Annotated in this window: 201 protein-coding genes, 2 tRNA genes, 1 other RNA gene, 5 pseudogenes and 1 riboswitch; of the genes and pseudogenes, 100 read left to right on the forward strand and 109 right to left on the reverse strand. The window is 68.0% G+C overall.

The genetic code is table 11. The annotated features are described in order from the left end of the window. Nucleotides 1-193: 193 nt before the first annotated feature. Both DBO33_RS11600 and DBO33_RS11605 read right to left on the reverse strand, forming a co-directional pair. A pseudogene (locus DBO33_RS11600) lies at nt 194-862 on the reverse strand (SURF1 family cytochrome oxidase biogenesis protein); the annotation flags it as partial. Beyond that, entirely contained in the window at nt 862-1,380 is a 519-nt protein-coding gene (locus tag DBO33_RS11605; RefSeq protein ID WP_107655031.1) for a low molecular weight protein-tyrosine-phosphatase, read from the reverse strand. The gene DBO33_RS11605 and the pseudogene DBO33_RS11600, both read right to left, overlap by 1 nt. 44 nt (nt 1,381-1,424) lie before the next feature. On the opposite strand from DBO33_RS11605, the gene cobC reads away from it, so the two are divergent. Next, entirely contained in the window at nt 1,425-2,465 is a 1,041-nt protein-coding gene (gene cobC / locus DBO33_RS11610; protein WP_107655032.1) for an Rv2231c family pyridoxal phosphate-dependent protein CobC, read from the forward strand. A gap of 190 nt (nt 2,466-2,655) precedes the next feature. Further along, nucleotides 2,656-3,777: a Nif3-like dinuclear metal center hexameric protein gene (locus tag DBO33_RS11615; protein WP_107655033.1), complete on the forward strand. Its 1,122-nt coding sequence runs from the start codon at nt 2,656-2,658 to the stop codon at nt 3,775-3,777. Nucleotides 3,778-4,223: 446 nt separating this feature from the next. Here the strand turns inward: DBO33_RS11615 and DBO33_RS11620 are convergent, their stop codons facing one another. Beyond that, nucleotides 4,224-4,526 (reverse strand): zinc ribbon domain-containing protein, encoded by a 303-nt coding sequence (locus DBO33_RS11620; RefSeq protein ID WP_107655034.1) that lies wholly within the window; start codon nt 4,524-4,526, stop codon nt 4,224-4,226. A gap of 138 nt (nt 4,527-4,664) precedes the next feature. On the opposite strand from DBO33_RS11620, the gene DBO33_RS11625 reads away from it, so the two are divergent. The 4 genes from DBO33_RS11625 (at nt 4,665) to DBO33_RS11640 (ending at nt 8,504) form a co-directional block, all read left to right on the forward strand. Further along, complete coding sequence (locus DBO33_RS11625) at nt 4,665-5,306, forward strand: hypothetical protein (RefSeq protein WP_107660184.1); 642 nt, start codon at nt 4,665-4,667, stop codon at nt 5,304-5,306. 116 nt (nt 5,307-5,422) lie between these two features. Beyond that, entirely contained in the window at nt 5,423-6,160 is a 738-nt protein-coding gene (locus DBO33_RS11630) for a zinc ribbon domain-containing protein (protein WP_107655035.1), read from the forward strand. Nucleotides 6,161-6,185: 25 nt separating this feature from the next. Continuing rightward, nucleotides 6,186-7,328 carry a bifunctional RNase H/acid phosphatase gene (locus DBO33_RS11635; protein ID WP_107655036.1) on the forward strand — a complete coding sequence of 381 codons (1,143 nt, stop codon included), beginning with the start codon at nt 6,186-6,188 and terminating at the stop codon, nt 7,326-7,328. Between the two features lie 471 nt (nt 7,329-7,799). Continuing rightward, nucleotides 7,800-8,504, forward strand: a complete 705-nt coding sequence (locus DBO33_RS11640; protein ID WP_107655037.1) for a S1 family peptidase — start codon at nt 7,800-7,802, stop codon at nt 8,502-8,504. Here the strand turns inward: DBO33_RS11640 and DBO33_RS11645 are convergent. Beyond that, the gene (locus tag DBO33_RS11645; protein WP_107655038.1) at nt 8,418-9,338 is read right to left on the reverse strand and encodes a helix-turn-helix domain-containing protein; all 921 of its coding nucleotides are present in this window, start codon (nt 9,336-9,338) and stop codon (nt 8,418-8,420) included. The two genes, DBO33_RS11640 and DBO33_RS11645, sit on opposite strands and share 87 nt — an antisense overlap. Before the next feature lie 130 nt (nt 9,339-9,468). On the opposite strand from DBO33_RS11645, the gene DBO33_RS11650 reads away from it, so the two are divergent. The 5 genes from DBO33_RS11650 (at nt 9,469) to DBO33_RS11670 (ending at nt 12,488) form a co-directional block, all read left to right on the forward strand. Further along, nucleotides 9,469-9,876 (forward strand): hypothetical protein, encoded by a 408-nt coding sequence (locus DBO33_RS11650; protein ID WP_107655039.1) that lies wholly within the window; start codon nt 9,469-9,471, stop codon nt 9,874-9,876. Nucleotides 9,877-9,889: 13 nt separating this feature from the next. Then, entirely contained in the window at nt 9,890-10,330 is a 441-nt protein-coding gene (locus DBO33_RS11655; protein ID WP_107655040.1) for an SgcJ/EcaC family oxidoreductase, read from the forward strand. A 98-nt stretch (nt 10,331-10,428) separates the two neighbouring features. Next, nucleotides 10,429-10,917, forward strand: coding sequence for a GNAT family N-acetyltransferase (locus DBO33_RS11660; RefSeq protein WP_107655041.1), 489 nt, complete (start codon nt 10,429-10,431; stop codon nt 10,915-10,917). A gap of 60 nt (nt 10,918-10,977) precedes the next feature. Further along, nucleotides 10,978-12,024, forward strand: coding sequence for a YihY/virulence factor BrkB family protein (locus tag DBO33_RS11665; protein ID WP_107655042.1), 1,047 nt, complete (start codon nt 10,978-10,980; stop codon nt 12,022-12,024). Then, complete coding sequence (locus tag DBO33_RS11670) at nt 12,021-12,488, forward strand: hypothetical protein (protein WP_107655043.1); 468 nt, start codon at nt 12,021-12,023, stop codon at nt 12,486-12,488. Before DBO33_RS11665 ends, DBO33_RS11670 begins: the two co-directional genes overlap by 4 nt. Nucleotides 12,489-12,737: 249 nt before the next feature. Here DBO33_RS11670 and DBO33_RS11675 read toward each other — a convergent pair whose 3' ends face one another. Then, nucleotides 12,738-13,298: a 2-oxoglutarate/malate transporter gene (locus tag DBO33_RS11675; protein WP_199856587.1), complete on the reverse strand. Its 561-nt coding sequence runs from the start codon at nt 13,296-13,298 to the stop codon at nt 12,738-12,740. Between the two features lie 40 nt (nt 13,299-13,338). On the opposite strand from DBO33_RS11675, the gene DBO33_RS11680 reads away from it, so the two are divergent. After that, on the forward strand, nt 13,339-13,965 hold the full coding sequence (locus DBO33_RS11680) for a TetR/AcrR family transcriptional regulator (protein WP_107655044.1): 627 nt from the start codon (nt 13,339-13,341) through the stop codon (nt 13,963-13,965). A gap of 16 nt (nt 13,966-13,981) precedes the next feature. Here the strand turns inward: DBO33_RS11680 and DBO33_RS11685 are convergent, their stop codons facing one another. Both DBO33_RS11685 and DBO33_RS11690 read right to left on the reverse strand, forming a co-directional pair. Continuing rightward, entirely contained in the window at nt 13,982-14,500 is a 519-nt protein-coding gene (locus DBO33_RS11685) for a TrmH family RNA methyltransferase (protein WP_107655045.1), read from the reverse strand. 172 nt (nt 14,501-14,672) lie between these two features. Then, nucleotides 14,673-15,560 (reverse strand): alpha/beta hydrolase, encoded by an 888-nt coding sequence (locus DBO33_RS11690; RefSeq protein ID WP_107655046.1) that lies wholly within the window; start codon nt 15,558-15,560, stop codon nt 14,673-14,675. A 76-nt stretch (nt 15,561-15,636) separates the two neighbouring features. On the opposite strand from DBO33_RS11690, the gene rnpB reads away from it, so the two are divergent. The 3 genes from rnpB to DBO33_RS11705 all read left to right on the forward strand — a co-directional run bounded on the left by rnpB (nt 15,637) and on the right by DBO33_RS11705 (nt 17,709). Then, an RNA gene (rnpB, locus tag DBO33_RS11695) (RNase P RNA component class A) lies at nt 15,637-16,050 on the forward strand. A 198-nt stretch (nt 16,051-16,248) separates the two neighbouring features. Then, nucleotides 16,249-16,698 (forward strand): hypothetical protein, encoded by a 450-nt coding sequence (locus tag DBO33_RS11700; protein WP_107655047.1) that lies wholly within the window; start codon nt 16,249-16,251, stop codon nt 16,696-16,698. A 102-nt stretch (nt 16,699-16,800) separates the two neighbouring features. After that, nucleotides 16,801-17,709 (forward strand): slipin family protein, encoded by a 909-nt coding sequence (locus DBO33_RS11705; RefSeq protein ID WP_107655048.1) that lies wholly within the window; start codon nt 16,801-16,803, stop codon nt 17,707-17,709. Nucleotides 17,710-17,905: 196 nt separating this feature from the next. Here DBO33_RS11705 and DBO33_RS11710 read toward each other — a convergent pair whose 3' ends face one another. After that, nucleotides 17,906-18,283, reverse strand: coding sequence for a hypothetical protein (locus DBO33_RS11710; protein WP_107655049.1), 378 nt, complete (start codon nt 18,281-18,283; stop codon nt 17,906-17,908). A gap of 428 nt (nt 18,284-18,711) precedes the next feature. Here DBO33_RS11710 and DBO33_RS11715 point away from each other — a divergent pair, with 428 nt between their 5' ends. Together DBO33_RS11715 and DBO33_RS11720 are read left to right on the forward strand one after the other, a co-directional pair. Further along, on the forward strand, nt 18,712-19,044 hold the full coding sequence (locus DBO33_RS11715) for a hypothetical protein (RefSeq protein ID WP_107655050.1): 333 nt from the start codon (nt 18,712-18,714) through the stop codon (nt 19,042-19,044). A 16-nt stretch (nt 19,045-19,060) separates the two neighbouring features. Further along, nucleotides 19,061-20,554: an RNB domain-containing ribonuclease gene (locus DBO33_RS11720; protein ID WP_107655051.1), complete on the forward strand. Its 1,494-nt coding sequence runs from the start codon at nt 19,061-19,063 to the stop codon at nt 20,552-20,554. On the opposite strand, the gene DBO33_RS11725 is transcribed toward DBO33_RS11720, so the two are convergent. From DBO33_RS11725 to panB, 5 genes are all read right to left on the reverse strand, one after another. Next, a complete protein-coding gene (locus DBO33_RS11725) occupies nt 20,511-21,392 on the reverse strand; it encodes a CHAD domain-containing protein (RefSeq protein WP_107655052.1) in 882 nt (293 codons plus the stop codon). The two genes, DBO33_RS11720 and DBO33_RS11725, sit on opposite strands and share 44 nt — an antisense overlap. 2 nt (nt 21,393-21,394) lie before the next feature. Further along, nucleotides 21,395-22,372 carry a prolyl aminopeptidase gene (gene pip / locus DBO33_RS11730; protein ID WP_107655053.1) on the reverse strand — a complete coding sequence of 326 codons (978 nt, stop codon included), beginning with the start codon at nt 22,370-22,372 and terminating at the stop codon, nt 21,395-21,397. After that, nucleotides 22,372-22,821, reverse strand: a complete 450-nt coding sequence (locus DBO33_RS11735; RefSeq protein ID WP_107655054.1) for a hypothetical protein — start codon at nt 22,819-22,821, stop codon at nt 22,372-22,374. The genes pip and DBO33_RS11735 overlap by 1 nt, the downstream gene beginning before the upstream one ends. A gap of 106 nt (nt 22,822-22,927) precedes the next feature. Continuing rightward, nucleotides 22,928-23,788, reverse strand: coding sequence for a phosphotransferase (locus tag DBO33_RS11740; protein ID WP_107655055.1), 861 nt, complete (start codon nt 23,786-23,788; stop codon nt 22,928-22,930). Between the two features lie 15 nt (nt 23,789-23,803). Beyond that, nucleotides 23,804-24,661, reverse strand: a complete 858-nt coding sequence (gene panB, locus DBO33_RS11745) for a 3-methyl-2-oxobutanoate hydroxymethyltransferase (protein ID WP_107655056.1) — start codon at nt 24,659-24,661, stop codon at nt 23,804-23,806. A 205-nt stretch (nt 24,662-24,866) separates the two neighbouring features. On the opposite strand from panB, the gene DBO33_RS11750 reads away from it, so the two are divergent. The 3 genes from DBO33_RS11750 to DBO33_RS11760 all read left to right on the forward strand — a co-directional run bounded on the left by DBO33_RS11750 (nt 24,867) and on the right by DBO33_RS11760 (nt 30,933). After that, nucleotides 24,867-26,396, forward strand: coding sequence for an alpha/beta hydrolase (locus DBO33_RS11750; protein WP_107655057.1), 1,530 nt, complete (start codon nt 24,867-24,869; stop codon nt 26,394-26,396). A 94-nt stretch (nt 26,397-26,490) separates the two neighbouring features. After that, nucleotides 26,491-27,831, forward strand: coding sequence for a glutamine synthetase family protein (locus DBO33_RS11755; RefSeq protein WP_107655058.1), 1,341 nt, complete (start codon nt 26,491-26,493; stop codon nt 27,829-27,831). A gap of 78 nt (nt 27,832-27,909) precedes the next feature. After that, the gene (locus DBO33_RS11760; RefSeq protein WP_107655059.1) at nt 27,910-30,933 is read left to right on the forward strand and encodes a bifunctional [glutamine synthetase] adenylyltransferase/[glutamine synthetase]-adenylyl-L-tyrosine phosphorylase; all 3,024 of its coding nucleotides are present in this window, start codon (nt 27,910-27,912) and stop codon (nt 30,931-30,933) included. A gap of 37 nt (nt 30,934-30,970) precedes the next feature. Here DBO33_RS11760 and DBO33_RS11765 read toward each other — a convergent pair whose 3' ends face one another. Further along, nucleotides 30,971-31,324: a winged helix-turn-helix transcriptional regulator gene (locus DBO33_RS11765; protein WP_107655060.1), complete on the reverse strand. Its 354-nt coding sequence runs from the start codon at nt 31,322-31,324 to the stop codon at nt 30,971-30,973. A 111-nt stretch (nt 31,325-31,435) separates the two neighbouring features. Between DBO33_RS11765 and DBO33_RS11770 the strand changes: the two genes are divergently transcribed. After that, entirely contained in the window at nt 31,436-31,762 is a 327-nt protein-coding gene (locus DBO33_RS11770) for a YciI family protein (RefSeq protein ID WP_107655061.1), read from the forward strand. A gap of 10 nt (nt 31,763-31,772) precedes the next feature. Further along, on the forward strand, nt 31,773-32,414 hold the full coding sequence (locus DBO33_RS11775) for a cysteine hydrolase (RefSeq protein WP_107655062.1): 642 nt from the start codon (nt 31,773-31,775) through the stop codon (nt 32,412-32,414). Nucleotides 32,415-32,426: 12 nt separating this feature from the next. Here the strand turns inward: DBO33_RS11775 and DBO33_RS11780 are convergent, their stop codons facing one another. Continuing rightward, nucleotides 32,427-32,705, reverse strand: a complete 279-nt coding sequence (locus tag DBO33_RS11780; RefSeq protein ID WP_107655063.1) for an HPr family phosphocarrier protein — start codon at nt 32,703-32,705, stop codon at nt 32,427-32,429. Nucleotides 32,706-32,815: 110 nt separating this feature from the next. Here DBO33_RS11780 and DBO33_RS11785 point away from each other — a divergent pair, with 110 nt between their 5' ends. Next, on the forward strand, nt 32,816-33,760 hold the full coding sequence (locus tag DBO33_RS11785) for an endonuclease/exonuclease/phosphatase family protein (RefSeq protein WP_107655064.1): 945 nt from the start codon (nt 32,816-32,818) through the stop codon (nt 33,758-33,760). A 166-nt stretch (nt 33,761-33,926) separates the two neighbouring features. Continuing rightward, nucleotides 33,927-35,381, forward strand: a complete 1,455-nt coding sequence (locus DBO33_RS11790; protein ID WP_199856588.1) for a neutral zinc metallopeptidase — start codon at nt 33,927-33,929, stop codon at nt 35,379-35,381. Between the two features lie 34 nt (nt 35,382-35,415). Here DBO33_RS11790 and DBO33_RS11795 read toward each other — a convergent pair whose 3' ends face one another. Genes DBO33_RS11795 through DBO33_RS11805 form a run of 3 tightly spaced genes read right to left on the reverse strand, consistent with a single transcriptional unit; the run spans nt 35,416 to nt 39,331 of the window. Beyond that, on the reverse strand, nt 35,416-36,294 hold the full coding sequence (locus DBO33_RS11795; protein WP_107655066.1) for an alpha/beta hydrolase: 879 nt from the start codon (nt 36,292-36,294) through the stop codon (nt 35,416-35,418). Beyond that, on the reverse strand, nt 36,291-37,664 hold the full coding sequence (locus DBO33_RS11800) for a M20/M25/M40 family metallo-hydrolase (RefSeq protein WP_107655067.1): 1,374 nt from the start codon (nt 37,662-37,664) through the stop codon (nt 36,291-36,293). Before DBO33_RS11800 ends, DBO33_RS11795 begins: the two co-directional genes overlap by 4 nt. Further along, a complete protein-coding gene (locus tag DBO33_RS11805; protein WP_107655068.1) occupies nt 37,661-39,331 on the reverse strand; it encodes a CocE/NonD family hydrolase in 1,671 nt (556 codons plus the stop codon). The genes DBO33_RS11800 and DBO33_RS11805 overlap by 4 nt, the downstream gene beginning before the upstream one ends. Before the next feature lie 84 nt (nt 39,332-39,415). Between DBO33_RS11805 and DBO33_RS11810 the strand changes: the two genes are divergently transcribed. Next, entirely contained in the window at nt 39,416-39,673 is a 258-nt protein-coding gene (locus DBO33_RS11810) for a hypothetical protein (protein ID WP_107655069.1), read from the forward strand. A gap of 1,598 nt (nt 39,674-41,271) precedes the next feature. Here DBO33_RS11810 and DBO33_RS11825 read toward each other — a convergent pair. Next, nucleotides 41,272-42,381, reverse strand: coding sequence for a glycosyltransferase (locus tag DBO33_RS11825; RefSeq protein ID WP_107655070.1), 1,110 nt, complete (start codon nt 42,379-42,381; stop codon nt 41,272-41,274). A gap of 166 nt (nt 42,382-42,547) precedes the next feature. Next, nucleotides 42,548-43,270 (reverse strand): DUF2334 domain-containing protein, encoded by a 723-nt coding sequence (locus DBO33_RS11830; RefSeq protein ID WP_234390788.1) that lies wholly within the window; start codon nt 43,268-43,270, stop codon nt 42,548-42,550. A 444-nt stretch (nt 43,271-43,714) separates the two neighbouring features. Between DBO33_RS11830 and DBO33_RS11835 the strand changes: the two genes are divergently transcribed. The 4 genes from DBO33_RS11835 (at nt 43,715) to DBO33_RS11850 (ending at nt 46,320) form a co-directional block, all read left to right on the forward strand. Continuing rightward, on the forward strand, nt 43,715-44,113 hold the full coding sequence (locus tag DBO33_RS11835; RefSeq protein WP_159080220.1) for a hypothetical protein: 399 nt from the start codon (nt 43,715-43,717) through the stop codon (nt 44,111-44,113). Nucleotides 44,114-44,347: 234 nt separating this feature from the next. Beyond that, complete coding sequence (locus tag DBO33_RS11840; protein WP_159080221.1) at nt 44,348-44,665, forward strand: hypothetical protein; 318 nt, start codon at nt 44,348-44,350, stop codon at nt 44,663-44,665. 393 nt (nt 44,666-45,058) lie between these two features. Continuing rightward, a complete protein-coding gene (locus DBO33_RS11845; protein WP_107655074.1) occupies nt 45,059-45,508 on the forward strand; it encodes a TY-Chap domain-containing protein in 450 nt (149 codons plus the stop codon). Nucleotides 45,509-45,585: 77 nt separating this feature from the next. Then, nucleotides 45,586-46,320: a DUF4191 domain-containing protein gene (locus DBO33_RS11850; protein WP_107655075.1), complete on the forward strand. Its 735-nt coding sequence runs from the start codon at nt 45,586-45,588 to the stop codon at nt 46,318-46,320. 181 nt (nt 46,321-46,501) lie between these two features. Here the strand turns inward: DBO33_RS11850 and DBO33_RS11855 are convergent, their stop codons facing one another. Both DBO33_RS11855 and DBO33_RS11860 read right to left on the reverse strand, forming a co-directional pair. Continuing rightward, nucleotides 46,502-46,870, reverse strand: coding sequence for a YrdB family protein (locus DBO33_RS11855; protein WP_234390789.1), 369 nt, complete (start codon nt 46,868-46,870; stop codon nt 46,502-46,504). 43 nt (nt 46,871-46,913) lie between these two features. Next, nucleotides 46,914-47,369 carry an RDD family protein gene (locus DBO33_RS11860; RefSeq protein WP_107655076.1) on the reverse strand — a complete coding sequence of 152 codons (456 nt, stop codon included), beginning with the start codon at nt 47,367-47,369 and terminating at the stop codon, nt 46,914-46,916. Between the two features lie 251 nt (nt 47,370-47,620). Here DBO33_RS11860 and glnA point away from each other — a divergent pair, with 251 nt between their 5' ends. After that, the gene (gene glnA, locus DBO33_RS11865) at nt 47,621-49,057 is read left to right on the forward strand and encodes a type I glutamate--ammonia ligase (protein ID WP_107655077.1); all 1,437 of its coding nucleotides are present in this window, start codon (nt 47,621-47,623) and stop codon (nt 49,055-49,057) included. A gap of 329 nt (nt 49,058-49,386) precedes the next feature. Here the strand turns inward: glnA and DBO33_RS11870 are convergent, their stop codons facing one another. Beyond that, nucleotides 49,387-49,911 carry a cupin domain-containing protein gene (locus tag DBO33_RS11870; RefSeq protein WP_234390790.1) on the reverse strand — a complete coding sequence of 175 codons (525 nt, stop codon included), beginning with the start codon at nt 49,909-49,911 and terminating at the stop codon, nt 49,387-49,389. Nucleotides 49,912-50,240: 329 nt separating this feature from the next. Beyond that, nucleotides 50,241-51,575 (reverse strand): guanine deaminase, encoded by a 1,335-nt coding sequence (guaD, locus tag DBO33_RS11880; RefSeq protein WP_107655080.1) that lies wholly within the window; start codon nt 51,573-51,575, stop codon nt 50,241-50,243. A gap of 174 nt (nt 51,576-51,749) precedes the next feature. Between guaD and DBO33_RS11885 the strand changes: the two genes are divergently transcribed. Beyond that, nucleotides 51,750-51,821 (forward strand) — tRNA-Cys (locus DBO33_RS11885). A gap of 264 nt (nt 51,822-52,085) precedes the next feature. Next, complete coding sequence (locus DBO33_RS11890; protein ID WP_199856590.1) at nt 52,086-52,928, forward strand: tyrosine-protein phosphatase; 843 nt, start codon at nt 52,086-52,088, stop codon at nt 52,926-52,928. Between the two features lie 61 nt (nt 52,929-52,989). Here DBO33_RS11890 and DBO33_RS11895 read toward each other — a convergent pair whose 3' ends face one another. Continuing rightward, nucleotides 52,990-55,188: an elongation factor G-like protein EF-G2 gene (locus tag DBO33_RS11895; protein ID WP_107655082.1), complete on the reverse strand. Its 2,199-nt coding sequence runs from the start codon at nt 55,186-55,188 to the stop codon at nt 52,990-52,992. Nucleotides 55,189-55,908: 720 nt separating this feature from the next. Here DBO33_RS11895 and DBO33_RS11900 point away from each other — a divergent pair. Then, a complete protein-coding gene (locus tag DBO33_RS11900) occupies nt 55,909-56,427 on the forward strand; it encodes a GNAT family N-acetyltransferase (RefSeq protein ID WP_107660186.1) in 519 nt (172 codons plus the stop codon). Here the strand turns inward: DBO33_RS11900 and DBO33_RS11905 are convergent. Next, the gene (locus tag DBO33_RS11905) at nt 56,416-56,838 is read right to left on the reverse strand and encodes a RidA family protein (protein WP_234390791.1); all 423 of its coding nucleotides are present in this window, start codon (nt 56,836-56,838) and stop codon (nt 56,416-56,418) included. The genes DBO33_RS11900 and DBO33_RS11905 overlap by 12 nt on opposite strands. Nucleotides 56,839-57,026: 188 nt before the next feature. On the opposite strand from DBO33_RS11905, the gene DBO33_RS11910 reads away from it, so the two are divergent. Continuing rightward, the gene (locus DBO33_RS11910) at nt 57,027-58,349 is read left to right on the forward strand and encodes an MFS transporter (protein ID WP_107655083.1); all 1,323 of its coding nucleotides are present in this window, start codon (nt 57,027-57,029) and stop codon (nt 58,347-58,349) included. Between the two features lie 193 nt (nt 58,350-58,542). Here the strand turns inward: DBO33_RS11910 and DBO33_RS11915 are convergent, their stop codons facing one another. The 6 genes and pseudogenes from DBO33_RS11915 to sucB form a co-directional block, all read right to left on the reverse strand. After that, complete coding sequence (locus DBO33_RS11915) at nt 58,543-60,033, reverse strand: serine hydrolase domain-containing protein (protein WP_159080222.1); 1,491 nt, start codon at nt 60,031-60,033, stop codon at nt 58,543-58,545. A gap of 1,030 nt (nt 60,034-61,063) precedes the next feature. Further along, nucleotides 61,064-62,080 carry a lipoyl synthase gene (gene lipA / locus DBO33_RS11925; protein ID WP_107655086.1) on the reverse strand — a complete coding sequence of 339 codons (1,017 nt, stop codon included), beginning with the start codon at nt 62,078-62,080 and terminating at the stop codon, nt 61,064-61,066. 24 nt (nt 62,081-62,104) lie between these two features. Continuing rightward, complete coding sequence (lipB, locus tag DBO33_RS11930; RefSeq protein WP_107655087.1) at nt 62,105-62,836, reverse strand: lipoyl(octanoyl) transferase LipB; 732 nt, start codon at nt 62,834-62,836, stop codon at nt 62,105-62,107. A gap of 71 nt (nt 62,837-62,907) precedes the next feature. Further along, nucleotides 62,908-63,444: a GNAT family N-acetyltransferase gene (locus DBO33_RS11935; RefSeq protein ID WP_107655088.1), complete on the reverse strand. Its 537-nt coding sequence runs from the start codon at nt 63,442-63,444 to the stop codon at nt 62,908-62,910. Next, nucleotides 63,441-64,349 carry a TIGR01777 family oxidoreductase gene (locus tag DBO33_RS11940; RefSeq protein WP_107655089.1) on the reverse strand — a complete coding sequence of 303 codons (909 nt, stop codon included), beginning with the start codon at nt 64,347-64,349 and terminating at the stop codon, nt 63,441-63,443. Before DBO33_RS11940 ends, DBO33_RS11935 begins: the two co-directional genes overlap by 4 nt. Before the next feature lie 13 nt (nt 64,350-64,362). Continuing rightward, nucleotides 64,363-65,956 (reverse strand): annotated as a pseudogene (gene sucB, locus DBO33_RS11945) (2-oxoglutarate dehydrogenase, E2 component, dihydrolipoamide succinyltransferase). Nucleotides 65,957-66,217: 261 nt separating this feature from the next. Here sucB and DBO33_RS11950 point away from each other — a divergent pair. Then, nucleotides 66,218-66,580, forward strand: coding sequence for an oxidoreductase (locus DBO33_RS11950; RefSeq protein WP_107655090.1), 363 nt, complete (start codon nt 66,218-66,220; stop codon nt 66,578-66,580). A 294-nt stretch (nt 66,581-66,874) separates the two neighbouring features. On the opposite strand, the gene DBO33_RS11955 is transcribed toward DBO33_RS11950, so the two are convergent. Together DBO33_RS11955 and DBO33_RS11960 are read right to left on the reverse strand one after the other, a co-directional pair. Further along, entirely contained in the window at nt 66,875-68,386 is a 1,512-nt protein-coding gene (locus DBO33_RS11955) for a leucyl aminopeptidase (protein ID WP_107655091.1), read from the reverse strand. Then, nucleotides 68,383-69,195 carry a TetR/AcrR family transcriptional regulator gene (locus DBO33_RS11960; RefSeq protein ID WP_234390792.1) on the reverse strand — a complete coding sequence of 271 codons (813 nt, stop codon included), beginning with the start codon at nt 69,193-69,195 and terminating at the stop codon, nt 68,383-68,385. The genes DBO33_RS11955 and DBO33_RS11960 overlap by 4 nt, the downstream gene beginning before the upstream one ends. Nucleotides 69,196-69,293: 98 nt before the next feature. Here DBO33_RS11960 and DBO33_RS11965 point away from each other — a divergent pair, with 98 nt between their 5' ends. From DBO33_RS11965 to DBO33_RS11975, 3 genes are all read left to right on the forward strand, one after another. After that, nucleotides 69,294-69,899: a GNAT family N-acetyltransferase gene (locus DBO33_RS11965; protein WP_107655092.1), complete on the forward strand. Its 606-nt coding sequence runs from the start codon at nt 69,294-69,296 to the stop codon at nt 69,897-69,899. Nucleotides 69,900-70,424: 525 nt separating this feature from the next. Then, nucleotides 70,425-71,525, forward strand: coding sequence for a glycine cleavage system aminomethyltransferase GcvT (gcvT, locus tag DBO33_RS11970; protein WP_107655093.1), 1,101 nt, complete (start codon nt 70,425-70,427; stop codon nt 71,523-71,525). 636 nt (nt 71,526-72,161) lie between these two features. After that, the gene (locus DBO33_RS11975; protein WP_107655094.1) at nt 72,162-73,259 is read left to right on the forward strand and encodes a branched-chain amino acid aminotransferase; all 1,098 of its coding nucleotides are present in this window, start codon (nt 72,162-72,164) and stop codon (nt 73,257-73,259) included. A gap of 176 nt (nt 73,260-73,435) precedes the next feature. Here DBO33_RS11975 and DBO33_RS11980 read toward each other — a convergent pair whose 3' ends face one another. Continuing rightward, complete coding sequence (locus DBO33_RS11980; protein ID WP_107655095.1) at nt 73,436-74,149, reverse strand: MBL fold metallo-hydrolase; 714 nt, start codon at nt 74,147-74,149, stop codon at nt 73,436-73,438. A 652-nt stretch (nt 74,150-74,801) separates the two neighbouring features. Between DBO33_RS11980 and DBO33_RS43940 the strand changes: the two genes are divergently transcribed. The 3 genes and pseudogenes from DBO33_RS43940 to DBO33_RS44680 form a co-directional block, all read left to right on the forward strand. Continuing rightward, nucleotides 74,802-75,014, forward strand: a complete 213-nt coding sequence (locus tag DBO33_RS43940) for a tetratricopeptide repeat protein (RefSeq protein WP_234390793.1) — start codon at nt 74,802-74,804, stop codon at nt 75,012-75,014. 86 nt (nt 75,015-75,100) lie between these two features. Continuing rightward, complete coding sequence (locus DBO33_RS11990) at nt 75,101-75,400, forward strand: tetratricopeptide repeat protein (RefSeq protein WP_234390794.1); 300 nt, start codon at nt 75,101-75,103, stop codon at nt 75,398-75,400. A 53-nt stretch (nt 75,401-75,453) separates the two neighbouring features. Next, nucleotides 75,454-75,597: pseudogene (locus DBO33_RS44680) on the forward strand (tetratricopeptide repeat protein); the annotation flags it as partial. Between the two features lie 303 nt (nt 75,598-75,900). Here DBO33_RS44680 and DBO33_RS12000 read toward each other — a convergent pair. From DBO33_RS12000 to DBO33_RS12015, 4 genes and pseudogenes are all read right to left on the reverse strand, one after another. Next, on the reverse strand, nt 75,901-76,641 hold the full coding sequence (locus tag DBO33_RS12000; RefSeq protein ID WP_107655098.1) for an adenosylcobinamide-GDP ribazoletransferase: 741 nt from the start codon (nt 76,639-76,641) through the stop codon (nt 75,901-75,903). A gap of 591 nt (nt 76,642-77,232) precedes the next feature. Beyond that, nucleotides 77,233-78,186, reverse strand: a pseudogene (gene cobT, locus DBO33_RS12005) (nicotinate-nucleotide--dimethylbenzimidazole phosphoribosyltransferase); the annotation flags it as partial. 530 nt (nt 78,187-78,716) lie between these two features. Beyond that, entirely contained in the window at nt 78,717-79,271 is a 555-nt protein-coding gene (cobU, locus tag DBO33_RS12010; protein ID WP_107655099.1) for a bifunctional adenosylcobinamide kinase/adenosylcobinamide-phosphate guanylyltransferase, read from the reverse strand. A gap of 605 nt (nt 79,272-79,876) precedes the next feature. Further along, nucleotides 79,877-80,854 carry a helix-turn-helix domain-containing protein gene (locus tag DBO33_RS12015; protein ID WP_107655100.1) on the reverse strand — a complete coding sequence of 326 codons (978 nt, stop codon included), beginning with the start codon at nt 80,852-80,854 and terminating at the stop codon, nt 79,877-79,879. 85 nt (nt 80,855-80,939) lie between these two features. Here DBO33_RS12015 and DBO33_RS42705 point away from each other — a divergent pair, with 85 nt between their 5' ends. Next, entirely contained in the window at nt 80,940-81,098 is a 159-nt protein-coding gene (locus tag DBO33_RS42705) for a hypothetical protein (protein ID WP_159080223.1), read from the forward strand. Nucleotides 81,099-81,383: 285 nt separating this feature from the next. Here the strand turns inward: DBO33_RS42705 and DBO33_RS12020 are convergent, their stop codons facing one another. Beyond that, on the reverse strand, nt 81,384-81,992 hold the full coding sequence (locus DBO33_RS12020) for a DUF3043 domain-containing protein (RefSeq protein ID WP_234391350.1): 609 nt from the start codon (nt 81,990-81,992) through the stop codon (nt 81,384-81,386). A 259-nt stretch (nt 81,993-82,251) separates the two neighbouring features. On the opposite strand from DBO33_RS12020, the gene DBO33_RS12025 reads away from it, so the two are divergent. Beyond that, a complete protein-coding gene (locus DBO33_RS12025) occupies nt 82,252-82,608 on the forward strand; it encodes a HesB/IscA family protein (protein WP_069165132.1) in 357 nt (118 codons plus the stop codon). A 773-nt stretch (nt 82,609-83,381) separates the two neighbouring features. Next, nucleotides 83,382-84,350: a carbohydrate kinase family protein gene (locus DBO33_RS12030; protein WP_107655102.1), complete on the forward strand. Its 969-nt coding sequence runs from the start codon at nt 83,382-83,384 to the stop codon at nt 84,348-84,350. 182 nt (nt 84,351-84,532) lie between these two features. Here DBO33_RS12030 and asnB read toward each other — a convergent pair whose 3' ends face one another. Then, nucleotides 84,533-86,476, reverse strand: coding sequence for an asparagine synthase (glutamine-hydrolyzing) (gene asnB, locus DBO33_RS12035; RefSeq protein WP_107655103.1), 1,944 nt, complete (start codon nt 86,474-86,476; stop codon nt 84,533-84,535). Between the two features lie 458 nt (nt 86,477-86,934). Here asnB and ctaC point away from each other — a divergent pair, with 458 nt between their 5' ends. Together ctaC and DBO33_RS12045 are read left to right on the forward strand one after the other, a co-directional pair. Next, nucleotides 86,935-88,020, forward strand: a complete 1,086-nt coding sequence (gene ctaC, locus DBO33_RS12040; RefSeq protein WP_107660189.1) for an aa3-type cytochrome oxidase subunit II — start codon at nt 86,935-86,937, stop codon at nt 88,018-88,020. Nucleotides 88,021-88,029: 9 nt separating this feature from the next. Continuing rightward, nucleotides 88,030-88,446, forward strand: coding sequence for a cytochrome c oxidase subunit 4 (locus DBO33_RS12045; protein WP_107655104.1), 417 nt, complete (start codon nt 88,030-88,032; stop codon nt 88,444-88,446). A gap of 324 nt (nt 88,447-88,770) precedes the next feature. Here DBO33_RS12045 and DBO33_RS12050 read toward each other — a convergent pair whose 3' ends face one another. The 4 genes from DBO33_RS12050 to DBO33_RS12065 all read right to left on the reverse strand — a co-directional run bounded on the left by DBO33_RS12050 (nt 88,771) and on the right by DBO33_RS12065 (nt 94,395). Next, entirely contained in the window at nt 88,771-89,583 is an 813-nt protein-coding gene (locus tag DBO33_RS12050; RefSeq protein ID WP_107655105.1) for an SDR family NAD(P)-dependent oxidoreductase, read from the reverse strand. A gap of 914 nt (nt 89,584-90,497) precedes the next feature. Next, nucleotides 90,498-91,775, reverse strand: a complete 1,278-nt coding sequence (locus tag DBO33_RS12055) for an FAD-binding oxidoreductase (RefSeq protein ID WP_107655106.1) — start codon at nt 91,773-91,775, stop codon at nt 90,498-90,500. 51 nt (nt 91,776-91,826) lie between these two features. Next, nucleotides 91,827-93,392, reverse strand: a complete 1,566-nt coding sequence (locus tag DBO33_RS12060) for an alkaline phosphatase D family protein (protein ID WP_107655107.1) — start codon at nt 93,390-93,392, stop codon at nt 91,827-91,829. Between the two features lie 625 nt (nt 93,393-94,017). Then, a complete protein-coding gene (locus tag DBO33_RS12065; RefSeq protein WP_107655108.1) occupies nt 94,018-94,395 on the reverse strand; it encodes a VOC family protein in 378 nt (125 codons plus the stop codon). 736 nt (nt 94,396-95,131) lie between these two features. Here DBO33_RS12065 and DBO33_RS12070 point away from each other — a divergent pair. From DBO33_RS12070 to DBO33_RS12080, 3 genes are read left to right on the forward strand one after another with little or no spacing between them, the layout of a single operon-like run. Then, nucleotides 95,132-96,607, forward strand: a complete 1,476-nt coding sequence (locus tag DBO33_RS12070; RefSeq protein WP_107655109.1) for a flavin-containing monooxygenase — start codon at nt 95,132-95,134, stop codon at nt 96,605-96,607. A 34-nt stretch (nt 96,608-96,641) separates the two neighbouring features. Beyond that, nucleotides 96,642-97,556 carry an SDR family oxidoreductase gene (locus DBO33_RS12075; protein ID WP_107655110.1) on the forward strand — a complete coding sequence of 305 codons (915 nt, stop codon included), beginning with the start codon at nt 96,642-96,644 and terminating at the stop codon, nt 97,554-97,556. Between the two features lie 30 nt (nt 97,557-97,586). Then, on the forward strand, nt 97,587-98,201 hold the full coding sequence (locus tag DBO33_RS12080; RefSeq protein ID WP_159080224.1) for a TetR/AcrR family transcriptional regulator: 615 nt from the start codon (nt 97,587-97,589) through the stop codon (nt 98,199-98,201). 170 nt (nt 98,202-98,371) lie between these two features. Here DBO33_RS12080 and DBO33_RS42710 read toward each other — a convergent pair whose 3' ends face one another. The 11 genes from DBO33_RS42710 to DBO33_RS12135 all read right to left on the reverse strand — a co-directional run bounded on the left by DBO33_RS42710 (nt 98,372) and on the right by DBO33_RS12135 (nt 108,601). Further along, nucleotides 98,372-98,794, reverse strand: coding sequence for a hypothetical protein (locus DBO33_RS42710; protein ID WP_159080225.1), 423 nt, complete (start codon nt 98,792-98,794; stop codon nt 98,372-98,374). Nucleotides 98,795-99,358: 564 nt separating this feature from the next. Then, on the reverse strand, nt 99,359-100,087 hold the full coding sequence (locus DBO33_RS12090; RefSeq protein ID WP_107655113.1) for a lysophospholipid acyltransferase family protein: 729 nt from the start codon (nt 100,085-100,087) through the stop codon (nt 99,359-99,361). Nucleotides 100,088-100,344: 257 nt separating this feature from the next. After that, nucleotides 100,345-101,352, reverse strand: a complete 1,008-nt coding sequence (locus DBO33_RS12095) for an ROK family glucokinase (RefSeq protein ID WP_107655114.1) — start codon at nt 101,350-101,352, stop codon at nt 100,345-100,347. Then, nucleotides 101,349-102,068, reverse strand: a complete 720-nt coding sequence (locus DBO33_RS43945; RefSeq protein ID WP_234390796.1) for a hypothetical protein — start codon at nt 102,066-102,068, stop codon at nt 101,349-101,351. The genes DBO33_RS12095 and DBO33_RS43945 overlap by 4 nt, the downstream gene beginning before the upstream one ends. Continuing rightward, the gene (locus DBO33_RS12105) at nt 102,061-103,365 is read right to left on the reverse strand and encodes an ArsA family ATPase (protein WP_234391351.1); all 1,305 of its coding nucleotides are present in this window, start codon (nt 103,363-103,365) and stop codon (nt 102,061-102,063) included. Before DBO33_RS12105 ends, DBO33_RS43945 begins: the two co-directional genes overlap by 8 nt. Continuing rightward, nucleotides 103,362-103,799: an SRPBCC family protein gene (locus DBO33_RS12110; RefSeq protein ID WP_107655116.1), complete on the reverse strand. Its 438-nt coding sequence runs from the start codon at nt 103,797-103,799 to the stop codon at nt 103,362-103,364. Before DBO33_RS12110 ends, DBO33_RS12105 begins: the two co-directional genes overlap by 4 nt. Before the next feature lie 58 nt (nt 103,800-103,857). Next, on the reverse strand, nt 103,858-104,241 hold the full coding sequence (locus DBO33_RS12115) for a polyketide cyclase / dehydrase and lipid transport (protein WP_107655117.1): 384 nt from the start codon (nt 104,239-104,241) through the stop codon (nt 103,858-103,860). A gap of 213 nt (nt 104,242-104,454) precedes the next feature. Further along, entirely contained in the window at nt 104,455-105,582 is a 1,128-nt protein-coding gene (locus DBO33_RS12120) for a glycosyltransferase family 4 protein (RefSeq protein WP_107655118.1), read from the reverse strand. A 75-nt stretch (nt 105,583-105,657) separates the two neighbouring features. Next, nucleotides 105,658-106,653, reverse strand: a complete 996-nt coding sequence (locus DBO33_RS12125; RefSeq protein ID WP_107655119.1) for a hypothetical protein — start codon at nt 106,651-106,653, stop codon at nt 105,658-105,660. Between the two features lie 83 nt (nt 106,654-106,736). Continuing rightward, nucleotides 106,737-107,765 carry an NlpC/P60 family protein gene (locus tag DBO33_RS12130; RefSeq protein WP_234390797.1) on the reverse strand — a complete coding sequence of 343 codons (1,029 nt, stop codon included), beginning with the start codon at nt 107,763-107,765 and terminating at the stop codon, nt 106,737-106,739. A 263-nt stretch (nt 107,766-108,028) separates the two neighbouring features. Then, complete coding sequence (locus tag DBO33_RS12135; protein WP_107655121.1) at nt 108,029-108,601, reverse strand: C40 family peptidase; 573 nt, start codon at nt 108,599-108,601, stop codon at nt 108,029-108,031. A gap of 620 nt (nt 108,602-109,221) precedes the next feature. Here DBO33_RS12135 and DBO33_RS12140 point away from each other — a divergent pair. Together DBO33_RS12140 and DBO33_RS12145 are read left to right on the forward strand one after the other, a co-directional pair. Continuing rightward, on the forward strand, nt 109,222-111,345 hold the full coding sequence (locus tag DBO33_RS12140) for a DEDD exonuclease domain-containing protein (protein WP_107655122.1): 2,124 nt from the start codon (nt 109,222-109,224) through the stop codon (nt 111,343-111,345). A gap of 4 nt (nt 111,346-111,349) precedes the next feature. Continuing rightward, complete coding sequence (locus tag DBO33_RS12145; RefSeq protein WP_107655123.1) at nt 111,350-111,625, forward strand: Lrp/AsnC family transcriptional regulator; 276 nt, start codon at nt 111,350-111,352, stop codon at nt 111,623-111,625. Between the two features lie 19 nt (nt 111,626-111,644). On the opposite strand, the gene DBO33_RS12150 is transcribed toward DBO33_RS12145, so the two are convergent. The 3 genes from DBO33_RS12150 to DBO33_RS12160 all read right to left on the reverse strand — a co-directional run bounded on the left by DBO33_RS12150 (nt 111,645) and on the right by DBO33_RS12160 (nt 113,676). Continuing rightward, nucleotides 111,645-111,929 (reverse strand): hypothetical protein, encoded by a 285-nt coding sequence (locus tag DBO33_RS12150; protein WP_107655124.1) that lies wholly within the window; start codon nt 111,927-111,929, stop codon nt 111,645-111,647. A gap of 174 nt (nt 111,930-112,103) precedes the next feature. Continuing rightward, nucleotides 112,104-113,165, reverse strand: coding sequence for an anthranilate phosphoribosyltransferase (gene trpD, locus DBO33_RS12155; protein WP_107655125.1), 1,062 nt, complete (start codon nt 113,163-113,165; stop codon nt 112,104-112,106). 82 nt (nt 113,166-113,247) lie between these two features. Next, nucleotides 113,248-113,676 carry a hypothetical protein gene (locus DBO33_RS12160; protein WP_107655126.1) on the reverse strand — a complete coding sequence of 143 codons (429 nt, stop codon included), beginning with the start codon at nt 113,674-113,676 and terminating at the stop codon, nt 113,248-113,250. A 240-nt stretch (nt 113,677-113,916) separates the two neighbouring features. Between DBO33_RS12160 and ctaE the strand changes: the two genes are divergently transcribed. The 4 genes from ctaE to qcrB are packed head-to-tail and all read left to right on the forward strand — an operon-like array spanning nt 113,917 to nt 118,322. After that, nucleotides 113,917-114,528 carry an aa3-type cytochrome oxidase subunit III gene (ctaE, locus tag DBO33_RS12165; protein ID WP_107655127.1) on the forward strand — a complete coding sequence of 204 codons (612 nt, stop codon included), beginning with the start codon at nt 113,917-113,919 and terminating at the stop codon, nt 114,526-114,528. A gap of 58 nt (nt 114,529-114,586) precedes the next feature. After that, complete coding sequence (qcrC, locus tag DBO33_RS12170; protein WP_199856591.1) at nt 114,587-115,450, forward strand: cytochrome bc1 complex diheme cytochrome c subunit; 864 nt, start codon at nt 114,587-114,589, stop codon at nt 115,448-115,450. Between the two features lie 23 nt (nt 115,451-115,473). Next, a complete protein-coding gene (gene qcrA / locus DBO33_RS12175; RefSeq protein WP_267897882.1) occupies nt 115,474-116,712 on the forward strand; it encodes a cytochrome bc1 complex Rieske iron-sulfur subunit in 1,239 nt (412 codons plus the stop codon). Beyond that, a complete protein-coding gene (gene qcrB, locus DBO33_RS12180) occupies nt 116,709-118,322 on the forward strand; it encodes a cytochrome bc1 complex cytochrome b subunit (RefSeq protein ID WP_107655128.1) in 1,614 nt (537 codons plus the stop codon). Before qcrA ends, qcrB begins: the two co-directional genes overlap by 4 nt. Nucleotides 118,323-118,628: 306 nt before the next feature. Here the strand turns inward: qcrB and DBO33_RS12185 are convergent. Further along, nucleotides 118,629-119,042: pseudogene (locus tag DBO33_RS12185) on the reverse strand (polyadenylate-specific 3'-exoribonuclease AS); the annotation flags it as partial. A gap of 188 nt (nt 119,043-119,230) precedes the next feature. Here DBO33_RS12185 and DBO33_RS12190 point away from each other — a divergent pair. Beyond that, the gene (locus DBO33_RS12190; protein ID WP_107655129.1) at nt 119,231-120,616 is read left to right on the forward strand and encodes a class II 3-deoxy-7-phosphoheptulonate synthase; all 1,386 of its coding nucleotides are present in this window, start codon (nt 119,231-119,233) and stop codon (nt 120,614-120,616) included. A gap of 136 nt (nt 120,617-120,752) precedes the next feature. Here DBO33_RS12190 and pknB read toward each other — a convergent pair whose 3' ends face one another. Beyond that, a complete protein-coding gene (gene pknB / locus DBO33_RS12195; protein ID WP_107660194.1) occupies nt 120,753-122,699 on the reverse strand; it encodes a Stk1 family PASTA domain-containing Ser/Thr kinase in 1,947 nt (648 codons plus the stop codon). 161 nt (nt 122,700-122,860) lie between these two features. Here pknB and DBO33_RS12200 point away from each other — a divergent pair, with 161 nt between their 5' ends. After that, nucleotides 122,861-123,226: an Rv2175c family DNA-binding protein gene (locus DBO33_RS12200; RefSeq protein WP_107655130.1), complete on the forward strand. Its 366-nt coding sequence runs from the start codon at nt 122,861-122,863 to the stop codon at nt 123,224-123,226. Between the two features lie 74 nt (nt 123,227-123,300). On the opposite strand, the gene DBO33_RS12205 is transcribed toward DBO33_RS12200, so the two are convergent. From DBO33_RS12205 to DBO33_RS12220, 4 genes are all read right to left on the reverse strand, one after another. After that, nucleotides 123,301-124,317 carry a phytoene/squalene synthase family protein gene (locus tag DBO33_RS12205; protein WP_107655131.1) on the reverse strand — a complete coding sequence of 339 codons (1,017 nt, stop codon included), beginning with the start codon at nt 124,315-124,317 and terminating at the stop codon, nt 123,301-123,303. Beyond that, on the reverse strand, nt 124,314-125,939 hold the full coding sequence (locus DBO33_RS12210; protein ID WP_234390799.1) for an alpha-(1->6)-mannopyranosyltransferase A: 1,626 nt from the start codon (nt 125,937-125,939) through the stop codon (nt 124,314-124,316). Before DBO33_RS12210 ends, DBO33_RS12205 begins: the two co-directional genes overlap by 4 nt. 183 nt (nt 125,940-126,122) lie before the next feature. Next, the gene (gene crtI / locus DBO33_RS12215; RefSeq protein WP_107655133.1) at nt 126,123-127,748 is read right to left on the reverse strand and encodes a phytoene desaturase family protein; all 1,626 of its coding nucleotides are present in this window, start codon (nt 127,746-127,748) and stop codon (nt 126,123-126,125) included. A 235-nt stretch (nt 127,749-127,983) separates the two neighbouring features. Continuing rightward, nucleotides 127,984-129,135, reverse strand: coding sequence for a polyprenyl synthetase family protein (locus tag DBO33_RS12220; protein ID WP_107655134.1), 1,152 nt, complete (start codon nt 129,133-129,135; stop codon nt 127,984-127,986). A 131-nt stretch (nt 129,136-129,266) separates the two neighbouring features. On the opposite strand from DBO33_RS12220, the gene DBO33_RS12225 reads away from it, so the two are divergent. Further along, nucleotides 129,267-130,268, forward strand: coding sequence for a methylenetetrahydrofolate reductase (locus DBO33_RS12225; protein WP_107660195.1), 1,002 nt, complete (start codon nt 129,267-129,269; stop codon nt 130,266-130,268). A 67-nt stretch (nt 130,269-130,335) separates the two neighbouring features. Here the strand turns inward: DBO33_RS12225 and DBO33_RS12230 are convergent, their stop codons facing one another. The 15 genes from DBO33_RS12230 to DBO33_RS12300 form a co-directional block, all read right to left on the reverse strand. Continuing rightward, a complete protein-coding gene (locus DBO33_RS12230; protein WP_107655135.1) occupies nt 130,336-132,363 on the reverse strand; it encodes a CocE/NonD family hydrolase in 2,028 nt (675 codons plus the stop codon). Between the two features lie 294 nt (nt 132,364-132,657). Next, nucleotides 132,658-133,809, reverse strand: a complete 1,152-nt coding sequence (locus DBO33_RS12235) for an LLM class flavin-dependent oxidoreductase (RefSeq protein ID WP_107655136.1) — start codon at nt 133,807-133,809, stop codon at nt 132,658-132,660. Next, nucleotides 133,806-134,612 (reverse strand): DUF1684 domain-containing protein, encoded by an 807-nt coding sequence (locus DBO33_RS12240; RefSeq protein ID WP_107655137.1) that lies wholly within the window; start codon nt 134,610-134,612, stop codon nt 133,806-133,808. Before DBO33_RS12240 ends, DBO33_RS12235 begins: the two co-directional genes overlap by 4 nt. Then, nucleotides 134,609-135,979, reverse strand: a complete 1,371-nt coding sequence (locus tag DBO33_RS12245; protein WP_107655138.1) for an NtaA/DmoA family FMN-dependent monooxygenase — start codon at nt 135,977-135,979, stop codon at nt 134,609-134,611. The genes DBO33_RS12240 and DBO33_RS12245 overlap by 4 nt, the downstream gene beginning before the upstream one ends. Next, a complete protein-coding gene (locus tag DBO33_RS12250; protein WP_107655139.1) occupies nt 135,976-137,109 on the reverse strand; it encodes an LLM class flavin-dependent oxidoreductase in 1,134 nt (377 codons plus the stop codon). Before DBO33_RS12250 ends, DBO33_RS12245 begins: the two co-directional genes overlap by 4 nt. Further along, complete coding sequence (locus DBO33_RS12255) at nt 137,109-137,351, reverse strand: hypothetical protein (RefSeq protein ID WP_107655140.1); 243 nt, start codon at nt 137,349-137,351, stop codon at nt 137,109-137,111. Before DBO33_RS12255 ends, DBO33_RS12250 begins: the two co-directional genes overlap by 1 nt. Further along, nucleotides 137,351-139,033 (reverse strand): dipeptide ABC transporter ATP-binding protein, encoded by a 1,683-nt coding sequence (locus DBO33_RS12260; RefSeq protein ID WP_107655141.1) that lies wholly within the window; start codon nt 139,031-139,033, stop codon nt 137,351-137,353. Before DBO33_RS12260 ends, DBO33_RS12255 begins: the two co-directional genes overlap by 1 nt. Beyond that, the gene (locus DBO33_RS12265) at nt 139,030-139,902 is read right to left on the reverse strand and encodes an ABC transporter permease (RefSeq protein ID WP_107655142.1); all 873 of its coding nucleotides are present in this window, start codon (nt 139,900-139,902) and stop codon (nt 139,030-139,032) included. The genes DBO33_RS12260 and DBO33_RS12265 overlap by 4 nt, the downstream gene beginning before the upstream one ends. Beyond that, nucleotides 139,895-140,905, reverse strand: a complete 1,011-nt coding sequence (locus DBO33_RS12270; RefSeq protein WP_107655143.1) for an ABC transporter permease — start codon at nt 140,903-140,905, stop codon at nt 139,895-139,897. The genes DBO33_RS12265 and DBO33_RS12270 overlap by 8 nt, the downstream gene beginning before the upstream one ends. A gap of 2 nt (nt 140,906-140,907) precedes the next feature. Beyond that, a complete protein-coding gene (locus DBO33_RS12275) occupies nt 140,908-142,527 on the reverse strand; it encodes an ABC transporter substrate-binding protein (RefSeq protein ID WP_107655144.1) in 1,620 nt (539 codons plus the stop codon). Further along, entirely contained in the window at nt 142,524-143,609 is a 1,086-nt protein-coding gene (locus DBO33_RS12280) for an LLM class flavin-dependent oxidoreductase (protein WP_107655145.1), read from the reverse strand. The genes DBO33_RS12275 and DBO33_RS12280 overlap by 4 nt, the downstream gene beginning before the upstream one ends. Further along, nucleotides 143,606-144,133 (reverse strand): GNAT family N-acetyltransferase, encoded by a 528-nt coding sequence (locus tag DBO33_RS12285; RefSeq protein ID WP_107655146.1) that lies wholly within the window; start codon nt 144,131-144,133, stop codon nt 143,606-143,608. Before DBO33_RS12285 ends, DBO33_RS12280 begins: the two co-directional genes overlap by 4 nt. Before the next feature lie 4 nt (nt 144,134-144,137). Then, nucleotides 144,138-145,091 carry an ABC transporter substrate-binding protein gene (locus DBO33_RS12290; protein WP_234390801.1) on the reverse strand — a complete coding sequence of 318 codons (954 nt, stop codon included), beginning with the start codon at nt 145,089-145,091 and terminating at the stop codon, nt 144,138-144,140. A 14-nt stretch (nt 145,092-145,105) separates the two neighbouring features. After that, nucleotides 145,106-145,873 carry an amino acid ABC transporter ATP-binding protein gene (locus tag DBO33_RS12295; protein ID WP_107655148.1) on the reverse strand — a complete coding sequence of 256 codons (768 nt, stop codon included), beginning with the start codon at nt 145,871-145,873 and terminating at the stop codon, nt 145,106-145,108. Further along, nucleotides 145,870-146,874 carry an amino acid ABC transporter permease gene (locus tag DBO33_RS12300; protein WP_234390802.1) on the reverse strand — a complete coding sequence of 335 codons (1,005 nt, stop codon included), beginning with the start codon at nt 146,872-146,874 and terminating at the stop codon, nt 145,870-145,872. The genes DBO33_RS12295 and DBO33_RS12300 overlap by 4 nt, the downstream gene beginning before the upstream one ends. Nucleotides 146,875-147,061: 187 nt before the next feature. Then, nucleotides 147,062-147,156, reverse strand: a riboswitch (SAM riboswitch). Nucleotides 147,157-147,399: 243 nt separating this feature from the next. Between DBO33_RS12300 and DBO33_RS12305 the strand changes: the two genes are divergently transcribed. After that, complete coding sequence (locus DBO33_RS12305) at nt 147,400-148,122, forward strand: hypothetical protein (RefSeq protein WP_234390803.1); 723 nt, start codon at nt 147,400-147,402, stop codon at nt 148,120-148,122. Nucleotides 148,123-148,181: 59 nt separating this feature from the next. Here the strand turns inward: DBO33_RS12305 and DBO33_RS12310 are convergent, their stop codons facing one another. The 5 genes from DBO33_RS12310 to DBO33_RS12330 form a co-directional block, all read right to left on the reverse strand. Continuing rightward, complete coding sequence (locus DBO33_RS12310) at nt 148,182-149,300, reverse strand: glycosyltransferase (RefSeq protein WP_234391355.1); 1,119 nt, start codon at nt 149,298-149,300, stop codon at nt 148,182-148,184. A 50-nt stretch (nt 149,301-149,350) separates the two neighbouring features. Next, on the reverse strand, nt 149,351-150,097 hold the full coding sequence (locus DBO33_RS12315) for an LppM family (lipo)protein (RefSeq protein WP_234391356.1): 747 nt from the start codon (nt 150,095-150,097) through the stop codon (nt 149,351-149,353). Nucleotides 150,098-150,193: 96 nt separating this feature from the next. After that, on the reverse strand, nt 150,194-151,009 hold the full coding sequence (locus DBO33_RS12320) for a carotenoid biosynthesis protein (RefSeq protein WP_325050710.1): 816 nt from the start codon (nt 151,007-151,009) through the stop codon (nt 150,194-150,196). A gap of 119 nt (nt 151,010-151,128) precedes the next feature. Continuing rightward, nucleotides 151,129-152,694 (reverse strand): phytoene desaturase family protein, encoded by a 1,566-nt coding sequence (locus tag DBO33_RS12325; protein WP_107655150.1) that lies wholly within the window; start codon nt 152,692-152,694, stop codon nt 151,129-151,131. A gap of 55 nt (nt 152,695-152,749) precedes the next feature. Beyond that, nucleotides 152,750-153,361: a GNAT family N-acetyltransferase gene (locus DBO33_RS12330; RefSeq protein ID WP_107655151.1), complete on the reverse strand. Its 612-nt coding sequence runs from the start codon at nt 153,359-153,361 to the stop codon at nt 152,750-152,752. Between the two features lie 142 nt (nt 153,362-153,503). Between DBO33_RS12330 and DBO33_RS12335 the strand changes: the two genes are divergently transcribed. The 22 genes from DBO33_RS12335 to ileS all read left to right on the forward strand — a co-directional run bounded on the left by DBO33_RS12335 (nt 153,504) and on the right by ileS (nt 179,324). Beyond that, the gene (locus DBO33_RS12335; protein ID WP_199856593.1) at nt 153,504-153,944 is read left to right on the forward strand and encodes an SAV_6107 family HEPN domain-containing protein; all 441 of its coding nucleotides are present in this window, start codon (nt 153,504-153,506) and stop codon (nt 153,942-153,944) included. A gap of 147 nt (nt 153,945-154,091) precedes the next feature. Beyond that, nucleotides 154,092-154,520: a DUF3040 domain-containing protein gene (locus DBO33_RS12340; RefSeq protein ID WP_107655152.1), complete on the forward strand. Its 429-nt coding sequence runs from the start codon at nt 154,092-154,094 to the stop codon at nt 154,518-154,520. A 413-nt stretch (nt 154,521-154,933) separates the two neighbouring features. Continuing rightward, entirely contained in the window at nt 154,934-155,365 is a 432-nt protein-coding gene (gene mraZ, locus DBO33_RS12345) for a division/cell wall cluster transcriptional repressor MraZ (RefSeq protein WP_107655153.1), read from the forward strand. Nucleotides 155,366-155,546: 181 nt separating this feature from the next. Then, nucleotides 155,547-156,521, forward strand: a complete 975-nt coding sequence (gene rsmH / locus DBO33_RS12350; protein ID WP_107655154.1) for a 16S rRNA (cytosine(1402)-N(4))-methyltransferase RsmH — start codon at nt 155,547-155,549, stop codon at nt 156,519-156,521. 82 nt (nt 156,522-156,603) lie between these two features. Then, nucleotides 156,604-157,407, forward strand: a complete 804-nt coding sequence (locus DBO33_RS12355; RefSeq protein WP_199856594.1) for a hypothetical protein — start codon at nt 156,604-156,606, stop codon at nt 157,405-157,407. Next, complete coding sequence (locus DBO33_RS12360; RefSeq protein WP_407670508.1) at nt 157,404-159,296, forward strand: peptidoglycan D,D-transpeptidase FtsI family protein; 1,893 nt, start codon at nt 157,404-157,406, stop codon at nt 159,294-159,296. Before DBO33_RS12355 ends, DBO33_RS12360 begins: the two co-directional genes overlap by 4 nt. Before the next feature lie 122 nt (nt 159,297-159,418). Further along, nucleotides 159,419-161,011 (forward strand): UDP-N-acetylmuramoyl-L-alanyl-D-glutamate--2,6-diaminopimelate ligase, encoded by a 1,593-nt coding sequence (locus DBO33_RS12365; RefSeq protein WP_107655155.1) that lies wholly within the window; start codon nt 159,419-159,421, stop codon nt 161,009-161,011. Then, nucleotides 161,008-162,522, forward strand: a complete 1,515-nt coding sequence (locus tag DBO33_RS12370; protein ID WP_107655156.1) for a UDP-N-acetylmuramoyl-tripeptide--D-alanyl-D-alanine ligase — start codon at nt 161,008-161,010, stop codon at nt 162,520-162,522. The genes DBO33_RS12365 and DBO33_RS12370 overlap by 4 nt, the downstream gene beginning before the upstream one ends. Nucleotides 162,523-162,577: 55 nt before the next feature. Beyond that, nucleotides 162,578-163,654 (forward strand): phospho-N-acetylmuramoyl-pentapeptide-transferase, encoded by a 1,077-nt coding sequence (gene mraY / locus DBO33_RS12375; RefSeq protein ID WP_107660203.1) that lies wholly within the window; start codon nt 162,578-162,580, stop codon nt 163,652-163,654. A 49-nt stretch (nt 163,655-163,703) separates the two neighbouring features. After that, nucleotides 163,704-165,140, forward strand: a complete 1,437-nt coding sequence (murD, locus tag DBO33_RS12380; RefSeq protein ID WP_107655157.1) for a UDP-N-acetylmuramoyl-L-alanine--D-glutamate ligase — start codon at nt 163,704-163,706, stop codon at nt 165,138-165,140. Further along, a complete protein-coding gene (gene ftsW / locus DBO33_RS12385) occupies nt 165,137-166,585 on the forward strand; it encodes a putative lipid II flippase FtsW (RefSeq protein ID WP_107655158.1) in 1,449 nt (482 codons plus the stop codon). The genes murD and ftsW overlap by 4 nt, the downstream gene beginning before the upstream one ends. Further along, on the forward strand, nt 166,582-167,679 hold the full coding sequence (murG, locus tag DBO33_RS12390; protein ID WP_107655159.1) for an undecaprenyldiphospho-muramoylpentapeptide beta-N-acetylglucosaminyltransferase: 1,098 nt from the start codon (nt 166,582-166,584) through the stop codon (nt 167,677-167,679). Before ftsW ends, murG begins: the two co-directional genes overlap by 4 nt. Before the next feature lie 44 nt (nt 167,680-167,723). Further along, complete coding sequence (gene murC / locus DBO33_RS12395; protein WP_234391357.1) at nt 167,724-169,163, forward strand: UDP-N-acetylmuramate--L-alanine ligase; 1,440 nt, start codon at nt 167,724-167,726, stop codon at nt 169,161-169,163. A 4-nt stretch (nt 169,164-169,167) separates the two neighbouring features. Continuing rightward, a complete protein-coding gene (locus tag DBO33_RS12400; RefSeq protein ID WP_234390804.1) occupies nt 169,168-169,914 on the forward strand; it encodes a cell division protein FtsQ/DivIB in 747 nt (248 codons plus the stop codon). Between the two features lie 422 nt (nt 169,915-170,336). Further along, nucleotides 170,337-171,569, forward strand: a complete 1,233-nt coding sequence (gene ftsZ, locus DBO33_RS12405) for a cell division protein FtsZ (RefSeq protein WP_107655162.1) — start codon at nt 170,337-170,339, stop codon at nt 171,567-171,569. A gap of 205 nt (nt 171,570-171,774) precedes the next feature. Continuing rightward, nucleotides 171,775-172,500: a peptidoglycan editing factor PgeF gene (gene pgeF / locus DBO33_RS12410; RefSeq protein WP_107655163.1), complete on the forward strand. Its 726-nt coding sequence runs from the start codon at nt 171,775-171,777 to the stop codon at nt 172,498-172,500. Then, nucleotides 172,500-173,273 (forward strand): YggS family pyridoxal phosphate-dependent enzyme, encoded by a 774-nt coding sequence (locus tag DBO33_RS12415; protein ID WP_107655164.1) that lies wholly within the window; start codon nt 172,500-172,502, stop codon nt 173,271-173,273. Before pgeF ends, DBO33_RS12415 begins: the two co-directional genes overlap by 1 nt. A 264-nt stretch (nt 173,274-173,537) precedes the next feature. Continuing rightward, the gene (locus DBO33_RS12420) at nt 173,538-174,329 is read left to right on the forward strand and encodes a cell division protein SepF (protein WP_107655165.1); all 792 of its coding nucleotides are present in this window, start codon (nt 173,538-173,540) and stop codon (nt 174,327-174,329) included. A gap of 89 nt (nt 174,330-174,418) precedes the next feature. Further along, nucleotides 174,419-174,721 (forward strand): YggT family protein, encoded by a 303-nt coding sequence (locus tag DBO33_RS12425; protein ID WP_107655166.1) that lies wholly within the window; start codon nt 174,419-174,421, stop codon nt 174,719-174,721. Between the two features lie 68 nt (nt 174,722-174,789). Next, nucleotides 174,790-175,647, forward strand: a complete 858-nt coding sequence (wag31, locus tag DBO33_RS12430; RefSeq protein ID WP_107655167.1) for a DivIVA-like cell division protein Wag31 — start codon at nt 174,790-174,792, stop codon at nt 175,645-175,647. Between the two features lie 66 nt (nt 175,648-175,713). Then, nucleotides 175,714-175,914, forward strand: a complete 201-nt coding sequence (locus DBO33_RS12435; protein WP_107655168.1) for a hypothetical protein — start codon at nt 175,714-175,716, stop codon at nt 175,912-175,914. A gap of 275 nt (nt 175,915-176,189) precedes the next feature. Further along, nucleotides 176,190-179,324, forward strand: coding sequence for an isoleucine--tRNA ligase (gene ileS, locus DBO33_RS12440; RefSeq protein WP_107655169.1), 3,135 nt, complete (start codon nt 176,190-176,192; stop codon nt 179,322-179,324). 95 nt (nt 179,325-179,419) lie between these two features. On the opposite strand, the gene DBO33_RS12445 is transcribed toward ileS, so the two are convergent. After that, on the reverse strand, nt 179,420-179,836 hold the full coding sequence (locus tag DBO33_RS12445) for an ester cyclase (protein ID WP_107655170.1): 417 nt from the start codon (nt 179,834-179,836) through the stop codon (nt 179,420-179,422). Between the two features lie 43 nt (nt 179,837-179,879). Between DBO33_RS12445 and DBO33_RS12450 the strand changes: the two genes are divergently transcribed. Together DBO33_RS12450 and DBO33_RS12455 are read left to right on the forward strand one after the other, a co-directional pair. Then, nucleotides 179,880-180,545 (forward strand): TetR/AcrR family transcriptional regulator, encoded by a 666-nt coding sequence (locus tag DBO33_RS12450; protein WP_107655171.1) that lies wholly within the window; start codon nt 179,880-179,882, stop codon nt 180,543-180,545. Between the two features lie 267 nt (nt 180,546-180,812). Next, complete coding sequence (locus tag DBO33_RS12455) at nt 180,813-181,316, forward strand: NlpC/P60 family protein (protein WP_107660204.1); 504 nt, start codon at nt 180,813-180,815, stop codon at nt 181,314-181,316. A gap of 73 nt (nt 181,317-181,389) precedes the next feature. Here the strand turns inward: DBO33_RS12455 and DBO33_RS12460 are convergent, their stop codons facing one another. Beyond that, the gene (locus tag DBO33_RS12460) at nt 181,390-182,274 is read right to left on the reverse strand and encodes a UTP--glucose-1-phosphate uridylyltransferase (RefSeq protein WP_107655172.1); all 885 of its coding nucleotides are present in this window, start codon (nt 182,272-182,274) and stop codon (nt 181,390-181,392) included. Nucleotides 182,275-182,518: 244 nt separating this feature from the next. Between DBO33_RS12460 and DBO33_RS42715 the strand changes: the two genes are divergently transcribed. The 4 genes from DBO33_RS42715 to DBO33_RS12475 all read left to right on the forward strand — a co-directional run bounded on the left by DBO33_RS42715 (nt 182,519) and on the right by DBO33_RS12475 (nt 188,224). Beyond that, nucleotides 182,519-182,668, forward strand: a complete 150-nt coding sequence (locus tag DBO33_RS42715; RefSeq protein WP_159080226.1) for a hypothetical protein — start codon at nt 182,519-182,521, stop codon at nt 182,666-182,668. Nucleotides 182,669-182,736: 68 nt separating this feature from the next. Further along, nucleotides 182,737-184,074, forward strand: coding sequence for a DNA polymerase IV (locus DBO33_RS12465; RefSeq protein ID WP_234391358.1), 1,338 nt, complete (start codon nt 182,737-182,739; stop codon nt 184,072-184,074). A 159-nt stretch (nt 184,075-184,233) separates the two neighbouring features. After that, on the forward strand, nt 184,234-184,767 hold the full coding sequence (locus DBO33_RS12470; RefSeq protein ID WP_107655174.1) for a hypothetical protein: 534 nt from the start codon (nt 184,234-184,236) through the stop codon (nt 184,765-184,767). A gap of 151 nt (nt 184,768-184,918) precedes the next feature. Further along, a complete protein-coding gene (locus tag DBO33_RS12475) occupies nt 184,919-188,224 on the forward strand; it encodes an arabinosyltransferase domain-containing protein (protein WP_107655175.1) in 3,306 nt (1,101 codons plus the stop codon). Between the two features lie 5 nt (nt 188,225-188,229). Here the strand turns inward: DBO33_RS12475 and rarD are convergent, their stop codons facing one another. Continuing rightward, nucleotides 188,230-189,165, reverse strand: a complete 936-nt coding sequence (rarD, locus tag DBO33_RS12480; protein WP_107655176.1) for an EamA family transporter RarD — start codon at nt 189,163-189,165, stop codon at nt 188,230-188,232. 35 nt (nt 189,166-189,200) lie between these two features. On the opposite strand from rarD, the gene DBO33_RS12485 reads away from it, so the two are divergent. Together DBO33_RS12485 and DBO33_RS12490 are read left to right on the forward strand one after the other, a co-directional pair. Beyond that, nucleotides 189,201-191,639: an HAD-IC family P-type ATPase gene (locus tag DBO33_RS12485; RefSeq protein ID WP_107655177.1), complete on the forward strand. Its 2,439-nt coding sequence runs from the start codon at nt 189,201-189,203 to the stop codon at nt 191,637-191,639. 64 nt (nt 191,640-191,703) lie between these two features. Further along, on the forward strand, nt 191,704-192,522 hold the full coding sequence (locus DBO33_RS12490) for a PhzF family phenazine biosynthesis protein (protein WP_107655178.1): 819 nt from the start codon (nt 191,704-191,706) through the stop codon (nt 192,520-192,522). Nucleotides 192,523-192,749: 227 nt separating this feature from the next. Here the strand turns inward: DBO33_RS12490 and DBO33_RS12495 are convergent, their stop codons facing one another. The 3 genes from DBO33_RS12495 to lspA are packed head-to-tail and all read right to left on the reverse strand — an operon-like array spanning nt 192,750 to nt 194,960. After that, nucleotides 192,750-193,418 carry a hypothetical protein gene (locus DBO33_RS12495; RefSeq protein ID WP_107655179.1) on the reverse strand — a complete coding sequence of 223 codons (669 nt, stop codon included), beginning with the start codon at nt 193,416-193,418 and terminating at the stop codon, nt 192,750-192,752. Then, entirely contained in the window at nt 193,411-194,337 is a 927-nt protein-coding gene (locus tag DBO33_RS12500; protein WP_107655180.1) for an RluA family pseudouridine synthase, read from the reverse strand. The genes DBO33_RS12495 and DBO33_RS12500 overlap by 8 nt, the downstream gene beginning before the upstream one ends. Next, nucleotides 194,334-194,960, reverse strand: coding sequence for a signal peptidase II (gene lspA / locus DBO33_RS12505; RefSeq protein ID WP_107655181.1), 627 nt, complete (start codon nt 194,958-194,960; stop codon nt 194,334-194,336). The genes DBO33_RS12500 and lspA overlap by 4 nt, the downstream gene beginning before the upstream one ends. A gap of 76 nt (nt 194,961-195,036) precedes the next feature. Between lspA and DBO33_RS12510 the strand changes: the two genes are divergently transcribed. The 3 genes from DBO33_RS12510 (at nt 195,037) to DBO33_RS12520 (ending at nt 197,246) form a co-directional block, all read left to right on the forward strand. Further along, complete coding sequence (locus DBO33_RS12510) at nt 195,037-195,990, forward strand: hypothetical protein (protein WP_107655182.1); 954 nt, start codon at nt 195,037-195,039, stop codon at nt 195,988-195,990. Beyond that, entirely contained in the window at nt 195,978-196,703 is a 726-nt protein-coding gene (locus DBO33_RS12515) for a hypothetical protein (RefSeq protein WP_234390805.1), read from the forward strand. The genes DBO33_RS12510 and DBO33_RS12515 overlap by 13 nt, the downstream gene beginning before the upstream one ends. Before the next feature lie 81 nt (nt 196,704-196,784). Further along, complete coding sequence (locus DBO33_RS12520) at nt 196,785-197,246, forward strand: VOC family protein (RefSeq protein ID WP_107655184.1); 462 nt, start codon at nt 196,785-196,787, stop codon at nt 197,244-197,246. Here DBO33_RS12520 and DBO33_RS12525 read toward each other — a convergent pair. Both DBO33_RS12525 and DBO33_RS12530 read right to left on the reverse strand, forming a co-directional pair. Then, nucleotides 197,243-197,671, reverse strand: coding sequence for a Rieske (2Fe-2S) protein (locus DBO33_RS12525; RefSeq protein ID WP_107655185.1), 429 nt, complete (start codon nt 197,669-197,671; stop codon nt 197,243-197,245). The two genes, DBO33_RS12520 and DBO33_RS12525, sit on opposite strands and share 4 nt — an antisense overlap. 366 nt (nt 197,672-198,037) lie before the next feature. Further along, complete coding sequence (locus DBO33_RS12530; RefSeq protein ID WP_107660205.1) at nt 198,038-201,289, reverse strand: BTAD domain-containing putative transcriptional regulator; 3,252 nt, start codon at nt 201,287-201,289, stop codon at nt 198,038-198,040. Between the two features lie 113 nt (nt 201,290-201,402). Between DBO33_RS12530 and DBO33_RS12535 the strand changes: the two genes are divergently transcribed. The 3 genes from DBO33_RS12535 to DBO33_RS12545 all read left to right on the forward strand — a co-directional run bounded on the left by DBO33_RS12535 (nt 201,403) and on the right by DBO33_RS12545 (nt 203,217). Further along, on the forward strand, nt 201,403-202,302 hold the full coding sequence (locus DBO33_RS12535) for an alpha/beta fold hydrolase (protein WP_107655186.1): 900 nt from the start codon (nt 201,403-201,405) through the stop codon (nt 202,300-202,302). Beyond that, nucleotides 202,299-202,883: an NADPH-dependent FMN reductase gene (locus DBO33_RS12540; protein WP_107655187.1), complete on the forward strand. Its 585-nt coding sequence runs from the start codon at nt 202,299-202,301 to the stop codon at nt 202,881-202,883. Before DBO33_RS12535 ends, DBO33_RS12540 begins: the two co-directional genes overlap by 4 nt. A gap of 88 nt (nt 202,884-202,971) precedes the next feature. Continuing rightward, nucleotides 202,972-203,217 carry a type II toxin-antitoxin system Phd/YefM family antitoxin gene (locus DBO33_RS12545; protein ID WP_107660206.1) on the forward strand — a complete coding sequence of 82 codons (246 nt, stop codon included), beginning with the start codon at nt 202,972-202,974 and terminating at the stop codon, nt 203,215-203,217. Nucleotides 203,218-203,355: 138 nt separating this feature from the next. Here the strand turns inward: DBO33_RS12545 and DBO33_RS12550 are convergent, their stop codons facing one another. The 9 genes from DBO33_RS12550 to DBO33_RS12590 form a co-directional block, all read right to left on the reverse strand. Next, nucleotides 203,356-204,291 (reverse strand): extracellular catalytic domain type 1 short-chain-length polyhydroxyalkanoate depolymerase, encoded by a 936-nt coding sequence (locus tag DBO33_RS12550; RefSeq protein WP_107655188.1) that lies wholly within the window; start codon nt 204,289-204,291, stop codon nt 203,356-203,358. A 112-nt stretch (nt 204,292-204,403) separates the two neighbouring features. Beyond that, on the reverse strand, nt 204,404-206,347 hold the full coding sequence (gene acs, locus DBO33_RS12555; RefSeq protein WP_107655189.1) for an acetate--CoA ligase: 1,944 nt from the start codon (nt 206,345-206,347) through the stop codon (nt 204,404-204,406). Between the two features lie 51 nt (nt 206,348-206,398). Continuing rightward, nucleotides 206,399-207,979, reverse strand: a complete 1,581-nt coding sequence (locus DBO33_RS12560) for a solute symporter family protein (RefSeq protein ID WP_107660207.1) — start codon at nt 207,977-207,979, stop codon at nt 206,399-206,401. 53 nt (nt 207,980-208,032) lie between these two features. Next, a complete protein-coding gene (locus tag DBO33_RS12565; RefSeq protein ID WP_107655190.1) occupies nt 208,033-208,389 on the reverse strand; it encodes a DUF485 domain-containing protein in 357 nt (118 codons plus the stop codon). A gap of 156 nt (nt 208,390-208,545) precedes the next feature. Continuing rightward, nucleotides 208,546-210,270: a sodium/solute symporter gene (locus DBO33_RS12570; RefSeq protein WP_199856952.1), complete on the reverse strand. Its 1,725-nt coding sequence runs from the start codon at nt 210,268-210,270 to the stop codon at nt 208,546-208,548. 156 nt (nt 210,271-210,426) lie between these two features. Continuing rightward, complete coding sequence (locus DBO33_RS12575) at nt 210,427-210,786, reverse strand: hypothetical protein (protein ID WP_107655191.1); 360 nt, start codon at nt 210,784-210,786, stop codon at nt 210,427-210,429. After that, the gene (locus DBO33_RS12580) at nt 210,783-211,580 is read right to left on the reverse strand and encodes a LytR/AlgR family response regulator transcription factor (RefSeq protein ID WP_107655192.1); all 798 of its coding nucleotides are present in this window, start codon (nt 211,578-211,580) and stop codon (nt 210,783-210,785) included. The genes DBO33_RS12575 and DBO33_RS12580 overlap by 4 nt, the downstream gene beginning before the upstream one ends. A 331-nt stretch (nt 211,581-211,911) precedes the next feature. Further along, nucleotides 211,912-213,111 (reverse strand): sensor histidine kinase, encoded by a 1,200-nt coding sequence (locus tag DBO33_RS12585; RefSeq protein ID WP_107655193.1) that lies wholly within the window; start codon nt 213,109-213,111, stop codon nt 211,912-211,914. Between the two features lie 83 nt (nt 213,112-213,194). Next, complete coding sequence (locus tag DBO33_RS12590; protein ID WP_107655194.1) at nt 213,195-213,644, reverse strand: hypothetical protein; 450 nt, start codon at nt 213,642-213,644, stop codon at nt 213,195-213,197. Between the two features lie 356 nt (nt 213,645-214,000). Between DBO33_RS12590 and dnaE the strand changes: the two genes are divergently transcribed. Continuing rightward, nucleotides 214,001-217,549, forward strand: coding sequence for a DNA polymerase III subunit alpha (gene dnaE, locus DBO33_RS12595; RefSeq protein ID WP_107655195.1), 3,549 nt, complete (start codon nt 214,001-214,003; stop codon nt 217,547-217,549). A 5-nt stretch (nt 217,550-217,554) separates the two neighbouring features. Here dnaE and DBO33_RS42720 read toward each other — a convergent pair. From DBO33_RS42720 to DBO33_RS12605, 3 genes are all read right to left on the reverse strand, one after another. Then, nucleotides 217,555-217,636: transfer RNA gene (locus tag DBO33_RS42720), tRNA-Tyr, on the reverse strand. 525 nt (nt 217,637-218,161) lie between these two features. Next, the gene (gene ilvA / locus DBO33_RS12600) at nt 218,162-219,517 is read right to left on the reverse strand and encodes a threonine ammonia-lyase IlvA (RefSeq protein ID WP_107655196.1); all 1,356 of its coding nucleotides are present in this window, start codon (nt 219,515-219,517) and stop codon (nt 218,162-218,164) included. 68 nt (nt 219,518-219,585) lie between these two features. Then, nucleotides 219,586-220,023 (reverse strand): nitroreductase family deazaflavin-dependent oxidoreductase, encoded by a 438-nt coding sequence (locus DBO33_RS12605; RefSeq protein WP_107655197.1) that lies wholly within the window; start codon nt 220,021-220,023, stop codon nt 219,586-219,588. An 88-nt stretch (nt 220,024-220,111) separates the two neighbouring features. On the opposite strand from DBO33_RS12605, the gene DBO33_RS12610 reads away from it, so the two are divergent. Beyond that, entirely contained in the window at nt 220,112-220,342 is a 231-nt protein-coding gene (locus DBO33_RS12610) for a hypothetical protein (protein WP_107655198.1), read from the forward strand. On the opposite strand, the gene DBO33_RS12615 is transcribed toward DBO33_RS12610, so the two are convergent. After that, nucleotides 220,339-223,026 (reverse strand): ATP-binding protein, encoded by a 2,688-nt coding sequence (locus tag DBO33_RS12615; RefSeq protein WP_107660209.1) that lies wholly within the window; start codon nt 223,024-223,026, stop codon nt 220,339-220,341. The two genes, DBO33_RS12610 and DBO33_RS12615, sit on opposite strands and share 4 nt — an antisense overlap. A gap of 119 nt (nt 223,027-223,145) precedes the next feature. Here DBO33_RS12615 and DBO33_RS12620 point away from each other — a divergent pair, with 119 nt between their 5' ends. Together DBO33_RS12620 and DBO33_RS12625 are read left to right on the forward strand one after the other, a co-directional pair. Beyond that, nucleotides 223,146-223,754 carry an MspA family porin gene (locus DBO33_RS12620; protein WP_234390806.1) on the forward strand — a complete coding sequence of 203 codons (609 nt, stop codon included), beginning with the start codon at nt 223,146-223,148 and terminating at the stop codon, nt 223,752-223,754. Nucleotides 223,755-223,893: 139 nt separating this feature from the next. Further along, the gene (locus DBO33_RS12625) at nt 223,894-225,129 is read left to right on the forward strand and encodes a DUF2235 domain-containing protein (protein WP_107655199.1); all 1,236 of its coding nucleotides are present in this window, start codon (nt 223,894-223,896) and stop codon (nt 225,127-225,129) included. On the opposite strand, the gene treY is transcribed toward DBO33_RS12625, so the two are convergent. From treY to DBO33_RS12640, 3 genes are all read right to left on the reverse strand, one after another. Continuing rightward, nucleotides 225,022-227,454, reverse strand: a complete 2,433-nt coding sequence (gene treY / locus DBO33_RS12630) for a malto-oligosyltrehalose synthase (RefSeq protein ID WP_107660211.1) — start codon at nt 227,452-227,454, stop codon at nt 225,022-225,024. The two genes, DBO33_RS12625 and treY, sit on opposite strands and share 108 nt — an antisense overlap. Before the next feature lie 11 nt (nt 227,455-227,465). Continuing rightward, on the reverse strand, nt 227,466-229,586 hold the full coding sequence (gene glgX, locus DBO33_RS12635) for a glycogen debranching protein GlgX (protein ID WP_107655200.1): 2,121 nt from the start codon (nt 229,584-229,586) through the stop codon (nt 227,466-227,468). A 73-nt stretch (nt 229,587-229,659) separates the two neighbouring features. Next, nucleotides 229,660-230,193, reverse strand: coding sequence for a cupin domain-containing protein (locus tag DBO33_RS12640; RefSeq protein ID WP_107655201.1), 534 nt, complete (start codon nt 230,191-230,193; stop codon nt 229,660-229,662). Between the two features lie 30 nt (nt 230,194-230,223). Here DBO33_RS12640 and DBO33_RS12645 point away from each other — a divergent pair. Further along, on the forward strand, nt 230,224-230,559 hold a 336-nt coding region (locus tag DBO33_RS12645), incomplete at its 3' end, for a MarR family winged helix-turn-helix transcriptional regulator (RefSeq protein WP_107660212.1).

Below are 230,559 nucleotides of genomic sequence, written 5' to 3' on the forward strand. Positions count from 1 at the left end.
TAGTGCGGCGCTGCCGCACACGATCAATGCGATCGCGCTGAGCGGGCCATACGTGGCCGAACACGGGGTTATGCGCATGATGTTCACCTGGATGGGAGGTACCTCAAATTTCTACTGTTTTTTTTTTTTAATGGTCGGGCGACCGCCGAAGCCGAGAACGTCAGCGTCGTCGGCAGCGTCGGTTGAGTATAAGAGACAGGTAGGGGCCTGCGTCGAGTTGGGGGAGTGGGGTGGGTTTGAAGGCTCCGGGCTGGTTGTCGTCGAGCTGCAGGTAGCCGCCGCGTTCGCCGGTGGGGATCGGGGTCAGCGGTTGCTGCAGGAAGGCGGCTTCCTGGGTGGTGTCGATCGAGTACACCTGCCGGTAGCCGTCTTGGATGGACGGGTCCTTGCCGGGGGTGATGCCTTCGGACATCCGGACCCTGGCTTCGAGGCGTTGCGGTCCGGCGGGCGGGTCGGGGATCGGCGGCGGGCGGGAACCGTCCACCGCGGCGACGAGTCCGCGGTCGATGAGCAGCAGGCGACCGTCGTCCAGCCGGAAGGTGGCGAGCACGGAGTAGCCGGGGGCACCGTCGAGGTGACGCAGCCGGACCAGCACCGTCGAGTCCGGCTGGTAGGCGCCGGAAGCGGTGACCTTGCGCCATTCGGTGTGTGCGTCGTCCGCGCTGGAGCTGTCCAGGACGGTGGTGATGTCGATCGGATCGGCGCGCACCGAGTCGGCGATGAGCTGGTTGCGGTGCGAGGTGCTGGTGTTCTTGCCGAGCTGCCACGGCGCGAGCACCGTGAAGCACAGGTAGGCGAACACGGCGACCACCGCCGCGAGGATCACCCAGCTCGGGCGGAGCAGAAAGGTCAGCCTGCGCATCAGATTCGCCGATCGAGCAGCGGGTCGGGCGGCTGGGCGGGCAGGCCGAGCGCGTCGCGCACCCAGCCGAGCAGGCCGGGCATCGCCGCCTCGATCTGGTCACGGACGAGTTCGAAATCGGCCGTGTCACCGTAGTAGGGGTCGGGCACGTCGGGTCCGTCGGCGGCGGGGTCGAAACTGCGCAGCAGCCTGCGCCGATCCGACGGCACGCCGAGGCGGGCCAGTTCGCGTTCGTGCGAGGTGTCGAGCGCGATCAGCAGGTCGGCGTCGCGGTGGTCGGCGCCGAGGGCCGCGGCGATGTGCCCGGTCGTGTAGCCGTACTTGCGCAAGGTCGCGGTGGTGCGGGTGTCCGCGTCGTCGCCGACGTGCCAGGCACCGGTGCCCGCGCTGCTCACCCGTACCCGATCGGCCAGTCCCGCGCGGGACAGATGCATGGCGAAGATCTTCTCCGCCATCGGAGAACGGCAGATGTTGCCGGTACAGACGAACGAGACGTGCAGCTCACCCACGACAGCCATTCTGGCCGGTCGACCTACGGGCCCGCCACGTAGGGTGTGATCTCGTGTCCGAGGACAGCGTCGATCACGCGAAACTGCGCCACCACGGCGACGTGGACGCACGCCCCGGCATGCTCGACTTCGCGGTGAACGTGCAGGGCAGCGCGCCGCCGGACTGGCTTCGGCAGCGGCTCGCGGCCCGGCTGGACACGCTCGGGCGCTACCCGAGTGCCGAGGAAGATCACACGGCTAGGTCTGCCGTTGCCGCCAGGCACGGGCGCCGATCGGACGAGGTGCTGTTGCTGGCGGGTGCGGCCGAGGGCTTCGCCATGCTGCCGCGGCTCGCACCCCGGCTGGCCGCTGTGCTCCACCCGGCGTTCACCGAACCGGAGCTTGCCCTGCGCGCCGCCGGTGTCGCGGTGACCAGGGTGCTGCTCGCGCCGCCGTACACCCTCGACCCCGCCGCCGTTCCGGCCGACGCCGACCTCGTGGTGCTCGGAAATCCGACCAACCCCACCTCGGTGCTGCACCCGGCCGAAACCATCCGCGCGCTGCGCAGGCCGGGCCGGATCATCGTGGTCGACGAGGCGTTCGCCGACGCGGTGGCGGGGGAGCCCGAATCGCTCGCCGGGTATTCCGCACGCGATGTGCTCGTTCTGCGCAGCCTCACCAAAACCTGGGCGCTCGCCGGACTCCGCTGCGGTTACTTCCTCGGTGCCCCCGAACTGCTCGCACGCCTGAATCACGGCCGAGCCCACTGGCCGCTCGGCACCCTGCAACTGGAGGCGATCACCGCCACTGCCGAGCCGCATGCGGTTGCGGAAGAACAGCAGCGCGCCCAGGCGATCGCCGTCGAACGTGACGCGATGATCGAGCGGCTCACCGAACTGGGCGTTCATGTGCACACGCCGGCCGAGGCGCCGTTCCTGTTGCTCCGCGTTCCAGACGGCGAACTGCTCCGGAAGTACCTGGCGGACAAGGGTATTGCCGTCCGCCGCGCGGACACCTTTCCGGGCCTCGGGCCGAACCATCTCCGCGTCGCAGTGCGGGGCACCGCCGAGGTAGACCAGCTCGTCACCGCCATTCGAACGGCGGACCTCTGGTGAGCACCTCGACCAAGGCGCACCCCCGATTACAGGTGCACAGCCGCACACTTTCTGATGTGGCGCATACGGAATCGCATGCAATTCCGTATGCGCCACATCAGAAAGTGTGCGGCTACCGGGTTGTCCGCCAGCGGAGGTCGGCTCGGGCGGGAATGCGACAGTTCATGGACGGCTCACAGGAGGGTGAACGATGACGACACTGGCGGATCTCATCGAAGTGCTCGACGCGGCATACCCACCGCAGCTGGCGGAGTCGTGGGATTCGGTCGGGCTGGTCGCCGGTGATCCGGCCGACGAGGTCACCCGGGTGCTGTTCGCGGTCGACGCCACCGCGGGCGTGGTCGAGGAGGCGATCGACTGGCGGGCACAGGCTTTGGTGGTGCACCACCCACTGCTGTTGCGCGGCGTCGACACCGTCGCGGCCGACACTGCGAAAGGTGCACTGCTGCACCGGCTCATCCGTTCCGGCTGCGCGTTGTTCACCGCGCACACCAACGCGGACTCCGCCGACCCCGGTGTCTCCGACGCGCTGGCGGCCGCGATCGGCCTGACCGTCACCGGCCCGATCGATGCGAAACCCGAAGCGCCCATCGACAACTGGGTCGTGCAGGTGCCTCCGTCGCACGCCGACGCAGTGCTGTCCGCCTTGTTCATGGCGGGCGCCGGCGGTGATGGCGACTATCGCGACTGCGCACTCCGAGTGCCCGCGGTCGGCCAGTTCCGGCCGATGGCGGAAGCTACCCCGGCGGTCGGTGTGCTCGGTGAACTCCAGCGGGTCGACGAAGAGCGCCTCGAGCTGATCGCACCGCCCGCCGCCCGGGCCGCCATCCTGTCCGCCCTGCGCGCCGCCCACCCCTACGAGGACCCCGCCTACCACATCACCGAACGCGCCTCGCTGCCGTCGACGGTCGGCATCGGCCGCGTCGGCACCTTGCCGGAACCGGAGTCGTTGCGCGCCTTCACCGATCGAGTCGCCGCAGCACTGCCACCGACCGCATGGGGCGTGCGCGCGGCAGGCGACCCGGACCGCTCCATCTACACGGTCGCCGTCTGCGGCGGCGCAGGCGATTCCTACCTGAACGCGGTGGCTCGCCGCGGCGTAGACGCGTACGTCACCGCGGACCTGCGCCATCACCCGGTCGACGAACACCTGCGCAAGGGCGGCCCGGCTTTGGTCGACGCCGCGCACTGGGCGACCGAATTCCCTTGGTGCGCACAGGCGGAACGAGTCGTGCAGGCTGGTCTGCCAGACTTGGAGACGCGTGTCTCGACGCTGCGGACCGACCCGTGGACGGTCAGAGCGCGGAGCTGAGCCGATCAGTAGTCGCGCGGAGCCGAGCCGGTCCGCAGTCGCGTCGAGCCTGGCTGGAGGCAGTCGTGCCGGCCGGGCCGGTCCGCAGTCACGGGGCGAGCTGGTCCGCAGTCGCGCACCACGGCCAAACCTTCACCGCCGCTCAACACCGCGTCGGCCGTGTGCACGTAGGCCCTGGGCAACACTGTGTCAGGCGATCGGGGTTGGCTCTGACCGACCCCGCGGCCGCGCGCGCCGACGCCTTCCGGCCAACGCGAACCGAGATCCGCACCGTATCTAGGGATTTGCACCCGCTGCGGGCGCCCTAGATGGTGCGGATCCCGAGAATTGGTGCGGCTGTTGTCAGTTGCGGTGCTGTGGGGCTGAGCTGATCAGCAATCCGCCGAGCGGTCCGGTCAGTAGTTGCGCCAAGCTGAACACGTCAGCAGACGCCCGAGCTGAGACGATCAGTAGCTCCGCGGCGGTTGTCCGTGCCAGGACGGATCCGCGGGCTGCCCACTGTGCACGTTCTCCGTCTGCGCCCGCCCCGCCAACTCCGTGGCCTGCTGCTTCGTGAGCTTCGACTCGGCACCACACCAGGTGCATTGCAGGGAGTGCTTGGTGCTCAACGGGATCAGTGGCACGAAGAACAGCGTGAATTTGGTGACCAGTTTCCGCAGGATGTGGGCCGCGGGGTTGCCGCAGCTCGTGCACACCATCGTGAGCACGGCGAGCCGATGCGCGTACTGACGCCAACCGAAGATCACCATGGAAAACCCCCGAAGTATTGAACTTTGACCCTATCGACCTTACCGCCGCTTCGGCGTGTCGGCGCGTGTCTACTGGATTGGTCTGTGCGGTCGGTTGTTTCCGCGAGTCGACCGATGATTCAGGGGTACAACTACCGCATGAATTTCCCGGTGAACTTCGGCTTCGTGCAGATCGGGTTGATCTTGATCATCCTGATCGCGATCGCACTGCTCATCTCCGGGCTGCTGCGGGCCCGCCGGGTCGGCTTCCGCGCGCTGATCACGCGCGGCGGCAGCGGGCTGGTGTTGCTGGTGGTCGCGGTGGTGCTGCTCTGGCTGGCGACGTTGATGCAGACCTATCTCGGGTTGACCGGAGAAATCAAAGCGGCGCACGTGGTGGCCAAGGAGGTGGAGGGGCAGGAGCACCTGCTCGACGTCGAACTCACCCTCTACGGCGACGACCAGCACGACGAGCAGCGGCTGAAGTACCAGGTCGAGGGCGACACCTGGGTGCTGCAAGCGGGCATCGTCGAGCTGGAACCGTGGGTGAACGCACTCGGTTTCCACTCCGGATACAAGATCAGCAGGCTGTACGGCCAGCGCTTGGACGGTGTGGCGACCTCGCAGAACCAGATCTTCCTCAACGGTGGCGACCGGGACTTCTTCGATGACATGCGCAAGGGCCGCTGGTGGACCGAGCCGTTCGTGCGCTCGGCCTACGGCAACGCGGTGATCGCGGTGCCCGGTGAGTACGACGTCTTCGTGTCCAGGGACGCCATCAAGACCCGCGCCCCCGCCTGACGCCGGGTAAGCCGGGGCGTCCACACCCCAATTGGTGCGGCGTCGGTCAGCGGGAACAGTCCGGCGGGGTACGGTTGAACACCGACCCATCCACAGCGTCCAGGAGTTTGTCCGCGTTGAATGTCGAACCACCCATCCAGGCCAAGCTGCTACAGCTCGCCGCTGTCGACGCCGAGCTGACGCGGATCGCGCACCGCCGCACCGTGCTGCCCGAACAGCAGGAGGTGGCCCGGCTGGAGGCCGAGCGCAACGCGCACAAGGACGCCGCCGTCGCCGTGCAGATCATGCTCGACGACCTCGACCGCGACATCCGCAAGCTGGAAGGCGAGGTCGACGCCGTCCGTAAGCGCGAGGAGCGCGACAAGGGCATGCTGAGCGCCGGAACGGTGAACGCCAAACAGCTTTCGGAGATCCAGCACGAACTCGGCAGCCTGGAGCGCAGGCGCTCGGTGCTCGAGGACGAGCTGCTCGAGGTGATGGAGAAGCGGGAGGCTTCGGCCGACGACTACCAGCACGCGGGCGCCCGGCTGGACAAGACCGAGCAGGAACTGGCCGACGCGCAAACCCAGCGTGACGAGGCCCTCGCCGATCTCGAGGTGGCACAGGGGCGTTGCGACGCCGACCGGTCCAAGCTGATCTCGCTGTTCCCGGCCGATCTGCTGGCGATCTACGACCGGCAGCGTGGCCAGCACGGTGTCGGCGCGGCGCTGCTGCAGGCCCGCCGCTGTGGCGCGTGCCGGATCGAACTGGATCGCGGCGAGATCGCCCGGATCGCGAAGACCGCCCCCGAACTGGTGGTGCGGTGCCCCGAGTGCGGCGCGATCCTGGTGCGTACCAAGGAATCGGGGCTGTGACCGCTCGACCGGCGCGGGCAGCGCGGTGACCGAGCGCGAGGTGATCGTCGAGGCCGACGGCGGTTCCCGGGGTAATCCGGGACCGGCGGGCTACGGCGCGGTCGTCTTCGCCGCCGATCATGTGCGGGTGCTCGCCGAACGTCGTGAGTTCATCGGCATCGCGACCAACAATGTCGCCGAATACCGTGGCCTGGTCGCGGGTTTGGAGGCGGCGGCCGAACTCGGCGCCAGCGTCGTCGCGGTGCGGATGGACTCCAAACTGGTCGTCGAGCAGATGTCGGGCCGCTGGAAGATCAAGCACGCGGCTATGATTCCGCTCGCCGACCGGGCGCGCAGGCTGGTCGCGGGTTTCGAGCGGGTGAGTTTCACCTGGATTCCACGGGCCGAGAATTCGCATGCCGACCGGCTCGCCAACGAGGCGATGGACGACGCCACCCTGGTGGACGAGGTGCGCACCGCCCGCGAGGCGGAAAAGCCCACGGCCGCACCGGTTGCCGAGGACCCGGTGGTTCCGGCCGTCGCGGCGCAACCCGCGCCGGGCTGGACCGGTGCCACCGGTCGCCCGACGCGACTGCTGCTGTTGCGCCACGGTCAGACCGAACTGTCTGTGCAACGGCGCTATTCGGGTCGCGGCAACCCGCCGCTCACCGAGCTCGGCCGCGAGCAGGCCGCGCGTGCCGCGAAAATGCTTGCGGCCAAAGGCGGTATCTCCGCCGTGCTGTCCTCGCCGCTGAGCCGGGCCCGTGACACGGCCGAGGCCGCGGCCACCGCACTGGACGCACCGCTCACCGTGCTGGATGGCCTGATCGAGACCGACTTCGGCGAGTGGGAGGGTCTGACCTTCCTGGAGGCGGCCGAACGCGACCCGGAACTGCACGCCCGCTGGCTCGGCGACGCGTCGCTGCCCGCGCCCGGTGGGGAGAGCTTCGACCAGGTCCGCGAGCGGGTCGACGCGGTCCGGCGTGATCTGGTCGGCTTGTATCCCGGGGCGAACCTGGTCGTGGTCAGTCATGTCACGCCGATCAAGACGCTGCTCCAGTTGGCGCTCGGGGTCGGGCCGTCGCTGCTGTACCGGTTGCATCTGGATCTGGCGTCGCTGTCGATCGCGGAGTTCTATCCGGACGGCGGCTCGTCCGTGCGTCTGGTGAACGACACCTCGTACCTGTAGCAACTGTTCATCCGCCCGTCGCCGGAAGCTCGGCGGCGGTCATCCTGTGCTGCCATCATCTGCCACAGCAGGTCGGATATCGCGCGTCGGGATAGTTCCGTTCGGATTCGCGGTGCGGCGGTTGGCGGCGTATAACAGTTGAGTCTCGTCGGTCGGGCAATTCGGCCGCAGCTGGGTGTGGGTGAGGGTGAAAGTCAGTTCGGGCGAACACTTTTCAGAGCCGCCACGAAACCGTGTGGTTCAGGTCTCAATCGCGTCCGTACTGTGGCGCGGCGCACAGGTCTGTTGCGGACCGGCCCGCCCGTGTCGATGCTGAGTCGACCAGCAGGTACCCAGCGTCGATCCAGTTCCGCTGCGCAGGCGTTTCCGCTTGCTGATACGGCGACCGCAGATTGTGTCGGGGGCGGTTCCCTCCCCGGTCCGGGCGAGCACGGCGATAGTCGCGTGCTCGCTTTTTCGAAAAGGAGAGAAGTGACAACAAAACTCAGATCGCTGGCAGCCGCGACGGCCGCCGTCGCATCGGTGATCGCCGGTGCCGCGGGTACCGCGTCGGCCGCGCCCAGTGCCGTGCTCGGCGGCAGCTCGGGCATCGCGTTCGAGAACAACTCGGTGTGTTCGCTGACCGCGATCGGGCACGACAACGCGGGCCGGCTCGTCGGCATCACCGCGGGTCACTGCGCGCCCACCGGTGCCCGGCTGATCGCCGAGCAGACGCCGGATGCCGGAGTTATCGGTAAGGTCGCGTTCTCCGATGACGGCAAAGGACTGGACTACGCTGTCCTGGAACTCAATCCGGAGCGGGTGACCCCGGTGCGCAGCGTCGGCCCGACCACCATCGCGGGCCTCGGTGACGCGCCGGGTCCCGGTGCCACGGTGTGCTCGAGCGGCCGCTCCAGTGGTTCGGACTGCGGTGTCGTGTGGGGCGAGCTGGACGGCACCACCATCAACCAATACTGCTCGAAGCCGGGCGATTCCGGCGGCCCGGTGGTCGTGGGTGATCGGCTGGTCGGCATGAACCAGGGGCGGCTCACCGGCATCGGTCCGGTCGGCTTCGACGTGCCGTGCACCACGGCCGCCAACCCGCTGCACTCACCTGCGTTCTTCCAGCCGATCGTGGTGATCCTCGCCGCCATCAACGCCCAGGGCGGCGTCGGGGCCGGCTTCCAGCCGATCTAGTTCAGCTCGTTCGGAATTCGCCGCGGCCGCCAGCTCACGCAGCGCGGCCGCGGTGAATTCGTCCAGCGGGTAGAACAATTCGATCGCCAGCTCGGACAGGGTCACATCGGCCGGTGCGCCGAAAGTCGCCATCGTGCTGAACATCGACATCTCGCCCATCGGCGTGCGGATCCGGATCGGCACCTCGAACGGGCTCGGCTGTGCCGCATCGACTTTCGGCTCGCCCGACGGATCGGGTAGTCGCGGATAACGGCGCACCTCGTCGTACAGCGCCGTCAGCTGCGGGTCGCCACTCGCGCCGACCTGCCGGGCGAGGCGCTCCAGGAATAACTCCCGGACCTGACTCAGGTTGGCGAGCCGTGCGGCCAGCCCCTCCGGATGCAGCACCAGGCGATACACATTCGGCCGCGTCAGCAGCAAGTGTTCCGGAATCCCTTGCAGCAGAACGCCCATCGCCGCGTTGCCGGTGACCACATTCCACAGCCGGTCGACGACCACTGCCGGATACGGTTCGTGCGCGGTCAGCATCGTCGTCAGCGCGGCCCGCACCGAGGTCAGGCTCACGTCGTCGAGGTTGCTCTCCCGGTAGGCGGGCGCGTAGTCGGCGGCGAGCAGCAGGGTGTTGCGTTCGCGCAGCGGCACCTCCAGCGCCTCGCTCAGGCGCAGCACCATCGCCCGGCTCAGTTTGGCGCGCCCGGTCTCCACATACGACAGATGCCGGGCCGAGGTGTCCGCCGCCAGCGCCAGGTCGAGCTGGCTGAGCCTGCGCCGCTGCCGCCATTCGCGCAGCAGCACGCCGACCCTCGGTCGAGTTTCCCACTGAGTTTGTGCCACCTGAGCAGGCTAATCACCGCTCACGTCGCTCAGCCATGACCTCTGAGGTCATTGAGACGCTCACCTCACGTCGGCAAGGTGAGGGCCGGGAGCCGATCGGCTCCGTCGACTCGACCCACCGGAGCAGAACATGAGCACGGGCTACCTGACCACCCAGCCGAGTATCGATTACTTGCGCACCGCGCTGCGTGTGGACGGCTGGAGCACCGGCGCCTTCGGGGCGGTGATGCTGGCCGGTGCGGCTGTCCTGCGTGATCCGCTCGGCCTGCCCACGGCCTGGTCGATACCGTTCGGCGTCGCCATGCTCGGCGGTGCGCTCGCGTTGCTGCTCATCGCGGGGTCGTTGGAGATCCCGTTTCACCAGGCCTGCGCCGTTGTCGCGGTGAACGCGGCATCCGCGATCGGGATGGTGGTTCTCGCGCTGTCCGGCTTGATCGACCTCACCGGCCTCGGCATCGCATTCCTGTTCGTCGGTGCGACGGTGGTCGCGGTTTTCGCCGCGGTGGAGTTCGTCGGCGTGCGCCGGGCCGGCTACTGAAGGGATTGCTCCGATGCCGACTTCGAACTCCGATCCCGGCTCCGCCGACGAGGCGGAGCTCTCGCGCCTTCTGGCCGCCCACGCCGCCGCGTGGGCCGCCGGTGACGGTGCGGCCTTTGCAGCCACCTTTACGCCCGACGCAGACTTCGTCTCGGTGATCGGCGAATTCATCCGTGGCAGAGCGGAACTCGCCGCGGTGATGCAGGAAGGCTTCGACGGATTCATGAAGGGGACGCGACTCTCCGATCCGGAAACCACCACGATCCGGTTTCCGACGCCGGACGTCGCGGTCATGGTGACCAGCGGGGTCTGTGTACTGCGGCCCGGTATGGACGGTTGCCGACCCGAAGACCCGTCCGTGCAGACCAGAGTCGCGGTCCGGTGCGCGGGAGAGTGGTTGTTCACGACATTTCAGAACACCCGGATCAGGCTGGGCGGACCGAGCGCGGATTGAGTTGTGTGCGCACTAGCTAGTTCAAGCAGCATGTCCGGGTCGCTGGACTGGGCAAAAGGGTTTGCGCCACCGGTTGCGGGGCGGGTATCCATTCGAGCATGAACCTGTCGACGATCGACCTCCGGCTGTTGAGCGCCGATGAGTGGGAGGTGTTCCGGCGGGTTCGGTTGCGGGCGCTGGCGGACACTCCGCAGTTCTTCGGATCGACGCTGGCGGAGGCGCAGGCGCGCACCGAGGCGGACTGGCGGGCCGCGTTGACGGATCGGGCGCAGTTCGTCGCCAGTGCGGACGGGGTCGAGCTCGGCACCGTCGGCGGTATACCGGACCCCGAACGCGGTGGCATCCATCTGATTTCGATGTGGGTGGCGCCCGAGGCACGCGGCACCGGGGTGGCGGATCTGCTCGTGCGCGCGGTCCTCGACTGGGCCGCCGCGGGCGGACACACCGAGGTGCGGCTGGAGTTCGCCGACGGAAACGTGCCGGCCGAACGGCTGTATCTGCGTAACGGATTCGTGCGAACCGGGGTCAGTGACTTCGTCCGGCCGGGTGAGCCGACGCTGGAATACGAGATGGTGCACAAGCTTTAGCGCGCCGAGTTTGCCTGCGCGACCCCCGGGTATTCGCTCCCCGATCGAGAGGTGACGGGCATGGCGAAGCAGGGCGTGGCGCGGCGCGCACACCGTCTGGTGGATTGGTCGAGCGGGCCGTCGGTGCTGAACTGGCGGTCGTGGTGGGGGGTCCTGCGGCGGACCGTGACCGAATTCCTGGACGACAATGTCACGGATTGGGCTGCGGCACTTACCTATTACAGCGTGCTGTCGATATTCCCGGGGCTGATCGTGCTCACCGCGTTGCTCGGGGCGCTCAGTCCGTCCGCCACGCAATCGCTGATCGACACCATTCAAGAGCTCGGACCGAGCAGCGGCACCGCCCTGCTGGTCGACGCGATCAAACAGCTACAAGGGTCACGACAATTGGTGGGGCCGTTGGCCCTTATCGGGCTCGGCACCGCGCTGTGGACGGCATCGGGGTATATCGCGGCCTTCATGCGTGCCTCCAATGCCATCTATGACGTCGAAGAGGGCAGGCCGATCTGGAAGACCATTCCGGTGCGTGTCGGGCTGACCGCCGCGATGGTGGTGTTGCTCGCGCTGTGCCTGATCGGCGTGGTGGCGACGGGTGGCATCGCCGACCGAATCGGGCAATGGCTCGGTGTCGGATCGGCCGGTGTGCTGGTGTGGGACATCGCGAAATGGCCGGTGCTCGCGGTACTGATCAGTCTGGCGTTCGCGTTGCTGTACTGGGCCGCACCCAACGCGCAGCAACCCGGCTTCCGCTGGCTGAGCCCCGGCAGTGTGCTCGCCGTGCTGCTGTGGGTAGCCGCCTCCGCCGGTTTCGCCGTCTACGTCGCCAATTTCGGTTCCTACAACAAGGTCTACGGCTCGCTCGGCGGCGTCGCCGTCTTCCTGGTGTGGTTGTGGCTGTCCAACGTCGCGGTTTTGCTCGGCGCGGAATTCGATGCCGAACTGGCCCGCGGCCGTCGCATCGAACAGGGCCTGCCGCCCGACCAGGAGCCTTTCCTGCCGCCACGCGACACCCGCGCGATGTCCGACGACGAGCGCGACGCCGCCGACACACACGGGGCAGCAACCACGTCAGCCGACGACTCCGCCGCTGACAGGAGGAAATCATGACCCAGGGAGACCATCCGGACCACGAGACCGACAAGTTCCACGAGGTAGCCGACGCGGCCCGCGAGAAAGCCACCGAAGCCGAACGCCTCGCCGCCGAGAAAGCCGCGGAAGTCCGCCGGATCGCCGAACAGAAAGCCGCCGAAGTAGCCCGCCGGGCACAAGAACAGGCCGCCCAAGCAGCCCGCGACACCGAAGCCGCCAATGCGGCAGCGGAGCGGGAGGCCGCGGAAAGGGCAGCGGAAGCAAAGAAAAAGGCCGCTGAGGCGATCCAGCAGGCCGCCCAGCGAACCGGTGAGGCGACAGAACGCGCCCGCGTCGCCACCGACAAGGTCAGCCCCACGGACCCCGAACCCGTTGCGGGACAAGGCCACCGCCTAGCCGAAGCCGCCCGCCGCCAGCCCATCCCCGCCGCACTGGCCGCGCTGGCCGCATTCATCCTCTGGCGGATTCTGCGCCGCCGCTGATACACACCGTTTTTGGCAGCCGCACACCCAGTACACCGGGTGTTCGGCTGCCAAAAACTGTGTGCGGTTTGGGATTCAGGCGGTGGTGAGGTGGTTGCTGGGTCGGGTGGGCAGGCGGAGGAGGGTGATGCCGNACATACGATGCCAGTGACGGCCACATAAGAGTCGACGAACAAGATGTCACGGTTGCCTGACGATCGCTAACAGGAGTAGAGCACATGTGAAGAATATGGTATGAGAGTGGTGGTTCTATATGGATAAGGAGTAAAGCGATCTAGGCCGGTAGGACATGGGAGTCAGAGTCAGAGGTGTATAAGAGAGGGGGTCGACGAGGGACAGGCCGAGTAGGGCGGTGGCGAGGAAGGTGCCGTTGAGGACGAATAGGGCGTTGTGAAATGCCCAGAGGCCGGCGGTGGCGGTGGGGGTGTGGTCGGGGGTGGCGCTGAGTGCGAGGCGGATGGCTACGGCGCAGAGGAAGGTGGCGTTCTGTAGGAGGATGCCGGCGAAGCCGACCAGTGACCAGGCCGAGCCGGTGGCGCGCTCGCGCGGCCAGATGGTGGCTACGGCGGCGGCGCCGAACACGGTGGCGCATATCCAGGCGGCTGGTGTCAGGGCCGAAGAGAGTTGGGCGAGGCCGGCTTTTGTGGTGAAGAAGGTGTTGACGTCGCTGATGTCGGCGCCGACTGGGGGCATGCCTGCGGGTTCCAGGATCAGGTTCGCGCCGACGATGATCAGTGCGAAGCCGAGGCCGGCGAGGCCGCCGATCCGGGAGAACGGCCAGGTGGTTACGTTCTCTGTCTTATCTGTCATATATTGAATATAAGCAGCGAAAAACGAAAGAGGAACCCCTGTGACCGAAGAACCGGCTCGACGCCGCTACGACTCGCTGCGCCGCACCGCGCAGGCGCAGCAGACCAGCGCCGAAATCGCCCGCGCGGCAAGAGCTTTGTTCGTCGCCAAGGGCTGGGCGGCCACCACGGTGCGTGACGTGGCGCGCGAAGCCGGCGTCTCGGTGCCGACCGTCTACGCGGCCTACGGCAACAAGAACGGCCTGACCTGGGCGCTGGCCGATGCCGCCGATCTGTCCGCCGACATATCCCGCTTGCTCGCCGACCTCGAGGCCGCCCCCGAACCACCCCGGCAACTTGCCGCGATGACCGCCTACGACCGCCGGCTGTTCGAGCGCGCGGGCGAGGTGATCGTGCTGCTGCGCGAGGCGGGACGCACGGAACCCGAACTGGCACAGGCCTACCGCGACGCCCGCATCCGTGCCGACGATGCCCACCGTCAAGTCCTGTCGGCCTGGCCGGCGGGGACTTTGCGCCTGGACCTCCCCACCGCCCTCGACGTCTACGCCGCGATCTGCAACATCGACGTCTACACCGAACTCACCATCGAACGCGGCTGGTCACCGGAGCGAGTCGAAAAGTGGTGGGCCGATGTGGTGACTCGCGAACTCCTCGGCGAAACACGCTGAACGCAAAGCGCTTCCGTCAACACAGACCCGCCAGTTTGTACAACACCAGCGACCCCGCCACGGCGACGTTGAGGCTGTGCCCGGTGCCGACCATCGGAATCTCCACGGCGACGTCGAGCAGCTCCAGGCCCTCCGCCGGGATGCCGGTCGATTCGTGCCCGAGCACGATGACGGTCCGGCGCCGGGCGACGGGAAGGTCGGCCAGCCGGATGGATTCGTCGGTGAGTTCGACCCCGACAATGGCGGATCCGCCGCTGCGCTGGCGCGCCAGCCACCGGTCGACGCGACCGTTGATCCAGTGCACGCATTGGGGTTTCCGGAGGGTGTTCCCGTGGGCGAGCGCGTCGGGAATCCACGGCAGGCGCGGTACCGCCATGCACGCGCCGACGGCGTCACAGGTGCGCAGCATCGTCCCGAGGTTGACGCCGTGCTTCGGCCACAGCGGCGCGACAATCAAATGATTCCAGCAGCCGTGCGCGCGTTGCCTGCGTTGGCGGCGCAGGTCGGGGCGGGACTTGACCCGCGCGGCGGTCACCGGCGGACGGGAAGGGCCTTCCCGAGAATATGTTTCATAGAAGTGATGCTTCGCGGCGCACCGGGGCCATCGTCGACGACAAGAGACGTGAGCTGATTCTTACGATACGGCACCGTCTTACACAGCCGGATACCGAGCGATTGTCGGCGACGTACGAGCCGCCGACCACCCCCTACGGCCGCAGGATCGAGACCAGGAATTCGGTCTGGTCGTACACCGCCTTCTCGAACACGTCATCGAAGTAGATGTCGAAGTGCCCCACCGGATAACGCTTCACCACCGCGTGTTTGGTTCGCTCCGCCGCCCGCAACGCGGACTTGATCGGAGTGATCGAGTCGTTGTCGCACAACGCGTAGAGCACCGGCATCTTCAACGACTTGGCCCGCTTGCCCGGCGAATCGAACAGCGCCGAAAACGCCACGCGGGCAGCGACCTTCGGCTTGTAGTGTTCGCTCTCCTCGGCCAGCCTGCCGTTGCCCTCGGGCACGTCGGCGGCGCTCATCAAGGCCGCCGTCCGCTGCCGCCCGGCCAACCGGATGCCGACGTGCTTGCGCCGGATCGGTCCGACCAGCAGATCGGTGGCGGCGATGGCGGTCACCTTGGTCATGCTGATCGGCCCCTTCGCCAACGCGCACGCCAGCCCGCTGGTGAACGGCACCTGCGCGACCACCGCGGCCAGGTAGTCGTCGTCCGGCGCGACCGCGAGCACGTGCCCACCGCTGAACGAGGTGCCCCACAACGCGATCCGGGTCGCGTCGACCCCGCGGATGGTGCGCGCGTAGGCGATGGCCGAACGCCAGTCTTCCCGCTGGCGCCCGATCCGGATCACCTGGCGTGGCTCGCCTTGGCTGGCACCGAAATGCCGGTAGTCGAATACCAGGACCGCCATGCCCGCAGCGGCGAAGCGCCGCGCGTACCGGTCGAGTCCCATCTCTCTGTTCGCCCCCAGGCCGTGTCCCATGATGACGAGCGGGCGGGGCTTCGGCGCACCATCCGGACGGTAAAGCCAGGCGGCGCACTGCTCGCTTCCGGAGGGGAAGCCGACCTCGACACGTTCCATGGCACCCAACCGTACTGCGTCGGCGGGGCCCGCCCCCTGGGGGGGTGCGCGGCGACCAGTACTCTGGTACGGCGGACGAGTTGGCCGGGCGACCGCGGCATCGGGAACGGGCACGGTTGTGCCGCCGCCCGGAGCCGAGGAAAGTCCGGACTCCACAGAGCAGGGCGGTTGCTAACGGCAACCCGGGGTGACCCGCGGGACAGTGCCACAGAAAACAGACCGCCCACGGCCTGCGGGCCGTGTGGTGAGGGTGAAACGGTGCGGTAAGAGCGCACCAGCGCCCCGGGTGACCGGGGCGGCTTGGTAAACCCCGCCCGGAGCAAGGTCAAAGGTCGCATCGTTCGCGGTGCGGCTGCGCAGGTGTTCGAGGGCTGCTCGCCCGAGCCTGCGGGTGGACCGCTCGAGGCACCCGGCGACGGTGTGTCCAGATGGATGGTCGCCCCCCGGTGCGAACCGGGGACAGGATCCGGCTTACAGGCCAACTCGTCCGCCCTGCCGGATCCCGCGACGCCGGTGGTCGCCGGGCGAACACCACGTGAACGGCTGAGATCCATGCTGTAGCCGAAGGATTGGCCCGCCCGGGACGGGCGCGATACCAGTACATTGTCGGTCGAGGTTTTGTGCGGCATGTCCGAATCCGGGCCGCCGCAGGATCGACTGCAAGGAGATCGTCATCAACGTTCACACCATGCTGCGCCGCGCGGGAATCCTCGCCTACGCAACAGCTCTGGCCACGGTGGCCTGCGCGGGTGTCGCAGGAGCGGATCCAACGACCACCGCTCCCACGCCACCACCACCGCCGCCCAGCAACATCGACATCACCGCCGCCACGGTGAACGGCAGCGATGTGGATATCTCGGTGACCTACAGCTGTGAGCCGCAGAGCAAGGCGGTGACGTTGCAGGTATTCGTGCGCGGCACCGCGGAAGGCGCGGAACAGACGGTGGGCGCCAAGACCAAGGCGACCTGCGACGAGCAACGCCAGACCGCCCCCCTCACCGCCACGAAAATCCCCGAGTCCGAACCGTTCACACCCGCCGCGGGCCAGCAGGTGCGGGTCATCGGCACCTTGGTCGCCGGCGACAACGAACAGAGCCTCGAAGGTGGCACTGCCATCAAGCGCCTGATCGTCAAGTAGGCAGTCCGGGACGGCCCCGCGGTGCCATCATGGAGGTAGCCGCGGGGCCGGAGCGCCCAGGCGCCCGCTCCTGTTGCACACGGGCGTGATTCGGGGCCAGGCATGGAAACTCTGGTTGTTCTCGGCAGTCTGTTAGGAGCGGGTGGGATCGGTGTGCTCACCGCCGCGAGCGCGCGCGTGGTCGCGCAATACGAACGGGGGCTGATCTTTCGATTCGGGCGGGTGGTCGCGACGCGAGATCCCGGGCTGCGCTGGCTGATTCCGTTCGTGGACCGGATGCGCAAGGTCTCGATGCAGATCGTCACCCTGCCGGTGCCCGCGCAGGAGGGCATCACGCGCGACAACGTGACGGTGCGGGTGGACGCCGTCGTGTACTTCCGGGTGTTCGACCCGGTGCTCGCGGTGGTGGAGGTGCAGAACTATCTGTTCGCCGTCGGACAGGTGGCGCAGACGTCGTTGCGCTCGATCATCGGCAAGAGCGATCTGGACAGCCTGTTGTCCAATCGGGAGGAGCTGAACAAGGGCCTGGAGATCATGATCGACAGTCCGGCGCTCGGCTGGGGCGTGCACATCGACCGGGTGGAGATCAAGGATGTGGCACTGCCGGATTCGCTGAAACGCTCGATGTCGCGGCAGGCCGAGGCGGAACGGGAACGCCGCGCCAGGGTGATCTCCGCCGAGGGCGAGTTGCAGGCGTCGAAGATGCTGGCGCAGGCGGGCGCGCAGATGTCGGAGTCGCCCGCGGCGCTGCAGCTGCGGTTGCTGGAAACCGTCGTTCAGGTTGCGGCGGAAAAGAATTCGACCCTGGTGCTGCCGTTCCCGGTGGAGTTGCTGCGCTTCCTGGAGCGCAGCACGGCACCGGCCGCCGCGCCCACTCCGTCGACAACCGACCACGCCGCAGTCGCCGAACCGGACGACAAGCCCGCTGCGATAGCCGCGAGCGAGCAACCGAAGCAACTGGATCCGCCGGACGAATCATCGACGGCGGAGGCAAACAGCCCACGCGAGTAACCCGACCGGCGTATACCGATACGGGTACAGCCGACGCCGATTGCGGCGGCGCCGTACGACCCGCACCGGTAGCACAACGTAAGGACCGGACCGATGTCCGTGCTCATTCCCGTCATCGCCATCATCAGCATGATCACGATCGGCTACGTGCTGAAATACCTGCCCGGCTATCTGCCGTGGCTGAAGCAGCGGTAGCTCAGCACATCATCCTGGCCATCTGGTGGATGGCCTTCGCCTCCTCGGTGGTCGCCTCGACCTTGCCGGAGGCGCGCTTGGTGATGCTCTTGACGACCTCGTCTTCGGGCTTGCCCGCCTTGATCTCCTTGCAGGTGTCGCTGAGGATGTTGGCGATCTTCGTATCGTCCTTGCCGTCGGCCAGTTTCGGGAACGCGCCGCGGAAGCTGACGACGAACGCGCCTGCCTTGACGTTGTCGACGACCTGGGCATCGCCGCTGGACTGCGCGGCGGAAGTGGCAGCGGGGGTGGCACTGCTGGCTTTGTCGTCCCCACAGCCGGTGAGCAGTAGGGCACAGAGGGTGGCGCTGGCCGCGAGAGCGGCGGTAGTTCTGATCACGGAGCGGGATGCTAGCGGTCCGGAACCAAAGTCGCCTCCCGTCCGGTGAACGGGAGGCGACAGGTTGTGGCAGAAGACTTGTGGTCAGACCGGTGCAATGACGAAGACCTGGGCCCAATACGCTGCCTGATCCGACCCGATGAGGGGGACCAGGTAGTCGAACAGAATCGATGACATAGCTGTGGAACTCCCAATTGTCGACGTACGGGACATTTCGGAATGTGCGGGCAAAGTGTGAGACCCGCTACGGCGGCCCACGTTAGCAGCCACGTCGCGGGGCTGCCCGATAGGCGAACTCGCCGCGCGTACCCGCCGCTAACTAGCCGGACCGTGATCGACGTCATAAAGTAGTGCGCGTTGGCACGGCCCGTTGCGTGGCCGCAACGAGCCCTTCACACTTCGAATGCGGGAAAGCAGGTCTCAACTTTATGCGGATTGTTCGCTCACTGGTCGCCGGCGCGTTGATCGCCGGGGCTGCTTCGGTTTTCGCCATGATGGGTGCCGGGTCCGCCGGTGCCGTAGCGGTGACGCCGCTGCCGGGTGGGGTGCAGGTCGACCTCAGCCCGGCTGACACGGTCTGGGTGGCCCAGAACCGTTTCGGACAGACCCTGGCGGGTCTGCCCCATCCTTCGGCTCCTTCGTTCGGCCAGGCGCTGGACGCGGCGGCCGCAGTGTCGGCGTCGGTCCCGGGCGGACATGTCACCTTCACCGTGTACGGGCCGCTCGATTCGTTGAACGGCACCATGTTGGCGCTGCAGTAGGTCTGGCACCGACAGCGTGGAATTGCATCAGCGGATCGTCTCGGCGCCGGTAGATTTCGGCGCCATCCGTTCCGAATTCGGCCTGGCCTCGGCGTACCCCGCCGAGGCCAGCACGGAAGCCCGCGACGCGTCCGACGCGTTCGCGGGCGACCGGGCCGATCGCACCGACATCCCGTTCGTGACGATCGACCCACCGGGGGCCATGGATCTGGACCAGGCCCTGCATCTCGAGCGCACCGGCACCGGCTTTCTCCTGCATTACGCCATCGCCGACGTCGGCGCCGTGATCGATCCGCATGGCGCGCTGGCCAAAGAGTCCGGCGCGCGGGGGCAGACTTATTACCTACCCGACGGCACCGTCCCGCTGCACCCGCCGGTGCTGTCGGAAGGCACCGCGAGCCTGCTGCCGGAGCAGCGCAGGCCCGCCGCGCTGTGGACCATAGAACTCGATGAAAACGCTGAACCGCAACGTTTTTCGGTAGAGCGGGCACTGGTGCGTTCGCGCGCCAGGCTGGACTACGCCGGGGTCCAGGCCGACGCCGACGCGGGCCGACTGCACCCCTCGATCGCGGCCCTGCCGGAGTTCGGCAAGCGGCGCATCGAGGCCGGACTGCAGCGCGGCGCGATCGGGTTGCGACTGCCCGCGCAGAGCATCGTCCGGGATGACCGGTCCGACGGGCATTGGCGGTTGATCGTCGAACCGCGCACCGCCGCCGACGACTGGAACGAGCAAGTTTCATTGCTCACCGGGATGTGCGCGGCCCGCATCATGCTCGACGCGGGCGCACCCGCGCTGCTGCGCACCATGCCGCCGCCCGCCGAGTCGGCGATAGCGTCGATGCATCGCACCGCGGCCGCGTTGGGTGTCGAGTGGCCCGAGGAACTGTCGGTCGGGCAGATGCTCGCTCGGCTGGATCCGAATACGCCCGCGGCGCTGGTGCTGATGTCCGAGGCGACCAGCTTGTTGCGCGGGGCCTCCTACACCGTGGTGACCGAGGACACCGTCGCCGCCACCCCGGAAAGCTTGGAGCACAGCGCGATCCGCGCACCGTACGCCCATGTCACCGCGCCGCTGCGCAGGCTGACCGACCGCTTCAGCACCGAGATCTGCCTGGCCCGTTGCGCGGGCACCGAAGTGCCGCAATGGGTTCGGGACGGGCTGGCGGACACCGCCGACAGCATGCGGCGCAGCGACGCGATCGCGGGCAAGGTCGAACGCGCCTGCATCGACCTCACCGAGTCGACGTTGCTCGCCGAACGAGCAGGCACCGAGTTCGACGCGGTGGTAGTACGCGAAGCCAACGGCAACCGAGCCGCGGAGATCTTCATCGCCGACCCACCCGTGCTCGGACCGTGCGCAGGCGAACCCCCGGAAGGCGCCACCGTCCGCGTCCGCCTGGTCTCAGCCGACCCTGTCGCCCGCAAGATCACCTTCGCCTACCCGGTCCAGGGCACGGACGAGACGGCTACTCGCCCGACAGCGCCGCCGCGGCGTCGGGGTAGCGACTGAGGGCTTGGCGGGCCGCAGTGTCCTCGGCCCCCGCCAGGATGCGGTACAGCGCCGTATCTTCGCCTGCTGCACCGGCATCGGCCGAAATACCGTAGATGGCGTGCTGCGATTCGACGGCGTCCCGATGATCACCGAGCACCGTCTGGAGCCGTTTGGCGCGGCTGCCGAGGTCGCCGGCCTCGGCGCCGATGACGGGTTCGGCGGCCTCGCACGAGTACCGTAAACGCTTGGCGCTCTTGCGGATATCGTGCAGCAGCTCGACCCGCTCGGCCGGGGTGACGGTGGTTTCCTGCTGGATCAGGCCTTGGACGCGTTCCCGATCGCGTTCCAGGACAACACCGAAGAAGTCCGTGGCGGGTACCTTGCCGCGCGCGGAGCGCAGCGGTGGTTCGGTTCGCCACTTGGTGAGCTCGTCGCGGAGTTCGTGGTAGCGCTCGCTGTCCAGCGCCAGCAGCACGTCGGCGTGGGCCGCGGCGTATCTGTTGTTCTCCGCGGTGACCAGCCGCGCGGTGACCAACTCGACGTCGGCGGCCGAATGATCCGACTGCTGACCATGTTTGGTCAGCAGCGTCTCGAACCGTTCGGCGCGCACCTCGGCATCGCGGGCGACCCCGAGTACACCGGCCAGCCACTTGAGCTCCTCGCCCATCGCCCTGGCCGGCATCCGTTCGAACAACCCGCGATAGGACCGCAGCACACTGCGCAACCGCCGGGTGGCCACCCGCATCTGGTGGACCGAGTCCGGTGCGTCGTCGCGCACCTCGGGTTCGGCGGCCAGCAGCCGATCCACATTGTCGCTGAGTGCCGCGACGATGGCTTCGCCTGCTGTGGCCGTCATGGTTATCCTGCCTTCGCGAATCTATCGGTGGCTTCGATCAAATGGTGCGTGATGCCGGGCTCGTAGGACGCGTGCCCGGCGTCCTCGACGATGTGCAGGTCCGAGCCGGGCATCGCCTTGTGCAGGTCCCAGGCGCTCACCGTGGGGCAGACGATGTCGTGGCGGCCCTGCACGATGACCGTGGGGATGTGGGTGATGCGGTCGATGTCGCGCAGCAGCTGCCCCTCGTCGAGGAATGCGTGATTGCGGAAGTAGTGGTTCTCGATCCGCGCGAAGGCCAGCGCGAACCGGGGTTCGGCGGTCTCGGCGACCCGATCGGGTTGCGGCAGCAGCGAACTCGTCGCGCCCTCCCAGGTGGACCAGGCGACGGCCGCGGCGAGCGCGACCTCCTCGTCGGGGGAGTGCAGCAGCCGGTGATAGACCTCGACCAGATCTTGATCGCGCTCGGACTCCGGCACCGGCGCGAGGAACTTCTCCCACTCGGCGGGGTACACGTAGCCCGCGGCGCCGTTGTAGTACCAGTCGATCTCCTTGCGGCGCAGCAGGAAGATGCCGCGCAGCACCAGCTCGGTCACCCGGTCCGGGTGCGTCTCGGCGTAGGCGAGCGCGAGGGTCGAACCCCACGAGCCGCCGAACACCTGCCAGCGGTCGATGCCGAGATGGGTACGCAGCGCCTCGATATCGGCGATCAGGTGCTGAGTCGTGTTGGTCGCCAGGCTCGCCCCGTCGGCGACGTGCGGGGTGGAGCGTCCGCAGCCACGCTGATCGAGCAGCACGATCCGGTACGCGGCCGGGTCGAAGAACTGCCGGTGCACCGGCGAGACACCGCCGCCGGGACCGCCGTGCAGCAAGACCACCGGCTTGCCGTCGGGGTTGCCGCTGACCTCCCAGTACATCGACTGCCCGTCGCCCACGTCGAGCTTGCCGGAGTCGTAGCAGTCGATCTCGGGGTACAGCGTCCGCAACTGTGCGCCGCCCATCAGAACGCGAGGCCCGCGGCCAGATCGGGGACGCCGAGCGCCTCGATCGCCTGCTTGTGCACGTCGGGGCAGCTCTTGGTGGTGAGCCGGTCGATGACCGGCTTGTCGGCGAGTACCGCGCCGTTGATGCCGCCGTTGCGCAGCGCCCACTCGTGCACCATCGCGTTGAGGCCGATCTTGCCCAGCGTCGGACCCTGCCCCCGCCAGTTCGACAGCTCCGGCCTGATCATGTCGCAGAGCTGCGCGGCCGCGGCGTCGGAGATCTCCGGGGTGCCCGGCTTGTTCGTGCCCGCGGTGCCGCTCGGCGTGGTTGTCGCCGATGCCGTCGTCGAGCCCGAACTTCCGGTCGGAGCCGGGTTCGACTCGCTTCCACATGCGGTCAGTGCTGCGGCGGCGAAAACTCCCGCCAGCAGCAGGGTGCTGCGTGAAATCCAACGGCTGTGCGGCATCGGTTCCTCTGCTTCTCATCGCGAATGTCCGCATCGAGTCTGCCATTGTTTCGCCGCTGCGGCCCGGCCGTGTTGTCGCGGCCGCACGCGGGACGCATCGGCATGACTACCGGAAGTTCGTGCGCAACTCGTCGAGCAGTGCTTCGACGAAACGGGCGAAGCGGGGCGTGGAGGTATCGATCGTGCGCCACGGGTTGAGGGCGATCAACGGCGCGAGCTGCTCGGCCAGCGTGATCTCGGCCTCGGTGATCGGCTCGAACCGGCGCCAGTGTGCGAAGTACTCGGCGCGGTGCGGGCTGCGCAGGATGCGATGAGCGAGGAACGGGTGGGTGATCACGGCGTCACCCCAGTCGAAGAACCGGCCGGCGCCCGGGGTTGCGCCTGCGAAGACGTTGTCGGGTTGGACGTCGTTGTGTTCGAGGCTGAGCCTGCCGTAGCCGGCCAGTTCGGCGGCGGCCTCCTCGATGCGGTGTCCGAGGCCCGGAATGCGCGGCTCGAAGTGCCGGTAGATGGTGCCGAGTCGGCTGGGCGGCAGATAGGGGGTGCCGGTGGCGAGCAGGTCGTCGACGTGCGGGGCGAGGGCATGCTGGAGCTCGACGTAGGAGCCGATCAGGCCGGACCATTGCGCGTCGGTATCGGGGGCGGTGTCGCCGCCGTGCGGGCTCAGCAACCAACCGTGATCAGGTTGCACCGCAAGGGGTTCCAGCACGCTGCCGGGACGCAGGCGGGCGAGCAGTTGGAGCAATGGGCCCTCGTGGGCGAAGGCGCGCGCATTGGCTTTCGCCCACATCGGGCCCGCCGCGGTAGGAATACGGACGATCAACGACCAAGCCCGCCGCCGGGTTTCCGCTGGGGCGCCGGTGATGTCGATTTCCCGGGCTTTCAGGACGCCGACGGCCCAATCGATCAGCGCGTCGGCTGGTTGACCGAGCAGCGCGGCTGGCGCGTGCACTGCTCGGCCGGTCATCGTCACTCCATAGAACTAAAAACTGTGCTCGGGGCCCGGGTAGGTGCCCAGGCGTACCTCCTCAGCGTAGGCCGTCGCGGCGGCACGCAGCTCGTCGCCGATATTGCCGAAGCGCTTGACGAACTTCGCGGTCTTGCCGCTGGTGTAGCCGGCCATGTCCTGCCAGACCAGCACCTGCGCGTCGGTCTCCACGCCGGCGCCGATGCCGACGGTGGGAATGGTCAGCTTGCGGCTGGCCTGGGCGGCCAGTTCGGCCGGGACCATCTCCATGACCACGGCGAACGCACCCGCCTCCTGCACTGCGATGGCGTCGGCGATGAGCTGCTCGGCGCCGTCGCCGCGACCCTGCACGCGGAACCCGCCGAGGGTGTTCACGCTCTGCGGGGTGAACCCGATGTGGGCCATCACGGGAATGCCGGCCGAGGTGATCAGCGCGATCTGCTCGGCGACGCGCTCACCGCCCTCGAACTTCACCGCCTGCGCCTGGCCCTCCTTCATGAACCGGGTCGCGGTGGCCAGCGCCTGCTGCGGGGAGGATTCGTAGGTGCCGAAGGGCAGGTCGGCCACCACGAGAGCGTGCGGCGCGCCCCGCACCACGCCGCGGACCAGCGGGAGCAGCTCGTCCACGGTGATCGGGACCGTCGTGTCGTAGCCGTAGACCACGTTGGCCGCGGAGTCGCCGACCAAGAGCACGGGGATGCCCGCTTCTTCGAACAGCCTGGCGGTCGAGTAGTCGTACGCGGTGAGCATGGACCAGCGCTCGCCGTTGGCCTTCATCTGCTGCAAGTGGTGCACCCGGGTCTTGCGCATAGCCTTCTTGGGCTCGGTGGGTGCCGCACCGTAGGCAGGGGTTTCCGAATCGGATACGGACATCTTCGTCCCTTTCGTCTGTGTCGCCTCGGGGCCCATCCGGGTCCCCGGGTTGTCTGACGAATTCCAGTGTGCCAGCTGTCACCGGACCGCATTAAGGGTCTTGACCGATGCAATTGGTCACAGCGGGGCGATCACAGCGCCCCATTCGCGGGCTGCTGACCGGTGCGTTGCGCGGGCTGAGCGCTCGAGCTGCCACTATCAGTGGATGGGTTTGGTTCGCAGTGGGCGCGGTGCGCTGATGGTGGCGGTGCTGGCGTTGGCGGCGGGGTGCACGATCGACGGCCATCCGACGGGGCCGATGCCGACGCCGCCTGCCGCGTTGGCGAAGTTCTACACGCAGAACGTGCAGTGGGGTGGCTGCGCCGGGTTCGGGTCGCCGGATGATCGTTTCGCGCCCAATACGCAGTGCGCGCGCATCAGTGTGCCGATCGATTACGCCGCCCCGGACGGGCCGACCGCGCAGATCGCCGTCTCGCGGATCAAGGCGACCGGCAAACGCATCGGTTCGCTGCTGATGAACCCCGGCGGTCCGGGGGAGTCCGGGCTGACCATGTCGGCGCTGGGCAACAAGACCCCGCTGGCCGAGCGTTTCGACCGGGTCGGCTTCGATCCGCGCGGGGTCGGCTCGTCGACGCCCGCCATCGTCTGCGAGACCGCGCAGGAGCAGGACGCCGAGCGCGCCGAGCCGCCGAAGGACAACACGCCCGAGGGCATCGCCGCCGCGGAGAACGAGAACCGCGAGTACGCGGACCGCTGCACCGAACGCACCGGCAAGGAGTTCCTCGCCCACGTCGGCACCCGCGAGGTGGTGCAGGACCTGGACGTGCTGCGCGCGGCCCTGGGCGACGCGAAGCTCAGCTACCTGGGTTACTCGTACGGCACCAAGATCGGTTCGGCGTATGCCGAGAAGTTCCCGGACCACGTGCGCGCCCTCGTCTTGGACGGCGCGATCGACTCCTCACAGGACCCGGTGCAGGAGTCGTTGCGGCAGGCGGCGGGCTTCCAGAAGGTCTTCGACGCCTATGCCGCGAACTGCACCAGCAAGGCGGACTGCCCGCTCGGCACCGACAAGGCGCAGGCGGTGGATAGGTTCCGTGCGCTGGTGAATCCGTTGTGGGACAAGCCCGTATCGACCACCGACCCGCGTGGACTCAACTACGGTGACGCGCTCACCGGCGTGCGCCAGGCCCTCTACACCAACGAGCTGTGGCCGGTGCTCACCCTCGGCCTGTCCGAACTGCGCGACGGCCGCGGCGACACCCTGCTGCAACTGGCCGACCTCTACGACGGCCGCCGCGACGACGGCAGCTACAGCAACACCACCGACGCATTCACCGCGATCCGCTGCGTGGACGATCCGCGCATCAGCGACCGGGCGATCACCGGCAAGCAGGACACCGAGTACCGCAAGGCGGCGCCGTTCCTGGACGACGGGCACGGCACCGGTGCGGCCCCGCTGGACCAGTGCACGGCCTGGCCGGTGCCGAACACCAGTGAGCCGCATCGCATCTCGGTGACCGGACTGCCGAAGACGGTGGTCGTGTCGACCACCGACGACCCGGCGACGCCGTACCAGGCGGGGGTGGACCTGGCGGACCAGCTGGGCGCCGCCCTGGTGACCTACAAGGGCAGTCGGCACACCATCGCGCTGTCGGGTGGCTCATCCTGCGTGGACGACGCGGTGATCGACTACCTGATCGACCTCACCGAGCCGGCGGCGGGCCTCACCTGCTGATCGAGCGGCGGCGAAGTCTTTTTCCCGCAACAAGCACAGCACACTCAGCGTGTATGTAACACGGATTTAACGCCGGGTGCTTACTCTCGCGGACATGGATCGCCAGAAGGAATTCGTGCTGCGGACGCTCGAAGAGCGGGATATCCGCTTCGTACGTCTCTGGTTCACCGACGTCTTGGGTTACCTGAAGTCCGTCGCGATTGCGCCCGCCGAGCTCGAGGGCGCGTTCGAGGAGGGTATCGGCTTCGACGGCTCGGCCATCGAGGGCTTCGCCAGGGTGTCCGAGGCCGACATGGTCGCCCGGCCCGATCCGTCCACCTTCCAGGTGCTGCCGTGGGCTACGAGCAAGGGCCACCAGCACTCCGCGCGCATGTTCTGCGACATCACCATGCCCGACGGCTCGCCGTCCTGGGCCGACCCGCGCCACGTGCTGCGCCGTCAACTGAACAAGGCCGCCGACGTCGGGTTCAGCTGCTACGTGCACCCGGAGATCGAGTTCTTCCTGCTGGAGAACGGCCCGGTGGACGGCTCGCAGCCGATCCCCGCCGACTCCGGTGGCTTCTTCGACCAGGCCGTGCACGATTCGGCGCCGAACTTCCGCCGCCACGCGATCGACGCGCTGGAGTCGATGGGCATCTCGGTGGAGTTCAGCCACCACGAGGGCGCGCCGGGTCAGCAGGAGATCGACCTGCGCTACGCCGACGCGCTGTCCATGGCCGACAACGTGATGACCTTCCGCTACCTGATCAAGGAAGTCGGCATCGACGAGGGCGTGCGCGCGACGTTCATGCCCAAGCCGTTCGCCCAGTACCCGGGCTCGGCGATGCACACGCACATGAGCCTGTTCGAGGGTGAGGCCAACGCCTTCCACGATCCGGACGACCCGATCAACCTGTCGAGCACCGCGCGCGCGTTCATCGCGGGCATCCTGGAGCACGCGCCGGAGATCAGCGCGATCACCAACCAGTGGGTGAACTCCTACAAGCGGCTCATCCACGGCGGCGAAGCGCCGACCGCGGCCTCGTGGGGCCGGTCGAACCGGTCCGCGCTGGTGCGGGTGCCGATGTACACGCCGAACAAGTCCTCCTCGCGCCGCGTCGAGATCCGCAGCCCTGACTCGGCCTGCAACCCTTACCTGACCTTCGCCGTGCTGCTCGCGGCCGGTCTGCGGGGCATCGAGAAGGGTTACACGCTGCCGCCGGAGGCCGAGGACGACGTCTGGTCGCTCACCGTCGCCGAGCGGCGCGCGATGGGCTTCCGTGAGCTGCCCGGCACGCTGGACGAGGCGTTGCAGGCGATGGAGCGCTCCGAGCTGGTCGCCGAGACGCTCGGCGAGCACGTGTTCGACTTCTTCCTGCGCAACAAGCGCCGGGAGTGGGCGGACTACCGCAGCCAGGTGACGCCGTACGAACTCAAGGAATACCTCGGTCTGTAGCGAGGACCGCGTTTCCGCAACCGAATGTATGCCCGGCGGCGGGCGAGTCGTCGGTCCTGACCATGTAATTTGAGAGCTATGGTCCGGCCCCCGACTGCCCGCTCCGCTGTCCCCGGCGTCGGTCGGCTCGGGTTGCTCGAGCCCACCGCCGCCGCCTCGCTGCGCGAATTGGGCTGGGACAACGTCGAAGCTATTCCCGTGCTCTGGGCGTTGTCGCGGGCGCCCGACGCCGACCTGGCGCTGAACACCTTGATCAAGCTGCGCGAGCGGCTCGAAACCGACTGGGACGAACTGGATTCGGCGATCCGCACGGATACGGCGCTGCGCGGCAGGCTGTTCGCGCTGCTCGGCTCGTCCAGTGCGTTCGCCGATCATCTGGTGGTCGACCCCGCGGCCTGGCACATCTTGCTGCGCAAGGGGTTACCGACGCGCGACGAGTTGATCGCCGATCTGCTCGACTCGGTACACGCGGTGCCCGAGCAGGGGCCGGAGGGTGCGTCGGGGACGGAGGCGCTGCTGTTCCGGGCCGGCGAGTCCGGGCCCGAGGTGGTCGCGCTGCTGCGTAAGCGGTATCGCGATCAGCTGATGTTGCTCGCGGCGCTCGATCTGGCGGCGACCGTGGAGAACGAACCGGTACTGCCGTACCAGGTGGTCGGCCGTCACCTCACCGCGCTGGCCGACGCCGCGCTCACCGCGGCACTGTCGGTGGCGGTGGCGAGGGTCTGCAAGGACGGCCCGGTGCCCGTGCGGCTCGCGGTGATCGCCATGGGCAAGAGCGGCGCGTGCGAGCTGAACTACGTCAGCGATGTCGACGTGGTGTTCGTCGCGGAGCCCGCCGACGCCACCGCGACCCGGCTGGCGGCCGAGATGATGAGCGTCGCCAGCGCGGCCTTCTTCGAGGTGGACGCGGCGCTGCGGCCCGAGGGCAAGGCGGGTGCGCTGGTGCGCACGCTGGAGTCGCACGTCGCCTACTACAAGCGGTGGGCCCGGACCTGGGAATTCCAGGCGCTGCTGAAGAACCGGCCGATGACCGGTGACCTGGCGCTCGGCGAGCAGTATCGGGCCGCGCTGATGCCGATGGTGTGGGCCGCCTCCGAGCGACCCGACTTCGTCGCCGACGTGCAGGCGATGCGCCGCCGGGTGGAAGACCTGGTGCCCGCCGACATGCGCGAGCGGGAACTGAAATTGGGCCACGGCAGCCTGCGCGACGTCGAATTCGCCGTCCAGCTCCTGCAATTGGTGCACGGCCGGGTGGACGAGTCGCTGCACGTGCAGGGGACCGTCGAGGCGCTCACCGCGCTGGCCGCGGGCGGTTACGTGGGCCGCGACGATGCCGCGAATCTCACTGCGTCCTATGAGTTCTTGCGTCTGCTCGAGCACCGCCTGCAACTGCAACGGTTGCGGCGCACGCACACCCTGCCCGCCGCCGACGACGAAGAGGGCATGCGCTGGCTGGCCCGCGCCGCGCACATCCGGCCGGACGGCAGGCAGGACGCGGTCGGCGTGCTCGCCAGCGAGATCCGGCGAAACTCCGTGCGGGTGCGGCGATTACACGCCAAGCTGTTCTATCGGCCGCTGCTCGAATCGGTGGTCAAGCTGGAGCCCGACGCATTGCGGCTGAGTCCCGACGCGGCGATCCGGCAGTTGGCCGCGCTGGGCTACCAGGCGCCCGAGCATGCCCTCGGCCACCTCAAGGCCCTCACCGGCGGGGTCTCGCGCAAGGGCCGGATCCAGGCGTTGCTGCTGCCGACGCTGCTCGAATGGCTCGGCGACACACCGAATCCCGACGCGGGCCTGCTCGCCTACCGGCGGGTGTCCGAGGGGCTCGACGACCAGATCTGGTTCCTGCGCGAACTGCGCGACGAGGGCGCCATCGCGCAGCGGTTGATGATCGTGCTCGGCTCCTCGGAGTACCTGCCGGATCTGTTGATCAACGCGCCGGACACCATCCGCATGTATGCCGACGGGCCCGGTGGTCCGCTGCTGCTCAGCCCGCAGGCCGAAGACGTCGCGCGCGGCATCATGACCGCCGCCGCGCGCTACGACGACCCGAAACGTGCTGTCGCCGCGGCACGTTCGTTGCGCAGGCACGAGCTGGCCCGGGTGGCCTCGGCGGATCTGCTCGGGATGCTCGACGTCAAACAGGTGTGCCGGGCACTGTCCTCGGTGTGGGTCGCGGTGCTGGAAGCCTCACTCAAAGCGGTGATTCGGGCGAGCGAGGCCGAGCGCGGCGGCCCCGCGCCCGCCGATATCGCGGTGATCGGCATGGGTCGTCTCGGTGGCATGGAGCTCGGTTACGGGTCCGACGCCGACGTCCTGTTCGTCTGCGATCCCCGGCCCGGCGAGGACGAGGCCAAGGCCGTGAAGTGGGCGATCAACGTCGCCGACAAGGTGCAGCAGCTGCTCGGCGCCCCGAGCACCGACCCGCCGTTGCAGGTGGACGCCGGGCTGCGGCCCGAGGGACGCAACGGTGCGCTGGTCCGCACGCTGGCCGCCTACGCCGCCTATTATCAGCAGTGGGCGCAGCCGTGGGAGGTGCAGGCACTGCTGCGGGCCCATCAGGTCGCCGGCGATCAGCAGCTGGGTCTGCGCTTCCTGCACGTCATCGACAAGGTGCGGTACCCGAAGGGCGGGGTGTCCACCGAGGCGGTGCGCGAGATCCGCCGGATCAAGGCCCGGATCGACGCCGAACGACTACCCCGCAACGCCAACCCGGCCACCCACACCAAGCTCGGCCGCGGCGGTCTCGCCGACATCGAGTGGACGGTCCAGCTGATGCAGCTGCGCCACGCCCACGAGGTCATCGGCCTGCACAACACCTCGACGCTGGAGTCGCTCAACGTCATCGAGCAGACCGAACTGCTCGACGCCGCCGATGTCGCGCTGCTGCGCGACGCCTGGCTCACCGCGACCAAGGCGCGCAACGCGCTGGTGCTGGTGCGCGGCAAGCCCGCCGATCAGTTGCCCGGTCCGGGGCGGCTGCTGTCCGCTGTTGCGCGGGTGGCGGGCTGGCCGAACGACGATGGTAGCGAGTTCCTCGATCACTACATGCGGGTGACGCGGCGGGCGAAAGCGGTGGTGGAGCGCGTCTTCGGGGAATGACGGTGCGCATCCCGAGAGCTGGTGCGTATTCAGCGAACTAGTTCGCTACCGAAGGCGCGGGCTCGATGCGCAGACCTGTTCGCTCGGCGCGTTTTTCGCCCCACTCGTAGAGGGCGGTCAGGGCGGGGACGAGGCTCCAACCTTCGTCGGTGAGGTCGTATTCGACCTGCGGGGGCACCGTGTCGAAAACGGTGCGGCGGACCAGGCCGTCGGCTTCCAGTTCCCGCAGCTGCTGCACGAGCATCTTTTCGCTGGTCGTCGGCATCGCCCGGCGCAGCTCCCCGTACCGGCGCACGCCTTCCTTGAGGTGGGCGAGGATCACCGGCTTCCATTTGCCGCCGATGAGGTCGACGGTCACCTCCACCGCGCAGTGGTAACGCTTGTCCGGCATCTGCTCGCCTCCGGGTACTCACCAAAAAGTGCGTTCTTGTAACACTGTAATCATCGCGATTCCATGGACGGCATACGCATCCGCTACCGCAGACATGGAGCTCGAATTCCTATGAAGGTCATTGTTTTCGACCGTTTCAAGCCAGGCGTGACCTTGGAGACCATCAATCCGTACCTGCCCGAGGAGGTCGCCAATGTGTGGCGGCTGTGGAAGGCTGGCATCGTGCGGGAGAACTACGCGCGCGCCGACGAACCCGGCGTGGTGATCGTGTTCGAGGTGGACAGCGTCGAGCAGGCGCAGCGGTATGTCGCCGACTTCCCGCTCACCAAGGCGGGTTACCTGGAGTGGACCTACGTCCCGGTGCAGGCGCCGCTGCCGCTGGAGGCGCTGATGGATCCGAAAGTCGACGTCGCCGAGCCCTACGACCGGACCAAGTAAGGACGCAGCCGTGCGCAATGCCTTCGGCCTCAGTATTCCGCAAACCGTCGCCGACGCCTGCGATCCCCGGCGGATGGCGGTCGTGATCTACGACATGCAGGTGGGTATCGTCGGACAGATCCCCGACGGTGACAAGATTGTGCGCGCGTGCGTGCAACTCCGAGATGCCGCGCGCGCCGGGGGTTTTCGGGTCTTCTACACCCGGCACATGTCGCTGCCGATCGCCGCGTCCGGCGTCGCGCAGCTGCGGACCGCCATGCAATGGCAGCGGGTCGACGACCCGAATGAGCTGCGCTCCAGCTTCCCCCAGGGTTCGCCGCAATATCAGCTCATCCCGGAGCTGACCCCCGACGCCGACGAGATGGTCTTCGACAAGATCACCATGTCCGCGTTCGCGGCCACACCGCTCGATATCGCGTTGCGCGACTGCGGGATCGACAGCTACGCCATCGCGGGCATCGCCATGGAGGTCGGGATCGAACCCACGGTCCGGCACAGTCTGGACCTCGGGTATCTGCCGATCATGGTCACCGACGCGTGCGGGGCCGGGCATCCGGAGGCGGCCGAAAGGGCTTATGCGACATTGGAGTTCGCGGGCGGCTCACTCACCACCGACACCGCCGCCCTGATCGAGCTGATGACCCAGCGCTGAACAGATAGCGGATTACGCGCTGGTGAGTTCCTGGAACCGGTCGACGAAGACGCGGATCGCTTGCCGGTCTTCGTCGAGGTCGCGACGGTGGCCGTGCTCAGCGGTCACCGTCACCGTGCTCCCGGCTCGCAGTCGCAGCACGTCCCCGCACAATGGCAATAACGGTGCATGCACGCTGCGCCCATTGCAGCTGACGGTGATGCGCGAGGTGTAGCCGATCAACCCGACGAGGAGCTCTTCGGCGCTCTCGGCCGTGAGTGGACCTGCGATGCGAAACTCTTCGACGTACATCGGCCCTCCAGCGTGTCGTTCGCGCCCAGTTTATGCGGTCGATCATGGACCGCACGAGAACCGCACGGTCGGCACACAGCATCTCCACACCTCCCGCATAGGGTCGGGGCATGCCGAAATGGTTGGAGCGGGTGGTGCTCGGGGTGGGTTGGTGCGCGCTGACGGCGGGCGTCGTCGGGGTTGTGCTGCATTTCGGGGCCTGGCAGCAAAAGTTACTGGTCTTGGTTGCGTCGGGGGCGTCCTATCTGATGGTGGGCGCGCTCGTCGCGCTGGTGTTCTTCCTGATCGCCAGGGGCTGGCGTAGTGCGGGGGTAGCCGGGGTGCTGGTGGGCGTGGTGCTGTGGACGTTGGCGCCCGCGTTCCTCCCCGCGGGGCGGGCCGCGAGCGGGCCCGAGGTCACGGTGTTGCAGTCCAACCTGCTGTTCGGGAAGGCGGACGTCGACGCGGTGGTGCGGGCGGTGCGCGACAACAACGTCGACGTGCTGACCGTGAACGAGCTGACCAACGCCGCCGTCGACCGGCTGGCCGCGGCGGAACTCGGTGCGCTGCTGCCGTATTCGTATCTGCAACCGACCGCCGACGGCGGTGGCGGCACCGGCATCTACAGCCGATACCCGTTGCGCGACACCAAAAAATACGACGGCTTCATCCTGAACCAGGTGTCCGCGACGATGGACCACCCCGATCGCGGACCGATCGCCGTATTCGCCTTCCATCCGATTCCGCCGCCGTTGAACTTCTCGGACTGGCTCGTGGAGATGCGCCGGATCCGCGAAATCCTCGACGCCCAACAGGGACCCGCGATAGTCGGCGCGGACTTCAACGCGACCCGCGATCACGCGGCGTATCGCGAACTGTTGCACGGCCGCTTCGCCGCCGCGGCCGACCAGGCGGGTGCCGGGCTGCTGCTGACGTTCCCGGACGACCGGCGGTGGGGCCCGATCATCGGCATCGATCACGTCCTGCTCGCCGACGCGACGGCGCAGGAAGTGCGGACGTTCAGCGTCCCCGGCTCCGATCATCGGGCCTTGCTCGTGCGCGCTCGGTTGAATTGAGCTCGCGGGCAAGGGTAGTGACGGTCGGGTAACTCTCGGCCGTTCGTTGCTACGCGCGCGGGGTACTCGGCGATTATCGTGAGAATGCTCGGTGTATCGACAGCTGTATTGCGCCGGGCCCTCGCACGCGTCGGGCGTGCACGGTACTCGGGGAGGCCCGTGAATGATGAGTACACAACGACTGCGGTTCGGTGTGGTCGCCGTGCTCGCGCTGTTCGGCGCGGTACTGGCCGGCTGCGGGCAGGGCGTGCAGCTCCCGCCCAGCCCGACCACCAATGCGCCGTCCACCGAAACCGACTGGGAAGTAGCCGGTTCGATGACGGCCACCGGTCCGAACGGCCCACGCAAGGGCGTGCCGGACGCGCCGCTCACCGCGATCAACGGTGACGGCGGCACGTACGACAAGCTCGCGCTCAACTCCCTTTCCGACCTGCAGGAGTTCTGGCCGGCGGCGTATCCGGAGAACTTTCCCGGCCCCTTCACTCCTGTGTCGGAGTTCTACTCCTGGGACGCGAAGGCGCCCCGCCAGCAGGCGATCGAGTTCTGCGGCGAGAGCACCTATCACGTGGTGAACGCCGCCTATTGCAGCGCGGACCACACCATCGGCTGGGATCGCGGCGTGCTGATGCCCGCAGTGGCGGAGAAGTTCGGCGAGATGGCCGTGGTGATGGTGCTCGCGCACGAATACGGCCACGCCATTCAGCGGCAGGCCAGGCTCGCCGGTCTGCGCACACCGACGCTGGTGCTGGAGCAGCAGGCCGACTGCCTCGCCGGAGTGTTCTTACGCCATGTGGCCGAAGGGGATTCGGCACACTTCACCTTGAACACCACCGATGGACTCAACGCCGTCCTCGGTGCCACGGTGGCCATCCGGGACCAGGATCCGAGCGATCCCAGCAATGCGCACGGGTCGGCATTCGAGCGGGTGACGGCCGTGCAGATCGGCTATTCCGATGGCGCGCAAGGCTGTAAGACGCTCACTACGCAGCAGATCGCGGAGCGTCGCGGCAAGTTGCCCGTCACGTTCGAGCCGGGTGAGCAGTTCCTGCCGCAACTTCCGGTGACCGTGCCCTCGTTGCAGAGCGTGAGCCAGGTCCTGAGCAGGATCTTCCCGCTGAGCACGCCGCCCCGGTTCGATTATTCGGGGGTGGTGCGGGACTGCTCGAATGCCACACCTACCGAACCGGTTTCGTACTGTCCCAGCACGAATACGATCGGTACCGCGGTGCCCGCCCTGGCCAGACGTGGTGCGCCGACCGAGGACGGCCTGGATCCACTCTCGGCGGCGGTGAACGGCGACTACAACGCCTTCGTCGTCTTCGTGTCGCGGTATGTCCTTGCGGTGCAACATGATCGCAAGCTCGGCTTGACCGGCGCGGAGACCGCGGGGCTGCGCACCGCCTGCCTGTCCGGTGTGGTGACCACGGCGCTGAGCGAGCCTGGCAGCGACCCGCGGCTGTCGGCCGGTGACCTCGATGAGGCCGTCTCCGAGCTGCTCAGCGAGGGGCTCACCGCCAGTGATGTGAACGGCAAGGTGGTGCCGAGCGGTTATCAACGCGTCGAGGCGTTCCGCACCGGCGTGCTCGAGGGGGAGAAGGCCTGCTTGTCGCGCTACAAGTAAGCGTTACACCGGCAGCGATCGAATGCGGCGTCGATCAATTACCCGTAACGTGCGCTTCCAGCCAGTCCACTACGTCGCCGAGCACCTTGTCCTTCTCGGGTTCGTTGAAGATCTCGTGGTAGAGGCCGTCGTAGCGGATCACAGTGAGATCCTTCGAGCCCGCGCCGTGTTCGATGAGATCGGTGCTGGACGGGGCCGCGAGCGCGTCCGCGGTGCCGTGCAGCGCCAGGACCGGCACGGTGAGCTTCGGCAGCCGTTCTTTGACGAGGAACGTGGTGTTCAGGATCTCGGCGGCGGTGCGGGCGGGCAGCTTGCCCCGATACACCAGCGGGTCGTTGTCGTAGGCGCGGATCACCGCGGGATCGCGGCTGATCTGCGACGAATCCAGTTTGAGCACACCGAGATTCGGAGTCAATCGGGTCAATACCGGGGCGAGCGCGCGTTGGACGGGGTTGCCCGCCGAGATGTCCAGCGGCGGTGCGGAAACCACGATGCCCGCGACATCGATCGGCCTGCGGGTGGCCAGGTGCAGCACGATGAGGCTGCCCATCGAGTGGCCGACCAGGAAGCGGGGGACGTCGGGGTGTTCGCGGGTCGCGATGTCGAGCATGGCGGCCACATTGTCGGCGGCGCCGTCCAGCGAGCCGATATTGGCCTTGCTGCCCGCGGATTTGCCGTGGCCGATGTGGTCGAGCGCGTAGACGGCGAATTCGGCGGCGGCGAGGCGCTGGCCGACGTGGGTGTAGCGGCCGGAGTGTTCGGCGACACCGTGCACGAGCACGATCACGCCGCGTGCGGGGGTGTCGGGCAGCCAGGCGCGCCAGGCGATGCCGCTGCCGGTGCCGTCGAATCGGCCGGTCCGGGTGTGGATCTGCGGCTCGGCGTCGCCACTGGCCTTCGGCTCGGTCGTCATGCATCGGCTCCTGAGGTCGGCGCGGTGGCCGACGGCTGTGCGAACTGCGCGATCAGCCGCCGGTTGAACTCGATCAGTCGAGCGTAGTTGACCAGGGAGAGGCGCTCGTCGGTTCCGTGGATCGATGCGATATCGCGTTCGCCGAGCACGATCGGGGCGAAGTTGCAGCGGGTGCCCGCGAGGTCGTGGTAGTGCCGCGAGTCGGTGGCGCCGGGCACGATGCCGGTGGTGACGACGACGCCGGGGACGATGGCCCGCGCGATATCGGCGACCATGTCGAACGCCGGGCCCGGTGCGGCGTGCACCGTCGGCTCGGACGCCATGCCTTCCGCTTCGATCCGAACACCTTTGTCGCGTACCACCTTCCGGCAATGCGCGAGGACCGCCTGGACGGAGTCGCCGGGCAGGATGCGGAAATTGACGAAGGCCTCGGCGTGCTGGGGGAGCACGTTCGCCTTCACACCGCCGCGGATCACCGTGGGGGCGGTGGTGGTGCGCACCATCGCCTCGGTCTGCGGCCGCATCGCCATCACCCGCGTGATCAGCGGTGCGGCGAGACCGGCCAGGCCGAGCAGCCTGCTGCGCGACGCGGGCATCGCGTGCCGCAACCTGGCCAGCATGTCGGCGGTCACCGGCGTCATCCGCAACGGCATCGGATGATCCTGGATGCGGCTCACCGCCCGCGCGATCCGGCCGACCGCCGTCTGCTTGCCCGGCATGGACGAATGCCCGCCGACCTCGCTGACCGACAGTTGCACTGTCGCATAACCCTTCTCGCCGAGCATGATGCTGGCGACCGGCAGCTCGACCCCCTCGGCGACGCCCTCGGTGATCATGCCGCCCTCGTCGAGCAACAGGTCGGCCTGTACGCCGTCGCGACGAAGGCGGTCCGCCATGTGCATCGCGCCGGTATCGCCGAACACCTCCTCGTCGTGGCCGAAAGCCAGGAATATGGTGTGCCGCGGGCGAACTCCCGCCGCCAGCGCCGACTCGACCGCCTCCAGGATCGCCAGCAGCCTGCTCTTGTCGTCGATCGCGCCACGGCCCCAGATGAATTCGTCATCGACCACGCCCGCGAACGGCGGATGGGTCCAGCGCTGCGGGTCGTCCACGGGCACCACATCCTGGTGTGCGAGCAGGATCGCGGAGACGCGCTCGGGCTCGACGCCGGGCCAGCGGTAGAGCCTGCTGTAGCCGAATCGCTCCAGCTCGAGCTCGGCGTGTACCCGCGGGAAAGATTGCTCCAGGTGTGCGGAGAGTTGCTCGAACGCCGCATCGTCGACGTGGTTCGGATCGTCGGTGGACACGGTGACGCACCGTATTGCGGCGGCGAGGCGCTCTGCGGTGCGATGGTCGACGGGGTCCGTCATCGGGCACCGGTGCGGTTCGGCAAATTCATGGACACCGTCGCATTGTTCAGTATGGCGGGGGCGAGCGGCATGGTCTTCTCGTTTCGCCACTTCACGATGCCCTCGGTCATTCCGCCGACGAGGTCCGGCGTGCGGGTCCCGGTCAGCAAGGGGAGTTCGATCCGCGCCTCCGCGACAGTGACCTGGGCGAAGGCGGGCGTGTGTGACCAGACGTCGTCGACGACATCGGTGATGCGCACGCCGATCCGGTGGCCCGCCGCGATCGGCCAATCCTGGGCCAGCAGGCGGACTTCGGCGGTCTCGCCACCGACGGGTGCGATGCCGCGGGTGATGACGGTGGCCTGGTTGTCGGGCGCGATGTCGTAGAGCTCCACCGCGACAGTGGCATTGGCCGGTCCGCTCACCCGCAGCGTCGCCGACGGCATGCCGGACAGGTGCTGCGCCTGGGCCAAAGGTTCGGAGACGGACCAGAATTCGCGATCCGGGCCGGGCAGCAGGCCGCGGTCGGTGTAGCCGCCGGGGCGCAGCTCGACCGGCACCCGGGCGGCATCGGCGGGCGGCCATGCGGTTTCGGCGCGCCAGTTGCCGTCGAACTGGCCCACCGTGATCCGGGGGCCGGGTATCTGCACGTCACGGCCCGCGACGTGCTTGTCGAAGAAGGCGAGCAGCTCGGTATCGAAATGCGGTGTGCCGCACTTGTCGTGGCAGGTGCGGTGGCCCCACTGGCCGAACCACGCCTTGTGCTCGCCCGGGCCGAGACCGTTCCACAGGTCGAACACGCGGTAGGCGCGGGTGTTGTAGTCGACGAAGCCCTGGCCGAGGAACAGCGGAATCGTATTGCCGCGCAACGGGCCGACCAGATCGCGGTCGCGCCAGAAGGGGGAGTTGCCGTCGTGGTTGGTCATGTCGGCCAGGTACTGCTGGTAGCACTGCACCGGCAGTTGTGCCGCCGCGGCTTGGTATTCGGGTGAATCCTCCGGGCGGGCCGGGGTCGACGCGATCAGCAGGTGCTCCAGCCCCGCGAGATCGGCTGGGCGCACGCCGTTCTCGGTGATCGGCTTGCCCGAGAACTTCCACGAGATGCCCTGCATGTACAGGTACGAGTACGGGTCCACCACCGGCTCGAACGACGCGACCGCCGCCAAGCCCTTCGGCTTCGTCGCCAGGCCCATCAACCCGGTCCACGCCTCGTAGGAGACGCCGAACATGCCCACCTTGCCCGTGGACCACGGTTGGTTCGCGGCCCACTCTACCGCGGTCGCGACGTCGGATCGCTCGCCGGGGCCGCCGAAATCCGGGCAGCCGGACGAGCCGCCGAAACCACGCAGATCGACGACGACGTAGGTGTAGCCGGCGCGCAGGAACATGTCCGCCTGCAAGTTGTCGGTGGACGGGCCGCCGCGCAGCCGGGGCTCACTCAGGTACGCCAGGTGGGCCCGGTACGGACTGACCGTGAGGACGACCGGGGTGCGCACGTCGTCGGCGATACCCGCCGGACGCAGAATGTCCGCGTGCAGCCGAGCGCCGTCCGGCGCATCGAGAAACGCCTGCCGCCACTGGAACGGCTCCGACAGCGGCTCCGCCCCCGCCGTCACCGGCGTGGTCACAGCCAACAGCAGCAACAGCCCGCACAAGGCGCGCACCAGGACCGTTCGTTCGCTCACCATAGGACTATCGAGTGTGCCCGGACGACCGTCCAGCCCCTGGAACCGGGGTGGTCTGTTGGTGCGGGCTCCCGAAGAGGGCAGCCGATGCGGTTTGTCGGATGGTCGGTGCAGCTGTGGGCGGCAGTCCACCAGGTCGCCGCGCACACCGGCCGCATCATCACCGCGGCCGCGCTCATCCTGCTCGTCGTCACCGGCGCCGCGCCGCCGCCGACGGATGCTCGCGGCCCGGTGGCCAGGATCAATGCCGCCCTCGGCACCGGACTCACCATCCGCGACCTCGACGGCACCACCGTGCTGCTCACCACCCAGTACCACCTCGGTCTGGGGCCGGAGTCTCAGTAGCTACACGGTCGTGCCGTGTGGCGTTGCCGGTTGGGCTGTGCGCGTTGCGGTTGCGGCACGCCGGGCTACCTCGGGTGGTCTGCTCGAGTCTCGTCGGGCCTGCAAGCATGATGCGGGCGCGCCGGCTGCGGTCGGCACTCGGCTGGCGCCGGCGCCCGAGGTGTTGCCAACCCGCCGGGCGGGCGCCATGCCATGTTCACTCCGGGCCGCCAGCATGGGCGGTATGCCGGAGGCCGCGGATGTGCAGGGCAGTGGGCCGGTCGATGTGGTCGCGGTGGGGACTATTTCTCTCGCGCTGTTCGCGGCGTTGTTGTTCGCGGTGTCGGCGGCGTTGCAGCAGGGGGCGGCGCGGCAGGCTGCTACCGAGGCCGGGCAAGGTCGGTTTCTGGTGATCGTGGGGATTGCTCGTCGGCTGGTCACCGATCGGCGGTGGTTGGCGGGGCAGGGTGCGAATGTGGCGGGGTTCGTGGTGCATGCGGTGGCGCTGCGGGTCGGGGGGGGCGGGGGGGGGGAGGGTGGCTCTTTTACACATCTGGCGGCGCCGGCGGAGGGGTTGGGGGGGGTCTTGGTGGTCGCCGGGTGCTTTAAAAAAAAAAAGAGGTGGAGGACAGCGGGGGGCGGAGCGGAGGTGTAAGAAAGAGGAGGGGTGGAGGCGAGGGGATGGTGAGTAGGGATCGTTCGGNGGCGGGGACGGCTTTCGTGTGTGCGGGGTTGATTCTGCTGGTCGGGCAGAGTGCGCCCGGGCATGCGGAGGTGCGGCCGGAGTTGCTGCCCGGGGTTGGTGTGGGTGTGTTCGTGGGGATCGTCGTATTGGTCGCTGTGTCGCGTCTGACGAACTCGACGCAGTTGCGGTCGGCGTTGGTTGCGGTGGCGGCGGGTTGCTGCTTCTCGACCACGGCGGTGTTGGTGGTCATTGCGACCACGGTGCTCCCTGATCTGAGTTGGGCGCTGCTGGGGATTCCGGTGTCGACCGTCCTTGGCGGACTGCTGACGCAGGAGGCGTATGCCCGGGGTTCGCTGCCCACCGCGCTCACCGCGATGACGATCACCGACCCGGTGCTCAGTTACGCGGCGGGTCTGACGCTGTTCGCGGTGACTGTTCATCCGCGGCCGGTGCTGCTGATTCTGGCGGGTGTGCTGGTGATCGTTGGGATTGCGTTGCTTGCGAACTCACCTACGTTGCATGACGAGCTGGACTCGTCACCGTCGGATCTGCCGGTGTGTGAACGGGTTCCCTAGTTGAAGTTTCGGTGTGGCCGGCCGAGCCGAGATTCGATCCACAACCTGCCGCCGACTTGAGAAGGACGGCCGCCGATTCGCGAGGACTGCCACCGATTCGCGAGGACTGCCACCGATTCGAGAGGACTGCCACCGATTCGGGAAGGACGGCCGCCGATTCGGGAAGGAGGGCCGCCGATTCGCGAGGACTGCCACCGATTCGAGAAGGACCGCCGCCGATTCGAGAAGGACCGCCGCCGACTCGGGAAGGACGGCCACCGACCCGCGAACGACTAGCCCATAACGGCATGGGTGGGGCATGGCGGCGGATCTACTCCGACTTTGCCGCCGCCGGGTCCTCTGTGATCACGGTTGTGTGATCAGGCTGAGCGGGCGGGGGATTCATAGTCGGCATAGAGGGCGAGCATGCTAGCGACCGTGGCCGACCAGGGGAAACGTTCTGCCGCCAGCCGGGCGGCGTGACGGCGCTGCGGGGCGGGGACCGTCAGGAGTTGACGGACGCCGTCGGCCAAGCCATGCGGAGTGCCATCGGACACGATGCCGGAACCGGGGGCGTCGACGAGTTCGCGCGCGGCGCCCGCGTCGGGGACGACGACGGGGGTGCCGCAGGCCAGAGATTCCAGCACCGCGAGGCCGAAAGTCTCAGCAGGGGAGGGGAATACCGCGATATCGGCCCTGGCGACCAGAGTTGCCATGGTGCCACGGTCGGTGAGGTGACCGTGGAAGACCACCGGGAGCCCGATGGCCAGGCGCTCGAGACGAGGCCGCAGCGGGCCGTCGCCGATGACCGCGAGCTCGCAGTGCAGACCGGACTCGACCAGTACCCGCACCGCCTCGATCGCGCGTTCGGCCCGCTTCTCCTTGGACAGCCTGCTCACCAGCACCAGGCGTACCGAATCGCCTGCGGTCCAGGGTGTTTCGGTGGGACGGAAAGTGGTCAGGTCGACACCCAGCGGGACGCGACGCACATTGGTCGCCCCGATCCGAGCGAACTCCGCTGTCGCGAAACTCGAAGTAACCACCACCTTTTCGGCCCGCACGCACAGGCGACGGTTGGCCAGGTCGGCGGCCGTGGTCAACGGAAAACCAGGTGGCACACGCGTGCGCAAGATGGCATCGATACGTTCGTGCGAGAACAGCACCAGCGGCACACCGACACCGCGCGCCCACGGCGCAAGCCACCGCACACTCAATTTGTCGCTGCACTCCAGCACATCCGGCCGCAACCCATCGAGTATCGCCCGAGTCCGCCGAGCAGTCAGCACGTGATACCCACCCGCCCCGAACTTCGGACTGTGCACGGTAATCCGCCGCCCCGACCCCGTCGACTCATCACCGTCCGCCGGCCCCGGAACCACCAGCACCCGATCATGCCCAGCAGCCAGATACCCCCGACCGATCTCATCGAGACAGGTCCGCAGTCCACCGGAGGCGGGGGTGTAGAAGTTGGCGATCTGCACGATGCGCATCAGCGGTCCGCCGATCGGAGCAGGTCAGGGACGGTACGCCGGTGGGGTCTGGCATCGTGGGCTGCGGTGTGTCGATCGACGCCTCGCACCGGCTGCGAGCCGCTCCGACTAGTTCGCGGGCAGCTCGTCTTCTGGAATTGTGCGGTGTGGCAACTCGCGATGTGCACTAGTCGACCGCCGATCCGACCAGGTCGGCGTAGGTGGTTGCTTGTGCGCCCGCGTGCAGGACGGCGTCGATGGCACGCAAGGTGGCGTCGCGTAGGCCGGGGCGGTGCAGGTCGTCCGGGTGCAGGGCGAGGCGCACCAGTCCGCCGTGTGCCGCGTTGCGGCGGGCCGCGGTCACCAGCATGGTGGCGCCGAATCGTTCGGACCAGCCGCCGCCGGGGCGGTGCGAGAGGGCGAAACCGCGGTGGCGGCGACCGGTTCGCAGGTCCTTCGCGCCGAAGTGGTCCGTGGTGTGCGAGAAGCCCGCCGCGCGTAGTGCTTGTTCCGCCGCGGGCGAGGCGAGCCAGCCGGGCGGCGTGAAACCCGTTGTCGACAGCCCGGACTCGGCCATCACCGCATTGGCGTACCGCAGTTTGGCGGCCGCCTCATCAGTGGAGAGCGCGGCGAACTCGGCCGCACCGCGCGCCACCGCCCGGCCCACCATCCGCCGCGGCCACCCACCCTCGGGCCCAGCCCGATGCGACCACCCGTGCACCATGATCTCGTCCCCACCGGCCCGCCGTTCCCGCAGAAAACTCGCATAATCCGGTCGCTCGGCCAACCCCGCACCCCGCCACGGCCCCGGAATAACCAACAGCGACACCGGAATCCCGAACCCATCGGCATCGGCACACCACCGCGCCGTCTCCGCCGCACTACCAGGCGCGACGTCATGAACGCTCACCACCAACCGCGCACACACGCACCGCAAACTAACACCACCCGGTAGCCACCAGCTGAACAGCAAACCGCCGAAACCCGACGGATCAGCACCCCACCCAAGAGCGATCACGACGCACTCACTTCGCGTCCGCCGCCCCCATCTCCCGCTCGGAGAACAGCTCGGCCCCGCTGCGCGTCGAGCGGGACACCGTGGCGGGCTTACTCGCGATTGGCCGCCGCCGGGTCCCGTTGGGTGACCGGCTGTGCGTCGAGCGGGACAGCATGGCGTGCTCACTCGCGGTTCGCCGCTACGTTGTCCCGCTGGGCGACCGGCTCGGCCTTGAGCGGGACGTCATGGCGGGGCTTGCTCGCGATTGGCCGCCGCCGTGTCCAGCTGGGTGATCGGCTGTGCGTCGAGTGGGGCGTCATGGCGTGCTCATTCGTTGTACGTCGCGGTGCCTTCGGCTTGGTCAGCAACTCGGTTTTGCAGCGCGCCGAACGGGTCAACCGTGGCGGGCTCACTCGCGGTTCGTCGCCGCTATTGTCCCGTCGGGTGATCGGCTCGGCCTCGCTGCGCGTCGAGTGGGAGACAGTGGCGGGCTTACTCGCGGTTGGCCGCCACGGGGTCCCGTTGAGTGATCGGCTGTGCGTCGAGCGGGACACCGTGGCGTGCTTACTCGCGATCGACCGCCGCGATGTCCCGCTGGGTGATCGGCTGTGCGTCGAGTGGGACATCACGGCGTGCTCACTCGCGGTTCGCCGCTACGTTGTCCCGCTGGGTGATCGGCTCGGCTTCGCTGTCCGCCGAGTGGGACGTCATGGCGTGCTCGCTCGTTGTGCGTCGCAGCGGCGTTCCGCTCGGTGAGCAACTCGGCCTTCCGGTGCGCCGAACGGGTCAACCATGGCGGGCTCACTCGCGGTTCGTCGCCGCTATTGTCCCGTCGGGTGATCGGCTCGGCCTCGCTGTGCGTCGAGCGGGACACCGTGGCGGGCTTACTCGCGATTGACCGCCGCCGGGTCCCGTTGAGTGATCGGCTGTGCGTCGAGTGGGAAATCATGGCGTCCTCATTCGTTGTGCGTCGCAGTGGCCTTCCGCTCGGTGAGCAACTCGGATTTGCAGCACACCGAACGGGTCAACCATGGCGGGCTCACTCGCGGTTCGTCGCCGCTATTGTCCCGTCGGGTGATCGGCTCGGCCTCGCTGCGCGTCGAGCGGGACACCGTGGCGTGCTTACTCGCGGTTGGCCGCCACCGGGTTCCGCTGGGTGACCAGCTGCGCGTCGAGCGGGACACCATGGCGTGCTTACTCGCGATTGACCGCCGCGTTGTCCCGCTGGGTGACGGGCTGGGCGTCGAGTGGGACATCACGGCGGGCTCACTCGGGATTGGCCGCCGCTCTGTCCCGCTGAGTGAATAGTTCCGTCTTTGTGCGCCGAACGGGAGACCAGGGCGTACCGACCGGTGCGTCGCCATGTGAAGTCCTGTTGGATACCTGCGGCGTACCGGCTTACGGCCGAAGGCGGTGCTAGCCAACGCTGCAACCGGCCAGCCGCACGCTTGGCGTGCAGGTGTTCCCGCTATCGCGGACGAGGTTCGAGCTCGAGAAGCACTGCGGCCGAGAGCGGAGACCGAGTCCGAGTGGGCGGCGCGTGAACCGAAGACACCGCATCGAAATGGCTCATACCAGCGAACAATGGGCCATTCGCTTCAGCTATGAACGGCGCGAAGTATCAGGGGGTACAACATGATTCACGTGGTGTCTCAGGCGGGGCGGCGTATGATCGGGCCAGTGCGAGCGCCCGGGGGAAGAATGAACGAGCCGGTGACCGCGGACTGGGAGCAGTTCGTTCAAGCACTGGCGCTATGTCTGTCCGAGCTACCTTCGCGGGCAACGTTGATCATTGCGGCGCCCGGAAATCGGTACGTGCAATTCATGCAGTACGACATCAAACTGTCCGCCGAACTGGCGGGTGATCATTATCTGGCGCAGCCTATTCCGGACGCCGCCGCACAGGAATTACGTGAGCTCGGCTGGAACGAGCCGATGCTGCGCCGCGAGGTCGACAACTGGACCAGGACGATGTTCTGGCCGATCTCCCCGCGCAGCCTGATCGAATTCGCCCGCTCGGTCGCCATCGGGTTCCGCCATGCACTCGGTGTCGCCACGCCGGTCGAATTGCGGGCGATGGGGTGGACCGAGGCGTCCGGTGATCTGGATCTCACCGTGCTCGGATCGATGGCCAGGCGCGGTTGGAATTGACGCCGGCGCGACGGTAATGGACGCCGCCGGGGCAGGCGTGGCAGAACCCGCACGACGTGGGCACTATCCTGAGTGGCATGGCAGCAGGTAAGCCCACCAAAGAAGCGAAGGCCGCGGCGAAAGCGGCCCGCAAGCAGCAGTCGAAAGAGCGCAGGCAGCAGCTCTGGCAGGCGTTCCAGATGCAGCGCAAGGATGACAAGCTGCTGCTGCCGTTGATGATCGGCGCGCTGCTCGGCATCACCGCTGTCTTCCTGGTCATCGGCCTGATTTTCGGTCTGACCTGGTTCCTCGTCCCGCTCGGCGTGGTGCTCGGCGCGCTGGCCGCGTTCATCATCTTCGGCCGACGGGTGCAGAAGAGCGTCTACGGCAAAGCCGAGGGTCAAGCGGGTGCGGCGGCCTGGGTGCTGGACAACCTGCAGGGCAAGTGGCGGGTGTCCAACGGCATCGCCGCGACCACCCAGCTCGACGCGGTGCACCGCGTGATCGGGCTGCCCGGCGTGGTGCTGGTCGCCGAGGGCTCCCCGCAGCGGGTGAAATCGCTGCTCGCGCAGGAGAAGAAGCGCACCGCCCGGCTGATCGGCGACACCCCGATCTACGACGTCGTCATCGGCAACGACGAAGGCCAGGTGCCGCTGAAGGAACTGCAGCGCTACCTGACCAAGCTGCCCCGCAACATCGACACCAAGCGCATGGACCTCATCGAGGGCAGGCTGACCGCCCTCAGTTCGCGCACCGGCCCGGCACTGCCGAAGGGCCCGATGCCCGCCGGCGCCAAGATGCGCGGCGTCCAGCGCACCATTCGCAGGCGCTGACCTCGTACGCAAAGGCCCGCATCCCGACCGGATGCGGGCCTTTCGCATGTTTCGGCATGGACATGCGAGCCCGGATCCGCACCTTTTCTCAGGATCCGCCCCTGCTGCGGGTCTCAGAGGCGGTGCGGATCTGGAGAACTAGTGCGACCGCAGTAGGCCAGCCAGTAGCCCCGGTTGATGTTCACGCTTTGACGAGCCAGGCGACGCGGTCGTAGGCGAGGACTTGGTAGACGACGAGGACGCCTCCGAAGATGAGCGCCCACCGCGGCAGACCGGCCGCCCAAAGCGCTGCGGCGCCACCGAAGAAGACCGCGAGTTCGACCGCCAGGCGCACTGCCCCCGGCACCGAGACGGGCGCTTCGCCGCTGCGACTCGGATCACTCGGCACCGCGAAGGTGCCCCACAAAGCCGCCGCGGCCACCGGCAACAGCACTACCAGCAGAAACTTCCAAGGCGAATCGAAGGCTCGCCAACCGTAGATACCGAAGGAAGAAATGGCGACGAGCTCGAGCAGAAACCGGATCGCGAGCATCGCCGGATTGAGTGACACCGCCGGAGCGTAACCGGCGCGGAAGCAGGTGTCAGGTGTGAAATCAGCGCGAGTGGACGAGCGCAGTACCGGTCGCACGATCGTGCATACCGCGGCCATCAGCATCGGTGAACAGCGCGGGCACCACGAACACGAGCAACGCCTGCCTGGCCAGCGCGCGCACAAACCCCACGGTCACCGGCGCGTCGATCCGCACAGTCCGCAACCGCAGAAAGTACTGACCGGGTGTGAACCCGAACATCGTCACTGCGGCAACTCCGATGACGAACCAGATCAGCAGCGTCAAACTCGACGCCGAACTCCCGCGCACGATCAGCGCCGCGATGCCGAGCGCGATCAACCAGTCCACGAACAGTGCCGCGATCCGACGAGCCATCCCGGACAGCGAACCCGCACCGGACTTCGGCAGCCCGAGGTGTTCGCCGGGGAACTCGGGGTTTGCCTGATCGCCGGAGCCCTCCGAAGGGCCGGAGAGCCACGATCCCGTCATGCGTGCCATGCCCCCACAATATGCGGGGCCGACCGGCCGCTCGGCACCGCATAAGGGGAGTTCACGTCAGCGCGTCTCGGCGCGGATGGCAGGATTAGCATGCTGTTCGAGCCCGGGTGGGCCTAGTCACCCGGCCAGCCGTACGTGTAACACTGGCGAAACACGAACTTGACCGCCGGGAAACACCGCGTCCATACCGTCTGGACGCGACGAACCCACGCAATCGACACTCGCTGGGAACCGATCCGTAAGGAGAACAAGTGACGTTCAGCACGGCCGACGAGGTCATCAAATATCTCGCTGACGAAGAAGTCGAGTACGTCGACATCCGGTTCAGCGATCTTCCCGGTGTCCAGCAGCACTTCTCGATCCCGGCGAAGGCCTTCACGACCGACCTCGCAGAGGAAGGGCTAGCGTTCGACGGCTCCTCCGTCCGTGGCTTCCAGTCGATCGACGAGTCGGACATGCTGCTGCTGCCCGACTTCAGCACCGCGCGCCTGGACCCGTTCCGCGCCGCCAAGACGCTGAACCTCAACTTCTTCGTGCACGACCCGTTCACCCGCGAGGCCTACAGCCGCGACCCGCGCAACATCGCGCGTAAGGCCGAGGAGTACCTGCGCTCGACCGGTATCGCCGACACCGCGTACTTCGGTGCCGAGGCCGAGTTCTACATCTTCGACTCGATCCGCTACGGCTCGCAGATGAACAGCTCGTTCTACGAGATCGACTCGATCTCCGGTTCCTGGAACACGGGCGTGAAGACCAACCTGGACGGCTCCCCGAACCTCGGCTACAAGGTTCGCAACAAGGGTGGTTACTTCCCGGTCGCGCCGTACGACCACTACGTCGACCTGCGCGACAAGATCTCGACCAACCTGCAGAACGCGGGCTTCGAGCTCGAGCGCGGCCACCACGAGGTCGGCACCGCCGGTCAGGCCGAGATCAACTACAAGTTCGGCACGCTGCTCGGTGCGGCCGACGACCTGCAGCTGTTCAAGTACATCGTGAAGAACACCGCGTGGCAGGAAGGCAAGTCCGTCACGTTCATGCCGAAGCCGCTCTTCGGTGACAACGGCTCGGGCATGCACGTGCACCAGTCGCTGTGGAAGGACGGCAAGCCGCTGTTCCACGACGAGGCGGGCTACGGCGGCCTCTCGGATCTGGCGCGCCACTACATCGGCGGCATCCTGCACCACGCGCCGTCGCTGCTGGCGTTCACCAACCCGACCGTGAACTCTTACCACCGCCTGGTTCCGGGCTACGAGGCGCCGATCAACCTGGTGTACTCGCAGCGCAACCGGTCCGCCGCCGTGCGTATCCCGGTCACCGGCAACAACCCGAAGGCCAAGCGCATCGAGTTCCGCGCGCCGGACTCTTCGGGCAACCCGTACCTGGCCTTCGCCGCCATGATGATGGCCGGCCTGGACGGCATCAAGAACAAGATCGAGCCGCTGGCCCCGGTCGACAAGGACCTCTACGAGCTCCCGCCGGAGGAGGCCAAGAACATCCCGCAGGCCCCCACCAGCCTCGCCACGGTCATCGACCGCCTCGAGCAGGATCACGACTACCTGACCGAAGGCAATGTCTTCACCGACGACCTGATCGAGACCTGGATCAGCATTAAGCGTGAACAGGAAATCGCCCCGGTGAACCTGCGCCCGCACCCCTACGAGTTCGAGCTGTACTACGACGTGTAAGTCGTTCGTACTTCGAGTCGTTCGGCATCGGCCCATCCGCGCTCTGCGGGTGGGCCGATGCCTGTTTCGGCAGGTCATGCGAACAGACTGCGCGCCAGTGCGACTGGCGTGGCGTACGGGATTCGAAACAGTCTGCGCGCCAACGCGACTGGCGTGTTGCGCGATGCGGGCCCGACTGCTCGGCGGTTTTGACGGGCGAGGCGGTGTTCGACGGGGCGCGCAGGGTTTCGACGGGGCGCAGGGTTTCGACGGAGTGGTCGGAGTGGGCGCGGTACTGGTCGACGCCGATGCGGGACCAGGAGGCAACCGATTTCGTTCCAGAATCGCGGCTAGCGCGAGCCGCGGGGGACGAGCGGGTTGAGGTGGTAGCGCTCGATGACATCGTCGAGCCAGTCGGGGTGTCCGTAGGTCAATCCGTACCGGGTGGCCAGTGCGGTGAACGACTCGTCCGTGGCCGTGGCGTCGGAGATGAGCGCGGCTAGGTCGCGGAAGTAGGTTTCGAAACCGCCGGGAATGATGATCTCGATGATGCGACCCGGCACATCACTCGCGTTCCACATGGCGTGCATCTCGCCACGCGGTTTGATGATGTACCCGCCGGCGTCGAGAACGACCTCGGTGTCGTCGGAGCGAAACCCGATCCGCCCCTCCAACACAATCGAGTACTCGTCCTCCCTGCTGTGCATGTGCGGCGGAGTGATCGTGCCGACATCGAACGGATGCTCCACTATCGACATCACCCCATTGGTGTGGTGACCGTAGAGCTTGTACGTGGCGCCGAAGCCCGGAATATGAACGGTTTCACCCTCGCCCGGAAGCACGGCCACCAGCGCTGGAATATCGAGGTTCTCCACCCCGCCGACCTTACGCAGTGGGTCCGACAGATCGATCGCCGAGTTCCGCTGGAGCGGTTGAGAATTGGATTCAATTGATAGTCTCGAGCAGTGAGCAATGAGGCCGATCATCGGATCGGCGAACGTCCCGCCATGCAGGCGAGCCAGTCGCTGTCGGACGGCACTGCCTGGACAGCCCGCCGACGGGTGGTCGAGCGCGAGCTGCGCGGAACGTTGCTAGACGAATACCTCGCGGATCATGAACGGCGCAATGGACCGCTTCGCGAAGCGGAACGGCAACGTGCCCGGGATTGTTCGATAGTGCGCTCGGTCAGTCGATATAGGCGTGATTACGCGACGCGGCGGCCCATGAGGTAGGTGGCGTCGACGGAGCGGTCGTCGCCGAGGATCATTTGGGCGAACAGGCGTTCTTGGAAGGTGCGGGCGAGGGCGGTGCGGTGGGCGAGGGTGGGGGTGGCGGTCCAGTCGAGGACGATGAAGTCGGCTTCCTTGCCTGGGCGGAAATTGCCGATGTGGTGGTCGAGGTGCAGGGCTTCGGCGCCGCCGAGGGTGGCTAGGTAGAAGCCGCGTAGGGCGGACAGGGTGGTGCGTTGGCGGGGTGGTTTGGTCGACTCTTTGAGCATGACTACCTTGTAGGCCTCGTTGAGGGTGCGCAGCATCGAATAGCTGGTTCCGGCACCGCAATCGGTGCCGAGTCCCACTCGGACGCCCGCGTCGCGCGCGGCGGCGAAGTCGAAGAGGCCGCTGCCGAGGAAGAGGTTCGAGGTGGGGCAGAAGGCGATGGCGGCGCCGGTGGTGGCCAGTCGTGAGCGGTCCTGATCGTCTATGTGCACGCAGTGGGCGAAGATGGATCGGGTGTCGAGCATGCCCGCCTGGTCGTAAACATCCAGGTACGAGCGGGCATCGGTGAAACGAGCCAGCACGCTTGCCGTCTCGGGGCGACTTTCTGCGGCATGGGTTTGCAACGCCACGTCCGGGAACTCGTGCAACAGCCGTCCGGCCATGGCCAGCTGTTCGTCCGAGGATGACGGCGCGAATCGCGGGGTGATCGCGTAGATCAGCCGATCTTTCCGATGCCAGCGGGCGATCAACTGCCGAGACTGTTCTTCGGCCTGCGGCACACCGGCGTCGGAGAGAAAGTCGGGCGCGTCGGGTTGCTTGTCCATGAGGACTTTGCCGCACGTCATCCGCATGCCGCGCCGATGCGCCTGTGTGAAGAACGCGTCCACCGAGGTCGGATGCACGGTGGGAAACACGCTGGCGGTGGTGGTCCCGCAGGCCAGCAGCGTGTCGAGGAAGAGCCCCGCTATCCGGTCGGCGTAATCCGGATCCGCGAACTTTCGCTCGGTCGGAAAGACGTACTCCTGCAGCCAATCTTCGAGTCGCGCACCGAAACTCGCGATCATGTCGTACTGGCTGTAGTGGATGTGGGTATCCACGAAACCGGGCACGATCAGCTTGCCCCGATGATCGATGACTTCTCCGCGATGCTGCTCCGGCAATGCCGACCAGTCACCCGCCCAACGCACCCTGCCGTCGGCGCCGACCGCCAGCGCCCCATCCTCGAACAACTCCCAAGCGTCTGGATCGTCGTCGGCCCCGGGATCCCGCAGAAAGTGCAGCACGGTGCCGCGATAGACGGCAGGCAGGGTGTCTTCAGCCATGCCTCGACGCTATCGACCCGCAACCGTCCGGACCAACGCCCTGGTGCGGGCGTGTCGCGGGCTGAAGATTGCCCCGGCCGTCGCAGTGTGCGAGCTTGGCGGGAGTTTCACGACCGACCCTCGAACGAAAACAATTTGTCGCGCAATTCGTTTCGGCATAACCTGCGTTGGGGTCATGGAGTAGTTCAGTTGGTAGAACGTCCACGACAAATTGGAAGGACGCGGGTTCGAACCCCGCCTCCATGGCCCCTTTTCAACCCGAGGTAATCGAGCACTCCCACCTCATATTGATCACCGAACCAGCGCAATAGCGTGCGGATGGTAGGCGCATCTCGCGCAGAATCCAGCGTGAATCTCGTTGACTGCCAGGTGGGTCCCGGTGAGCGGGGCAGATGCGGCGGGATGCGGGCGAACGCCCAAACGTGAGTGAAACACGTTCTAGTGTCCCGCGCCATGAAGGTTTCATTTATTTCTTTGATTACCGCCGCTCTGGCGACCTTTGCCGTGACGATGACGACCGCTCCACCGCTGGCCACCGCCCAGCCCGAGGCGGATTCGGCGGTCGCCGCGGCACGCATCGATCTGCAGGGCGCGGTGAATGTTCGTGATATCGGCGGATACCGGACCTATGACGGGGAGAAGGTGAAGCCGGGCAAAGCTATTCGGGGCGACTCGCTGGAGAAACTCACCGCCGCGGATGTGCAGAAGCTGGCGAGCCTGCAGGTGCAGACCGTGATCGATCTGCGCACGCCGGGCGAGGTGCAGTTCGCCGGTGCGGACAAGCCGATTCCCGGCGCTCGGCAGGTGGCGCGGCCGATCGACGACACCGGGCTGTTCCAGCAGATGCTGGCGGTGATCCAGACTCGTGACCCGCAGAAGCAGGAGGAAGCGCTCGGCAACGGCAAGGCCGAGCAGATCATGCTGAACATGTACACCACGTTCATCAGCCGCCAGGAGTCCCGTGCCGCGTTCGGGCAGACGATCAAGGACCTGGCCAACACCGACAAGGCCACGCTGTACCACTGCACGGCGGGCAAGGACCGCACCGGCTGGCTGACGTACGTGTTGTTGCGCGCGGTCGGTGTGCCGGAAGGCACTGCGCGGCAGGACTATCTGCTGTCCAACCAGTATCGCGCCGCATCGGATGCCGCGCTGCGCCAGCAGCTGAAGCAGGCGGGCGTCATGCAGAACCCCGATCTGCTGATCCCGCTGCAAGAAGTCCGGGACGCGTACCTGAATGCGGCGGTCGAGAAGATGCGGCAGGACTACGGTGACCTCGGCAAGTACCTGACCCAGGGGCTCGGCCTGGACGGCGGCACCATCTTGAAACTGCGTAGGAACCTGGTCACCTAGTCGACGAAAGATGTTCGGGCCCAGCCACTATTCGTGGGTGGGCCCGAATGTCGTTGCCGCACTACTTCTTCGCCTGCTCACGCATCGCGGCGGCGAGTTGGCTCGGCATCGTTTCGTGCCGCGTATAGGACCGGGTGAAGTCGCCGGTGCCGTGCGAGAGCGAGCGCAGGTCGATGGCGTACCGACTGAGTTCGAGTTCCGGTACCTCGGCATGGATTCGGGTACGCCCGGTGCCGTGCGGTTCGGTACCGAGGACGCGGCCGCGGCGACCGGAGAGATCGCTCAGCACCGGGCCGACATAGTCGTCGGCGACCAGCACCCAGACGTCGGCGATCGGCTCCAGCAGCGCGACACCCGCGCTGGTGGCGGCCTCGCGCAACGCCAGCGCACCTGCGGTCTGGAACGCGGCGTCGGACGAGTCGACCGAGTGCGCCTTGCCGTCGAACAGCGTGACGCGCACGTCGACCAGCGGATACCCGGCGGCCACGCCACGCGCCGCCTGCGCGCGCACGCCCTTCTCCACCGACGGAATGAACTGTCGCGGAACAACTCCACCGACCACCCGGTCCACGAACTCGATCCCGGAACCACCCGGCAGCGGCTCGACCTCGATCTCGCACACCGCGTACTGTCCGTGCCCACCGGACTGCTTCACGTGCCTGCCACGCCCGGTTGCCTTGCCCGCGAACGTTTCTCGCAACGCGACCCGATGCTCGACCACATCGACCTGCACGCCGAACCTGGTCCGTAATCGCTCCAGCGCGACATCACGATGCGCCTCGCCGAGACACCACAGCACCAGCTGATGGGTGTTCGCGTTGTGTTCGAGTCGTACGGCTGGATCCTCGGCCGCTAGCCGAGCGAGGCTTTGCGAGAGCTTGTCCTCGTCGGCCTTGCTGTGTGCGGTAATCGCGATGGGCAGCAAGGGATCCGGCATCTGCCACGGTTCGATCAGCAGCGGTTTGTCGGTGCCCGAAAGGGTGTCGCCGGTCTCCGCGCGACTGAGTTTGGTGACGTAGGCGATGTCGCCCGCGATGGCCTGGCCGAGCGGGCGCTGCCCCTTGCCGAACGGCGCGGAGATCGCGCCGACCCGCTCGTCGACGTCGTGGCTCTCGTGTCCGCGTTCCTCCAGGCCGTGGCCGCAGACGTGCACGGTGTCGTCGGCGCGCAGCGTTCCGGAGAACACGCGGACCAGCGACACCCGCCCGACGTACGGGTCGGAGGCGGTGCGGATCACTTCGGCCGCGAGCGCGCCCTCGGGGTCGCAGTCGAGTTGGCGCCGGGTGTTGCCGCCGAGGGCGGTGACGGCGGAGACGATGTGTTCGGACGGGGTCGGGAAGCCGCCGGTGATCAGGTCGAGCAGCTCGACCGTGCCGAGCCCCTGCTTGGCGCCCTCCGGGGCGGGCGCACCGAACAAGACGGGATGGAAGCTGCCCCGAGCCACGGCCCGTTCGAGGTCGGTGACGAGCGTTGCGAGGTCGATCTCCTCGCCGCTCAGATACCGGTCCATCAGGGTTTCGTCTTCGCTCTCGGCGATGATGCCCTCGATGAGGCGGTTGCGCGCCTCCGCCAGCATCGCCAGTTGCTCCGCTGTCGGCTCGGTCTCCACCCGCTCGCCGGAGGAGTAGTCGACCACGCAGTTCGGCAGTAGCTCGATCAGCCCGGTGACCGGGCGGTGGCCGTCCGCGCTGCGCGGGCCGTACACCGGAAGATGCAGGGGCAGAATGTTTTCCGATGCGCCGCCGCCGAGCACGGTGCGGCAGGTCTCGGTCATCTCGTCGAAGTCGGCTCGCGCGGTGTCCAGGTGGGAGAGCACGATCGCGCGTGGCATGCCGACCGCCGCGCACTCTTCCCACAGCGCACGGGTCGCGCCGCTGACACCTTCCGCACCCTCGGCGGCCGAGATGACGAACAATGCCGCGTCCGCCGCGCGCAGTCCCGCTCGCAGCTCACCGACGAAATCCGCGTATCCGGGTGTGTCGATCAGGTTGATCTTCATGCTTGACCAGGCCAGCGGCACCACCGACAATTGCACCGAGCGATGCTGCCGATGTTCGATCTCGTCGTAGTCCGACAGGGAGGTGCCGTCCTCGACCCGCCCCGCCCGATTCACCATCCCCGTGGTCAAGGCCATCGCCTCGACCAATGTGGTCTTACCGGACCCGCTGTGCCCGGCCAGCACCACATTTCGAATCTGATCCGGCCGCTCGGCCGTAACTACTCTGCCGTTGCCCCCTGCGGCTCCACTCGCCTTGTCCACTGTGCGTCTCGCTTCCTGGCGCCCCGACACCTGCGGTCCTTCGAGCTTCCCACCGGCGGTCCTCGCGCGTGCGCGGATCGGGAGATCCGGTGCCACGGACTGCCCGGTCCGTACCGGGTTGTTCGCGACTGCACCTCGGGTCGGCGGGGCGGTGCGACCTTGTCGGCGGGCCGCTGTCAGCTCGCTCGGTGGGCTGGTGTGACTTCACCGGTGGGCTGGTGCGATCTGGTGCGGTACAGCCGATGTGAGCTCATCCGGCGGGCCAGGGCGATTTCGTCCGGCGTGCCGGGGCGGCTTCGCCCGGTGGGCTGGTGCGACGTTGCTGGCGGGCCAGTGCGATCTCGTCCGGTGGGCCGGTGTGAGCTCGTCTGACAGGTCGCTGCGACCTTGTCGGCGGGCCGGTGTGGGCTCGCTAGGTGGATTGGTGCGACTTCGCGGGCGGGCTGGTGCGATCTCGTCCGGTGGGTTGGTGCGGTCAGCCGGCGTGAGTTCGCTCAGTGGGCTGGTGCGACGTTGCTGGCGGGCAGGTGCGATCTCGTCTGGCGGCTGGTGCAACCTTGCTGGCGGGCTGATGTAACCTTGCCGGCGGGCTGGTCCGACCTGGCCGACGGGCCGAGGCAATCTCGCCGGCGGGCCGATGTGACCTCGCCCGGCCGAAGCCACCTCGCCCTGCGGCAAAACTACTTGCCGCGCCCGGCTCCGCCTGCGCACGATGGCTACGTGCTGATTTCCGACGGTGTCATCGCACTGCGGCCGATCACGGTGGCCGATGCCGAGGCGCATCTGGCGGGGGAGGACGACGAGCTGGCGCGCTGGCTCAACGGTGGGCGCGGCACGCTGGAAACCGTTGTGCGGCATTTCGATCGGTGTGTGCGGCGGTGGCAGGGCAACGCGGCGGGCCGGACGTTCGCGGTGCTGGATGTGGCGAGCGGAACGCTGGTCGGGACCGTGGATGTGCATACCCGGCAGCCGTATCTGATCGACCGGCAAGCGAACCTTGCCTACGGGATCTACCCGGACTGGCGCAAACTCGGGTACGCGACGCGGGCGGTCGAACTCGCGTGCCGGTTTCTCGCGGAGTCCGGGCTCGCCGACGAGGCGGTCATCCGGGTCGACCCGGAGAATCACGCGTCGGCGGCGGTGGCCCGGCGAGCCGGATTCGAGTACAGCCATACCAGCGACGACGACGGCCCCGTCGACTGCTACCTGCGGTGCGTCGTCGAGCGTTCAGCGCCCTGATTCGCCGACCGCCACCACGGCCTCCACCTCGACGAGGAACTCCGGGCGGAAGAGTCCGGCCACCTGGACGAGCGAGCTGGCCGGGTTGGGCTGGTCGCCGAGGGCGGGCCGGAGGAACTCGTCGCGGACGTCCCGAAGATCCTGCAGCCCGCTGGTGTCGGTGACAAACCAGGTGAGTTTGACCAGGTTGGTCCAGTCGGCGCCGAGGGCGTGCAGCACGTTCTGCAGGTTGGTCATCGCCTGCCGAGTCTGGGCTGCCAGGTCGTTCGCGCCGACCAGGTTGCCGTCGGCATCGACCGCGATCTGCCCGGACACGAACGCGAGCCCGTTCGATGTAGTAACCGCGTGCGCGTAGCCGAAGCCGGGAGCGACGCCGGGGATGTCGGAGAGCCGTTCGTTGATCTTCGCCACCAGCACAGCTTAGACGGCCTGAATCATGTAGTCCGGCTATGACTTACACGAATAAGGACGCTCGGACCCGTGGAGTCGCGCCGAATCCGCCGCGCTGTGGCATGGACCGCGCCGACGTGCCCCGGCGCAGGCGAGCACCCCCGGTTGGGGGCTTGACCCGCGGGTGTCTCCGGGGTGACAGTGCGCGGATGGTTGTGACACCCGACGTGCCCCGCGCGACGCTGCGCAAGGTCACCCTCCGCCTGGTGCCGTTTCTCGGGCTGCTGTATTTCGTCAACTATCTGGATCGGGTCAATATCGGGTTCGCCGGGCCCAGCGGGATGAAGGCCGATCTCGGGCTCACCGAGACCGCGTTCGGGCTGGCCTCCGGGATCTTCTTCATCGGCTACCTGGTGCTCGAAGTGCCGAGCAATCTGGCGCTGCACAAGTTCGGTGCGCGACGCTGGATCGCCCGAATCCTGGCCAGCTGGGGTGTCGTCGCGACGGCGATGGCGTTCGTGCCCAACGAAACCGTGCTGTACATCCTGCGTTTCGTGCTCGGCGTGGCGGAAGCGGGGTTCTTCCCGGGCATCCTGCTCTACCTCACCTATTGGTTCCCGCAGAACCAGCGCGCGAAGATCGTCGCCCTGTTCATGGTCGCCGTGCCGGTGTCCACCGCGCTCGGAGCGACCGTGTCCAGTCTGATCATCGAACACGGCGACGGCGTGTTCGGGCTCAGCGGCTGGCGGTTCATGTTCCTCGTCGAAGGGCTGCCCGCGCTCGTCCTCGCGGTGGCGACCTGGTTCTTCCTCACCGACAGTCCCGCGCAGGCCGGTTGGCTGACCAAAGCCGAACGTCAGTGGCTCAGTACCGAACTCGCCGCCGAGCAAGCCGAAGTGGAGAAGGCGGAGCAATGGACGGTGCGCAAGGCGCTCACCGATTCCCGGGTGATCGGCCTCGCCTTCGTCTACGGCGGGATCGTGTACGGGCTCTATGCGCTCGGATTCTTCCTGCCGACGATCATCAAGGGCTTCGAACAGCAGTACGGCACAAGCTATTCGGTGGTCGAGCGAGGTCTGATCAACGCGGTGCCGTACGTGATCGGTGCCGTTGTCATGGTGTGGTGGAGCAGGCACGGTGACCGGACCGGAGAACGTCCCTGGCACGTCGCGCTGCCCGCACTGCTCGGCGGCCTCGCCATTCCCGTGGCGCTCTATCTCGGAAATCCGTTGGCGGCCATGATCGCAGTGACCGTATGCGCCGTCGGTGTACTCGCTGCCCTGCCTACCTTCTGGGCATTGCCGAGCGCCTTCCTCACGGGCGCCGCCGCAGCAGGCGGTATCGCGTTGATCAACTCGATCGGCAACTTCAGCGGCTTTGCCGCACCGTATATCACTGGCGCACTGCGCGATTGGACCGGCAGCCAGCGCGCCGGGCTATGGGTGGTCGGTGTCGCCATGATCGGCTCGGCGGTGGGCGTGCTGGTGCTGTGGAAACGCACTCGGGCTCGGGCACTGGAGGGTTCGCGGTAGTCGGGGCATCGTGCCACCTCAGTCGTGAGGCGGCCGAACCTGTTGCGGCCTGGAAGGGTTCGTTTCTCCGTCACGCGAAACTCTGCGGTCGGAATAGTTGGCCGGTTGAATTGGGTGCGCGTCTGGCGGCATGGCCGGACACGCCATGCCGCGCAATGTCCGGACGTGTTATGCGGTCAGCTGTGCGAAATGGTCAGGTGCAGGCGGGGGAAGGTGGAGACTCGGCGATCAGGCTTTCGCAGATCCAAGCGGTGGTCAGGCGCCAGGTGTTGTCGCGGGCGGTGAAGGGGACGACCATGGGGCGTTTGTCGCCTGCGAAGGTTGTCGTGGTGGTGGCGAACAGAGTGTGGTTGTCCACCTGCGTGAGCTTGTCCACCTGAATGGTCATGGGGTATTCGGCGTAAGTGCTGGCCAGCCTGGTGAGCAGCTCAGGGTCCTTGTCCTCATCGAGGGCGTGCAGGGTCTTCTGGGAAGCGGGGATTTTGGTGTCGAAGACCTGTTGGAGCTGCGCGCTCAGATCGGCGAGGGAGGGCTGAGCTGGGGCGGTGGCGGTGGGCGCAGGCGTGTTGCCGGGTAGCGACTCGGGGTAGAGCTGTCGGACGAGTGCGCCCCAAATAGAGGAGGCGGTGATCCGCAGGAGGGTGCGAGGAATGGTGTACTGATTGACGACCACCGCGACGGTGATCCCGCGTTCGGGAAGATAGCCGAAGTGCGTTGTGTAGCCGAGGACGCCGCCGGTGTGGCCCAGGTACGGGCCGATTCGTTGCACACCGAGCCCATACTCGAAGGAAGCACCGCTGGCGGTGCCGGTCGTGAATTGCATTCGGACCTGCAATGTTTCGGGCTTCAGCAGATCCCCGCGGGCGAGTAGGGGCGCGTAGCGGGTCAGGTCGCCGATGGTCGACACCATCGACCCTGCCGCGCCGGAGAGCTCGGGGGTGTTGCGTGCGGTGACGTCGGTCGCTGTGTCTTCGAAGTAGGCGTACCCGCGGCTGGCGGGGTCGGGGATGGTGGCCTCGGTGGGGTAGCTGGTGTTATGCAGTCCGTGCGCGGTCGCGACCTCGTTGAGAACCTCACGCACCGGCTTGCCGGTGACCTTTTCCAACACCAGGCCGAGCAGGTAAAACTCCGAGTTCGAGTACTCGGTATTGGTGTGTGGCGGTTTCGCCGACTCCGGGTGCTCGATGATCGCGCGTAATCGATCGCCGTCATGCCAGGCGCCGGGCGCTTTCGCGCTGAACTGGCTGATGTATTCGACGTCCTCGGTGAGATCCCAGACACCGCCCCGCATGCCGAGCAGATCGCGGAGGGCGATGGTGTCGCCGTTGGGTATGCCGGAAACGTATTTGCTCAGTGTGTCATCGAGCGAGAGTTTGCCCTCGTCGGCCGCGCGGAGCACCGCGGTGGCGGTGAAAGTTTTGGTGACACTGCCGATTCGGACGTGATCATCGACCGTCATCGCACGTCCGGTGGCGAGATCGGCGACGCCATACGCTTTCGTGTAACTGCCGCGCGCTGGGTCGTGCACGGCGACCAGCGCGCCAGGGATCAAGCCCGCGTCCATGAACTTCCGGACGGTTTCATCGATCTCGCCGGCCGCGTCCGTCGGAAGGGTTGGGTGACAACTGGCATCCGGCCCACATTCGTCATAGGACTCGCAGCTGACCAGTACGGTGGCGACCACCGCCACAGCTAGAGCAGCGGTCCCGGCGCGCGTGAGCCGAGCAAATGCCTTGCGAGCAAGCATATTCGGAGTCCCCCCGATAGTTGCGAATGCGTCTACCAGCGAAGCTAGCAGGTGGGTCCGAAAATCCGCGCGAGCCGACCGCCCTCAGACAGCAGCGCGGCCAACCGCGCCTCGGTGCTCTGACCCTCACACGAACGGCCGACGTGACCGGGGTGTCCGCACCGCTGGCAACCACGATCAACTCGGCCGACGATCCAAAGCAGACATTGCTGAAATGCCATGGCATTCAGTCAACCACCATCTCCCGCACGCCATCCGAGCACACGTCGAACGGGACACGACGACGCCCCCACTCGCACTTCTCTGCCGCCGTGTCCCTTTCGCCGTCCGGCTCCGCATCGAGCGGGACACGGTGGCGGAGTTCCTCGGGCGATGCCGTGACCTTGCCGCGTTGGACATCAACCGTGCGCAGCCACTGCACCGCTGCCACGGGAAATCGACACCAGGGTCAGCCTGAGTGATTTCGTACTTCGTTGTCGCGCATCGGGGATCAGCCCCGCTTGGTGCCGCACCCGGGGACTGGCTCGTTTGGTGCCGCACCCGGGGACTGGCTCGTTTGGTGGTGTACCCGGGGACTGGCTCGTTTGGTGGTGTACCCGAGGGCGGGCTCGTTTGGTGGCGCACCCGAGGGCGGGCTCGCTTGGTGGCGCACCCCAGGACCGGCTCGCTTGGTGCCGCGCCCGGGGACGGGCTCGCTGGTGCCGTACCTCAGGACCGGCTCGCTTGGTGCCGCGCCCGGGGACGGACTCGCTTGGCGCTGCATCCCAGGACTGGCTAGCTTGGCGCCGTACCCCAGGACCGGCGCGCATGGCACCGCACCCAGAACCGGCTCGCTTGGTGGCGCACCCGAGGACCGGCTCGCATGGTGCCGCACCCCAGGACCGGCTCGAATGGCACCGAACCCCAGGACCGGCGTGTACCGGATAGCCGGATGCGTCCGGTCCTAGGTGCGAAGCGAACGCTGCAATCAGCTGCCGAAGCGAGCCAGCACTGCCGACGCCTCCTGCGAGGCAGTGCCTTCCTTGGCGAGATGCGCCATCTCCGGCGCGATTTCGCGACCGTGGTGCGCCATGGCCTGCGTGTACAGCCGACCTGCACGGTAGGACGAGCGGACCAGCGGCCCGGCCATCACTCCGGCGAAGCCGATCTCCTCGGCCATCTTGGAGTGCTCCACGAACTCCTCCGGCTTGACCCAGCGGTCGACCGGGTGGTGGCGGGGGGAGGGGCGCAGGTACTGGGTGATGGTGAGGATGTCGCAGCCTGCCTCGTGCAGGTCGCGCATCGCCTGGGTGACCTCTTCAGGGGTCTCGCCCATGCCGAGGATCAGGTTGGACTTGGTGACCAGGCCTGCCTCGCGCGCCGCGGTCAGGACCGAGAGGGAGCGCTCGTAGCGGAAGGCGGGGCGGATGCGCTTGAAGATGCGCGGCACCGTCTCCAGGTTGTGCGCCAGCACCTCCGGGCGCGAGGAGAAGACCTCGGCCAGCTGGTCGGGGTCGGCGTTGAAGTCGGGGATGAGCAGTTCGACGCCGGTGTTCGGGTTGAGCTGCTTGATGGCGCGCACGGTTTCGGCGTAGAGCCAGGCGCCGCCGTCGTCCAGATCGTCGCGGGCGACGCCGGTGATGGTCGAGTAACGCAGGCCCATCGCCTGCACGCTCTCGGCGACCCTGCGCGGCTCGTCCCGATCGAGTGCGGCCGGTTTGCCGGTGTCGATCTGGCAGAAGTCGCAGCGCCGGGTGCACTGTTCGCCGCCGATCAGGAAGGTGGCCTCACGGTCTTCCCAGCATTCGAAGATGTTGGGACAGCCCGCCTCCTCACACACCGTGTGCAAGCCCTCGCGTTTCACGAGGCCTTTGAGCTCGGAATACTCCGGGCCCATCTTGGCCTTCGTCCGGATCCATTGAGGTTTGCGCTCGATCGGGGTCTCCGCGTTGCGCGCCTCGATGCGTAGCAGTTTGCGTCCTGCCGGTGCTGAAGCTGAGGTCACCAGATCGACATTACGCCTACCGGATCAGGCGCTCGCGGCCCCACCTGCCGGTGTGACGCGCGCAATATCGTGCGCGGTTACCGGCAGTTCGCCGTTGAGGGCGCGGGCGATGGCGTCGGCGACGAGCGGCTTCACCTCGGCGACCGTCACCTCGCGGTTCAGCTCGCGGGAGAGCGTGGTGACGCCTGCGTCGCGGATGCCGCAGGGAATGATCGCCTGGAAGCCGTCCATGGCGGAGTTGCAGTTGAGCGAGATGCCGTGCAGGGCAACGCCGCGCTGCACGCGCACGCCGATCGCGGCGATCTTGCGTTCGGCGAACACGTCGGTGGCGGGCAGCCAGACACCAGAGCGGCCCTCGATCCGGCCGCAGGTCAGGCCGAGCTCGGTGCAGACGGTGATGAGTGCTTCCTCGAGCCGGCGCACGTACTGGACGACGTCCACCGGTTCGGCGAGCCGCACGATCGGGTAGCCGACCAGCTGGCCCGGTCCGTGCCAGGTGATCTTGCCGCCGCGGTCCACCTCCACCACCGGGCTGCCGTCGATGGGCAGGTCCTCGGTCTCGGTGCGGCGGCCCGCGGTGTAGACCGAGGGGTGCTCGAGCAGCAGCAGGCGATCGGATCCGATGCCGTCGGCCCGTTCCGCGGCGATGGTGCGCTGCAGCTCCCAGGCGCTGTGGTAGTCGATGAGTCCGAGATCCTCGACCACGATCGGGGTCGTATCGAATCGGGCGGACCACGTGGTGCGCGTGTCGTTCACGAGCTCGACGGTACGCCGGGACGGTTGGTCTATTCCAGCTGTGTCCTGTGGACCGTGCCACAAGGGGTGAGCTAGCGGGCGTGGACCGGCAGCGTCAGCTGCATGAGGGTGAGGTCCATCCAGCGGCCGAACTTGTGGCCGACTTCGGGGAACTCGCCGATCACGCGGAAGCCGAAGCGTTCGTGCAGCTGGATCGATCCGGTGTTGCCCGATTCGATGCCCGCGATGATCGCGTGCACGTGACCCGTCTGCCGTGCCCGCTCGATCAGCTCGGTGAGCAGGGCGGTGGCGATGCCGCGACGCTGGAAGCGTTCGTCGACGTACACCGAGTTCTCCACGGTGAAGCGGTAACCCGCTTTAGGACGCCACGGACCGTAGCTCGCGTAACCCGCGACCACGCCGTCGATCTCCGCGACGAGGATCGGCAGACCTGCCGCGGTGCGGTCCTCGAACCACGCGACGCGGTCGTCGAGACCGACCTGCTCCAGGTCCCAGATCGCCGTGGAGGTCGCGATATTCGCGTTGTGGATCTCAAGGATCGCGGGCAGGTCGTCGCGGTGCGCGTCGCGGATGCGGGTGGCGGGGCGGGTGTCGAGCTGGTCGGTCATCGATCGTCTCCGGGTTGTCCCACCGTCGCGGCCAGTGCGGCGCCGATGGTGGGGTGCTGGAACTCGTAGCCCGCCTCCTCGAGGGCCGTGGGTATTGCGCGCGGTCCGCGCAGGATCGCCTCCTGCGCGAGCTCGCCGACGAGCGCGCGCAACGCGAACGCGGGAACCACCAGCGGGGTCGGCCGGTGCAGTGAGCGGCCGAGCGCGCGGCTGAACTCCGCGTTGGTCACCGGCGCCGGGCCGACGACGTTGAGTGGTCCGGCGAGGGTCTGCGAGCGCAGCGCGAAGACGATCGCGCCGATCTCGTCGGCCATGGAGATCCACGGCGTGTACTGACGGCCGCTGCCGAGCCGCCCGCCGAGACCGAGGAAGTACAGCGGGTGCAGCATGCTGAGCAGGCCACCGTGCTTGGACAACACGATGGCGCTGCGCAACAGCACCGTGCGCACGCCGGCATCGGCCGCCGGACGCGTCGCGGCTTCCCAATCACGGCACAGCGTGGCGAGGAAACCCGAACCGGCGGGCGAGGTTTCGTCGACCACCCGGTCGCCGGTGTCGCCGCCGTAGAAGTGCACGCCGCTGGCATTGAGCAACGCGGGCACGCCCGCTTTGACGACCGCGGCGGCCAGCACGTCGGTCGGGGTGATCCGGCTGTCGCGCAGCTCCTGTTTGAAGCTGCCGTTCCAGCGGCGGCGCCCGGTGCTCGCGCCGCACAGGTTGACCACCGCGTCGGCGCCGCGCAGGGCCCGCTCGTCCAGTTCGGCACGGACCGGATCCCAGGCGAATTCGTCCGGGCCCGCCGCCCGCCTGCGTACCAGGCGGGCGACCTCGTGCCCGTCGCGGCGCAGTGCCGCGACGAGCGCTGTCCCGATCAGCCCGGACGAGCCGGCGATCACGACCTTCATGCGTACACGACGGTCAGAGGCCGAGGTCGGCCTCGAACGCCGCTTCCTCGAGCCGGTGCCGGATCGTGGTGAGGAAGCGACCCGCGTCCGCACCGTCGATCAGGCGGTGGTCGTAGGTGAGCGGCAGGTAGCACATCGAACGGACGCCGATGGACTCGCTGCCGGTGTCGTCCTTCACCACCACCGGGCGCTTGACGATCGCACCCGTGCCGAGCATGCCCGCCTGCGGCGGAAGCAGGATCGGGGTGTCGAACAGCGCGCCCTGGCTGCCGATGTTGGTGATGGTGAACGTGCCACCGGACAGCTCGTCCGGCTTGAGTCCACCGTTGCGGGCGCGGTTGGCGATGTCGGCGATGGCGCGTGCCAGGCCGGCCAGCGACAGGTCGCTCGCGTTGTGGATCACCGGGGAGAGCAGGCCCTGCTGGGTGTCGACGGCGATACCCAGGTGCACCGCCGCGTGGTAGGTGACTTCCTTGGAGGAGTCGTCGTAGCTGGCGTTGACGTTCGGGTGCACACCGAGCGCCTCGACGACGGCCTTGGCGAAGAACGGCAGGAACGTCAGGTTGACGCCCTCGCGCTCCTTGAACGACGCCTTGGCCTGGGCCCGCAGCGTCGCGATCTTGGTGACGTCGGCCTCGTGCACCTGGGTCAGCTGTGCGGTGGTGCGCAGCGATTCCAGGGTCTTGGTCGCGGTGATCTGCCGGATGCGGTTCGCCTTCTGCACGGTGCCGCGCAGATGAGCCAGTTGCGGGCTGGCGGCCGCGGGGGCGGCCTTCGCCTTGGCAGCGGGGGCGGCCGGAGCGGCGGCGGCCGGAGCCGGAGCCTTCTTGGCCTCCGCGGCGGCGAGCACGTCCTGCTTGCGGATGCGTCCGCCGACACCGGAACCGGTGAGCGAGGACAGATCCACGCCGTTCTCGTCGGCCAGCTTGCGGACCAGCGGAGTGACGTACGGGGTGGAACCGTTGNGGGGAACCGCTGCCGATCACGCCGAGCTGTCCACCCACAGCGACGACATCGTCTTCCTGCGCGGTGATCTCGAGCAGCTTGCCCGCGACCGGCGAAGGGATTTCGGTGTCGACCTTGTCGGTGGAGACCTCGAGCAACGGCTCGTCGACGGCGACATCGTCACCGACCGCCTTGAGCCACCGGGTGACGGTGCCCTCGGTGACCGACTCGCCCAGCTCGGGCATCTTGACCGCGGTGCCATCACCCGACGACGCGGGCGCGGCTTCGGCGGCGGGCGCCTGGGCCGGTTCTTCCTGAGCTTCGGGCTCGGGCTCGGCGGCCGGAGCTTCCTCGGCGGGAGCTTCCTGCGCGGGCGCGGCAGCGGCTTCGGGGGCGGGAGCCGAACTCGACTCGGACGCCTCGCCGGCTTCGCTGATCACGCCGAGCTCACCACCGACCTCGACCACATCATCTTCTTGGGCGACGATCTTCGACAGCACGCCCGCCTGGGGGGACGGGATCTCCGTGTCGACCTTGTCGGTGGAGACCTCGAGCAGCGGCTCGTCGACCTCGACCGTGTCTCCTTCCTGCTTCAGCCACCGGGTGACCGTTCCCTCGGTGACGCTCTCACCAAGAGCTGGCATCTGGACGGAGAAGGCCATGTCCTCTGACTCCTCTGACTGCTCGACGGGTTTCTACAACAGTTGATCTCTCGGCGGACCCCCGTCGCGGGTTGCGGCGCGAGTCCGAAAGCCACCGATCATTGTGCGTGGCACCGGAGATCTGTGTGGTTCTTGTACCGCGATCCATCCTTGCACTCGACCGCCCGGCGTGTAGCACAAGGGCAGTGAACTTCGTCGAGCTGGCAAGATGGGGAGACCGGCGCGCACTCTGTGCCGGGGTTGGAAAGGAGGTGCGCGTCGTTGGGTTTGCTGGATCGTTTCCGAGGCGGCGCGACCCGGGGTGGTAGCGCAATACGTGCGGGTTCAGGGGGCGGCGAGGACGCCCGCTATCTCGCCGAGTGGGTGCGTACCCATGTCGGTGTCGAAGGCTATTTGGAGCCGAAAACAACCGTGACCGATGTCACTGTCGTGCTGATCGCCGCGGACGGCGAATGGACGCGGCGGATCGTCGGCGAGCGCGGGGCGCGTCGGCTTGCCAAAGATTTGCGGATTCCGGTTTACGAGGTCGGTAAGACTGGATATCCACAACGGATGCGGGATTATGACGCCCGCAAACGCATCGAGCGGCAGCGTGCGTTCGAGGCGGAACTGCGGGATCTATAGCTCGCGGCTACCGGCGAGCGACGCCGCATAGCGGTCGATTCGGCGTGCGCCGAAGGCGTGCGTCGGCAGCCGTGAGTGGCACACCATGGAGAGGCCTTCTCGTGGTTTGCCGCAACCGTGTGCCACTGAACGCTGCTCAGTCGAACTGCTGGGCTGGCGGGCTGGTTCGTTCGGATGGCTGCCACCCGCCGAGCTTGTCGCCCGGCAGCACGGCCGCGCTGCACCGAGGTCCGCGCCGGGGTGCGTGGCGGAAGGTAGTGCGCCGTCCGAGAGTTCCGGACGGCGCACCCCTGCTCACTCCGCGGCGATGTCCTCGATGACGGCGATGAGGGTGCGGACCGGTACGCCGGTGCCGCCCTTGCCGATGTAGCCGAAGGGTCCGCCGGTGTTGTAGGCCGGGCCGGCGACGTCGAGGTGAGCCCACTGCACGCCCTCCGGGACGAACTCCTTCAGGAACAGTCCGGCCGAGAGCATGCCACCCCAGCGGTGCGGGGCGACGTTGGCGAGGTCGGCGATCTTGGAGTTGAGGTCGGCGCGCAACTCGGTGGGCAGCGGCATGGCCCAGCCGTTTTCGCCGATCCGCCGGGAGATCTCGGCGACCCGGTCGCGGAAGTCGTCGGTGCCCATCACGCCGGGGGTGCGGGTGCCGAGCGCGACCATCTGCGCGCCGGTGAGGGTGGCGACGTCGATCAGGTAGTCGGGCTCGTCCTCGCCGGCCCGGACGATCGCGTCGGCCAGGATGAGGCGGCCCTCGGCGTCGGTGTTGAGCACCTCGACGGTGGTGCCGCCGTACTGGGTGAGCACGTCACCCGGGCGCTGCGCGGTGGCCGACGGCATGTTCTCGGCCATCGGCACCGTCGCGGTGACCGTCACCGGCAGGCTCAGCCGCGCGGCGAGCAGCGTGGTGGCGACGACCGCGGCGGCGCCCGCCATGTCCGAGGTCATGTTCTCCATGTTCTGCGCGGGCTTGATCGAGATGCCGCCGGTGTCGAAGGTGATGCCCTTGCCGACCAGCGCGATCTTCTTCGGGCCGCCCGCGTAGGTGATCCGGACCAGCCGCGGCGGTCGCGACGAACCCTTGCCCACGCCGAGCACGCCGCCGTAACCGCTTGCGTCCAGCGCGTTTTCGTCGAGCACCTCGACGTCGAGCCCGGCCGCCTTCGCCAATTCCTCCGCGCGGGAAGCGAATTCGGCGGGGTACAAGTGGCTGGGCGGAGTGTTCACGAAATCCCGTGCGGTGGAGACGGCTTCGGCGATCAGCTGAGCACGGAACAGCTCTGCCTCACCGAATTCCGGCTCGGGCACCAAGAATTCGACCCTGGCCACCGGCCGCTCGTCCGGCTTCGGCGCGGACTTACCCGACTTGAACGGCGTGAACGTGTAGGCGCCGAGGTAGAAACCCTCCGCTGCGGCGCCGATGTCGAGACCCGACAGGGTGGTCGCCACGAGCTCGGTGCCCGACAGCGTGCGCGCGGCCACACCGGCCGAGCGGCGGATCTGCTCGGCGTCGATCTTGTCGGCGGCGCCGAGGCCGACGGCGAGCACACTGGTCACCTCCGCCAGCGCGGCCGGGGCGGGCACTCGGGTCAGTTCCTCGGCCTTGCCCTTCGCGCCGACCGCACCGAGCTGATCCAGCAGTTCCGCCCGGACATCGGCGGTGAGCACGTCGCTGAACAGGTCCTCGGGCACGATGGCGGGACCGTTCTCCGACGAGGTGATACCAAGGACGAGAACGTCGGTGTCCGCACCGATGGTCTGGGTACGTGCGAGTTCCGGTCCTAGTGAACGATCTGCAACAGCGGTCATGGCGACAGGCTACTGGGCAGTCTGATCGCGATGCCGTCGAGGAGCAGTCCGAGGCCGGTGTCGAGGATGGCGTCCAAGTCCAGGTCCGGGCCGGGCGGGCCGTCCCCGAAAAGCCGATGCAGCACGGGGCGGACGGCCGGGTCCAGCAACTCGGTGATATCGGCGGGCAACTCCGTCGGTTCGGCAGCGCGCAACCGGTCGGCGCGTTCGGAACTGGTCAGCAAAGACAGGCCCTGGACCAAGCCGGAGAACGCGAGATACATCGCGAGCATCGCGTCACGGCTCAGGCCGCGCTGGTCGAGGGCGGCGAAGGAACGTTCGAGAATGTCCAAGAGGGCGGGGCCGATCGGCGGGCGCATGCGCGCGAGGATCGGCAGCATCCAGGGGTGGCGTTGATACAGCTGCCATTCCTCGTGCGCCTCGTGGGTCAGCCGGGTGCGCCAGTCGCCGGATTCGGTGTCGGGCTGGTGGATTTCGGCGAGGACCAGCTCGGCCATGCCTGCCAGTAGTGCCTCGCGGTCGGCGAAGTGGCGGTATATGCCTGCGGTTGCCGCGCCGAGTTCGCTGGCCAATCTGCGCATGGACAGTCCGTCGATGCCGTCGCGGTCGGCCAGGTCGACGGCGGCGCGCAGGATGCCGATCGTGGTCAGTTTGCCGGGGCGCGTGGCGCGTGGTGTGGGCGTCACCTCGTTGCGGCGGGCACGGTAGGCGCGGGCCTGGCAGGCGCGTGAGCAGTACCGGCGTTTGCGGCCGCGGGCCGGTTGGGTGAGAGCGTTCTTGCAGATTCCGCAGGCCACATCGGCCTCCATTTCGACACACGAACAGGTGTGACGAAATTCTAGCGACGCCGCGCTGACCTGCCTACGTTGGCGGAGGCACACGGTGTTCACGACGAAAGGGTCAGCGGATGGAAATCACGGTTCGGCAGGCGGGCGAACAGGATCGCGACGCGGTGATCGAGGCGTACAGCATCGCCAGCCCGGACGAGGTGGTGACGGAATGGGTGCTCGACGGGTATCCCGTCGACGAGTTCACCCCGCAGTACGTGCCCGGTCTCATCGACCGCGCGCTGAGTGATGACCAGATATGGCTCGCCGGTACCGGATCGGAGATCTGGGCGGTGTCGATCTGGCAGCGGGTGGATTCGATGGCACGGTTCGAGGCGGAGGCCGTCGAGGCGCGCGCTATGGCTGCGACTGTGCCCGATGTGCGTCCGATACAGCGGGTTTCCGTGCTGAGCGATCTGCTCGCGAGTACGCATCCGCGGGAGTTCCCGCACTGGTATCTGCAGGTGATCGTCACGGTGCCGCAGCATCGCGGGAAAGGGGCGGGTGGCGCGATCCTCGCCGACCGAACCAAGGCGGCTTCCTCGGCGGGACTGCCCGCCTACCTCGAAGCGAGCACCGAGCGATCCGCCCGGCTGTACACCCGCAATGGGTTCGCCGCCACCGGCACCACCTATGACCTTCCCGAGAATGGACCGACCATCCGTCCGATGTGGTTCCGCGGGTGAGTTGATTCGAGGCGGGACATGACGGCGGAAGGCGCGAGTGGAGCCGCTATGTCCCGCTCGGCGGACTACCGAGGGGCTACGGCGGATTCGGGAATGATCTCCACTGGGCGGAGAGTGTCGTTGCGGCTTTGGTGGGGGCCGTCGCCGGCGGTGGGCCTGGCGCCTAGTCGGCGATTGTGGTGCGGCCGGGGCGGCTGCACTGGCGGGTGTGGCGGCGTTGCGAGCTTCGGCCTATTCGGGTGGCTCTCACTGGGCGGGAAGCGACGTTGCGGGCTCGGGGGCGCCATCTCCGGTGGGCTTGGTGCTAGCGGCGACCACGGGCGGCTGTAATGGCGGGTAGCGGCGTTGCGGGCTTCGGCGAGGTGTCATCAGCGGCGGGCTGATAAGTAGCCGCCGACCATGGCGCGGCTTAGCGCGGGTCTGCTGTGGGTCGGCGCGGCCGAGTCGATCGGTTCGTCTGAGGGCTCAGACGGAGTCGGGGCGGGAGTGGGGACGGCGGTTGCGGGTGGCGGATAAGCTCGCCGGGTGACCGACTCGAACCTGCTGCAAGGCCCTATCCATGGTGTACACGTCGAGCTGGGGGCGACTTTCGCGCCGTTCGGCGGGTGGGAAATGCCCGTCTCGTACGAGGGGACGGTGGCCGAACATCAGTCGGTCCGCACCACGGTCGGACTGTTCGACGTGAGCCACCTGGGCAAGGCGACGGTGCGCGGTGCGGGCGCGGCGGCCTTCGTGAACTCGGCGCTCACCAACGACCTCGGCCGGATCCGGCCGGGCAAGGCGCAGTACACGCTGTGCTGCGCGCCCGACGGTGGCGTGATCGACGACCTGATCGCCTACTACGTGAGCGACGACGAGATCTTCCTCGTCCCCAATGCGGCCAACACCGCGGCGGTGGTCGCGGAACTGCAGAAGGTGGCGCCCGAGGGCATCACGGTGACCGATGAGCACCGCGAGTACGGGGTGTTCGCGGTGCAGGGTCCGCGCTCGACCGAGGTGCTCACCGCGCTCGGCCTGCCCACCGACATGGAGTACATGGCTTACGCCGACGCCGAATGGGATGGACGCCCGGTCCGCGTGTGCCGCACCGGTTACACCGGCGAGCACGGTTATGAACTGCTGCCGCGCTGGGCCGATGCCGAGCCGTTGTTCCGTGTCCTGGTCGAGCAGGTGCGTGCCGCCGGCGGCCAAGCTGCGGGCCTCGGTGCCCGTGACACGTTGCGTACCGAGATGGGTTACCCGCTGCACGGACATGAACTGTCCCTGGAGATTTCCCCGGTTCAGGCTCGCACCGGCTGGGCCGTCGGCTGGAAGAAGCCCGAGTTCTGGGGCAAAGCCGCACTGGAGCAGGAGAAGTCGGCCGGGCCGCGCCGAACCCTGTTGGGGCTCAAGGCGCTCGACCGCGGCGTGCTGCGCCAAGGGCAGGCGGTGTTGCGTGATGGGGAGCCGGTCGGCGAAACCACCTCGGGTACGTTCTCGCCGACTCTCAAGATCGGTATCGCGCTTGCGCTGCTCGACACCGAGGCGGGCATCGAGCCCGGTACCGAGGTCGAGGTGGATGTTCGTGGACGTCGGCTCCGGTGTGAGGTCATTCGGCCGCCGTTCGTGGAGACGAATACGAAGTAGGTGTGGGTTGCTTGCCGCGCGGGATCTGTCGCGCGGCAAGCAGTACTGCGTTCCTATTGGGTATCTTTCGGCATCGGCGCAGTACCTCCAGACGACGGTTACGTGGCGTCCGTCCCTGGGGGCCTCGGCAAGCCGACTACCGCCAGTCGACAGTCACGTTGGCGTCCCTGGGGCTTCGGTAAGCCGACTACCGCTCGCATGTGTGCCGTCACGTTGACCACCGCTCACGTGTGCGGCGCGAGACTGTCGTTTGCGGTGGTGCGCGGGACGCTGTTCGCCTCGCGCGTGCCCGCTGCTCACCGGTGGCGGGCGCGGATTTATTGCCCGTGTCGCGCGTTGCGTCAGCTGCCTCCAGGGACAAGGTCGCGCCGTCGGTGAGCGCGGCGTAGAGCCGGTCCTGGTCGTTGGCGTTGGACTCGCGGCGGGGACGATGCGGAACACGGCGTGTCGCGCGGAAAGTCGCGGCGTGGCGGGTTGGTGGGTGCGCAGAATGCGTACTGAGCGGTGTGGTTTCCTGCGCCGAATTCGGGCGCACGGTGCATTTTGGTGTGCGCGTGGTGGGGGTCGCGGGAAGTTCTGCGGTGCGGTGGCCGATCGGGCGCAAAGCTTGAATGTGGCTTGGCTAGGATCAGGCACATGACCGTTGCTGCACAGTTTGCCCGTGTCCCGCATCCCGCGCCCGCTCCGGCGCAGCGGCGACAAGAGGTACTGGCGGCGCCCGGGTTCGGGCGGTTCTTCACCGACCACATGGTCTCGATCGACTACACCGACGGCGAGTGGACCAACGCCCGCGTCGAGCCGTACGGCCCGCTGCCCCTCGACCCCGCAACCATGGTCTTCCACTACGGACAGGCCATCTTCGAGGGACTGAAGGCGTACCGGCACGGCGACGGCAGCGTGGCCTGCTTCCGCATCGACGCGAACGCCGCGCGGTTCCGCCGCTCCGCCCGTCGCATGGCGATGGCCGAACTGCCGGAGGAACTGTTCATCGAGTCCGTGCGTCAGCTGCTCGAGGTGGACCGCGACTGGGTGCCCGCCGCGGGCGGCGAAGACTCGCTGTACCTGCGCCCCTTCATGTTCGCCACCGAGGCCGGGCTCGGCGTGAAGCCTGCCGCCGGCTACAAGTACCTGCTCATGGCGTCGCCGGCCGGGGCCTACTTCCCGCGTGGGGTCAAGCCGGTGCGGGTGTGGTTGTCGACCGAATACGTGCGCGCGGCGCCCGGCGGTACCGGTGAGGCGAAGGTGGCCGGTAACTGCGCCGCCTCGCTGCTCGCGCAGGCCGAGGCTACGGCGCAGGGTTGCGACCAGGTGGTCTGGCTGGATGCGTGCGAGCGCCGATACGTCGAGGAGATGGGTACCAACAACCTGTTCTTCGTGTTCGGGTCCGGTTCGGAAGCGCGCCTGGTCACCCCGGAGCTGTCCGGTGCGCTGCTGCCCGGCATCACTCGCGACTCGCTGCTCACGTTGGCCGCCGACTCCGGGTTCCCGGTCGAAGAGCGGAAGGTGTCGGTCGAGGAATGGCGCAAGGGTGCCGAATCCGGTGAGATCACCGAGGTTTTCGCGTGTGGGACCGCTGCGGTGATCACTCCCGTCGGCTGGGTTCAGTCCGCGGATGGTGAGTTCACCATCGGTGGGGGCGAGCCCGGTGAGGTCACCATGGCGCTGCGCGACACGCTTACCGGTATCCAGCGGGGGACTTTCGCCGACATCCATGGGTGGATGCGCACGATGTAGTCGGTGAGTGGCACACCATGGTGCGGGTCTCTCGCGATTTGCCGCAATGGTGTGCCACTCAGCTCGGTCCGGCGCTCTCAGTGGCGTCGCGAAATACCTGGGTCACTTGATTCAGCCGCGGTGTTCCTAGCGGGTGGTTGTCGGGCGGGTGCTTTCCCGCCCGTGCGCCAATGGGATCAGCTGGGCATGAACATGTGCCACTCGTCCAAAGTCTTCGGGCGTAAGACGTAGTTTTTGTCCCGGACAGTGGACAGCGGAGCGTGCGGCTCCTCGGAATACCAGTGCCCGGGGTAGACGACCGGGTCGCCGGACAATTCGGCCAAATAGCGCAGGCTGCGGAACATTTCGTCGGAGTCGCCGCCGGGGAAGTCGGTGCGGCCGCAGCCGTCGACGAACAGAGTGTCGCCCGCGATGAGGCGGTCGTCGAACAGGAAGCATTGGCTGCCCGGAGTGTGTCCGGGGGTGTGCAGCAGTTCGATGTCGAAGGTGCCGACGCTGACTTTGTCGCCGTGCTCGTGGCCGGTGAGTTCGCTCGGTGCGATGCCCGTGACGTTGGCCACCCAGGAAAGCTCCTGTGCGTTGATATGCACTGGGACGCTTGTCTTTTCGAGTAATTCACGGACACCGCCCAGGGTGAACCCGAGCATCGTTCCACCCACATGGTCCGGATGGTGATGGGTCGCGAGGACCCCGGTCAGCCGTAGTCCGTCAGCCTCGGCGATATCGACCAGATCCGCCGCCGCGTAGGCCGGATCGACCACCAAACATTCGCCGGTCTCCTGATCACCGATCAGATACGCAAAATTTCTCATCTGCGTCGCAATCGGATCGCCGACGGCGTAGTCCCTCCCCGACAACAGCTGGCGAAAATACAAGCGCTCAGAAGACATACCGCCCACCTTATTGCCCGACCCAGACGATCCGCGCGCCGCAGGCGCAAATTGTTTGCTGCGCCGAACGTGCGTCCCGCAGAACGACTGGACGAGCGCTCAGTTGAGCTTTGATCGATATCAGGAGAGAGTGTGGTGCACGCCACTCGGGTGCTGCCGCAAGCATGTCTCCTGAGCTGCGGGTGAGGCTGATGCTCGAGTGTCGACTGGCAGCGCTGATGCGGCAGTCGGCGGAATGTTCGGGCAGGCCACGGTAAATGCGATGTGGCTGCAACGATGCGCGCGACGGCCCCGTCATGTCTTGCTGGTCGTGGCATTCGAAATGTTGAGTGTCGGGCTGTCGCGCCGATCTGATCGGTGCCAGGTCGGGGTTATCCATGGTCGATGCGAGGTGATGGGTGGCAAGACGCAAGCGGCCTCCACCATGTGCCGGTCGGCGTCCTTGTCAATGGTCAACGGGACATGGTGGCGGCAGAGTGCGAGTGGGAATTGCGCGTTGTCCCGTTGGCCGTGGGTATTGGTGGCCAATGGGACATGGGGCCAGCGGAGTGTGAGTGAAGGCTGCGTCATGTCCCGGTGGGCGTCGGTATCGATGGCCAGTGGGCCGTGGCGGCGGTGGAGTGTGAGTGGGCGTTGCGTTGTGTCCTGTTGGATGTCGGTATCGGTGGCCAGCGGGACCTGGCGCACCGGTCGTGTGGTGGTGAGTGCCGCCTTCGGACTGGCCAGACAGAGTGCGGCGGTCGATCGAGTGGTGGACGCGGTGCACGCGCTCGACGAAGTACCGACCGCCTCACGGCATTTCACCACGGCCCGGATAGCCGCGGGCTGCTGTTGCTCACCGCCGCCCTGGTGCGACGGAGTGTGAGTGGAGGCTGCGTCATGTCCCGTTGGATGTAGGTATCGGTGGCCAATGGGATGTGGTGGCGGCGGAGTGCGGGTGGGGGCTGCACCGTGTCCCGTTGGGCGTCGGTATTGGTGGCCAGTGGGACCTGGCGCACCGACCTGGGGGTGGTGAGTGCCGCCTTCGGACTGGCAAGGCAGCTCGCGGCGGTCGATCGCATGGGGGATGTGGTGCACGCGCTCAAGGAAGTACCGGCCGCCTCAAGGCATTTCACCACGGCCCGGATGACCGCGGTGCTGCTGTTGCTCACCGCCGCCCCGGTGGCGGTGGGTTGTGAGGTGGAGGCTGCGTCATGTCCCGTTGGATGTCGGCGATGGTGGCCGTTGGGACGTGGTGGCGGCGGAGTGTGAGTGGGGGCTGCGTCATGTCCCGTTGGGCGTTGGTATCGGTGACCAGTGGGACCTGGCGCACCGGTCATGCGGTGGTGAGTGCCGCCTTCGGACTGGCCAGACAGAGTGCGGCGGCCGATCGAGTGGTGGACGCGGTGCACGCGCTCGACGAAGTACCAGCCGCCTCACGGCATTTCACCACGACCCGGATAACAGCGGGCTGCTGTTGCTCACCGCCGCCCTGGTGCGACGGAGTGTGAGTGGAGGCTGCGTCATGTCCAGTTGGGTGTCGGCGATGGTGGCCGTTGGGACGTGGTGGCGGCGGAGTGCGGGTGGGGGCTGCGTCATGTCCCGTTGGGTGTCGGTATTGGTGGCCAGTGGGACCTGGTGCGCGGAGTGTGAGTGGGGGCTGCGCTGTGTCCCGTTGGGTGTCAGCGTCGGGGTTTGTCGGTGGCCAATGGGACTTGGGGGCGGCGGAGTGTGGGTAGCGGCCCGCAGTGTCCCGTTTCGTGGAGTGTCCGTTAGAGGGACAGGGTGGCGGCGGTGAGGGAGACGGTGAGTTCGATGGTGGCGCCTAGGGTGTCGCCGGAGAGGCCCTCGAAGCGGCGGACGGTGTGGCGGACGAGGATGGTCGCGGCGGTGAGGGCGATGAGGATGGCGAGGGGGCCTTGCCAGTGGTCCGGTGTGGCGAAGATCGCGGCAGTGAGGGCCGCGGCGGACCACAGGGCGGCGGTCAACGGGTGCTGGGTGCCGGCGACGAGGGCACCGAAACTGGTGTCCGGCGCGGCGTCGACGCCCTTGCGGCAGGCGAGGACTACCGCAACGCGGCCGACGGTGACCGCCAGGGCAACGGCGAACCAGCGGTCCGCCTCGGCCAGCGCAGCGAACGAAACCGCTTGGACGCCAATCGAGAACACGAGGGCCGCGACGCCGAAGGGCCCCGCACCGCCACTCTTCATGATCTGCCTGGCCCGCTCGGGTGGGCCGTAACTGCCGAGCCCATCCATCGTGTCGGCAAGTCCGTCCAGATGCATGCCCCGCGTGATCAACGCCAACGCCCCGACCACCAGCAGCCCGGCAAGCACCGGACTGGCCCCCACCCAAACGAGCGCCCACAGCAGCCCAGCAGCTCCCGCTCCCAGCAGCCCACCGACCAACGGCGCCAACGCAATTGCCCGCCCAGCCGCTGCCCGATCGACCGTCTCCGGTCCACGCACCGGCAAAACGGTGAGCCACGACACCGCGAGACGCATCCCGTTCATGCCCGCAGACCTGACAAGCGCGAACTGCCGCGCCCGTTTAACGTCACCTGGTTTGCGGTCGAAACCTGCTGTGCCGCAGTGGCCCAATGGTCACCGCGAGGGACGTCGGACCTGGTGGAAGTCGCCCGATCCGCAATTAGAAGGTGCTGTCCGGCGAGGGCACCGTGACCGCCGCCGCTGGGCTCGCTGAACGCAGTGGACGTCGTCCGAGCCGCGGTCAGTGGACGCTGTGCCGCGCCGACGTCACCGTTGCCGATGGATGCGGCAATCCCGGTGGATGCCGCCCGGCCCACGGTCGGAAGTCGCTGGACGACAGGGGAAATGTGGCTGCCGCGGGGTTCGCCGAACCCGGTGGCGGGTGCTTCGACCAGCGACAGCCGGGCACTCATTTCCGCAAATCCGGTGTGGCCGAGGAGTGTCGGGGGTCGCGGTGAGATCGACGGTGTCGGTCGGCGGGGTGAGTCCTGGGGCGTCGGCGGGGGCGGGGGGGGGGGGGGGGGGGGGGGGGTGGGGGGGGGGGGGGGGGGGGGGGGGGGGGCGGCCCGGGGGGGGGGGGGGGGGCTCCCGGGCGGGGCCTTTTATCCACTCTCNGGCGCCGGATGCTTCGCCGAGGCGCATGTTCATGTCCAGGAGCGGGTCCAGGCGGAGGCGCTGCAGGGCCAGGTTGTGGGCGGGTTCGGTGGAGCGGTGGCCGGCCAGCCACCAGGCCGAAGCGCCTGCGGCCAGATCTTCGGCGACCAGGGCGGCTGCGGTGACGACCACGCCGTCGAGGATGACGGGCGTGCGGCGGGTGGCTGCCTGAGCCAGAAATGCGGCCATGGCGGCGAAATCGGCGCCCGCGGCAACCCGCAGCAGTTCGACGGGATCCTTGGCGACGGGACGGGCTCGGCGCATGGCGTCGCGGATCGCGGCGACCTTGCGCGCCCAGCCCGCATCGTCGATTCCGGTGCCGCGGCCGACGGCGGCGACGGGTTCGGTGTCGGTGAGCGTCGCGATGAGGGCGGTGGCGGGGGTGGTGTTGCCGATGCCCATGTCGCCTGCGATGAGCACGTCGGCGCCCGCGTCGATCTCCTCGTCGGCGATCGCCTTACCGGCGGCGAGCGCGGACGCCACCTCCGCGAGCGTGAGCGCGTCCTCGCGGTCGATGGACCCGCTGGAGCGACGCACCTTGTGCCTGGCGATGAGCGAATCGGTCTCGGCGTCCACGGAGATGTCCGCCACGCGCACGGTGGCGCCCGCGACGACGGCGAGTGCGTTCACTGCCGCCCCGCCACCGAGGAAGTTCACCACCATCTGCGCGGTGACCTCGCTCGGATACGCCGAAACCCCATGCCGCGCAACGCCGTGATCCCCGGCGAACACCACCACCCTGGCCCGCTCGAACTGCTTCGGCGGGCAAATACCCTGGCACGCCGCCACCCAGTTGCCGAGCTCCTCCAACCGCCCGAGCGACCCACCGGGTTTGGTCAACTGCGCCTGCCGCCGCTCGGCCGCCGCCCGAACCTCTGCATCAGGAGGCGTCACCGGTCCAAATCCGTGTGTCACTGTCGAGCCTTTCCGGTCAGGACGGTCAATACACCCATACGTCGCTCAATCTTGCCCGCCGCAGACATTGCCGCACACATCAGCCGCCCCCAACCGATCGGGGTCGGCACGCTCGATCGCAAGCTGTGTGTCTGATTGCAGCCGAGGTGCGGCAACCGAAGCCTTCCGGTTCCACAGGGTCGTGTCGGCGGAGTGGATTGCGCGACACCCAGGTGCGCCGGATCATGCCGGCGGAGTGGTCGGGCGACACCCGTGGTGCGCAGGCTGGAGCTGGCGCAGTGATCGGGCGACACCGAGGTGCGCAGGATCGCGCTGGCGGAGTGGTTTCGGCGAACACGTGCTCATCAGTCCGCGCCGGTGGCGTGGCATCGCTCGGCTGCGACGCCGACGTGGCGCGCAGGAGACTCCCTGCGCCGTACCCGACCTCATTCGGGGAGCCCCAGGGTGCTTCGGCTGCGGCGAGCGGGCTTGTGCGAGCGTGTGGAATGGAACGCTCGGCGTTGTACGGACGCGGCGCTCAGGTGTCCGATTCACTTGAGGCGCACGGGGAGTCCGGCTACGACGAGGTAAGCCTCGTCACAGGCTTGAGCGAGGCGCTGGTTCAGCGTGCCGATCTCGTCGCGGAACAAGCGACCGGAGCGGGTGGCGGGGATGACGCCCATGCCGACCTCGGGGCTCACGATGACCAGACGGTTCGGGTAGGCGGCTACTGCGGCGACCAGGGCGTCGGCGTCGGGGGAGACGGTGCCGCGCGGGGATTCCCAGGCGTCGCGGGCGTCGATGCGGGCGGTGAGCCAGGTGCCGATGTCATCGATCAGCGTTGTGCCTTCGGTCGCCGACTCGCTGAGAACGGCTGCCGGGTCGGCACTTTCGAGCACGGTCCAGTCGGCGGGCCTGCGGTCGCGGTGGGTGGCGATGCGGGCGGCGAAGTCGAGGTCGGCGGGGTCGGGGATGGCGGTCGCGAGGTAGCGGACCGGACCGACCGCTTTGGCGGCCAACTCCTCGGCAAAGGTGGACTTGCCCGATCGCGCGCCGCCCAGGACGAGGGTCCGGCGGGGCTCGGCGGACGAGAGACTGTGCGACACGTCAGCACGGTATCAATGACCGTTGCCGCGCCATGTCGGTGCGGCGCGGGCGCGCGCTGTCCAGCCCGCCAACCTGTGTTCCGGTGACCAGACGCTGGGGTCGACCGGGCGCTGGGTGGGCTAATGCTGGCTCAGCCGGGCGTTGGGACGAGGCGTTGCACCGCTTCGTTGGGTTCGCACTGGTTGCGGTTGCCCCGTCGTGGTGTGGATCGCCCGAAAAGGGGCGACTGCTGGGCGTGAGGTCAGCATTGGGCGGGCAGCCGTTGCGGCGAGGGCTGGACCGTATGGGGTTTGCACGCGTTGCGGGGCTTCAAGAGCAGTGCGGGCACTGACGGAAGGTGCGGCTGCTGCGACAGCAGCCACCTGAGGATGGGCCTGGTTGGACAGTTGGTGCGGCGAGGGCTGCACTGTTTCTCTGCGGTTGCACCGGTCGTAGGGTGCCTGAAACGGTGCGGATCCGCAGAGAGGTTGCGACTGCTGAGACCGGCAGCCGCATGAGGAGGCTGGGGCAGGTGTTGCGGCGGAGGCCGCACTGCCTCTTCGAGGTTGCACCGGTTGTGGGTGCCCAGGTGCGGTGCGGATCCGCAGAGAGGGTGCGGCCGAAGTCAGGCGGGGGTGTCGACTACCTCGGGCATGGCGCCGAAGCGCCGGCGGTATTCGGTGGGGGCGATGCCGACCAGGCGTTGGAAGTGGTGACGCAGGAGTGCACCGGAGCCGAAACCGGCTCGGGTAGCGATTTGTTCGAGGCCGAGGTCGGTTTCCTCGAGCAGGTGTTTGGTCAGCAGGACGCGCTGGTTGGTGAGCCACTTCACGGGTGTGGTGCCGGTTTCGGCGGCGAAGCGGCGGGCGAAGGTGCGGGTGGACATGGTGGAGCGGGCGGCCAGGTCCTCGATGGTGTGTGGAAGGTCGAGATTCTCGTTCATCCACTCGAGGGTGGGGATGAGGCTGTCGGAGGTGCAGGTGGCGACGGGGCGCTCGATGAACTGGCGCTGGCCGCCGTCGCGCTGCGGCGGCACGACCATCCGGCGTGCGATCGCATTGGCCACCGCGCTGCCGAGTTCGCGGCGCACCAGGTGCAGGCAGGCATCGATGCCCGCGGCGGTGCCTGCGCTGGTGATCAGCTTGCCCGCGTCGACGTACAGCACGTCGGGGTCGACGGTCGCTTCGGGGTGCCGCTCGGCGAGCAGGTCGACGTAACTCCAGTGCGTGGTGCATTTGCGTCCGTCGAGCAGGCCGGCCGCGCCGGCGAGGAAGGCGCCGGAGCACACCGTCAGGACGGTCGCGCCCGCCGCCGCGGCGTCCCGGACCGCGCCGACGACGCGCGGATCGAACCCGTCCTTCGTGGAGGCGGCCGGGATGGCGACGAGGTCCGCTTTCGCAAGCTCCTCGAGGCCGTATTCGGGGGTCACCATGATGCCCGGTGTGGTCGAGTGCAGCGGTTTCCCTGGTTCGGCGCCGCACACCTTGAAATCGAAGGAGGGTAGTCCGTCGGCACTTCGATCCATGCCGAAAACCTCACACAGGACCCCGAATTCGAACATGGCCATGCGTTCGGACAGGACGACGGCAACCTTGGACAGCATGCCGTCAGTGTAGTGGCAGGATCTTTACGAAGTGTGTCAGTTCAGCCACTTTCGGCGGTAACTCAACGAGCGCAAAATTACTGCCATGATTACTTTTCTGATCGCCCTCGCAGTCATCGTCGCTTTCGCCACTCTGGTGAGCCACTACTCCGCTCCCGCCGGCTCGACCAACATCACCGACCGCGACCGGCAGCGGATGCAGGCCGAGCTGTCGGCGATGCACGGCCGAACCAGCAACATCTGACCGCATGCCTGCGCAACCGACCGCGGCCCGGCTCGTATTCCACGAGCCGGGCCGCAATCATGTGGATGGTCGACCGTACTGGTCGAACTGCATCGAGCTGGTCAAAAGTGGAGGCTCGTCGGGACGCAGGATGCGACGGAGCCAGACCGTGCAGGCATCGACCGAGCCATCGGCTCGCCTCGCCCGTCCAGCAAGCGGGCTGTCAACCGCCCTAGGCAGCCTGAGCCGTGGACGTCAGCGAATCGGGGCTGCACTCGAAGCGCGCCCCAACCCACCACAGACGATCTAGATCGCGTCTCCAGGACTGACCCGCGGCTTCGGCGCCCGCATCTTGCGGATCTGCGAAGCACGCACGAACGCGTACCAACCGAGCTTGTATCCGGTGTCGTCACTGTCCGGGAAACGCTCCCTGACCCGCCCGTTCACGATCCGGCCGAGCAGGAATCCCTCGGCGATCATGAAGAACATCATCACCAGCATGGCCAGCGTGACGATCGTTTGCAGCGCGGGTGCGACGAACATCGACAGGATCAGCACGAGCGCCATCGGCATGAACAAGCCGACCAGGTTGCGCCGGCCATCGACGATGTCGCGCACGAACGCGCGGACGGGCCCCTGATCGCGCGGCAACAGGTACTTGTCCTCGCCGGCGAGCATGCGCGAGCGCCGATCCTGGACGGCCGCTTTGCGCTCGGCCGCGGCCGCTTTGCGCTCCTCTTTGCTGCCGCGAGTGGCCTTGCGCCGGGCGCGGGCCTCCTTCGCGGTGAGCGGTGCTGGAGCGATCGGGCCACGGCGCTTGCCTTGTGCGTCACGGCGTTTCGGAGTGGGACGGCCCTTGCCCGCGGTGGCGGTGACCGCCGTGCGAGTGGAGCCCGCGGCCGAGCCGCCGTCCACGACCGCCGTCTGATCGGCGGTCGCGTCGGTGGTGCTGGACTCGCCGCGACGGAACAATTTCACATCGACCAGGCTATTCGATGGAATACCCGGCGGGAAATGCGGTCCGATTCGCGCAGGTGTCGCGGGTCCCGGAGGTGACGTGTTCCTCGGGACGCGGTGGTGGCAAGATGGGGGAATAGCAGCCCGCCGAGTGGTGTTGACCGACACGACCCGTGCGCTGTTCACGGGTCGACGACAGGTTCCTCGAGGAGAGTTCATGACTGTGCAGAACGAGACCGCCACCGAAACCCACGGTGCTGTGCTGACCGATGCTGCCGCCAGCAAGGCGAAGGCGCTGCTGGACCAGGAAGGTCGCGACGATCTGGCGCTGCGCATCGCAGTCCAGCCGGGTGGTTGTGCCGGCCTGCGGTACCAGCTCTTCTTCGACGATCGCTCGCTCGACGGCGACATCGTTGTCGAATTCAGCGGCGTCAAGCTGGCCGTCGACCGCATGAGCGCCCCGTACATCCAGGGTGCCTCCATCGACTTCGTCGACACCATCGAGAAGCAGGGCTTCACGATCGACAACCCGAACGCCACCGGTTCTTGCGCCTGCGGCGATTCCTTCAACTGACCGAACCCGTCCGCCTCGTCGCAAGCGGGTTCACCGCGTAAACAGCCCACCCCACGTGAGCATTGCTCACGTGGGGTTGCGCGTTTTCGCCCGGAGTGGCGGGCTTAGCGCCCTCGGTGGCGGTGTTCGCGGTCGAGCGGGGTATCGGGTGTGGCCTGCGAAGTCCGACGTGACGATGCGCACGGCGGTGCCCAATGCGCCCGAGTCGCGGTTCCCGAGCGGGTGGTGCGCGCGGCGGCTCCCGAGTGGAGATTCGCCCGGTGCACTCGAGTGCAGTGCGTACGCCGGTGCCCGAGTGACGTGCGCACGGCGGCGCCCGAGTGGGGGTACGCATGGCGGCGGCCGGTGCGTAAGAGTGGCCGATGCGAGTGGCGGCTCCCGAGCGGCGGGAGGGAGGCGGGGCCGGGATCGGCCCCCGGTCCACAGCGGGACCCACCGCAGGCATGTCTGCTCCAGTGCCGTGGCCGCAGGACGACAGCCGGCTCGATCCGAGTCGGCAGCGGTCGGTCCCACGGGTTCACCCGCCGTAGTCCACCCAACTCTGTTCCGACGGCTGTACCAGCACCCGAAGCGACGGAATCCGTAAGGATTCGCGCGACTCGCCGAGCCGACGAGCACCCCGCCGCGCCCCAACGATCCCGCGCCGCCGCCGATCTCAGCGCGTCCCCCACCGCATCGAGGTCTCGGAGCCGCCGACCAACATTGGTACGGTAATGCTGGGACTTCGTTCCCGGTCTGCACCGCCTGCCGCCTACCGTTGAAGGGCCAGCCTCGTGTCCATCGCCGTTTCCGCGTCCATTGCCACCGACCACCTCATGCGTTTTTCCGGACGGTTCCGCGACGCACTGCTGGCCGATCAGCTCGACCACGTCTCGCTCAGCTTCCTCGTCGACGACCTGCAGATCCGCCGCGGCGGCGTCGCAGGCAACATCGCCTACGCCATGGGGCTTTTGAACCGCACACCTCTGCTCGTCGGCGCGGTCGGCGCCGACTTCGCCGAGTACCGCCAGTGGCTGGAGAAGCACGGCGTCGACTGCTCCGGGGTGCTCATCTCCGAGAAGGCGCACACCGCCCGCTTCGTCTGCACCACCGACGACGACATGGCGCAGATCGCGTCGTTCTACCCGGGCGCGATGAGCGAGGCCCGCGACATCTCCATCGGCGACCTGGCCAAGGCGCACTCGCTGGACCTGGTGCTGGTCGGCGCCAACGATCCCGAGGCGATGCTGCTGCACACCGCCCAGTGCCGCGAACTCGGCATCCCGTTCGCCGCCGACCCGTCCCAGCAGCTGGCCCGCCTCGACGGTGAGCAGGCCGTGCAGCTGATCGACGGCGCCGCATACCTTTTCACGAACAAGTACGAGTGGGCGCTGCTGCTGCAGAAGACCGGTCTGAGCGAGGAGGAGGTCGCGCAGCGCGTCGGCATCCGGGTGACCACGCTGAGCGAGAACGGCGTGCACATCGTCGACCGCGACGGCACCGAGCTCACCGTCGGCGTCGTCCCGGAGACCACGAAGGTCGAGCCCACCGGTGTCGGCGACGCGTTCCGCGCGGGCTTCCTCACCGGCCACACCGCGGGCCTCAGCCTGGAGCGCTCGGCCCAGCTCGGTTCGCTCATCGCGGTCCTGGTGCTGGAGACTATGGGCACCCAGGAGTGGACCCTCAACAAGGAAACCGCCCTGGAGCGACTGGCCGACGCCTACGGTGCCGAGGCCGCCGCGGAGATCAAGCCGCTGCTCTGAGTCTGCTTACCGCGCACAGCGTCCCACCGCTCGGCCTGTGCGGCGAGCGCATTTGCCCGGGAACGGGACATCGCAGCGTTCTCGAGCAGACCGAGCGGGCTGCCGTGAACCGATGCCCACCTCGAACAGCACTGTGCCCCTCGACCTTTCGATCGAGGGGCACAGTCACGTGCAGGCGCCTACTACAGCGAGACCGGGTACACCGGCTCCTGGATCTCCGGCTTGATGCGGTCCTCGACGAAGATCCCGTGCCACACCATGAACACCAGCAGCGTCCACAGACGGCGGCTGTGGTCGACACCGCCCGCCCGGTGCGCGACGAGCATGTCGCTGATCGCGGCCTTGTTCAGCAGGTGATCGGTCTGCGATTCGAGGATCTGCTGCTGGGCCCAGTCGTAGAGTTCGGTGCCGCGCAACCAGTGGCGCAGCGGGACCGGGAAGCCGAGCTTGGCGCGGTGCAGCACATGCGGCGGCACGATGCCCTCGAGCGCCTGGCGCAGTGCGTATTTCGTGGTTTCCTTGGTGATCTTCTGCTCGAACGGCAGCCCTTCGGCGACCTTGAGCACCTCGGAATCCAGGAAGGGCACCCGCAATTCGAGCGAGTTGGCCATGGTCATCTTGTCGGCCTTGACCAGGATGTCACCGCGCAGCCAGGTGAACAGGTCCAGGTGCTGCATGCGGGCCACCGGATCCCAGCCGCGCGACTGCGCGTAGATCGGCGCCGTCACGTCCTGATGGGTCCATTCAGGCCGGAATTCGCGGAGCACGGAACGCAATTGGGCGTCGCTGAAGCTGCGGGCGTTGCCGTAGTAACGCTCTTCGAGACTGAGTGAGCCGCGGTGCAGCAGGCTCTTGCCGCGGGTGCCGTCCGGAATGCGCTCGGAGAGCTTGCCGGCCAGCTTGCGCAGCCCGCCGGGCAGGTACTCGAAGGGCTTGAGCGACAACGGCTCCCGGTAGATCGTGTAGCCACCGAACAGCTCGTCGGCGCCCTCGCCGGACAGCACCACCTTGACGTGCTTGCGCGCTTCCTTCGCCACGAAGTACAGCGGCACCAGCGCCGGGTCGGCCACGGGATCGTCGAGGTACCAGACGATTTCGGGAATCGCGGCGGCGAACTCGGCGGGGGAGACGGTCTTGATCACGTGCTTGGCGCCGATCGCGGCGGCGGTCTCGGCGGCGACGTCGGCCTCCGAATAGCCTTCGCGCTCGAAGCAACTGGTGAAGGTGATCAGCTTCGGGTTGTGCCGCATGGCCAGCGCGGCGACGGCGGTGGAGTCGATACCGCCGGACAGGAACGAGCCGACGGTGACGTCCGCGCGCATGTGCTTGGCGACCGAATCCTCCATGGCCTCGGCGATTTCGCGGTAGCGCGCGGCCGCCGAGCCCGGCGCGAACGGGCGCACCGTGAACTGGGGATGGAAGTACCGAGTCGCCTTCGGCGCCGCGCCCGGTCGCACCGTCGCGTAACTGCCGGATTCCAGCCGCCGGATGTCCTTGTGCAGCGTCTCGGCCTCCGGCACGTACTGCAGCACGGTGTAGTGCTCCAGCGCGCGCGGATCCAGCGCGTCGGTCAGCTCCAGCGCGGGCAGCAGTTCCAGCAGGCTCTTCTTCTCGCTGCCGAACGCGGTCCCGCCGGGGCCGGTGGCCAGGAACAGCGGCTTGATGCCGAACGGGTCGCGCGCCAGGAACAGTTCCTTGGTCTCGGTGTCCCAGATCGCGAAGGCGAACATGCCGCGCAGCTTGCGCACCGCCTCGGGGCCCCAGTAGTGGAACGCCGCGACCACGGCCTCGCCGTCACCCTCGGTCAGGAAGATGCCGTCGTCGCCGAACTCCGCACCGTGCGCGTCGGCCAGTTCCTTGCGCAGCTCGATGTAGTTGTAGATCTCGCCGTTGAAGGTCAGCGCGTAGCGCTCCCGGTTCTCCGGCGGGCCCCAGCGCAGCGGCTGGTGCGAGTGCTCGATGTCGATGATCGACAGGCGGTTGAAGCCGAAGATCATGTGATCGTCGTGCCAGGTGCCGCGCTCGTCGGGGCCGCGGTGCCGGACGCAGTGCAGCGCGTCGTACACCTGCTCCACCACGCCAGGTGCTGCCTCGTCAGATGTCAGAAACCCGAGCAGTCCACACACGGCGTCGGCAACCTCGTTTCTCCGGTCGGGACGCCGCCGAGAGTGCGGCGTCCGGATGTCTTGCGGGGGCGGTGCGCAGCGTCTGCCGCGAGCGGTTGTTCCGGTACGTGCCGGGGCCTGCTCTCGCGGTGAGCACAGCGGCCGAAATGTTGTGTCCGAGTATGCCGCACACGCCCACTCCGCGCGCATTGCGCACCCTGTCCAGGGCTTTTGCGCACCGATCCCGGGGTGACCACGACTGGCTCACCTGCCCGCACGCCATTGGCGGAGTGTCGAATGCGACCCGACGACAAAGTGGGCGCCCGTTTGGTCTACGCTGCGTAGTACTCAGGCCATTCTCAGGCGGCGCATGCGCTCGACCGGGGACCGGCCTGACATGTGCTTAGAACGTATCGCCGGGCGGTCGCAGCCCAGGCGGTGCAAATGTCGGAATGTGTGGCGACCAGGAAGGCGTGAGCGTGGCGCACAAGGCGAGCGAAGAGATCGGGGCACGACCCGCCAAGGGTCTGCAGAGCCGCATCCTTCGGCGGGCCGGGCTGGCGGTGTCCCTCGGGATCACCGCGGTGCTCGTCTCGGGCTGCTCCATCGACAATGTTTGGCTGCGGTTCGGCTGGCCCTCGGGTGTCACGCCGCAGGCCACCCGGATGCGGGAGCTGTGGACCTGGTCGATCGTCGCCGCCCTGGCGATGGGCGTGCTGGTGTGGGGTCTGACCTTCTGGACCGTCGCCTTCCACCGTAAGAAGCCGGACTCCCCGGAGTTCCCGCGCCAGACCGGGTACAACGTGCCGCTGGAGCTGACCTACACGGCCGTGCCGTTCGTCATCATCGCGGTGCTGTTCTACTTCACCGTCGTCGTGCAGAACTACGTGCACGAGAAGGTGGCCGACCCCGACGTCACCGTCGACGTGACCGCCTTCCAGTGGAACTGGAAGTTCGGCTACCGCGACGTGAACTTCAAGGACGGTTACCGCTTCGAAGGCATCGACACCACGCGTGAGTCGTCGAACCAGGAGCAGCTCGAGGAGTACAAGGAACGGACCAAGGACGGTCACCCGCAGCCGGGCCCGGTGCACGGCAAGCCGGAGAACGACATCCTGTCCTACCTGCACTACGACAAGGTCGAGACCTACGGTTCCAGCACCGAGGTGCCGGTCCTGGTGCTGCCGACCAACAAGGTCATCGAGTTCCAGCTCGCCGCCGCCGACGTGGTGCACGCCTTCTGGGTGCCCGAGTTCCTGTTCAAGCGCGACGTGATGCCGAACCCGAAGGAAAACCACTCGGACAACGTCTTCCAGATCAGCAAGATCGAAAAGGAAGGCGCGTTCGTCGGCCGCTGCGCCGAGATGTGCGGCACCTTCCACTCGATGATGAACTTCGAGGTCCGCGCCGTGTCGCCGGAGAAGTTCACCAGGTACCTGGACGCGCGCCAAGCGGGCAAGACCAACGCCGAAGCGCTCGACTCCATCGGTGAATCGCCGGTCGCCACCTCGACCAGGCCGTTCAACACCGAGCGCACGACCAAGACCGCGGCCGAGGCGAAGTAAGGGACTGATATGAAGATCGAAGCGCGGATATTCGAACTGCTGACGGTGTTCTTCATCATCGTCGCGATTGTCTACGGCTACTTCACCGGCGTCTCCCGCACCGGCGTGGAATGGGCAGGGACCACCGCGACCGTGCTCACCGCCGGCCTGTCGCTGATCATCGGCACCTACTTCCGCTTCGTCGCACGTCGCCTCGACCTGCGCCCCGAAGACTACGAAGACGCCGAAATCGTCGACGGCGCAGGCGACCTGGGCTTCTTCTCGCCCGGCAGCTTCTGGCCCATCACCCTCGCCGCCGCAGGCTCCATCACCGCCCTCGGCCTGGCCTTCTTCCAGTTCTGGCTGATCGGCCTCGGCGTAATCTGCGTGCTGATTGCCGCCGCAGGACTCGTCTTCGAGTACTATCTCGGACCTGAAAAGCACTGAGCTATCCCACGAAAGCCCCCTCCGCTGATTGCGGAGGGGGCTTTCGCGTTCCATGGGCGACTTGACGCAGGTTTCGTGTTCTTGACGTGTGTTGCAGCGTGCGTCAAAAGTGTGCGGCGTGCGTCAAGTGCGCACCTTGCGTTAAGTGGGCGCGAAGGGGGTTGGGCGTGCGGGGGCGGTGCGGTCTCGGTTGTTGTGGATTGCAGCAGCCTCGGTTCGCGCGGGCACCAGCAGTCCTAGTCGACCTGCTCGGGCACGGCTGCTCGGCACGCCGAAGACCGATAGCCGCATCGTCGCCAGCTCGGCCGTGACCTGGCCGCCGGACTAGATGCCGAAGGCGTGCATGAGGCGGGCGGTGGAGCGGGGGGCTACGCCGGCTAGGGCGTAGAGGGTGCGGGTGAAGCGGGGTTCGGGGCGGGGGGTGGTGGTGTGGATGGCGGATTGGATGCGGTGGGCGGTTTGGTCGGCTTCGTTGTGGTCTTCGGTGGAATCGAGGTCTGCTCGGAAGGCGGGGTAGTGGACGGCGGTGACTTGGATGCCGTGCGGGGATAGTTCGGCGTCGGCGCATTGGCCGAAGGTGGTCCAGGCGGCTTGGGCGCTGGCGTAGGAGGCGAAGTTCGGGGCGGCGCCGGTGCGCACGTTCCAGGGGCCGACGTTGATCACGTGGCCGGAGCCGGAGCGCAGCATGGCGGGTAGCAGACCGAGGGTCAGGCGTAGGGGGCCGAAGTAGTTGGCGGCCATCATTCGCTGATAGTCGCGGAACTTGTGTAGTGACTGGGTTACTGGTCTGCGCACGGGTCGCCCGGCGGTGTTGATCAGCACATCGACGGCGCCGAATTCGCTGAGCACCCAGGTGACCAGCTCATCGACATCGCCGAGTGCTGAGATGTCGCACCGGTACCAATGCGCGTCACCATTGTTCGCGCGGATCTGGTCGCAGGCCGCGATGAGCTGATCGCTGCCACGCGCAACCAACAGCAGTTGCGCACCTTGGGCGGCAAGCGTGTGCGCAGTGGCCAGGCCGACATCCGAACAGGCGTCGGTGATCAGGACACGTCGGCCGACGAGCGAGCGCTCCGGCGGACGGTGGCGTCTACGATCGGTGAATCCCACCGGGGCAGCACGAAATTCGGGCATCGGCACAGCAACCTTCACACGCGATCGGGCTGAACACACGCACGGCACCCCGCCGACAGTGCCGAAGCCGCCTGCCGCCGCAACCTTCTGGCGACCACATGCGGCCGGTCACAGTATAGGGTTTGCCACCCGGTTGATGGAGCCGTTCGCGCGGATGCCCAGTGCTGGTTCGCTAACCACCAGACGAACACTGCTGAGCCCCGCGCACCTCACCAGCTACCCACCAGCCCAGCTCCGCCGCTGAAGGGGGCATGAGGCCGTCACATTCAGCGGGTTGCCGCCGCAACGTCCCGTGCGGTGATCGGTAGCTCACTGAGTGGGACATCAGGACGCCGCGTCCTGCGGTTTTCCGCTGCCGTGTCCCGTTGGGCGCTCGGTGGTTCGCTGAGTGGGACGTTAGGGCGTTGCGTCCGGTGGCTTTGTCGGCCTGCTAGGGGCGTGCGGGCCAGAGGCATGCCTGCACAAGTCGACCGCCGAACGGGACATCAAGCCGTCATATCCAGCGCGCCGCCGCCGCTACGCCCCGGTCGGTGATCGGTAGCTCACCGAGTGGGACATGAGGGAGTCGCGTCTTGGGGTTCGCCGCCACCATGTCCCGTCGGGTGATTGGTGGATCGCGGAGTGGGACATGAGGACGCCGCATCCTGCGGTTTGCTGCCGTCATGTCCCGTCGGGTACTCGGTGGCACGCCGAGTGGGGCATGAAGGGGTCGTGTCCTGCGTCCCCATCGTCCGTTCGATTATCGCCTGTACGGGGCGATCGCCGAAACGGACGTAAGGACGTCGCGTTCTGGCCGGAGTCGCGTTCAACTCGTGGCCGACGGCACCGCCGCCGAAACCGCGCGGCGGTGAACGCATTCAGCCGGAAACTTCCGGCGCCGGCTGCGAGTCAGCACCCGCGACCGATGCTGACCCCTACTCCTCCGACTCGTACCGCAGCGCATTCTCCGACCGGCAGATCTCATCGATCCCGGACACGATGTCGCGCAAGAGTTCTGAGGGGAGGGCGGCGGGGCGGAGGCGGCTGGTGAAGGTGATGAGGCCGTGGTCTTCGGGGGAGAGGCTGCGGGCGGCGGATTCGGAGCGCAGGTAGCGGGAGCGGACGCCGTAGGTCATGGCGGAGATGACGGTGAAGCAGCCGGTGCGTTCGCGGTGGCCGGCGAACAGGTCGTGCAGGCGGTAGAAGACCGACGTGTAGCTGGAGAGGGGCGCGAAAATGCCGACGCGGTAGGCGGGTCCACGTTCGGAGGAGCTGAGGGCGGTGTCGGCGAGGTATTCGGCGTCGCGCAGGGTTTGCACCTTCGGCGCGAACAGCACCGCGCCCGCGGCGGCGTTGCGCAACGGCATGCCTGCGGGTCCGGAAGCGGCGGACGCGATGACGCCCAGCGACTTTCTCGCTCGCGACCCGACCTCGCGGCGCGCCCGCACCGAACGGGTGGGTGCGGTGGGATGCAGGGTCGACCACTGGCCGAACCGCACCGTGCCCAGCTGCACATGCCCGACACCGCCGGGTCGTGCGACCTTCAGCGGCGCGGTGTCGACCCACCGGCCTACTTGCAGCGCCGCGTTGCCCGGCCGCATGATCTCGGCGTAAGCGTGTTCGACGAAGGAGTCGAAGTCGAGGAAGCGGTCCGCGTTGGTGGTGAGCCAGGTGCGGTCCTTGTCGATGTCGATCACGTCGAGGGTGAGCGCGGTGATGATGCCCGCGCGGCCGCCCGCGCCGAGAATGCGGTGGAAACGCTCGGCGTGGTGGGTGCGCCCGCAGGTGCCGATGCGTCCGTCGTTGTCGACGTATTCGAGATCGACGACCTGATCGATGAACATGCCGTACTTGTGCGAGGCCGCGCTCACCCCGCCCACGGACGCGAATCCGCCCGCGGTGATGTCGCGGTGGTCGCCGACGATCGGCAGGCCGAGCCCGTGCGCGCCGAGCCGCCGGTCGATGTCGGACAGCTTGGCGCCCGCCTGCACGCGCACCGTCCGCCGCCCCAGGTTGATGTCGAGCACCTGATTCATCCGGCGCAGCGACACCACCGTCGGCTGGGCGGGCAGCGTCAGGCCGTCGTCGAGTTGCTCGCCGCCGCGCACGGTCAGCCGTTGCGCGCGTCCGCGTGAATCCCGAACCGTGCGAACGACATCCGCCGTATCGCGGGGTAGGTATTCCTCGGCGGAGACAAACTGCGGCGTGCTCATGGCACGAAAGCTACTACAGCGCGGCCCGCGCCGCTCGCCCGATCTCCTGTGCTACCGGGCGGTCGGTTCCAGCCGCTGGCTGAACAGCACGGATCCGCTCGCATCGCACAGATCGACCGTCAGTTCCCTTGACTTGCCATCGATCCGCACCTCGCCGAAATGCTGGAAGGCATCGAGCGGAGAACTGTTCTGTACGGGCGGGGCGTGCACGAACACCGCCTCCGGGCCGAACGTCGCATCCAGCGGATTCGGGCCGAACGCACCTGCATTGAGCGGTCCGGAGACGAACTCCCAGAACTCGTCGAAGTCGGTGAACGCCGCACGCTCGGGGGAGTAGTGGTGCGCCGCGGTGTAGTGCACGTCGGCGGTCAACCAGACCACGTCGGTCACCTTGTTCGCCTTGATCGCCGAGAGCACCTGGGCGATCTCGGTTTCCCGGCCGGACGGCGCGCCGGGATCGCCGTTGGCCGGACCCTCGAACGCGACAGTGTCCTTCTGTTCACCGTCCTTGACGACCAGACCGAGCGGTAGGTCGTTGGCGACGATCTTCCAGGTCGCCTGCGAATCACGCAGACCCTCGATCAGCCACCTCGTTTGTTCCGGACCGAAGATGCGACCCTCGGGACCGTTGTTCGCGTCGTTGGTGTCCTTGTAGGTGCGCATGTCCAGCACGAAGACGTCCAGCAGCGGGCCGTAGGAGATCTTGCGGTAGAGGCGGCCGTCCACAGCTTCCCTGGGCTCCACCGGCATCCACTCGTGGAACGCCTGCCAGGCGCGGGTGGCCAAGGTGTCCATGCTGCGCTCGGTGTAGTCCTTGGCCGCCGGGACGAGTCCGCCCGGGTACCAGTTGTTGACCGTCTCGTGGTCGTCCCACTGCACCACCTGTGCGACAGCGGAATTGAAGCGCAGGTAGTTCTGGTCGGTCAGGTTGTAAGCGTAGTTGCCGCGGAACTGCTGAAGGGTTTGTGCGGGAGCGCTTTTCGCCTCGGTGACGATGTTGCGCCAGATTCGCCCGTCGGGGAGCGTCACGGATTCCTTGATGGGATTGTCCGCGTAGATGCAATCGCCCGAGTGGATGAACAAGTGTGGGTCGCGGGCGGCCATGGTGGCGAAGATCTTCATGCCGCCGAGGTCGGGGTTGATACCGAAACCCTGGCCGACGACGTCGCCGGACCACTGCAGTTTGATGTCGGACGCGCCGGTGGGGACGGTGCGGAACACGCCGGTGATCGGTTCGGAGGTGCCGCCGTCGTCGCCCTCCAAGGTGACCCGGTAGTGCACTTGCTCGCCCGCGGGCAGGCCGTTGACGCGCACCCGGCCGGTGCCGTCGGAATCCGGGGTGAGCAACGGCCCGGTGAATCGCTTGACGTTGGTGAAGGATTCAGTCGAGGCGGTCTCCACGATCAGCTTCGCGGGGCGGTCGGAACGCGCCCAGACCAGCGCGCCGTCGCTGCGTGGATCACCCACTGCGACACCGTGCGTCAGCACCGGGCGGTGCCGGACCAGGCCGGGTCCGTCGTTCGACGAGCACGCCGCCAGCGCGGGGGCGGCCACGAGGCCGAGCGCGGAGGTGCGCAGCAGGGTGCGGCGGGAGAAGCCGGAGGTCGAACCAGTCATGGGGATCACCCTGGACCAGCTATCTCAACGCAATGTGAACGGGTACGGTCCGGTGGGGTAACTGGGCGGCCTGCGCGGACAGTTTCGGGCCGGTCAGGGGGAATTTCCGCGGTGCGATGGGGAAAGTGTCCGGGCAGGCCGGGTGCCCCGCAGACCTGGGGGCGAGTCGGACACCGTTGAGGGGATCTCGATTTCGTCGCTGTCATGTGCCGCTAATGCTCTCAGTTGAAGTCGAGTCGAGTGTGGCTGGGGCGAGCCACAGCCGAGGCCATGGTTGGAACTGTGCGATAACCGCGGTCGCCGCTGTGGTCGGAGTCGCGCCGCAGTCGCGGTCGCGATTGAGCTGCGGTGGCCGAGGTCGGGCCGGAGTTGGAGCTGTGCCATGGCGGCCGTCGCCGCGTGGTCGGTGTCGGCGCTATGCCGCGGTCGCAGTCGCCGTCGCTGCCGTGCCGCTGCCGTGGTCGGAGCCGCCGCCGTGGCCGAAGTTGGAGCCGTGCCATGGACGCAATAGCTTCTGCCGCTGCCGCTGCCGTGCCGCTGCCGCTGTCGGGTCGGAGCCGTGCCGCAGCCGTCACCGCGTCCGGGCCACAGCTGTATGGCCTTGCCCTACTCAGTGTTCGGGACGTTACCCGATGGGTATGGCGGGGACGGTCAGGCAGAAGGGGTGGCCGGATGGGTCGAGGAGGACTCGCCAGCGGTCGGGTTCGGGTTGCGGGTCGGGTTTGGAGGCGCCGAGGGCGATTGCGGCCTGTTCGGCGCTGTCGAGTGCGGTGACGAACAGGTCGAGGTGCATCTGTTTGGGGACCCGGTTGCCGGGCCAGTCCGGCGGGATGTGGTCGTCTACCCGCTCGATCGTCAGTGTGACGCCATCGCCCTGGAGCACCACCAGTTCATCGGATTCGTACTCGAGCTCGAGACCGAGCAGCTGCCGGTAGAACAGCCCTAGTCCGCGTGGATCCTTACTGTCTAGCGAGATGGCGCCGAACTTGGCTGTCGCGGTCACAGCTTCCCCCTGCAGTTCGTCGACCCGCTGGGTGGCGAGGTCGTTGATCGGTTGGCGGTTCCGATCGCGAGTTTAATGGGTGGGGCGGGTCGGTTTTACTTGGCGCAGAAGACTATTCGTGTTTTCTTTGGTGATACCCCTACTCGGGAACCGAGTAATGCCGAGTAGATACGGTCGGAGAGCGTTGCGCCGGTGGCTGATTGGCAAGGCTCCCCACATGATGGCCGACACGTGTGGTGCTTGCCGGGGAAGCTTGTCGCGCACGCGTATTACCGAGGGTGTAGTTCACGACGGCCGCGCAAATCTATTGCGCCACCGGCGAAAACTGTGTCGCCGGGACGTCCGCTTCGACGCGAGGCATGGTTGCTGCGTGCCGTCGTTGAATTCTGCACCAACGGATCGACCGGCCTTCTCGTGGCGGTCATTGTCGTGACATCACGAACTCGGGCTGATTCCTGACCGAAGGTGTCGCTCCCGCTGCACGACAGAACCCCTATCAGGACCCCGTCAAGCGGGCCGGAGCGCTACTGCTCCGATCTGATCCTTGACTTATCGAGTCACTAGAGGAATCATCTGATTCCGATGGAATCGGGTGATTCCTGTAGGGCCGCGGCGCCTGGTCAGCTGCTGGTGGAGCGGCCCGATCGAAGGGTCAGCCCCTGGTAGGAGGGCAATGCCTTGCTTTGTCGTCGACACCTACCCGCAGCCGACCGTGTAGCGAAACAGGAAGTAGCCCATGGCAAACAGTGAAGAGCATGTGTCCATCGCGGTCATCGGTGCCGGATTCGCGGGGATCGGGCTCGGAGTGCGGTTGCGGGAGTCCGGGTTCGAGGATTTCGTGATTCTCGAGCGGGCCGGCGATCTCGGGGGCACATGGCAAGCGAATACGTACCCCGGCTGTGCCTGTGACGTACCGTCGGCGCTGTATTCGTACTCGTTCGCGCCGAATCCGGAGTGGACCCGCCGGTATGGCACGCAGCCGGAGATTCTGGACTATCTGCGCACGGTGGCACTGAAATTCGGTGTGCTACGGCATATTCGCTATGACACGGAGTTGCACGAGGCGAGTTGGGATGAGGTACGCGGGCATTGGCGGATCAGCACGTCGCGCGGATCGATGACGGCGGATGTGCTCGTTTCGGCGATCGGCCCGTTCAGCGAGGCACAGATTCCGGAACTGCCGGGAATCGAGAACTTCACCGGTACGCAATTCCATTCGCTGCATTGGGATCACGGACATGACCTGACCGGCGAGCGGGTGGCCGTCATCGGTACCGGGGCGTCGGCGGTGCAGTTCATTCCCGAGATTCAGCCCGCGGTGGGGCAGTTGACGGTGTTCCAGCGGTCCGCGCCGTGGATCGTGCCGCGGCTGGACTGGGCCACCTCCGCACTCGAACGGTCCGCGCTGCGGCGGATGCCACTGCTGGGCAAGGCGGTTCGCGGCGCCTACTTCGCCGGTATCGAGGGCTTCGGTTTGGTCGGCTTCGTGGACAAGCGATTCCGGCATCCGTACGAGGCGTTGGGCCGTCTCCAATTGCGTCGGCAGGTGCGGGATCGGCGGCTGCGCGAGCGGCTGACTCCCGACTACATGATCGGCTGCAAGCGGGCGATCTTCTCCGACGCTTACTACCCGGCGCTCACCCAGCCGAACGTCGAGGTGGTGACCTCGCGGATCACCGCGGTGGGACCGCGTTCGATCCGCACCGACGACGGTGTTCAGCACGAAGTGGACACCATCATCTGGGGTACCGGGTTCGGCGTGCCGCCGCAGGTTTTCGAGAGGGTCCGCGGCAGTGACGGTCGCAGCATGGGCGAGCTGTACCGCGAACGTCCGCAAAGCTACCTCGGCACCACGGTGACTGGTTTTCCGAACTTCTTCACCACGCTCGGCCCGTTCGGTGCCGCCGGCAACCAGTCCGCGATCTACATGATCGAAGCGCAGATCCGCTACATCGTCGAGGCACTGAAGACCATGCGGGACAACGGACTCCAGCGGATCGAGGTCCGCCCGGAAGCGCAACAGGCGTTCCTTCGGGAGATGGATGATCGCAGCCGCGACACCGTCTGGGTGACCGGCAACTGCCGCAGTTATTACCAAACCGCCGACGGCAGTGCGAATGCCGGGCTTTACCCGAACTGGAGCTTCGAATACGCCCGCCGCACAAGCCGGTTCGACGAGGACGCCTATCTGACGAGTGGGGTGCAGGGATGATGTCGGATCTCGCGCGAATGGTGGGGATCGTTTGATGTTGGGTTTGCGTTGGCCGACAGCCGGTTTCGAGGTGCGGGACCGGGTGGTGGTGATCACCGGCGCGGGGCAGGGGATCGGGCTCGAATTGACCCGAATACTGCACCGGCGGGGTGCTGCGGTGGCGATGGTCGACCTCGACGAGGCGCGCAGTGCCGCAGCCGAATTGGGAGAGCGTGCGCTGGCGGTTCGCGCCGATGTCGCTGATCGGGACGGGATGGTCGCGGCCTTGGCGACGGTCCGGGAGCGGTTCGGCCGGATCGATGTCGTGGTCGCGAATGCCGGGGTGACGCCGACCCCGGCGACGATCCGCACCATGGACCCCGCCGATTTCGACCGCGTCCTCGCGATCAATCTGACCGGGGTGTTCAATACCGTGCGCCCGGCCCTGGACGACATCGTCGCGGCCCGTGGGCATGTCGTGGTGGTGTCGTCCTGCGCCGCGTTCGCGCCGGGCATGGGCGGCTCGCCCTACATGATCAGCAAGGCAGGCGTCGAGCAATTCGGTCGCGCATTGCGGGTCGAACTCGCGCCGGCGGGGGCCAGCGCGGGGGTCGCCTACTTCGGCATCGTGGAGACCGCGATGACCAAGCACACCCTCGACGAGGACGAACTCGGCCGCGCCGTCGGGCAATTGCTGCCATGGCCGTTGAACCGGCGCATCACCGCCGCGGAGGCCGCCGCCAGCATCGCCGACGGCATCACCCATAGGGCGGCGCGCACGATCGCTCCGAGTGTCTGGGAGCCGTATGCCCTGCTACGCGGTGCGGTCAACGTCGCGCTCGACCGGTATCTCAGTCTGGACCCGCGCACGCACGACCTGATCCGACGACTGGAACAGCGCGTCTCGCCGCGCACCGCCGAACCCGACCGCCCCATGACACCAGCACCGCCGAACCCGACCGCGCCGTGACATCCACAGGGCCGTGGCATCATCAGCACCGTGAGTTCGTCAGCCGACAACACCTGGCGCGGCAGCACCATGGCCGACCGTTCCGCCGAGCGGCGGGACCAATTGGTGCGTGCCGGGTTCGAACTGCTCGGCGCGGATGGCGCGGCGGCCACCACCATGCGGGCTGTCTGCCGCACGGCGGGGCTGAGCCTGCGCTACTTCTACGAGAGTTTCCCTGACCGTGAAGCGCTGCTCGTGGACGTCTACGACCAGGTCGCGCACGGTCTGCTGGACGCGGTCACGACGCGGTTGGCCACCGCGCCCGGCGACGAAACCGCCCGCCTACGTGCGGCTTTCGATGCCGCCGCCCAGTACTTCGAGGAAGATCCGCGCCGCGGCCGAATCATGTTCCGCGAAACCCTCGCCGACGACACCCTCCGCACCCATGGCTCGGCCGTCCTCCCCAATTTCGTGCTCCTCGTCGCCACCCAATTCGCCCCCGGCCAGTCGCTCCATACGGAACACCTCACCATGCCGATCAGCGCCCTGTCCGGCGCCCTCGTCTCCCTCTTCCTCGACTGGCTCACCGGTCGGATCCGGGCTACCCGCGCCGAAATAGTCGACTACGCCACCCATCTCACGACCGCCGTCCTCGCCAAGTCGTAGGTCCGGACGCGGCGGCACTGGTTTCGACAGATGCCGACGGCGCCACCAGAACCCCGCCAACAGGGCGGAAACCATGACAATGCGGGCTCCCACAAGCCCACGCGCCGGGTGGTAGCCCGTGGCACACAACCGCGGTCCGCAGCGCCGCGACGTCGGCGGCCAGTGGTCGATCAGCGGATCGGCGCCCACACCTGTCCGGTGAAGCTCACGTCTGTGACACCTTTGGCGGAGATGAGGAACGATCCGATCGTGAGCTGCCCGACCCGGGTCTTGTCGGGGTTCTTCGGATCTCGCACGCGCAAACACAACTCACTGCCGGGTTTCATTTCCGTCCACTTGATCTGAGTCCGGGAGTACGACTGGCTGCGACAGGTCCGGTACGTCGCGCTGACACCGTCGGCTAGCAGCACCAGCTGCACACCTCCGAGATGGTCCTGGCCTACCGTTAGATAGTTGATGTCATTCGGCCAGTTGCCTAAGTCCCAGGGATCTTTATCGAGGTCTTTGGTCTGGCTCCAGGGTTGAGAGTCGCGAAAAGTACCCGTGGAGAATGGAAGCGGTGACTCCTCATCGGGTGGCGTAGTGGTCGGCACCGTGGTCGAGGTAGGGCTGCTCGGGCCGCCGGGCACAGAGCTAGGTGGTGTCGGGCTCGTACCACTCGTCGTACCGTTCGAGCTCGAGCACTCCTGGACGCCGAAGATGATGGCGACCACCAAGCCTGCGGCGGTGAGCAGTGCACCTATCTTCTGCCAGTCCCGGACAGTAGATCCGGGTTCGCCACCCGGATCGTTGCTTCCCGGTCCACCGTTGCCCTCTCCGGTCCCACTTCCGACCGACACCGTGTTCCCCCACTATTCGAGACGTATGACCTCGGCGCCTGCGAGGCGTCGGCAGCTAACCTAGCTCGAAACAATCACGACCGGGCGATAGCCGCGAAATCTCTTCGTGCGCATGCGCGGTCGTTTGTCGAACACCGGCCCAATCGGACGGAATCACCACGACAACCGCACCGGAGGAAGTGCCCTGACGGTGCAGGTCCTACAAATGCCGGCGAGCTCCGACAGCGGCGTTGCTCGAAGAGTGGTGGACCACCGTGCGCTACAGACAGCTCCGCCGACCAGCGATTCTGCTGGTCGGCGGGCTATGGCTGGGGTAGCTCAGCTGGCGGCGGTGTGCGGGATGCGAGTTGCTTCTTCGCGGGGCGCGCCGCTGGGCACGTTCTTCTTGAGGCTGGCGGCGTAGACGTCCACGTATTCCTGGCCGCCGAGTTGCATGAGCTCGTACATGACCTCGTCGGTGACGGCGCGCTCGACGAAGCGGTTGCCGCCCATCCCTTCATAGCGGGAGAAGTCGATGGGGGTGCCGAATTTGACGGTGACCTTGCGGCGACGCCAGCGGAAGGGTCCGGGCGGGCTCACCTGGTCGGTGCCGATGACGGCGACCGGGATGACCGGGACGCCGGTCTCCAGCGCGAGGCGGGCCAGGCCGGTCTTGCCCTTGTACAGGCGGCCGTCGGGGGAGCGGGTGCCCTCGGGGTAGAGGCCGACGAGGCGGCCCTGGTCGAGCAGTTTGCGGGCGGCGTTGAGGGCGTCCTCGGCGGCGTCGGCGCCGGTGCGGTCGATCGGGAACTGTCCGGTGGTGGTGAAGAACCACTTCTGGAAGGCGCCCTTGATGCCCGGGGTGTTGAAATACTCGGCCTTGGCCAGGTAGTTGATGCGACGGGGACTCATCAGCGGAGCGAACAGCCAATCCGCGAAGGAGAGATGGTTACCCGCCATGATCGCAGGGCCGTCCGCCGGAATGTTCTCTACGCCCTCGACCGTTGGCCTGTTGTAGAGATGCATGAACGGTCCCAGCAGCGCGTACTTCAGCAGCCAGTAGAACATGACGTCCTTCCCCCGGACCGGGATAGAGGCGGGCACCTGCGTCAGTTGCCGACTTTACCGCTGGTGCCAGATCACATCCAACCGCAGCGGCGAATCTCACCACACTCTGCCATGAGCACGCGGATACGCCGTAATCGGTGACCGGCAGCTGATTCCTCGGCGGCCGGATCGGGGAGGTCATCGGCGACCGAAGCAAAGTCTTCGACCACCGAATACCACTGCCGCAGGCGATGAAACGTCGACTGTCCGGGGAAAGCTCAGTGGCTGCGGGCTACTCGGGAGGACTTGCGTTCGCTTTCGATGAGTGCGGCGCGGGCCAGGTCGGCGGCGCCGATCATGCCCGCGGCTTCGCCGAGCTGGGTGGTGCGGATCCGGGCCAGCGGGCGGTGACCCGCACCGGTGACCGAGCGAGCGTATTCCTCGCGCGCCTCGTCCAGGAAGAGCGGCGCGGAGCTGCTGACGCCGCCGGCGATGACGACCAGGTCGGGGTCGAAGATGTCGCTGACGAAGGCCAAGCCGAGCCCGAGCCAGCGGGCGAAATCCTCCATGACGCGGACGGCGAGCGGGTCGCCGTCTTGTGCGGCATTGGCAACGCGGCGGCCGGTGAGTGAACCGGGATCGCGGAAGACATCCCTGGCCAGGACCGAGCGGACCGGATCGGTGGCCAGCATCTCGATCGCGGTGTCGGCGAGTGCCGTTCCGCTGCAATACCTTTCCCAGCAGCCGCGTTTGCCGCACGGGCAGGCGCGACCCTGCGGCACGACCTGCAGGTGCCCGAGTTCCGGTGCGACGCCGTGCGTTCCGCGATACAGCTGGCCGTCGATGAGTAGCGCGGCGCCGATGCCGGTGCCGATCGCGACGAGCACCACGTTGTGGCCGCCCGCCGCCGCGCCGAATCGATACTCGGCCCACATGGCGGCGTTGGCGTCGTGCTCGAGGATGACGGGAAGCTCGAGGCGTTCGGTGAGCCGCTGCGCGACGGGGGTGTCCTGCCAGGGCAGGTGCGGTGCGAAACGCACGGTGGAGCGGTCGCCGTTGATGAACCCGGCGACGGCCAGACCGACCGCGCCGATCGGGTGCCGTGCGCACAGCTCGCGGACGGAGCGGGCGAGTGCGTCCTCGAGCGCCTTGGCGGAGTGCGGGGTCGGTGCTTGCACGGTGTCGAGGACCTCACCGCTGGTGTCGATCACGGAGGCGCGAATGTTGGTGCCGCCGACGTCGATTCCGACGGTCAGCGGTCGCGCACCTGCTATGCGGTGCGTCATGCCTTGATCGTCACGGGAATGCTGACATAGCGGGAGCGGGTGCTCGTCCGCGATGTGTGGTGTCCGGCAGCGGGTTCCGCGCCGGTCGACGTCGAATCCGTTGGCACGCCGTGATTGTGCTGGTGGCGGGCGTGGTCGGACTCGGGCATGACCGGCTCGACCGGTACCCCGGCCAACGCCTCACGCAGCACCGTCACGATCGCGGTGCCGTGATCGGCCACCGACTGGAGCACCTCGTGGTGCTGACCGCGCATCAACGCGGCTGCCGCGCAGACGGGACACCAGTTGCAGCTCGACCACTCGACCTGCCCGTCGGCCGCTTGGCGCAACACCGGTTCCACGCGCTCGAGCACGGATTCGGCGAGCAGCTTCAGCTCGGCGGCGAACTCGGCGAGGCCGTCGATCGGGTCGTCTTCCGCGGCAGCGCCTTTCGACCGGCCACTGGATTGCGAGTGCGACCCGGCATCGGCTGCGTCGGCGTCCTGGGCAGCACGACCCGAGTCACCTGCAGTCCGATCACCGGGCGTAGCAGCTTCTTCGGCATTGCGGCCCGGACTGTCGGCAGTGCTCAGTCCGTCGACGTCCTGATCGGAACCATGCGCAGTCGGATCGCCGCTGGCATCCCGGTCCCCGGCGTCGGAACCCCGCGTGCCCTGACTCTCGGCAGACTCGTCCCGTCCACCACGACGGAAGAACCCACCGCTCCGCTCACTCATCGCCGCTACCTTCCGGCCATAAGTCCGGGTCGGGCCGGAATCGCACCACGAGCTGACCACCGTCGAGTTCGGCGCCGTCGACCGTGCACCGCCGCAATACCGGCGCAAGGCGAACTCGCCGCCGGACACCGTCCGCTCCCACGATCAAATCGTCCTCCACTCGGCCAAGTCGCAGTGTCGCCGCATCGACAACGGGCAGGGGCATCCGCAGTGTGTATATCGCGTGCAGACCGCTGCCTGATTCCCATCGAACCATCGGTTCGCCGGAACTCGCGTCAACCTCCGTCGGACTGTCGCTCAGCATAAAGGCTGGGTCGCCGGTGTTCCTGTCCGAGTCCACCGCGTACGACAGGGCCGCGAGCGAGGTCAGTCCGATCGGTTCCGGTCCGGTGTGCTGTGCGATCAGGACGGGGATACCCGGCATCGCGCGTTCTAATTCGGCGATCGCGGCCAGCTGTTCGGCGCGCCGGTTCAGATACCAGTGCACCGCGGGGTGCGCGCTGTCGAGCGGGGCGGCGGGGTCGAGGGGCGTGGTCGGCGGCAGCACCTTGTTGACCACCACCGCGTCCAGCCGCAAGCCGAGCAACGTGGCGGCGGAGCGCACCCGTTCGGATTCGGCGAGCGTCACCCGCTCGGCGACGGTGATCAGGCGCGCGCCGGTGCGCCGATGGTCGGCGAGCAGATCGCGGACCTCGGTGACCGCCTTGACGATCCGTTCGACGGTCGCGGCCAGCACGGCGCGGCGCAGGTCGGTGCCGACCGTGCTCATCGCTCTGGCGTGCGGCGGCCAGACCCGCTCCAGATAACCGAGCAGGGTGTCCGGCGCGGTGATGATGCGCAGCATGTCGGCCGAGGGCGGGCAGTCGATGACGATCACGTCCCAGTCGTCCTCGTTGGCGAACTGGGTGATCTCGACGAGCATCAGCAGTTCCTGCACGCCGGGCAGGCCGGTCAGTTCGGCGGGGTCCAGGGCGGCGAGATCGATGCCGTGGTCGTGACCGGTGCCCGGCGACAGCACGCGGACCACGTCGCGAAACCGATCCTCCAGCAGCGCAAGGGAATCCACCTCGATCACGTCGAGACCGGGCAGCACGGTGGCGATCCCGGTGACGGTGCCCGGATCGTGCGGGAAACGGAAGCCGAGCGCGTCGCCGAGCGAATGCGCCTGGTCGAGCGAGGCGACCAGCACACGGCGGCCCGATCTGGCATAGGACATGGCGGTGGCACACGCCAGCGTCGTCTTGCCTACCCCGCCTTTGCCGATGAACAGTTCGACACGGGTCGTGTGCGTCGTCAGCCTTCGACCCGTTTCTTCAGTTCTTTCAGCGCGGTATCGGTGATCACCTTCTCGGCTTTGCGTTTGAACATGCCGATCATCGGGATGTTCAAGTCGACGGTCAGCGTGTAGACGACCTCGGTGTGACCGTTGGGCTGATCGATGAGTTCGTAGGTGCCGTTCTGCGCTTTCTGCAGCTCACCGCTGACCAGCGTCCAGCTGACCGCCTTGTTGTCCGGGCGCCAGGTATAGGAGAGGACGTAGCTGTCCTTCACCACGCCCGCGTCCAGGACGAATCGCGCGGTGCGCGCCCGGCCGTCCGGGTCTTTGTCCTGTACTTCCACCGATTTCGCCGCCGCGACCCACTCGGGGTAGGACTCCAGGTCGGCGATGACGGACATCACCTGCTGCGACGGGGCCTCGATGATGATCGACCTCTGGGTCCTGTCGGCCATAGCGGACAGCTGTTCCTTTCAGCGTCGGTGCTGGTGACGGCAGCCGGCGGCGTGCGCGTCAGGAGGCGTGGGCAGGTGCGACACCGGCCGGGCGACCTGCCTCCAGCCGGGATTTCAGTTCGAACGACATGTTGCGGCCGGCGACCCGGCGCGCGCGGTTGGCGGCGGCCGCGCGGCTCGCCGGCAGGGCGGGCTGCGGTTCGGCGTGCAGGAAGTAGTGCACGATGACGCCGTCGAGTGCGGGCTGCAACCAGACCTCCATGGTGCCGTCCAGCGCGCCGGACACGGTCCAGCGGATTCCCTTGTCGCCGCGGTCTTCCCGGACGACCAAGGTCAGGTCCGGCCACCAGCGGCGCCAATTGTTCTGGGCCGCGAGGATATCGGCGACGGCGGTTCCCGGCGCGGCGACGAACGTCTGGTCGGCGACCTGGATCGTAGTCACGACTCCACCTCGCTAGCGTGCGTGCCCACCGGCGCTGCGTCCATGCTTCGCTGCCTCACGCCGCTGAGCCTAATGGATGACCTGCCCCGGCGACGCCTCGCTCCGCTCGCCTTGCGGCACGCGGCGTGGGCTGCGCCATCCGCTGGCTTCCGTCGGCCCCTCGTGCCTGGTGAGACAGCACCGCCGGATCCCGGAAATCGGCGGAGCTGGCGGTCACCGCAGTAGGTGCCGGAGCCGGGCACCGTGGGAATCCCAGCGCCAGTGTTCCTCCACGAAGGCGCGCCCAGCGGCACCCATCCGCGCGGCCGCGTCGCGATCGGAGAGAATATCGACCAGCGCGTCGGTGATCTGCTGTGCGGAGCGGCCGTCCACGACGCGCCCGGTTTCCCCTTCGATGACGGTTTCCGGTGCGCCACCGGACCGGCCCGCGACCACGGGCACGCCGGAGGCGGACGCTTCGAGATAGACGATGCCGAGCCCTTCGACGTCCAAGCCTGCACCACGGGTGCGGCACGGCATGGCGAACACATCGGCCAGCGTGTGGTGGGCGGCCAGCTCACCGGACGGTACGCGCCCGGTGAAGATGACATCGTCCTCGACCCCGAGGGCGACGGCGAGTTGGCGCAGCTTTTCCTCGTAAGGTCCGCCGCCCGCGATCACCAGCACGGCACCGGGCACGCGGGTACGGATCTCGAGCATGGCGACGATCAGCGCGTCCTGACCTTTGCGGGGGACCAGGCGGGACAGGCACAAAATAGTCGGCCGGTCGTCGAGCCCGTATCGGTCGCGCAGTTCCGCGCGCGCGGCCGGGTCGGGCCGGAACTCGTCGGTGTCCACACCCGGCGGCAGATACTCCAACGCCGCATTGCGCCCGAACGCCGACGCGAACCTGCCCCGGGTGTACTTGCTGACGTAGGTGACCACGTCGGTGTGCTCACCGATCTGGCGCAGCGCCTGCCTGCCGCCGGGCAGCATGGACCAGCCGACCTCGTGCCCGTGCGTGCTGGCCAAAATGCGCTCGGCACCCGCGCGGCGCAGCACCGGCGACATGAGCGCGAGCGGCGCGGCGGCGCCGAACCACACGGTGTCGCACTTCTCGCTGCGCAGCAGGCGCGCGGCGCGGCGCATCACCAGCGGGGTCGGCAGCATCAGCGTGGTGGGGTGGCGGACCACCTGAAACTTCTGCTTGGCATCGAACTTCAGATGGCTGTCGCCGCGCCAGCGCGGGGCGTAGACCACGAGATCATCCGGCGGCAGCTGCCCGGCCAAGGCCTGCAGATAGGACTGAATACCACCCGGCCGCGGCGGGAAATCATTGGTCACCAGCAGAGTTCGGGCCATGGTGACAACCTACTGTGTGCGATTTGCCGCGCCGCCGCGGCGTGTTCGTGGCCGCCGGGTGACTCGCGGTGCGGCTCAGATCGTCTGCGCGGACAGCCAATTACGCCAGTCGGCGACGAATTCGGTGCGGTTGAGGCCGAGCACGGTTTGCAGAATCTGATCTTCGGTCGCCGGGGTCTGGCGGTCGGCGGCGATCCGGCGGTAGAGCTCGACCAAGCGGGGTTCGTCGTATTTGTCGGCGAGGTAGGCGCAGACGGACCAGGCTTGTTCGTAGCTGGCGGCGGCGTCGGGGCCGGTGAAGCCGGCGTCGGCGGGGAGGTCGCCCGGGAGGGCGTGCAGCCGGGCCCGCGCGGTGAGGCTCGGGGCGATGTCGGCGAAGGGGCGGCCCTGGTCGCGGTGGGCGGTGTAGTCGGCGAAACCTTCGAGCATCCACAGGGGCGCACCGTCACGGGTGTCGGCGCGGGTGGCGATGTGGGTGAGTTCGTGGCGGAGCAGGGTGCGCAGACCATCCGGGTCGAGGCGGCGGCCCGCGTCGGGGCTGAACACGATGCGCTGTCCGGTCGGCTGGCTGCCCGGCGCGAAGGGGTCGGCGACGGAGGCAGCAGCGACCTCGGCCGACATGGTGGCACCCGCGTGCACCAGGCCGGCGAACTCCGAGGGGGACGAGGCGACGACGACCGTGCTGGCCTGCGCCCAGTCCGTGCCCCACACCTCGGTGACCGCGGTGGTCGCGGCGGCGAGTTCACGCTCCAGGACGTCGATTTCGATGCGCTGCGCCGGATGGCCGACGACCAGGGATTGTTGTCCGTCGCCGGTGCTCACCTGGCGGGCGACGATCGGGCCGAACGGTTCGATGCTGCGGCGCACCTCGGCGAGTCGCGGGTCGGTGGCCGGAGCTTGGCCGACGGCGTCGGTCGCCTCTGCCGCATGCGGTTTCGGCAGTGCCGAGTTCGGCAGCATTACCAGCGCGCCGCAGAGACCGGTCAGCGTGACCATCATCGCGACGGTGAGGCAGAACTCGAATCGTCGCCGCGCCGACCACCACTCGCGAAGGCCCCGCAGCCCACTCATGACTCCACCTCGTGACGTGCGCCCGCAGCCGAGATCACCCCGGCGGGGAAAGGGTTGGACAGGTCATGTCCATTCATAGGTGTTCAGTATCGCCGAGCGGAGTTGTACGGCGTGGTGCTCATGGGTGCCACGGCGACCGGGACACCGAAGGTGGAGGCGTGCAACATGAGTCCGTTGCCCGCGTAGATGCCGACGTGAGAGATCTCGGGGTAGAAGAACACGACGTCGCCGGGTTGCAGATCGTCCTTGGCGACGGGCGTGCCGTAAGACGCCTGCGCCGAACTGGTCCGCGGCACGTTCTTGCCGACCTGCTTGAACGCCCACTGCACGAGCCCTGAGCAGTCGAACTGGTTCGGGCCGGTCGCGCCCCAGACGTACGGGTCGCCGATGCGGGTGAGACCTGCGGCCAGGGCGCTGGTGCCGCTGCCGGGGACCAGGCCTTGCAGCAGGGTGTCGCGGTCGAAGCCGGGCGGGAAGGGCGAGCCGGCCAGCGCGGACTTGTCCCTGGTGGACAGCGAGCCCCACGCCTGCACCACCTGCGCGATGGCGCCGCCGAGGTCGCTGCGTTTGCGTTCCAGGTCGGCGCGCACCGAGTCGGCCTTCTGGGCGGCCGCGTGGGCTTCGTCGGCGGCTCGGCGCGCGACGGTCTCGGCCGCGTCGGCGGCGTCGGTCGCGACCTTGTACTGGTCCAGCTGCGCGGAGGTCTGCGCGGCGAGCACGTCCAGGGTGGACATCTGGTCGAGCAGTTGCTGCGGGGAATCGCTGACCAGCACGGCGAACAGCCGGTTGGTGCGCGCGCCCTGGTAGGCGGCGATCGCGGTGCGGTCGATGATCGGCTGGTACTTGCGCACCTCGTCGCGGGCCCGGTTCACCAGCTCGGTGCTGGCGGCGAGCTTGGTGTCGGCGTCCTGCTGGATCGCGAGCTTGGCGTCGAGATCGGTCTGCGCGACGAGGGCCTGCTCGTTGAGCTGCTCGGACTGGCGCGAGAGGTCGATCATGCGCTGCACGGCCTCGCTGGCTGTGCTCGGTAGCGCGACCGGATCAGCACCGGCCGGACCGCCACCGTAGAGGGCGGTGGTGGCCAGCACTCCGGCCGCCAGGACGCCGCCCACCAGACGTCGTGTGCCATGTCTCCGGTGTGCTGCCACAGCGTGCCGTGCCCCGCTCTCTGGTGAAACGATCTCTCTGGAACCGACGATCTGACCGACGAGCGCCTTCCTCGCGAAACGAGGTTTGCGAACTGCGTGCCTCGGGTAATTCGAGAAGGTCTCGATTAGGTTACGGAACGGCCTGCGTCTGTGTCCAGTAGAGAACGAAATGATCACAGCGGCCGTCCGGTGGTCGGGCCGCGACGTACGGCCCGACCAGCGGTTCGTCAGAAGCGACGGGCTCCGGCGATCGGCATCGAGGAGATGGGTGCCACCTGCACGGGCGTGCCGGAGGTGGCCGCGTGCACCACGTTGCCGTCGCCGGCGTACAGGCCGGAGTGGCCGCCGCCGTAGAACGACACCAGGTCGCCCGGCTGCAGGTCGTCGATCGACACGGGGCTACCCGCGGACAGCTGGGCGCCGCTGGTGCGCGGCAGCTCCAGGCCGGCCTGCTCGTAGGACCACTTCACCAGGCCGGAGCAGTCGAAGGCGTTCGGGCCCGCGGCGCCGTACACGTACGGGGCGCCGAGCTTGCTCATGGCGGCGTCGAGGGCTTCCTCGCCGACCGTGCGCTTCGGGGCGACGAACGGCAGCGGCGCCTGGCCGGGCAGCTCGACGCCCGGGATGCCCTGCGGGATCTGGATCTCGTTCGGCACCTCGAAGGTGCCGATACCGGGGATGGTCACCGGCTGCGCCGATGCGGGGGCGGCCGGAAGCAGGAACGCGCCGATGGTGGCAGCGCCGACGGCCCCGGCGGCGACGGCACGCTGCGCCGAACGCTTGACGGATTTGGTCGTCATGATGCGGTACTCCCAATCTGCCCCACGACGCCGCACCCTGACTGGTGCCGCGGACTTCGTGTCGTTCACACCGAGTTGGTGCGTCGGACTCCGTGAGGTCTCGAAAAGGTTACGAACACATCACGGGGGTTTGTAAAGCCCGGCTCCGGCGAAATGCGTGGGCGCGCGTGAATTCACGCTTAATCAGTGTGAGATATGTCCCAGCAATCACGAAACGATAACGAAGCGCTTTTATGGACGAGCGTCTCGTTCGTTATCTCGGTCAGCGATGCCATGGCCACTCGGTGGTCCGGTGTGAACCGATTGGACATTTCCCCAGGTCGCTCCGTTCATCTCGCCGACATGTACGGGTCGGGGACCGACCGGTCGGCCAACCCGCTGTGATCGGTCACAGTGAGCGGGAAGCGGCCCGCCCGGGCTGCTCGACACGCCCGAGCGATTGATACGGTTTATGCAACGATGTGAGCTGTGTCACTTTTCGGCGTTCTAGATCATTTCCTGGGTATCTCGACGTAAATACGCACGGTGTAATTCGGACATTTTGCTGAGGTTTTCGTGTGCGGCGAAGCATGCCCGCGCGAGCCCCGTCCTTGTCGGACCCCCCGCCTACGCTCCAGCCCGTGTCCGACCCCGCGCCACGCAAAGCCGCCGCTCAGCAGTTGGTCTTCGACGACCTCGACACGCCGCTGTTCGACACCACCTTCGTCGTCGTCGACCTGGAGACCACGGGGACCAGTCCGGGCGCCGACGCGATCACCGAGATCGGCGCGGTCAAAGTGCGCGGCGGCGAGGTGCTCGGCGAGTTCGCCACCCTGGTCAACCCCGGGCGGGCGGTGCCACCGGCGATCGTGCAGGTCACCGGGATCACCACGGCCATGGTGTACGCGGCGCCCACCATCGCCTCGGTGCTGCCCGGTTTCCTCGAATTCGCCTCAGGCGCGGTGCTCGTCGCGCACAACGCGCGGTTCGACATGGCGTTCCTGCGCGCCGCCGCGGCCGCCTGCGACACCGCGTGGCCCACCGCGACGGTGTTGTGCACCGTGAAGCTGGCCCGGCGGGTGCTCGGGCGGGACGAGGCGCCGTCGGTCCGGTTGAGCGCGCTGGCCCGGCTGCTCGGCGCGAGCACCCAGCCGACGCACCGGGCGCTGGACGACGCGCGAGCGACCGTCGACGTGCTGCACGCGCTGATCGCCCGGGTCGGCAATCAAGGCGTGCACAGCCTCACCGAGTTGGTCGACTACCTGCCCGACGTCACCCCGCGCCAGCGCGCGAAGCGGTTCCTCGCCGCCGACCTGCCCGCGAGTCCCGGCGTGTACCTGTTCCGCGGCCCGGCCGACGAAGTCCTCTATATCGGTACCGCGGTGAATCTGCGGCGCCGCGTGCGCAACTACTTCACCGGTTCGGAGACGCGCGGCCGGATGAAAGAGATGGTCGCCCTGGCCACCCGGGTCGACCATGTGGTGTGCGCGCACGCGCTGGAAGCCGGTGTGCGCGAGCTGCGACTGCTCGTCGCGCACACGCCGCCCTACAACCGTCGCTCCAAGTTTCCGAAGCGGGCATGGTGGATCACGCTCACCGACGAGCCCTTCCCGCGATTCTCGGTCGTTCGCACGCCGAACCGAGATGCGCTGGGGCCGTTCAACTCTCGCGCCGACGCGGCCGAACTGGCGCTGATCATCGCCGAGTACACCGGCTTGCGCACCTGCGCCACCCGGCTGCCCAGAAGCGGTGTGCACGCCTGCCCGCCGGCGGTCGTCGGCGGCTGCCCGGCGGCCGTCGCCGGGACTCCTATTAATACAGAGGAATACGCGCCGACCCCCGCCCTGGTCCGCGCACTGTTCGCGGGTTACTCCGATGCCCCACTCCGCTCGATGCTCGACCGCATCGAAACCTACTCCCGCGCCGAGCATTTCGAGGCCGCCGCCCGGCTGCGCGACCGCGTCGTCGCCGTCATCCGCGCCCTGCACCGCACCCAGCGCCTCGCCGCCGTCGCCCGCATCGCGGAGCTGATCGCCGCCCACCCGGACGGCGCGGGTGGATGGGAGTTCGCGGTCATCCGCTACGGCCGCCTCGCGGGCGCGGGGACCGCGCCCCGCGGCGTGCCGCCGATGGTCGTCGTGGAACAGATCGTCGCTTCCGCCGAAACCGTGATCCCCGAAGGAGGGATGGGGGTCGGCATTCAGGAGCAGATCGCCGACCTCCCGGCCGAAGTCGGCTCCGCCCCCAGCGGTGGAGTGCCCGCGCCCCACACCGCCGCACCATCGCCTCCCGAATCGGGGCCTGCCGCCTTGCCGCCTGCCGGATCGGGGGCTGCCGTCTTGCGGCCTGCCGAGCCGGCGTCGGCCGCCTTGCCGCCTGCCGGGCCGGGGCCGGCCGCCTTGCCGCCTGCCGGGCCGGGGCCGGCCGCCCTGCCGCCTGCCGGGCCGGGGTCTGTCGCCTTGCCGCGTGCCGAGGCGGGACCGGCCGCCTTGCCGCCTGCCGAGCCGGAGCTCGACGCTGCCCCGCCCATCGCGCCGGGGGATTGGGTGCCGGTGAATGTGCCGCCGTTGCGCGGGGCCTCGCCGGAGGAGGCGGCGCTTGTTGCGCGGTGGTTGGCGCGGGCGGGGGTGCGGATCGTGCGGACGAGTGAGGGGTATCGGGAGCCGAGGTTCGGGGCGGGGCGGTGGTTGGGGTGGGCGGAGGTGGCGGATGCGGCGGCGCGGGCCCAACCCGCTGAGGAGGAGTACGTGGACCGCTTAGGCTGAGCGCATGATTACCGCGATCGTGCTCATTGACGCCGACAACGGCCGCATTCCAGAGACCGCGCAGGCCGTGGCGGACACCGAAGGTGTCGCCGAGGTGTATTCCTGCGCAGGCGATGTGGATCTGATCGCGATCGTGCGGGTGCGCGACCACGAACAGATCGCCGACGTGGTGACGGGCCGGATCGACAAGGTCGACGGTGTCGCCAGGACCATCACCCACATCGCGTTCAAGTCCTACTCCAGCGCCGACGTGGAAGCCGGGTTCTCGCTGGGGGAGTGAACCGGCGACGTCGCCGGGATCAGCGGATCATCGATTTGCCGGTATAGGTGCCGGTCGATCGGCCCGCGAGGATCCCGGAGGCGGCGCCCATGCACTGGGCGTTCATATAGATGGTCACCACACGGTCGCTCTTGTTGACGAATTTGCGTGGTGCATTGGGGCCGAGGTCGATGCAGCCGGACTGCCCGCCGTAGTCGGTGCCGTCGACGAGCAGTTCGCCCTCCGCCGCACCTGCCGTAGGGGCGGCGACACACACGGCCACCACTGAAAGCATCCCGAGTGCGACACGCACGCTGTGTTTCATGCTGCGCTCCTCGTCGGTCGAGGCCGGTCGACACGGGGCTCGCGCCGAGTCGGCCATGAAACGTACCGCTCCAGCTAACGCTCTAACCGCATCTTATGTCCTCTGGCTATCGCTGCGCGCAAGTATTTGCGACGCACTCCGATCGGCTGTGAAGCGTGAATGCAGCCGACGCGGTCAGCGATTGCCGAGCGTGACGGTCAACTTCGCCCAATTGTCGAGCAGCGCAGCCGCCTTACCCGAATCAATGGCCTCGGCAGCCCGCTCGATGCCCCCAGCCAGCGCGTCGTGCACGTCGGCCGCGTAGTCGACGGTCCCTTGGGACAGGTCGTAAGCCACTATGGCCGCCGCCGAGTTCACCAGCACCGCGTCCCGCACCGCACCGGCGGTTCCGGCGAACACACTGCGCGCCACACCCGCATTGACCGCGGAGTCACCGCCGCGCAACGCCTCCAGCCCGACGCGCGCGATACCGAGGCGAGTCGGATCGATGGTGGCCTCCCGCATCTGCCCACCGGACACCACCCACACCGCCGTCGTGTCGGAGGTGGTGATCTCGTCGAGCCCATCGTTGCCCCGCACCACCAGCGCGCTCGCCCCGCGCCCGGCAAAAACACCTGCGATCACCGGAAGCAGATCGGCGAACGCACACCCGACCAGCCCGGCGCGCGGCTGCGCCGGATTCGTCAGCGGCCCGAGCACATTGAAGACAGTAGGAATGCCGATTTCCTTGCGCGCCGCACCCGCGAAACGCAGCGCGGGATGGAACACCGGTGCGAAACAGAAGCCGATGCCGACCTCCCGCACACAGCGCGCCACCGCCTCCGGCCCCAGCGCCAACCGCACCCCGAGCGCCTCCAGCACGTCGGCGCCGCCGCTCTTGGACGAGGCGGCCCGGTTGCCGTGCTTGACCACCGGCACCCCGGCCGCGGCCACCACGATCGAGGACATGGTGGAGATGTTCACCGAACCGGATCGGTCACCGCCGGTGCCGACGATGTCCACCGCGTCGCCGTCGATCCGCACCAGCCTGGCGTGGTCGAGCATGCCGGTGGCGAGGCCGGTCAGTTCGGCGGGTGTCGGGCCCTTGATCTTCATGGCGACGCCGAACGCCGCGATCTGGGCGGAGGTGGCGTTGTCCGACATGATCTCGTCCATCGCCCAAGCCGTGTCGTCCGCGGCCAGGTCGCCACCGTCGGCGAGGGTTCCGAGCACCTGGGCCCAGCTGCGCACGTTCATGTCTTGCTTCTCCCGTCACACTGGTTTCACACCAGTTTGTCGCGAAGCAGCTTACTGCGCGCTGTCGGGGCAGAGCCCGTCCTTAAAGTTGTTCGCTGGTGGCCCGCGGTTGCAGCGCGTCCCACCCATCGGCGGTCCCGTCGTGCCGCCGCGCCAACCCCGCCCTCCGCGACCGCTCCTGCGAACAGTGCAACGCGTCGAGCACCTGCACCCGCTGCAGAATCACCGTCTCCAGCGCATCGGTCCCCGGCCCGCCGACCCGCGGCGCCGGCGCGTATCCGTCCTGCGCCGCGATCGCGCACACCGTTTCGACCTGCGCAGGCGGTATCCGCAGGTGATGGCGCAGCACCGCTTCCGCATCCGGCGTCAGCTCAGTGGCCCGCGCCAAGGCCGCCGAACAGGCCTCGGCGTCATCGAAACTCGCCGCGACCACCACCAGATCCGCCCGGCTCGGATCCAGCGGCGCCGGACCGCCGCGCCCGAACCATCGACGCCATCCACGCGCTGCCACATCGCCTCCATCTCAGCTTTTACTTACGCACACCTGTCATGCTGTGCTCCGGCTACCTGTCGGCACGCGGACCCCGACCGGTAAACACGTCCCGACCGACGCCGCCACACCACGAGCGGGCCCGCTCCAACACGCCGAGCCCTGGTCGAGAGGCTGTCTGTCCGTGGGTTTTCCGACACGGAGGCACAAGTTTCGCACCCGGGTACTTGTGTCGTACTACGACGAGTCATACTTACCCCCGTGACGACCGCAGTAGGGACCCCCGGATCGGCCATTACCCAGCGTGTGCACTCGCTGAATCGGCCCAACATGGTCAGCGTCGGTACCATCATCTGGCTGTCCAGCGAGTTGATGTTCTTCGCCGGCCTCTTCGCGATGTATTTCGTCGCGCGCGCCCAGGCGCATGGTGTCTGGCCGCCGGAACCGACCGAGTTGAATCTCAAGCTCGCCGTGCCGGTCACTACCGTGCTGGTCGCGTCGTCGTTCACCTGCCAGATGGGCGTGTTCGCCGCGGAGCGTGGCGACGTGTTCGGCCTGCGCCGCTGGTACGTGGTCACCCTGATCATGGGCACGATCTTCGTACTCGGTCAGGGCTACGAGTACATGAACCTGGTTCACGAGGGCACCTCGGTCTCGAGCAGCGCCTACGGCTCGGTGTTCTACATCACCACCGGTTTCCACGGTTTGCACGTCATCGGCGGTCTGATCGCGTTCGTATTCCTGCTGATCCGCACCAAGGGCAGTAAGTTCACCCCCGCGCAGGCGACCGCCGCGATCGTCGTCTCGTACTACTGGCACTTCGTCGACATCGTGTGGATCGGGCTGTTCGCCACGATCTACTTCGTCCGCTGAGTCGGGCATACCTCAGTCTTTTGCACACGTCGGTTCCGTCTACTCCAAAGGGACACAGATGAGTTCATCTCCCCCGTCAGCGCCAGAGCCCGCAAGCAACGGGAACGGCGAGGCCAGCAAGACACGCAGGCAGCGCCGCGTTCGCCGTCGCATCGCGGGCGGGCTCGCGCTGTTGGTGGGCCTCGTCGGAGCAGGCTTCCTGGCAGCGGCTTTGACGCCGGACCCGCAGGTCGCGACCGCGAACCAGGATTCCTCGGCGCTGATCCGCGAGGGCCAGCAGCTCTACGACACCTCCTGCATCACCTGCCACGGCGCGAACCTGCAGGGTGTCCAGGACCGCGGCCCCAGCCTCATCGGTGTCGGTGAGGCCGCCGTCTACTTCCAGGTGTCTTCCGGCCGCATGCCGATGGCCCGCAACGAGGCCCAGGCGATGCGCAAGCCACCGAAGTTCGACGAGCACCAGACCGACGCGCTGATGGCGTACGTGGCGGCCAACGGTGGCGGCCCGAGCGTGGTGCGCGACGCGAACGGCGAGATCGCCCAGGAGTCGCTGCGCGGCCCCGACATCGCCCGCGGTTCGGAGTTGTTCCGGATGAACTGCGCCTCCTGCCACAACTTCACCGGTCGCGGCGGCGCGCTGTCCTCCGGTAAGTTCGCGCCTCCGCTGGCGCCGGCGAACGAGCAGCAGGTCTACGACGCGATGCTCACCGGCCCGCAGAACATGCCGAAGTTCTCCGACCGGCAGCTGTCGCCGGAAGAGAAGCGCGACATCATCGCCTACGTCATGAACGCCAAAGAGGAGAACGCCCCCGGCGGCTGGGACCTCGGCGGCTTCGGACCCGCGACCGAAGGTCTGGTCATGTGGGTGATCGGTATCACGGCGGTCGTCGGTGCCGCGATTTGGATCGGTTCGAGGTCATGACGGATAAGAAGGAGCCAAACGACATGGGTCGGCCGGATGAGGGCCACGACGGCGGCGAGCCGTCGAACGTATCCACGGGCCACGGTTCCCACGAGGTGGTCGCCGGCTCCGACGGCCACGCCGTGGCGGAGTCCGGCAGCCACGCGCTGAAGAAGGACTACACCGAGGCCGAACTCGACGCGATGAGCCGCGACGAGCTGGTCAAGCTCGGCACCGAGCGCGACGGCGTCGACGTCGCCTACCGGCGCGAGCGGTTCCCGGTTCCGGGCACCCGCGCCGAGAAGCGCGCCGAGCGCGCGGTCGCTTTCTGGTTCGCCGTCTCCGGCATCGCCGCGGCGGCGCTGGTCGGCGTCTACCTGTTCTGGCCTTGGCAGTTCAAACCCTCCGACGACGAGGGGCACACGGCCTACTCGCTGTTCACCCCGCTGGTCGGCGTCACCTTCGGTGTCTCGGTGCTGGTCATCGGTGTCGCGGTGGTGCTGATCCGCAAGCTGTTCATCCCCGCCGAGCTGTCCATCCAGGACCGCCACGACGGCCCGTCGCCCGAGGTCGAGCGACGCACGCTGGTCGCCGAGCTGCAGGACGCGCTGGACACCTCCACGCTGGCCCGCCGCAAGATGATCACGCGGACCGCGGGCGCCGGTGTCGGTGTGCTCGGTATCGGCGCGCTGCTGGTCTTCGTCGGCGGCATGGTGAAGAACCCGTGGGCCAAGGGCGACAAGTCGCCGCTGTGGGTCTCCGGCTGGACCCCGGACTTCCCGGGCGAGACCATCTACATCCGCCGCGACACCGGTCGCCCGGAGGACATCGTGCTGGTCCGCCCCGAGGACATGGACGCGGGCGGCATGGAGACGGTGTTCCCGTGGAAAGAGAAGTGGCGCGGCGACGAGCACGCCACGCTGCAGTCGCTGCGCGGTATCCGCAACTCGGTCATGCTGATCCGCCTGCGCACCGAAGACGCGCAGAAGGCGATCAAGCGTAAGGGCCAGGAGAGCTTCAACTACGGCGACTACTTCGCCTACTCGAAGATCTGCACCCACCTCGGTTGCCCGACGTCGCTGTTCGAGTCGCAGACCAACAAGATCCTCTGCCCCTGCCATCAGTCGCAGTTCCTGGCGACCGAATGGGGTAAGCCGGTCTTCGGTCCCGCCGCTCGCGCACTGCCGCAGCTGCCGATCACCGTCAACTCCGAGGGCTACCTCGTCGCCAACGGCGACTTCATCGAGCCGCTCGGCCCGGCCTACTGGGAGCGTCGTTCATGAGTATCGCAACCCAAGCCAACGAGATGGACGAGCGGTATCAAGCCGCCGCGTTCATGAAGCGGTCGATCAACAAGGTCTTCCCGACCCACTGGTCGTTCCTGCTCGGTGAGATCGCGCTGTACGCGTTCATCATCCTGCTGCTGTCGGGTGTCTACCTGACGCTGTTCTTCGATCCGTCGATGACCGAGGTCGTCTACAACGGCTCCTACCAGCCGTTGCGCGGCGTCACCATGTCGCGGGCCTACGAGACCTCGCTCGACATCACCTTCGAGGTGCGTGGCGGTCTGTTCGTCCGCCAGGTGCACCACTGGGCCGCGCTGCTTTTCGCGGCGTCGATCATCGTTCACCTGTTCCGCATCTTCTTCACCGGCGCGTTCCGCAAGCCGCGTGAGGCGAACTGGGTGATCGGCTCGCTGCTGCTGATCCTGGCCATGTTCGAGGGCTTCTTCGGTTACTCGCTGCCCGACGACCTGCTGTCCGGCACCGGCCTGCGGGCCGCGTTCGGCGGTATCACGATGAGTATCCCGATCGCGGGCACCTGGATGCACTGGCTGATCTTCGGCGGGGACTTCCCCGGCACGATCATCATTCCGCGCCTCTACATCGCGCACGTGCTGCTACTGCCCGGCATCATCCTCGCGTTGATCGCCGCGCACGTGGCGCTGGTCTGGTACCAGAAGCACACCCAGTTCCCCGGACCCGGCCGCACCGAGAACAACGTGGTCGGCGCCCGCATCATCCCGGTGTTCGCCGCCGACCAGGGCGCGTTCTTCGCGTTTACCCTCGGCATCGTCGGCATCATGGGCGGTCTGTTCCAGATCAACCCGATCTGGAACCTGGGCCCGTACAACCCGTCTCAGGTCTCGGCGGGTTCGCAGCCCGACTTCTACATGATGTGGACCGACGGCCTGGCCCGGCTCATGCCGCCGTGGGAGCTGTACCTGGGTCGCTACACGGTGCCCGCCGTGTTCTGGGTGGCGCTGATCATGGGCCTGGTGTTCACGGTGCTGATCATGTACCCGTGGATCGAGAAGCGGCTGACCGGCGACACCGCCGGTCACAACCTGCTGCAGCGTCCGCGCGACGTGCCGGTCCGTACCGCGATCGGCGCCATGTCGATCGGCTTCTACGTGGTGCTCACCCTGTCGTGTGTCAACGACATCGTGGCGCTGAAGTTCGACATCTCGCTGAACGCCACCACCTGGATGGGCCGCATCGGCATCCTGGTCGTGCCGCCGGTCGCGTACTTCGTGGCGTACCGGTTCTGCATCGGCCTGCAGCGCGCCGACCGTCAGGTGCTCGAGCACGGCATCGAGACCGGTGTGGTCAAGCGACTGCCGCACGGTGAGTACATCGAGGTGCACCAGCCGCTCGGCCCGGTCGACGACCACGGCCACCCGATCCCGCTGGAGTACCAGGGCGCGACCGTCCCGAAGAAGATGAACAAGCTCGGTTCCGCGGGCAAGCCCGGCACCGGCAGCTTCCTGCGCCCCGACCCGTGGCAGGAGAGCGAGCAGCACTTCGAGACCGAGCACGCCGAAGAGCACAAGCAGCTCAAGGTGCTGCAGGCGCGTCAGGAGAAGGAACTCGGTGGCAAGCACAGCCACTGACAGCTGAACAACAAAGGCCCCGAGTCGGTTTCGACTCGGGGCCTTTGCTTTTGGTCTACAACCGCGGTGTGCTGCGGCGGGAGGCTTCGATGGCCTCGAACTTGGCCAGGTTGTGGCGGGGGGGGGGGGGGGGGGGGCCCGTCTCTTTTACAAAACTCCCCGCCCCCCCGGACCCACCAAAAATCCTATTCCCGCCTTTTCTTTTAAAAAAAAAAAAAAAAACACAACTCAACACAACTATCCTTTCTTGCTCTTTCATAAATGCTCCTTCCCTCCGCCGTCAGTTCACTCTATATCTACCGTGNGGGGGACGGGGGGTAGTTCGGGGCGGCCGTGGGCTTCCCAGTGCTGGCGCAGTTCGTTGGTGTAGCGGGGGAAGGCGGTGGGGAGGTCGACCATGGAGCCCCAGAGTTGGCACAGTGCGACGTGGTCGTAGGCGCCGACCCAGGCCCACAGCTCGGGCACCACGGATGAGCGCGGCACCAGGAACTTGTACAGGTCGTCGCGGATCTGCTTCCTGCTGCGCCACAGCGGCGAGGACGGCGAGGGCAGCTGCGGCAGCACGTGCCTGCGCACCCACGGGCCGGCCCGCTCGGGATCGAATTCGGTGGACACCGCGTAGTATTCGCGCCCGTCCTCGCACACCACACCGATGGAGACCAGGTCGATGACGACCCCGTCCTCGATGAATTCGCAGTCGTAAAAGTATCGAAGCGAGATCGGTCTACTCCTCAGCAATTCGGTATGGCGCCGGATCGGTCGGGCGTACTTCCGAACAATCACCCTATGTGGAATAGGGGCCGGATCGGCAGCCGGGCTCGGATCCGCGGATCGATCACCGGGGTGGTGGTCAGTACCACCCCTATGGTGGGTACCCGCGGCGTCCGAGTGGTCCGTATTCTGAACGGGTGAACTGGACCGTCGACGTACCGATCGATCGCCTGCCGGAACTGCCGCCGCTGCCCACCGAGTTACGCAGGCGGTTGGACGAGGCGCTCGGCCGCCCCGCGCTACAGCAGCCGTCGTGGGATCCGGGGCAGGCGGCGCAGATGCGCACAGTGCTGGAGAGCGTGCCGCCGATCTGCGTGCCCGCCGAGGTCGAGGAGCTGCGCGAGCAGCTGGCCGAGGTGGCCCGCGGCGAGGCGTTCCTGATGCAGGGTGGCGACTGCGCCGAGACGTTCGCCGACAACACCGAGCCGCACATCCGCGGCAACATCCGCACCCTGTTGCAGATGGCGGTCGTGCTCACCTACGGCGCCAGCATGCCGGTGGTGAAGGTGGCCCGCATCGCCGGCCAGTACGCGAAACCGCGTTCCTCCGACACCGATTCGCTCGGCCTCAAGTCCTACCGCGGTGACATGGTCAACGCGCTGGTGGCCGACGCCGCGCTGCGCGAGCACGACCCGTCGCGGCTGGTGCGCGCCTACGCCAACGCCAGCGCCGCGATGAACCTGGTGCGCGCGCTGACCGGCGCGGGCATGGCCGATCTGCACAAGGTGCACGACTGGAACCGTGACTTCGTCGCCAAGTCGCCCGCCGGGGCCCGGTACGAGGCGCTGGCCGAGGAGATCGACCGCGGTCTGGCGTTCATGACCGCCTGCCGGGTGAACGACCCGAGCCTGAAGCAGGCCCGCATCTACGCCAGCCACGAGGCACTGGTCCTCGACTACGAGCGCGCCATGCTGCGCCTGAGCGAGAACGCCGCGGGCGAGCCGGTGCTCTACGACCTGTCCGCACACTTCCTGTGGATCGGCGAACGGACCAGGCAGCTCGACGGCGCGCACATCGCGCTCGCCGAACTGATCGCCAACCCGATCGGCCTGAAGATCGGCCCGTCGACCACCCCCGAGATGGCGGTGGAGTACGTCGAGCGGCTGGACCCGAACAACGAGCCGGGCCGGCTCACCATCGTCTCGCGCATGGGCAACGGCAAGGTCCGCGACGTGCTGCCGCCGATCATCGAGAAGGTGCAGGCCACCGGCCACCAGGTGATCTGGCAGTGCGACCCCATGCACGGCAATACGCACGAGGCGTCCACCGGCTTCAAGACCCGCCACTTCGACCGCATCGTCGACGAGGTGCAGGGCTTCTTCGAGGTGCACCACGCGCTCGGCACCCACCCCGGTGGGCTGCACATCGAGCTCACCGGTGAGGACGTCACCGAGTGCCTCGGTGGCGCGCAGGACATCTCCGATCTGGACCTGTCCGGTCGTTACGAAACCGCCTGCGACCCCCGCCTGAACACCCAGCAGTCGCTGGAACTCGCCTTCCTCGTCGCCGAAATGCTGCGCTGAGCAAGCAGTTCTGGATCAGCTGATCAGTCCGTCCGTGTCCCGGTAGTAGCCCGGGACACGGATGGTGGCAGCCGACGCTCGACGTCGTGACCGAACCCCACAGGTGCGCTGAGGGAGCAGCCGATAGCGTCAGTGCCTAAGGCAGGGCAACCAGCGAGACGGTGTTACCCGACTCGATGTTCGCACCGACACCCGGGGTTTGCGAGACGATGAGCGAACTGTCGCTCGCCACAAGCTGTTTCACCTCTACTTGGACACCGAGGGACTGCAGCTTGGCTCGGGCGTTGGCGACGGTCCAGCCGCGCACATCGGGCATCTTCAAGGCGTTGGAGACCAGCAGGGCGACGCCGTCACCGGACTGGATGGTTGTGCCCGCGGCCGGGTCGGTGCCGATGGCCTTGTCCGCCTCGATGCTGCGATCGAACTGAGACCTGGTCTCGCGCACCGAGATACCGGCCGCGGTGAGGATCTTCGTGGCCTCGTCGCCCGACTTGCCGCGCACGTCGGGCACCTTCACCGGCTGGGAACCCTTGCTGCGGTACACCTTTACCTGCGCGCCCATCGGAAGGACAACGCCGGGACCAGGATCGACCTTGGCGAGCGTCCCCTTCGGCGCGGTATTGCCGACCTCACCGGAGTCGACCGGCTGTAACCCCGCATCGCGAATCAGCTGATTCACCTTCGTGATCGGATCACCCGGCTGCACGTCGGGCACCTTCGGCTTGCCGCTGGAGATCAGGACGGCGACCGTCGAACCCTTGGTAACCCGTGACCCCGCCGACGGATCGCTGCCGACCACACCGCCGACCGGCACCACATCCGAGGCCTTCTGCCGAAGCTCGGTCTCGAACCCGGCATCCCGTAGCGCCGCGATCGCACGATCGGAGTCCATTCCGGCGATCGCCGGCACAGGGGAGTACCGGCCGACACCGAGCCACCAGCCGCCGACCCCTACGACCAGCGTGAGAATCGCCACAATGGCCACCCACGCCCACGTCGTGCGGCGTGACCTGCTGCGGTCGGGCGCGTAGGCCTGATACGGCGACGCCGCGTGCTGCTGCCGCACCGGTTGCTCGTCGTAGCCGTCCGGCGGACCGTAATCCACCCGCGGCCGCGGCGCGGTGACCACCTTCGTGTGCTGCACCGTCGGCGGCGTGTAGGGCTCCGGCGCGGGCATCGCCGCGGCCTGCTGCGGGGGCGGCGTGGCCACCTTGTAGCTGGCGCTCAAATGCTCGGCCGACTCCTGCGGCGCGGGCACCCGGTACGGCGGCAGGTTCAGTTTCGCGCCGATGTGCCGCAGCGCGGCCGCCATCTCGTTGGCGTCGGCGAACCGGTGCGCGGGCTCGCGCGCGGTCGCCTTGGCGACCAGCTCGTCGAACTCCGGCGGCACACCCGCGATGAACCGGCTCGGGCTCGGCACGTCGTTCTCGATCCGCTGATACGCCACCGATAGCGAGGTATCGCCGGTGAACGGCACCTTCCCGGTGAGCAGCTCGAAGATCAGCAGGCCGAACGAGTACACGTCACTGCGCGCGTCGGCCGTGCCGGTGGTCACCTGTTCGGGGGACAGGTACGCGGCAGTGCCGAGAATCACGCTGGCCGACGTCGTATTGGCCGCCGCGACCGCGCGAACCAGGCCGAAATCGGCGATCTTCACCTCGCCCGCATCGGAGATCAGCACGTTCTCCGGCTTGACGTCCCGGTGCACCAGCCCCGCGGAATGCGCGACACCGATCGCGGCGAGCACCGGCTCGGCCACCGCGCGCACCGCGTGCGGCGGCATCGGGCCACGCTCGCGCAGCAACTCGCGCAGCGTGCCGCCCTCGACCAACTCCATGATCAAGAACGGATACTCGCCGTCGACACCCTGGTCGTATACCGCGACCAGCGACGAATGCTTCAACTTGGCGACCGCGCGGGCCTCGAACTCGAAACGCGACAGGAACTGCGGATCACCGGCGAACTTCGGGTCCATCACCTTGATGGCCACCGGCCGGTCCAGGCGGGTGTCGACGCCCCGGAAGACCATCGACATGCCGCCGCGGGCGATCGGCGCATCGATCCGATAGCGCCCTTCCAGCATCTGGCCGATCAATTGATGTCCTCCGGCTTTCACAAAGTTCTCACCCCTCGCGGTTCGTCCCACAAGCGATCGACCGCCCCGTGCGGCCCTCACGATGGTATCGACCAAACGCACCCGGGTGTCTCACGACTTGCTGCGAGCGACCGTCTACCGTTATCCGCGTGAGTGCATTTCCCTGCAGTGATGATGTCCTTCCGGAGTCCGTGGCACTGCTGCCGCTGCCCGAGGTGGCCGACAGACTCGGGCTCGTGGTGACCCGCGTCCATCAGATGCTGCGTGACCACCAACTACTCGCCGTCCGCCGCGACGGCGTCGTGAGCGTGCCCGAACGATTCTTCGACGACGAAGGGGTGGTCAGATTCCTGCCCGGGCTGATCACCGTGATGAAGGACGCCAAATACACCGACGAGGAGATCCTGGAATGGATCTTCACCGAGGACGACAGTCTTCCCGGTACGCCGGTTGACGCCCTGCACGGTCCGCTGGCGCGTGAGGTCATCCGCCGCGCCGCCGCAGACCCGTTCTGAATAAGTCGCGCACATAGCAGCGAGTCATATGGTCGCTGAACGATCTAGACCAGCGACCATATGACTCTGCTCGGTTACATGCCCCTCCGGGCAGCGGCGGCGAAGTTCCATGCGGCCACGCGGAGGCGGTGACGGCGGGGGACTACGGCGCGGTGGCTGAAGACGGCGTAGTCGGCGGCTTCGATGCGGTCGAGGATGTTTGCGTAGAGGACGGCGGCGGTGCGGATGGCCGGGCGGACGCGGGGTTGGAGTAGGTCTATGCCGGGTTCGGCGTTGCGGTAGATGTCGCGGTTGATCGCGATGAGGTGGGCCAGGGCTCGGCGGACTCGGGGGTCGGTGCGCCGGGTGTGGTGGCAGTGCACGAGTAAGTCGTGGTCGACGCCGAAGGCGGCGAGCTCGTCGGCGGGCAGGTAGACCCGGCCGCGATCGAGGTCTTCGGCTACGTCGCGCAGGAAGTTGGTGAGCTGGAACGCTTCGCCGAGGGCGGCGGCGGGCGGTTCGGCTTCGGCGATCGGGCACACGGTGCCGAGGACGGGTAGCACCTGGAGGCCGATGGCGGCGGCTGAACCGGTCATGTATTGGTGCAGGTCGGTCATCGTGGCGTAGCGGTCGCGGAAGTGCGCGGTGCCGGGGACGTCCATGCGCATGGAATCCAGAAACGTCCAGAAGTGCTGTGCGCCTATGGAGTAGCGGTGGATGGTGTCGGCTACCGCGAGCAGGATCATGGAGCGCGGGTGTCGATCCTGAGCGGGCACCCCGAGTTCCAACGCGATCCGCAGCTGCTTCTCGATCAGATCGAGCTCACCGGCCGGACCGTGCTCGGGTAGTTCCTGCTCCCGCACCGCCCCCGGATAACGCTGTGCGACATCGGTTTCCGCATGGTCGACGATGTCGTCCACCATCCGGGCGAACGCATACAGCGCGTGCACCGCAGGCCGACGCTCCGCCGACAGCAACCGTGTCGCCAGGAAGTAGGTGCGCCCGTGCTCAGCCGCGATCCGCTGGCATTCGCGATACGCCTGCGCGAGCTCGGTGCTGGGCCGGCCAGCGGCGTACGGCCGGCCGGCGGCGAGCGGCCCGCCGCGGTTCATGACCGAGCGTGCGTGGCCGGGTCGATGCTCGGCGGTGTGGCCCGCAACCGCAGCGGGTCGACCTTGCGCAGTGACATCGCGGCCACCACGGCGGCGAAGGTCGCCAGCGCGACGTGCATGAAGCTGTACAACCCGATCGAGCCGTCCGGTTGGAACACCAGCATCAGCCAGGTACACAAGCCGACCAGCACCATCAAGGTCGTGGTGGAGAGCGCGAATCCGGCGGCGAGCGCCAGCGGCCACGAGTAGTACCAGGGCAGCGCGGCGGGGGAGAGGATGACGATCCCGACGAACGCGATCAGGATGCCGAATACGGCCTCGCGCTCGCTGTGCCGGAACCGCCACCAGGCCCACACGAGCACGGCCACCAGGGCGACCGCACAGATCCCCCTGGTCACCGCGAGGACCTTCATCGAGTCGAACGAGGTCACCCAGCCGATCGCGTGCATCATGATCGTCGGCAGCGACAGCCAGTTGATGATCTTCTTCGACCCGGACAGCGCGGTGAGCCAGCCGATGCCGACGCCGGCGATGGCCGAGGCGGCCGCGAAGACCAGGGCGAACACGGTCAGTCCGAGCCCGGCGATCTTGGCGAACATCAGCGCGGGGTGCGGCATGTCCTCGGTGGGTTTCGCCGCGTCGTGCGGTTTCTCGCTCTCCGGCAGGTTCTCCGGGTCGCGCCCGGCGCGCTGCGCGGCCCGCTTCTCGCGTTCGTGCAGCATCCAGATCCACACCAGGAACGGCAGCGCGATGCCTGCCGTCGCCTTGATCGCCACCCCGATCGCGACCACCACGATGCCCGCCACGTGGTGGCGTTCCAGCACCAGCGCGATGCCCGCGCACATCAGCCCGACCATCAGCATCTCGTTGTGCACGCCGCCGAACAGGTGGATCAGCACCAGCGGGTTGAGCACGGCGAGCCACAGGGCGACCGTCGGCTTACCGCCGAGATGTTTGGTCAGATAGGGCACCGCCCACATCATCAGCGCGAGGCCGGGCAGCATCACCAGCCGCATCGCGATGGTGCCCGCGACCACGTTGTCACCGGTGATGGTGGTGATGCCGCGGCCGAGCAGCAGGAAGATCGGGCCGTACGGCGCGGTGGTGAGCTTCCACACCGGGCTGACGTTGTCGAGCAGGACTCCGGGGTTCTTCACCGGTGCGTCGACGTAAGGGTCGTAGCCGTCGCGCAGCAGCGCACCCTGCGCGAGATACGAGTAGACGTCCTGGCTGAACATGGGCACCGCGAACAGCAGCGGCGTGATCCAGATGCCGACGATCGCGCGTAACTCGTTGAGCGTCACGCCGCTGTTCACCCACCCCGCCGGCTCCGCCGTCTGCCGTCCCCCTGGGTCGAGCCGGTCACCTTTGCCGATCGTGGTGCGGCCCAGTCGCACCCACGCGGTGATCATCAGCAGCACGCCGATCCAGATCACGATGGTGGACAGCGCGTACCCGTGGCCGAACCGTAGCCAGGACAGGTGCAGCGCCTCGAGAATCGGGTCGCGCTTGCGCGTGCTGCCCGCGCCGAAGCCACCGAAGGTGATCATGATCGCGCCGTAGAAGCCGAGCATCGCGGCGTGCCCCTCGGGGCTGCGCAGGAAGACGGCGACGGTGCGCATCCACGACCGCACACCTGGTGGCTCGGCAGTGGCCGATTCGCGCTTCGCTGCGGTGCTGGGTGCTCGGCCGGTGATTTGTGTCAATGTGGCCTCTGCGGCGCGCGTTTCGGGGGATGCCATCTGGTGTCGGTCCCCCCGAATGGTCAGCGGTCGCAACCGCGAGTGAATAGGTCGGCGCCTAGTTTACGGCGTCGCCGGGAACACTATCTCGCTGGTACGTGCGGTTTCATCTCGAGCAGGATGCGTATCGCCGGTAATACGGGTTGCCGCCAGTTTTCCGGACAGCACCGCGGTCGGCACCCCGACGCCCGGCGTGGTGCCGCAACCGGCGATAACTACGTTGTCGCTGGTGCGCGGAAAATTGCGCGAGCGAAATGGCCCGGTCTGCCGGAACAGGTGCGCCGCGGAGAACGGCGTGCCGGCCAGCATGCCCTGGTCACGCCAGGTCTGCGGGGTGTCGAGATGGTCGACGGTGAATTGTGTGGCAATACCGTCGTAACCCCGCCTTTCCAGTTCGTCGAGCAGCTCGCGCAGGTAGGCCGGGCCGATTCGGGGCCAGTCCAGGGGGGCCGCATCGAGGTTCGGGCAGGGCGCCAGCAACGAGAACGGTTCGTGCTGTCCGTCGGCCCGGGTGATGTAGAGGCCGGGGTCGGTGAGCGCCGGACGAGTCAGCAACAACGATGGGTCGCTCATCAACCGTCCCCGTCGCCCCGCGATCTCGGCGAATGTCTGGTCCCACGCCGCCCCGAACTCGATGGTGTGGTGGGCCTGGACCGGCCAGGTGCGCGCGATCTCGGCGGGCACCGTGCCGTGCGCGACGACCGCGGAGGGTGCCGCGCGCAGCCCGCGACGGCGCCGCACGCCGTAGCGGTCGATGGAGCCGAGGTCGACGGTCAATACCAAGGCATCGCAGTCGAAGGCGCGGCCGTCTGCTGTGCGCACCCGCTCGGCCCGCCGGCCGGCATAGTCCACCCCGGTCACCTCGGTGCCCAGTTCCAGCGTGCCGCCCGCCGCGGTGAACGCCTCGGCCATCGCCGCCGCGATGGCCCGCATCCCGCCCTCCGGGTAGTAGACACCGAGCGAGGTGTCCATGTGCGGGATCGCGCCGTAGACCGCGAGCGCCTGCGCAGGCGGCATTCCCGCGTAGAGCGCCTGGAAGGTGAACAGTCGCGCCAGCCGCGGATCGCTCAAGAACCGGTCGACCTTGGGCCCGAGCCTGCCGAACCCGCCCAGTCGCACCAAAGCGGCCAGCGCCTTGCGCTTTTCGGGCACCCTCAGCATGTCCAGCGGTGAATCGAAGTTGGTGTCCATGAAATCGGCGAACTCCGCCGCGTAGATCCGTGCCAGCCAGTCACGTAGTCGCCGATAGCGCCGGGCCTCCGCCGGGCCGCACACCAGGGCGACCTCCTCTGCCATGGCGTCGGGGTCGGCGAACACCCGCAGCGTCGCGCCGTCGGCGAACTTCGCGTGATAGCTCGGCGCCAGCTGATGGATGCGCAACGCGGGCTTGCAGGTCTGCGGCGTCCGCCCGACCGCGGCCAGCGCGTCGGTGATCAGCTCGGGCAGCGTCAACACGGTTGCGCCGGAATCGATCTCGTAATCCGGACCCTGATAGCGACCGACCCGTCCACCCGGATGGTCGGCCCGCTCCAGCAGCGTGACCTTGCGCCCCGCGCCGGTGAGATACAGCGCGGCGGAAAGCCCGGCCAGCCCGGCACCGACCACGACCACGCGATCCGTGGGCCCGGCAACGGTTTTCACCGAATGGGCGGTGCGCTGCCGGTCGCGATCGGGTGTGACGATCGGCATCCCCCGGACGAGCAGTAGGCGGTCGGCCGCGGTCTCGCGCGTTCGCGGCTCGCGAGCGCTCGGTGCGGCATCGGGCCTTCTCGGCTCGCGAGCGCGCTGTGCGGGCTCGGACGTTCCGGGCTCGCGCGAACCCTGAGCGCCAACGTCTTTCATCAAATTCTCCTCTTCACGGCACGCATCGGGTCGACGCCGGCACCGAGCCGGGTTACCCGGTCGGCCGGTCGCGCAACCACTTTCAGGCTGTGCGTTTGGTCGCCGCCAGAGCCATGGCGCGCAACCGCTCCTTCGCGGCCGGTGTCGCCGTGCTGGTTTCGATGGCGGCCAGTCCGGCGTCGGTGAGCTCGGTGATCCGGCGCTCCACCTCGTCCACGGCACCGAGGTCGGTGATGACGGCGCGTAGCCGTGCCACCTCCTCGGGCCCCAGATCGGTGCCGATGCTGGTGCGCAGCAGCTTCGCCGCGGCGGGGTCGGCCTCGTCGGCCCTGGCCAGCGCCTCGGCCAGCAGCACGGTGCGCTTACCTTCGCGCAGGTCGTCCCCGGACGGTTTGCCGGTGACGGCGGGATCGCCGAACACCCCGAGCAGGTCGTCCCGCAGCTGGAAGGCGATGCCGATGTCGGTGCCGAACGTGCGGTAGGCCTCGACCAGCCCTTGGTCGGCGTCGGCGATGGCCGCGCCGAGGTGCAGCGGGCGTTCGACGGTGTAGGCGGCGGTCTTGTACCGGTTGATCCGCAGCGCGGCCTCGACCGATTCGTCGGCGCCCGCCTCACCGTGGATATCGAGGAGCTGCCCGCCGAGCACCTCGGTGCGCATGCCCGCCCACACCGGCGCGAACCGGGCGATCGCCGCCGGGTCGAGCCCGGAGGCGTGCACCATGTCGTCGGCCCAGGCCAGCGCCAGGTCACCGACCAGGATCGCGACGCTGGCGCCGAAGTGCGCGGAGTCGCCCGCCCAGGCGCGGTCGCGGTGGCGCTGCTCGAAGTCGACGTGCACCGTCGGGAAACGGCGGCGGGGGCGCGAGGAGTCGATGATGTCGTCGTGGATCAGCGCGCAGGCCTGCACGAGTTCCAGCGCCGAGCACGCGGTCAGCACCGCGTCCGCCTCCGGTCCGCCGGCGTCGCCGCCCGCGCCGAGCCAGCCGGTCCAGGCGAACGCGGGCCGGGTGCGCTTGCCGCCGCGCAGCACGAACAGCTCCAGCGCGTCCGCGGCCTCCACGAAGACCGGGCCCAGCTGCTCGACCAGCTCGCGCCGGGTGGCGAAGAACCTGGTCAGCGCGTCTTCCACGGCGGCGACGAAGGCCGGCGTACCCGGCTGGGGTGCGACGAGCTCCGCCGCGGAGGTGCGGTGAGGCGTCTGGGTACCGGATCCGGCGGACAGGGGAGCCTCCAAGGTCGTGCGGTCGTGGACGCGTGGTGCCCGGGCACGGCCTGTCGCGTCCCGGTGCGGTCTGGTCCGAAGAATACGCGTACTCGTCGGTACGACCCGTGAGGGCCACCGGCGGTCACCACTACACTGAATCAGTGACTTTCGACAATGCGCGGGGACGCTCGACCCCAGGCCGTCCGCCCCGGACGCACCCGAACGTCTCTGGAACACCGTCGGTTGTACAGAGTCTGCGGGCCCACTCCGGTGCGGCGGTGCCGTTCTCGGTCGAGTTCAATCCGCCCCGTGATGCGGCCGCGGAGGCTCGGCTGTGGCGTGCGGGACGCCAGTTCGAGCGGATGCATCCCGCGTTCGTCTCGATGACCTACGGCGCGGGCGGATCCACCCGCGACCGCACGGTGCGGGTCACCGGCGAGCTGGCCCAGGAGACCACCCTGCTGCCGGTGGCGCACCTGACCGCCGTCGAGCACAGCCTCGGTGAGCTGCGCTCGCTGGTCGGCTCCTACGCCGATTCGGGCATCCGCAACATCCTGGTGCTGCGCGGCGACCCGCCCGGCGACCCGCTCGGCGAGTGGCAGCAGCACCCCGAGGGCGTCGCCTACGCCGAGGAACTGGTGCGCATCGTGCGCGACCTCGGCGACTTCCACGTCGGCGTCGCCTCGTTCCCGCAGGGCCACCATCGCTCGCCGGACCTGGACTCCGACACCGCCTTCCTGGCCGCGAAACTGCGTGCGGGAGCGGAGTATTCGATCACCCAGATGTTCTTCGACGTCGAGCACTATCTGCGGCTGCGCGACCGGATCGCGAAGTTCGACCCGATCGAGGGCGCCAAGCCGATCATCCCCGAGCTGATGCCGATCACCTCGCTGCGCACGGTGGCGCGGGCCGAGGAGCTCTGCGGCCGTGCGCTGCCCGCCGCAGTCCTCGACCGGCTGAACAAGGCCGCAGGTGACGCACCCGACGACAACCAGGCCGCGGTGCGTGAGGTCGGCATCGAGATCGCCACCGAGATGGCGCAGCGGCTTATCGATGAAGGCGCGCCCTGCCTGCACTTCATCACCCTGAACTTCGCCAAGGCGACCACCGAGGTGCTCACCAACCTCGGCTATGGCGTGACTGCCGCCCCTATCAGCGCCTGACCGCCTTCCGATTTCCCGCACGGCAGATCGCATGCGATTCGGTATGCGGGAAATCGGAAGGTGTGCGTTACCAGCCGGGGCTACCGGCCAGAGGGACGTTGACATAGCTGGGTGCCGACGGATCCAGTTGCAGATGCTGGGGTTTGAGCTCGGTGGCGTCCAGCATCGGGCGGATGGGCAGGCCCTTCGGGTAGTTGCCCGCGAAGATGTCGATCCGAAGCCGGTGTCCCGGTTGCAGAATCGCGTCGGTGGGGGCGAGGCCGAGGTCGAGCTGGGTGGGTTGTCCGGGGACCATGGGCTGCCGGGCGGCCAGCGACAGCACCGGGAACGGATCGGTGTATGCCCCGTCGGGTGAGCGGCGGCTCTTGCCGTCGTCGATGGCGCGCATCGAGGACAGCAGCTGGCCGGTTGTCAGCGTGACCGAACGGCCGTCGGGGGCAACATCGTTCAGCGTCGCGGTCCAGTAGCCGTCGGTGGCGTCGTGCACCGTATTGAGGTGCACCGCGATCGGTCCGGAGATCGTGGTCGGCTCGGCCACCGGCGGGCTGGTGAAGGTGAGCCCGCTGATCTCCTGCACCCTGGCGTCTTTGCCGCAGCCGGCGAAGACGAGGATGCCCGCGGTGCCCTGCACCGCGTCGGTCGAGCACAGACTGGCCAGGCCGGGCGCGACGGTGAGGCGAGTTGTCTCGGAAGCCGGTGCCGCCGTGAGAGTTCCGTCGTGCGCGCTGATGGCCGAGGTACCGCTCGGTGCCGCGGACAGGTACAGCCGCCGGTGGTCGGCCTCGGCGCGCGGGAACTGCTCGGCGCTGGTCCAGCCCGCGCCCTGCTGCCACAGCGTCACCGGCCCGTACCCGTCGATACCGTTGTCGATTCCCTTGAGCCACTTGTCGAACCAGGCGCGCTGCAACACATCGATCCGCGGCGGTTCGCCGTGGCGGCCGCGCATATCGAAGCCGGTGTTCACGTGGTAGCTGTTGCCCATGATCAGCTGCTTCTGACCGGGCGGCAGCGGAATCTCTTGGTAGATCCGGGGTTCGCCGTTGGCGAAGTTGTCGTGCCAGCCGCCGATCACCATCGTCGGCACGGTGATGCGTTCGGGATGCCCGAGCCACGCCTGGCGGATCGGGCTGTCCGGGTCCAGGACTCGCTGTAGTTGCGGCTGGACGGCGTCGAACGAGTCGGTGCTCATCGTCTGGATTGCGACGTCCAGGAACGACATCGGGCTGGCCAGCCGGTCGGTCAGCCATTGCATGTCGAACTTGCCCTGCACCAGCGACATCAGGTCGGGCAGGAATTTGGCCACGTTCACCGCGAGCAGGTAGGGCAGCAGGATGCCGATGGCCGCGCCGCCCGGGGCGATCATGTCGCGCACCAGATCGTTGCCCGGCACCACCGGGACGATGGCTTTCAGTGCGGGCGGCTGCTTTTCGGCGGCCTGCACCTGGTTGATCCCGGAGTAGGAGGCGCCGGTCATCCCGATGTTGCCGTCCGACCACGGCTGCGCCGCCGCCCACGCGATCACCTCGGGGGTGTCCTGCTGGTCCTTCGGCCCCCACGGCTCCCAGATCCCTTGCGAGAACCCGGTTCCACGCACATCGACGACGACCTGGGTGTAGCCGCTGCGAATCAGGTTGGGGTCCACCGCGAACGCCCGCCCGAACCCACCGCCGGCCACCCGCGTCGCGTCCGTCAGCGCCTCCAACGGCGTCCCCGGCAGCTCGAAGTCCCGCAGGAACCCGACTATCGCGTCGGACAACATCGGAACGGACAGCGCCGTCTGCGCGACCATCGACAACAACTTGGTGTAGGGCGTCAGATTGACGATCGTCGGCAGCGGCGTCGCGATCGGCCCGTTCGCATCCGCCGGGCGATACACATTCCCCTTCAGCACGGTGCCGTCGCTCATGGTGATCGGCACATCCCAGTCGATATGCATCCCGGGATATTGCTGCGGACCATCGTGCACCGCCGTCCACGCCGCGGCACCCTCGGGCGCGGCCGGAGCGCCGGGCGCCACCAGCACCTGCGAAACCCCGAGCAGCGCAAGCAGTCCGACGAAAACCCTGGTCCATCGGCGGGCTGGAGCAATCCTCATTGATATCTCCCTCTCCTGATCGGCAGAAGAATACATGCACGCCTGTATGTTTCTGGCGGATCGAGAGAAGTATGTCCAAATGACGAACAACGCCGCCTCGACCTGGTCAATCGCCCGAAGATCCCAGCCTGGCCGCCATCCCGCTACCCGGTAGCGCGCGGTGAAACCCTGGCTCCCCATTGATCGCGAGTCGGCATAACGAATCGGCTGCCAGCGCAGCCGATTCGTCCCGAACAAATTCGCCCCGTGTACACGGAGTTCGTGCGCACGGGGCGCAGAGGTGCGGGACGGGGATCAGGCGGCGCGGGCCGCGCGGATTCCCCAGGCGTCGGCGAGCAGCCGGTGCGACTCCAATCGGTCTTCGTGGTGGTGGGTGATGCTGGTGACGAGGAGTTCGTCGGCGCCGGTGACGCGCTGTAGTGCGTCGAGCCGCTCCACGACGGTGCTGGGCGTGCCGACGAATTGGGTGGCGAGGCGGTCGGCGACCAAGCGGTGCTGCTCGGGGGTCAGCGGGGTGGCGGTGGCCGGGTCGAGGTAGTCGGCGGCGCCCGCGCCGCTGCGGATGCTGTGCACCCAGTGGCCGTAGGTGGCGGCGTGGTGTCGCGCGGTGGCGTCGTCCGCGGCGACGACGACATCCGCCGAGACCACCACGTACGGCTCGGCCAGCAGCGCGGACGGCCGGAAGGCCGCGCGGTAGGCGTCGACTCCGTCCAGGGCGGTGCCCGGCGACACGTGGTACGCCGCCGCGAACGGCAATCCGAGCTGTCCGGCGAGCTCCGCGCTCTCGCCGCCCGAGCTGCCGAACAACCACAGCTCGACCTGCGCGCCCTCACCCGGAACAGCATGCAGCGCAACGCCGTTCTTGCTGACGAAGTGGCCGCCGAGCAGTGCCCGTACCTCGTCGACCTGCTCGGCGAATTCGAGCGCTTGCGCACCTTCCTGCTGCAACGCGGCGGCCGAGGCGAGGAATTTCGTCCGGTCGGCGACCCGGCCGGGATCGAACGGCGGCGGAACCACCACGCCGTCCCGGATCTGGGTCCGTCCGGTCGCGGTGTCCACTTTGGGATGCCCGCCCTTCGGGTGCGCCGGTTCCGCACCGTACTGGCTGCGCCGGTGACCGGACCGCCCGAGCCCGAGGTCGAGCCGGCCCGGGTACAGCGCGTCGATGGTGCCGAAGGCTTCCACGATCGATGCCGAGGTGTGGTGGCCGACCTGAACGGCCGCCGACCCCACCCGAATGCGCGAGGTGGCCGCCGCGACCAGACCGATCAGGGTGATCGAGGCGGAGCTGGCCACCGACACGAAGTGGTGTTCGGCCAGCCAATACCGGTGGTAACCCCACTGTTCCGCGTGCTGCGCGAGGTCGACGGTGTTGCGCAGCGCCTGCTGCGCGGTCGACCCGGCGCTGATCGGGGACAGATCGAGGATCGATAGCGGGACGCTCATGAAGTCCGCCCCAACCGCGGATCCTGCTCGCCCGCCTCGATCGCGACGCGCAGCCGGTTCTCGGCAGGCGCGACCGGGCAGGTCGCGAAATCGGTGAAGGCGCAGGGCAAATTGGCCGCCCGGTTGAAATCGAGGCGCACCGTGCCGTCCGCCTCCGGAGCGCCGATCGCGAGCGAGCGGGCCGCGGGATAGGTGGTGATGCCGCTGGTCGCGTCGGTGAACAGCAGCCGGAGGTCGGTCGGGTCGCCGAACGCGACGACCCGCTCGGTGGCCTCGCCGAGGGTGAACTCGATGGTGCCTGCGGCGGCATGGTGGTGTTCCAAGCCGTCGACCACGGCGCCGGTGGTCACCGTGCGCTGCTCGTCGAACGGCGTGAACCGGCCGGTCACCACCCAGCGCGGATCCGGTGCGTAACTGGGGATTCCATCGAAACTCGCCAACGTCGATGCCGCGGGGTCGTGCACTCGGACGGCATACAGACCGCTCCGGCGGATCACCTCGAGCACCCGGCGCTCGTGCCGCACACTGAGACCCGGCGCGCCCTCTTCGGGCTTGATGATCCGCACGCCCGCGATGCCGACACCGTCGACCTCCAGGCGGTCGGCGGGCTGCGCGGTGATGAACACCTTGTTATCGGTGACCCACCAGGTGCCCGGCACGTCCGGCAGCCGCTCGGGTTGGTCGGTGAGCCAATGCAATCCGGTCAGGCTGAGGAAGCCGAGCGGGTCGCGCAGCTGCGCCACCCTGGTGTGCTGCCAGTCTGCCCACTCGGTGGCGAAATCGGTGCTGATGCTGGTCGTCATGACGCTCGTGCTCCTTCGTGGACGGTGCTGTGGCGGTGCGGATGGCGCAGCCCGAGATGCTCGCGCAGGGTCGTGCCGGTGTATTCGGTGCGGAAACTGCCGCGCTCCTGCAGTTCCGGGACGACCCCGTCGACGAATTCGTCGAGCCCGCCCGGTGTGAGGTGCGGTACGAGGATGAATCCGTCGCTGGCGTCGCCCTGGACGTAGGTATCGATCTGTTCGGCGACCGCCGCGGGCGTGCCGACGAACTGCTGGCGCGCGGTGACCTCGATGATCAGCTCACGGATGCTGAGGTTCTCGGCCTCGGCCCTGGCCCGCCAGTCTGCCGCGACCGCGCGCGGGTCCTTGGCATGGCGCACCCGGCCGCGGGTGATGTCGACGTTGTCGGTGGGCTCCACGTCGGGCAGCGGCCCATCCGGATCGTAGCCGGAAAGCTCACGGCCCCAGACCTGTTCGAGGAAGGCGATGGCGGTCTGCGGCCCGACCTGTTGAAGGCGGATATGGCGGGCCCGCTCCTCGGCGTCCTGCGCGCTGTCGCCCAGCACGAAGGTGGCCGCGGGCAGGATCTTCAGTTCGTCCGGTGTCCGGCCGTATTTCGCCAATCGGCCTTTGACGTCGGCGTAGAAGCGTTGTCCCGCTTCGAGCGTGCCGTGCCCGGTGAAGATCGCGTCGGCGGCGGACGCCCCGAACTCCCGGCCGTCGTCGGAATCGCCCGCCTGCAACAACACCGGGTGCCCCTGCGGGCTCGGCGGCAGCACGAACCGCCCGGCGATGTCGAATTGCGCACCGCGGTGCCGGGTTTCGGGAACCTCGCGGGCGAACACCCCCGCGGCCCGATCGATCACCAGGGTGTCGGCGGCCCAGCTATCCCACAGCTCGCGGGTCACCTCGACCACCTCGGCGGCGCGCTGGTAACGCTGACCGTGTTCGAGATAGCCACCGCGGCGGAAGTTTTCGCCGGTGAACGCGTCGGAGGAGGTGACGACGTTCCAGGCGGCGCGGCCGCCGGACAGATGGTCCAGCGAGGCGAACTGCTTGGCCAGCTCGAACGGTTCGTTGTAGGTGCTGTTGATGGTGCCCGCGAGGCCTAGTTTGTCGGTCACCCCGGCCAGCGCGTTGAGCACCGTGAAGGTGTCCGGCCTGCCCACCACGTCGAGATCGTGGATGCGCCCGCGGTGTTCGCGCAGCCGAAGACCCTCGGCCAGGAAGAAGAAGTCGAACAGGCCGCGTTCGGCGGTCTTCGCCAGGTGCACGAACGACTCGAACTCGACCTGACTGGCCGACGCCGGGTCGGCCCAGACCGTGGTGTTGTTGACGCCGGGGAAATGGGCGGCGAGATGGATCTGCTTGCGTGGTTTGCCGGTCACGACGGCGTACCTTCCTGGATCGTGGTGCTGCCGGCATACCGGCTGGCCGGCCGGGGGAGACCGAGGCGCTCGCGCAATGTCCTGGCCGACAAAGGCTTCCGGGCCAACGCGGCGAGCCGGTCGACTGTCGTAGGTACGGCGAGCGGGCGGAGTACGACGCCGTCGGCGGCGCCGGAAGCGTCGATGGCGCCCAGCAATTCGCGCAGCGTCGCTGGAGTGCCGAGGTGGCGCAGGCTGGTCGAGATACCGGGGTCGGTCCACCGATCCAGCTGGGCGACCTCCTCCTGTGCGGAAGCCGATGAATCAGCCAGGTGGAGTTCGATATCCAGCAGCACTCGCACGGCATCGGGATCGCGGTCCGCGGCACGCACCGCCGTCCGCAGGGCGGTCCGCAGGGCTCGCGCAGCCTCGAGATCGTCTGCGGCGATGCGGATCAGGTCGGCCCGCTGTACCGCGACGCCCGTGCTCGCGTCGTCCTGTGCGCGCACCGCCACGATCGACTGACCCTGCGGCGAGCGCGGGGTGATCGACGGCCCCTTCACCGAGAAGTTGTCCCCTACGAAGTCGATGTAGTGCAGCTTGTCCCGGTCGATGAAGCGCCCGGTGGGCACATCGCGGATCTCCGCGTCGTCCTCCCAGCTGTCCCACAGCCGGGTGACCACCTCGATCGCCTCATCGGCCTCGTGCCACAGCGACGCCGCGTCCTGCGCGTCCTTGCGGCCGAATGCCCGTGCCTGCTCCACACCTTCGGATACGGTCACCTCCCACCCGGCGCGCCCGAACGAGGCGAAATCGAGACTCTGGACGGCCTTGGCCAGATGGAACGGCTCGGTGTGCGTCACGGCCCCCTGCGGAAGCAGGCCGATGTGCCGCGTGGCCGCCGCGACTCGGGCGGCGATCGCCACCGCGTCGAGCCTGCCCCGCGTCGCGCCGGTCCCACCCGGCTGCAAGCCGAACGAGTCGGGCACGAATACCGTGTCCACCCCGGCCTTTTCGGCCGCGGTGACGGCGTCGACCCAGTACGCGCCGGTGAACAGATCCTCGGCTCGCGAGTCGTCCCGTCGCCACGACGCCGGGTGAATTCCCGTCCCCGCCAGCTCGACTGCGAGGAAGAAGTCGGAATCGGCCATCAGTAGGTTTCCTTCCAGTTCAAGCACTGCCGTGCCGCGGGATGCACACCCGCCGCGTCGGGGGCGAAGAAGAACGCGTGCTGCCACAGATCGGTGGCCGCGGTGCGCTCCGGCACATGCGTGCGCCACCAGCGCCTCGCCCGCGCAGGCAGCGATCCCGGGCGTTCCGGCCTGCTGCGGCGGCACGCGGGCCGGTCGGTGCGCACGAGTATCCGGCTGTGGCGGTAGGTCGATTCCGGCATCAGGATGGTCCTTTCGCGGCGGTGGGCGTGGGTATGGCGGACAACAGCTCGCGGGTGTACTCGTGCTGCGGGTTGTCGAAAATCGCTGCGGTCGGCCCGGATTCGACGATGCGGCCGTGCCGCATGACCGCGACGTGGTCGCTGATCCGGCGGACCACCGCGAGGTCGTGCGAGATGAACAGATAGCTCAGCGCCAGCTCGGCCTGCAGCCGGTCGAGCAGCTCGAGGATCTGCGCTTGCACGGAGGCGTCGAGCGCGGAGACCGGTTCGTCCAGCACCAGCAGGTCCGGGTGCAGGGCGAGCGCGCGGGCGATGGCGACGCGCTGACGCTGTCCACCGGACAGTTCCGCGGGCCGGCGCTGTGCGAAGTGCTCCGGCAGTGCCACCTGCCTGAGCAGTTCGGCGACCCTGGCCTGCCTGGCCGCGCGGTCGCCGACCCCGTATGCGCGCAACGGTTCCTCGATGATGGTGCCGACCCGCCAACGCGGATCCAGCGAGGAGTACGGGTTCTGGTACACCACCTGGAACCGTTGGCGCAGCGCCCGCAACCGGGTGCCGCGCAACCGGGTCAGTTCCTGTCCGTCGAAGGTGACCCGGCCGCTGTCGGGTTCGGTGAGGCGCAGCGCGATTCGGGCGGTGGTCGACTTGCCCGAACCGGATTCGCCTACCAGCGAGAGGGTTTCGCCGCGGCCGAGCTCGAAGCCGACACCCGCGACTGCGGTCACCGAGCCACCCGCCTGTGCGCGGAAACGCTTGTGCACCTCGCGCAGTGCCAGCAGTGGCGCACCCTCGCGCGGCTTAGGCGTTCGGTAGGCGACCGTGGGCGCCAGGCTCGGCGAGGCGGCGAGCAGCCGCTTCGTGTACGGATGGCGCGGTGCCGCGAGCACCGTCGCGGTGGGCCCGCTCTCCACGATCTCGCCGCCGCTCAGCACCACGATCCGATCGGCGCGCTCGGCGGCCACCGCGAGATCGTGGGTGATCAGCAGCACCGCGGTGCCCTCGGCCGCGATCTGCGCGGCCAGCTGGTCGAGCACCCGCCGCGCCACCGTGGCGTCCAGCGCGCTGGTCGGCTCGTCCGCGATCACCAGTTCCGGCCGGCAGGCCAGCGCGGACGCGATGAGCACCCGCTGCCGTTGCCCGCCCGAGAGTTCGTGCGGGTACTGCACTTCGCGCAGTTCCGGACGGTCCAGGCCCGCGTCGGCGAGCAGTTGGATCGCACGCTCACGCGCCGAATGCCGGTCGGCCAGCCGGTGCACCAGCAGCGCCTCGGCCACCTGTTCACCCACGCGCCGTACCGGATTCAGCGACAGCCCCGGATCCTGCGGCACGAAGCCGATGCGCGCGCCGCGTAACCGTTGCAGTTCCCGCTCGGATCCGGTGTCGACGACCTTTCCGTCGAATGCGATGGTCCCGCCGCTGATCTCGGCATTGGCCCCGAGCAAGCCGATCACCGATTGCGCGAGAGTGGACTTGCCGGAGCCGGATTCGCCGACCAGGGCCACCACTTCGCCACGGGACACACTGAGCGAGACCCCGGCCAACGCGGTCACGTCACCGGAGTCGGACCGGTAGCGGACGCGCAGATTGTCGATCCGCAACAGCGGACCGGCGTACTGTCCCGCGGCAGTCGAGGACACCTGCTCTTCGGTCGGTGCCGCTTGCGGCGAAGTAGTGCTGGTCATAGTTGTTCGTTCCTTCCAACGGCGCGCCCGAGACGCTGGGCGGCCACGACCACCGCGATGATGACCAGGCCGGGCAGAGTGGTCATCCACCATGCGGTGGCGAGGTAGTTGCGGCCCTCGGAGATGAGCGAACCCCATTCGGGCGTAGGCGGTTTCGCGCCATAACCGAGGAAGCTCAGGGCCGACACCGACAGCACGGCCATGCCGAACTCGACGGCGGCCAGCGCCAGCACTGGCTGATACGAGTTGGGCAGCACATGCCGCAGCAGCACCGTGTACCAGCGGACCCCCGAAGCGTGCGCCGCCTCGACATACACCGCGTGCCGCACCCGCAGCACTTCCGACCGCAGCACCCTGGCGAAGTTGGCGACCAGCGAAACCCCCACCGCGATCGCCACATTGCGAGTACCGAAACCCAGGGCCGTGACCAGCGCCAGCGACAGCAGCAGCGCCGGAATCGACAGCAGCACATCGACGACGCGCATGACCACGGTGTCGACGATGCCGCCCGCCGCACCCGACAGCAGTCCGAGGACGGACCCGGCGATCAGCGCGATACCCACCGCCGCGAGCGTCGCGGTGAGCGAGAGCCCCGCGCCGTGCACCATGCGCGTGTACAGGTCGCGCCCGAGATTGTCGGTCCCGAACCAGTGCTCCGCACTCGGCCCGCGAAACTTGTGCGCGGGCACCCCGGTCAGTGGATCACCACTGGCGAACAGCGAAGGGAACAGCGCCCAGCCGACGGCGAGTGCCGCGATAAGGATGGACAGGATCAGGGCCACATTGCCGCGCAACCACTTCCCGCGCAGTGCGGGCTTGCGCAGCCCCGGGAAGGCGGCACGCCGCCGCTCATCGATGACGTCAACCATGGATTGCCACCCCTTCGGCGGTGCCGCCGACCTTGTCGTCAGTCTTCTCGGGCGCGACCGCGTGCCGGGCCCGCGCGGCGATGCGCGGGTCGAGCAACGGATAGAGCAGGTCCACCGCGAGATTCACCGTGACGAATACGGCCGAGGTGAGCAGCACGATGCCCTGCACCACCGGAATGTCCTGGGCCAGTACCGCGGTCTGGGTGAGGCGGCCGACGCCCTGCCTGGCGAAGACCGTCTCCACCACGACCGATCCGGCGAGCATGTTGCCGATCAGCACCCCGGCGATGGTGAAGGTGGGCACGCTGGCGGGGCGCAGCACATGCTTGCGCTGCACCCACCAGCGCGAACCGCCCTTCGCCAACGCGACGTCGACAAATGGCTGCCGCCAGGTCGATTCGAGACCCGCGGCCAGCACCTGGGCGATCACCGCGCCGATCGGCAGGGCCAGCGTCAGGGCGGGCAGGACGGTGCCGGCGAAGCCGTGCCCACCGAAGGCCGGAGCGAGGCGCCACTGGAACGAGAACAGTTGCAGCAGCAGCAAGCCGGTCCAGAAGGTCGGCACCGAAACACCGAGCGAAGGCAGGGCATTGAGCACGGTGCGCAGCCACGGCCGCCGGGTGTAGGTCGCGGCGAACGCCAGCGCCACCCCGCCGAACGTCGCGAAAAGCAGTGCCAGCCCAGCCAATCCGAGCGTCGCGGGCAGCGCGTCACCGATGGCGCCGGTCACCGGCTGACCGGTGCCGATCGAATGCCCGAGATCGCCACGCACCGCGTGCCCGAGCGCGGTCCAATACTGTTGCCACAGCGGCCGATCCAGCCCGTAGCGCGCCTGCAGCTCGGCGATGGCGGCCTGGTCCACCGGTGTGCCCGCGCCGCCGCCGTCGGCCGCGATGGAGATCGGGTCGGCGGGCAGCAGATAGAGCACCACGAAGGAGACGGTGAACGCCGCCCACAGCACCCAGACCGCTTGCAGGACCCGCAGAGCCAGATAGCGCGCCATCGTTACCGCCCGCTCAGCCAGGCGTCGAAGAACTGTAGTCGCGCCGAGGCTTCGAACTTCAGGTCCTGAGCGGTGCCGCCCGCGCCGATCGCCTGGGACAACTCCACCGTCGGGATCAACAGCCCGGCGTCGAGCACCTGTTGCTGGGCCGTGTGGATGAGGCCATTGCGGACGGTGGTGTCGACGGTGCTCAACTGGCCGTTGAGCGCGTCGTCGAGCGCCGGAATCGGCCCTCGCACATTGAGATTGCGGCCGTCCAAACCGAACGAGGTGCGCAGGATGTCCCCGTCCGCGCGGGTGGTGTTGCCGTAGCTGCTGTCGAAGTCCTTCGCGTTCTGCCGTGCCGTCGACTCGGCGCCCGACACCAGATCCAGCTTCAGCTCGACCCCGACCTGCCGCAGCTGTTGCTGCACCAGCTCGATGATCGCCTGGTTGCCCGCGAACACCTGGCTGAACAGCACCGAGAACGACAGCCGCTCACCGTTTTTCACCCGGATGCCGTCACCACCCGGTAGCCAGCCCGCCTGGTCGAGAATGCCGCGGGCCTTGCCGGGGTCGTAGGCCAGCCGGGTCGACAGGTCCTGGTAGCCGGGCGTGCTGCTGGCCAGCGGGCTGGTCGCGGGCTTGAACTGCGGCCCGAGCACGGTGTCCACCAACTGCTTACGGTCGATCGCGGGCAGCAGCGCCTGACGCACCGCGGGATCGCGCAGCGGGCCGCGGGTCACATTGGTCTGGAAGCCGAACGGCACACCGGGATTCGCGGTGCTGAGCACCCGTCCGCCTGCCGCCTCGATCTGTGCCGCGTCCTGCGGCAGCGCATCGCTGATCGCGTCGAGCTGCGCCGAGATGAGACTGCCGGTGCGCACACCGGATTCGGGCACCACGGTGAACTCGATCTTGTCCAGGTATGCCTCGCCGCGGTGCGCGAACACCGCCGAACCCCACTGGTATCCGGTGCGTTTGGCCAGCGTGACCGAGGCGTCCTGGCGGTAGCCCGCGTAGGTGAACGGCCCGCTGGCGATGTTGTCGCCGAGGCAGCGCTGCTCCGCGGGCTTGGCGGTGGTGGCCTCGGCCAGAATGCCGAGCTGGGTGGTCGAGGACGCCTGCAAGAACTGCGCGTTGGGCTTGCTGAACTCCACCCGCGCGGTCAGCCGGTCGACAGCGGTGGTGCCGACATAGTTGGTGAGGTAGCTCGACGCCAGCGGGGATTTGGCCGACCCGAGCTTGATGATGGAGTCGAAAGTCTTGCCGACCGACTCCGCGGTGAGCGGTGTGCCATCGCTGAAGGTGACGCCGTCGGTGAGATGGAAGGTGAACACCTTCGCATCCGGCGTGACCTCCCAGCGCTGCGCCAGCCACGGCTTCAGCTCACCGGTCTTCGGATCCTGATCGGTCAGCGAGTCGACGATCTGGCGTGTCACGTACAGAGTTTGGTTGGTGCCCGACTGCGCGGGATCCGAGCAGGTGGGGGCCTGCGACAAGCCATAGCGCAGGGTGCCGCCCGGCTTCGGCGGTCCTGTGTCGCCGCCGGGCGCGGCCGAATCAGTGCCGCAGGCCGCAACAGTGGTGGCCGTGGCCAAAACGCCTGCCAGCGCGGCGATTCGGTGACGGGAACGGATCACGAGGCGACTCCAGCAGTTTCGGTAGGGACGAGCTCGGCGCCGGCGGCCAACGGGCGGCTCGGGATTCGGCGGCGCAGCTCCGGCGCCACCTCGGTTTGGAACAGCGCGAGGCTGTCCAGGTAATCGATCTCGGGGCGGCCGTCCCGCTCGGCGGACAGGTGGATCACCTCGTGCCCGAAGTGCTCGTGCTGCCTGCCGACCTTGTCGATCACCTGCTCCGGGCTGCCGACGAGAGCCGAACTGCGGCTGACGAAGTCGTCGAGCGTCTCGAACACGACCGGCAGGCCGAGGGTGCGCGCCAGTGCCAGGCGCGCCTCGAAGATCGGCCGATAGGTGTCGAGGGCCTGCTGGGACGTCCGGGCGACATGGAATCCCGCCGTACCCGCGCCGACCAGCGCATCGGCTGGTTTGTGCCCGTAGAACTCCCAGCGCTCCCGATAGTGGCGAACCAGTTCGGCATACGGCTCGATCGGGTTGGTCACATTCGCCGAGAACAGCGGATCACCGTGGCGCGCGGCCAGTTCCACCGAATCCCGGCTGGTCGCGCTGCCGTGCCAGATCCGGATCTCGGGCTGCCACGGCCGTGGCAGCGCCTTGGCGTTGGTCAGCGCGGGCCGGAATCGGCCGGACCAGGTGACGCTCTCGCTGTGCCAGAGCGCCCGAAACAGGTCGTAGCCTTCGTGGTTGCGGTCCCACTGATCGTCGGTGGTGACGTGGAACAGCTCGGCCTGCGCGGTTCCGTTGCCCTTGCCGATGATCAGCTCCAGGCGGCCGCCGGACAGATTGTCCAGCGTGGAGTAGTCCTCGAAGGCGCGCACCGGATCCAGCAGGCTCAGCGTGGTGACGGCGGTGAACAGCGTGATCCGCGAGGTGACCGCGGCGATGTGGCTGAGGATCACCGGGGGAGCCGAGGACAGGAACGGATCCTCGTGCCGCTCACCGACGGCGAAGCCGTCGTAACCGAGATCCTCGGCCAGCCTGGCCTGTGCGACGACGTCACGCAGCCGCTCCCTGGTGCCGGGCAGCCGGCCGGTCGTCGGGTCGGGCACCCGGGTGACCAGGGTGAACAGAAGAAACTTCATGCGGATGCTCCCAGTGCGTCGGTGACCGCGGGCAGTCGCTTCTCGAACGGGTGCTTGCCGAGCTGCTCGGCGGGCACGGCCGGGTCGTAGAGCGCGGTGTATCCGGCGGCCAGGTAGAGGCCGACGGCTTCGGGTTGCCGCGGACCGGTGGTCAGATAGATGCGCCGGTAGCCGCGCCGCTCGATCTCGGCCTCCAGCTGTGCGAGCACGAACAGCCCGAGCCCCTGCCTGCGGTGTTCGCGGGCCGTCCAGATTCGTTTGAGCTCAGCGGTTTCCGCGTCGTAGCGCTGGAAGGCCCCGCCCGCCACCGGCTCGCTGTCGCGGGTGACGACCAGCAGCGCGCCGTGCGGAGGCGCGAACTCGGTGGCCGGATAGTCGCGCAGCGACGCGTGCATCTCGCCGGCGCTGCGGCCGTAGCGGCTGCTGTACTCGACGGCGAGCTCGGCGAGCAGCGGCGCCGCCAGCGGGTCATCCTGGGCGACCCGGTGCACCCGCAGGTCCTGTGCCGAAAGCTGTTGCGTCACCGGGTCACCGCTGCTTCGGTAGGCCGGGCGGATTGATCCGCGACTCGGTGACCTGCTCGCTCTGCAGGCCCCACCGGTCGATCACCTGCTGGTAGGCGCCGTGTTCGATGGCGTGGTTCAGCGCCTGCTGGACGGCGGTGACCAGCCCGCTGTTCTTCTTGGTGAGCACCGCGATCTCGCCCTGCAGCGCGTCGCCGGCGCCGGAGAAGGTGCCCAGGATCTTGGTCTGCTTCGCGGTGGCCGTGTGGTAGATCGCGGTCGGGTTGGGGCCGATGAAGCCGTCCAGCCGCTGCGAGGCGAGCGCCAGGTAGTAGTCGCTGGTCTGCTGGAAGTAGGCAATGTCGATGGGCGCCAGGCCTTGCGCGCGGTTCTGCTCGTTCCACTTCACCAGCAGCTGTTCCTGATTGGTGCCGCTGCCGACGCCGATTCGTTTGCCCGCCAGGCTCGTGCGGTCTTTGAACTCGAGGGTGCTCTGCGCGGGCACCTCCAGTGCGACGGTGTCGTGACGGTAGGTGGCGAAGTCGTACTTCTCCTTGCGCTCCTCGGTCACCGTCACGTTGGAGACGAAGGCGTCGACCTCGCCGGAATCGATGCGCACGAAGTTCTGCGCCCAATCCGCTACCCGCACATCCAGTTTCAGGCCGAGGATGTCGGCGACCAGCGCGGCGAAATCGACCTCCGAGCCGACCACGGTCTTGTCGTCGTCGGCGTAGAAACGCAGCGGCGGCGCGGTGCCGGACGAGCCGGTCACCACCAGGGTGCCGCGATCCCGAATGGCCTGCGGCACTTCGGCGGCGATGCTGTCCACCTTGGCGGCGCGGACCCGGCCGGTCTGCGCGGCGGAGAGGTCGAAGGTGATCGCACCGGAGGGCGCGGATTCCGCGTCGGGGTCGGTGCAGCCGGTGGCCAGCAGTACGACCGCGGTCGCGGCGGCGGTGGCCAGGGCGGAGAGCTTCATCGGAAACCTGTTCATCAGCGGACTCGGGAGAGGAAGGCGCGGGTGCGCGGGTGGCGCGGATTATCGAGGACCGCATCGGGCGTGCCCTGTTCGACGATCGCGCCCGCGTCGAGAAACACCACGGTGTCGGCGATCTCGCGAGCGAAGCCGATCTCGTGGGTGACGATCACCAGCGCGGTGCCGCCGTGCGCGAGATCGCGGATCACGTCGAGCACCTCGCCCACCAGTTCGGGGTCCAGCGCGGAGGTCGGTTCGTCGAACAGGATCACCCTGGGGCGCAAGGCAAGTGCTCGCGCGATCGCCACCCGCTGCTGCTGCCCACCGGACAGCCTGCGCGGGTAGGCGTCGGCCAGCTCGCCGATGCCCACTCGTTCCAGCAGGATTCGTGCCTCCGCCTCGACCTCCTTGCGGTCGCGGCGTTGCGCGGAAAGCGGTGCGAGCGTGACATTGTCGAGCACCGTCAGGTGCGGGAAGAGATTGAAGTTCTGGAAGACGAACCCGATGCGGGAGCGCTGCTTGCGCACCTCGCGGTCGGGCAGCGCGTGCAAGGTGTTGCGGCGCAGCCGATAGCCGATCAGCTCGCCGTCGATGCGCACCGTGCCCGCGTCCAGCGCCTCCAGATGATTGAGCACTCGAAGCAGGGTGGACTTGCCGGAGCCGGACGGGCCGATCACCGTCACCACTTCACCCGAGCGCACCGTCAGGTCGACCCCGCGCAGGACTTCTTGCGCGCCATAGGATTTGCGGACGCCGCGGACCTCGACGGCGGGCGCGGCGGTCATCGGGTCGCTCCGCGCGGTGCGGTGGCGCCGGATTCGGCGACCTCGCGCAGCTTCTGCCAGGCCCGGTGGACCGGTGACGGCGGTGGCGTGCGCTGGGTGCCCTTGGCGTAGTGCCGTTCGATGTAGTACTGCGCCACCGAGAGAATGGTGGTGAGGACGATGTACCAGGCGGTGGCCACCAGCAGCAGCGGCACCACCCGCCCGTTGCGGCCGTAGATCACCTGGACCTGGTAGAACAGCTCCGCGATCGCCATCACCGACACGATCGAGGTGCCCTTGAACAGGCTGATCACCTCATTGGTCGCATTGGGCAGAATCGACCGCATGGCCTGCGGAACCACGATGGTGCGGAACTGGCGCACCCGTGGAATGCCCAGTGCGGCAGCGGCTTCGAGCTGCCCGGCATCGACGGAGATGATGCCCGCCCGGATGATCTCGGCCGAGTACGCCGCCTGATGCAGCGCGAGTCCGATCACCGCCGCGGTGAACCCGCTGATCACGCCGTTCACCTCGAAGGTGAAGAACGCGGGACCAAAAGGAATGCCGACCGACAGCGTGTTGTACAGGTAGGCGATGTTGAACCAGAACAGCAGTTGCACGATGAGCGGAATCGAGCGGAACGCCCAGATGTAGCACCACGAGATCACCCGTAGCACCGGGTTGCCGGACAGTCGCGCGATGGCCAGCGCGGTGCCGAGCAGGAAGCCGAGAGCGGTACCCCACGCGGTGAGTTCCAAGGTCACCTTCAACGAGGCGAGCACCGACTTCGCGGTGATGTACTGCGCGAAGGTCGGCCAATCCCAGCCGGGATTGGTGACCAGACCGTGGATGAACTGTGCGAGCAGGATGAGCGCGATCGCACTGACCACCCACCGCCACGGGTGCCATGTCTTGGCGACGGTGGGTGCGGCATCCTCGGCACCGAGCAGGTGAGTCGTAGGGGCGACCGGGTCGTCGCCGGCGTCGGTTTCGCCGGGTACGGCGGTGGCGGGCGCACTCATGTCGAGGGCCTTCGGGAGAACGAACGAGACCGCACCACATCGGGCCGCGGGCACATCACCCGGCCAGCGACGGGTGCACAGACTGGCTGCGGGTCAGCCCCGACAGCTCGCGGACGTCACCTTGCACTGATCGATGTGGCGACGGCCCCAACGGGTGCCCGGGGCAGCGGAAATGATCACTTCGGTTCCTCCATCGGTCCCGGCGGAAGCACCCGCACCCGGTGAACCGGGGGGTTGCTGCGACGTCGACGAGCCAGGTCTCTCGGTCGCTCTGGATGGTTGTCGCCGATCCGGACACCGGCTGATGTCAGGGGCGGGCCGAATTATCATGCCCAGCAGGCGAACCCTGAGACAAGGGAACTAATCACCGTGAGCGTAAACCTCGCCGCAGGGCGGATATCGGGGGTGCCGCGGCGGTGCGCCGGTAGGACACGCCGATCACTTGCCAGCGCCTATATCGCCTGTTCACGGCGTTTGCGGGAGTACCGTCAGCCTTCGATCGCGTCGTTGATGAGGGAGGTCTCCGTGGCTGTACCGCGCCGTTCGACCATACTGTCCGCCGTCGCGACCTGCTCGGTCGCGCTGGCGCTCGCCGCACCGACCGTAGGCGCGACGCCACCCGCCGCAGCACCGGTTTCGCCCGCTACGGCGGCCGACCGTCCGGCGCAGACCGGCACCAGCACGCTCAGCGATCTGTTCGGCGTCTACAACACCGCGGTCGAAGGGCTGCGCGCCGCCGGCATGCAGCCGTTCCTCTACCCGACCGCATCCGCGTACTGCCTGAACGGCACCTCCCTCGGCCTCGCCCCGGCGGTGGCCGCCGCCGTGCCCGGCCCGTGGCCCAAGACCACGCTCGCCATCCCGGGCCTGGACTTGACCGCCGTCAAGTCGGGCCAGACCATGTTCACCTTCGTGCCCTACGGCCTCGGCCAGGACGGGCCGGACACCACCGGCATGCAGGTCGCCTGGCTGAACCTGACCAGCGGCCGCGGCGGCATGGCATCGATGGGCCCGCTGTCCTCGGTGTTCGGCGCGATGATCCCCGCCGAAGTCCCGGCAGCCCTGCGCCCGATGGCCGAACGCGCCATCCAGGACTTCTTCTTCGCCGCCCTCCCGATGGGTGGCGTCCGTGCGGTCCCGGTCGACACCGGTCAGGGCACCGTGCTGGCCGCGGTCTTCGGCACGGTCGAAAACGGCGGCAAGTCCTGCTTCTTCCTGCCGACGGTGGGCATCACCGAGGTCCCCTAGAGCCTGTCACAAAGTCCCATCCAGCCCCGGATGCATGAGGCCGGACTTCGCGACAGGCCCTAGATCGCGCGACCCTTCCAGCGCAACGGGCCCCGTCGTCGAGCGCGATGGGAGCGTGCCCACAACACCAGGTATGCGGCCACCGAGAACGGATGAGCCATGGCCGCAAGGAAATCGGTGCGGGTGAGTGGTCCGCCGGTCTCGGTGGCGCGAGCCAGCAACCTGCCGGTGACAGCGGCCGTATAGCCGAGAAGACCGACCCGGCGGAGAGAGCCACGGCCACGGATCGCGGCGAACGGCGGCAGCCAATACGCCAGGGCAGCAAGCGTTCCCACGGTCGCGCCACCCGCGACGGTGCCGCCGTACGCCGACCACAGCCAGCGGGTGTAGCCGGTGTCGAGTTCGGCTGCGTCCTCGTACATTCGGGTGCTCGCCAGGCGTCCGGCGGCGACGAGCACAGTGGATTGTCCTGCGCGGCGCAGTGTTCGGGCGATGTCCAGATCCTCGGTCGCACTGGCGGCGACCGAGGCATGCCCGCCGATGGCGCGGTAGGCGGCGGTGTCGAACGCCAGAAACTGGCCGCAGGCCACCGAAGTGGATGGCCGCAGGCTGCGATCGGCCACCGCGATCGGCAATGTCGCGGCCCACGCCCAGCACAGCAGCGGCTGCACCAAGGCCTCGATCGGAGACTCGGCCCGCTGCCTCGGCCACGGCGACACCAATGCGACCCGCCGCCTGCGTAATTCGCCGACCGCCGCCGCGATCGCGTCCGGTGCCAGCCGCACGTCCGCATCCACGAAAACCAGCACCGGCGTCACCACCGCTTCGGCCAGTCGCACACACGCGGCGGCTTTCCCGGTCCAGCCGGGCGCAGGCGCGGTCTCGTTGCGCAACACAGTGATTCGTGGGTCCCCGGCCGCCGCGTCGACCGCCACCGCAAGGGTGTCATCGTCCGACGCGTCGTCGAGAATTACCACGCTCATGCGCGCCACCCTGCGCTGTGCCCGCAGATCGGCGATCAACCCCGGCAGTCGCGCGGCCTCGTTCCGAGCAGGCACGCACACGGTCACCGGCTCGATCACCTCGATCGGGCTCGCTACCAACTGCCGCACCGTAATCCGGTTGTACAGCGCAATTCCAGCGCCGACCACCGATATCCCGGCACCGACCCGGGTCAGCCCGAGCCATCCGGCACACAAGCCACCGCGCGACGCGAGTCGGCCCTCGCTCAGCGACCCTGCTTGACCGTTTTCCACCAGCGACTCCAGGAGAGACCGGTGGGGGCACCCGGTGCGGGCGGGTTGCGATCCATGTAGGCCATGGCGGCGATGACGGCGGCCACGGCGAGGGTGATGCCGCCGACGATGCCCGCCCAGCCCGCGAACGAGCGGGTGTTGGGGTCGGCGTAGCTGACCTCGGCGCGCAACGGGGAGACGTCGCCGGCGGGCAGTTTCCAGGAGACGATGTTGTCGCCCTCGCGGTTGCCATTGGTCTTGGCGACGCGGGCCGGGAACGCGACGGTGAACTGGACGTCGGAGCCGTGCGGCGGCACGGATTTCAGGTCGACCCGGCCGCTGAGGCTGACCAGGTCGCCGGTGCGCTGGAACTGCAGTTGGAACATGCCCTGGGTCTGCTCGGACAGCTGACCGAGCTGGCCGACCTCGCCGAACGACATGTCTTCGAAGAACACCTGGCTGCCGACGTACCCGTCCTGGGTGTAGGGCTCGACGCGCACCTTCGCGGCGAGCGAGTCGGGCGCCTTCAGCTGCGGGCCCTTGTCATTGGGTTCGACGGGCACGACCGCGGCGACGATCCGCCCGGACACCCGGTCGTTGGACGACACACCCATCGACACCTGCACCCGCAGGCAACCCGCGAGCACGGGGACCAGCAACGCCGCGAGCAGAACGGCCGCGGCGACACGCACTCCAGGGCGGGGCGTCCGCGGCGACGGTAGTACCGGGGCATCGGGCATCGTGGTGACGGGACTCGGCTGCACGGAGACATCGTGCCAGGCCATCCGTCCAGATGGCCACGCGACGGGCGGAACGGGGCACGCGATGTGCTTCGGCTAGTCCGCCGGATCGGGTCGCGGGCAGAAAAAGCCGAGGTGACGCAGCAGTGGCAGGCCGAGAGCGGCCAGTGCGATCCCGCCGTAACCGGCCGAGAACGGCAGTCCGAGGAACACCGCGTGCGCGAGGACGGACCCGAGCCAGGTCCACAGGAAAACGGCCACCGGCACCGCGAGCCGGGAAACGGTGTCCAGCCCCGCTGACGGATCCGGCGTACCTGCCGGCACCGGCGCCGCGCGCTCCCACACGGTCAGCAACCCAGCCATGAGCAGCGCCACCGCGAACCAGCCGAGGTAGTTGGTATACGGAATTTCGGCGATACCGGGCAATCCGGAGCTCTGGTCACACCACGTCCACTGACCGTCGGCGACCATCTGCGGGTCGAGGAACAGATCCCAGCCGACCGCACCCACCGCCAGCAGGCCGACCCGGGCCACCGCGCCGCGCGCGAGCAGCCCGGCGACCACCCAGATCGGATACAGCCCACCGGTCCAGGCCAGCGGCACCACCAGCGGCACGCCACCGAGCGCGGGCCCCAGCCGATCCATCGCGTACTCGTAACACCCGAACGGCAAACCTGTTGCGGTACCGATGATCTCGGCGGCCAGCCCGAGCCCGGAGACGATCACCAGAAACCCGGCCGCATAACGTATTCCGCGCGTCGCCGTCGCATGCGCCAACGCCGTGCCCGCCGACAGCAGCACGACCACGACCGTCACCCGATCCCGCCCGTCGCCGGACGTCAGCGGATAGGCGATCTGCACCAGGATCAGCACCCCGGCGAGCACCGCAGGCACAAGCCGGCGCACTGTCACGGGTGCGCCGACTTCCGCCACAGCCGCACACTTTCTGAGTTCCCGCAGACGAAATCGCATGCGATTCGGTGTGCGGGCAGCCGAAAGGTGTGCGTCTGCTCTGGGCTGGGTGCGGTTCGTCATCGGTTGCGCAGCAGGGGGAATCGGTTGCGGCGCAGATCGCGCAGCGCGAGGTGGGCGGCGCTGCGCCCGCTGGCGCCGGACACTCCGCCGCCCGGGTGCGTCGACGCGCCGGTCAGATACAGCCCCGGAGCGCCGGGTACGCGCTGCCCCGACAGTTCCGGCAGCGGCCGCCACATCATCATCTGATCCAGCGACATCTCCACGTGCATCACATTGCCGCCGAGCAGCCCCATCTCCCGCTCCAGGTCGACCGGCGTCTGCACAAACCTGCGCAGCACGGTATCGGCGAAACCCGGTGCGTAGGAGTCGACTTCGGCAATGATCCGGTCGCCCTCCCGCTCGGCGTGCGCGGCCCACTCGCTGCCGTCGGCCAGCCGGTACGGGTGCCACTGCGCCCACAGCGAGAGCTGATGCTCCCCGGGCGGGGCGATGCTCGGATCCAGCGCACTGAAACTCATCGCCAGCACCACCGGCCGCGGCGGCAGGTCCCCGGCCGACGCCGCCCCGTGGGCCAGCCGGAGCTGCCGCCGGTCGGACACGAGAAACTGGAGACCACGGGCGGATTCGTCGACCGAGCTGCCGGGATAACGCGGCAGCGAGCTGGTGGCGACCCGCACCACCATCCCGATGCCGGGACCCACCCGGATGCGCCGCCGCCAGTCGTCGAGCACACCGGCGTCGAATCCGCCCGCGCGCAACAGATCCAGCGTGGTCAGCACGTGCGAGCCCGCGATCACGATGTCGGCGTGCAGGTTTCGTCCCGAGGCCGTGCGGACCCGCCAGCCCGCACCGTCGCGCCGCAGCGCGGTCACGGCGTCACCCGGGGTCACCACGCCGCCGTCGGAGCGCAGCCGGGCAACCAGCGCCGCGGACAGCGCGCCACTGCCGCCGACCGCGCGGCCCGGCGGCAGGGTGTGCATGAGCGCGGCGAACCCGACCATCGGCGCGGTGCCCGGCTCCGACATCGGCGGGCCGGACTGCGCGCCGAACCAGGCCAGCGACGCCTTGAGTCGTTCGTCCTGAAACATACTGTCCAGCAACGCGTCCCCGGACTGCAGGAACTCCCGCGACAGCGCGCTCCCGCCGTTCTTCGCGTCCAACCCCCAGAACGAGCGCAGCAACCGGCCCGGCGTGGGCCCACCGCCGAACGCCCGCATCACCCTGGTACTGCGCGGACCCCACACTTCGACGAACCGCCGATACGCCGACGCGTCCCGCTCGCCACAGGCGGCGGCGATCGACGCGCAGGTGGCATCCAGGTCGCGGTGGAACACCAGCGGCGCGTGCTCGCCGCCGGCGGGCGTGAAACCCCAAGGGTCGCAATCGATGTACCGCAGGCCGAAGCGGGCGAGCTCCAGCTCCTCGATTATCCCGGTGTGCCGCACCATGATGTGCGCGGACGAGCCGCGATCGACCAGATGGCCCGGGAACCGTTCGACGGTCGACACCGCGCCGCCGAGTACCTCGTCGCGTTCGAGCACCTCCACCGCGTGCCCGGCGCGCGCCAGATAGCACGCGGCGACCAGCGCGTTGTGGCCCGAACCGACCACCACGACCGTCACGTGACCCTCATCGCGGTACCTCGCGGGTCCCTCGGATTCCGAGGGCACCGGAGCGTCACAGCGGCAGCCGCCGTCCCAGAATGGCGAACGGCCGATTGTCGCCCGCGAACACGAAATTCCGTACCACGTCGGTGAATTCCTGCCGCCGATACAGCCGCCAGGCCCGGTTGTCCTCCTGGTCCACCTCCGGGGTGGACAGCAGCACGGCCTGCTCGGGCCGATCCCGCAGCAGCCGTTGCAACAGCGTGGAGCCGATGCCGAGCCCCTGCGCCGCCGGGTGCACGTGCAGCTCGGTCAGCTCGAAATAGTCCGAAAGCAGTTCGCGCGTCGAATGTTCGGGCCAGCCGGAGCGCCGCATCCCACTGTGTACCTGCTGGTGCCACCACTGGTGCGGTGCGCCGTGGTAGCCGTAGGCGATCGCCACGATCGGCGCGGACCGTAGGTCGACATGCCCGGAATCATCGGGGACCACCGCGGCCACGGCCTGCCAGCCGGGGCGGGTGGTGTGCTCGGTCCACATCGGCGCGCGATGGTGTTCGGTGCCGCGCGGATAGTCCATCGCCGCGACATACACAGCCAGCGCATCGTGCAGCCGGGAGCGCAGTGCCGTGACGGACAGGTCGACGACGACAGGTGCGGGGGTGTGATTGGGCTTGACGGCGGTCATGGCTCTCGTCGGGTCCACAGCGGGCGCGGAAGTTTGTCGGTGGGCGTCTCTATATTCAATCTCAATTCAAACGTTCGAATACCTGTTCGGTCACACCAAGGCGGTGTTGGGCACGGGTAAGCGAGGGCGGAGGGACTCCGAGATGTCTAATCGGGTCGAACATCCGGGACAGCCCGGTCGAGCGGGCAAGCTGCTGCAACGCGCCGATGGCCTGCTCATGCAGGCGGCGGGGGAGCGGGACCCGCGCGAGCGGTTCCGCACGGCGTATCTGGCCGCATTACGCGGGGCGGGCGCGGTGATCGCGCTCACCGGCGCCGACAACGCGCCGCGGGCTCGGTCGCGCAACGCGTGGGTGCTGCTGCAGTCCGCCGCGCCCGAGTTCGTGATGTGGGCCGATTACTTCAGCGCGCGGTCGGAGACCAGGGCCGCGCTGGAGGCGGGGCTCGATCGCGACATCGACGATGACGAGGCCGACGAGTTCTATTCGCGGGTAGGAGCATTCCTGCACGACGTCGAAGATCTCCTTACCGCATCGGCTCGATTGCGCCCCGCGCCGGGGTGGACAAACGGCATGACCGGATAGTGACAGGCGGCACGCCCACATAGTTATGAGCGACTAGGTGGTACGGCCCTGATCGAACTCGTATCATTGGTGACAGATAGCCGCCAAGGTCGGCTATCAGTCGCCTACCCGGAGGCGACAGCCACGCCTAGTGCCGGGGGAGGTACCGTGCCACTCTCCGAGCACGAGCAGCGCATGCTCGAACAGATCGAGAGCGCGCTCTATGCTGAGGATCCGAAGTTCGCGTCGTCCGTCCGCGGCGGGCGCCTTCGCTCGACCTCGAGTCGTCGCAGACTCCAGGCCGCGGCCTTGTTCGTCCTTGGTCTGTTTCTACTCGTCGCCGGCATCGCTGCTCCAGTGAAGCCCGGCGGCTTCCCGATCATCAGTTTGGTCGGATTCATCGTCATGTTCGCCGCAGGCGTACTGCTGCTGGTCGGCAGTTCCAAGGGCATTGCGAAGGGTGATCGGGCCGGCGGCGACGCCGCGCCCGGTAGCCCAGGCGGTGGAACGACCGGACAGCGTGGACGCCAACGCAAGTCCGGCGGTTTCTCCGAGCGCATGGAGGACCGATTCCGGCGACGGTTCGAGCAGGAATAGCTCGCCCGTAGCCTGACAACTCCAGACCACGGCGACGCCGCACCGATCAGGTGCGGCGTCGCCGTCTCGCGTGCGCCGTCGCCCGCGCCGCCGAGGCGCGCCGCGCGGGTTTGCCGCGCTTGCTCCACATCTCCCCACAAGATCCCCACTTCACCCCCTCGTTCGGCCGAGCCAAGGGGCACCTGGGCGTTTGCTGGGTGTTTCCGGGCCTTTGTCCATGCGGACTGTGCGTGTCGGCAGAACACGCAAAAAGTTCTCCACCACAGTGATAGCTGGGATGACCTGCGAAATCGTCTGGGTCGGGAGCCAGATCACCGGCAGTTTCGATTGAAAGTGGGGGAAAGTGGGGTAATGTGGAGCGCGCACTACAGGAAAGGCCGACCATCGAGGTGATCGACTAGGGAGGTATCGAGTTGTTTCTCGGTACCTACACACCTCGGCTGGACGACAAGGGGCGACTCACGTTGCCTGCGAAATTTCGAGACGATCTGGCGGGAGGGTTGATGGTCACGAAGGGTCAGGACCACAGCCTTGCCGTGTACCCCAAGGAAGAGTTCACCGCGCTCGCTCGCCGGGCCGCGGCGGCATCTCGAAGTAATCCGCAGGCGCGCGCATTCGTCCGGGCCCTAGCGGCTGGAACGGATGAACAACGTCCCGACGCGCAGGGCCGGATCGTGTTGTCGGCCGAACATCGGCGCTACGCAAACCTGCAACGGGATTGCGTGGTAACAGGCTCGGTCGATTTCCTCGAAATATGGGACAAGCAGGCGTGGGACACCTACCTCGCCGAGCACGAGGAGGATTTCTCGCAAGCGAGAGACGAGTCGCTGGGCGGAATCTTCTAGCCCCGAGCGAACGAGTGCCGCGCGGCCTCTGCCCGGACGCGGACCCTGACGTACTTCCCCGACGCCAGGTGCCGAGGTTCGGTCAGAGACCACGAGGCATTCGTCTCCGGCAACGGTTTCTTCAGACAAGGCGACCCGTGCGCGGTGCGCGACGAAGCGAGGCAGATCCCGGGAGGTCGAGGTGAACCGTGAGCAGGACGGCCCCCGCCATGTTCCTGTTCTGCTCGGCCGGGCCGACGCGCTGCTCGGGCCCGCGCTCACCGAACCCGGTGCGGTCTACCTCGACGCGACCCTCGGTCTCGGCGGACACGCCGAACACTTCCTGCGCACCTACCCCGGTCTCCGGCTGGTCGGTCTCGACCGGGATACCGCCGCGCTGAAACTGGCCGCCGAGCGGCTCGCGCCGTACGCGGACCGAATCACGCTGGTGCACACCCGATACGACGGGATCGCCGAGGCGCTCGACCAAGCCGGCCTGCGTGCCACGGGATCGGTCTCCGGCATCTTGATGGACCTCGGCGTGTCCTCGATGCAGCTCGACGAGGCCGACCGCGGCTTCGCCTACTCCGTCGACGCGCCGCTGGACATGCGGATGGACCCCACCACCGGGCCCACCGCCGCCGACGTGCTCAACACCTACAGTCACGGCGACCTGGCCCGCGTGCTGAAAACCTATGGGGACGAACGCTTCGCGGGCCGCATCGCCTCGGAGGTGCTGCGCCGCCGCCAGCAGAAGCCGTTCACCACCAGTGCCGAACTGGTCGAGCTGCTCTACGCGGCCATCCCGGCGGCGACCCGCCGGACCGGCGGGCATCCGGCCAAGCGCACCGTCCAGGCGCTGCGGGTGGAGGTCAACCGCGAGCTCGATTCGTTGCGCGCCGCGCTGCCCGCGGCCCTGGATGCGCTGCGGATCGGCGGCCGCATCGTCGTCATGTCGTATCAGTCACTCGAGGACAAGGTGGTCAAGCAGGAGTTCGCGCCGCGCGCGGCCTCCAGGACCCCCGTCGACCTACCGGTCGAATTGCCCGGCATGGGACCGGAATTCCGGATGCTGACCCGTGGCGCGGAGAAGGCGACCGAGGAGGAAATAGCGGAGAACCCGCGTGCCGCACCCGTCCGGATGCGCGCCGCGGAGCGAATTCAGGAGGTCGGATGAGACATGAGCTTGTCCGGCCGGCCGGGTGTGGGGCCTGGACAAGGGAGGCCGGTAGTCCCGCACAGACTCACGAGGGGACAGTATGAGTATTCGGACGCGGACCGTCGACGCACCCGGGCGGATCGCCCGCCGGGTCCATGACTCCGAGCGGGTGAAATCGGGTGCCGCGCAACGGGCTTACGCCCGCCGCCGGACCCGCGCCGAAACCCGTTCCGACGCACCGGTGCTGCCGAAGCGCCAGGGTTCGGTGATGGCCTCGCGCATTCCGTTCGTCGCGGCGATCATCGCGTTGCTCGGTTGCGGTCTCGCGCTCACCCTGCTGCTGACCACCCGCGCCGCGGAGGACAGCTACCAGCTCGGTGACATCAAGGCGACCAACAAGCGGCTGGCCGACGAACGGGCCGCGTTGCTGCGTGATGTCGAGGCGGCCGATTCCCCGCCCGAACTCGCCGCCCGCGCAAGGGAACTCGGCATGATCCCGGCCAAGGACCCGGCCCGGTTGGTGGTCGAGCCGGACGGCACCGTGACGGTGATCGGCAAACCGACGCCCGCTCAGGGCCCGCCGGTGCCGCCGCTGAACGTCTCGCCTACCGGTCCGATCGGCCCGCAGGCGGGCTATGCGCAGGCCCGTGGTGAGCGCGTGATGCCGGTGACGACCACACCACCGCCGCCGCCGGCGCTGCCGCCCGCGCCTGGTAGCGCTGCGGCGAACAATGCGCAGGTGAACGCGGCTCCGGCGAGCCCGGTTCCGGTCAGCCCGGTCCCGCAGGCGCCTGCCGAGGCCGCTCCGCAACAGGCCGAAGCTGCGCCGCCCGCTGCGGATGCCGCGCTGGGACAGGCGGAATCCACTCAGCCACAGGTACTTCCAGACGGAGGGCAGCGGTGACCCAGACCAGGCCCGCGCCGCGCAGGCGTCGCGAGCCTGGTCCGAGCAAGGCCGCCAGACCGCGCACCGCCGCGCCCAAGAAGAATCAGCCGCTGCGCAGGCGGCTGGGCGCGGGGCGGATCATCATGCTGATCGCCCTCGGTGTCGTCGCGCTGCAACTGCTGTGGATCCAAACCATCAACGCGCCGAGCCTCTCCGCGCAGGCCGCGGACCAGCGCACCACGCACGAGCCCGACTACGCCATCCGCGGCCCGATCACCGACCGCAACGGTAAGTCGCTCGCCTACACCATCGCCGCGAAACAGCTGCATTTCCAGCCGGTCCCGGTCCGCAAGCAGCTGGCCGACAACAAAGCCAAGAACCCCAAGGCGCCCGACCCGGACGAGCGGCTCAAAGCGATCGCCAAGACCGTGCACGACAAGCTCGGCAAGGCGGGGCCCTCGGAAGCGGAACTGCTCGCGAAGCTGCGCAGCGACGAGACGTTCGTATACCTGGCGCGCGGCGTCGACCCGCGGATCGCGGCGGACATCCGCACGCAGTTCCCCGAGGTCGGCGCGGATGCCCAGTATCCGAGGGAGTACCCGGGCGGTTCGCTGGCGGCCAACGTCATCGGCGCCACCGGCTGGGACAGTCACGGCCAGATCGGTCTGGAGTCCTCGCTCGACTCGGTGCTCGCGGGCACCGACGGGTCGCGCACCTACGACCGCGGCTCCGACGGCACCGTCATTCCCGGCAGCTGGCGCGACAAGCAGGACGCCGTGAACGGTAATGGCGTCGAACTGACCCTGGACTCGGATCTGCAGTACTACGTGCAACAGCAGGTACAACAGGCACGGGACATGTCCGGTGCGAGCTCGGCCTCCGCGGTCGTGCTCGATGCCAAGACCGGGCAGGTGCTGTCGATGGCCAACGACAACACGTTCAATCCCAAACTGCCGTCGAAGGATTGGGCCTCCGCCGACATGGACAATCCCTCGGTGACCGAGGTGTTCGAGCCGGGGTCGGTGAACAAGATCGTCACGGCGGCCGCGGCCATCGAGTACGGGCTCACCAATCCGGATGAGGTGCACCAGGTTCCGGGCAACATCCGGATGGCGGGGGTGACCGTCAACGATGCGTGGCAGCACGACGTCGCGCCGTACACCACCACCGGCATCTTCGGTAAGTCCTCCAACGTGGGCACGCTGATGCTCGCCCAACGGGTCGGCGAGGACCGCTTCGCCGACATGCTGCATCGGTTCGGGCTGGGCCAGCGAACCGGGGTCGGCCTGCCGGGCGAGAGCGCGGGCGTGGTCCCGGCCCGGGATCAGTGGTCGGGCGGCACCTTCGCCAATCTGCCCATCGGTCAAGGTCTTTCGATGACGACGCTGCAGATGACGGCCATGTACCAGGCCATCGCCAACGACGGTGTCCGCATCCCGCCGCGCATCATCAAAGCCAAGGTCGCGCCGGACGGCACCCGCACCGACGAGACGCAGCCCGACGGCGTGCGCGTGGTGAGCCCGCAGACGGCCGCGACGCTGCGCACCATGTTCCAGTCGGTAGTCCAGCGTGATCCGATGGACGCCAACGAGAACGGCACCGGCGGGCCCGCCGCGATCGAGGGCTACCAGATCGCGGGCAAGACCGGCACCGCGCAGAAGGTCGACCCCAGCTGCGGCTGCTACTCGACCTCGTCGTTCTACATCACCTTCGCCGGCATCGCCCCCGCCGACAACCCGCGTTACGTGATCGGCCTCATGCTCGACAATCCGGTGCGCAGCTCCGACGGCAGCGGCGGCCAGTCCGCGGCGCCGCTGTTCCACAACATCGCCTCCTGGGCGATGCAGCGCGACCGCATCCCGCCGTCGCCGGAGCCGTCCAAGCGATTCGTACTGCAGGCCGACTGAATCGGTGTGGTGCCGGGATGAGCCGAGCAGACGGCAACATATGGGCGCGTTGCTGACCCGTGATCGGCCGTCGGTAACCTGACTCGTCGTCCCAGTCCCCGCCCGTATCAGAGAGGAGCAATGTGCCTGCGCAGTCCAGCCAGCACGCGCTCCGGCCCGCTCGCCCACCGTCGACCGCGCTGACCGCCGTGCAGGCGCTGACCGGCGCCGCGGCGACCGGACCCGCGTTCGACGAGATCCAGGTCACCGGAGTCGAGCAGCGTTCGCAGGCGGTGCGGCCCGGTGATCTGTTCACCGCCCTGCCCGGCGCGCAGGCGCACGGTGCCCGGTTCGCCGCCGACGCGGTCGAGCGTGGCGCGGTCGCGGTGTTCACCGATGCGGCGGGTGCGGAGCTCGCGGGGGAGCTGACGGTGCCGGTGCTGGTGCGTGAGGATCCGCGCGCGGTGCTCGGCGAGCTGTCCGCGGCGATCTACGGCAACCCTTCCGAACAGCTGCGCATCGTCGGCATCACCGGCACTTCCGGCAAAACGACCACGTCTTATCTGGTGGAGGCCGGGCTGGCGGCGGCGGGCCTGTCGACCGCGCTGATCGGCACCATCGAGACCAGGATCGGCGGCCGACGCGTACCGAGCGCGCTGACCACCCCCGAGGCGCCGCAGCTGCACGCGATGTTCGCGCTGATGGTCGAGCAGGGCGTGGACGCGGTGGTGATGGAGGTGTCCAGCCACGCGCTGGCGCTGGGCCGGGTGGACGGGGTCCGCTTCGCGGTCGGCGCGTTCACCAACCTGTCGCAGGACCACCTGGACTTCCACGCCGACTTCGAGGACTACTTCGCCGCCAAGCGCAGGCTGTTCGAGCCGACCTCGCCGGTGGCCGCGCGCACCTCGGTGATCTGTGTCGACGACGAGTGGGGCGTGCGGCTCGCCGCGGGGCTCGACGGCCCGATCACGGTGTCCACCACCGGAACCGGTGATTGGCGGCTGGACGGCGCGATCGCGGCGCACGGCGGCGAACAGGAATTCAGCGCGGCCGGACCCACCGGCAATATCGCTGTGCGACTACGCCTTCCGGGGCGCTACAACGTCGCCAACGGTCTGCTCGCGGTCGCCGTGTGCGCCGCCGCCGGGGTCGACGCCGCGGTCGCCGCGCCCGCCTTGGCCACCGTCGATGTGCCGGGCCGGATGCAGCGGGTGGAGCGCGGCCAGGACTTCCTCGCGATCGTCGACTACGCGCACAAGCCCGCCGCGCTGGAATCGGTGATCGCCACGCTGCGTGGCCATCTCGCGGCCGACGCGCCGGAATCGCCGGGACGCCTCGCCGTGGTGGTCGGTGCCGGTGGTGACCGCGATGCGGGTAAACGTCCGCTGATGGGCGAGGTGGCGGCCCGTGGCGCCGATCTGCTGATCATCACCGACGACAATCCGCGCAGCGAGGATCCGGCGCAGATCAGGGCCGCGCTGCGGTCCGGCGCGCTGGCGGTGGCCGAGGACGCGCGCGGCGTCGTGCGCGAGATCGGCGATCGCGCCGAAGCCATTGCGGCGGCGGTGAATTGGGCTCAGCCCGGCGACGTGGTACTGGTTGCGGGTAAGGGGCACGAGGCCGGACAGGAGATCCGGGGCGTGAAGCACCCCTTCGACGACCGCGACGTGCTCGCGGCGGCACTGGACAAGCGAAGTCCGCACAACGCGGACGCGGAGGACTTGACGGTTTCATGATCGAGATGACACTGCGGGAGATCGCGGACGTCGTCGGCGGCACGCTGCACGACGTCCCCGACCCGGAGGTGCGGGTCACCGGTTCGGTGGAGTTCGATTCGCGCCGAATCGGTTCCGGCGATCTGTTCCTGGCCCTGCCGGGGGAGCGGTCCGACGGCCACGACTACGCCGCCGCGGCGGTCGCGGCCGGTGCGATCGCGGTGCTCGCGGCCCGCCCGGTGGGCGTGCCCGCCATCGTCGTCACGCCGAGTCCCGGCTCGGTGCCGTCGAGTTCGGTTGCGCTGGCGGCCGATTCGGACGGGTCCGGGGCCGCGGTGCTCGCCGCGCTCGGCGACCTGGCCCGGGCCAGCGTGCAACGCCTCACCGCGGCAGGCACTCTCACCGTCGTCGGGGTGACCGGGTCCTCGGGCAAGACCTCCACCAAAGACCTGCTCGCCGCCGTGCTCGCGCCGCTGGGCACCGTGGTCGCGCCGCCGGGTTCGTTCAACAACGAGCTCGGCCATCCGTGGACCGCGTTGCGCGCCAACGCCGATACCCGTTTCCTGGTGCTGGAGATGTCGGCCCGCGGGCCGGGGCATATCGCCGCGCTCGCCGAGGTGGCGCCGCCGAGCATCGGCGTCGTGCTCAATGTCGGCACCGCGCACCTCGGTGAGTTCGGCAGCCGCGAGGCCATCGCCAAGACCAAAGGCGAACTGGTGCAGGCGCTTCCGCCGACCGGGCTGGCCGTGCTCAACGCCGACGACCCACAGGTCGCCGCGATGACCGCACGCACGACCGCCCGCGTGGTGATGGTCGGCCAGTCCGACAACGCCGACGTGCGGGCCACCGATATCCGGCTGGACCACGAAGCACGCGCCGGATTCACCCTGCACACCCCGGCGGGCAGCATCCCGATCCAATTGGCCGTGCACGGCGAACACCAGGTCGGCAACGCACTGTCCGCGGCGGCGGTCGCGCTGGAATGCGGCGCGGACCTCGAGACCATCGCCCGGTCGCTGTCCGGGGCGCACGCCGCCTCGGCCCGCCGGATGGATGTGCAAACCACCGCCGGCGGCGTGACCGTCGTCAACGACTCCTACAACGCCAACCCCGATTCCGTCCGCGCCGCGCTGAAAGCCCTGGTCACCATGTCGCGCGCGGGCGAAAGACCGCGCCGCAGCTGGGCCGTGCTCGGCGAGATGGGCGAGCTGGGCGAAGAATCCGTCATCGAACACGATCTGATCGGCCGGCTCGCGGTGCGGCTGGACGTGCACCGGCTGATCGTGGTGGGCACCGGAAGGCCGTCCCGGGCGATGCATCAGGGAGCGGTGATGGAAGGCTCATGGGGCGAGGAGGCGATCCTCGTGCCCGACATCGGCGCGGCCATCGCGTTGCTCGACGACGAAGTCGAGGCGGGTGATGTGGTGCTGGTCAAGGCGTCGAAGTCGGTGGGCCTCTGGGAGGTCGCCGAACACTTGATCAATGCGGAGCCATCCAGCGGACGTACGGGAAGCACGGAGGCAAGGGATTGAGCGAGCGAGTCATCAAAACAGCGACCGCTTGGCCGAGCGCTAGCGAGGCTTGGTCGTGAGACAGATTCTTTTCGCGGCTGCGATAGCGCTCGCCGTATCAATTCTGCTGACCCCCCTGCTGATCAAGATGTTCGCCAAGCAGGGCTTCGGTCAGGAGATCCGGGTCGACGGCCCGGCCAGCCACCAGGCCAAGCGCGGCACCCCGACGATGGGTGGCGTGGCCATCATCATCGGCATGTGGGCCGGCTACCTCGGCTCGCATCTGATCGGCATCGGCTACCGCGCGGACGGCCCGTCGGCGTCCGGCCTGCTGGTGCTCGGCCTGGCCACCGCGCTGGGCGGTGTCGGTTTCGTGGACGACTTCATCAAGATTCGCAAGCAGCGCAATCTCGGCCTCACCGCCGCGGGCAAGTATCTCGGCCAGCTGACCGCCGCCGTCGTCTTCGGTGTGCTCGCCTTGCAGTTCCGCGGCGCGAGCGGGCTGACGCCGGCCAGCAGGCAGCTGTCCTATGTGCGCGACATCAGCACGGTGACGATGGGCGTCGTCGTATTCCTCGTCTTCGTCTGCCTCGTCGTGGTCGCCTGGTCCAACGCGGTGAACCTGACCGACGGACTGGACGGGCTCGCCGCAGGCTCGATGAGCCTGGTGCTCGGCGGCTACGTGGTCATCACGTTCTGGCAGTACTACCACGCCTGCGAGATCAAGGCCGAGGTCGGTTGCTACAACGTGCGCGACCCGCTCGACCTGGCGTTGGTCTGTGCCGCGGGCGCCGCCGCGTGCGTCGGCTTCCTGTGGTGGAATGCCGCGCCCGCCAAGATCTTCATGGGCGACACCGGCTCGCTGGCGCTGGGCGGCATGCTGGCCGGGCTGTCCATCACCACCCGGACCGAGCTGCTGATGATCGTCATCGGCGCGCTGTTCGTGGCCGAGACTCTGTCGGTGGTGCTGCAGGTGGCGGTGTACCGCACCACGCGCAACCGGTTGTTCAAGATGGCGCCGTTCCATCATCACTTCGAACTCAGCAAGTGGGCCGAGACTACGGTGATCATCAGGTTCTGGCTATTGGCCGCGATGGCTTCGGCCATCGGCCTCGGCTTGTTCTACAGCGAATATCTCTCTGCGGTCGGGTGAACTAGCGATGGTCGAACATTCTCCTCGGGCCCTGCGAACACCGGGGCCCATGCTCGAATTCCTGCGTGGCCGTGACGTTCTCGTCGCGGGCTGGGGCATATCGGGGCGCTCGCTGGTCGAGCCGCTGCGCGATATCGGCGCGCGCCCGGTGGTCACCGACGGCGGCGCCGCGGCGCTCGCCGAGGCGGCCGGCCTCGGCCTGGACATCGCCACCTGCGTGGAACTGGAAACCACGGACTGGAGCCGGTTCGCGCTGGTGATCACCAGCCCGGGCTGGCGGCCGGACTCGCCGGTGCTCGCCGCGGCCGTCGCCGAGGGCACCCCGGTGTGGGGCGACGTCGAATTCGCCTGGTGGGTCGATCAAGCCAGGATCTACGGTCCGGTCCGCAAGTGGCTGGTGGTGACCGGAACCAACGGCAAGACCACCACCACGCAGATGACGCACGCCATCCTGCGCGCCGCGGGCATCCCGAGTGTCGCGTGCGGCAATATCGGCCTGCCCATCCTGGATGCGTTGCGGCGCAACCCAGGACCGCAGGTGCTCGCCGTCGAGCTGTCCTCGTTCCAGCTGCACTGGGCGCCGTCGGTGCGTCCGGAAGCGGGCGTGGTGCTCAATGTGGCCGAGGATCACCTGGATTGGCACGGCGGGCTCGACGCCTACGCCGCCGCGAAGGCGCGTGCGCTGGTCGGGCGGGTCGGCGTGGTCGGACTCGACGATCCGGTGGCGGCCTCGCTGGCCCGTCGCTCGAAAGCCCGGCGCACCGTCGGCTTCCGGATCGGTGTGCCCGCCGACGGTGAGCTCGGCGTGGTGGACGGCAAACTGCTCGACCGCGCGTTCACCAAGGCCGCGATCCTCGCCGAGGTCGGCGATATCAGCCCGCCCGGCCCGGCCGGTGTCGCCGACGCGCTCGCCGCGTCCGCGCTGACCAGGGCCATCGACGTGGCGCCGCAGTTCATCAGGGAGGGGCTGATCGAGCACAAGGTCGGCCCGCACCGGTCCGCGTTCGTGCGCGAGGTCGGCGGCGTCGACTTCATCGACGACTCCAAGGCCACCAACCCGCACGCCGCGCGCACCGCGATCCTGGCGCACCCGCAGGTGGTCTGGGTGGCCGGCGGTCAGCTCAAGGGCGCCCAGATCGAGGACCTGGTCGAGGAGGTCGCCGACCGGCTGGTCGCCGTGGTGCTGATCGGCGCCGACGCGCCGGTGTTCGCGGTCGCGTTGGCGCGACACGCACCCGAGGTCCCGGTCATCGAGCTGATCGCGGGAGACGATGCAGGGATGGGTGACGCGTCGAGAAATAAGGCCGACGCTGTGATGGCGCGCGCCGTGCAGGCCGCGGCCGGATTCGCCAGCCGCGGCGACACCGTGCTGCTCGCGCCCGCGGCGGCCTCGCTGGACATGTTCGCCGACTACACGCACCGGGGCCGCAGTTTCGCGGCGGCGGTGCACGCACTGGAAGACGGTGACGTCGGGCGGCAGCTATGACGGAAACGGCGCGGCGTAAGGAACAAGCCGGAGCGGGGGCCAGGTTCGTCGCCTGGCTGGCGCGGCCGCTCGCGTCGTTTCACCTGGTCGTCACCATTGCCACGCTGCTCACCGTGCTCGGCCTGGTAATGGTGCTCTCCGCGTCGAGCGTCGAGGCGTATGCCGATGGGGGATCGGCGTATTCGCTGTTCATCCAGCAGGCGCTGTTCGCCGCGATCGGTGCCGTCCTGTTCTATCTTGCCCTGCGTATCCCGTTGCGCCGGTTGCGGCAGTGGTCGTTTCCGCTGTTCGTGCTGTCGGTGATCGGTCTGGTGCTGGTGTTGATCCCCGGCATCGGTTCCAAGGTGCAGGGCGCGCGGCGGTGGATCGATCTCGGCTTGTTCAACGTGCAGCCGTCGGAGATCGTGAAGGTCACCCTGGTGGTGTGGGGTGCGCACCTTCTGGCGTCTCGGCGCTCGGAACACGCCGGGCTGAAAGATATTCTGATGCCGCTGGTCCCTGCGGGCCTGCTGGTGTGTCTGCTGGTCGTGGTGGAACCGAACCTCTCGACGACGATCGCGCTCGGCATCGTGCTCGCCGCACTGCTCTGGTTCGGCGGCCTGCCGCTGCGGTTGTTCGTGACGATCTCGGTGTCCGGGATGATCGCGGCCGTCGTGCTCGCGTTGTCGGCGGGCTACCGATCGGATCGGATGCGCGCCTTCTTCAACCCCGGTGACGACCCGCAGGGCATCAATTACCAAGCGCGGCAGGCGCTCTATTCGCTCGCAGACGGTGGCATCTGGGGTCGCGGGCTCGGACAGAGCCGGGCCAAGTGGAGCTACCTGCCCAACTCGCACAACGACTTCATCTTCGCCATCATCGGCGAGGAACTCGGCTTCCTCGGCTGCGCGCTGGTGCTCGGACTGTTCGCGCTGTTCGTCTACACCGGGCTGCGCATCGCCAGCCGCTCGGTCGACCCGTTCCTACGGCTGCTCACGGCCACCGCGACCACCTGGATCACCGGCCAGGCGCTGATCAACATCGGCTACGTGGTCGGGCTGCTCCCGGTCACCGGCCTGCAGCTGCCGCTGGTCTCCGCGGGTGGTTCGTCGCTGGCGATCACCCTGTTCATGTTCGGCATCATCGCCAATGCGGCCAGGCACGAACCCGAGGCGGTCTCCGCGCTGCACGCCGGGCAAGACGGTAGGTTCAGCAAGTTGCTGCGGCTGCCCAAGCCGGAGGTGTACTCGCCGGCCAGGGCGAGCGCCGCACGGGCCAGGTCCGCGCAGCGGGCCAAAGCACCACGGCCGGGCAGACAGTCGGCGCTGCCACCGGCGCGGCGCCCGCAGCCCGAGCCGCGGCGCCGCTCGCCGGAGAGCCGCGGCACCAGCTCGCTGCGGGCCACCAGAGCGTGGGAACCCAGCTATCCGGTCAACCACACAAGAGAACGAGGAAAATCTAGGTGATCTCGGTAATCGTCGCAGGCGGCGGCACGGCGGGCCATATCGAGCCCGCGCTGGCGGTGGCGGACGCGCTGCGGCGGCTCGACGATTCGATCAGAGTGACAGCGCTCGGCACCGAGCGCGGCCTGGAGACCAGACTGATCCCCGAGCGTGGTTATCCGCTCGAGCTCATCCCGCCGGTTCCGTTGCCGCGCAAGCCGACCGCCGATCTGCTGCGGCTGCCCGGCCGGGTGCGGGCCTCGGTGGCGCGGACCAGGGCGGTGATCGACGCGGTGGAGGCCGATGTGATCGTCGGCTTCGGCGGTTATGTGGCGCTGCCCGCCTACCTGGCCGCCGGGCCGGGACTGCTGCGGCGTCGGCGCCGGGTGCCGGTGGTGGTGCACGAGGCGAACGCCAAGGCCGGGATCGCGAACAAGGTCGGGGCGCGCCGGGCCACCCGGGTGCTTGCCGCCGTACCGGATTCGGGGCTGGCCGGTGCGCAGGTCGTCGGCATTCCGGTGCGCGCCGCGATCACCACGCTGGATCGGGCCGCGTTGCGCGCCGAGGCGCGGGCACACTTCGGACTTCCCGCCGAGGGGCCGGTGCTGCTGGTGTTCGGCGGATCGCAAGGCGCGCGGAGCCTGAACGAGGCGGTCTCGGGCGCCGCGCCGCAACTCGCCGCGGCGGGCATCTCGGTGCTGCACGCGCACGGCCCGAAGAACACCCTCGAGGTTGCTGAGAGTGGCGCGCGCGCACCGTATGTGGCGGTGCCGTATCTTTCCCGGATGGATCTCGCCTACGCCGCCGCCGACGCGGTGGTCTGCCGGTCCGGCGCGATGACCGTCGCCGAGGTGTCCGCGGTCGGACTGCCCGCCTTCTACGTGCCGCTCGCGCACGGCAACGGCGAGCAGGAACTCAATGCCAGACCGGTGGTCCGGCAGGGCGGTGGCAGAATCGTGCCCGATGCGGAGTTGACGCCGAAATACGTGATCGATGAGGTGATTCCGCTGCTCATGGACCCCGCACGGCTGACCGAGATGGGCCGTGCCGCAGCCGGTGCCGGGCATCGCGACGCCGCCGACGCGGTGGCGCGGATCGTATTGGAGGTGGCTGGGTGAACGAGGATCTTTCGGCCCTGCCGCCGTCGTTGGCGCGGGTGCACATGGTCGGTATCGGCGGTGCCGGGATGTCGGGCATCGCGCGAATTCTGCTGTCCCGCGGCGGTGCCGTGTCCGGCTCCGACGCCAAGGAGAGCCGCGGTGTGCTCGCGTTGCGGGCGCGCGGTGCGCAGGTGCGCATCGGCCACGACGCCAGCGCGCTCGACCTGCTGCCCGGCGGCCCGACCGTGGTGGTCACCACCTACGCGGCCATCCCGAAGACCAATCCCGAACTGATGGAAGCGAATCGGCGCGACATCCCGGTGCTGCTGCGTCCGGCCGTGCTCGCGTCGCTGATGCAGGGGCACCGCACCCTGCTCGTATCGGGCACGCACGGCAAGACCTCCACCACCTCGATGCTGATCGTGTCGTTGCAGCACTGCGGATTCGACCCGTCTTTCGCGGTCGGCGGCGAGCTGAACGAGGCCGGCACCAACGCTCACCACGGCACCGGCAAGATCTTCGTGGCCGAGGCCGACGAGAGTGACGGGTCGCTGCTGCAGTACGACCCGGACGTCGCGGTGGTCACCAATATCGAGTCCGACCACCTGGACTACTTCGGCACCGACGAGGCCTACGTCCAGGTCTTCGATGATTTCGCCGACCGGCTCGCCGAAGGTGGGCTGCTGGTGGTCTGTCTGGACGATCCCGGTTCCCGGGCGCTCGCCGAACGGGTCGGCGCCAGGCTGGCCGAGAAGAACATTCGCGTCCTCGGCTACGGCTCCGGTGAACTCGCCGACGCGCCGGTGCCGGTCGGCGTGCGGCTGCACAGCTGGGAGCCGCGCGATGTCGGCGGTATCGCCCAGTTCCAGCTCGACGACGAAGCCGCGCCGCGCACCCTGCGGTTGTCGGTGCCCGGCAGGCACATGGCGTTGAACGCGCTGGCCGCGTTGCTCGCCGCCCGTGCGGCCGGGGCAGATGTGGACGAAATCATCCAGGGCCTGGAGGGTTTCGGCGGCGTGCACCGGCGGTTCCAGTTCGCCGGCCGGGAGAACGGGGTGCGTGTCTTCGACGACTACGCACACCATCCGACCGAGGTGCGTGCCGTGCTCGGCGCCGCTGCGGAGCTGGTACAGCAGGAAGCCAGGGATGGGGCGCGGTCGCGGCAAGGCCGGGTGATCGTGGTGTTCCAGCCGCATCTGTACAGCCGCACCGCGACGTTCGCGAAAGACTTCGGCGCCGCGCTGAGTCTGGCCGACGAGGTGGTCGTGCTCGACGTGTACGGCGCGCGGGAGAAGCCACTGCCCGGCGTGAACGGCGCGCTGGTGGCTCAATCGGTCACCAAACCCGTGCACTACCAACCCGATATGTCGCGGGTCGGCCGTCAGGTCGCCCGGCTCGCGCTGCCCGGTGACGTGGTGATCACCATGGGTGCGGGCGATGTGACCATGCTCGGCAGCCAGATCCTCGACGGTTTACGGGCGCGCCCCCAGTACGGGCGGTGAGGCCTTGACTCGCAGGGAGCGTGGCGACGGTTCGGTGCGCAGGGCGGGTCTCGGTTCGGTGCGCTCGGCCGGCGCGTGGCTCGGCCCGGATGGCTGGCGACGGGTTCGGCTGTGGGGATTGCTGGGCGTGTGCGTCCTTGCAATAGTCGGCGGCGTCGCGTTGTTCACGCCGGTGCTTTCGGTGCGTACCGTCGAGATCGACGGCGCGGTCGCGGTGCCCGAACAGCAGGTGCGCCAACTGCTCGAAATCCCTTCGGGGCGCTCGATGCTGCGCATCGATACCGACGCCATCGCCCGGCGGGTGGCGAGCATTCCGAAGGTGCGCTCGGCGCGGGTGCAGCGGGTTTTTCCATCGACGGTGCAGGTGACGGTGGTGGAGCGGGTTCCGGTGCTGTACTTCGAGAGTCCGCAGGGCGCACATCTGCTCGACGTGGAGAGCGTGGAGTTCGCGATCGAAGACACGCCGATCGGGGTACCCAAATTGGTCACCGATCACCCGGCCAGCGACGCCCCGGCGACCAGGGCCGCGGTCGCGGTGCTCGCCGCGCTACCACCTGCACTGGGCATTCAGGTGGACGAGGTTGTGGCGCGGTCCATTTCGGATGTTTCGCTGAATCTGAAGGATGGGCGCACGGTACTCTGGGGCGGGATGAACGATGCCGAACGCAAGTCGGCGGTCGTGCTTCCGCTGCTGACCCGCCCTGGAACGGTGTTCGATGTTTCGAGTCCTAATCTGGTCACGGTAAAGTGAGCGATACCCATTGCGCCCGCATCGAATTGCAGAATTCGATGGGCGGCGTTCGCCGACTCTCCGGAGTCGCGCGGACCGTCGCCTCCGGGCCTGACGCTCACGCCGCCGGCCCTCGCGCCGCGCGGCAAGCGCCGGGGGGCAACCGTTCACCATACGTCGTGCGGGGCTGCGAGACGAGAGGGATCACACAAGATTCTGTCTCTCGTTTCGGCGCGCCTGCGCGTGTATTGCGGCGGCGGCGAATAGCGTTCCGCAGCAGTCGGATACTTGACATAACGCTAACCCTATGGTTGAGGTTTAGGGTTTGCCCGGGCGGCGGTTCGCTGAGTGAAGCCGCTCAGGCGAACTTCGGCCCGGCAGAACGGGCGAAGTGTCTCGAATCCGAAAACGACAGGCTTTAGATCGAAGGAAGGCGAGAGCCCATGACGCCCCCGCACAACTACCTTGCCGTGATCAAGGTCGTCGGTATCGGCGGCGGCGGTGTGAATGCCGTCAACCGGATGATCGAACAGGGCCTCAAAGGTGTCGAGTTCATCGCGGTCAACACCGACGCGCAGGCCCTGCTGATGAGCGATGCCGACGTCAAGCTCGACGTCGGCCGCGAACTCACCCGTGGTCTCGGCGCAGGCGCTGATCCGGAGGTCGGCCGCCGAGCCGCCGAGGACCACAAGGACGAGATCGAAGAGGTGCTCAAGGGCGCCGACATGGTCTTCGTGACCGCGGGCGAGGGTGGTGGCACCGGCACCGGTGGCGCCCCGGTCGTCGCGCAGATCGCGCGCAAGCTCGGCGCGTTGACCATCGGTGTCGTCACCCGGCCGTTCTCCTTCGAGGGCAAGCGGCGCGGTGGCCAGGCCGAAACCGGCATCACCCAGCTGCGCGAGTCCTGCGACACGCTCATCGTGATCCCCAACGACCGGCTGCTGCAGCTCGGCGACGCGGCGGTCAGCCTGATGGACGCGTTCCGCTCGGCGGACGAGGTGCTGCTCAACGGTGTCCAGGGCATCACCGACCTGATCACCACCCCGGGTCTGATCAACGTCGACTTCGCCGACGTCAAGAGCGTGATGTCCGGCGCGGGCAGCGCGCTGATGGGCATCGGCTCCGCGCGCGGTGAGGGCCGCTCGGTGAAGGCGGCCGAGTCGGCGATCAACTCGCCACTGCTCGAAGCGTCCATGGACGGCGCGCACGGCGTGCTGCTGTCCATCGCGGGCGGCTCCGACCTCGGCCTATTCGAGATCAACGAGGCCGCCTCGTTGGTTCAGGAGGCCGCGCACATCGAGGCCAACATCATCTTCGGCACGGTGATCGACGACTCGCTCGGCGATGAAGTACGAGTCACCGTGATCGCAGCGGGTTTTGACGGTGGAGGACCCGCCCGGCGTACCTTCGACACCGCCAGCCGGGGCACCATCGGATCGGCTCGCGCAGGTGAGGTCGGCCAGAGCCGTACCGCCGAGGTCGCGGCACGCAGCACCGACGTCGCGTCCGCCACCGCGAGCTCGACCAGCTCGACCCGCGGCGCGGTACCGAGCTACCGCGACTCCGAGCGCGCTCGTTTAGCGGAGCCGACCGTGGCGAGCAACGCGCGCACCCACATCGAACCGCCCGACGACGATGACGACGATGTCGACGTGCCGTCGTTCATGCGGCGCTGACACCGGCAGTTTGCACTTTCGAAGGCCCTGACCCCGACGGGATCAGGGCCTTTGTCGTACCCGGCGCGGTTCGGTGCGGTCGCGGCGAGTGAAAGTTGTTGATCTCACAGCGCGTTCCGTTATGTCATAGAACCGGCGGGCCCGGTGCGTGGAACGGGAGCTCTGTGAGATCGCCGGGGCGGGACGGTTGACTACGCTCGGGGGCATGACTTCTGCTCCTACGCTGACCGTTCGACGAGTGACGACGACCAGGGCGGGTGGGTTCTCCGCCCCGCCGTACGAGTCGTTCAATCTCGGAGATCATGTGGGCGACGATCCGGCCGCGGTGCGCCGGAATCGGGATCGGCTGGCCGAGGGGATCGGGTTGACGCCCGATCGGCTGGTGTGGATGGAACAGATCCATGGGCGCAATGTCGAGATCATCGATGGGCCGCGCGCTGAGCCGGTGCCCGCCACCGATGCGATCGTGACCACGGTGCCGGGGCTGGCGCTGGTGGTGTTGACCGCCGACTGTGTGCCGGTGCTGTTGTCCGACGACGAGGCGGGCGTCATCGCCGCCGTGCACGCGGGGCGGATCGGGGCGCGCATCGGAATCGTGCCGCGGGTGCTCGAGGCGATGGTGTCGGTCGGCGCTCGGCTGGATCGGATCGGCGCGTTCCTCGGACCCGCCGCGTCCGGGCGGCAGTACGAGGTGCCCGCCGCGATGCGCGCCGATGTCGAGAAACATCTGCCGGGCAGCGCCGCCACCACGGTACGCAAGACTCCGTCGCTGGACCTTCGGGCCGGCCTCAGCAGGCAGCTGCTCGAAGCGGGGGTCAACGGCGTGGCGATCGACCCGCGCTGCACGATCGAGGACCACACCCTGTTCAGTCATCGCCGCGGCGCGCCGACCGGCCGGCTCGGCAGCGTCATCTGGTCGGAGGTTCGCTAGTGAATGAGGTTGCGGCGCAAGTCGACGCGCGCACCGCGGAACTGGCCACCAATCTCTCGGCGCTGCTGCAACGGGTGGACACGGCGTGTCTCGCGGCGGGGCGCGCGCCGGACTCGGTGCGTCTACTCCCCGTGACGAAGTTTTTCCCGGCCGAGGATGTGGCGATCCTGTATCGCTTGGGCCGCCGCGAGTTCGGCGAATCGCGCGAGCAGGAGGCCACCGCAAAGGTGGCAGCACTGCCATCTTTGGTCCGTCAGGGGGTCGACAGTGACGAAGGACTCCCGGATGTCCAGTGGCACATGATCGGACGCCTGCAGCGCAACAAGGCACGCGTGGTCGCGCGCTGGGCACACACCGTGCACTCGGTCGACAGCGAACGCTTGGCAACGGCTCTTGACACGGGTGCGCGCGCCGCGTTGGACGCGGGGCAGCGCAGCGAGCCGGTACGCGTCCTGCTGCAGGTGAGCCTGGATGAAGACCCTTCTCGTGGCGGTGTCGCACCCGACGATCTGGCCCGCCTCGCGGAACATATTGCGGCGTCTGAGGGATTACGACTGTCCGGTCTGATGGCTATTCCGCCATTGGGGGTTGAGTCTGATGCCGCATTTGCACGACTTGCGACTTTGCACACCCTGCTGCTCGCCGAGCATCCCGGTGCGACAGAACTTTCCGCAGGAATGTCGGGCGATCTGGAATCTGCCATCCAACACGGCGCCACGTGTGTGCGTGTCGGTACCGCCTTGATGGGCGCTCGACCGATAACCTCGGCGTAGCAAAGAAACCTCATCAGTCACATTCGACACATATGCTTGAGACAGACGAGGGCTGAGCAAGACTTCAACACCCGGCCGCCACCGGGGCCGAAGGAAGGTCGACCAACATGAGCGAGCGGAGCGAGCGAGTTCTCGACGCAGCCACGATCGTGGTCATGACTGCGCCGAGCGTCAGCGAGGTGCAGTGATGAGCGAGCGCAGCGAGCCAATGGGCGCAGCCACCCGCGTGGTCATCACTGTGCCGAGCGCCAGCGAGGTGCAGTGATGAGCACGCTGCACAAGTTCAAGGCGTATTTCGGCATGGTTCCGCTCGAGGATTACGAAGACGACTACGTGGACGATCGCGCCCCCAGGGGTAGCGACGAGCGTGGCGTTCGCCGCCCTCGGCCCCGTGACTACTCCGACCGCTATGTCGAAGATCGTTACGGCGCAGACCATTACGGCGCCGACGGCTTCGACCGCGAGGACGCCGACTACCCGGAACCCGCCTACAAGTCGCCCTACAAGGGCGGTTACCCGGTTTCCCGGCGCGACGAGTACGCCGACGAGCCCTACGGCGAGGACCGCTACGAGCCGGCCCGCAGGCCCACCCGCATCGACGCCGCGCCCTCGTCCGGCCGGTTCCGTGCGGGCGGCACCGCGCCGCCGCCGCTGCGGGGAACCACCCGTGGTGCGCTCGCGGTCGATCCCGACGCCGAGGAGCGCCGGCTGGAGGAGCGCGTGCGCCCCGAGCCGGCACCCGCGCGCAGGCCGGGGATCTTCGAGGACGGAGGCCCCTTGTCCAAGATCACGACACTGCGCCCGCGCGACTACAGCGAGGCCAGGATCATCGGCGAGCGGTTCCGCGAGGGCAACCCGGTCATCATGGACCTGGTCGAGCTGAGCAACGCCGACGCCAAGCGCCTGGTCGACTTCGCCGCCGGACTCGCGTTCGCGCTGCGTGGCTCGTTCGACAAGGTGGCCACCAAGGTGTTCCTCCTCTCACCGGCCGATGTCGACGTATCAGCCGAAGAACGCCGACGCATCGCCGAAACCGGCTTCTACAACCAGAAATAAGGTCGTGATCTGGGGGGTGTTGCAGACCGGTCGCAGGTGGGGCGGCGCGGTCATTTTGCGCAAAGCGGATTTTGCGGCAGAGTGAACTCGTGGCCTTGTTCGCGGTGCTGTACTTCGTACTGTTCATCTTCTGGCTGTTGCTGATCAGCCGGGTGATCGTCGAGTTCATCCGAAGCTTCGCGCGCGACTGGCGCCCGACCGGTGTCGTTGTCGTCATCCTCGAGGTGATCTTCACGATCACCGATCCGCCCGTGAAACTCCTGAGGCGCTTGATACCACCGGTGTCCCTGGGGGGAATTCGCCTGGATCTGTCGATTATGGTCCTGCTTTTCATCGTCTTCATCTTGATGTCGATCGTGGGCAGCCTTGGGCAGTCGGCAACGCCGGTGTGACAGAATGGGCCATGAAGTAGCTTGCTAGATCTGCTAGATCTCCAAAAGACGCGTGAAGGGATCCTTCCATGCCGCTGACTCCAGCCGATGTGCACAACGTCGCGTTCAGCAAACCGCCGATCGGGAAGCGCGGCTACAACGAGGATGAAGTCGACGCCTTCCTGGATCTCGTCGAGCAGGAACTCTCGCGTCTGATCGAGGAAAACGCCGACCTGCGTCAGCGGGTCGCCGAACTCGACGCAGAACTTGCTGATGCCAAGAAGAATCGCGGCCCGGTCGGCCCGAACAACGTGAAAGCGCCTGTCCAGCAGGCCCCGCCGCCGCAGCCGGAGCCGATCAAGCCGCCGGTGCAGCAGGCCCCGCCCGCGCCGATGCCCGCCCCGGCCCCGCCGAAGGAAGCCCCCAGCGCGGACGCCAACCTGCAGGCCGCCAAGGTGCTCAGCCTCGCCCAGGAGATGGCGGATCGGCTCACCAGCGACGCGAAGGTCGAAGCGGAAAACCTGCTGTCGAACGCGCGGGCAAACTCCGAGCGTCTCGTCGGCGATGCCAGGACCCGGTCAGAGGCGATGATCGCCGACGCGCGCCAGAAGGCCGACGCGATGCTGTCGGACGCGCAGTCCCGTTCGGACAACCAGCTGCGTCAGGCGAAGGAAAAAGCCGACGCCCTGCAGGCCGATGCCGAGCGCAAGCACACTGAGATCATGGCGACCATCACCCAGCAGCGCAGCGTGCTGGAGAGCCGGATCGAACAGCTCAAGACCTTCGAGCGCGAGTACCGGGTGCGGCTGAAGTCCTACCTGGAATCGCAGCTCGAAGAGCTGGAGAACCGCGGCTCGGCGGTTCCGGTCGACGGTGGCGAGGCCTTCGCCGACGCCAACACGGCCAACAATCTGCAGCCCGCCTCGTTCGCCAAGGGTGGCAAGTAAGCCGCTCGCCTCGAGCGCACCACAGTTCGTACAATTGAAGAAACTGTCGAGCCGCCTGGGGACACCATGCTCGTCTTGACGCTCGTTCTTGCCGCCGTCGGCTTCGCCCTGCTGGTAGCCGCGCTCACCACCGGATCGGTGATCTGGGCGTGGGGCTGCATCCTGGTCTGCGTGCTCGGCGCCGTGCTGCTACTGGTCAGTGCCCTGTCTATGCGTAGGCCGGACGAAGACGCCGCGCCACCGCCGGGGCGCCACGCCAAGCGTTAGATAGGCGGCACCGTAATCAGGTTTGACCGCACTGGCTAGAATCAAACATGAACATGGTGTTGATCCGGCCATCACCGGGGAGCCTTCGGAAGAACAGCACCCGCGGCCTGCTCGGCGGCGGTGCCCAGTAGAACCGAACGGGTGAGCCCGTCACAGCTCACAACGAGAGGTTCGGCCGCTCTGGCCGGACAAGCGGGGTGGTACCGCGGTATCGACGCACCGGCGTCGGCATCGTCCCCGTGCCAACGTAAACGGCACGAGGAGACGCACCCGCGATGGCGGACCAAACTTCCAGCAACAGCGGATACCCGCGCGTCGACCTCGGTGTCGGCACGGGATCGGCGTTCCCCGCGATGGAGCGCCGCGTGCTAGACGCCTGGGCGGCCGCCGACACCTTCCGCGCGAGCATCGAAAACCGTTCCGGGGCAGCGGAGTTCGTCTTCTACGACGGACCGCCGTTTGCCAACGGTCTGCCACATTACGGGCATTTGCTCACCGGATACGTCAAAGACCTGGTACCGCGTTTCCAGACGATGCGCGGCAAGCGGGTCGACCGGCGATTCGGCTGGGACTGTCACGGATTGCCCGCGGAAATCGAAGCGGAGAAACAGCTCGGTATCACGGACAAATCACAGATCGACGAGATGGGCCTTGCCGAATTCAACGCGGCCTGTAAATCTTCCGTGCTCCGCTACACCGGTGAATGGCGCGATTATGTGACACGTCAGGCGCGCTGGGTCGACTTCGACAACGACTACAAGACACTCGATCTCGACTTCATGGAGTCGGTGATGTGGGCGTTCAAGTCGTTGCACGAGAAGGGGTTGATCTATCAGGGCTTCCGGGTGCTGCCCTACAGCTGGTATGAGCAGACGCCGCTGTCGAATCAGGAGACCCGGCTCGACGACGCGTACAAGATGCGCCAGGACCCGGCGGTCACCGTCGACATGGTGCTGCGCGTCCCCGCCGAGCATCCGCTGCACGCCTTGGACGGCGCCAACGCGCTGATCTGGACCACCACCCCGTGGACGCTGCCGTCGAACCTCGCGATCGCCGTGCACCCCGACATCCGCTACGTGCACCTGCGCGCCGCCGACGGCAAGCGTTATCTGCTGGCGGCCGAACGCGTGTCGCACTACGCCCGCGAATTCGGTGACGAGCCGGAGACACTCGGCGAGTACGACGGCGCCGCGCTCACCGACCTGTCCTATGAGCCGCCGTTCGACTTCTTCGCCGGCCACCCGCGCGCGCACCGCGTGCTGAACGCCGACTACGTGACCACCGACTCCGGCACCGGAATCGTGCACCTCGCACCGGCATTCGGTGAGGAGGACATGGACGTCGCCACGGCCAACGGCATCGAGATCGTGCAGCCGCTGGACCCGGGCGGCAAGTTCACCTCGATGGTGCCGCCGTACGAGGGCCTGATGGTGTTCGACGCCAACCCGGTCATCATCAAGGACCTCAAGGCCGCCGGAAAGCTGTTGCGGCACGAGACGATCGAGCACTCCTACCCGCACAGCTGGCGCTCCGGCCAGCCGCTGATCTACATGGCGGTGCCGTCCTGGTTCGTCGCGGTGACCAAGTTCCGCGACCGGATGGTCGAGCTGAACCAGCGGATCAGCTGGGTGCCCGAGCACATCCGCGACGGCCAGTTCGGCAAGTGGCTGGAGGGCGCGCGGGACTGGAACATCAGCCGGAACCGCTACTGGGGCAGCCCGATCCCGGTGTGGGTCTCCGACAACCCGGACTACCCGCGGATGGACGTGTACGGCTCGCTCGACGAGCTGGAACGCGACTTCGGCGTGCGCCCGGACGATCTGCACCGCCCGATGATCGACGAGCTGACCCGGCCGAACCCGGACGACCCGACGGGGCAGTCGACCATGCGCCGGGTGCCCGAGGTGCTCGACTGCTGGTTCGAGTCGGGCTCGATGCCGTTCGCCCAGGTGCACTACCCGTTCGAGAACAAGGAGTGGTTCGATAGCCACTTCCCCGGTGACTTCATCGTCGAGTACAACGGGCAGACCCGCGGCTGGTTCTATACGCTGCACGTGCTCTCGACCGCGCTCTTCGACAGCCATGCCTTCAAAACCGTTGCCGCACACGGCATCGTGCTCGGCGACGACGGCCTGAAGATGAGCAAGTCCAAGGGCAACTACCCGAACGTCAACGAGGTGTTCGATCGGGACGGCTCCGACGCGATGCGCTGGTTCCTGATGAGCTCGCCGATCCTGCGCGGCGGCAACCTGATCGTCACCGAGCGCGGCATCCGCGAGGGCGTCAGCCACGCGCTGCGGCCGCTGTGGAACGCGTGGACGTTCCTGAACCTGTATGCCTCGAAACCGGGGACCTGGCGCACGGATTCGCCGAACGTGCTGGACCGCTACATCTTGGCCAAGCTCGCGCAAACCCGCGACGCGATGACCGAGGCGCTGGAGACCTACGACATCGCCGGGGCCTGCGAGCAGCTGCGCGGATTCGCCGACGCGCTCACCAATTGGTATGTGCGCCGGTCGCGTTCGCGCTTCTGGAGCGAGGAGCCGGATGCGGTGGACACGCTGCACACGGTGCTGGAGGTGGTGACCCGGCTGGCCGCGCCGCTGCTACCGCTGATCACCGAGGTGATCTGGCGTGGGCTCACCGGCGGCGAGTCGGTGCACCTGACCGACTGGCCCAAAGACGCTGAGCTGCCCGCCGATCCGGAGCTGGTCGCCGCGATGGACGAGGCCAGGGTGGTCTGCTCGACGGTGCTGAGCCTGCGCAAGGCACAGAACCTGCGGGTGCGGCTGCCGCTGGCCGAGGTCACCATCGCCGCGGCCGACGCCGAGCGGCTCGCGCCCTACGCCGACATCATCGCCGACGAGGTGAACGTCAAGAAGGTCGACCTGACCACCGACGTCGCCGTACACGGCCGGTTCGAGCTGGTCGTCAACGCCCGTGCCGCAGGCCCGCGCCTGGGCAAGGACGTGCAGACGGTGATCAAGGCGGTCAAGGCCGGCGAGTGGTCCGAGGACGCCGACGGTGTCGTCACCGCCGCCGGAATCGCCCTGCTCCCCGAGGAATACACGCAGCGCCTGGTGGCCGCCGAACCCGAGTCCACCGCCGCCCTGCCCGGCAATGCCGGCCTGGTGGTGCTGAACTCGGCGGTCACCGAGGAACTGGAGGCCGAGGGCTGGGCCCGCGACCTCATCCGCGATCTGCAGGAGACCCGAAAGTCCTTGGGGCTGGATGTTTCCGACCGCATCTCGGTGCTGCTCGAGGTACCGGCTGACCGGGCCGGATGGGCCGAAACGCACCGCGAGCTCATCGCGGGCGAGATCCTCGCCACCACCCTCACCTTCGGCGAGGCGGGGGCTGACGCCGCCGATTTGGTCGGTGGCGTGCGGGCGCAGGTCACCAAGGCCTGACACGTCGAACGGCAAGGGCGGGACCGGATGGTCCCGCCCTTGCTTGTTCCGCTGCCGCACCGTGATCCCGCGTTCGGCGGCTTTGTAGGCGCCCATCAGACCGGCGCCGTCAACTGCTGCATGATCGCGGCGGTGTCCAGCCAGACGTTCTCCCGGCTGATCTTGTCGTCGCGGATCTCGCAGACATGCAGTATCCGGAAATTGATGGGGCGGTTGCCGCCGGGGATGCCCAGGAACGTGCCGGTCGCCCGGCCGTACCAATGGGATTCGTCGACGAAGAAGTCCGCACCGTAGTACCGGTGCACGGTCTCCATCTTGTCTTCGCTGATCGCGTCGAACAGGGCGCGGTAGCGCTGGGCGATCGCGGCCGGGTCGCGCAGAGTGCCCTGCGGATCGCCGACGGCGTCGTGCTCGACCTCCGCGGCCAGGGTGTCCATGATCGCGTCGACATCGTTGGCGGCCTCCGCCGCGCAGTGCCGCTCGAACAGCTCGTCCATCTCTTCACGTGTCATCGCCCACGCCCTCCTGAAAGTGAGAATCTGCTATCGTGGTGAGATGACTTTCTCACGGCGAGACGAGATTCTCAATAGCGACCGAGCGAAGAATCAGAAGATGCGCACCAGGGAAGCCCTGCTCGCCGCCGCGCTCGACCTCGCTCGCCACGGTCACTCGCCCTCGATCGCCGAGGTCGCCGAGGCCGCGAAGGTCTCCACCGCCACCGCGTACCGGTACTTCCCCAACCCGCAGTCGCTGTGGTCGGACATGGCCACCCGGCAGGCCGGAACCACCGGCGGGGTTCCGGACTTCCTCGACGACCTGCCCGAGGATCCGGAGCAGCGCATCGACCGGGTGGTGCGCGAGGTCTGCGCCTTCCAGTTCGCGGACGAAGTGGTGTGGCGTGGCGTATTGCGAGCAACCCTTGATCGTTGGTTCAGTCAGGTCGATGTCGCTGAGGCGGAACGGGTTCCGGTGCGTGGGGTGACCCGGTTGGAGATGGCGCGGGTCGCCTTGGCGCCGTTGCGGGACACGCTGTCGGCGGAGCGGATGGAGCGATTGGTGAACGCGGTGACGCTGGTCTTCGGGATCGAGGCCCTGGTCTCGACCCGGGATACCTGCGGGCTCGATGTCGCGGCGGCCACCGAGACGATGAGCTGGGCGGCTCGCTCCTTGGTGCGCGCTGCCCTTGCTGAATCGGGCGCGGACCAACCCTCGGTCGAATGATATGTGATGTAGATCACATGCCAGAAATTTGCTGAACTGGGGTTGCAGGTTCAAGCGGCACGGCAGAATCGAACATGGTGCTGCTGTTGCGGAGATCGACTTCTGGGGCAGTAGTGAGTTCGTGAGTTGTCCTACCTGAACGCGCTGTGCCAGGTGTTTGTGCGCCGGACACGGCGGCTGCGGCCCCTGTGGCGCTGCTCGACCCAGGCGTCAGCCGGGACCGCCGGATGGTGGCCCGCGCGCCGGGCCGCCGGAAGGGACGAGCACGTGAACAGAAAACCCTTGCGTCGCATCGCTTTCGGATTCCTCCTAGCGACCGCCGCGACCCTGATCCTGGCGGGTCCGGGCTGGTCGGACACCGGCAGCGCTACCGGGAGCGCCCAATCCCTGTCCGCCTCCGGTTCGGGCGCGATCCCGCTGCCCAGCTCGAACGGGGTGGGTGCGCTGGCGGCGGCCGTCTCGCAGACCGGAAAGCCCTACGAGTGGGGCGGCACCGGCCCGTTCGCCTGGGACTGCTCCGGCCTGGTCCAATGGGCGTTCCGCCAGGTCGGCGTCCGCATTCCGCGCACAACCTGGGAACAGGCCAGAGCGGGCGCACCCGTCCCGTACTACGCGCTCTCACCCGGCGACGTGGTGGTGCTGAACACCGACGGCTCACACGTCGGCATCTACGCCGGGTTCGGCCAGATCTTCAACGCCTACGACTGGGGCGTGCCCGTCGGCCTCAGCCCGCTCAAGCAGTTCGACATCTACGCGATCCGCCGCTTCTAGCCGCACATCCGCTGATGTCCCGCACCGGAAATCGCGTGCGATTCGGTCTGCGGGACATCAGGATGTGTGCGGCTCAGTCCTTCTCGTCGACCAGGCTGCGCAGCAGCGGGGCGTACTGCGGGTTGGCCAGCGCCGAGGCGAACTGGGCGACCAGGTAGTCGGCTGGGTTGCCCGTGTCGTACCAGCGGCCTCGGATCACCTGGCCGTAGACGGGGTTGTCGGCGGCGTGCACGTTGATCGCGTCGGTGAGGTAGACCTCGCCGGAGCGGTGCTCGTACCAGGCCTTGGTCTGGGCGCGCAGCTCGTCGATGATGCCTGGGGTGACCACATAGCCGCCGATCGCGGCGAAGTCAGACGGCGCGTCCTCCGGCTTCGGCTTCTCCCGCAGGCCGGTGATGCGCAACAGGCCGTGGCCCTGATCGTCGGCGACGACCGGGACGCCGTAGCGCTGCGACTCGGCCGGGTCCATCGGCATCAGCGCGAGCACCGGCGCGCCGGTGGCCTCGTAGGCGTCGATCAGCTGCTGAGCGCGCGGCACCTCGGCGACGAACACGTCGTCGGGCCACAGCACCAGCATCGGTTCGTCGCCCAGGTTGCGGGCCGCGTTCAGGACCGGGGTGCCGTTGCCGTAGGGGCCGTGCTGGTCGAGGTAGGTGATGTGGCCGAGCCTGGACAGTTCACCGACCTCTTCGACCGCGTCGGCGTAGGCGGTCTTGCCGTCCGCGCGTAGCTGGGCCACCAGCGCGGGGTTGGGGCGGAAGTGGTCCTGGATCAACGATTTTCCGCTGCTGACCACGATGGTGATGTCGGTGATGCCCGACGCGACCAGCTCGCGGACCGTATGTTCGATGACCGGCTTGTCGCCGACCGGCAGCATCTCCTTCGGGATGGCCTTGGTCAGCGGGAGGAGCCGGGAACCGATACCGGCGGCCGGGATCACGGCCTTGCGGATCTTCATAGGTCCGATCATCACACATGAAGCTGTGCGGCAAGGGCGGTCCCCGCGCTTCGTCAACTGTTTACCGAAACCGTGTAGTGCGCTCGTTCTTGTGATATCTGCCCAGGTCGTGGGCTGGTTGTGCGTTCAATGTCGAAATTGCATCACTTCGGATCGCGGCAGGAAACCGACAGCTAGTCCGCAGTCACCACACAGCGTCGGCGCCTGCCAGATGCTGTCGGTGGGCGGGCGTAGATTTCCGAAGGTGAGTACGGACAAGGCAATCGTCGCCGACCGGGTGCCTGCGGAAGGGGCGGCGGATCCGGCCTGGCTGGGGGAGTTCGTGCAGCGCACCGCCGACGTGCTGCCGGTGCGCTTACCGCAGTTCAGAAAACCTTCGGCGAAACCACGGTGAGTGAGCAGCATCCACTGGCCCGCGCCGACGCACAGAGCACTTCCCGGCGCTGGGTACTGCACATCGATATGGATGCGTTCTTCGCGTCCGTAGAACAGTTGACGCGTCCCACGTTGCGCGGGCGCCCGGTTCTCGTCGGCGGCATCGGCGGGCGCGGTGTCGTCGCGGGCGCCAGTTATGAGGCGCGAGTGTATGGCGCGCGTTCGGCGATGCCGATGCATCAGGCGCGCAGGCTGATCGGCGTCACCGCGGTGGTGGTGCCGCCGCGCGGTGCGGTGTACGGCGTGCTGAGCGGGCAGGTGTTCGACACCCTGCGCAGCCGGATCCCGGTGCTGGAGACGCTGTCGTTCGACGAGGCGTTCGGCGAACCCGCCGAACTGGCCGGCGCCACGGTGGCCGAGGTGCACGAGTTCTGTGCGGACCTGCGCGCCGCGGTGCGCGAACGCACCGGGCTGACCGCGTCCGTCGGCGCGGGCACCGGTAAGCAACTCGCCAAGATCGCCTCCGGCCTCGCCAAACCCGATGGGATCCGGGTGGTTTCGGCGGTTGAACAAGCAGAGATGCTGTCCGCGCTGCCGGTCCGCAAGCTGTGGGGGATCGGCCCGGTGGCCGAGCACAAACTGCGCTCGCTCGGCATCGAGACGGTCGGCGCGTTCGCCGCGCTGCCGGAATCGGAGGCGATATCGATACTGGGCGGTGCGGTCGGCGCCGCACTGCATCGCCTCGCACGCGGTATCGATGATCGCCCGGTCGCCGAACGGGCCGAGGCCAAACAGATCAGCGCCGAGACCACCTTCGAGACCGACATCGTCACCCTCGCGCAGCTGCGCCCGGCGATCGAGGCGATGGCCGCGTCGGCGCATCGTCGCCTGATCGCCGACGGGCGCGCCGCCCGCACGGTGGTGCTCAAGTTGAAGAAGTCGGATATGAGCATCGTGACGCGCTCGTTCACGCTGCCGTACGCGACCGAGGACCTCACCACGCTGTCCACCGCCGCGCAGCGTTCCGCGATCGACCCGACCGAGCTGGGTCCGATCCGGCTGGTCGGGGTCGGCTACGGCGGATTGTCCACGGTGCGGCAGGAGTCCTTGTTTCCCGAATTGGATCAGGCGCCGGTCGCCGAGGACGGTGTCTGGGAACAGGCCGCCGCGCCGGCCGACGTGGCAGCGGACGCGGAAGAGGCACCGGCGACCGCGCCGCTCGCGACCGCACTGTCGGTTCCGCTCTGGCATCCCGGCATGGACGTCGAGCACTCCGAGTACGGCCACGGCTGGGTGCAAGGCGGTGGATACGGTGTGGTCACCGTACGATTCGAGACCCGCTCGACCGGCCCTGGCCCGGCCCGCACCTTCGCCGCCGACGACCCGGGTCTGCGCAGAGCCGATCCGCTGCACAGTCTGTGGTGACGGGGTCGGCGCAGCGCTCGACATCGCCGAGCCCACCGCGTACGTTCGCTGCCGACGACATCAGTCAGTCCCGTGTGGGTCCACGCGGTGGTCCTCTGTGCCGGTAGCCTGGGAGCTCGTGCAGCGCCGCCGGTCGGGTGGAGGCTGCCATTGGTGGACATGACACGGACCTACTCGAACGCAAAGGACGAGCAGTTGAAGCTTCGTAAGACTGGACGCATCGCGATCGCCGGCCTGGCCATCGTTGCCGCGCTGGGTATGACCGCGTGCGGCGACGACAAGGACAGCAAGCCGGCCGCCAAGACGTCGACCAGCGCCAAGGCGTCGGCGTCGGCCGCCGCGAACCTGCCGCCGGTCCCGACAGTCGCGGAGCTGAACGCCGCACTGGCCCGCGCGCTGGACCCGGCGGTGCCGGCGTCGGAGAAGCTGGACGGTGTCCAGGGCGCCGAGGCCGACCCGACCCTGCCGGATCGCCTCTCGCAGGCCGCCAAGGGTGCCGACGTGAAGATCGAGGTCACCGACGTGACCGAGTTCGGCGACAGCGTCAACGCCAAGGCCAAGTTCGTGGTCAACGGCCAGGAGAACCTCGTCGACGTGCCCTTCGTGGCCGACAACGGCAAGTGGAAGATCCAGAAGTCCTGGGCCTGCGCCATGCTGACCAACCTGGGCCAGACCTCCACGGCCTGCAGCTAGTTCGTGCCGCCGCGGCCGGCTCCCAGCGAGCCGGCCGCGACAACGACCTCCGTTCGAGTCGATGACCGAATGTGCAGGCTGAGTACGTGATTCGACCGCCGATAGCTGGGACTCTGTGTCATCCGATGATTACGCGCTAGCATCCAGCGTCGTGACTGTCAGTGACGCTGTGCGTGAATCCGCCCAACCGTCGGCACCCCAGGAGCCGCAGGATTCCGGAGCGCACCGCGGTGTCGCTCGCCGAATCAGGTTGCTGGCAATCGTCAGCGGGCTGCTGGCCATGCTCGCCGCCGCGTCGATTCCGTTCCTGCCGGTCGAGCAGGATCAATCCAGTGTGGCGTGGCCGCAGACCGCCGCGGTCACCTCGGTGACGGCGCCGCTGCTGACCTACGCGCCGATGGATCTCTCCGCCGAGATACCGTGCGCCGCCTTCGACGCGCTCGCCGACTCGGGTGGTGTTGTGGTGTCGACCATTCCGCGGCAGTCGCCCGACCTGGAGCGCTACGGATTCGTCGTCAAAGTCGTGCCCGATGCCGCGGATCGTGCGGGCCGGGTCGACGTGGTGTCACGCAATACGCTGCTGTGGTCGTCGCCGCTGAGCGCGGTCCGCAACGGATCCTGCGCGATCCACGTCACGATGGATACCCAGCGGACCACGGTCACCGCAACGGGTGTCGCGGATTCGGGCAAGGAGTTCACCACCGACATCCGCCCACAGGTTGTCGGTGTTTTCAGTGACCTGACCGGTGCGGCGCCGGCGGGCTTGCAGGTGAATGTGCAAGTGGATTCCCGTTTTTCGGCCTCGCCGACACCGTTGAAGTTGGCCGCGATCGTGCTGGCCGTTTTGGCGACGCTCGTAGCGTTGGTCGCGCTGTACCGCCTGGACAGTGCGGACGGGCGAAAGTCGCGGCGGTTCCTGCCCACCCGGTGGTGGCGGTTGCAGCCTGCCGATTACGTGGTGTTCGCCACGCTGCTGGTGTGGCACTTCATCGGGGCCAATACCTCCGATGACGGTTATATCCTCGGCATGGCTCGCGCCTCGCAGAGCTCGGGGTTCATGTCGAATTACTACCGCTGGTTCAGCGTCGACGAGGGACCGTTCTACACCCCGTACACCGACATGATCTCGCTGCTGACCCATGTGTCGTCGGCGAGCCCCTGGGTTCGGTTGCCCACCTTGCTCGTCGGCGTCTTCACCTGGTGGGTGATCAGTCGCGAGATCCTGCCCCGGCTCGGCATCGCCCTGCGCTTCGACAAGATCGTGGTGTGGACCAGCGCACTGGTCTTTCTCGCGTTCTGGATGCCGTACAACAATGGTCTGCGCGCGGAACCCTTTGTGGCACTTGGTGTGATCCTCACCTGGGCCTCGGTCGAACGCTCCATCGCCACCCGTCGGCTGCTGCCTTACGCGTTCGCGATCATCATCGCGGCCCTGACCCTGACCGTCGCACCGTCGGGCCTGATCTGCGTCGGCGCGCTCGCGGCCGGAGCGCGCACCGTCACCGCGGTGATCGTGCAGCGGGCCAAGAGCGCCGGTTACCTCGCCTTGCTGCTGCCGTTGCTCGCCGCCGGACTGGCGGTGCTGACCGTGGTCTTCGCGGATCGGACCCTGGCCGGCGCGCTCGAAATGTTCTATGTGCACGGGCGAATCGGCCCCGGCGAGTCCTGGTTCTTCGAGTTCCTGCGCTACCAGTACCTGTTGCAGATCAACGCCGACGGCTGGCTCACCCGGCGGTTCGGCATGTTCATGCTGCTGCTCGGCCTGGCGGTCTGCGTGGTCACCATGCTGCGCCGGGGCGGGCGCATTCCGGGGACCGCCCTCGGACCGGGACGCAGGCTCGTCGGCATCACCGTCGCCGCGATGGTGCTGATGATGTTCTCCCCGACGAAGTGGACCCACCAGTTCGGTGTGTTCGCCGGGCTGGCCGCCTGTGTCGCGGCGCTCACCGCCGTCTCGATCAGCCCCGCCGTCATGCGCCCGCTGCGTAACCGGGCACTGTTCGCCACGGCTGTCTTCTTCGCATTGGCACTGACCTTCGTCGGCGCCAACGGCTACTGGTACGTGTCGGCGTGGGGGATTCCGTGGTGGGACAAGCCGCCGACCTTCGCCGGTTTCGGGCTGTCGACCTTCGCCGCCGGGCTTTCGGTGCTGGCGCTCGCGGTCGCGGCCTGGTTCCACATTCGGCCGGAGACACAGCCACGCGCAGGCTCGGTGCCGGGGCGGATCGCCCGCGTTCCGGTGCTTGCCGTCGTCGCGGCCGCCATGGTGGCGTTCGAGGTGCTGTCGTTCGCGAAAGCGGCTGTGGCGCAGTATCCGTCGTATTCGATGGCGCAATCGAACCTGTCCGCCGCGTTTTCCGGCGGCTGCGGCCTCGCCGACAAGGTGCTGATCGAGACCGATCCCAACGCGTCGGTGTTGCCGCCGCTGGCCGGCGATGCCGCGACCGCACTCGCCGGTGCCGAGTCGACCGGTTTCACTCCGAACGGGGTGGCTACTGATCTCACCTCGGATGAGGTCGAATCCACCACGGGCAAGGCGAATTCCGTCGCCAGCGCCGACTCCGACGATACGGCGGATCCGAAGGCCGGTTCGAAATCGCCGGGGTCCGAGGCCGGTACGTCGGGCGCGGGTATCAACGGCAGCAGTGTCCCGTTGCCGTTCGGACTCGACCCGGCGACCACGCCCGTGCTCGGTAGCTACCGCGAAGGCAACCAGGTGCCCGCCGAGCTGACCACGGGGTGGTACCGACTTCCCAACGCCACCAACGGAAGTCGCGGCGACATCATCTCGATCGCGGTCGCCGGGCGGATCCGGCACGTCGACAGCGACGGCATCGTCCACCCCGGCCAGGACCTGCGGCTCGAGTACGGCCGCGCCGGATCCGACGGCACCGCGGTCGCGCTCGGCAGTGTGGACCCGATCGACATCGGGCCATCCCCGTCGTGGCGCAATATGCGTGTCCCGCTGGACCAGCTGCCCGGTGACGCGGACGTCGTCCGGATCGTCGCCAGCGACAAGGATCTCGGCAAGGACCAGTGGCTCGCGGTGACTCCGCCGCGGGTGCCGCAGACGAAAACCATGACGGCCGTGGTGGGTTCGCGGACGCCGGTGCTGCTGGACTGGGAGGTCGTGCTGAACTTCCCCTGCCAGAACCTGGTGCCCACGCACGCGGGCGTCGGCGACCTGCCGACCTACCGAATCCTGCCGGACCGCAACGGCGCGACCATCACCAACCTGTGGCAGGACCACAACGGTGGCGGTCCACTCGGCTGGACCCAGCTGCTCTTCACCGCCCGCGCGCTACCCACCTATCTGGACCAGGACTGGGACCGGGACTGGGGCTCGATCGAGCAGTACCTACCCCTCGACCCCAACGCCCAACCCGCCAAGGTGACCATCGACGAAACCCAACGCTGGGGCACCTGGACCCCGGGCCACATCAACACCGCCTGGTAGCTCATTTAGGCATCCCCCGATTTGGAGTGCGATCCGGCGGTAACGGTGCTGGTCCGGGCCTCGCGGTGGGTGCGGCGGGCGCGCAGGAGGGCGTGGGCGGTGAAGATGGCCAGGGCCGTCCAGATGAGGGCGAAGCCGGCCCAGCGGGAGGCGGGCATCGGTTCGTGCGCGACGGCGACGCCCCAGGCCATCTGGAGGGCCGGGGTGAGGTATTGCAGCAGCCCCATGGTGGACAGCGGAACGCGTTGGGCGGCAACGGCGAACAGCAGCAGCGGGATGAGCGTGACCGGACCGGTGGCCACCATCAGCGCGGCATGCCCTGTGCTGGAACCGAATTCGCTGCGCCCCGTCAGAGCGAGCACGATCACGAAGACGAGGGCGAACGGCGCGGCCACCACGCCCTCGGCGGCGATGCCGCGCACCGCGTCCAGCGGGATCACCTTCTTCACCAGGCCGTACGTCGCGAACGAGCAGGCCAGCACCAGCGCGATGACCGGCGGCCTGCCGTAGTCGACGGTGAGCACCGCCACCGCCGCGGCGCCGAGCCCGAGCGCGGCCCACTGCGCCTTCGCCAGCCGCTCGCGAAAGATCAGCACCCCGAACGCGACGGTCACCAAGGGGTTGATGAAGTACCCGAGCGCACACTCCACGACGTGACCCGAGGTGACACCGAACACATACACACCCCAGTTGATCGCGATCGCGGCCGACGCCACCGCGGCCAGCCGCCAGATCCGCGCGCCGATGCCGCGTAGCTCGCGCAACCGCCCGCTCACCAGCAGCATCGCGAGCACCAACACCAACGTCCACAGAATCCGCTGCGCAACCACCTCGACTGCACTGGCGAACGCCAGCAACCCGAAGAAAGCGGGGAACAAACCCCAGAGGAAGAACGCGCTCGTACCGAACGCAACACCCGGGATAGTCCTGCTTCGCTGCACGCTTCCGACGCTACTTCTCACGTAGCCTTGCGGTCATGTCGACTAGCGTGCAGGCCGCGCCTGCCACCGGATTGACCGCGGCGGAGGTCGAGCAACGTCGCCGCGACGGGCTCACCAACGATGTGCCGGACCGGGCCAGCCGCTCGGTCCGCGACATCGTCAGGGCCAACGTCTTCACCCGGATCAACGCCATCCTCGGCGTGCTGTTCATCCTGGTGCTGGCCACCGGATCGATCATCGACGGCATGTTCGGACTGCTGATCGTCGCCAACAGCGCGGTCGGCATCATCCAGGAGGTTCGCGCCAAGCGCACCCTGGACAAGCTGGCCATCGTCAGCCAGGCCAAGCCGACCGTGCGCCGCGACGGCAAGTCCGTCGAGCTGGCGCCGCGCGAGGTGGTGCTCGACGACCTGATCGAGCTCGGCCCCGGCGACCAGATCGTGGTGGACGGCGAGGTCGCGGAGGCCTCGCTGCTGGAGATCGACGAATCGCTGCTCACCGGCGAGGCCGACCCGATCGACAAGCAGATCGGCGCCGAGGTGATGTCGGGCAGCTACGTGGTCTCCGGCAGCGGCTGCTATCGCGCCACCAAGGTCGGCAAGGACGCCTACGCGGCGAAGCTGGCCGACGAGGCGAGCAAGTTCACCCTGGTCAAGTCGGAGCTGCGCAGCGGCATCGACACCATCCTGAAGGTGATCACCTACCTGCTCATCCCGGCGGGCGCGCTGAGCATCTACAACCAGCTGGTCTCCAGCAAGGAGTCGTGGCGGCCCGCGGTGACCGGCATGGTCGCGGCGCTGGTGCCGATGGTGCCGGAGGGCCTGGTGCTGATGACCTCGGTGGCCTTCGCGGTCGGCGTGGTCCGGCTCGGCAGGCGTCAGTGCCTGGTGCAGGAGCTGCCCGCCATCGAGGGGCTGGCCCGGGTCGACGTGGTGTGCGCGGACAAGACCGGCACGCTCACCGAGAACGGCATGCGCCTGTCCGAGATCAAGACGCTGGACTCCTTCGACGACAACGACATTCGACAGGCCCTGGCCGCGTTGGCGGCCGACGATCCGCGCCCGAACGCGAGTGTGCAGGCGATCGCCGAGGCGCTGCCGGACGGGCCCGGCTGGACGCGGACCGCGGTCGCGCCATTCTCCTCGGCCAAGAAGTGGAGCGGCTGCTCCTACGGCGAGCACGGCGACTGGCTGCTCGGCGCGCCCGACGTGCTGCTCGACGCGAAGTCCGAAGATGCCAGGGTGGCAGAGGAACTCGGCTCCTCGGGGCTGCGCATCCTGCTGCTGGCCCGCAGCGACCGCCCGGTCGACGCGGCGGACGCGCCGGGCACCGTGCGGCCCGCCGCGCTGGTGGTGCTGGAGCAGCGGGTCCGGCCGGACGCCAAGGAAACGCTCGAATACTTTGCCAGCCAGAACGTTTCGATCAAGGTGATCTCCGGCGACAACGCCGTCTCGGTGGGTGCGGTGGCCGCCTCGCTCGACCTCACCGGCGGCGACCACGCGGTCGACGCGCGCCAATTGCCCGAGGGCCGCGAACAACTCGCCGACGTGCTCGACCACGAGACCACCTTCGGCCGGGTCCGGCCGGACCAGAAGCGGGCCATGGTCGCCGCACTCCAGTCGCGCGGCCACACCGTCGCGATGACCGGCGACGGCGTGAACGACGTGCTGGCGCTCAAGGACGCCGACATCGGCGTCGCGATGGGCGCGGGCAGCCCGGCCACCCGCGCGGTGGCGCAGATCGTATTGCTGGACAACAAGTTCGCGACCCTGCCGTACGTGGTGGGCGAGGGCCGCCGGGTGATCGGCAATATCGAGCGGGTCTCGAATCTGTTCCTCACCAAGACCGTCTACTCGGTGCTGCTCGCCTTCCTGATCGGCATCGCCGGCGTCGGCTCGCAGATCTTCGGCTACGACCCGATCGGCTACCCGTTCCTGCCGCGGCACGTCACGATCGCCGCCTGGTTCACCATCGGCATCCCGGCGTTCGTTCTCTCGCTCGCGCCCAACAACGAGCGTGCCCGCAGCGGATTCGTCCGTCGCGTCATGCGATTGGCGATTCCGTCCGGCGTGGTGATCGGCGTCGCGACCTTCGTCGCCTACCTGATCGCCTATGCCGGTCCGGAGGCTTCCGCCCAGCAGAAGGAGCAGGCAGGCACCACCGCGTTGATCACGCTGATCATGATCGCGGTGTGGGTGCTCGCCATCGTCGCCCGGCCGTACGTGTGGTGGAAGGTGGTGCTGATCTCGGTGTCGGTCGGCGCGTACATCTTCCTGTTCAGCGTTCCGTTCACCCGGGAGTTCTTCAAACTGGACCCGTCCAATGTCGGGCTCACCACCGCCGCATTCATTTGTGGCGCTGTGGGTATCGTGCTCGTCGAGATCGCGTGGTGGGTGAGCGCGACACTGCTGGGGGAGAAAGCGCAGCTCTTCCCCACCCCGAATACGGCGGTTCCTGACAAACTGGACATCTGACCCGCCGCGCCGCGAGAACCCTTGTGCGGGGCGATCATTCAGTGTTGGAGTACCTTCTCCGAATATGGAGGTACTGCTGCACCAGATCGACGCGTTCGCGGACGCACCGTTCTCGGGCAACCCAGCCGCGGTGATGCCGCTCTCGTCGTGGCTCCCGGATTCGTTGCTGCAACACCTGGCCGAGGAGAACAACCTCGCCGAAACCGCCTTCTACACCGCGGAGTTACCCCCGGAGGCCGGTGCGCCGCCCGGGGATTGGCCCGCGTTCCACCTGCGCTGGTTCACTCCGGCGGTGGAGGTCGATATGTGCGGGCACGCCACCGTGGCCAGTGCCGCACAGATTTTGGAGGACATGCACCCGGGCGCGGACCGAGTGAGCTTCTTCACACGCAGCGGCTGGCTGCACGTGGACCGCACCGACGACGACGAGTTCGTGCTCGACCTGCCCGCGGTGCCCGCCACCGAGGTGACCCCCGATGTGGTGCTGGTCGCCGCGCTCGGCGTACACGCGGTGCGCGCCTACACCGGTACCGATGTGGTCATCGTGGTGGGCAGCGAACAGGAAGTCCGCGACGCCGCACCGATTTTCACCGCCTTCCCGCCGTTGCCGCGGGGCGCGATCGTCACCGCGCGCGGCGAGAGCGCCGACTTCGTCTCGCGCTTCTTCGCCCCGGGCGTCGGCGTGCCGGAGGACCCGGTCACCGGATCGGCGCACGCCCAACTGGTTCCGCTGTGGGCCCGTGAACTCGGCCGCACCGAACTCACCGCCCGCCAGCTCTCCCGGCGCGGCGGCAGCCTGCGCTGCGAGCTCGTCGGTGACCGGGTGCTGCTCGTCGGCCGGTGCCGCCGCTACCTGGACGGCGTTGTGCAGCTGCCGGACTGACCCGAACCCCGCGACTCGTCCGTGCCGCCACCGGGTCGCACGTGCCGACCTGGTGCCACCGAAATGTGGTCGCGCCGTGGCCGAGTCGCGCTTCGTCACCGCGGCGCACACGAATCACTGTGCGGCGCGGTGATGTCCGGCCTCCGCCGGGATGGAGCGGGGATGAGTCATCCCGGCGGAGGTCGGTTCCACACGTTCAGTGCAGGTTGCCGATGCTCCAGGCAGGTTTACTGGTCGGGCACTGGACCGTCGTCAGGACCGGGCCGGACGACATCCACTTGGTCGGGAAGCAGCGGCACTACGCCGAATCGGTCGGCTATCGCATCTGACGGCAGGGCCTGGACCGCGCGGATTCCGTTCTGCGCGGCGAGGTTTCGCAGACCGTCCAGTGGCCCGCGCAGAACGAGACCCACGGTGCACGCGCAGCCGGAACGGAGGCGAGCGGCGGAAAGCGCGTTGATATCGGCGGCACGCTGGTCGGCGACAGTGCGCGGAAGCAGCCAGGCCGCCGACTCGGCGGAGCTGACGGCCGCCTCGTCGCCGCGGGGGACCGGGACCGCGACCAACGGCGTCTGCACGCGGGGGATCGAAACCTGGTACAGCACTTGCGATATCCGCATGCCGCCGCTGTGCCGTGGAATCTGTTCCGGCACCAGAGGTTCGGTGAACGAGACCAGCGCCCAGTGGTCGGCGGTGTCCGTGCCTGCCAGCGAAGCCCGCGCTCGGGCAAGGTAATCCGCGACCTGCTCACCCTGCTCGGGACCGAGCCGATCGGTGGATACACCATCCTTGCGGGGCGGGTTCAGCACACCGAGCAGCACGATGAATACGACGAGGGCGACGGCCGCTGCCGCGAGGGCGAGCTGGCCCAGCGGCAGCGTCCGCCGGTCAGGCATTGCGCAGGACGTCCAAGGCGTGCTTCAGGTCGTCGGGGTACTCGCTGGTGATCTCCAGCCAGCGACCGTCCGCCGGATGGTTGAAGCCGAGCGAACGGGCATGCAGCCATTGCCTTTCCAGACCGAGGCGTTCGGCGAGGCGCGGGTCCGCGCCGTAGGTGAGGTCGCCGCAGCATGGGTGCCGGATCGCGGAGAAATGCACCCGGATCTGGTGGGTGCGGCCGGTTTCCAGATGGATGTCGAGCAGGCTCGCCGCCTGGAAGGCCTCGACCGTGTCGTAGTGCGTGATGCTCGGCCGCCCGTCCGCGGTCACCGCGAACTTCCAGTCGTTGCCGCGGGCCCGCCCGATCGGGGCGTCGATGGTGCCGCTGCTCGGGTCCGGATGTCCCTGCACCAGTGCGTGATACCGCTTGGCCACGGTGCGTTGCTTGAACGCGCGCTTGAGCACCGTGTACGCGTGCTCGGACTGCGCGACCACCATCACGCCGGAGGTGCCGACGTCGAGCCGGTGCACGATGCCCTGTCGTTCGTGCGCACCGGAGGTGGAGATGCGGTAGCCGGCCGCGGCCAGCCCGCCGATCACGGTCGGCCCGGACCAACCGACACCGGTGTGTGCCGCGACGCCGACCGGCTTGTCCACCGCGACGATGTCGTCGTCGGCGTAGAGGATCCGCATTCCCTCCACCGGCGCGACCTCGATGGAGAGCTCCCGCTTGGGTTCCGGGAAGATCACCTCGAGCCAGGCGCCCGCGGCGAGCCGGTCGGATTTGCCCGCGGCGACGCCGTCGAGCTGCACGGAGCCTTCCTCGGCGAGCGCCGCGACGGCGGTCCGGGACAGGCCGAGCAGCCGGGACAGGCCCGCGTCGACCCGCATGCCGTCGAGCCCGTCGGGAACGGGCATGGTCCGTGTTTCCCTCATGCAGTGTTTCCTTCGCTGGTCTTGTTCGCGGTGGTGTCGGCGGTGGCGGTGTCGGGCTCGTCGCGCCCGGTGCGCGTGCCGTTCGGCTCGAAACCGAACACGGTCAACACCACCAGCAGGATCGCGCCGCAGACGATCGACGAGTCCGCCACGTTGAACACCGGCCACCAGCCGATCGCGAGGAAATCGACCACATGCCCCTGCAGCGGTCCCGGCGCCCGGAACAGCCGATCGACCAGATTGCCGAGCGCGCCGCCGAGCACCATGCCGAGCCCGATCGCCCACCACAAGGAGCGCAGCGTGCGCCCGATGCGCACCACGCCAATCACCACGGCCGTGGCGACCAAGGTCAGCAGCCACGTCATGCCGGTCGCCATCGAGAAGGCTGCTCCGGGGTTGCGCACCAGGCTCAGTCGAGCCCAGTCACCGATCAGGTAGACCGGCTCGCCCGGCTGCAGGTTCGCCACGACGAGGCATTTGGTCAGCAGATCCAGGGCGAGCAGGATGACCGCGATGACGAGTAAGGTCCGCAGCCGCTGGGGCGGAGCCGCTGGTGTCGCCTCCTCGGCGGTGTTCGCTGGGTTCTCCTCGGGCGGCGGGTCGTCACTCACACGCACCATCATCGCTCGAGCTACCCGGCACCTTGTGCAGTGGTCACCCGCAAGACCCAGCTGACACTCAGGAACCGGTCGTACCCTGATGCTCGTGACGGTGTTGTCTTCCCCCCATATCCCGCGCTTCGCGCGGTCGGGTGTGTTGCTGATAGTGCTGGCGGTCGGCCTGACCGCGTTCGGAACCGGTTGCAGCGGTGGCGCTGAGTCGCGCTCGGAGCCGGAGAGCACCGAGCCCCTCGGTATCGGCAAAGAAGTGTCCGTGCCGATTCCGGCCGCGATCACCAATGTCGTCGCGCCGGGGGCCGAGCCGCGCTCGTTGCTGCGGCGGGACTACCCGGCGGGCACCGTGCAGCGGGTGACGCTGCATACCTCGCACCGGATCGCGCAGCAGATCAACGATCAACCCGCGCGCGACTTCTCCGCGCCCGCCCTGTCGATCCCGATGACCGCGCAGACCGACGCCGAGGGCATCGATCTCACGCTGGGTACCGTCACCACGCCGGATCCGGCGCTGGCCAAGGCGCTCACCAAGACCGGCGGTTCGCACGCCGGATTCGACCTCAGCGACCTCGGCGCGATCACCGCGCTGCGGCTCGAGCCGTCGCCGGACACCTCCAACCCGGCGCGCGCCGCGCTGGAACAAGCCTTCTATCAGGCGGTCTACCGCTCGATCGCGTTTCCCGATCAGCCGGTCGGCGAGGGCGCGGTCTGGACGGTGCGGCAGGAGATCAGCGGCGGGGTGACCCTCGACCAGGTGACCACCGCGACGCTGACCAAGCGCGACGGTGATCGGCTGACCATCGAGCTCGATGTCATCCAGCAGCCGAAGTCGGCGGTGTGGAACCTGCCCAACAACGCGGGCAAGCTCGACATCCAGGACTACGTCATGCAGGGCACCGGCACGATCACCGTCGATCTCGGACTGCCGCTGCCGGTCGCGGGCACCATCACAGTCGGCGGTCACCAGGGCTATCGCGACCCGCGCACCGAAAGTGTGTTGCAGCAGACGATCGATACGCAGGTGTCGTGGACCGAGTGACCCGCGGGTGCGGCGTGCTGCTCGTCGCCGCGACCACCGCGCTCGTTGCGGCGTGCGGATCGTCGAAGTCGCCCGCGCCCGAGACGTCGGACTTGCCGCCGCTGGGTCCGGTCACGGCCGCCGCGCCGGTGACCGGTGCGCTGATCGCGGACGCCGATCGGCTGCGCGATCAGCTGCTGACCAGCAAGAATCTGCCGCCGAACTTCACCGCGCTGCCCGCAAGGGCCGAGGCGCCCGCCGGGGTGCAGGGCTCGCCGACCGATCCGGCGGAATGCGCGAAAGTGCTCACGCCGCTGGGTGCGCAGCGACCGGGCGCGCTTGCTCAGGCGTCTATTCAATATGCGGGCCCGAATTTCTCCAGCATCGATATCGACGCGGCGAGTTTTCCGAATGCAGCTCTCGCGTCCGCGTTCTCGGACGTGCAGGCGTTGTTGCGCCGGTGCGCCCATTATTCCGGTGCGGATGCCACGGATATAGCGGTGGATTACCGGATCGGTGGTTTTCCGTCGCCGCAGGGCGGTGACGCGGTCACCGCCTTTCAGGTGCGTACCAGCAGTGATGGGTTGACGCTGCATTCGGCGGTCGCGCTCGTGCAGGTCGGCAGCACCTTGGCACAGGTGGCGGTGACCGCGCCGGAACCCGTCGAGCCGGCGGTGCTCAGCGATCTCACCGCCGCCCAGGTGCGCAGGCTACAGGGTGTTTCGGGGCCTTGATCAGGGCGGATTCGCCATGGGGCACGGTGTCGCGGAGCTAGGCTCGACAGGTCCGACACACCGCCTCGATGGAGGTTTCTCATGTCTGATGTCAAACCAGTGCCCGACGGCTACCCGGTGTTGTCGCCGGGCCTCGCGATCGACGGCGCCGCGGCCGCGATCGATTTCTACAAGCACGTTTTCGGCGCATCGGAGCGCATGCGCATGCCGGGGCCGGACGGCAAGGTCGCGCACTGCGAGCTGATGTTCGGTAATTCGCTCGTCATGATCGGCGACCCGTCCGAGGAAATGGATTTCCGGGACCCGAGGCAGGTCGGCGGCACGCCCGTCAATCTGCACGTCTACGTCGAGGACGCGGACGCCGCCTTCGGTGCCGCGATCGCCGCGGGCGCACGGGAACTCAGCCCGATGGCCGACCAGTTCTACGGCGACCGCAGCGGCGCCTTCGAGGATCCGTGGGGCCACCGCTGGACCGTGGCCACGCACACCGAGGACGTCGCACCCGACGAGATGGATCGGCGGATGCGGGAGCTGTTCGGTTAGCCGGAAGCCACCGAATCACCGACTACCCGAACGGGTTTCGCGGGCAGCGGCTTGACTGCCGGTCCGTTGGAGACCGAGCCGTCCAGGCGGTACCTGCTGCCGTGGCAGGTGCAGTTGATGGTGCCGCCGGACACCGAGGCGACCTTGCAGCCGGCGTGCGTGCAGACCGAGGACAGGCCGACGAAGTTGCCTGCGCTCGGCTGGGTCACCACGGTGTCGCCGACGATCACACCCCCGCCGAGGGGGATGTCGGCTGTCTTGGCGAGGGTGTTGTCGGTGGACTGACTCGGTCCCGTCTTTGTGTCTTTCGATGCTGGAGAGGCGTTTTCCTTGGCGGAAGTGCATGCGGTCAGCGCTGCGGCCGCGACTACGGCGCCTGCGGTGACCACGCCGCGGCGGGTGAAAGCCGATTTGTCGGGGGACATGGTGTATCTCCGATCAGAAATGTGGTGCTGAAGTCCCGTTGCCACAGGGCCACGGCCCGAGACGTTTCATACGGATCTCCTCGATATGCGGCCGTCGTCGGACGGCCGGAGCGACCCGGAACTGCGGGCTGTGCCGGTACCGCTCCACGCATTGTCAACGGGATGGGGCACTCCAACGGTTCAATCGAATATTCGCGGCACCGGTCCGTCGTCGTGTTATTGCGGTACGGGTCTGGTCGCGACGGCGGCCACCGCGCATCGCGGCTCAGGTCGGTCGGCCGCGCTGCGGTCGGCGCACCCGCGTCGGAGATCCGCTGTCGGAGCGGTGGACTGCGACCTAACGGCGTCCAGCTGTACCCATCGTGACTAGCTGTGTGCCGGTGCCACGGCAACATTCGCGGCCAAGGCGCGGGCAGCCTGGACGGTCAGTGCGGAGCCCGTGGTGAAGGCCGCGTCAAAGGCGGCTTCGCCCAGGGCAGCCCGGGTGATCGCGGTGGGGAGGTCGATGTCCGGACGCTCGGCGGGGAGGACAGGGATGCCGTTGTCCTCGCGCACGGTGTGGGCGGCACCGAGAAGCTGGGCGGCGGTGTCGAACTCGCCGAGGGCCGCCGCGGCTGATCCCAGTGCGGCCAGTGCGAACGTGGTGTCGCGTGGGGCCTCGATGCGCTGGGCGCCGTCGAGTGCCATCAGGTGCATGGCGAGGGCGGCGGACGGGTCACCGTGTTGTTCGATGAGGTAGCCGAGCTCGACCTGGAGCATGGGCACGAACAGCGGTGTCTCCTCACCGTCGGCCGGGGCGGTGGCGAGAATCTCCCGCAGAATGTGTTCGGCCACATCGGGTTTGCCGTTGCGGCGGGCGGTAAAGGCGAGCACGACGGAGGCGAAGAGCCGACCGGGCGCGTAACCGTGTTCGGTGGCGACCCGCACGGCCTGCTCGGCGAGGACTTCGGCGCGATCGAACTCGGTGTGCTGCATGGCGATCCAGCCGAGCCAGCAGAGGTGGGTGCACACCTGACCCCACAGCTCCAGCTCCTGTGCCAAACCCAGCGCCTCGGTGTGGATGTCGGTCGCACCGGACAGGTCGCCGGTCAGTTCGGCGAGGCCGCCGAGCCACTCGGCGGCTTGCAGTCTGCCCCAGCGGTCATCGATCTCGGCGAACAGCCGGGCGGCGGCGCGGGCGTGCTGCTCCAGCGCGGTCAGGTCGACGCGGCTGTGTGCGGCCTTGGCCAGGCAGACCTGGCCTAACGCTACGGCCCAGCGGTCACCGAGCTGCTCGCAGACCGGAAGCGCCTGGTGCACCAGGGCTTCCAGCTCCGGGATGTCGCCGGATTCGAGCGCGGAGAAGGCGAGAAACAGTTCGGCGCGTGCTCGGCCCGCCGGGTCGTCGACGGTGTCATACATGGCCGCGATGTCGCGCCGCTTGGCCGCGCCGTCGGCGAATTCGCCCTGCTGGAAGGTGAACCCGACCCGCCAGGCGAGTGCCGAGGCGCGCTGCCGTGCCGAACCACCCAGTGCCAGCGCGGTGTCGAACCAGCGCCGGGCTTCGGTCAACCGCCCGCGCAGCAGCCAATACCAAGCAAGTGCGCTGACCAGCCGCAAGGCCTCGTCGGCGGCACCGCCCCGAACGAATCCGGCCAGTGCCGCACGCAGATTCGCGGCCTCGGCATCCAGTCGCCGCAGCCACCGCTGCTGATCCGCACCGTGCAGCTCGGGCGCCGCCTGCTCGGCCAGCGTCAGGTAATACCGATGATGCGCCCGATGCACCGCATCGAACTCACCGGCCTCGGCCAGCCGATCGAGGCTGAACGCCGCGACCGACTCCAGCAGTCGATAACGCCGACCCGCGGCCTGCACGAGCGACCGGTCCACCAACCGAGCAACGACATCGGCGATGGTGGATTCGTCGAGCGGCGCATTGTCGGTGCCGACCGTCTCATCATCGAACTGCCCTGTGGCGCAGACAATTTCGGCAGCTTCGAGGGTGCACCCACCCGCATGTACAGCCAACCGGCGCAACACCGCCTGCTCGGTCGCGTCGAGCAGCTCCCAACTCCAGTCGATCATCGCCGTGAGCGTCTGCTGTCGCGGCGGCGCACCACGGTGGCCGGTAGCGAGCAGCCGGAACCTGTCATCGAGGCGGGCGACCATCTCGTGGACGCCGAGCGCACGCACGCGGGTCGCGGCAAGTTCCAGGGCCAGCGGTATGCCGTCGAGCCTGCGGCACAGCGTCGCGATCGGTTCGGCGGTGTCGGCGTCGAGCACGAAATCGCGGGCGCTCGCCCGGGCCCGGGCGACGAAAAGCTGTACCGCGCTGGTTTGTTCGAGATCGGCGACCTCGGCGTGCGATGCGGGCACCGCGAGCGGCTCGACCGCGACGACGTCCTCGCCCGGCAGGCGCAGTTGCTCTTGGCTGGTGGCCAGGATGTGCAGGTTCGGCGCCGCGCCGAGCAGCAGTTCGGCGAGATCGGCGGCGTGCTCCACCACGTGTTCGCAGTTGTCCAGCACCAGCAGTAGTTCCTGCTCGGCGAGCACCTCGCACAGCAACTCGACCGGGTCGGCGCCATCGCTTGCGCGGATGCCGAGCACCTGGGAGACCGCGTCGACGAGGAAGGTCGCGCCGTCGGCCGCGGTCGGCTGCAGTGGCGCCAACTCGACCAGCCAAGTGCCATGCGGGAATCGGTCGGTGAGCGCGGTCGCGGCGGCCAGCGCGAGCCGGGTTTTGCCGACCCCGCCAGGACCGGTCAGCGTGACGAGGCGGGTATCGGCGACGACGCGGCGTAGCTCGGCGAGATCCGTGGCGCGGCCGATGAGCTCGGTGCGCTGGGCGGGGATATTGGAACTGCGCCGCCGCAGCACCGTTTCCGGCCGTGGCGCGGCGAGTTCGAGGTCCTGGCCGAGGATCGAGCGTTGCAGCGCGACCAATTCCGGGCTCGGGTCGAGGCCGAGCTCGTCGGCCAGTTGTCTGCGCAGATCCTCGTAGCTGTCGAGTGCTTCAGCCTGTCGTCCCGCACCGTACAGCGCCCGCAGCTGCGCGCCGCGAAGTCGTTCGCGCAGTGGATGTTCGGTGACGACGGTGGCGAGATCGCTGGCAACGTCGCGGTATTCGCCCAGCGACAGGCGCGTCTCGGCCAGTTCTTCCACCGCGACGAGCCGCTGCTCCTCCAGCTGCGCGATGGCGGGCTGCGCGAAGGTGGCGTCGCGAAAGTCCGCGAACGCCGGTCCGCGCCACAGGCCGAGCGCCTCGCTCAGTGCCTCGGCTCTGGCCCGCGGTTCGGCCGTCTCGCGGGCGGTCGCCTCCAGTGCGCGGAAGCGCAGCGCGTCGAGCTCGGTGCAGGCGAGCCGGTAGCCGGGCGGCGGCGAGACCACCAGGTGGCGGCCGCCGGGTTCGGCGTCCTCCAGCGCCCGGCGCAGCTGGGACGCCTTGGCGGCCAGGGTGCCCGCCGGATTGCCGGGCGGTTCATCGGCCCAGATGTCGTCGATAAGCCGGTCACCGGACACCGGTTGCCCGGCGTTGACCAGCAGGTCCGCCAGCAGCGCGCGCACCTTGGTGCCGGGGATGGGCACGGGTGTGCCGGAATCCGTCCAGACCGCCAACGGACCGAGCACACCGAAACGCATACGAGGCAGCTTAGCGACGGTGTTGTCCAGCGGAATCACACCGTAAACAAACCGGAAGGTGCGCCCGTCAGAGTTGCTGACAACACGGAAACAACACACCGAAAGAGCCCGCCATGAAACTCACCACCCTCTTCGCCGCCGCCCTCGCCGCGACCGCCTTGCTGACCGGCTGCGGCACCGCCGACGTCCCGGCCGAGGCTGCCAAGCCCGGCGCCTACGCCGATGTGAACGGTCTGCACATGTACTACGAGGTGCACGGCACCCCGACCGAGCAGCCGCCGCTGGTGCTGCTGCACGGGGCGTTGTCCGGCATCGGCACCGACTTCGGCCAGCTGATCCCGGAACTGTCCAAGACCCGCCAGGTCATCGCCGTCGAACAGCAGGCGCACGGCCGCACCGCCGACATCGACCGTCCGCTGCGCACGCCGCAGATGGCCGAGGACACCGTGGCACTGCTGCGCACACTCGGTGTCCAGCGCGCCGACATTTTCGGCTACAGCATGGGTGCCGGTGTCGCCCTGCAGATTTCGCTCACCCACCCCGAGCTGGTGCGTAAGCAGATTCTCGCCGCGGGCGGTCTCGACGCCGGTGCGATGCACCCCGGTCTGCTGGAGGGACTCGCCGAGCTGAAGCCCGAACAGCTGCACGGCTCGCCGTTCCACGACGACTACCTGAAGAACGCGCCGCGCCCCGAAGACTTTCCGCGCCTGGTGGCCCGGGTGACCGAACACGATCAGAACGCCAGTCCGGTGTTCGCGGCAGACGCGGTGCGCCAGAGCAAAGCCCCCACGCTGACGGTGATCGGTGACTCCGACATCATCCGGCCCGAGCACGCGGTCGAGATGTTCCGCTTGTTCGGCGGCGGCATCATGGGCGACAGCCCCGCCGGACTGCCGGATTCACAGCTGGCCATCCTGCCCGGCACCTCGCACATCACCCTGGTGCACCGGCCCGAACTGCTGCTGCCGATGATCCCGGCCTTCCTCGACGCCCCCGTCAAGGCGACCCGATGACCGGCACCGGCCGGTTGCGGGTGGCGCTGATCGTCGGCAGCACCCGCGCCGGGCGGTTCGGGCCGACGGTGGCCGACTGGTTCGCCGGTCGGCTCCGCCGCCGCGACCTCGACCTGGACCGCATCGATCTCGCCGCCGCCGGCCTGCCCGACCAGCTGACCGGCCACGACGAACCGGCCCCCGCCGCCGTGCGGACCCTCGGCGACCGGCTCGCCGCCGCCGACGCTTTCATCGTCGTCACCCCCGAATACAACCGCAGCTTCCCGGCGGCGGTGAAGAACGCCATCGACTGGTTCGACACCGAATGGGCCGCCAAGCCAGTCACCGTCGTCGGCTACGGCAGCGACACCGACGGCGGCCACGCCGCCACCCAGCTCCGCCAGATCTTCGGTGAACTCAACGCCGTCCCCATCCGCCGCACCATCACCATCACCAAAACCTGGCAGCGCTTCGCCGCCGACGGCACCTGGCCCCGCCGCGACCCCGAACTGGACGAAGCCGTCAACACCCTCCTAGACCAACTCCTCTGGTGGGCCACCGCCCTCCGCACCGCCCGCACCACAACCCCTTTCGTGCGATAGGGAGCAACCGAAGAGCCGGGACAGCTCTGTGGTGGCATGCGCTGAAATTTGCCACTGCGACGACCGTCGCGAGCGCTACAGTCGCAGCATGACAGCACTGTCAGCCCAGGACCTCCGCGATCACACCGCAGAGGTCTTGCGCCGCGTCGAAGCGGGTGAAGAGATCGAAATCTGGCGGGACCACCGTCCAGTAGCGAAGATCGTCCCCATACCTCGGCGACGGCAATGGATTCCCGCCTCGGAGATACTTCAGGAATTGGTTCGTCTCGGTCCTGACCCGACCGGCCTCGGCGGGAGTTGCCAGAAGCGTTGGACGACGGACGATCTGACGTAGCGGGGTCGGCGGCAGACCCGGCCCCCCTCAACGCTGTGGTGGCCGGGTCCGCCGATAGGTGGGTTACCCCATGGTGATTGGATCGGAAACCTCGGATTGGCGCGGGGATCTTGGTGGGGCGCTGGGGGTTTGGGGGTTTCAGCAGGTTTGGGCTGGTGGGGGCATGCGGTGGGCGAGGAGGAAACGCATGAGGTTGCGTTGGATTTCTATGCCGTGATCTTGCTGGAGCAGGCCGGCGCCGAGGGCGTGCTCGGCGAGTAGGGGGGTGGTGAATTGGGCCAGTTCGCAGCCGCGGGGGCTGGCGTAGTGCTCGACGGTGAGGGGGATCGGCAGGCCGGGGCCGATGACGAGAACCTGGGTGCTGGTCGGTAGTGCGGGTGCGGAACCCGGGTCGGCGAGGTTGTCGGCGGCGAGCCATTGGGCGAGGTTCGTGCGTCCGATGACGATGTTGCTGATCTGGTCGAAGAGGGTTTGCAGGAAGAAGGCGGGCATGGGGCGGGCGCGGGGGCCCATCGCGTCGATGATCGCCTGCCCGTCGAGCCTGGTTCGGTACGGCGCGCCCGCCATGGGGGCGATGGCCGCGTACAGGTCGGGGTAGGTGGCGCCGAGGTTGGTGACCGTCGCGCCGCCCGCGGAGTAGCCGCCGAGGTAGACGCGGGCGCGATCGAGCTGGAACTGCTCGATGAGCGCGGTGGTGATACCGGCGATGATGGACGGCTCACCCTGACCGCGCTGCTGATTCTCGGCCTTGTCCCAGTTCCAGCACTGCTGCCGGTTCGCCGCTTGATCTTGCAGCGGATACGCGAGTACGAAACCCATCTCGTCGGCCACCCGGGTGAGCGAGAAGCCGGACGGCCGGGGGTGGGCGAGCGGATCGTCGCACCCGTGCAGATACACCATGAGCGGTTTGCCCGCGGTCGCACCGGGCGGCACATGCAGGTAGTAGCAGCGGGTGCCCGCGTCATTGGTGAAGCAGCGCCGATCGATCTGCGCCTGCGCCCCTGGCATGCCGGCCAGCAGATAGGCGGCGATCAGCAGGAGGACGGCGGACAGGCGAAGCTCGGTGACTCGCACACCGGAAGCCTAACTGCTGGCCGCCTGATCAGGCATGACCTCGATTCCCTGGGCGACGGACCCGTCCCCTCATCGCCATTTCGGGTGGCCGGGTCCGTCGCGGGAGCGGGTGCTACCCGCGGGCGATGGCCTCGAAAACCTTGGGATCGACCAAGGTCGAGGTATCGCCCAGCTCGCGCCCCTCGGCGATGTCGCGCAGCAGCCTGCGCATGATCTTGCCGCTGCGCGTTTTGGGCAGCTCAGGGACGAGATGGATTTCGCGCGGCCGCGCGATGGGGCTGATCTCCTGCGACACCGCGCGTTTCAGCTCGGTGACGAGCGCGTCGCCGGTGTCCTTGCCTTCGGCAGTCAGGATGACGAAGGCGACGATGGCCTGTCCGGTGGTCTCGTCGGTGGCACCGACCACCGCGGCCTCGGCGACGGCCGGGTGCCCCACGAGCGCGGATTCGACTTCGGCGGTGGAGATCCGGTGGCCGGACACGTTCATCACGTCGTCCACCCGGCCGAGCACCCACAGGTCGCCGTCGGCGTCGAGCTTGGCCCCGTCACCGGCGAAATACCAGCCGTCACCGGCGAATCGGTCCCAGTAGGTCGTCCGGAAGCGCTCCATGTCGCCCCAGATGCCGCGCAGCATCGACGGCCACGGCTGGTCGAGCACCAGCAGTCCGGCTGCGCCGCGGTCGAGTTCGGTGCCGTCGTCGTCGACCACCTTCGCCGAGATACCGGGCAGCGGTGCCATCGCCGCGCCGGGCTTGGTCGCGGTGACGCCGGGCAGCGGCGAGATCATGATGGCGCCGGTCTCGGTCTGCCACCAGGTGTCCACGATCGGTGTCCGGTTGCCGCCGATGACTTCTCGGTACCAGCGCCAGGCTTCGGGGTTGATCGGCTCACCGACGCTGCCGAGCAGGCGCAGCGAGGACAGATCGTGCGCGTCGGGGATCTGGCGACCCCACTTCATGAAGGTCCGCACCAGGGTGGGTGCCGTGTAATAGATACTGACGCCGTACTTTTCGATGATCTGGAAATGCCGGTGCTCGTCCGGCGAATTGGGCGTGCCCTCGTAGATCACCTGGGTGGCGCGGTTGGACAGTGGTCCGTAGACGATGTAGCTGTGTCCGGTGACCCAGCCGATGTCGGCGGTGCACCAGTAGACGTCTTGTCCCGCTTTGTGATCGAAGACGTGGTGGTGGGTGTAGGACGCCTGGGTGAGGTAGCCGCCGGAGGTGTGCAGGATGCCCTTGGGCTTGCCGGTGGTGCCGGAGGTGTAGAGGATGAACAGCGGGTGCTCGGCATCGAACGCCTGCGCCTCGTGCTCCGGCGAGGCATCGGTGACGGTGTCGTGCCACCACAGGTCGCGTCCTTCGGTCCACGGCACCTCGATGTTGGTGCGCCGCACCACGAGAACGTGCTCGACGGTCGACGGCGCACCACCGAGCGCCTCGTCGACGGCCGCTTTGAGCGGTGCCGCGGTGCCGCGCCGCCATTGCCCATCGGTGGTGATCACCAGCCGTGCCCCGGCGTCGTCCACCCGCTGGCGCAGCGCGGTGGGGGAGAAGCCGGCGAACACCACCGAATGGGTGAGACCGAGCCGGGCGCAGGCCAGCATCGACACGATGGCCTCGGGGACCATAGGCATGTAGATGGCGACCCGGTCGCCCGCGCGCAGCCCCAACTCTGTCAAATAGTTTGCCGCCCTGCACACCTCGTCGCGCAGTTCGCCGTAGGTGATATCGCGTGAGTCGCCGGGCTCGCCTTCCCAGTGAATGGCGACCTGGTCACCGTGCCCGTCCAGCACGTGCCGGTCGACGCAGTTGTAAGCGACGTTGAGCTTGCCGCCGACAAACCACTGCGCGACCGGCGCGCCACTCCAGTCCAGAACCTGCGTCCACGGCTGTTCCCAGTACAGCCGGTTCGCCTGCTCGGCCCAGAATTCCAGCCGATCCGCTGCCGCGCGGTCGTAGAGGCCCGCATCGGCGTTGGCCGTCGCAACGAAAGTTTCGCTGGGCGGGTAGGACACCGGTGTGGTGTCGCGGGCATCGGTGGTTGCGCTGGTCACGCGATATCTCCTAACGAGAGCACAAGGGGGACAACGACTATCCGACAGGGGTCAGTGCACCACCGCCCTTTCGGCGCCGACGCCGGTGAGCGAGCGGACCTCCATCTCGGCGGCCTTGGCGGGGTTCTCATCGGCCTTGCCGAGCAAGGTCCCGACGATGCCGAGCACGAAAGCCAGTGGGATGGAGACGATTCCGGGGTTGGACAGCGGGAAGTAGTCGAAATCGAAGTTGGACAGCATCGAGGTCTTGGTGCCGGACACCGCGGGGGAGAAGACGATCAGCACGATGGTGGAGATCAAGCCGCCGTACATGCTGAACAGTGCGCCGGTGGTGTTGAACCGCTTCCAGAACAGCGAGTACAGGATGGTCGGCAGGTTCGCCGCCGCGGCCACCGCGAACGCCAGCGCCACCAGGAACGCGATGTTCTGGCCGTTGGCGAGGATGCCGAGGCCGATCGCGAGCACGCCGATCACGACGGCGGTGATCCGGGAGACCCGCACCTGCTTGTCGTCATCGATCTTGCCCTTCTTGATGACTCCCGCGTAGATGTCATGCGCGAACGAGGTCGCCGCGGTGATGGTGAGGCCCGCGACCACCGCGAGGATGGTGGCGAACGCGACCGCGGAGATGATGCCGAGCAGGATCACGCCACCGAGTTCGAACGCCAGCAGCGGCGCCGCGGAGTTCTGCCCGCCCGCCGCGGCCAGGATCCGGTCCGGGCCGACGATCGCGGCGGCACCGTAGCCGAGCACCAGGGTGAACAGGTAGAACGCGCCGATCAGACCGATCGCCCACACAACTGACCGGCGCGCCTCCTTCGCGGTCGGCACGGTGTAGAAGCGCATCAGCACGTGCGGGAGACCCGCGGTGCCGAGCACCAGCGCCAGACCGAGAGACAGGAAGTTGATCTTCGAGGTGGCGCTGCCGCCGTACTGTGCGCCGGGGGCGAGCACGTCACGGGCGGCCACACCCTTGTTCGTCGACTCGGACACGTGCTGCTGCGCCGAGCCGAGAATGCCGGACAGGTTGAAGCCGAACTTGGCGAACACCATGACCGTCATCAGTCCGGCACCGGCGATCAGCAGCACGGCCTTGATGATCTGCACCCAGGTGGTGCCCTTCATGCCGCCGACCAGCACGTACACGATCATCAGCACGCCGACCACGGCGATCACGACGGCCTGCCCGGCCTTGCTGGAGATGTCGAGCAGCAGTGCGACCAGACCACCGGCACCGGCCATCTGCGCGAGCAGATAGAACAGCGAGACCGCGAGGGTGGTCAACGCCGCGGCGGTGCGCACCGGCCCTTGCTTGAGCCGGAAGCTCAACACGTCGGCCATGGTGAATTTGCCGGTGTTCCTGAGCATCTCGGCGACCAGCAGCAGGGCGACCAGCCAGGCGACGAGGAACCCGATGGAGTACAGGAACCCGTCGTAGCCGTATACCGCGATGGCGCCTGCGATGCCGAGAAAGCTTGCGGCGGAGAGGTAGTCACCCGCGATGGCAACGCCGTTCTGCGGCCCGGAGAAACCGCGGCCGCCGGTGAAGAAGTCGGCGGCGGTGGCGTTGTTGCGGCTGGCCCGGATGACGACGACCATGGTGATCGCGACGAAGACGCCGAAGATCGCCATGTTGGCGATCGGGTTGCCGATGGTGGCACTGGCGGCGTAGGTGCTGACGTGATTCACGCGTGGCCCCCCTCGAGCTGGTTGCGAATGGCCGCCGCACGCGGATCCAGTTCCCGGTTGGCGAACCGGACGTAGAGCGCGGTGATGGCGAAGGTGGAGACGAATTGCCCGAGGCCGAGCAGCAATCCGACGTTGATGTTGCCGAAGACCTTCGTCGCCATGAAGTCGTGCGCGTAGGCGCCGAGCAGCACGTAGCTGAGGTACCACAGCAGGAACAGGGCGGTCATCGGAAATACGAAGCGGCGCAGTCGGTTTCGTAACTCTTGAAAGTCCGGGCTGGCTTGTACTTCGACGAATTCGTCTGCACTCGGCGTGCGCCGCGGGGCGCTGCCGTCGAGTTCTGTACTTGTCATGGTCGTCCTAGCTTGTGACATGGCTTACTTGTTCAGCACGGTAGCCAGGCGTTCGTGAGGAAAGAATGATGTGGCCTGGGTCACTCCGGGAAGGCGGCCGATTGTGCGGTGAACGGTTGCTCCGATGCGACGAACGGTCGGGCCCGGTGCGCCGGCTCAGTTGGAGCGCAGGCTGCGTTCGCGGTCGGCGCCCATGCCGAGCCGCTCGGGGGCGTGCATGCGCACGAAGATGTGGCCGACCCGGCGTGGGCCCGGTCCGCGAGTCGCCTTGCTGACCAGCATCATCGCCGCAAACGCCAGCGGGACACTGATCGCCGCGGGGTAGCCGAGCAGCGCGGCGGGCCAGCCGCCCGCCACCTCGTCGGACAGCCCGCCGGTCACCGAAACCACCGTCGCGCCACCGGCGGCCAGCCCACCGGCGATCAGCCCGGCCGCCGCGCCCGCCGCGGTGAGGCCCCGCCACCAGATGCCGAGTACCAGCAGCGGGCACAGGGTCGAGGCGGCCACCGCGAACGCGAGACCGACCGTGCGCGACAGGTCCAGCGAGGCCACCGTGAGCGAAAGAGCAAGCGGCACAGCGCCTGCGACCACCGCGGCGGCGCGGAAGTCGCGGATCCGCCCGCGCAGCATGTCGGTGCTGAGCACGCCCGCGATGCTCACCAGCAAGCCCGACGAGGTGGACAGGAACGCCGCGATCGCACCTGCGGCGACCAGCGCGGCCAGCAATTGTCCTGGCAGACCGGCGACTACCGAGCCCGGCAGCAGCACGACGGCGGCGTCGGAGGTGCCGGTGATCAGCAGCTGTGGCACGTACAGCCGCGCGAAAACTCCTAGCAGCACCGGGAATAGGTAGAACACGCCGACCAGCCCGATCACCGCCAGCGCGGTCGCTCGCGCGGCCCGTCCGTCCGGATTGGTATAGAAGCGCACCAGCACGTGGGGCAAGCCCATGGTGCCCAGGAAGGTCGCGATGATGAGCGAATAGACCTGGTACGTCGGATGAGTGCCGCCGAAGCCGCCGCCCGGCTCCAGCCATTCGGCGCCATTCGCGGGTGCTCCGGCCACCACCGGCACCGCGGCTCCCGCCTCCAATACCAATTCGGTGCCCGCCGAAAGTTTGTGCGCGCCGGGGGCCAGCAGCACCTGACCGCCCACCGGCCGGTCGTCGAGTGTTCCGGTGATCGAAACCTGTTGTGGCGCAGCGACCTGCACCACCACGGCGGTGCGCACGTCCACCACCGTGCGCTCGGTGACCACCGGGGGAGCGGGCGCGCCGAGCTGCTGGTCCGCGGCGAAGAAATGGCCGAGCAGCACCAGCGCCGGAATTGCCACCGCGGTCAACTTCAACCAGTACTGGAACGCCTGCACCAGCGTGATCGACCGCATGCCGCCGCCCGCCACGTTCGCTATCACGATCGACCCCACCGCCGCCGCACCCACCCAGTCGGGCACGCCGAGCAGCGTATGCAACGTCAACCCGGCGCCCTGGAACTGCGGAATCAGATACACCGCGCACACGAGCACCACCACCAGCGCGGCCAGCCTGCGCAGTCGGACCGAGCCCAAACGGAATTCGGCGAAGTCGGGCACCGTGTAGGCCCCTGACCGTCGCAAGGGCGCCGCGACGAACAGCAGCAGCGACAGGTACCCGGCGGTGAAACCCACCGGGTACCACAGGGCGTCCGCGCCGTACTTCGCGATCAACCCGGCAACGCCGAGAAACGAAGCGGCCGAGAGGTATTCACCGGAGATGGCCGCCGCATTCCAGCCGGACCGGACGCTGCGAGAGGCGACGAGGAAGTCGGAGGTGGTGCGCGCCAGGCGAACTCCGTAAGCGCCGATCGCCACGGTGGCGAGGGCCGCGAAGATCAGCGCCAGCATGGTCAGCACCGGCACGGAGCCCGCCGTCACCGAACCCCCGCCCGACCAGCTGGCCAATGCGCACACCTTTTGATTTCGAGCACACGGATTCGCATGCGATTCGGTATGCGGGAAATCGAAAGGTGTGCGGCTCCGTCTGTCGGGTGGTTGTGCATGTCAGTCCTCGGCCAGGTCGAGGAAGTCTTGTTCGTTGCGTTCGGCCAGGCGGACGTACAACCGCCCGGCCAGGTACAGCAGCGGGTAGACCGCGACGCCGAGCAGCAGCCACGGCAGGCGCATGCCGAACACCACGATCGAGCCGATCGAGCCGATCCCGAAAAGCACAGGGAGCGCGCACAATACGACCACGATGACCAAACCGAGGCGCAACGCGAGCCCGAGTTGAGCCCGGATCAGGCCGCCGATCAGCGCCTCGCCGATCTCGGTCTGCTCGACCACCTCCATCCTGGTGCGCACGCGTCGTGCGCCGCGACGTTCGGACAGCACAACGCGCTGCCGGGGCTGCGGTCCGGTCATTGGCCGGTCCACTGCTGCCGGGGGCCGTGCACCAGACGCTGTTTCAGCTCGCGCACCTGTCGGCGGCTGACCGGCAGCTCCACCGCGCCGGCATTGCCGTCGGCGCGCAGGCACACCACCGTCCCGGTGCCGACCGTGCGCAGGCCGGTCACCAGCCGCAGTGCGACCAGGTAAGACCGGTGCACGCGCAAGAAACCCGCATCCTGCCACCGGGACTCCAACGCGGACAACGGAATCCGCACCAGGTGCGAACCGGCGCTGGTGTGCAGGCGCGCGTAGTCGCCGTCCGCCTCCACCCAGCTGACGCTCGACCGGGGCACCAGCGTGGTCACGCCACCGAGCTCGACGGGGATGACCTCGCTCGGATCGGCCCTCGGTTCGTCGGCGACCGGTGCCGGGGTGCCGCGGGTGGCCGCGATCCGGCGCACCGCCTCGGCGAGCCGTTCCTCGCGCAACGGTTTGAGCAGGTAGTCGACGGCACCGAGATCGAAGGCGGCCACCGCCCGGTCGTCGTGCGCGGTCACGAAAACGACCGCGGGCGGGTTCGCGAACTCCGACAGGATGCCGGCCAGCTCCATACCGTCCAGACCGGGCATGTTGATATCCAGGAACACCGCGTCGACCGCGTGTGCGCGCAACATCCGCAGCGCCGTGGTCGCGTCGGCCGCGTGGTGGATCTCGCCGACCCCGGGCTGAGCGCGCAACAGATACACCAGCTCGTCCAGAGCAGGCTTCTCGTCGTCGACGGCCAGCACACGCAAGGTACCGGCCCCTTTATCAGTGGTCCGGGTCACAACCGCTCCATCGTAAGCAATCGGTTCCCGCACCTCGCCCGAGTCCCCGCCTCACCTCGCGTACGTGCGATCGAGTGGCACACCACGGTGCGAGCTTCTCGCTGTTTGCCGCAATCATGTGCCACTCACGACTCCAGGTCACTGCCATGGCGTGCGGCTCGCGACGCCAGCTCGCTCGCAAGCGCCGTGCCACGCTGCGCCTTCGGTTCGCTCGCTGGCGATAGCTGGTGATTCCACCTCGGTGGCGGGTGCTGTGCCGTGCTGTGTTCCCGGTGCGCGTCTGCGCGTCGCCGGGGGACGTCGCGTGACGCTGTGTCGTCGGTGCCCCGGGTCATGCTTGGATGCCCGCTCGGAATTTGGGGACCCGGAGGGACACCTTCGTCCCCGCGCCGGGGGCGGTTTCGACGATGAGGCCGTAGTCGTTGCCGAAGGCGGCGCGCAGGCGATCGTCCACGTTGGACAGGCCGACGTGCGCCGACTCGCCGGAACCCGCTGGACCGCTACCGGTTTCGATGGCGTCGAGGGCACCGGAGCGCAGCAGCTCCGGATCCATGCCTACACCGTCGTCTTCGACGCTGATCAGGCAGTCGGTACCCGCGTCGGTGGCGGTGATGCTCACGGTGCCGCCGCGGGTGCCGCCCGCGAGGCCGTGCCGGACCGCGTTCTCCACCAGGGGTTGCAGGGCAAGGAACGGCAGCACGACGCCGAGGACCTCCGGTGCGATCTGCAAGCGCACGTCGAGCGCGTCGCCGAAGCGGGCGCGCTCGAGGGCGAGGTAGCGCTCGATATTGCGCAGTTCGTCGGCGAGCACGGTGAATTCGCCTGCGGCGCGGAACGAGTAGCGGGTGAAGTCGGCGAATTCGAGGATCAGTTCGCGAGCTCGGTCCGGGTCGGTGCGCACGAACGAGGCGATGGTGTTGAGCGCGTTGTAGATGAAGTGCGGGCTGATCTGAGCCCGCAACGCGCGCACTTCGGCGCGATCCAGCCGGGCCCGGGAGGCGTCGAGTTCGGCCAATTCGAGCTGGCCGCAGGCGTACCGGGCCACCTCGGCGACCGCGCCGAGCCAACCAGGCCCGGGTTGACCGGTGGTGACCACGCCGATCGCCCCGGCCACCCCGGTGCTGTCGATCAACAGCGGTTGCGCGATGAGCGTGCGGCCCGCGTGCTCGCCACTGCCGGGACCGGCGACCAGCACCGGACGTTCCCCGGCGACGGCGCGCTTGGCCGCGTCGGTGAAGTGCTCGGCGAGTTCGGCATGCGGGCCGTCCCAGGCGAGCAGCGTGCCGTCCGGGTCGGCCACGCCGAGCGCCTCGGCACCGGTGAGCAGCCGCAGGTGCGGCGCGGACTCCTGCGCCGACTGTTCGGTGAGCCCGCGCCGCAACGGAATCGCCGCGAGGGAGGCGGTGTGCAGCGCGGAATGCACCGCGCGCTCGGCGGGGGTGGTCACCACCCGGCGAGTTCGGGGCCAGATCACCAGCGCACCGGCGATCAGTGCCGCCGAGACGACGAGGGCGACGACGGTGGTCGTCATCGTGGCCCCGGAAACCGGCACACCGGCAGCGCGTTCATCCGGTGATTATGGCGTCCGGCGGCAAGTGCCGGTCGGAGGTCGGCTCAACCCTCGTAGCGGTCGACCCAAAACTCGGCCGTGCCGGGCTCCGGAATGTGCGCCGCGCCGACTGTCAGCGTGGCGGTGAACTTGCCGATGCCCGGGCGGAACAACGCGGAACGCCCGCTGTTGCTCCAATATCCGGGGCCCTGCGCGGTCACGGTGAACGTGCCGGTCTCACCGGTGTCCACGTTGCGCCAGTTCAGCGTGAGCGGCAGGCTGCAGCCGCCGACGCCGTACATGCTGGTCGCCACGGTGAATCCCGCGTGCTCCGGGTAGGCGTTGCTGACGACCGAGGAGCTCACCTGCGCGACGCACAGCCCCTGCGTCAGCGAGTAGACACTCTCGAACGGGTCGACGATTTGGGCTGCGGCCGGGGCTGCGGTGGCGACCAGGCCGGCTGCCGCGGCGGCGGGAACAGCGGGAATGGCGAACAGTGCTTTGAGCGACTTCATCAGTACCTCGATGGGTTGGCACACTCGTATCTGTTGAATGTGCTGTGGCTGTGCCCGCTTTCGAGGGTGGTAACCGCTGTAGGTTGCCATCGATTCTGGGGGCAGCCGGGTTGCGTTCGAGCGCACTCGACTCCGATTGGATCGGGCCGAATTTCGCGTGTGCGGGAAACGCCGACCCGGCCCTACTAGCGGAATTCGGACGCAAGTACCGTAGGTCGGCGAGACGCGCCGGTGATCTTTGCCACCGACACGCCGAACACCAACGATGGCGCCGCGCGCCTGTCCGAACCAGTCGGTGGGGACCCCTAGAATCGGTCCAGCCAACCCCCGTCGAGACCTTGGGAGGAAGGACCGTCTTGGCCGCCTCGTCCGGATCGTTCGTTCACCTGCACAACCACACCGAGTACTCCATGCTCGATGGTGCGGCCAAAATTTCACCCCTGTTCGCGGAGGCGAAACGGCTGGGAATGAACGCGGTCGGGATGACCGACCACGGCAATATGTACGGCGCCTCCGAGTTCTACAACTCGGCGAAGAAGGCCGACATCAAGCCGATCATCGGGATCGAGGCCTACATCGCGCCCGCCTCCCGGTTCGACACCAAACGCGTGCTGTGGGGCGATCCGAGCCAGAAGGGCGACGACGTCTCCGGTTCCGGCGCCTACACGCACATGACCATGGTCGCCGAGAACGCGACGGGGCTGCGCAACCTGTTCAAGCTGTCGTCGCTGGCGTCGCTGGAGGGTCAGCTCGGCAAGTGGGCGCGCATGGACGAGGAGATCATCGCCCAGTACGCCGAGGGCATCATCGCGACCACCGGCTGCCCCTCGGGTGAGGTGCAGACCAGGTTGCGCCTCGGCCACGATCGCGAAGCCCTGGAGGCGGCGGCGAAGTGGCAGGAGATCTTCGGGAAGGAGAACTTCTTCCTGGAGATCATGGACCACGGGCTGTCCATCGAGCGCCGGGTCCGCGAGGGCCTGCTGGAGATCGGCAAGAAGCTCGGCATCCCGCCGATCGCGACCAACGACTGCCACTACGTCACCAAGGACCAGTCGACCAATCACGAAGCGCTGCTGTGTATTCAGACCGGCAAGACGCTCAGTGACCCGACTCGTTTCAAGTTCGACGGTGACGGCTACTACCTGAAGTCCGCCGAGGAGATGCGCGAGCTGTGGGACTCGGAGGTGCCCGGCGCCTGCGACAACACCGTGGCCATCGGCGAGCGGGTGCAGTCCTACGACGACGTCTGGGAGTTCCGCGACCGGATGCCGGTATTCCCGGTGCCCCAGGGCGAGGACCAGAATTCGTTCCTGCGCAAGGAAGTCGAGCGTGGACTCGCGCGCCGGTTCCCCGACGGGGTGCCCGACGAGTACTTCACCCGCGCCTACTTCGAGCTCGACGTCATCAAGCAGAAGGGCTTCCCGGCCTACTTCCTCGTCGTCGGTGACCTCGTCTCGCACGCGAAAGAGGTGGGCATCCGGGTCGGTCCGGGCCGTGGTTCGGCGGCCGGTTCGCTGGTCGCCTATGCGCTGGGCATCACCAATATCGACCCGATCCCGCACGGCCTGCTGTTCGAGCGGTTCCTGAACCCGGAGCGTCCGTCCGCGCCCGATATCGATATCGACTTCGACGATCGCCGCCGCGGTGAAATGGTCCGCTACGCCACCGAGAAGTGGGGCAGCGACCGGGTCGCCCAGGTGATCACCTTCGGCACCATCAAGACCAAAGCGGCGATCAAGGACTCGGCCCGAGTGCTGTTCGGTCAGCCCGGTTTCGCCATCGCCGACCAGATCTCGAAGGCGCTGCCGCCGCCGATCATGGCCAAGGACATCTCGGTGTCCGGCATCATGGATCCCGACCACGAGCGGTACAAGGAAGCCGCCGAGGTCCGCGAACTCATCGGCAGCAACCCCGATGTCGCGAAGATCTACGAGACGGCCCGCGGACTGGAAGGCCTGATCCGCAACGCGGGTGTGCACGCCTGCGCGGTGATCATGTCCTCGGAGCCGCTCACCGACACCATCCCGGTGTGGAAGCGGGCCCAGGACGGCGCCATCATCACCGGCTGGGACTACCCGTCGTGTGAGGCCATCGGCCTGCTGAAGATGGACTTCCTCGGCCTGCGCAACCTCACCGTCATCGGTGACGCGATGGAGAACATCAAGGCCAACCGCGGCATCGACCTCGACCTGGACACCCTGCCGCTGGACGACCCGGCCACCTACGAATTGCTGTCCCGCGGTGACACCCTCGGTGTGTTCCAGCTCGACGGTGGTCCCATGCGCGACCTGCTGCGCCGCATGCAGCCGACCGGCTTCAACGACATCGTCGCGGTGCTCGCGCTGTACCGCCCCGGCCCGATGGGCATGAACGCGCACAACGACTACGCCGACCGCAAGAACGGCCGTCAGCCGATCTCGCCGATCCACCCCGAACTCGAGGAACCGCTCAAGGACATCCTCTCGGAGACCTACGGTCTGATCGTTTACCAAGAGCAGATCATGTTCATCGCGCAGAAGGTCGCCGGCTACTCGATGGGTAAGGCCGACGCGCTGCGTAAGGCCATGGGTAAGAAGAAGCTCGAGGTGCTGGAGGCCGAGTACAAGGGCTTCCACGCGGGCATGACCGCCAACGGCTTCTCCGAGGCCGCGGTGAAAGCGCTGTGGGACACCATCCTTCCGTTCGCCGGGTACGCGTTCAACAAGTCGCATGCCGCGGGCTACGGTCTCGTCTCGTTCTGGACCGCCTACCTCAAGGCCAACTATCCCGGCGAATACATGGCCGGACTGCTCACCTCCGTCGGTGACGACAAGGACAAGGCCGCGGTCTACCTGTCGGACTGCCGTCGCCTCGGCATCACGGTGCTGCCGCCGGACGTGAACGAGTCCGAGTTGAACTTCGCCTCGGTGGGCAAGGACATCCGGTTCGGGCTGGGCGCGGTGCGCAACGTCGGCGCCAACGTGGTGTCCTCGATCATCGCCGCGCGCAAGGAGAAGTCGAAGTTCACCGACTTCTCCGACTATCTGAACAAGATCGACGCGGTGGCCTGCACCAAGAAGGTCACCGAATCCCTCATCAAGGCAGGCGGATTCGACTCGCTCGGGCATCCGCGCAAGGGGCTGCTGCTGATCCACTCCGACGCCATCGACGCGGTGATGTCCACCAAGAAGGCGGAGGCGATCGGGCAGTTCGATCTGTTCGGCGGGGTCGACGCCGACGAGTCGGTGTCGTCGGTGTTCAACGTGAAGGTTCCCGACGACGAGTGGGAGTCCAAGCACAAGCTGGCGCTGGAGCGCGAGATGCTCGGCCTGTACGTGTCCGGGCATCCGCTCAACGGGGTCGAGCATGTCCTTGCGGCGCAATCGGATACGCAGATCCCGGCGATCCTCGAAGGTGACATCAAGGACGGCACCCAGGTGACCGTCGGCGGCATCCTCGCCTCGGTGAACCGGCGGATCAACAAGAACGGCCTGGCCTGGGCCTCGGCGCAGTTGGAAGACCTGGCCGGTGGCATCGAGGTGCTGTTCTTCCCGCAGGCGTACTCCGTGTACGGCATGGATGTGGTCGAGGACGCGGTGGTGCTGGTCAAGGCGCGGGTGTCGGTGCGCGACGACCGGATCTCGTTGATCGCCAACGATCTTGCCGTGCCGGACCTGTCCTCGATCGGTGTCGCCAAGCCGCTCGCGGTGGTGATGTCCACTCGGATGTGTACGCCGGACAAGATCAGCGAATTCAAGAAGATTCTGTCGCGGCATCCCGGTACTGCCGATGTGCATGTTCGGCATGTGGGGTCGCGGGAGAAGACGACGTTGTTGAAACTCGATGACAGCTTGCGGGTTACGCCGTCGTCGGCGCTGATGGGTGATTTGAAGGCGTTGCTCGGGCCCGGATGTTTGGCCGTGTGAGGTAGCGGAAGCGACAGGATTCGAACCTGTATGGGCAATGCCCAGCCAGTTACAGTGCTGGCCCCATTTCCGATCAGGCACGCTTCCGGGTCCAGTATGGGAGTCGGCGGGGGATCGGGTGGGTGGTTCGGGGAACCTATCGCTGGGTTTGCCTGAGCGCGGAGCTGCACCATTTCTCGGGACTTGCACTCACTGTGGGGGCCGCAGTGGGTGTGGATCCCGAGAAAGGGTGCGGCGGTTGGGGGTAGTGCACTAGTTTGGGGTGGGGGGTGGGGGGTGGGGTGGCTCTTTTACACATCTCCGAGCCCCCCCGACCCTACTAGATCTCGTATGTCGGCCTCTTCTTTAAAAAAAAAAAAACATCCCTTTTCTTCCACTGTCTTTACTACCCTCCTTAAAATTGCACTCCACCCTCTTCCTCTTATACTATTCTCATAGCTCACGATCACTATGTTACTTNAAGTCCCATCCGGCGCCTCCGGGGGCTGGATCGCCGCCTGGCCGCGTTGTCGTCGTCGCCGATACAAACCCGGTATCGGCAACTCCTCCGCCTTGCCAGGCGACGATCCAGCCCCCGGATGCATCCGGCCGGACTTTGCGACAGGCCCTAGCTCAGGTCAGATAGCGGTACGCCGGGGAGCCCGGCTCCAGCCGCTCGCACTGGATCGGCGACTCGGCCATCCGTTCCAGCAACGCGCCCAAGCCCTCTGGCGCCCCGAGCTCGATACCCACCAGCGCCGAGCCGGTTTCGCGGTTGTTCCGCTTGACGTACTCGAACATGGTGATGTCGTCGTCCGGTCCGAGCACCTCGTCCAGGAAGCGCCGCAGCGCGCCCGGCTCCTGCGGAAAGTCCACCAGGAAATAGTGTTTCAGGCCGCGGTGCACCAGCGAGCGCTCGATGATCTCGCCGTAGCGCGACACATCGTTGTTGCCGCCGGAGACGAGGCACACCACCGTCGATCCGGGTTCCACCGCGAGCTCGGTGAGTGCCGTAACCGCCAGCGCGCCGGCGGGTTCGGCGATGATGCCCTCGTTCTGGTACAGGTCGAGCATGGTGGTGCAGATGGCACCCTCGTCGACCTGCATCATCCGGAAAGAGCTTGCGCCGCTGGGGGATTCGGTGGTGGTCAGTAACGGCAACGAGGCGTGCGAGACCACCCGGCCGCCGAACCCGGCGATCGCCGCGAAGGGCACCGCGCCGATCCGGCGTACCGCGGCACCGTCGACGAACGGGTCGATCTCCGGCAGCGTCACCGGCCCGCCCGCGACCAGCGCGGCGGTCATCGAGGCCGCACCCGCCGGTTCCACGCCGAGCAGCGCGGTGCGCGGCGACCGTGCCCGCAGGTAGGTGCCGATGCCGGCCAGGCAGCCACCGCCGCCCACCGGCACAACCACCAGGTCGGGGGAGGTACCGAGCTGCTCCAGGATTTCCGGCGCGATGGTGCCCTGCCCGGCCGCGGTGCGCGCGTCGTCGAACGGCGGCACCATGGTCGCGCCGGTGCGCTCGACATCGGCGGCGGCGGCCGCGGCGGCGGCGTCGTAGGTCTCGCCGACCGCGATCAGTTGCACGAATTCGCCACCGTGCACCCGGATGCGGTCCCGCTTCTGCTTGGGCGTGGTGGTCGGTACGTAGATGCGGCACTTGATGCCCATCGCGTGGCAGGCGAACGCGACACCTTGCGCGTGATTGCCCGCGCTGGCCGCGACGACACCGGCCGCGCGCTCGCTCGTGGTCAGCTGCACCACCAGGTTGTAGGCGCCGCGCAGCTTGTAGGAGCGGACCGCGGAAAGGTCCTCGCGCTTGAGGTAGACGTTCGCTCCGGTGAGCCGCGAGAGCCGCTCGCTGCGCTGCAGCGGAGTCGGCTCGATAATGTCGGCAATTCGCTTGGCGGCAGCGTCGATCTCGTCCGCGCTCAGCGCGGGACGAGAAGCGGACAGTGCGTCGATGACATCAAGCGGATTGGACACCCGAAATATGCTGCCACCCGCCGCGTCGGGCTGCTGCGGCGGGTGGCGGTGCTGCGCGGAAGGTGCGGTCAGTCCCGCGGGGTCAGCACGAAGACGGGGATGGTCCGATCCGTCTTCTTGGTGTATTCGATGTAGTCGGGCCAGACCTCGGTGGCCCGGTCCCACCACAGCTGGCGCTCGTCACCGAAGACCTCGTGCGCGGTGTAGTCCTTGTTCACCGGGCCGTCGCGCAGTTCGACGTGCGGCTCGGCCTTGATGTTGTAGTACCAGACGGGATTCGTCGGTGCGCCGCCCAGCGAGGCGACCACCGCGTACTCGCCGTCGTGCTCCACCCGCATCAGCGGGGTCTTGCGCAGCTTGCCGGACTTCGCACCCTTGGTGGTGAGCAGGATGACCGGCTTGCCCTGCATCGTGGTGCCCTTGGTGCCGCCGGAGTTCTCATACGTTTCGACCTGCTGGCGTGCCTGGGCGGACGGGCTCGGTTCGTATTCTCCTGTCAGTGGCATAACCATCGATCGTAGCCGCGCCGGACTGTGTTCCCCGAGACACCGAAGTTCGGTAGACCGAACTTCGTCGTGCGTATATCCTTACTGGATGGCAGTTGTGCACCCGCCGACCCGCTCCGCGACGATCGACATCGCGGGCAGCGCGTGGCCGCTCTACAAGCTCGAGGCGCTGGCCGCCGGGCTGGTGACCTGTCTGATTCTTGCGCTGATCACCGGATCGCCGCAGGTGGCGGTGTTGATCGCCGCTGCGGTCGGCGCGACCCGCTGGATTGTCGGTCTGGCCGTGGCGCGTCGCTCGGCCGAGCGCACCGGCCGCTAGTCCGCGTCGAGCGGTAGCTCCGCGAGTTCACCCCGCGACACCACACCGAGCTTCGGATACGCCTTGTACAGGTGATGCCCGACCGTGCGCGGGCTGAGAAACAGCTGCGCCGCGATGTCCCGGTTGGACATGCCCTGCGCCGCGAGCCGCACAATTTGCAGTTCCTGCGGGGTCAGCGCGGCGAGCACGCCGTGCGCGGGCCGGGTGGCCGTACCGATGCCGAGCGCGCCGAGTTCGGTGCGGGTCCGCTCGGCCCACGGACCGGCATCGAGCCGTTCGAAGACCTCCAGCGCGGGCTGCAACTGGATCCGCGCGTCGGCCTTCCGGCGATTGCGGCGCAACCATTCGCCGTACAGCAGTTGAGTTCTGGCATGTTCGAACGGCCGCCCGCCGAGCCGCAGCGCCGCGAGGTAGTGCTGCTCGGCATTCGCGTCGTCGATCAGCGCCCGGCAGCGGCAGGCCAGTGCTTCCACCCAGCTTTGCCGGGACGCCGCGGCCCAGGTCTCGAGACGTTCGAGCCCGTCGTCGGCCCGTTCCGGCTTGCCCATCCGGACCGCGGCTTCGATCAGATCCGGTATCGCGCGGAGCCCGGTCACCTGATGACGGATCGGCTCGTTCTTCGCCGCTTCCAGCCGGGACAGCGCGCTGTCGACCTGGCCGAGACCGAGATCCAGCACGCCGAGCGCCCAGTACGCCCACTGTGCCCCGGCCGCCGCCGCGCCGCCGAACTCCTCCGCCTGCGCGCGATCGACCAGTTCACGGCACTGCTCCCCGCGACCTTCGAGCGCGGCGAGATAGGCGAGGAAGGTCGACTGCTGACTTATCCACTGCCCCTGCCCGATGTCCTCGGCGATCCGCAACCCCTCCGTCGCGGCGACTCTGGCCTCCTGGGGCCGGCCGAGGAACAGCTCGGCCTCGGCGCGGAAGAACAGCAAGGTGGGCAGCAGGGCGATCCGGCCCTGATCGCGGCATTGCGCGATGAGCGTCTGCGCGAGCTCGGTGACCTGCTCGTCCTGCCCGACCACCAGCCCGGTGCCGCACATCTGCACGAGATCGCGAGGCGTGTCGGCGCCTCGACGGCACGCCTCGGCGGCGGCCGCGCGCAGGTCGACGGTGAACCGGCCGTGGATGGCCGCGACCACGTAACCGACGATCGGGGTGAGCGGCTCGTCGTCCGGCAGCGACAGCGCCGTCAATGCGGTTGCCACGTCTGCCAATTCGGCCGCGCCGAGATACCACGCGGTGTGCACGGCCTGGGACAGGACGCGGGCCGCCCGCACGGGATCACCGGTCCGCGCCGAATCCGCTGCGGCCAAGAACAATTCGTGCGCCGCGCGCGGTTTGCCGACGCCGAACTCCGCGGTCGCCAGGACCAGGCGCAAGCGAGCGGTGAGCAGGGGATCGGTGGTCTGCGCGCCGGCCCGCTCGGCCAACGTGCGCGCCCGAGTCAATTGCCCGGCCTCGCCGGCGGTTTCGGCAGCCAGCACCAATCGGCGCAGTCGAGCCGCCGCATCGGTGCTCAGCCCGGCCGCCCGCTCGTAGGCGGTGACGGCACCGGAGTACCCGGAGCGGCTCCGCGCGCGATCGGCGGTGTCCTCCAGCGCCGTCGCGGTCGCCTCGTCGGGCCCGGTCGCCGCCGCGGCCAGATGCCATGCGCGCAGGTCGGCGTTCTCGGGCCCGGTCGACGCCTCGGCGAGCGCGCCGTGCACGGCCAGGCGCTGGGTCAGCGGCGCACCCTGGTACACCGCCGAGCGCAGCAGCGGATGGCGGAAGGTGAGGGTTCGTCCGTCGCTGTGCACCAGGCCTGCGTCTTCGGCGGGTTGCAGGTCGGCGAGCTGCGCGCCCAGCGCGGCGGCGGCCCGCAGCGTCGTCGCCAGTTCCGCGGTGCCCGCCGCGGCCGCGACCAGCAGCAGCGTTCTGGTGGGCAGCGGCAGCTTGCTCACCCGTCCGTGGAAGGCGACCTGCAAGCGCTGGGTCAGCGGCAGCGGGCTCAGCCCGGCGTCCGGCGCCTCGGCGGCCAGCACCGCCGGAAGTTCCAGCAGGGCAAGCGGATTGCCCGCCGACTCGGCGAGCAGCCGATAGCGCAGCGCGGGCGCCAGATCGGGGCCGTGCCGGTCGACCAGCGCCGCCGCCGCTTCCTGACGCAGCCCGGGCACCACGAGTTCGGGCAGGCCGGGGGCGGGGAACTCGGCGTCGCCGGTCCGGGTCGCGAAGATCATCACCACGCCCTCGGCGTCGAGGCGTCGCGCCGCGAACAGCAGGGTCTCCGCCGTCGCGCGGTCGAGCCAGTGCGCGTCATCGATCAGGCAGAGCAGCGGGCCGTCGGCCGCCTCCTCGGCCAGCAGCGACAGCACGGCGAGCCCGATGAGCATGCGGTCGGCCGGGTCGTGCTCGGCCAGGCCGAAGGCGCCGCGCAGTGCGTCGCGCTGCCGGTCGGGCAGCGTATCGAGCAGGTGGATTCCCGGCCGAACCAGCAGATGCAGTCCGGCGAAAGGCAATTCGGCCTCGGACTCGATGCCGGCGCTGCGCACCGTCGGAAGGCCCTGCGCGGCCGCGTAATCCAGCAGTGCGGTTTTGCCGATGCCCGGTTCGCCGCGCACCACCAGTGCGGCGCTGCGACCGTCGCGGGCCGCAGCGAGAAGCCGATCGATCTGGATTTGTTCGGCTTCTCTTCCTTGGAGCATGTGCACACCGTAGCCGTCTGCTGGACGAGTGATCAGTGGTCGGTCGGCATTGCGTTCGACGCACCGTTCCGTCGTGTCGTACACAGGGGATATAGCTACCTGCTACTAAGGTCTGGGCTATGGCGTCGAATGTAAAAAGGGCGGTCCGGGCACTGACGGGCGTCGTGGTGGCCTCCGCGTCCGTGGCCGCGCTGGCGCCGGCGGCGGAGGCCGAGGTCATCAGCATGCCGCCGCACGAGAAGTCGTTCACCCCGCCGGGCAGCTCGAAGAAGTTCACCATCGGCAGCCGGGAGGAGTACATCTACCGGATCCCGCCGTTGAACTTCATGGCGACCACCCGGGAGGCGCTGGTCAGTTCGATCGCCTACGGCTTGGTCGACGGTGCGACGGCGGGCAAGCTCCGCATCGGCTACCACGTGGGCTGCGCCGTGACCATCGGTGCGGGCACCCTCGGCGCGACGCCCGATGTCGTCATCGGGCAGCAGCCGAGCTTCAACCCGAACCCGGTCGCCACCTTGAATCTCGCCCCCGGCGACGTCGGCGAAGTCGCGATCGCGGAAAAGGACATGATTCCCGGCAAGCTGATCCAGCTCAGTTTCCGTGACTTCCACATCAAGGTGAATTCGTGCACCGGCCCGGTCACCATCCGCCAATATGCTTACGTCGAATACAAATCTCCCGAGGTCGACGATTCCGGAGCTGTTTTCGGCGAGCCCACCTGGCTCTGACCAGGGGATATCCCACTTCTCGCCAGGCTCTACCTGATTGAAACAAGCGCTGTTCATTAACGCTGCCGCACGCGCCCTCGATGATTCGAGTAGTCGAGTACGCGGGTTTCCTCAGGAATCCGGCGGGAGGATTTGGTTCATGAAACGCCTGGTTGTGTGTTGTGACGGCACTTGGAAAGCAGAGTCGAGCGGCACGGTCTCGAACATCATCAAGATCGCGCAGACGATCCGGTTCGACGCGCCGGGTCCGACGGGGGAGAAGATCCAGCAGTGGGTCACCTATGTGTCCGGGCCCGGCGCCCGCGGCTTCCTCGCCGACCGGGTGATGGGTGGCGCGTTCGGCCTCGGGCTGCAGGCGAACCTGTCCTCCGCGTACTGGCACCTGGCCCTGAACTGGGAGCCGGGCGACGAGATCTACATCTTCGGCTTCAGCCGGGGCGCGTTCACCGCGCGCAGCCTGGCCAGCCTGATCGACCGCATCGGCCTGCTGACGCCGGAGGCGATGATCGGCGGCAAGTACCCGGACGCGCTGGAGATCTACAAGGAAGTGCTGCCGGCGGACGGCGAGATCCCGGAGCGGTGGAAGAAGTTCCGCAGGGACAACTGCCACCAGCAGGCACCCAAGATCAATTTCCTCGGCGTCTTCGACACCGTCGGCGCGCTCGGCGTGCCGGGCGTGACCTCGCTGCGCTACAAGTTCCATGACGTCAAGCTGTCCCCGAGCGTGCACTGCGCCAGGCAGGCCCTGGCCATCGACGAGCGGCGGCGCAATTTCGAGCCGTGCCTGTGGGAGGTGCCCGTCGTCCCGGATGTGAAGTACCGCAAGGGATTTCAACGGGTCAAGCAGGTGTGGTTCGAGGGCGCGCACAGCGATATCGGTGGCGGGCACAAGGAATGCGGCCTCTCCGACCTCACGCTGCGCTGGATGGTGCGCGAAGCCGAATCCGTCGGGCTCGCCTTCGATCGCGATCGGCTGGACAAACTGTCCGAGGGCTGCCGGGCGATGGGCGAACGCCACATGTGGCCGCATCCGTCGCTGAAGCCCGTCTACCGCCTCTTGAATGTGGTGCGCACCCTGCGTAATCCGCGCAGCCCGCGGTTCTACCTGGACTCCTGGCGCAAGCTCGCGAACGGCCACGAGCAGGGCATCCGGCTCGCCTCGCTGGTCAACGAGAAAGAGGGCTACGACCCGCCCAATCTGCGCCGCTGGCGCGCGCAGCTGGGCGGCATGTTCCCCGAGGAACTGCTGGAGAAGGTCAGCGCGGTCTCAGCGCACGAGCAGTGCGACGGGCAGCAGGCCGAAGAGCTTCTCGAGCCGAGCCCGGCCCTGGAAGGTATGACCGGTCAGCCGGTCCGTCCAGGTGCCCTGCGGTAGATCGAGGGTCGTGTCGCCCCAACCGGTTTCGGCGAGGCCGAGACTGTGGCGGGTGGTCGCGACGATGACTTCCGGGGCCGCACCGACGCGGCCCCGGGCGTAGGACACCAACCTGCCCGCCTGCTCGCCGGTGGCGAACAGCGGCAGGTAGGTGCCCCCGACAAAGCAGTCGGGGCGCTCCCTGCGCAGCCACAGCGCGTACGCGACGATCCACATCTTCGCGGCGCCAGTGGTGTCCAATGCCGGTGTGCCGGTGAGCGATTGCAACATTCCGATGCGGATCGTGAAATCCACCGGGCGGCGGTTGTCCGGGTCGACAAGGGAGTCTTCCCACAACTCGCAGCCCTGATAGATGTCCGGGATACCCGGCCCGCAGAGCTGGAGCAGCTTCTGCGACAACGCATCCGACCAGGCGTGCGGCGCCAGCTCGTGCACCAGGTCGCCGAGCTCGCTGCCGACCGGGCCGTCGATCACCGTGTCGATCCAGCTGTGCACCGCCGACTCGAACTCGGCATCGGGCTCCTCCCAAGAGGTTTTGGTGCCCGCTTCCCGAATCGACTTCTCCGCGAACAGGTGCAGCCGCTCGCGCAGGCCCGGGACGGAGGCGGCGGGCCTGCCGTCGGCGGGCCACACGCCGAACATGTTCTGCAACAAGAACAACGTGGTCGCGCCGTCGGGGCCGGGCGCGGCCTCGTCCCACGCCTCTACGCATTGCGCCCAGGTGTCGGCGACCTGGGAGAGCACGCCGATGCGGGCGCGCACGTCCTCGCCGCGCTTGGTGTCGTGGGTGGACAGCGTCGTCATGGTGGCAGGCCACCGATGCGCGCGTTCGCTGTTGGACAGGTGGAACTCGTTGAGCGAGTGGCCGAATCGGGCCGGATTGCCGCCGACCTCCTGTAGTGAGACCAGTCTGGCGGCCTGATAGAACATGGTGTCCTCCACCGCCTTCGCGGTGACCGCGCCACAGACCTGGCTGAACCGCACCGCCGCCTCGCCGTCCGCAGCGAGCGCGGCGACCAGCACCGCGAGCGGCGCGGTGAGTTCGCTGTTGCGCCGCTCCACCTCGGCGATGACGGCGCCGGCCATGCCTGCCAGCGGTGCGTAGTCGGCCCGGTAGACCGGCATGAACGCGAGCACCTCGATGGTGGCGTTGGTCATCGCCATGGTGTCGAAGCTCTCCGCACCGCCGTCCCGTTTGATCGCCGCGACCAGGCGCCGGATCTCCGGTGCCAGCAGGTTTTCCGCGACCGCCCGTTTGATCCGGTGCTCGGTCTCGCCGATCCAGGCGCGGTCGCTGCCGTGGCCGGCCAGCTTCTTGGACAGCTCGGTCAGCGCCTGCTCGCCCTCCGGCTTGATGAGCACGCCGCCGAGATCGGCCAGCGCGTCGTAGCCGGTGGTGCCGTCGACCGGCAGGGTCGGATCCAGCGGCTCCCGGTTGGCCAGGATCTTCTCCACCAGCAGCAGCCGGTTCGGGCCGATGAGTCTGCGCACCCGCGCGAGATAGGCGGCGGGATAGGACAATCCGTCCGGGTGGTCGATGCGCACGCCGTCGATGAGATCGTGCTCGCACCAGGCGGCGAGCTCGCGGTGGGTGGCCTCGAAGACCTCGTTGTCCTCCTGGCGGATCGCGGCCAGGCTGCTGACCGCGAAGAACCGGCGGTAGGTGCACACCCCGGCCTTCCAGCTCACCAGCCGGTAGTGCTGCTTGTCGTGGATGCGCAGCGCGTTGTCGCCGTCGGTGCCCGGCGCGATGGGGAAGCGCAGATCGTGCAGGGCCAGCATCGGTTCCGGGCCGGAGCGGTCGACGGTGAGTGCCGCCGGGTCGTTCTCACTTTGCAGCACCGGGAGAGCCAGGCGGCCGCCCGCACCGTTGCCCGGACTCCAATCGATGTCGAAGTAGTGGGCGAAGCTGGATTCGCGGCCGTTGCGCAGCACGTCCCACCACCACGCGTTCTGCCGTGGGTCGGCCACGCCGACGTGATTGGGCACCAGGTCGACGACCAATCCCATACCGCGGCTGCGTACCTCGTCGGACAGCGCCTTGAGCCCGGCGGGTCCGCCCAGCGCGGCCGACACCGTGGTGGGGTCGGTGACGTCGTAGCCGTGGTTGGAACCGTGCGCCGCGGTGAGGATCGGCGACAGGTAGAGATGCGAGGTACCCAGCTGCTGTAGGTATTCCGCGATCGTGCGGGCATCACTGAAAGTGAGCGCGTCGGGCCGGAGCTGGAGCCGGTAGGTGCTGCGAATCGTCGTCGGCCTGGCCGTGGTGCGGCGCAGCGAGAGCGGATCGGTCACGTGAGTCTCGGGGGCTTCCGGTGTGGTCATGGGCGTTCGGGTCATCCGGCGTGGCGCAGCACCAGCAGGCACCGGGATTCGATCGGAACGGTGGCCGAGGCGGGATAGCTCGCCTCGGTCAGGCCGGTCGGCGTCGAACAGTCCAGTGCGACAGTCCATTGCAGGCCGTAGTCGGCGTTGGGCAGCGTGAAGTCCATGGCTTCGTCGTGGGCGTTGAAGCACAGCAGGAACGAGTCGTCGGTGATCCGCTGACCGCGTGGGTCGGGTTCGTGAATACCCTTGCCGTTGAGGAACACCGTCAGCGATTTGCCGAAGCCACTGTCCCAGTCCGCGGTGGTCATCTCCGCGCCTTCCGGGGTGAGCCAGGCGATGTCGCGGGCGCGGTCCTTCGACCGCACCGGCCTGCCGTCGAGGAAACGACGGCGCCGGAAGACGGGGTGCTCGGTGCGCAACGCGATCACGTTGCGGGTGAATTCCAGCAGGTCCGAATTCTGCTGCATCAGTGACCAATCCATCCAGGCCAGCGGGGAATCCTGGCAGTAGACGTTGTTGTTGCCGTGCTGGGTGCGGCCCATCTCGTCGCCGTGCGCGAGCATCGGCACGCCCTGGCTGAGCACCAGGGTGGCCAGCAGGTTGCGGCTCTGCCTGGCGCGCAGCGCGAGGACGTCCGGGTCGTCGGTGTCGCCTTCGACGCCGCAGTTCCACGACCGGTTCCAGCTCTCCCCGTCGCGGTTGTCCTCGCCGTTCGCCTCGTTGTGTTTCTCGTTGTAGGACACCAGGTCCCGCAGGGTGAACCCGTCGTGCGCGGTGATGAAGTTGATGCTCGCGCTCGGCCTGCGCCCGGTCGCCTCGTACAGGTCCGAGGATCCGGTGAGCCGAGAAGCGAACTCGCCCAACGTCGCAGGCTCGCCGCGCCAGTAGTCGCGCACGGTGTCGCGGAACTTGCCGTTCCACTCGGTCCACAGGCCGGGGAAGTTGCCGACCTGGTAGCCGCCCTCGCCGACGTCCCAGGGTTCCGCGATCAGCTTCACCTGGCTGATCACCGGATCCTGTTGCACCAGATCGAAGAAGGCGGACAGCCGGTCGACGTCGTGCAGCTCGCGCGCCAGCGTGGCGGCCAGGTCGAAGCGGAAGCCGTCGACGTGCATGTCCAGCACCCAGTAGCGCAGCGAGTCCATGATCAGCTGCAGCGTGTGCGGGTGCCGCACGTTGAGGCTGTTGCCGGTGCCGGTGTAATCCATGTAGTGCGACGGGTCGTCGTCGAGCAGGCGGTAGTAGGCGGCGTTGTCGATGCCGCGGAAGCTGATGGTCGGGCCGCGGTGGTTGCCCTCGGCGGTGTGGTTGTAGACCACGTCGAGGATCACCTCGATGCCCTCGGCGTGCAGATCGCGCACCATCGCCTTGAACTCGGTCACCGCGGAGTCGGCGCGTTTGATGGCGGCGTACTCGTTGTGCGGGGCGAGGTAGCCGAAGCTGTTGTAGCCCCAGTAGTTCCGCAGGCCCTGGTCGAGCAGCACGGTGTCGTGCAGGAACTGGTGCACCGGCATCAGCTCGATCGCGGTGACGCCCAAGCCTTTCAGGTGCTCGATGATGGCCGGATGCGCGATGCCGGAGTAGGTGCCGCGCAACTCTTCCGGAATGTCGGGGTGGGTCGCGGTCATGCCCTTGACATGTGCCTCGTAGATCACCGTCTCGTGGTACGGGCGGTTCGGCGCGCGGTCGGTGCCCCAGTCGAAGTACGGGTTGATCACCACGCTCGCCATGGTGTGGCCGAGCGAGTCCAGGCCGTGCGTGTACAGCGACGGGTCGTTGTCGAACTCGCCGTCGAAGGCCTTGCCGTACGGGTCGAGCAGGAATTTGCTCGGATCGCAACGTAATCCGTGTTCCGGGTCGTAGGGACCGTGTATCCGGAATCCGTAGCGCTGGCCGGGTCCGACCGCGGGTAGGTAGGCGTGCCAGACATAGCCGTCGACCTCGTCGAGCGGAATCCGGGTTTCGGTGCCGTCCCCGGTGATCAGGCACAAGTCGACGGCGTCGGCGACCTCGGAGAACACCGAGAAGTTGGTGCCTGCCCCGTCGTAGGTCGCGCCCAGCGGGTAGGCGGTGCCGGGCCACACACCGAGGGGTGTCGCGTCACCGGACGCTGCGTCGGGCTGAGCCATAGCAACGACATTAGCGGCAGCGGCGTTTTACTCGGCGGGGGCGGTTGCGACGGGCGGGTCCGCGGGGACCCGGTCAGGTGTCCAGCCAGCGCCGCGAGTAACCGAGCCGGACGGCGAGGCGGGCCAGTCCGCCCAGTACGGCGCGCTGCGCCCAGCGCGGGATCCCGGCGAGGTAGCCGTCCTGGTAATCCCACAGCAATGCCAGCGCGAGTGGGTCGCGTGGCACCCGAGAGCGGGTGGTTTTGCCCGCGGTGTCCAGGTTGTGCCAGAGCTGGAACATCTCCCAGTGCCGCAGCGGCGGGCGGATCTCGTGATCGAACGTGGTGCCGGGCGCCTCGCTCCAGAACTCGTGCACGACGCCCGCCGGAGCCGTCACGGTGTCACCGGGTTCGGCGAGGTGCTCGACGCCGTCGATCTTGAAGCGAGCGCGGCCTTCGCGAATGGTCCATTGCTCGGACAGCACCGGGTGCCAATGCGGGCCCGCCTGCCGTTCGGCTCGCGGCAGTCGATGGTGTAGCCGCAGATACGGGCCCTGCTCGTCCTCGCCCTTCGCAACGAAGGTGACCTGATGTCCGTTGCGGTAGGTGAGTGTTGTGCCGTCTTCCATAACCCAATTTATAAAGGTAACCTTCGCAATATGTCAACGGTCGATCCGAACGCCACGCTGCTCAAACTGCTGAGCCATGCGACCACCGCTTACGAGCGCGCGCTGAACCGGGAACTGCGCGCGCGGCTCGACGATCAGCTGCGCCCGGCGCACTACGCGGTCTTTCGCCATCTTGATCCGGCCGGCTCACGGATTACCGCCCTGGCGGAGTCGGCGGGCATGACGCAGCAGGCGATGGGGGAGCTGGTGACCCATCTGGAGCGCTGCGGTTTGGTGGAGCGGCAGGGCGACCCCGCCGATAGGCGGGGGCGGCCGGGCGGGCTGGCCGGCGCCGGGGAAAACGCGCCCGGGCTTGCGGCGCAACGG

The sequence above is a fragment of the Nocardia suismassiliense genome (assembly GCF_900269665.1).
In the GTDB taxonomy this organism is placed as follows: Bacteria; Actinomycetota; Actinomycetes; order Mycobacteriales; family Mycobacteriaceae; genus Nocardia; species Nocardia suismassiliense.

Coding starts and splice junctions, on each gene's coding strand:
- DBO33_RS11605 (WP_107655031.1), bottom strand. CDS start 1,380: ATGGCTGTCGTGGGTGAGCTGCACGTCTCGTTCGTCTGTACCGGCAAC.
- DBO33_RS11615 (WP_107655033.1), top strand. CDS start 2,656: ATGACGACACTGGCGGATCTCATCGAAGTGCTCGACGCGGCATACCCA.
- DBO33_RS11620 (WP_107655034.1), bottom strand. CDS start 4,526: ATGGTGATCTTCGGTTGGCGTCAGTACGCGCATCGGCTCGCCGTGCTC.
- DBO33_RS11625 (WP_107660184.1), top strand. CDS start 4,665: ATGAATTTCCCGGTGAACTTCGGCTTCGTGCAGATCGGGTTGATCTTG.
- DBO33_RS11650 (WP_107655039.1), top strand. CDS start 9,469: ATGAGCACGGGCTACCTGACCACCCAGCCGAGTATCGATTACTTGCGC.
- DBO33_RS11655 (WP_107655040.1), top strand. CDS start 9,890: ATGCCGACTTCGAACTCCGATCCCGGCTCCGCCGACGAGGCGGAGCTC.
- DBO33_RS11660 (WP_107655041.1), top strand. CDS start 10,429: ATGAACCTGTCGACGATCGACCTCCGGCTGTTGAGCGCCGATGAGTGG.
- DBO33_RS11665 (WP_107655042.1), top strand. CDS start 10,978: ATGGCGAAGCAGGGCGTGGCGCGGCGCGCACACCGTCTGGTGGATTGG.
- DBO33_RS11670 (WP_107655043.1), top strand. CDS start 12,021: ATGACCCAGGGAGACCATCCGGACCACGAGACCGACAAGTTCCACGAG.
- DBO33_RS11675 (WP_199856587.1), bottom strand. CDS start 13,298: ATGACAGATAAGACAGAGAACGTAACCACCTGGCCGTTCTCCCGGATC.
- DBO33_RS11690 (WP_107655046.1), bottom strand. CDS start 15,560: ATGGAACGTGTCGAGGTCGGCTTCCCCTCCGGAAGCGAGCAGTGCGCC.
- DBO33_RS11700 (WP_107655047.1), top strand. CDS start 16,249: ATGCTGCGCCGCGCGGGAATCCTCGCCTACGCAACAGCTCTGGCCACG.
- DBO33_RS11705 (WP_107655048.1), top strand. CDS start 16,801: ATGGAAACTCTGGTTGTTCTCGGCAGTCTGTTAGGAGCGGGTGGGATC.
- DBO33_RS11715 (WP_107655050.1), top strand. CDS start 18,712: ATGCGGATTGTTCGCTCACTGGTCGCCGGCGCGTTGATCGCCGGGGCT.
- DBO33_RS11725 (WP_107655052.1), bottom strand. CDS start 21,392: ATGACGGCCACAGCAGGCGAAGCCATCGTCGCGGCACTCAGCGACAAT.
- pip (WP_107655053.1), bottom strand. CDS start 22,372: ATGGGCGGCGCACAGTTGCGGACGCTGTACCCCGAGATCGACTGCTAC.
- DBO33_RS11735 (WP_107655054.1), bottom strand. CDS start 22,821: ATGCCGCACAGCCGTTGGATTTCACGCAGCACCCTGCTGCTGGCGGGA.
- DBO33_RS11740 (WP_107655055.1), bottom strand. CDS start 23,788: ATGACCGGCCGAGCAGTGCACGCGCCAGCCGCGCTGCTCGGTCAACCA.
- panB (WP_107655056.1), bottom strand. CDS start 24,661: ATGTCCGTATCCGATTCGGAAACCCCTGCCTACGGTGCGGCACCCACC.
- DBO33_RS11750 (WP_107655057.1), top strand. CDS start 24,867: ATGGGTTTGGTTCGCAGTGGGCGCGGTGCGCTGATGGTGGCGGTGCTG.
- DBO33_RS11755 (WP_107655058.1), top strand. CDS start 26,491: ATGGATCGCCAGAAGGAATTCGTGCTGCGGACGCTCGAAGAGCGGGAT.
- DBO33_RS11760 (WP_107655059.1), top strand. CDS start 27,910: ATGGTCCGGCCCCCGACTGCCCGCTCCGCTGTCCCCGGCGTCGGTCGG.
- DBO33_RS11765 (WP_107655060.1), bottom strand. CDS start 31,324: ATGCCGGACAAGCGTTACCACTGCGCGGTGGAGGTGACCGTCGACCTC.
- DBO33_RS11770 (WP_107655061.1), top strand. CDS start 31,436: ATGAAGGTCATTGTTTTCGACCGTTTCAAGCCAGGCGTGACCTTGGAG.
- DBO33_RS11780 (WP_107655063.1), bottom strand. CDS start 32,705: ATGTACGTCGAAGAGTTTCGCATCGCAGGTCCACTCACGGCCGAGAGC.
- DBO33_RS11785 (WP_107655064.1), top strand. CDS start 32,816: ATGCCGAAATGGTTGGAGCGGGTGGTGCTCGGGGTGGGTTGGTGCGCG.
- DBO33_RS11790 (WP_199856588.1), top strand. CDS start 33,927: ATGAGTACACAACGACTGCGGTTCGGTGTGGTCGCCGTGCTCGCGCTG.
- DBO33_RS11795 (WP_107655066.1), bottom strand. CDS start 36,294: ATGACGACCGAGCCGAAGGCCAGTGGCGACGCCGAGCCGCAGATCCAC.
- DBO33_RS11800 (WP_107655067.1), bottom strand. CDS start 37,664: ATGACGGACCCCGTCGACCATCGCACCGCAGAGCGCCTCGCCGCCGCA.
- DBO33_RS11805 (WP_107655068.1), bottom strand. CDS start 39,331: ATGGTGAGCGAACGAACGGTCCTGGTGCGCGCCTTGTGCGGGCTGTTG.
- DBO33_RS11810 (WP_107655069.1), top strand. CDS start 39,416: ATGCGGTTTGTCGGATGGTCGGTGCAGCTGTGGGCGGCAGTCCACCAG.
- DBO33_RS11825 (WP_107655070.1), bottom strand. CDS start 42,381: ATGCGCATCGTGCAGATCGCCAACTTCTACACCCCCGCCTCCGGTGGA.
- DBO33_RS11845 (WP_107655074.1), top strand. CDS start 45,059: ATGAACGAGCCGGTGACCGCGGACTGGGAGCAGTTCGTTCAAGCACTG.
- DBO33_RS11850 (WP_107655075.1), top strand. CDS start 45,586: ATGGCAGCAGGTAAGCCCACCAAAGAAGCGAAGGCCGCGGCGAAAGCG.
- DBO33_RS11860 (WP_107655076.1), bottom strand. CDS start 47,369: ATGGCACGCATGACGGGATCGTGGCTCTCCGGCCCTTCGGAGGGCTCC.
- guaD (WP_107655080.1), bottom strand. CDS start 51,575: ATGGCTGAAGACACCCTGCCTGCCGTCTATCGCGGCACCGTGCTGCAC.
- DBO33_RS11890 (WP_199856590.1), top strand. CDS start 52,086: ATGACGACCGCTCCACCGCTGGCCACCGCCCAGCCCGAGGCGGATTCG.
- DBO33_RS11910 (WP_107655083.1), top strand. CDS start 57,027: ATGGTTGTGACACCCGACGTGCCCCGCGCGACGCTGCGCAAGGTCACC.
- DBO33_RS11935 (WP_107655088.1), bottom strand. CDS start 63,444: ATGACCGACCAGCTCGACACCCGCCCCGCCACCCGCATCCGCGACGCG.
- DBO33_RS11940 (WP_107655089.1), bottom strand. CDS start 64,349: ATGAAGGTCGTGATCGCCGGCTCGTCCGGGCTGATCGGGACAGCGCTC.
- DBO33_RS11955 (WP_107655091.1), bottom strand. CDS start 68,386: ATGACCGCTGTTGCAGATCGTTCACTAGGACCGGAACTCGCACGTACC.
- DBO33_RS11960 (WP_234390792.1), bottom strand. CDS start 69,195: ATGGAGGCCGATGTGGCCTGCGGAATCTGCAAGAACGCTCTCACCCAA.
- DBO33_RS11965 (WP_107655092.1), top strand. CDS start 69,294: ATGGAAATCACGGTTCGGCAGGCGGGCGAACAGGATCGCGACGCGGTG.
- DBO33_RS11975 (WP_107655094.1), top strand. CDS start 72,162: ATGACCGTTGCTGCACAGTTTGCCCGTGTCCCGCATCCCGCGCCCGCT.
- DBO33_RS11980 (WP_107655095.1), bottom strand. CDS start 74,149: ATGTCTTCTGAGCGCTTGTATTTTCGCCAGCTGTTGTCGGGGAGGGAC.
- DBO33_RS43940 (WP_234390793.1), top strand. CDS start 74,802: ATGTCGGTATCGGTGGCCAGCGGGACCTGGCGCACCGGTCGTGTGGTG.
- DBO33_RS12000 (WP_107655098.1), bottom strand. CDS start 76,641: ATGAACGGGATGCGTCTCGCGGTGTCGTGGCTCACCGTTTTGCCGGTG.
- DBO33_RS12015 (WP_107655100.1), bottom strand. CDS start 80,854: ATGCTGTCCAAGGTTGCCGTCGTCCTGTCCGAACGCATGGCCATGTTC.
- DBO33_RS42705 (WP_159080223.1), top strand. CDS start 80,940: ATGATTACTTTTCTGATCGCCCTCGCAGTCATCGTCGCTTTCGCCACT.
- DBO33_RS12025 (WP_069165132.1), top strand. CDS start 82,252: ATGACTGTGCAGAACGAGACCGCCACCGAAACCCACGGTGCTGTGCTG.
- DBO33_RS12045 (WP_107655104.1), top strand. CDS start 88,030: ATGAAGATCGAAGCGCGGATATTCGAACTGCTGACGGTGTTCTTCATC.
- DBO33_RS12050 (WP_107655105.1), bottom strand. CDS start 89,583: ATGCCCGAATTTCGTGCTGCCCCGGTGGGATTCACCGATCGTAGACGC.
- DBO33_RS12055 (WP_107655106.1), bottom strand. CDS start 91,775: ATGAGCACGCCGCAGTTTGTCTCCGCCGAGGAATACCTACCCCGCGAT.
- DBO33_RS12060 (WP_107655107.1), bottom strand. CDS start 93,392: ATGACTGGTTCGACCTCCGGCTTCTCCCGCCGCACCCTGCTGCGCACC.
- DBO33_RS12070 (WP_107655109.1), top strand. CDS start 95,132: ATGGCAAACAGTGAAGAGCATGTGTCCATCGCGGTCATCGGTGCCGGA.
- DBO33_RS12075 (WP_107655110.1), top strand. CDS start 96,642: ATGTTGGGTTTGCGTTGGCCGACAGCCGGTTTCGAGGTGCGGGACCGG.
- DBO33_RS12090 (WP_107655113.1), bottom strand. CDS start 100,087: ATGTTCTACTGGCTGCTGAAGTACGCGCTGCTGGGACCGTTCATGCAT.
- DBO33_RS12095 (WP_107655114.1), bottom strand. CDS start 101,352: ATGACGCACCGCATAGCAGGTGCGCGACCGCTGACCGTCGGAATCGAC.
- DBO33_RS43945 (WP_234390796.1), bottom strand. CDS start 102,068: ATGAGTGAGCGGAGCGGTGGGTTCTTCCGTCGTGGTGGACGGGACGAG.
- DBO33_RS12110 (WP_107655116.1), bottom strand. CDS start 103,799: ATGGCCGACAGGACCCAGAGGTCGATCATCATCGAGGCCCCGTCGCAG.
- DBO33_RS12120 (WP_107655118.1), bottom strand. CDS start 105,582: ATGGCCCGAACTCTGCTGGTGACCAATGATTTCCCGCCGCGGCCGGGT.
- DBO33_RS12125 (WP_107655119.1), bottom strand. CDS start 106,653: ATGAGTGGGCTGCGGGGCCTTCGCGAGTGGTGGTCGGCGCGGCGACGA.
- DBO33_RS12135 (WP_107655121.1), bottom strand. CDS start 108,601: ATGACGACCAAATCCGTCAAGCGTTCGGCGCAGCGTGCCGTCGCCGCC.
- DBO33_RS12145 (WP_107655123.1), top strand. CDS start 111,350: ATGATTACCGCGATCGTGCTCATTGACGCCGACAACGGCCGCATTCCA.
- DBO33_RS12150 (WP_107655124.1), bottom strand. CDS start 111,929: ATGAAACACAGCGTGCGTGTCGCACTCGGGATGCTTTCAGTGGTGGCC.
- trpD (WP_107655125.1), bottom strand. CDS start 113,165: ATGAACGTGCGCAGCTGGGCCCAGGTGCTCGGAACCCTCGCCGACGGT.
- qcrC (WP_199856591.1), top strand. CDS start 114,587: ATGAGTTCATCTCCCCCGTCAGCGCCAGAGCCCGCAAGCAACGGGAAC.
- qcrA (WP_267897882.1), top strand. CDS start 115,474: ATGGGTCGGCCGGATGAGGGCCACGACGGCGGCGAGCCGTCGAACGTA.
- qcrB (WP_107655128.1), top strand. CDS start 116,709: ATGAGTATCGCAACCCAAGCCAACGAGATGGACGAGCGGTATCAAGCC.
- pknB (WP_107660194.1), bottom strand. CDS start 122,699: ATGCTGGAAGGGCGCTATCGGATCGATGCGCCGATCGCCCGCGGCGGC.
- DBO33_RS12205 (WP_107655131.1), bottom strand. CDS start 124,317: ATGAACCGCGGCGGGCCGCTCGCCGCCGGCCGGCCGTACGCCGCTGGC.
- DBO33_RS12210 (WP_234390799.1), bottom strand. CDS start 125,939: ATGCGCACCGTCGCCGTCTTCCTGCGCAGCCCCGAGGGGCACGCCGCG.
- crtI (WP_107655133.1), bottom strand. CDS start 127,748: ATGCCGATCGTCACACCCGATCGCGACCGGCAGCGCACCGCCCATTCG.
- DBO33_RS12230 (WP_107655135.1), bottom strand. CDS start 132,363: ATGAGGATTGCTCCAGCCCGCCGATGGACCAGGGTTTTCGTCGGACTG.
- DBO33_RS12235 (WP_107655136.1), bottom strand. CDS start 133,809: ATGAGCGTCCCGCTATCGATCCTCGATCTGTCCCCGATCAGCGCCGGG.
- DBO33_RS12240 (WP_107655137.1), bottom strand. CDS start 134,612: ATGACGACCAGCATCAGCACCGATTTCGCCACCGAGTGGGCAGACTGG.
- DBO33_RS12250 (WP_107655139.1), bottom strand. CDS start 137,109: ATGGCCGATTCCGACTTCTTCCTCGCAGTCGAGCTGGCGGGGACGGGA.
- DBO33_RS12255 (WP_107655140.1), bottom strand. CDS start 137,351: ATGCCGGAATCGACCTACCGCCACAGCCGGATACTCGTGCGCACCGAC.
- DBO33_RS12260 (WP_107655141.1), bottom strand. CDS start 139,033: ATGACCAGCACTACTTCGCCGCAAGCGGCACCGACCGAAGAGCAGGTG.
- DBO33_RS12265 (WP_107655142.1), bottom strand. CDS start 139,902: ATGGTTGACGTCATCGATGAGCGGCGGCGTGCCGCCTTCCCGGGGCTG.
- DBO33_RS12270 (WP_107655143.1), bottom strand. CDS start 140,905: ATGGCGCGCTATCTGGCTCTGCGGGTCCTGCAAGCGGTCTGGGTGCTG.
- DBO33_RS12280 (WP_107655145.1), bottom strand. CDS start 143,609: ATGAAGTTTCTTCTGTTCACCCTGGTCACCCGGGTGCCCGACCCGACG.
- DBO33_RS12290 (WP_234390801.1), bottom strand. CDS start 145,091: ATGAAGCTCTCCGCCCTGGCCACCGCCGCCGCGACCGCGGTCGTACTG.
- DBO33_RS12295 (WP_107655148.1), bottom strand. CDS start 145,873: ATGACCGCCGCGCCCGCCGTCGAGGTCCGCGGCGTCCGCAAATCCTAT.
- DBO33_RS12300 (WP_234390802.1), bottom strand. CDS start 146,874: ATGAGTGCGCCCGCCACCGCCGTACCCGGCGAAACCGACGCCGGCGAC.
- DBO33_RS12315 (WP_234391356.1), bottom strand. CDS start 150,097: ATGCCCGATGCCCCGGTACTACCGTCGCCGCGGACGCCCCGCCCTGGA.
- DBO33_RS12330 (WP_107655151.1), bottom strand. CDS start 153,361: ATGACCGCCGTCAAGCCCAATCACACCCCCGCACCTGTCGTCGTCGAC.
- DBO33_RS12335 (WP_199856593.1), top strand. CDS start 153,504: ATGTCTAATCGGGTCGAACATCCGGGACAGCCCGGTCGAGCGGGCAAG.
- DBO33_RS12355 (WP_199856594.1), top strand. CDS start 156,604: ATGAGTATTCGGACGCGGACCGTCGACGCACCCGGGCGGATCGCCCGC.
- DBO33_RS12370 (WP_107655156.1), top strand. CDS start 161,008: ATGATCGAGATGACACTGCGGGAGATCGCGGACGTCGTCGGCGGCACG.
- murD (WP_107655157.1), top strand. CDS start 163,704: ATGCTCGAATTCCTGCGTGGCCGTGACGTTCTCGTCGCGGGCTGGGGC.
- ftsW (WP_107655158.1), top strand. CDS start 165,137: ATGACGGAAACGGCGCGGCGTAAGGAACAAGCCGGAGCGGGGGCCAGG.
- murC (WP_234391357.1), top strand. CDS start 167,724: ATGGTCGGTATCGGCGGTGCCGGGATGTCGGGCATCGCGCGAATTCTG.
- ftsZ (WP_107655162.1), top strand. CDS start 170,337: ATGACGCCCCCGCACAACTACCTTGCCGTGATCAAGGTCGTCGGTATC.
- pgeF (WP_107655163.1), top strand. CDS start 171,775: ATGACTTCTGCTCCTACGCTGACCGTTCGACGAGTGACGACGACCAGG.
- DBO33_RS12420 (WP_107655165.1), top strand. CDS start 173,538: ATGAGCACGCTGCACAAGTTCAAGGCGTATTTCGGCATGGTTCCGCTC.
- wag31 (WP_107655167.1), top strand. CDS start 174,790: ATGCCGCTGACTCCAGCCGATGTGCACAACGTCGCGTTCAGCAAACCG.
- DBO33_RS12435 (WP_107655168.1), top strand. CDS start 175,714: ATGCTCGTCTTGACGCTCGTTCTTGCCGCCGTCGGCTTCGCCCTGCTG.
- ileS (WP_107655169.1), top strand. CDS start 176,190: ATGGCGGACCAAACTTCCAGCAACAGCGGATACCCGCGCGTCGACCTC.
- DBO33_RS12445 (WP_107655170.1), bottom strand. CDS start 179,836: ATGACACGTGAAGAGATGGACGAGCTGTTCGAGCGGCACTGCGCGGCG.
- DBO33_RS12450 (WP_107655171.1), top strand. CDS start 179,880: ATGACTTTCTCACGGCGAGACGAGATTCTCAATAGCGACCGAGCGAAG.
- DBO33_RS12460 (WP_107655172.1), bottom strand. CDS start 182,274: ATGAAGATCCGCAAGGCCGTGATCCCGGCCGCCGGTATCGGTTCCCGG.
- DBO33_RS12465 (WP_234391358.1), top strand. CDS start 182,737: ATGGATGCGTTCTTCGCGTCCGTAGAACAGTTGACGCGTCCCACGTTG.
- DBO33_RS12470 (WP_107655174.1), top strand. CDS start 184,234: ATGACACGGACCTACTCGAACGCAAAGGACGAGCAGTTGAAGCTTCGT.
- DBO33_RS12485 (WP_107655177.1), top strand. CDS start 189,201: ATGTCGACTAGCGTGCAGGCCGCGCCTGCCACCGGATTGACCGCGGCG.
- DBO33_RS12490 (WP_107655178.1), top strand. CDS start 191,704: ATGGAGGTACTGCTGCACCAGATCGACGCGTTCGCGGACGCACCGTTC.
- DBO33_RS12495 (WP_107655179.1), bottom strand. CDS start 193,418: ATGCCTGACCGGCGGACGCTGCCGCTGGGCCAGCTCGCCCTCGCGGCA.
- DBO33_RS12500 (WP_107655180.1), bottom strand. CDS start 194,337: ATGAGGGAAACACGGACCATGCCCGTTCCCGACGGGCTCGACGGCATG.
- lspA (WP_107655181.1), bottom strand. CDS start 194,960: ATGATGGTGCGTGTGAGTGACGACCCGCCGCCCGAGGAGAACCCAGCG.
- DBO33_RS12510 (WP_107655182.1), top strand. CDS start 195,037: ATGCTCGTGACGGTGTTGTCTTCCCCCCATATCCCGCGCTTCGCGCGG.
- DBO33_RS12520 (WP_107655184.1), top strand. CDS start 196,785: ATGTCTGATGTCAAACCAGTGCCCGACGGCTACCCGGTGTTGTCGCCG.
- DBO33_RS12525 (WP_107655185.1), bottom strand. CDS start 197,671: ATGTCCCCCGACAAATCGGCTTTCACCCGCCGCGGCGTGGTCACCGCA.
- DBO33_RS12530 (WP_107660205.1), bottom strand. CDS start 201,289: ATGCGTTTCGGTGTGCTCGGTCCGTTGGCGGTCTGGACGGATTCCGGC.
- DBO33_RS12535 (WP_107655186.1), top strand. CDS start 201,403: ATGAAACTCACCACCCTCTTCGCCGCCGCCCTCGCCGCGACCGCCTTG.
- DBO33_RS12540 (WP_107655187.1), top strand. CDS start 202,299: ATGACCGGCACCGGCCGGTTGCGGGTGGCGCTGATCGTCGGCAGCACC.
- DBO33_RS12545 (WP_107660206.1), top strand. CDS start 202,972: ATGACAGCACTGTCAGCCCAGGACCTCCGCGATCACACCGCAGAGGTC.
- DBO33_RS12560 (WP_107660207.1), bottom strand. CDS start 207,979: ATGGCGATCTTCGGCGTCTTCGTCGCGATCACCATGGTCGTCGTCATC.
- DBO33_RS12565 (WP_107655190.1), bottom strand. CDS start 208,389: ATGACAAGTACAGAACTCGACGGCAGCGCCCCGCGGCGCACGCCGAGT.
- DBO33_RS12570 (WP_199856952.1), bottom strand. CDS start 210,270: ATGCTGGCGCTGATCTTCGCGGCCCTCGCCACCGTGGCGATCGGCGCT.
- DBO33_RS12575 (WP_107655191.1), bottom strand. CDS start 210,786: ATGACCGGACCGCAGCCCCGGCAGCGCGTTGTGCTGTCCGAACGTCGC.
- DBO33_RS12585 (WP_107655193.1), bottom strand. CDS start 213,111: ATGACGACCACCGTCGTCGCCCTCGTCGTCTCGGCGGCACTGATCGCC.
- DBO33_RS12590 (WP_107655194.1), bottom strand. CDS start 213,644: ATGAAGTCGCTCAAAGCACTGTTCGCCATTCCCGCTGTTCCCGCCGCC.
- DBO33_RS12605 (WP_107655197.1), bottom strand. CDS start 220,023: ATGCCACTGACAGGAGAATACGAACCGAGCCCGTCCGCCCAGGCACGC.
- DBO33_RS12610 (WP_107655198.1), top strand. CDS start 220,112: ATGGCAGTTGTGCACCCGCCGACCCGCTCCGCGACGATCGACATCGCG.
- DBO33_RS12615 (WP_107660209.1), bottom strand. CDS start 223,026: ATGCTCCAAGGAAGAGAAGCCGAACAAATCCAGATCGATCGGCTTCTC.
- DBO33_RS12620 (WP_234390806.1), top strand. CDS start 223,146: ATGGCGTCGAATGTAAAAAGGGCGGTCCGGGCACTGACGGGCGTCGTG.
- DBO33_RS12625 (WP_107655199.1), top strand. CDS start 223,894: ATGAAACGCCTGGTTGTGTGTTGTGACGGCACTTGGAAAGCAGAGTCG.
- treY (WP_107660211.1), bottom strand. CDS start 227,454: ATGACCACACCGGAAGCCCCCGAGACTCACGTGACCGATCCGCTCTCG.
- glgX (WP_107655200.1), bottom strand. CDS start 229,586: ATGGCTCAGCCCGACGCAGCGTCCGGTGACGCGACACCCCTCGGTGTG.
- DBO33_RS12640 (WP_107655201.1), bottom strand. CDS start 230,193: ATGGAAGACGGCACAACACTCACCTACCGCAACGGACATCAGGTCACC.